The organism is Rhizobium johnstonii 3841 (assembly GCF_000009265.1).
Taxonomy (GTDB): domain Bacteria; phylum Pseudomonadota; class Alphaproteobacteria; order Rhizobiales; family Rhizobiaceae; genus Rhizobium; species Rhizobium acaciae.
Genome location: NC_008378.1, coordinates 113,800 through 344,485 on the forward strand (window position 1 = coordinate 113,800; position 230,686 = coordinate 344,485).

203 protein-coding genes and 3 pseudogenes (2 of these 206 running past the window's edge) are annotated in these 230,686 nt (G+C 61.1%); 73 read left to right on the top strand and 133 right to left on the bottom strand.

The window, feature by feature from the left end; all coding sequences use genetic code 11:
* Together RL_RS33520 and RL_RS33525 are read left to right on the top strand one after the other, a co-directional pair.
* Positions 1–2,028, top strand: partial view of a glycoside hydrolase family 95 protein gene (locus RL_RS33520; RefSeq protein WP_011648909.1) — the 3' portion only. 216 nt of this gene lie to the left of the window's left edge; only the last 2,028 of its 2,244 coding nucleotides appear in the window; the start codon falls outside the window, past its left edge; the stop codon is at positions 2,026–2,028.
* 340 nt (positions 2,029–2,368) lie between these two features.
* Complete coding sequence (locus tag RL_RS33525; RefSeq protein ID WP_011648910.1) at positions 2,369–3,298, top strand: aldo/keto reductase; 930 nt, start codon at positions 2,369–2,371, stop codon at positions 3,296–3,298.
* A gap of 313 nt (positions 3,299–3,611) precedes the next feature.
* Here the strand turns inward: RL_RS33525 and RL_RS33530 are convergent, their stop codons facing one another.
* From RL_RS33530 to RL_RS33670, 29 genes are all read right to left on the bottom strand, one after another.
* Positions 3,612–4,397, bottom strand: coding sequence for an SDR family oxidoreductase (locus RL_RS33530; protein ID WP_011648911.1), 786 nt, complete (start codon positions 4,395–4,397; stop codon positions 3,612–3,614).
* Between the two features lie 47 nt (positions 4,398–4,444).
* Entirely contained in the window at positions 4,445–5,218 is a 774-nt protein-coding gene (locus RL_RS33535; RefSeq protein ID WP_011648912.1) for an SDR family NAD(P)-dependent oxidoreductase, read from the bottom strand.
* Between the two features lie 10 nt (positions 5,219–5,228).
* Positions 5,229–6,563, bottom strand: a complete 1,335-nt coding sequence (locus RL_RS33540; protein WP_011648913.1) for a dihydroorotase — start codon at positions 6,561–6,563, stop codon at positions 5,229–5,231.
* A 17-nt stretch (positions 6,564–6,580) separates the two neighbouring features.
* A complete protein-coding gene (locus RL_RS33545; RefSeq protein WP_011648914.1) occupies positions 6,581–8,272 on the bottom strand; it encodes a thiamine pyrophosphate-requiring protein in 1,692 nt (563 codons plus the stop codon).
* Complete coding sequence (locus RL_RS33550) at positions 8,265–9,173, bottom strand: allantoinase PuuE (protein WP_028742532.1); 909 nt, start codon at positions 9,171–9,173, stop codon at positions 8,265–8,267. Before RL_RS33550 ends, RL_RS33545 begins: the two co-directional genes overlap by 8 nt.
* Positions 9,173–10,210, bottom strand: a complete 1,038-nt coding sequence (locus tag RL_RS33555; protein ID WP_041936979.1) for an NAD-dependent epimerase/dehydratase family protein — start codon at positions 10,208–10,210, stop codon at positions 9,173–9,175. The genes RL_RS33550 and RL_RS33555 overlap by 1 nt, the downstream gene beginning before the upstream one ends.
* 33 nt (positions 10,211–10,243) lie before the next feature.
* On the bottom strand, positions 10,244–10,993 hold the full coding sequence (locus RL_RS33560; protein ID WP_225510578.1) for an SDR family NAD(P)-dependent oxidoreductase: 750 nt from the start codon (positions 10,991–10,993) through the stop codon (positions 10,244–10,246).
* Between the two features lie 8 nt (positions 10,994–11,001).
* Complete coding sequence (gene hydA, locus RL_RS33565; RefSeq protein WP_011648918.1) at positions 11,002–12,435, bottom strand: dihydropyrimidinase; 1,434 nt, start codon at positions 12,433–12,435, stop codon at positions 11,002–11,004.
* On the bottom strand, positions 12,432–13,691 hold the full coding sequence (locus tag RL_RS33570; protein ID WP_225510576.1) for an MFS transporter: 1,260 nt from the start codon (positions 13,689–13,691) through the stop codon (positions 12,432–12,434). Before RL_RS33570 ends, hydA begins: the two co-directional genes overlap by 4 nt.
* Positions 13,692–13,693: 2 nt before the next feature.
* Positions 13,694–15,784 (bottom strand): dipeptide ABC transporter ATP-binding protein, encoded by a 2,091-nt coding sequence (locus tag RL_RS33575; protein ID WP_041937040.1) that lies wholly within the window; start codon positions 15,782–15,784, stop codon positions 13,694–13,696.
* Positions 15,781–16,656 carry an ABC transporter permease gene (locus RL_RS33580; RefSeq protein WP_011648921.1) on the bottom strand — a complete coding sequence of 292 codons (876 nt, stop codon included), beginning with the start codon at positions 16,654–16,656 and terminating at the stop codon, positions 15,781–15,783. Before RL_RS33580 ends, RL_RS33575 begins: the two co-directional genes overlap by 4 nt.
* Before the next feature lie 3 nt (positions 16,657–16,659).
* On the bottom strand, positions 16,660–17,673 hold the full coding sequence (locus RL_RS33585) for an ABC transporter permease (protein WP_011648922.1): 1,014 nt from the start codon (positions 17,671–17,673) through the stop codon (positions 16,660–16,662).
* Positions 17,674–17,742: 69 nt separating this feature from the next.
* Complete coding sequence (locus tag RL_RS33590; RefSeq protein ID WP_028742529.1) at positions 17,743–19,413, bottom strand: ABC transporter substrate-binding protein; 1,671 nt, start codon at positions 19,411–19,413, stop codon at positions 17,743–17,745.
* 194 nt (positions 19,414–19,607) lie between these two features.
* Positions 19,608–20,618 (bottom strand): GlxA family transcriptional regulator, encoded by a 1,011-nt coding sequence (locus RL_RS33595; RefSeq protein ID WP_041936980.1) that lies wholly within the window; start codon positions 20,616–20,618, stop codon positions 19,608–19,610.
* 429 nt (positions 20,619–21,047) lie between these two features.
* The gene (locus tag RL_RS33600; RefSeq protein WP_011648925.1) at positions 21,048–21,461 is read right to left on the bottom strand and encodes a type II toxin-antitoxin system VapC family toxin; all 414 of its coding nucleotides are present in this window, start codon (positions 21,459–21,461) and stop codon (positions 21,048–21,050) included.
* Positions 21,458–21,712, bottom strand: a complete 255-nt coding sequence (locus RL_RS33605) for a FitA-like ribbon-helix-helix domain-containing protein (RefSeq protein WP_028742527.1) — start codon at positions 21,710–21,712, stop codon at positions 21,458–21,460. The genes RL_RS33600 and RL_RS33605 overlap by 4 nt, the downstream gene beginning before the upstream one ends.
* 225 nt (positions 21,713–21,937) lie before the next feature.
* Positions 21,938–22,906, bottom strand: coding sequence for a cyclase family protein (locus tag RL_RS33610; protein ID WP_041936981.1), 969 nt, complete (start codon positions 22,904–22,906; stop codon positions 21,938–21,940).
* 45 nt (positions 22,907–22,951) lie between these two features.
* Positions 22,952–24,325 (bottom strand): amidase, encoded by a 1,374-nt coding sequence (locus RL_RS33615; protein ID WP_011648928.1) that lies wholly within the window; start codon positions 24,323–24,325, stop codon positions 22,952–22,954.
* A 19-nt stretch (positions 24,326–24,344) separates the two neighbouring features.
* Complete coding sequence (locus tag RL_RS33620; RefSeq protein WP_011648929.1) at positions 24,345–25,553, bottom strand: ABC transporter substrate-binding protein; 1,209 nt, start codon at positions 25,551–25,553, stop codon at positions 24,345–24,347.
* Positions 25,550–26,590, bottom strand: a complete 1,041-nt coding sequence (locus tag RL_RS33625) for a CobW family GTP-binding protein (RefSeq protein WP_011648930.1) — start codon at positions 26,588–26,590, stop codon at positions 25,550–25,552. The genes RL_RS33620 and RL_RS33625 overlap by 4 nt, the downstream gene beginning before the upstream one ends.
* A complete protein-coding gene (locus tag RL_RS33630) occupies positions 26,583–26,915 on the bottom strand; it encodes a hypothetical protein (protein ID WP_011648931.1) in 333 nt (110 codons plus the stop codon). Before RL_RS33630 ends, RL_RS33625 begins: the two co-directional genes overlap by 8 nt.
* A gap of 12 nt (positions 26,916–26,927) precedes the next feature.
* On the bottom strand, positions 26,928–27,809 hold the full coding sequence (locus RL_RS33635; RefSeq protein WP_011648932.1) for a polysaccharide deacetylase family protein: 882 nt from the start codon (positions 27,807–27,809) through the stop codon (positions 26,928–26,930).
* A gap of 53 nt (positions 27,810–27,862) precedes the next feature.
* The gene (locus RL_RS33640) at positions 27,863–28,972 is read right to left on the bottom strand and encodes an ABC transporter ATP-binding protein (RefSeq protein ID WP_026158321.1); all 1,110 of its coding nucleotides are present in this window, start codon (positions 28,970–28,972) and stop codon (positions 27,863–27,865) included.
* Positions 28,973–29,079: 107 nt separating this feature from the next.
* Positions 29,080–30,315, bottom strand: coding sequence for an ABC transporter substrate-binding protein (locus RL_RS33645; RefSeq protein ID WP_011648934.1), 1,236 nt, complete (start codon positions 30,313–30,315; stop codon positions 29,080–29,082).
* A gap of 103 nt (positions 30,316–30,418) precedes the next feature.
* Complete coding sequence (locus RL_RS33650) at positions 30,419–31,192, bottom strand: SDR family NAD(P)-dependent oxidoreductase (RefSeq protein ID WP_011648935.1); 774 nt, start codon at positions 31,190–31,192, stop codon at positions 30,419–30,421.
* Positions 31,193–31,205: 13 nt separating this feature from the next.
* Complete coding sequence (locus RL_RS33655) at positions 31,206–31,943, bottom strand: SDR family NAD(P)-dependent oxidoreductase (RefSeq protein WP_028742524.1); 738 nt, start codon at positions 31,941–31,943, stop codon at positions 31,206–31,208.
* Positions 31,943–32,788, bottom strand: coding sequence for an ABC transporter permease (locus tag RL_RS33660; RefSeq protein ID WP_011648937.1), 846 nt, complete (start codon positions 32,786–32,788; stop codon positions 31,943–31,945). Before RL_RS33660 ends, RL_RS33655 begins: the two co-directional genes overlap by 1 nt.
* A 1-nt stretch (position 32,789) precedes the next feature.
* Positions 32,790–33,689 carry an ABC transporter permease gene (locus RL_RS33665; protein WP_011648938.1) on the bottom strand — a complete coding sequence of 300 codons (900 nt, stop codon included), beginning with the start codon at positions 33,687–33,689 and terminating at the stop codon, positions 32,790–32,792.
* Between the two features lie 38 nt (positions 33,690–33,727).
* On the bottom strand, positions 33,728–34,816 hold the full coding sequence (locus tag RL_RS33670; protein ID WP_011648939.1) for an ABC transporter ATP-binding protein: 1,089 nt from the start codon (positions 34,814–34,816) through the stop codon (positions 33,728–33,730).
* Positions 34,817–35,048: 232 nt separating this feature from the next.
* Here RL_RS33670 and RL_RS33675 point away from each other — a divergent pair, with 232 nt between their 5' ends.
* A complete protein-coding gene (locus RL_RS33675; RefSeq protein ID WP_129557823.1) occupies positions 35,049–35,294 on the top strand; it encodes a hypothetical protein in 246 nt (81 codons plus the stop codon).
* 69 nt (positions 35,295–35,363) lie between these two features.
* The gene (locus RL_RS33680; RefSeq protein ID WP_003550283.1) at positions 35,364–36,383 is read left to right on the top strand and encodes a GntR family transcriptional regulator; all 1,020 of its coding nucleotides are present in this window, start codon (positions 35,364–35,366) and stop codon (positions 36,381–36,383) included.
* A 22-nt stretch (positions 36,384–36,405) separates the two neighbouring features.
* Here RL_RS33680 and RL_RS33685 read toward each other — a convergent pair whose 3' ends face one another.
* Genes RL_RS33685 through RL_RS33705 form a run of 5 tightly spaced genes read right to left on the bottom strand, consistent with a single transcriptional unit; the run spans position 36,406 to position 40,661 of the window.
* Entirely contained in the window at positions 36,406–37,377 is a 972-nt protein-coding gene (locus tag RL_RS33685; protein WP_011648941.1) for a biotin-dependent carboxyltransferase family protein, read from the bottom strand.
* Entirely contained in the window at positions 37,367–38,242 is an 876-nt protein-coding gene (locus tag RL_RS33690; RefSeq protein ID WP_011648942.1) for a 5-oxoprolinase subunit B family protein, read from the bottom strand. The genes RL_RS33685 and RL_RS33690 overlap by 11 nt, the downstream gene beginning before the upstream one ends.
* A complete protein-coding gene (locus RL_RS33695) occupies positions 38,242–39,627 on the bottom strand; it encodes an acetyl-CoA carboxylase biotin carboxylase subunit (RefSeq protein WP_011648943.1) in 1,386 nt (461 codons plus the stop codon). The genes RL_RS33690 and RL_RS33695 overlap by 1 nt, the downstream gene beginning before the upstream one ends.
* Positions 39,624–39,866, bottom strand: coding sequence for an acetyl-CoA carboxylase (locus RL_RS33700; protein ID WP_017957430.1), 243 nt, complete (start codon positions 39,864–39,866; stop codon positions 39,624–39,626). Before RL_RS33700 ends, RL_RS33695 begins: the two co-directional genes overlap by 4 nt.
* 18 nt (positions 39,867–39,884) lie before the next feature.
* Positions 39,885–40,661: a 5-oxoprolinase subunit PxpA gene (locus RL_RS33705; protein ID WP_011648944.1), complete on the bottom strand. Its 777-nt coding sequence runs from the start codon at positions 40,659–40,661 to the stop codon at positions 39,885–39,887.
* A gap of 251 nt (positions 40,662–40,912) precedes the next feature.
* On the opposite strand from RL_RS33705, the gene RL_RS33710 reads away from it, so the two are divergent.
* Positions 40,913–41,821 (top strand): LysR family transcriptional regulator, encoded by a 909-nt coding sequence (locus RL_RS33710; RefSeq protein ID WP_011648945.1) that lies wholly within the window; start codon positions 40,913–40,915, stop codon positions 41,819–41,821.
* Positions 41,822–42,171: 350 nt separating this feature from the next.
* Here RL_RS33710 and RL_RS33715 read toward each other — a convergent pair whose 3' ends face one another.
* From RL_RS33715 to RL_RS33750, 8 genes are all read right to left on the bottom strand, one after another.
* Positions 42,172–43,110 (bottom strand): choline/ethanolamine kinase family protein, encoded by a 939-nt coding sequence (locus RL_RS33715; protein WP_011648946.1) that lies wholly within the window; start codon positions 43,108–43,110, stop codon positions 42,172–42,174.
* Positions 43,111–43,121: 11 nt separating this feature from the next.
* The gene (locus RL_RS33720) at positions 43,122–44,090 is read right to left on the bottom strand and encodes a phosphotransferase family protein (protein WP_011648947.1); all 969 of its coding nucleotides are present in this window, start codon (positions 44,088–44,090) and stop codon (positions 43,122–43,124) included.
* A gap of 12 nt (positions 44,091–44,102) precedes the next feature.
* Positions 44,103–45,389: a Zn-dependent hydrolase gene (locus tag RL_RS33725; RefSeq protein ID WP_011648948.1), complete on the bottom strand. Its 1,287-nt coding sequence runs from the start codon at positions 45,387–45,389 to the stop codon at positions 44,103–44,105.
* Complete coding sequence (locus RL_RS33730; RefSeq protein ID WP_011648949.1) at positions 45,382–46,146, bottom strand: DeoR/GlpR family DNA-binding transcription regulator; 765 nt, start codon at positions 46,144–46,146, stop codon at positions 45,382–45,384. The genes RL_RS33725 and RL_RS33730 overlap by 8 nt, the downstream gene beginning before the upstream one ends.
* Before the next feature lie 114 nt (positions 46,147–46,260).
* A complete protein-coding gene (locus tag RL_RS33735; RefSeq protein WP_011648950.1) occupies positions 46,261–48,084 on the bottom strand; it encodes an ABC transporter ATP-binding protein in 1,824 nt (607 codons plus the stop codon).
* Positions 48,081–49,004, bottom strand: coding sequence for an ABC transporter permease (locus tag RL_RS33740; RefSeq protein WP_041936983.1), 924 nt, complete (start codon positions 49,002–49,004; stop codon positions 48,081–48,083). The genes RL_RS33735 and RL_RS33740 overlap by 4 nt, the downstream gene beginning before the upstream one ends.
* Positions 49,004–49,984, bottom strand: coding sequence for an ABC transporter permease (locus RL_RS33745; RefSeq protein ID WP_003550298.1), 981 nt, complete (start codon positions 49,982–49,984; stop codon positions 49,004–49,006). Before RL_RS33745 ends, RL_RS33740 begins: the two co-directional genes overlap by 1 nt.
* A 130-nt stretch (positions 49,985–50,114) precedes the next feature.
* Positions 50,115–51,698: an ABC transporter substrate-binding protein gene (locus tag RL_RS33750; protein ID WP_011648952.1), complete on the bottom strand. Its 1,584-nt coding sequence runs from the start codon at positions 51,696–51,698 to the stop codon at positions 50,115–50,117.
* Between the two features lie 330 nt (positions 51,699–52,028).
* Here RL_RS33750 and RL_RS40925 point away from each other — a divergent pair.
* Positions 52,029–52,199 (top strand): annotated as a pseudogene (locus RL_RS40925) (carboxymuconolactone decarboxylase family protein); the annotation flags it as partial.
* 226 nt (positions 52,200–52,425) lie between these two features.
* On the opposite strand, the gene RL_RS33755 reads toward RL_RS40925, so the two are convergent.
* Both RL_RS33755 and RL_RS33760 read right to left on the bottom strand, forming a co-directional pair.
* Positions 52,426–53,436, bottom strand: a complete 1,011-nt coding sequence (locus RL_RS33755; protein WP_011648953.1) for an Lnb N-terminal periplasmic domain-containing protein — start codon at positions 53,434–53,436, stop codon at positions 52,426–52,428.
* 255 nt (positions 53,437–53,691) lie between these two features.
* Positions 53,692–54,873 carry an MFS transporter gene (locus tag RL_RS33760; RefSeq protein WP_028742514.1) on the bottom strand — a complete coding sequence of 394 codons (1,182 nt, stop codon included), beginning with the start codon at positions 54,871–54,873 and terminating at the stop codon, positions 53,692–53,694.
* Positions 54,874–55,031: 158 nt separating this feature from the next.
* On the opposite strand from RL_RS33760, the gene RL_RS33765 reads away from it, so the two are divergent.
* Positions 55,032–55,955, top strand: coding sequence for a LysR substrate-binding domain-containing protein (locus RL_RS33765; protein WP_028742513.1), 924 nt, complete (start codon positions 55,032–55,034; stop codon positions 55,953–55,955).
* 126 nt (positions 55,956–56,081) lie between these two features.
* Here RL_RS33765 and RL_RS33770 read toward each other — a convergent pair whose 3' ends face one another.
* The 5 genes from RL_RS33770 to RL_RS33790 form a co-directional block, all read right to left on the bottom strand.
* Positions 56,082–56,882, bottom strand: a complete 801-nt coding sequence (locus RL_RS33770) for an ABC transporter permease (RefSeq protein WP_011648956.1) — start codon at positions 56,880–56,882, stop codon at positions 56,082–56,084.
* The gene (locus RL_RS33775; RefSeq protein WP_011648957.1) at positions 56,870–57,727 is read right to left on the bottom strand and encodes an ABC transporter permease; all 858 of its coding nucleotides are present in this window, start codon (positions 57,725–57,727) and stop codon (positions 56,870–56,872) included. The genes RL_RS33770 and RL_RS33775 overlap by 13 nt, the downstream gene beginning before the upstream one ends.
* Positions 57,724–58,779: an ABC transporter ATP-binding protein gene (locus tag RL_RS33780; RefSeq protein WP_011648958.1), complete on the bottom strand. Its 1,056-nt coding sequence runs from the start codon at positions 58,777–58,779 to the stop codon at positions 57,724–57,726. The genes RL_RS33775 and RL_RS33780 overlap by 4 nt, the downstream gene beginning before the upstream one ends.
* A 107-nt stretch (positions 58,780–58,886) precedes the next feature.
* Positions 58,887–59,924, bottom strand: coding sequence for an ABC transporter substrate-binding protein (locus RL_RS33785; protein WP_028742511.1), 1,038 nt, complete (start codon positions 59,922–59,924; stop codon positions 58,887–58,889).
* Between the two features lie 87 nt (positions 59,925–60,011).
* Complete coding sequence (locus tag RL_RS33790) at positions 60,012–60,986, bottom strand: isopenicillin N synthase family dioxygenase (RefSeq protein WP_011648960.1); 975 nt, start codon at positions 60,984–60,986, stop codon at positions 60,012–60,014.
* Positions 60,987–61,087: 101 nt separating this feature from the next.
* Between RL_RS33790 and RL_RS33795 the strand changes: the two genes are divergently transcribed.
* From RL_RS33795 to RL_RS33810, 4 genes are read left to right on the top strand one after another with little or no spacing between them, the layout of a single operon-like run.
* Entirely contained in the window at positions 61,088–62,200 is a 1,113-nt protein-coding gene (locus RL_RS33795) for a carbohydrate kinase (protein WP_026237200.1), read from the top strand.
* Between the two features lie 30 nt (positions 62,201–62,230).
* Positions 62,231–63,160: a pseudouridine-5'-phosphate glycosidase gene (locus RL_RS33800; RefSeq protein ID WP_011648962.1), complete on the top strand. Its 930-nt coding sequence runs from the start codon at positions 62,231–62,233 to the stop codon at positions 63,158–63,160.
* A 21-nt stretch (positions 63,161–63,181) separates the two neighbouring features.
* Positions 63,182–63,991: an enoyl-CoA hydratase/isomerase family protein gene (locus RL_RS33805; protein ID WP_011648963.1), complete on the top strand. Its 810-nt coding sequence runs from the start codon at positions 63,182–63,184 to the stop codon at positions 63,989–63,991.
* Positions 63,992–64,001: 10 nt separating this feature from the next.
* Complete coding sequence (locus RL_RS33810; RefSeq protein ID WP_011648964.1) at positions 64,002–66,107, top strand: acetate--CoA ligase family protein; 2,106 nt, start codon at positions 64,002–64,004, stop codon at positions 66,105–66,107.
* Here the strand turns inward: RL_RS33810 and RL_RS33815 are convergent.
* The 3 genes from RL_RS33815 to RL_RS33825 are packed head-to-tail and all read right to left on the bottom strand — an operon-like array spanning position 66,085 to position 71,993.
* Positions 66,085–67,083 (bottom strand): nucleoside hydrolase, encoded by a 999-nt coding sequence (locus RL_RS33815; protein ID WP_011648965.1) that lies wholly within the window; start codon positions 67,081–67,083, stop codon positions 66,085–66,087. The two genes, RL_RS33810 and RL_RS33815, sit on opposite strands and share 23 nt — an antisense overlap.
* A gap of 26 nt (positions 67,084–67,109) precedes the next feature.
* Positions 67,110–70,580: an indolepyruvate ferredoxin oxidoreductase family protein gene (locus tag RL_RS33820; RefSeq protein ID WP_011648966.1), complete on the bottom strand. Its 3,471-nt coding sequence runs from the start codon at positions 70,578–70,580 to the stop codon at positions 67,110–67,112.
* A complete protein-coding gene (locus RL_RS33825) occupies positions 70,581–71,993 on the bottom strand; it encodes an FAD-binding oxidoreductase (protein WP_011648967.1) in 1,413 nt (470 codons plus the stop codon). It lies immediately after the preceding gene.
* A gap of 201 nt (positions 71,994–72,194) precedes the next feature.
* Between RL_RS33825 and RL_RS33830 the strand changes: the two genes are divergently transcribed.
* Both RL_RS33830 and RL_RS33835 read left to right on the top strand, forming a co-directional pair.
* Positions 72,195–72,950 carry a FadR/GntR family transcriptional regulator gene (locus RL_RS33830; protein WP_011648968.1) on the top strand — a complete coding sequence of 252 codons (756 nt, stop codon included), beginning with the start codon at positions 72,195–72,197 and terminating at the stop codon, positions 72,948–72,950.
* Between the two features lie 33 nt (positions 72,951–72,983).
* Positions 72,984–73,979: an MDR family oxidoreductase gene (locus tag RL_RS33835; RefSeq protein WP_011648969.1), complete on the top strand. Its 996-nt coding sequence runs from the start codon at positions 72,984–72,986 to the stop codon at positions 73,977–73,979.
* 157 nt (positions 73,980–74,136) lie between these two features.
* On the opposite strand, the gene RL_RS33840 is transcribed toward RL_RS33835, so the two are convergent.
* Both RL_RS33840 and RL_RS33845 read right to left on the bottom strand, forming a co-directional pair.
* Positions 74,137–75,894, bottom strand: coding sequence for a cis-3-hydroxy-L-proline dehydratase (locus RL_RS33840; RefSeq protein ID WP_011648970.1), 1,758 nt, complete (start codon positions 75,892–75,894; stop codon positions 74,137–74,139).
* Between the two features lie 182 nt (positions 75,895–76,076).
* Complete coding sequence (locus RL_RS33845; protein ID WP_041936984.1) at positions 76,077–76,373, bottom strand: hypothetical protein; 297 nt, start codon at positions 76,371–76,373, stop codon at positions 76,077–76,079.
* 445 nt (positions 76,374–76,818) lie between these two features.
* Here RL_RS33845 and RL_RS33850 point away from each other — a divergent pair, with 445 nt between their 5' ends.
* Both RL_RS33850 and RL_RS41080 read left to right on the top strand, forming a co-directional pair.
* Positions 76,819–78,003 (top strand): MFS transporter, encoded by a 1,185-nt coding sequence (locus RL_RS33850; RefSeq protein ID WP_011648972.1) that lies wholly within the window; start codon positions 76,819–76,821, stop codon positions 78,001–78,003.
* A 31-nt stretch (positions 78,004–78,034) separates the two neighbouring features.
* Positions 78,035–78,157 carry a hypothetical protein gene (locus RL_RS41080; RefSeq protein ID WP_261315800.1) on the top strand — a complete coding sequence of 41 codons (123 nt, stop codon included), beginning with the start codon at positions 78,035–78,037 and terminating at the stop codon, positions 78,155–78,157.
* A 3-nt stretch (positions 78,158–78,160) separates the two neighbouring features.
* Here the strand turns inward: RL_RS41080 and RL_RS33855 are convergent, their stop codons facing one another.
* Positions 78,161–78,892 carry a nitroreductase family protein gene (locus tag RL_RS33855; protein WP_244432422.1) on the bottom strand — a complete coding sequence of 244 codons (732 nt, stop codon included), beginning with the start codon at positions 78,890–78,892 and terminating at the stop codon, positions 78,161–78,163.
* A gap of 18 nt (positions 78,893–78,910) precedes the next feature.
* Entirely contained in the window at positions 78,911–80,140 is a 1,230-nt protein-coding gene (locus RL_RS33860) for a flavin monoamine oxidase family protein (protein ID WP_011648974.1), read from the bottom strand.
* Positions 80,141–80,228: 88 nt separating this feature from the next.
* Here RL_RS33860 and RL_RS33865 point away from each other — a divergent pair, with 88 nt between their 5' ends.
* Complete coding sequence (locus RL_RS33865; RefSeq protein WP_011648975.1) at positions 80,229–81,770, top strand: cation:proton antiporter; 1,542 nt, start codon at positions 80,229–80,231, stop codon at positions 81,768–81,770.
* A gap of 90 nt (positions 81,771–81,860) precedes the next feature.
* Here RL_RS33865 and RL_RS33870 read toward each other — a convergent pair whose 3' ends face one another.
* Positions 81,861–82,919, bottom strand: coding sequence for a LacI family DNA-binding transcriptional regulator (locus tag RL_RS33870; RefSeq protein WP_011648976.1), 1,059 nt, complete (start codon positions 82,917–82,919; stop codon positions 81,861–81,863).
* A 245-nt stretch (positions 82,920–83,164) separates the two neighbouring features.
* Between RL_RS33870 and RL_RS33875 the strand changes: the two genes are divergently transcribed.
* The 6 genes from RL_RS33875 to fba all read left to right on the top strand — a co-directional run bounded on the left by RL_RS33875 (position 83,165) and on the right by fba (position 90,030).
* The gene (locus tag RL_RS33875) at positions 83,165–84,148 is read left to right on the top strand and encodes an autoinducer 2 ABC transporter substrate-binding protein (RefSeq protein WP_003550853.1); all 984 of its coding nucleotides are present in this window, start codon (positions 83,165–83,167) and stop codon (positions 84,146–84,148) included.
* A 126-nt stretch (positions 84,149–84,274) separates the two neighbouring features.
* Entirely contained in the window at positions 84,275–85,789 is a 1,515-nt protein-coding gene (locus tag RL_RS33880) for a sugar ABC transporter ATP-binding protein (protein WP_011648977.1), read from the top strand.
* Positions 85,782–86,810: an ABC transporter permease gene (locus RL_RS33885; RefSeq protein ID WP_011648978.1), complete on the top strand. Its 1,029-nt coding sequence runs from the start codon at positions 85,782–85,784 to the stop codon at positions 86,808–86,810. The genes RL_RS33880 and RL_RS33885 overlap by 8 nt, the downstream gene beginning before the upstream one ends.
* On the top strand, positions 86,810–87,796 hold the full coding sequence (locus RL_RS33890) for an ABC transporter permease (RefSeq protein WP_011648979.1): 987 nt from the start codon (positions 86,810–86,812) through the stop codon (positions 87,794–87,796). Before RL_RS33885 ends, RL_RS33890 begins: the two co-directional genes overlap by 1 nt.
* Before the next feature lie 11 nt (positions 87,797–87,807).
* Positions 87,808–88,656 (top strand): sugar phosphate isomerase/epimerase family protein, encoded by an 849-nt coding sequence (locus RL_RS33895; protein ID WP_011648980.1) that lies wholly within the window; start codon positions 87,808–87,810, stop codon positions 88,654–88,656.
* A gap of 309 nt (positions 88,657–88,965) precedes the next feature.
* A complete protein-coding gene (fba, locus tag RL_RS33900; RefSeq protein ID WP_011648981.1) occupies positions 88,966–90,030 on the top strand; it encodes a class II fructose-bisphosphate aldolase in 1,065 nt (354 codons plus the stop codon).
* A 6-nt stretch (positions 90,031–90,036) separates the two neighbouring features.
* Here fba and RL_RS33905 read toward each other — a convergent pair whose 3' ends face one another.
* The 7 genes from RL_RS33905 to RL_RS33935 all read right to left on the bottom strand — a co-directional run bounded on the left by RL_RS33905 (position 90,037) and on the right by RL_RS33935 (position 98,714).
* Complete coding sequence (locus RL_RS33905; RefSeq protein WP_011648982.1) at positions 90,037–91,788, bottom strand: glycerol-3-phosphate dehydrogenase/oxidase; 1,752 nt, start codon at positions 91,786–91,788, stop codon at positions 90,037–90,039.
* A gap of 37 nt (positions 91,789–91,825) precedes the next feature.
* A complete protein-coding gene (locus RL_RS33910) occupies positions 91,826–93,355 on the bottom strand; it encodes an FGGY-family carbohydrate kinase (protein WP_011648983.1) in 1,530 nt (509 codons plus the stop codon).
* A 36-nt stretch (positions 93,356–93,391) separates the two neighbouring features.
* Positions 93,392–94,234: a DeoR/GlpR family DNA-binding transcription regulator gene (locus RL_RS33915; protein ID WP_003550840.1), complete on the bottom strand. Its 843-nt coding sequence runs from the start codon at positions 94,232–94,234 to the stop codon at positions 93,392–93,394.
* Between the two features lie 149 nt (positions 94,235–94,383).
* On the bottom strand, positions 94,384–95,331 hold the full coding sequence (locus RL_RS33920; protein ID WP_003550839.1) for a D-ribose ABC transporter substrate-binding protein: 948 nt from the start codon (positions 95,329–95,331) through the stop codon (positions 94,384–94,386).
* Between the two features lie 111 nt (positions 95,332–95,442).
* Positions 95,443–96,495, bottom strand: coding sequence for an ABC transporter permease (locus RL_RS33925; protein ID WP_011648984.1), 1,053 nt, complete (start codon positions 96,493–96,495; stop codon positions 95,443–95,445).
* 21 nt (positions 96,496–96,516) lie between these two features.
* Positions 96,517–98,061: a sugar ABC transporter ATP-binding protein gene (locus tag RL_RS33930; protein WP_011648985.1), complete on the bottom strand. Its 1,545-nt coding sequence runs from the start codon at positions 98,059–98,061 to the stop codon at positions 96,517–96,519.
* Positions 98,058–98,714 (bottom strand): DUF2291 domain-containing protein, encoded by a 657-nt coding sequence (locus RL_RS33935; protein ID WP_003550825.1) that lies wholly within the window; start codon positions 98,712–98,714, stop codon positions 98,058–98,060. The genes RL_RS33930 and RL_RS33935 overlap by 4 nt, the downstream gene beginning before the upstream one ends.
* 758 nt (positions 98,715–99,472) lie before the next feature.
* Here RL_RS33935 and RL_RS33945 point away from each other — a divergent pair.
* The 8 genes from RL_RS33945 to ligD (RL_RS33985) all read left to right on the top strand — a co-directional run bounded on the left by RL_RS33945 (position 99,473) and on the right by ligD (RL_RS33985) (position 107,970).
* Entirely contained in the window at positions 99,473–101,047 is a 1,575-nt protein-coding gene (locus tag RL_RS33945; RefSeq protein ID WP_028742486.1) for an FGGY-family carbohydrate kinase, read from the top strand.
* A gap of 32 nt (positions 101,048–101,079) precedes the next feature.
* A complete protein-coding gene (locus tag RL_RS33950; RefSeq protein ID WP_011648987.1) occupies positions 101,080–102,591 on the top strand; it encodes a glycerol-3-phosphate dehydrogenase in 1,512 nt (503 codons plus the stop codon).
* Between the two features lie 11 nt (positions 102,592–102,602).
* The gene (locus RL_RS33955) at positions 102,603–103,535 is read left to right on the top strand and encodes a sugar phosphate isomerase/epimerase family protein (RefSeq protein ID WP_011648988.1); all 933 of its coding nucleotides are present in this window, start codon (positions 102,603–102,605) and stop codon (positions 103,533–103,535) included.
* Between the two features lie 70 nt (positions 103,536–103,605).
* The gene (locus RL_RS33960) at positions 103,606–104,541 is read left to right on the top strand and encodes a sugar-binding transcriptional regulator (protein ID WP_011648989.1); all 936 of its coding nucleotides are present in this window, start codon (positions 103,606–103,608) and stop codon (positions 104,539–104,541) included.
* Positions 104,542–104,641: 100 nt separating this feature from the next.
* Positions 104,642–105,418 (top strand): DeoR/GlpR family DNA-binding transcription regulator, encoded by a 777-nt coding sequence (locus tag RL_RS33965; RefSeq protein ID WP_003550814.1) that lies wholly within the window; start codon positions 104,642–104,644, stop codon positions 105,416–105,418.
* The gene (locus RL_RS33970; RefSeq protein ID WP_011648990.1) at positions 105,415–106,185 is read left to right on the top strand and encodes a triose-phosphate isomerase; all 771 of its coding nucleotides are present in this window, start codon (positions 105,415–105,417) and stop codon (positions 106,183–106,185) included. The genes RL_RS33965 and RL_RS33970 overlap by 4 nt, the downstream gene beginning before the upstream one ends.
* An 11-nt stretch (positions 106,186–106,196) precedes the next feature.
* Positions 106,197–106,652 carry an RpiB/LacA/LacB family sugar-phosphate isomerase gene (locus RL_RS33975; RefSeq protein WP_011648991.1) on the top strand — a complete coding sequence of 152 codons (456 nt, stop codon included), beginning with the start codon at positions 106,197–106,199 and terminating at the stop codon, positions 106,650–106,652.
* Positions 106,653–106,923: 271 nt separating this feature from the next.
* Positions 106,924–107,970 (top strand): non-homologous end-joining DNA ligase, encoded by a 1,047-nt coding sequence (ligD, locus tag RL_RS33985; protein ID WP_011648992.1) that lies wholly within the window; start codon positions 106,924–106,926, stop codon positions 107,968–107,970.
* Positions 107,971–107,996: 26 nt separating this feature from the next.
* Here ligD (RL_RS33985) and RL_RS33990 read toward each other — a convergent pair whose 3' ends face one another.
* Genes RL_RS33990 through RL_RS34015 form a run of 6 tightly spaced genes read right to left on the bottom strand, consistent with a single transcriptional unit; the run spans position 107,997 to position 113,029 of the window.
* On the bottom strand, positions 107,997–108,293 hold the full coding sequence (locus RL_RS33990) for a YciI family protein (protein ID WP_011648993.1): 297 nt from the start codon (positions 108,291–108,293) through the stop codon (positions 107,997–107,999).
* On the bottom strand, positions 108,290–109,138 hold the full coding sequence (locus RL_RS33995; protein ID WP_011648994.1) for an intradiol ring-cleavage dioxygenase: 849 nt from the start codon (positions 109,136–109,138) through the stop codon (positions 108,290–108,292). Before RL_RS33995 ends, RL_RS33990 begins: the two co-directional genes overlap by 4 nt.
* Before the next feature lie 20 nt (positions 109,139–109,158).
* Positions 109,159–110,217: a maleylacetate reductase gene (locus RL_RS34000; protein WP_011648995.1), complete on the bottom strand. Its 1,059-nt coding sequence runs from the start codon at positions 110,215–110,217 to the stop codon at positions 109,159–109,161.
* A 1-nt stretch (position 110,218) separates the two neighbouring features.
* Positions 110,219–111,199, bottom strand: coding sequence for a gamma-resorcylate decarboxylase (gene tsdA, locus RL_RS34005; protein WP_011648996.1), 981 nt, complete (start codon positions 111,197–111,199; stop codon positions 110,219–110,221).
* 47 nt (positions 111,200–111,246) lie between these two features.
* Positions 111,247–112,479, bottom strand: a complete 1,233-nt coding sequence (locus tag RL_RS34010; RefSeq protein WP_011648997.1) for a flavin-dependent monooxygenase — start codon at positions 112,477–112,479, stop codon at positions 111,247–111,249.
* 10 nt (positions 112,480–112,489) lie between these two features.
* On the bottom strand, positions 112,490–113,029 hold the full coding sequence (locus tag RL_RS34015) for a flavin reductase family protein (protein WP_003550798.1): 540 nt from the start codon (positions 113,027–113,029) through the stop codon (positions 112,490–112,492).
* Between the two features lie 200 nt (positions 113,030–113,229).
* On the opposite strand from RL_RS34015, the gene RL_RS34020 reads away from it, so the two are divergent.
* From RL_RS34020 to RL_RS34035, 4 genes are all read left to right on the top strand, one after another.
* A complete protein-coding gene (locus RL_RS34020; protein ID WP_011648998.1) occupies positions 113,230–113,682 on the top strand; it encodes a MarR family winged helix-turn-helix transcriptional regulator in 453 nt (150 codons plus the stop codon).
* 183 nt (positions 113,683–113,865) lie between these two features.
* Complete coding sequence (locus tag RL_RS34025) at positions 113,866–115,167, top strand: MFS transporter (RefSeq protein WP_173364469.1); 1,302 nt, start codon at positions 113,866–113,868, stop codon at positions 115,165–115,167.
* A 269-nt stretch (positions 115,168–115,436) separates the two neighbouring features.
* Positions 115,437–115,670 (top strand): BrnA antitoxin family protein, encoded by a 234-nt coding sequence (locus tag RL_RS34030; protein ID WP_011649000.1) that lies wholly within the window; start codon positions 115,437–115,439, stop codon positions 115,668–115,670.
* A 40-nt stretch (positions 115,671–115,710) separates the two neighbouring features.
* Positions 115,711–116,106 carry a hypothetical protein gene (locus tag RL_RS34035; protein WP_041937043.1) on the top strand — a complete coding sequence of 132 codons (396 nt, stop codon included), beginning with the start codon at positions 115,711–115,713 and terminating at the stop codon, positions 116,104–116,106.
* 103 nt (positions 116,107–116,209) lie between these two features.
* On the opposite strand, the gene RL_RS34040 is transcribed toward RL_RS34035, so the two are convergent.
* The 7 genes from RL_RS34040 to ligD (RL_RS34070) form a co-directional block, all read right to left on the bottom strand.
* Entirely contained in the window at positions 116,210–117,109 is a 900-nt protein-coding gene (locus RL_RS34040) for a carbohydrate ABC transporter permease (protein WP_003550790.1), read from the bottom strand.
* A gap of 39 nt (positions 117,110–117,148) precedes the next feature.
* On the bottom strand, positions 117,149–118,081 hold the full coding sequence (locus tag RL_RS34045; RefSeq protein WP_003550789.1) for a carbohydrate ABC transporter permease: 933 nt from the start codon (positions 118,079–118,081) through the stop codon (positions 117,149–117,151).
* 84 nt (positions 118,082–118,165) lie between these two features.
* Complete coding sequence (locus RL_RS34050; RefSeq protein ID WP_003550788.1) at positions 118,166–119,470, bottom strand: ABC transporter substrate-binding protein; 1,305 nt, start codon at positions 119,468–119,470, stop codon at positions 118,166–118,168.
* 148 nt (positions 119,471–119,618) lie between these two features.
* A complete protein-coding gene (locus RL_RS34055) occupies positions 119,619–120,686 on the bottom strand; it encodes an ABC transporter ATP-binding protein (protein WP_011649004.1) in 1,068 nt (355 codons plus the stop codon).
* Positions 120,687–120,852: 166 nt separating this feature from the next.
* Complete coding sequence (denD, locus tag RL_RS34060; protein ID WP_011649005.1) at positions 120,853–121,839, bottom strand: D-erythronate dehydrogenase; 987 nt, start codon at positions 121,837–121,839, stop codon at positions 120,853–120,855.
* A 21-nt stretch (positions 121,840–121,860) separates the two neighbouring features.
* Positions 121,861–122,589: a FadR/GntR family transcriptional regulator gene (locus tag RL_RS34065; protein WP_041936987.1), complete on the bottom strand. Its 729-nt coding sequence runs from the start codon at positions 122,587–122,589 to the stop codon at positions 121,861–121,863.
* Between the two features lie 161 nt (positions 122,590–122,750).
* Positions 122,751–125,396, bottom strand: coding sequence for a DNA ligase D (ligD, locus tag RL_RS34070; protein ID WP_011649007.1), 2,646 nt, complete (start codon positions 125,394–125,396; stop codon positions 122,751–122,753).
* 177 nt (positions 125,397–125,573) lie between these two features.
* On the opposite strand from ligD (RL_RS34070), the gene RL_RS34075 reads away from it, so the two are divergent.
* On the top strand, positions 125,574–127,340 hold the full coding sequence (locus RL_RS34075) for an SLC13 family permease (RefSeq protein WP_011649008.1): 1,767 nt from the start codon (positions 125,574–125,576) through the stop codon (positions 127,338–127,340).
* A gap of 59 nt (positions 127,341–127,399) precedes the next feature.
* Here RL_RS34075 and RL_RS34080 read toward each other — a convergent pair whose 3' ends face one another.
* The 7 genes and pseudogenes from RL_RS34080 to araD all read right to left on the bottom strand — a co-directional run bounded on the left by RL_RS34080 (position 127,400) and on the right by araD (position 136,406).
* The gene (locus RL_RS34080) at positions 127,400–128,461 is read right to left on the bottom strand and encodes an Ldh family oxidoreductase (protein WP_011649009.1); all 1,062 of its coding nucleotides are present in this window, start codon (positions 128,459–128,461) and stop codon (positions 127,400–127,402) included.
* Positions 128,462–128,531: 70 nt separating this feature from the next.
* The gene (locus RL_RS34085; RefSeq protein WP_011649010.1) at positions 128,532–130,052 is read right to left on the bottom strand and encodes an ABC transporter substrate-binding protein; all 1,521 of its coding nucleotides are present in this window, start codon (positions 130,050–130,052) and stop codon (positions 128,532–128,534) included.
* Positions 130,053–130,237: 185 nt separating this feature from the next.
* A pseudogene (locus RL_RS34090) lies at positions 130,238–131,141 on the bottom strand (5-dehydro-4-deoxyglucarate dehydratase).
* 17 nt (positions 131,142–131,158) lie between these two features.
* Positions 131,159–132,676 (bottom strand): aldehyde dehydrogenase (NADP(+)), encoded by a 1,518-nt coding sequence (locus RL_RS34095; RefSeq protein WP_011649013.1) that lies wholly within the window; start codon positions 132,674–132,676, stop codon positions 131,159–131,161.
* A gap of 60 nt (positions 132,677–132,736) precedes the next feature.
* Positions 132,737–133,447, bottom strand: a complete 711-nt coding sequence (locus RL_RS34100) for a ribonuclease activity regulator RraA (RefSeq protein ID WP_003550773.1) — start codon at positions 133,445–133,447, stop codon at positions 132,737–132,739.
* A gap of 22 nt (positions 133,448–133,469) precedes the next feature.
* The gene (locus tag RL_RS34105; RefSeq protein WP_011649014.1) at positions 133,470–134,660 is read right to left on the bottom strand and encodes an L-talarate/galactarate dehydratase; all 1,191 of its coding nucleotides are present in this window, start codon (positions 134,658–134,660) and stop codon (positions 133,470–133,472) included.
* A 9-nt stretch (positions 134,661–134,669) separates the two neighbouring features.
* The gene (gene araD, locus RL_RS34110) at positions 134,670–136,406 is read right to left on the bottom strand and encodes an L-arabinonate dehydratase (RefSeq protein WP_011649015.1); all 1,737 of its coding nucleotides are present in this window, start codon (positions 136,404–136,406) and stop codon (positions 134,670–134,672) included.
* Between the two features lie 143 nt (positions 136,407–136,549).
* On the opposite strand from araD, the gene RL_RS34115 reads away from it, so the two are divergent.
* Entirely contained in the window at positions 136,550–137,269 is a 720-nt protein-coding gene (locus RL_RS34115) for a GntR family transcriptional regulator (protein ID WP_011649016.1), read from the top strand.
* Between the two features lie 27 nt (positions 137,270–137,296).
* Here RL_RS34115 and RL_RS34120 read toward each other — a convergent pair whose 3' ends face one another.
* From RL_RS34120 to RL_RS40335, 8 genes are all read right to left on the bottom strand, one after another.
* Entirely contained in the window at positions 137,297–138,244 is a 948-nt protein-coding gene (locus tag RL_RS34120) for a 2-hydroxyacid dehydrogenase (protein ID WP_011649017.1), read from the bottom strand.
* Positions 138,241–139,875 carry an ABC transporter ATP-binding protein gene (locus RL_RS34125; protein WP_011649018.1) on the bottom strand — a complete coding sequence of 545 codons (1,635 nt, stop codon included), beginning with the start codon at positions 139,873–139,875 and terminating at the stop codon, positions 138,241–138,243. Before RL_RS34125 ends, RL_RS34120 begins: the two co-directional genes overlap by 4 nt.
* Positions 139,868–140,794: an ABC transporter permease gene (locus tag RL_RS34130; RefSeq protein WP_011649019.1), complete on the bottom strand. Its 927-nt coding sequence runs from the start codon at positions 140,792–140,794 to the stop codon at positions 139,868–139,870. Before RL_RS34130 ends, RL_RS34125 begins: the two co-directional genes overlap by 8 nt.
* A gap of 3 nt (positions 140,795–140,797) precedes the next feature.
* Positions 140,798–141,712 (bottom strand): ABC transporter permease, encoded by a 915-nt coding sequence (locus tag RL_RS34135; RefSeq protein WP_003550760.1) that lies wholly within the window; start codon positions 141,710–141,712, stop codon positions 140,798–140,800.
* 159 nt (positions 141,713–141,871) lie between these two features.
* Positions 141,872–142,747, bottom strand: coding sequence for a DMT family transporter (locus tag RL_RS34140; RefSeq protein ID WP_041936989.1), 876 nt, complete (start codon positions 142,745–142,747; stop codon positions 141,872–141,874).
* Between the two features lie 387 nt (positions 142,748–143,134).
* Positions 143,135–143,593, bottom strand: coding sequence for a hypothetical protein (locus RL_RS40330; protein WP_011649021.1), 459 nt, complete (start codon positions 143,591–143,593; stop codon positions 143,135–143,137).
* Entirely contained in the window at positions 143,590–144,054 is a 465-nt protein-coding gene (locus RL_RS34150; protein ID WP_011649022.1) for an NUDIX domain-containing protein, read from the bottom strand. Before RL_RS34150 ends, RL_RS40330 begins: the two co-directional genes overlap by 4 nt.
* A gap of 24 nt (positions 144,055–144,078) precedes the next feature.
* A complete protein-coding gene (locus tag RL_RS40335) occupies positions 144,079–144,246 on the bottom strand; it encodes a hypothetical protein (RefSeq protein WP_165422458.1) in 168 nt (55 codons plus the stop codon).
* 302 nt (positions 144,247–144,548) lie between these two features.
* Between RL_RS40335 and RL_RS34155 the strand changes: the two genes are divergently transcribed.
* Positions 144,549–145,229, top strand: coding sequence for a redoxin domain-containing protein (locus RL_RS34155; protein WP_011649023.1), 681 nt, complete (start codon positions 144,549–144,551; stop codon positions 145,227–145,229).
* Between the two features lie 109 nt (positions 145,230–145,338).
* Here the strand turns inward: RL_RS34155 and RL_RS34160 are convergent, their stop codons facing one another.
* The 9 genes from RL_RS34160 to RL_RS34200 all read right to left on the bottom strand — a co-directional run bounded on the left by RL_RS34160 (position 145,339) and on the right by RL_RS34200 (position 155,051).
* Entirely contained in the window at positions 145,339–146,409 is a 1,071-nt protein-coding gene (locus RL_RS34160) for an ABC transporter ATP-binding protein (protein ID WP_011649024.1), read from the bottom strand.
* Positions 146,410–146,476: 67 nt separating this feature from the next.
* Entirely contained in the window at positions 146,477–147,775 is a 1,299-nt protein-coding gene (locus RL_RS34165; RefSeq protein ID WP_011649025.1) for a D-tagatose-bisphosphate aldolase, class II, non-catalytic subunit, read from the bottom strand.
* The gene (locus tag RL_RS34170; protein WP_011649026.1) at positions 147,772–148,725 is read right to left on the bottom strand and encodes an SIS domain-containing protein; all 954 of its coding nucleotides are present in this window, start codon (positions 148,723–148,725) and stop codon (positions 147,772–147,774) included. The genes RL_RS34165 and RL_RS34170 overlap by 4 nt, the downstream gene beginning before the upstream one ends.
* An 11-nt stretch (positions 148,726–148,736) precedes the next feature.
* Positions 148,737–149,570, bottom strand: coding sequence for a carbohydrate ABC transporter permease (locus tag RL_RS34175; RefSeq protein ID WP_028742457.1), 834 nt, complete (start codon positions 149,568–149,570; stop codon positions 148,737–148,739).
* Between the two features lie 23 nt (positions 149,571–149,593).
* Positions 149,594–150,511: a carbohydrate ABC transporter permease gene (locus tag RL_RS34180; protein ID WP_011649028.1), complete on the bottom strand. Its 918-nt coding sequence runs from the start codon at positions 150,509–150,511 to the stop codon at positions 149,594–149,596.
* On the bottom strand, positions 150,508–151,764 hold the full coding sequence (locus RL_RS34185; RefSeq protein WP_041936990.1) for an ABC transporter substrate-binding protein: 1,257 nt from the start codon (positions 151,762–151,764) through the stop codon (positions 150,508–150,510). Before RL_RS34185 ends, RL_RS34180 begins: the two co-directional genes overlap by 4 nt.
* A 31-nt stretch (positions 151,765–151,795) precedes the next feature.
* Positions 151,796–152,755: an N-acetylglucosamine kinase gene (locus tag RL_RS34190; protein WP_011649030.1), complete on the bottom strand. Its 960-nt coding sequence runs from the start codon at positions 152,753–152,755 to the stop codon at positions 151,796–151,798.
* Entirely contained in the window at positions 152,752–153,546 is a 795-nt protein-coding gene (locus RL_RS34195) for a DeoR/GlpR family DNA-binding transcription regulator (RefSeq protein WP_011649031.1), read from the bottom strand. Before RL_RS34195 ends, RL_RS34190 begins: the two co-directional genes overlap by 4 nt.
* A gap of 188 nt (positions 153,547–153,734) precedes the next feature.
* Complete coding sequence (locus RL_RS34200; RefSeq protein ID WP_011649032.1) at positions 153,735–155,051, bottom strand: alpha-glucosidase/alpha-galactosidase; 1,317 nt, start codon at positions 155,049–155,051, stop codon at positions 153,735–153,737.
* A 99-nt stretch (positions 155,052–155,150) separates the two neighbouring features.
* Here RL_RS34200 and RL_RS34205 point away from each other — a divergent pair, with 99 nt between their 5' ends.
* A complete protein-coding gene (locus RL_RS34205) occupies positions 155,151–156,017 on the top strand; it encodes a helix-turn-helix domain-containing protein (protein ID WP_011649033.1) in 867 nt (288 codons plus the stop codon).
* A 43-nt stretch (positions 156,018–156,060) separates the two neighbouring features.
* On the opposite strand, the gene RL_RS34210 is transcribed toward RL_RS34205, so the two are convergent.
* The 3 genes from RL_RS34210 to RL_RS34220 form a co-directional block, all read right to left on the bottom strand.
* The gene (locus tag RL_RS34210; protein WP_028742451.1) at positions 156,061–156,270 is read right to left on the bottom strand and encodes a hypothetical protein; all 210 of its coding nucleotides are present in this window, start codon (positions 156,268–156,270) and stop codon (positions 156,061–156,063) included.
* Positions 156,271–156,307: 37 nt separating this feature from the next.
* The gene (locus RL_RS34215; RefSeq protein ID WP_011649034.1) at positions 156,308–157,267 is read right to left on the bottom strand and encodes an HD-GYP domain-containing protein; all 960 of its coding nucleotides are present in this window, start codon (positions 157,265–157,267) and stop codon (positions 156,308–156,310) included.
* 84 nt (positions 157,268–157,351) lie between these two features.
* The gene (locus RL_RS34220; RefSeq protein WP_011649035.1) at positions 157,352–159,166 is read right to left on the bottom strand and encodes a putative bifunctional diguanylate cyclase/phosphodiesterase; all 1,815 of its coding nucleotides are present in this window, start codon (positions 159,164–159,166) and stop codon (positions 157,352–157,354) included.
* A gap of 381 nt (positions 159,167–159,547) precedes the next feature.
* On the opposite strand from RL_RS34220, the gene RL_RS34225 reads away from it, so the two are divergent.
* The 9 genes from RL_RS34225 (at position 159,548) to RL_RS34265 (ending at position 167,191) form a co-directional block, all read left to right on the top strand.
* Positions 159,548–159,871, top strand: a complete 324-nt coding sequence (locus tag RL_RS34225; protein WP_011649036.1) for an antibiotic biosynthesis monooxygenase family protein — start codon at positions 159,548–159,550, stop codon at positions 159,869–159,871.
* Between the two features lie 149 nt (positions 159,872–160,020).
* Entirely contained in the window at positions 160,021–161,031 is a 1,011-nt protein-coding gene (locus tag RL_RS34230) for a LacI family DNA-binding transcriptional regulator (protein WP_011649037.1), read from the top strand.
* 42 nt (positions 161,032–161,073) lie between these two features.
* Positions 161,074–162,348 (top strand): ABC transporter substrate-binding protein, encoded by a 1,275-nt coding sequence (locus tag RL_RS34235; RefSeq protein ID WP_032992928.1) that lies wholly within the window; start codon positions 161,074–161,076, stop codon positions 162,346–162,348.
* 72 nt (positions 162,349–162,420) lie between these two features.
* Entirely contained in the window at positions 162,421–163,272 is an 852-nt protein-coding gene (locus RL_RS34240; protein ID WP_011649039.1) for a carbohydrate ABC transporter permease, read from the top strand.
* On the top strand, positions 163,269–164,126 hold the full coding sequence (locus RL_RS34245) for a carbohydrate ABC transporter permease (protein WP_011649040.1): 858 nt from the start codon (positions 163,269–163,271) through the stop codon (positions 164,124–164,126). Before RL_RS34240 ends, RL_RS34245 begins: the two co-directional genes overlap by 4 nt.
* A gap of 13 nt (positions 164,127–164,139) precedes the next feature.
* Positions 164,140–165,198, top strand: coding sequence for an ABC transporter ATP-binding protein (locus tag RL_RS34250; protein WP_011649041.1), 1,059 nt, complete (start codon positions 164,140–164,142; stop codon positions 165,196–165,198).
* Between the two features lie 19 nt (positions 165,199–165,217).
* Positions 165,218–166,486: an MGH1-like glycoside hydrolase domain-containing protein gene (locus RL_RS34255; RefSeq protein ID WP_011649042.1), complete on the top strand. Its 1,269-nt coding sequence runs from the start codon at positions 165,218–165,220 to the stop codon at positions 166,484–166,486.
* 124 nt (positions 166,487–166,610) lie between these two features.
* Positions 166,611–166,886, top strand: coding sequence for a ribbon-helix-helix domain-containing protein (locus RL_RS34260; RefSeq protein ID WP_011649043.1), 276 nt, complete (start codon positions 166,611–166,613; stop codon positions 166,884–166,886).
* 8 nt (positions 166,887–166,894) lie between these two features.
* Positions 166,895–167,191, top strand: a complete 297-nt coding sequence (locus RL_RS34265; RefSeq protein ID WP_011649044.1) for a type II toxin-antitoxin system RelE/ParE family toxin — start codon at positions 166,895–166,897, stop codon at positions 167,189–167,191.
* Positions 167,192–167,233: 42 nt separating this feature from the next.
* On the opposite strand, the gene RL_RS34270 is transcribed toward RL_RS34265, so the two are convergent.
* The 6 genes and pseudogenes from RL_RS34270 to RL_RS34295 form a co-directional block, all read right to left on the bottom strand.
* Positions 167,234–169,861: an AAA family ATPase gene (locus RL_RS34270; RefSeq protein WP_011649045.1), complete on the bottom strand. Its 2,628-nt coding sequence runs from the start codon at positions 169,859–169,861 to the stop codon at positions 167,234–167,236.
* Positions 169,858–170,982 carry a metallophosphoesterase family protein gene (locus tag RL_RS34275; RefSeq protein WP_011649046.1) on the bottom strand — a complete coding sequence of 375 codons (1,125 nt, stop codon included), beginning with the start codon at positions 170,980–170,982 and terminating at the stop codon, positions 169,858–169,860. Before RL_RS34275 ends, RL_RS34270 begins: the two co-directional genes overlap by 4 nt.
* 329 nt (positions 170,983–171,311) lie before the next feature.
* Positions 171,312–172,958 carry an acetolactate synthase large subunit gene (locus RL_RS34280; RefSeq protein ID WP_011649047.1) on the bottom strand — a complete coding sequence of 549 codons (1,647 nt, stop codon included), beginning with the start codon at positions 172,956–172,958 and terminating at the stop codon, positions 171,312–171,314.
* A 116-nt stretch (positions 172,959–173,074) separates the two neighbouring features.
* Positions 173,075–173,953: a DUF6030 family protein gene (locus RL_RS34285; protein ID WP_011649048.1), complete on the bottom strand. Its 879-nt coding sequence runs from the start codon at positions 173,951–173,953 to the stop codon at positions 173,075–173,077.
* Positions 173,954–174,429: 476 nt separating this feature from the next.
* On the bottom strand, positions 174,430–175,782 hold the full coding sequence (gene dctA / locus RL_RS34290) for a C4-dicarboxylate transporter DctA (protein ID WP_280115907.1): 1,353 nt from the start codon (positions 175,780–175,782) through the stop codon (positions 174,430–174,432).
* Between the two features lie 85 nt (positions 175,783–175,867).
* Positions 175,868–176,053, bottom strand: a pseudogene (locus RL_RS34295) (4-carboxy-4-hydroxy-2-oxoadipate aldolase/oxaloacetate decarboxylase); the annotation flags it as partial.
* A gap of 104 nt (positions 176,054–176,157) precedes the next feature.
* Here RL_RS34295 and RL_RS34300 point away from each other — a divergent pair.
* The 4 genes from RL_RS34300 to RL_RS34315 all read left to right on the top strand — a co-directional run bounded on the left by RL_RS34300 (position 176,158) and on the right by RL_RS34315 (position 180,708).
* Complete coding sequence (locus RL_RS34300) at positions 176,158–177,408, top strand: LysR family transcriptional regulator (RefSeq protein WP_011649050.1); 1,251 nt, start codon at positions 176,158–176,160, stop codon at positions 177,406–177,408.
* A 242-nt stretch (positions 177,409–177,650) separates the two neighbouring features.
* Positions 177,651–178,673 carry an amidohydrolase family protein gene (locus RL_RS34305; RefSeq protein ID WP_011649051.1) on the top strand — a complete coding sequence of 341 codons (1,023 nt, stop codon included), beginning with the start codon at positions 177,651–177,653 and terminating at the stop codon, positions 178,671–178,673.
* The gene (locus tag RL_RS34310; protein ID WP_011649052.1) at positions 178,673–179,560 is read left to right on the top strand and encodes an amidohydrolase family protein; all 888 of its coding nucleotides are present in this window, start codon (positions 178,673–178,675) and stop codon (positions 179,558–179,560) included. Before RL_RS34305 ends, RL_RS34310 begins: the two co-directional genes overlap by 1 nt.
* A 38-nt stretch (positions 179,561–179,598) precedes the next feature.
* Positions 179,599–180,708: a Bug family tripartite tricarboxylate transporter substrate binding protein gene (locus RL_RS34315; RefSeq protein WP_244432423.1), complete on the top strand. Its 1,110-nt coding sequence runs from the start codon at positions 179,599–179,601 to the stop codon at positions 180,706–180,708.
* 274 nt (positions 180,709–180,982) lie between these two features.
* Here the strand turns inward: RL_RS34315 and RL_RS34320 are convergent, their stop codons facing one another.
* Positions 180,983–183,097, bottom strand: a complete 2,115-nt coding sequence (locus tag RL_RS34320; RefSeq protein ID WP_011649054.1) for a carboxy terminal-processing peptidase — start codon at positions 183,095–183,097, stop codon at positions 180,983–180,985.
* Positions 183,098–183,244: 147 nt separating this feature from the next.
* A complete protein-coding gene (locus RL_RS34325; RefSeq protein ID WP_011649055.1) occupies positions 183,245–183,724 on the bottom strand; it encodes an MEKHLA domain-containing protein in 480 nt (159 codons plus the stop codon).
* A 109-nt stretch (positions 183,725–183,833) separates the two neighbouring features.
* On the opposite strand from RL_RS34325, the gene RL_RS34330 reads away from it, so the two are divergent.
* Positions 183,834–185,183 carry an aminotransferase class I/II-fold pyridoxal phosphate-dependent enzyme gene (locus RL_RS34330; protein ID WP_244432424.1) on the top strand — a complete coding sequence of 450 codons (1,350 nt, stop codon included), beginning with the start codon at positions 183,834–183,836 and terminating at the stop codon, positions 185,181–185,183.
* 57 nt (positions 185,184–185,240) lie between these two features.
* Here RL_RS34330 and RL_RS34335 read toward each other — a convergent pair whose 3' ends face one another.
* Positions 185,241–185,963 (bottom strand): response regulator transcription factor, encoded by a 723-nt coding sequence (locus RL_RS34335; RefSeq protein ID WP_003562390.1) that lies wholly within the window; start codon positions 185,961–185,963, stop codon positions 185,241–185,243.
* Positions 185,964–185,976: 13 nt separating this feature from the next.
* On the bottom strand, positions 185,977–187,215 hold the full coding sequence (locus RL_RS34340; RefSeq protein WP_011649057.1) for a GAF domain-containing sensor histidine kinase: 1,239 nt from the start codon (positions 187,213–187,215) through the stop codon (positions 185,977–185,979).
* 280 nt (positions 187,216–187,495) lie between these two features.
* On the opposite strand from RL_RS34340, the gene RL_RS34345 reads away from it, so the two are divergent.
* The 5 genes from RL_RS34345 (at position 187,496) to RL_RS34365 (ending at position 192,855) form a co-directional block, all read left to right on the top strand.
* Positions 187,496–188,512: an ABC transporter substrate-binding protein gene (locus tag RL_RS34345; RefSeq protein ID WP_011649058.1), complete on the top strand. Its 1,017-nt coding sequence runs from the start codon at positions 187,496–187,498 to the stop codon at positions 188,510–188,512.
* Between the two features lie 71 nt (positions 188,513–188,583).
* Entirely contained in the window at positions 188,584–190,035 is a 1,452-nt protein-coding gene (locus tag RL_RS34350; protein WP_041937044.1) for a sugar ABC transporter ATP-binding protein, read from the top strand.
* The gene (locus RL_RS34355; RefSeq protein WP_011649060.1) at positions 190,032–190,979 is read left to right on the top strand and encodes an ABC transporter permease; all 948 of its coding nucleotides are present in this window, start codon (positions 190,032–190,034) and stop codon (positions 190,977–190,979) included. Before RL_RS34350 ends, RL_RS34355 begins: the two co-directional genes overlap by 4 nt.
* Positions 190,976–191,926 carry an ABC transporter permease gene (locus tag RL_RS34360; RefSeq protein ID WP_011649061.1) on the top strand — a complete coding sequence of 317 codons (951 nt, stop codon included), beginning with the start codon at positions 190,976–190,978 and terminating at the stop codon, positions 191,924–191,926. The genes RL_RS34355 and RL_RS34360 overlap by 4 nt, the downstream gene beginning before the upstream one ends.
* Before the next feature lie 14 nt (positions 191,927–191,940).
* On the top strand, positions 191,941–192,855 hold the full coding sequence (locus RL_RS34365; RefSeq protein ID WP_011649062.1) for an SMP-30/gluconolactonase/LRE family protein: 915 nt from the start codon (positions 191,941–191,943) through the stop codon (positions 192,853–192,855).
* Between the two features lie 93 nt (positions 192,856–192,948).
* Here RL_RS34365 and RL_RS34370 read toward each other — a convergent pair whose 3' ends face one another.
* Complete coding sequence (locus tag RL_RS34370) at positions 192,949–194,580, bottom strand: GMC family oxidoreductase (RefSeq protein WP_011649063.1); 1,632 nt, start codon at positions 194,578–194,580, stop codon at positions 192,949–192,951.
* Between the two features lie 186 nt (positions 194,581–194,766).
* Positions 194,767–195,564, bottom strand: a complete 798-nt coding sequence (locus tag RL_RS34375; RefSeq protein ID WP_011649064.1) for an alpha/beta fold hydrolase — start codon at positions 195,562–195,564, stop codon at positions 194,767–194,769.
* 141 nt (positions 195,565–195,705) lie between these two features.
* Here RL_RS34375 and RL_RS34380 point away from each other — a divergent pair, with 141 nt between their 5' ends.
* Complete coding sequence (locus RL_RS34380) at positions 195,706–196,173, top strand: MarR family winged helix-turn-helix transcriptional regulator (RefSeq protein ID WP_011649065.1); 468 nt, start codon at positions 195,706–195,708, stop codon at positions 196,171–196,173.
* Positions 196,174–196,193: 20 nt separating this feature from the next.
* Here the strand turns inward: RL_RS34380 and RL_RS34385 are convergent, their stop codons facing one another.
* Both RL_RS34385 and RL_RS34390 read right to left on the bottom strand, forming a co-directional pair.
* Positions 196,194–196,973 (bottom strand): SDR family oxidoreductase, encoded by a 780-nt coding sequence (locus tag RL_RS34385; RefSeq protein WP_011649066.1) that lies wholly within the window; start codon positions 196,971–196,973, stop codon positions 196,194–196,196.
* Positions 196,973–197,293 (bottom strand): nuclear transport factor 2 family protein, encoded by a 321-nt coding sequence (locus RL_RS34390; protein ID WP_011649067.1) that lies wholly within the window; start codon positions 197,291–197,293, stop codon positions 196,973–196,975. Before RL_RS34390 ends, RL_RS34385 begins: the two co-directional genes overlap by 1 nt.
* A 96-nt stretch (positions 197,294–197,389) precedes the next feature.
* On the opposite strand from RL_RS34390, the gene RL_RS34395 reads away from it, so the two are divergent.
* Positions 197,390–198,292: a LysR family transcriptional regulator gene (locus RL_RS34395; protein WP_011649068.1), complete on the top strand. Its 903-nt coding sequence runs from the start codon at positions 197,390–197,392 to the stop codon at positions 198,290–198,292.
* Between the two features lie 81 nt (positions 198,293–198,373).
* Here RL_RS34395 and RL_RS34400 read toward each other — a convergent pair whose 3' ends face one another.
* Positions 198,374–199,600, bottom strand: a complete 1,227-nt coding sequence (locus RL_RS34400) for an MFS transporter (RefSeq protein WP_011649069.1) — start codon at positions 199,598–199,600, stop codon at positions 198,374–198,376.
* 119 nt (positions 199,601–199,719) lie between these two features.
* Here RL_RS34400 and RL_RS34405 point away from each other — a divergent pair, with 119 nt between their 5' ends.
* A complete protein-coding gene (locus RL_RS34405; protein WP_011649070.1) occupies positions 199,720–200,319 on the top strand; it encodes a TetR/AcrR family transcriptional regulator in 600 nt (199 codons plus the stop codon).
* Between the two features lie 180 nt (positions 200,320–200,499).
* Positions 200,500–201,837 (top strand): epoxide hydrolase family protein, encoded by a 1,338-nt coding sequence (locus RL_RS34410; protein ID WP_011649071.1) that lies wholly within the window; start codon positions 200,500–200,502, stop codon positions 201,835–201,837.
* 123 nt (positions 201,838–201,960) lie between these two features.
* On the opposite strand, the gene RL_RS34415 is transcribed toward RL_RS34410, so the two are convergent.
* Genes RL_RS34415 through paoA form a run of 5 tightly spaced genes read right to left on the bottom strand, consistent with a single transcriptional unit; the run spans position 201,961 to position 207,346 of the window.
* Positions 201,961–202,572 (bottom strand): nucleotidyltransferase family protein, encoded by a 612-nt coding sequence (locus RL_RS34415; protein WP_041936991.1) that lies wholly within the window; start codon positions 202,570–202,572, stop codon positions 201,961–201,963.
* Positions 202,565–203,494, bottom strand: a complete 930-nt coding sequence (locus tag RL_RS34420) for an XdhC family protein (RefSeq protein ID WP_011649073.1) — start codon at positions 203,492–203,494, stop codon at positions 202,565–202,567. Before RL_RS34420 ends, RL_RS34415 begins: the two co-directional genes overlap by 8 nt.
* 55 nt (positions 203,495–203,549) lie before the next feature.
* The gene (paoC, locus tag RL_RS34425; protein ID WP_011649074.1) at positions 203,550–205,748 is read right to left on the bottom strand and encodes an aldehyde oxidoreductase molybdenum-binding subunit PaoC; all 2,199 of its coding nucleotides are present in this window, start codon (positions 205,746–205,748) and stop codon (positions 203,550–203,552) included.
* 3 nt (positions 205,749–205,751) lie between these two features.
* The gene (locus RL_RS34430; RefSeq protein WP_011649075.1) at positions 205,752–206,702 is read right to left on the bottom strand and encodes an FAD binding domain-containing protein; all 951 of its coding nucleotides are present in this window, start codon (positions 206,700–206,702) and stop codon (positions 205,752–205,754) included.
* Positions 206,699–207,346, bottom strand: coding sequence for an aldehyde dehydrogenase iron-sulfur subunit PaoA (gene paoA, locus RL_RS34435; protein ID WP_011649076.1), 648 nt, complete (start codon positions 207,344–207,346; stop codon positions 206,699–206,701). Before paoA ends, RL_RS34430 begins: the two co-directional genes overlap by 4 nt.
* Positions 207,347–207,580: 234 nt before the next feature.
* Between paoA and RL_RS34440 the strand changes: the two genes are divergently transcribed.
* Positions 207,581–208,447, top strand: coding sequence for a creatininase family protein (locus RL_RS34440; RefSeq protein ID WP_173364464.1), 867 nt, complete (start codon positions 207,581–207,583; stop codon positions 208,445–208,447).
* On the opposite strand, the gene RL_RS34445 is transcribed toward RL_RS34440, so the two are convergent.
* Positions 208,410–209,399, bottom strand: coding sequence for a LysR family transcriptional regulator (locus RL_RS34445; RefSeq protein WP_011649078.1), 990 nt, complete (start codon positions 209,397–209,399; stop codon positions 208,410–208,412). The genes RL_RS34440 and RL_RS34445 overlap by 38 nt on opposite strands.
* 183 nt (positions 209,400–209,582) lie before the next feature.
* Between RL_RS34445 and RL_RS34450 the strand changes: the two genes are divergently transcribed.
* The 6 genes from RL_RS34450 (at position 209,583) to RL_RS34475 (ending at position 215,642) form a co-directional block, all read left to right on the top strand.
* Positions 209,583–210,599 (top strand): ABC transporter substrate-binding protein, encoded by a 1,017-nt coding sequence (locus tag RL_RS34450; RefSeq protein WP_011649079.1) that lies wholly within the window; start codon positions 209,583–209,585, stop codon positions 210,597–210,599.
* 74 nt (positions 210,600–210,673) lie between these two features.
* A complete protein-coding gene (locus RL_RS34455; RefSeq protein ID WP_011649080.1) occupies positions 210,674–211,498 on the top strand; it encodes an ABC transporter ATP-binding protein in 825 nt (274 codons plus the stop codon).
* Positions 211,498–212,340, top strand: coding sequence for an ABC transporter permease (locus tag RL_RS34460; RefSeq protein WP_041936993.1), 843 nt, complete (start codon positions 211,498–211,500; stop codon positions 212,338–212,340). Before RL_RS34455 ends, RL_RS34460 begins: the two co-directional genes overlap by 1 nt.
* Positions 212,340–213,653, top strand: coding sequence for a cytosine deaminase (locus RL_RS34465; protein ID WP_011649082.1), 1,314 nt, complete (start codon positions 212,340–212,342; stop codon positions 213,651–213,653). The genes RL_RS34460 and RL_RS34465 overlap by 1 nt, the downstream gene beginning before the upstream one ends.
* A 1-nt stretch (position 213,654) precedes the next feature.
* Entirely contained in the window at positions 213,655–215,064 is a 1,410-nt protein-coding gene (locus RL_RS34470; RefSeq protein WP_011649083.1) for an FAD-binding oxidoreductase, read from the top strand.
* A complete protein-coding gene (locus RL_RS34475; protein ID WP_011649084.1) occupies positions 215,061–215,642 on the top strand; it encodes an NAD(P)H-dependent oxidoreductase in 582 nt (193 codons plus the stop codon). Before RL_RS34470 ends, RL_RS34475 begins: the two co-directional genes overlap by 4 nt.
* Here RL_RS34475 and RL_RS34480 read toward each other — a convergent pair.
* Positions 215,639–216,028, bottom strand: a complete 390-nt coding sequence (locus tag RL_RS34480; RefSeq protein ID WP_028742414.1) for a RidA family protein — start codon at positions 216,026–216,028, stop codon at positions 215,639–215,641. The two genes, RL_RS34475 and RL_RS34480, sit on opposite strands and share 4 nt — an antisense overlap.
* Positions 216,029–216,222: 194 nt before the next feature.
* Complete coding sequence (locus tag RL_RS34485) at positions 216,223–218,100, bottom strand: HAMP domain-containing methyl-accepting chemotaxis protein (RefSeq protein ID WP_011649086.1); 1,878 nt, start codon at positions 218,098–218,100, stop codon at positions 216,223–216,225.
* Positions 218,101–218,309: 209 nt separating this feature from the next.
* On the opposite strand from RL_RS34485, the gene RL_RS34490 reads away from it, so the two are divergent.
* Positions 218,310–219,029 (top strand): 4'-phosphopantetheinyl transferase family protein, encoded by a 720-nt coding sequence (locus tag RL_RS34490; RefSeq protein WP_011649087.1) that lies wholly within the window; start codon positions 218,310–218,312, stop codon positions 219,027–219,029.
* On the opposite strand, the gene RL_RS34495 is transcribed toward RL_RS34490, so the two are convergent.
* From RL_RS34495 to RL_RS34505, 3 genes are read right to left on the bottom strand one after another with little or no spacing between them, the layout of a single operon-like run.
* The gene (locus RL_RS34495) at positions 219,002–220,354 is read right to left on the bottom strand and encodes a lysine N(6)-hydroxylase/L-ornithine N(5)-oxygenase family protein (RefSeq protein ID WP_011649088.1); all 1,353 of its coding nucleotides are present in this window, start codon (positions 220,352–220,354) and stop codon (positions 219,002–219,004) included. The genes RL_RS34490 and RL_RS34495 overlap by 28 nt on opposite strands.
* Positions 220,351–224,343 (bottom strand): non-ribosomal peptide synthetase, encoded by a 3,993-nt coding sequence (locus RL_RS34500; protein WP_041937045.1) that lies wholly within the window; start codon positions 224,341–224,343, stop codon positions 220,351–220,353. Before RL_RS34500 ends, RL_RS34495 begins: the two co-directional genes overlap by 4 nt.
* Positions 224,344–224,362: 19 nt before the next feature.
* Positions 224,363–224,581, bottom strand: a complete 219-nt coding sequence (locus tag RL_RS34505) for an MbtH family protein (protein ID WP_028742409.1) — start codon at positions 224,579–224,581, stop codon at positions 224,363–224,365.
* A 205-nt stretch (positions 224,582–224,786) separates the two neighbouring features.
* On the opposite strand from RL_RS34505, the gene RL_RS34510 reads away from it, so the two are divergent.
* From RL_RS34510 to RL_RS34520, 3 genes are read left to right on the top strand one after another with little or no spacing between them, the layout of a single operon-like run.
* Complete coding sequence (locus RL_RS34510) at positions 224,787–225,776, top strand: GNAT family N-acetyltransferase (RefSeq protein ID WP_011649090.1); 990 nt, start codon at positions 224,787–224,789, stop codon at positions 225,774–225,776.
* Positions 225,773–227,194, top strand: coding sequence for an MATE family efflux transporter (locus tag RL_RS34515; protein WP_011649091.1), 1,422 nt, complete (start codon positions 225,773–225,775; stop codon positions 227,192–227,194). Before RL_RS34510 ends, RL_RS34515 begins: the two co-directional genes overlap by 4 nt.
* A 10-nt stretch (positions 227,195–227,204) precedes the next feature.
* Positions 227,205–228,392, top strand: coding sequence for a PLP-dependent transferase (locus RL_RS34520; RefSeq protein WP_041936994.1), 1,188 nt, complete (start codon positions 227,205–227,207; stop codon positions 228,390–228,392).
* Here the strand turns inward: RL_RS34520 and RL_RS38775 are convergent.
* A complete protein-coding gene (locus tag RL_RS38775; RefSeq protein WP_011649093.1) occupies positions 228,283–228,942 on the bottom strand; it encodes a sigma-70 family RNA polymerase sigma factor in 660 nt (219 codons plus the stop codon). The two genes, RL_RS34520 and RL_RS38775, sit on opposite strands and share 110 nt — an antisense overlap.
* A gap of 163 nt (positions 228,943–229,105) precedes the next feature.
* Between RL_RS38775 and RL_RS34530 the strand changes: the two genes are divergently transcribed.
* Positions 229,106–229,597 (top strand): GNAT family N-acetyltransferase, encoded by a 492-nt coding sequence (locus RL_RS34530; protein ID WP_011649094.1) that lies wholly within the window; start codon positions 229,106–229,108, stop codon positions 229,595–229,597.
* An 83-nt stretch (positions 229,598–229,680) separates the two neighbouring features.
* Here RL_RS34530 and fhuF read toward each other — a convergent pair whose 3' ends face one another.
* Complete coding sequence (gene fhuF / locus RL_RS34535) at positions 229,681–230,463, bottom strand: siderophore-iron reductase FhuF (RefSeq protein ID WP_011649095.1); 783 nt, start codon at positions 230,461–230,463, stop codon at positions 229,681–229,683.
* A 9-nt stretch (positions 230,464–230,472) separates the two neighbouring features.
* Positions 230,473–230,686 carry the 3' end of a TonB-dependent siderophore receptor gene (locus RL_RS34540; protein ID WP_011649096.1) on the bottom strand. 1,967 nt of this gene lie beyond the right edge of the window, so 214 of the gene's 2,181 nt are visible here — the last part of the coding sequence; its start codon lies beyond the right edge, outside the window — the gene reads right to left on this strand; its stop codon occupies positions 230,473–230,475.

Below are 230,686 nucleotides of genomic sequence, written 5' to 3' on the forward strand. Positions count from 1 at the left end.
TGCCGCTATGCGGACGCCGAGGCGCTGGCCGAGAAACATCTGATGGCACGGCCGATCAAGCAGATGTCCTACCAGCCTATCGGCGATCTCCATCTCGAATTCGATCACCGCGAGAGCGTCTCCGGTTATCGGCGTGCGCTCGATCTCGATACCGCCATCGCTACCTCGTCTTACACTGCCGACGGTATCGCCTACCTGCGCGAAGCCTTCGTGTCGCCGGTCGATGGTGTGCTCGTCCTACGCCTCTCGGCCGACCGGAAACGCGCGATCAACTGCCGGATCTCCATCGACAGTCCGCAGCAGGGAGAAATGCGCATCGGCCAGGGATCTCAGCTGAGCTTTTCGGGGAAGGGCAAAGCGGAATCCGGCATTGCCGCCGCTCTCCGGTTCGCCTTTGGCGTCCGGCTTATCAACAGCGGTGGAACCGTGAACGCTTCGGGGGGAGCCTTGTCGGTAGAAGGCGCTGACGAGGTTCTGGTTTTTCTCGACGCCGCGACGAGCTTCAGGCGCTACGACGACGTGTTGGGGCATCCCGAGCGCGATATCGTCGATAGGCTCGAAAGCGCCGTCTCGCGCGACTTCGTATCGTTGCGCGACGACCATATCGAGGAGCATCGGCGACTGTTCAGCGCTTTCGCCATTGATCTCCGATCGACGCCTGCAGCGTCGCTTCCAACCGACCAACGTATCGCTGGGTTCGCTGGCGGCGATGATCCGGCGCTGGCGGCGCTTTATGTCCAGTTCGGCCGCTATCTAATGATTGCCTCGTCGCGTCCTGGGACGCAACCGGCCAATCTGCAGGGCATTTGGAATGCGGAAACGGATCCACCCTGGGGCAGCAAATACACAGCCAACATCAATCTCCAGATGAACTACTGGCTGCCGGCCCCGGCCAATCTACCCGAATGCCTCGAGCCGCTCGTCGAAATGGCCGAAGAGCTTGCCGAGACCGGCAAGGCGATGGCACACGTACATTATCGCGCCCGCGGCTGGGTCATGCACCACAATACCGATCTCTGGCGCGCAACCGGACCGATCGACGGCGCCAAATGGGGCCTCTGGCCAACGGGCGGGATCTGGTTGATGGCGCAACTGCTGGACGCCTGCGACTACCTTGATGACGCCGAAGCGATGCGACGTCGACTGTTTCCGATCGCCCGGGAGGCGGCGCACTTCCTCTTCGACGTGCTCGTCCCGTTCCCCGGCACGGATCATCTGGTGACGAACCCGTCGCTTTCACCCGAAAACGCCCACCCGCACGGAGCTTCGATTTGCGCCGGTCCGGCGATGGATAGCCAACTCATCCGCGATTTTTTGGGTCTCCTGCGCCCTCTCGCAGTCTCAATCGGTGGAGAGCCCGATCTTGTCGCCGACATCGATCGTGTGCTGCCGCGCCTTGCGCCCGACAGGATCGGCGCGAATGGCCAGTTGCAGGAATGGCTCGAAGACTGGGACATGCAGGCGCCGGAGATGCATCACCGCCATGTCTCGCATCTCTACGGCCTTTATCCGAGCTGGCAGATCGACATGGACAAAACGCCCGAACTCGCCGCCGCCGCCCGCCGTTCCCTGGAGATCCGCGGGGACGACGCGACGGGGTGGGGTATCGGCTGGCGCATCAATCTTTGGGCGCGGCTGCGCGATGGCAACCATGCTCACAACGTACTGAAACTGCTTCTGACGCCGGAACGAAGCTATAAAAACCTGTTCGACGCTCATCCGCCCTTTCAGATCGACGGAAATTTCGGCGGTGCGGCAGGCATCGTGGAAATGCTCGTGCAGTCGCGCCCGGGGGAAATCCATTTACTCCCTGCGTTGCCGACGGCATGGCCGGGCGGCAGTATCCGTGGCTTGCGCCTGCGCGGCGGCATGCTGCTCGACCTTGACTGGGAGGATGGCGAACCGCTGACGATTAGGCTCACGGCCTCGCGCAATGTCAGTTCGATCCTTCGCTTCGGCCAAACGCGACGCAAAGTCGATCTCGCCGCTGGCGAAAGTTTTTTCGGGGGCGGAAGCGAGTTCCGCTAAATCCGTGCGAACGACGTGCTGGGCCGAGCTCGTACGGCAAACGGGTTGTCCGATCCGTCGGAGACGGGTTTGCCGGCTACACGCCGGACGAAGCCGAGATTGCCGAACTCAAAAATATGGTGCTAGCACTCGAGCGCAAGGACCCGAAGGCTGCAGGCGACGCTGTATTTGATCGCGTGACGCAGCTTTTAAAAATGCGGCCGAAACCCATCGTTTAGCGTCAGAAACACGCTTGCTTGAAAAGTGGGAGCGGCCTCTCGCCCGGCGAGCATGCGGCCAATCAAATATGTTACCAGAAGTGAAGTCAGCCAGTTCGCAACCTGCATGAGGTTTTACTGAAATGAAAACATACACGCTTCCACAGACCGACCTCAATGTGTCGAGTATCATTCTCGGAATGATGCGGATCTCCAATATGAGCAATGGCGAAATCCAACAACTTGTCGATGGTGCACGCGATGCCGGCGTGACGTTCTTCGACCATGCGGACGTTTATGGCGGTGCGCCGCATCGCTGCGAGGCTCGTTTCGGCGAGGCGATCTCCCTCACCGCCGCAGAACGTGAGAAACTTGTCATCCAGAGCAAGGTCGGAATCCGCGAGGGATTTTTCGATTTCTCCGCCGAGCATATTCTGGCCTCGGTGGATCAGTCGCTCGCAGCGCTGAAGACCGACTATCTGGACGTGCTTCTGCTGCACCGTCCTGATACGCTTGTCGAGCCCGAAGAGGTTGCTGCGGCCTTCGACACGCTCAAATCTGCCGGCAAGGTCCGCCATTTCGGTGTTTCAAACCATACACCTGGCCAGGTCGAGCTGCTGAAAACCGCGGTCAAGCAACCGCTCATCGTCAATCAGGTACAGCTTAGCATCACGCATGCGCCGCTGATCGCATCGGGCGTTGCTGCCAACATGGCCGGGCTCGACCAGTCGATCGACCGCGACAACGGTCTCCTCGATTATTCTCGTATCAACGGGATGATGCTACAGGCCTGGTCGCCTTTCCAGAAGGGCTTCTTCGATGGCGTCTTCCTTGGCGACAACGAGAATTTCGCCGATCTGAACGGCGCAATCGACGAACTCGCCAAGGCCTACGGTGTAACGCCGACGGGTATCGCGGTTGCGTGGATCACCCGTCATCCGGCAAAAATTCAAGTCGTGCTCGGCACCACGAAGCCGGAACGTGTCGTCGAAGCCGCGGCCGGTTCTTCTATCTCGATGACCCGAGAGGAATGGTATCGCCTCTTCCGAGCTGCGGGACATACTCTGCCCTAACCCGCATGCGATGGTGGCGTTCGCGAATGTCGCCATCAAGCCGCGTCCTACTACGGTTTTACAGGACATGGAACATCGCGAAGATTTCCGCAGATTATCGTTTAGACCGAATCGAGACCTCGGGGCCGGAAAAGACACTCCCCCCTGACACTGTTCCCATGCCGCGCCTGTCCATTGGAAATTCGATGGCTCCGCCCATGACTGAAGCCATAGCAAACATCGCTGGCCAACCGATGGTTTCTTCTCGCAGTCAAGGCAGTCGAAATTTCAGTCAAAGGCCCTGCTTGCCAACAGAAATCGAAGGCAGGGGCAATCACACGCTCGAGATTAGACCACCGTCCACCCGGATCACCGACCCGGTCAGATAGGAGGCGCGGCTGCTTGCCATGAACGCGACAACGTCGGCATATTCCTGCGGTTCGCCGTAGCGCCCGACGGGGATCGATGCAGTGCTTGCCGCTGAAACCTCTTCGACGGCCTTCCCTTCGCGCTTCGCCTTCTGTTCGTCGAGGAAGGCGATACGCTGTGTGGCGACACGGCCTGGCAACACGACATTGACGGTCACGCCATCACGACCGACCTCGCCCGCCAGTGTTTTCGACCATCCGAGAAGCGACATGCGCAGGGCATTCGACAGGCCAAGATTGGGAATGGGCGCGACGACGCCAGATGATGTCGAGGTGATGATGCGTCCCCACTTCTTTTCACGCATCCGGGGAAGTACGGCATCGGAGATTGCTATGACCGACAGAACCATGCTGTCGAAGTATTTGCGCCAGCTCTCGGCATTCTGACCGGAAACGAGCGTCGGCGGCGGGCCGCCGGTGATATTGACAAGAACGTCTACCGAGCCGAGCTGCTCGTCGATGGCGGCGAGATTGGGCTCGATCACGCCGAGTTCGGCAAGGTCCCATTGAAGCGCCATCGCTAAGCCGCCAGCCGTGCGGATATCGGTAACCGTTTTTTCCGCTGCTTCCCTGTTGATATCTGCAACCGCGATCCGCGCGCCTTCGACGGCAAGGGTTTTTGCAATTGCCCCACCAAGCCCGCCGCCGGCGCCCAATACCAGGGCAGTCTTGCCTTTCAATCCGAGATCCATGGTCCGTTTTCCTTTCCGTTATTGGCGATCTTCATACGCTGTGATCATCAGCCCGCCATCCAGCCGCCATCGACCATCAGGTTAACGCCGGTCATGTAGCTCGCCATGTCGCTGGCGAGGAAAAGCGCGGCACTTGCGACATCGTGTGGCTCGCCGAGCCGCGGCCAAGGGGTGCGACGGCGCGAATAATCGAGAGCGTCGGGATCGTTGGCGACACCCGGTTTGCCGGTGACGATCTTGCCGGGGGCGATCGCATTGCAAACGATACCTGTCGCAGCATGGTCGACGGCAATTTGCCGGGTCATTTGCACGACTGCACCCTTGCTGACGCCGTATGGGAAATCACCAGGGCAAGCGACCATGCCGTGCTGCGATGAAATGTTGATGATGCGGCCACGCGTTTCACCGGTCGGCTCCTGCGCCAGAAATTGCTGCGCGGCTCGCTTGCAACAATAAAAGAACCCGGTGACATTGACGGCGATCACCCTATCCCATTGTTGGGGCGAGGTTTCAAGGAGATTGGTCGAGGTGTAGATCGCGGCATTGTTGACCATGATGTCGAGCCGACCGAACTCTTTCACCGTTTGTGAGACCAGCGCATCGACGTCAGCCCAGTTGGAGATGTCGGTCCTTACGAACATGCCCTTTCCACCTGCCGCAACGATGCAGGAAAGGGTCGTTTCACCCCCCTCGATCGGAGCCTCGGAGACGTCGGCGATCACGACGACCGCACCCTCTTCGGCGTAGCGAAGTGCGATCGCGCGGCCGAGGCCAGAGCTCGCGCCGGTGACAATGGCAATTTTCCTGTCGAGCAAAGGCATCGGCGTTCCTTTATGCAGTCCTGCGGACGACTTGGCCGCGACGGGGATTAATAAGCGTTCCGTCTTTGACGATGCGTGCGCCGCGCAGGAAGACGTCGGTCAACCGGCCGGCCGTGCGCTTGCCGTGAAATGGTGAATAGGCGGCACGGGAGGCCTGCTCGGTATTGGTGATAACAGCCGATCGGTCCATATCGACAATTAGAATGTCGGCATCGCTGCCGACGGCAATCGACCCTTTCGAACGTCCAAGTCCGAAGCGATGGGCGGGATTGTAGGCGCAGATCCGCACGAGATCCGTAAGCCCTATTACCTTCTCCGCCACAAGGTCCAGCATCACCGAGAGCAATGTCTGAAGACCCGGCATCCCGCCGGGAATATCTGCGAAAGATCCATAGACTGCCGACTTTTCGGCCGGGCTGTGCGGCGCATGATCCGTCGCCATGATTGTGATCAGGCCCTCAGAGACCGCTCGGCGCAAGGCCGCGACATCGTCGCGGCCGCGAAACGGAGGCGATCCCTTCAGCCGGGCACCTTCCGACTCGTAGTCGTCGGATGTGAAGAACAGGTTCTGCGGTGTCGTTTCGACGGTGACATCAGCCATGCTCCGAAGACGGCGCCAGGTCTCGACGCCGAGCCTCGAATTGATTTGACGCACATGCACGCGCGCGCCGGTCTCAGCCGCCGCCAGTACCGCGCGTGCGATACCGCCGGCTTCGGCGAGCGGCGGTCTGCTGGCCAGGAATGCCGGAATGCCAACACTGCGCTCCCGCAAGCCGGTTCCCTCGAGGATCGACTGGTCGCCGGGGGAAACGCCAATCACCGCGCCCGTACCCGCCAGCCGGCGCAGCATCTCCGTGACAGCATCCAGACTATCGAACCGATAGTCGACGGGTACGTCGGCCGTGAACAGTTCAAGAGAGACCGGGGACAAAGCAAGCAGGTCCTCCAGGCTGTCATAACTCTTCGAAACCACGGCCTGAAAGCCGACATCGACATGAATACCCCCCGCCGCGCTTGCCATCTTATCCGACAATTGCTGCGCAGTCGCCGTCCAGGGATCGTCCGTCGGCATGTCGAGGATGGTCGTCACGCCGCCGAGCGCCGCTGCGTGTGTGCCGCTTTCGAAATCCTCCTTCTGCGTCATTCCCGGTTCGCGCAGATGAACATGCGCATCGACCAGGCCGGGCAGCACCATTTTGCCGCTCGCATTGATGAAGCCGCGTGCCATGGCGGGCTCGCCAGGCGCAAGGAGGGCCACGACGACGCCGTCGAGAATGCCGATATCCGCAGGAAGTTGACCGCTTGCGTTGACGACCATGCCGCCGGTGATCAGCGTGTCGAACATAGTCGCCTTCGCCTCCCCTACCATAGACCCGCGAGCCGCGACTCTTCGTGCGTGACGACCTCGATAAGGGCCGCCTGCCCGGCCTTGACCTTGTCGAGGGCACGTAGCAACGCGGGGCGCAGCATTTCCGGGTCCACGACGCATTCCGCGTAACCACCGAGAGCTTCCGCGATCGGCGCGTAACTGCCTGTCACCCGATTCGCGCCGTATTTCGTGGTGGCAATCGGCATGCTTTTCGCGTAGCCGCCGAGCACGTTGTTGCGCAGCACGATGGTCAAGACAGGCAGATTGCAGCGGACTGCGGTTTCGAAGTCGATGCCGACCATTCCGAACGCGGACTCTCCCATCAGATTGACGACGGTCGCATCGGGACGAGCAAGCCTGGCCCCCATCGCAAAGCCGAGGCCGCTTCCGAGCTGGGTGGTCTTGCCCCAACCGATGTAGCTGCCGGGTGTGCTTGCCAAATAAAATGGGCAGAACTGGTCGCGCGGATTGCCGGCGTCGTGCGTCACGATTGAGGTCTTCGGATCGATCGCCTGCATGATCTCCCAGACGACACGGTAAGGTGAGATCGGCGTGCTGTCCGATGTCAGGAGCGGCATCCATTTTTCCATGAAAGCCGCGCGAACGGCGGCGATTTCCGCCGCCGGCTGCTGACGTTCACCGAGAGGCAGGTGAACGCGACGGATGAGTGCGATCATCTGTTTCAGGACCGAGGCGGCGTCTGCGACCACACCCTGGGCAATCGCATAATCCTTGCCGAGATCCGCATCGTCGAGCGTGACATGCAGGATGGTTTTATCTTCGGGAACCGGCAGGATGTAGTAGGAGCGCGTCAGGCTGCTGCCGAGCGCGAACACCAGGTCGGCCTTTGCTAGAAAATGGTCGACGGTCGCGGGTCGGGCACGCCCGGCTGTCCCGAGAGCAAGCGGATGGTCTTCCGGAAAAGCGCTCTTGCCGTTCGGCGTCGTCATGACGGGAATGTTCAAGAGTTCGGCAAGCTCGATCAGTTCCGGCGTCGCCGAGGCTGACAGCACTCCCTGCCCCGCGAGAATGACGGGATTTTTGGCGGCCAGCAGGCTTTCGGCCAGATCGACCACCTCACGATCACCGGCCTGCGGTACGCTGCGGCGCGGTCGGCGATGATCCGCTGGCAGAGCATCAAGCCTTTCGGCCAGCAGATCGACAGGCAACTCGAGCAGGACCGGCGCCGGCGGCCCATTCCTGACCCGCGATATCGCCGCATGCATGAGCTTGGGCAGATCATCGACCTGCGTTGCCGCCTCGCACCATTTGGTAATGTGCCGAAAGTTGCGGCGAGATTCGAAATTGGGGGCGATGGCTTCTGATCCGCGCGGGTAGCCGGTCGGCAGGAACAGCATCGGTACGCGGTCGTTGAAAGCCTGGGCAATGCCGGCAAATGCACTTTCGGCTCCCGGGCCATATTGCACAGTGACAACGGCAAGCTCCCTGCCGGCCGTCGCCCGGGCATAGCCCTCTGCGATATTGACGGCGACACGCTGCGTTCGCGCAATCAGCGGCGGAATGTCGAGCGCCGCTGAGGCATCGAAAAGCTCGCTTGCTGGAAAGCCAATGATCTGCTTGACGCCTTCCTCCTTCAGGACCCCTGCAACATATTCGGCGCCGCTCATCGTTTTCGCCTCGGCGGGCAAATGGCCATTCGGCAGTGCATGCGTGCCGTCAGCCATGATGATCGATCCAGTAACGGGCGATATCCTCGCGCCGCATGAAGGCCGCACCTGGCGTTTTCTTGACGTGCTCGATCACGTCACGCAGCCCCGACGCCCGATTGGGCTGGCCCATCCAGCGTGCATGCACGCCGATCGTCAGCATACGCCCGCCTGTCTCGTCGGCTTCGCCGATCATGTAGTCGATCGCCGATCGGCAATCCTCGGCAAAATCGCGCGGATTGCTGTAGCCGGGCGCGATCAGATAGCGGCTGTCGTTCAGCGTCTTCGAATAGGGCACGACGAGAAGCTTCGTACCCTCGTGATCGAGGAAATACGGAAGATCGTCGTTGCAGGGGTCCGAATAATAGAGGAAGCCGCCTTCCCTGACGATCAGGTCACGGGTGTTGACGCTTGGAAAGGATCGGCAATTCCAACCCAGCGGCCTTATGCCGGTCAATTTCTCATAAAGGGCGAGTGCTTCGTGAAGCTGCCGCTCCTCCTCATCGCGCGGCATGCCGGAATATTCGCTCCAGCGCAGCCCGTGGCCGAGCAGATCGTGGCCGCGGGCATTCATCCAATCGACGACAGCCGGGTTCTTCTCCAGCGCAACGGCGCAGGCCGAGATCGTTACCGGAATATCGTAACGGTCGAACAGGCGAGCCAGGCGCCAGACGCCGGCGCGACTGCCGTATTCGAAATGGGTCTCGGTGCCGAGGTCGCGCAGCGGCGGGCTGTTGGGAATATTGTACTCGCCCCAGTTGTCGTTTCGTCCGTCTTCAAGCCAGGAATATTCGGCCCCCTCCTCGTAGTTCAGCACGAGGTTGATCGCCAGCGTGACGCCACCTGGCCAGGAGATGACCGGTGGGTTCGGGCCATAGCCGACAAAATCGCGCGATTGGTCTTTTGCAGCAGCGCTCATCACTTTCCCTCGCTCTGATTTTCGTTCTCGACGATCCAGTCCATGTAGTCGTGGAACGACTGCCTGGCGCTGCGTGGCTGCCAGCCCGTGTCGCGCGCGATCCGGGCGATGTCGTAGGCTCCCCACATGCCGTCTTTCAGTGAAACGTCCTGGATGACGTTGGCGGTATCCGCGGGGCTCACCTCGACCTGCAGGGAAGGCGCGCGCTCCTTCGCCCAGCCGATGATGTCGCCGATGGTCGAAGTCTCGCCACTGCCGATATTGTAGTGCCGGTAACGGAGGCGCTCTGCGAGAAGCAGCGCGATGATTGCGTCGGCCACATCCGTGGAAGTGACATAGTCGCCGACAGGTTCCAGGCTATTCGGGCGCACGGTCTCCCCTGCAAGCGCCATATGGGCGACGCGGTTTGGAACATGCCGGAAATTGCGGCTGCCGGTGACCCGATCCATCGGCCCATAAACCGATGCAAGCCGGACAGAGGCTGCCGACAGGCCGAAAAGATCTGCGTAGCGGTTGACGACCATCTCTGCTGCAAATTTGGAGATGCCATAGAGTGTCAGCGGTGCAACATAGCCGTCTTCGGGAAGCGGTTCGCCCATCCAGTCCGGTCCGTGATGACGGTAGACCGAACCGGAACTGACGAAGACGAGGCGTTGAAAGCCGGGGCGTTTTCTCAGCCATTCGAGAACATGCACCGTGCCCATGAAATTGACATCGATGATCCTGGCCGGATCTTCGGCCTCTGGCTGACGCTTTGCCTCAGCCGCGCTGCCACGCGAGATGGGGGTGACGGTGGCGCCGTGCACGACATAGCGGATATCGTGGTCGTCGAGTGCAGCTTCCCACTGGGTGGGCTCGCAGATGTCGGCCGTGACCACGGTCAGCCGATCGCGGACCGGCGCAAAATAGCGCTCCGCCATCGCATCCAGGCCGGCACGATCGAGAATGACGACACGCGCCTTGGCATCGCGTTCGAGCCATTCCCGTGCAAGGACGCTCATGACGAAGCCGGTTCCACCGGTGACGAGAAGGGTCATTTCAAATCCATCCAAAGATTTTCAATACAGATATCAGCGCGTCGCGTAGCCGCCGTCGGCCAGGAGATCGGTTCCGGTGACGAAGGATGCATCCGACGACAACAAAAAGGCCGTGGCGGCGGCTATTTCCTCCGGTTGTCCGATGCGTCCGAGCAAATGCGCAGGCCCCAGCCCGGCATTGGCCGCGTCGAGATCCGGCCACCGTTGCAGCAGCCGCGGCGTGGCGACAGCGCCGGGCGAAAGGCTGTTGACGCGGATGCCATCCGCCGCATGGTCAACCGCCATAGCCTTGGCGAGATGCACGAGACCGGCCTTTGCAGCGCAGTAGGCGACAGCCTTGCCGGTTGCCACATGAGCGAATTGCGATGCGATGAAGACGACGGAACCGCCGCCACCTTCGATCATGGCCGGAAGCGTATGTTTGCTGGCGAGGAAGGCACCGGTCAGTATGACATCGATTTCCAACTGCCATTGCGGCGCGGCAAGGTCGATAACCGTACCATCCATCGAAGGTGCAGCCGCGTTATGCACAAGACCATCGAGCCGCCCGAAATGTTCCAGGCTAGTCTCCACCGCGCGCTTGACCGAGCCGCTCTCGGTAACCTCGCACCGAATGCCCAACGCCTGCGGGCCAAGCGATTTTGCAAGCGCGTCGGCACCATCGAGCGATTGGTCTGCGCAGATCACGAAGGCTTTCTCGTCGATGCATCGGCGCGCGATCGCCGCGCCGATGCCGCTTGCTGCACCGGTCAGGAAAATCACCTTGCCTTCAAGACGTGACATCGGCGTCGTCATGATGCGAGGACCTTAGAAAGTCCCTGCTGCGGCGGAAAAGGCCGCTCTCTGGCGATGAATTGGCCGCGGCCCGGTTCCGCCAGGATTTTTCCGTCCTTCCAGACGATATCGCCGCGCGAGATCGTCATGATGGGCCAGCCCTTGACGACCTGCCCCTCGTAGGGCGTGTAGTCGGTGGCGTGGTGCAGCAGGGAATTAGTGATCGTCACGCTGCGATCCGGATCCCAGATCGCAATATCGGCGTCTGCCCCGACGGCAATCTGCCCCTTGCGCGGAGCAAGCCCGAAAAGGCGTGCCGGCGCGCCGGACGTGAGGTCCGCGAATTTCTGCAGCGAGATCAAGCCACCATTCACGCCTGCCGAAAACAAAAGGGCAAGTCGCGTCTCGATGCCGGGAATGCCATTGGGAATTCGGTGGAACGGCGTCCCCGGCCCGCCCGCAATCTTGTCGGCATAGTGCCAGGGCGAATGATCCGAAGAAAAGACCTCCAGCGTTCCGTCCAGGATGCCGGCCCAGATTGCTGGCTGGTTCGACTTATCGCGTGGCGGCGGCGTGCAGACGCATTTGGAGCCGGAGAGATCATGGGTGTCGATATCTTCGGCCGAAAGGAAAAGATATTGGGGGCACGTCTCGGCGTAGATCGGAAGCCCACGCGCCTTGGCGCGGCGGATCTCCTCGACGGCACCGCCCGCAGCGACGTGGCTGACGAGGATCGGCGTCTCTATCAGTTCCGAAAGGCTGATCGCCCGGAAGGTCGCTTCACGGTCGCCGATCGCTGAATGCGCCTTTTCATGGTAGCGCAATTCGGTCTTGCGCGCGGCAATGAATTTTTCGGTCAGCCAGCGAATGCAGGCGTCGTTTTCCGCGTGAACCATGACCATCGCGCCCTGCGCGCGGGCAAGGTCGAGCACATTCAGCACCTCATAGTCATCGAGCTTCAAACCGTCATAGGTGAGGTAAATCTTGATTGAGGTGCAGCCTTCGGCAATCAGCCGAGGAATTTCGTCGCGCAACACTTCGGCTGAGGGATCGCCGACGATGAGGTGAAAACCATAGTCGATATGCGCTTTCGAACGGGCGCGCTCGTGATAGTCCTCGACGATGTCGCGTAGCGACTGGCCACGCATCTGCATGGCGAAAGGCACCACAGTTGTCGTGCCACCGCACATCGCCGACAGCGTGCCGGTATTGAAATCGTCCGCTGTCGCCTTCCCTTCCCATGGCTGCTGATCCATGTGGCAATGGCTGTCGACGCCGCCGGGCAGCACGATACGCCCCTCGGCCGCGACTTCATGCTTCCCCTCGGGCAGATCCGGCCCGAGCGCCGCAATCACGCCGTCGCGAACGCCGATATCGATTTGCTTGGTTGCATCCGGCAGCACCACACGGCCCCGACGGATCACGAGGTCATAAGGCTCAGCGAGCGTCATTCGTTTCCTCCCGTAGTGAAGCAAGGCTTGGCGGCGCCGATCGGACGGCGCAGGAGATTGAAGCAGGCAGTGGCAGCAACCAGGAACGCTCCGCTCCCGAGCAGAAGGAAGAGTGCCTGCGGTGCAAACAGCTCCATCAGCTGGGCGGCGAGCCCAGGTGTCATGATGTTGCCGATCGAATAGAGGAGCAGCAGGCTACCCGATGCCGAGACCATATGGCGGCTGTCGAGCTGTGAGTTGGCGTAAGCGATGCCGACCGGGTAAATTGTCAGCGCGATCGCGCCGTAGGCGAAAAACAGACCGTAGAGAAGCATCTGCGGGTAGCTTCCGGGCCAGGCAATTGCTGCGCACAGTCCTGTTCCCGCCAATCCCTGAAGGAGAAGTAGAACGCGCCGGTCCATACGATCAGACAACCATCCGACTGGCGCCTGAGCGAGCATGCCGCCCAGGCTGAAGGCGGTTACCAGCGTCACGGCGACCGCCGCGTCGAGATGCACCCGCTCAGCATAGATCGGCGTCATCGTATAGACATTCATATTCGTCATGCCCGCTTGAAAGACGCAGACGACAGCCACCGGCGCTAGAGCAGCGAGCCGCCAAATGCCATACCGATGCCCGGAGTGGGCGTTACCGGCGTCGACCGTCACCGCCAGCGGCAGCCGCAAGACAGGCCAAGGTCCACCAACAAAGCGGGCGTAGATCAGTCCAAGCAGGATCACGCCGAGCGCGATCTGAAAGAGATGGGGAGAGGTCGCTCCGGCCGCTTCGACAAGCAATTGCGCAAACAGCGTCGCCAGCGACGTCATCAGCATATAGAGCGAGAAATAGGCTCCGCGGTTCTTCTGGTCAGCGTAAAGATTGATCCAGCTTTCGGAAACGACGAACAGCGTCGCGATGGAAAAGCCGTTTATCAGACGCAGGCAGAACCAGACCGGAGCGACTTCCGTCAGCATGTAGCCGCAGGCGCCAAAAGCGGCGAGCAATGCCACGGCCAGGAAAGCGCGCTCATGTCCGAAGCGGACGACCATGAAACGGGCTGACAGGCAGCCGGCTAGGAAGCCTATGGGAAACGCCGTCAGCAACAACTGGACAACGTGGGGATCGATTGCGGGGTCGCTGAGGTGAAGAGAAACCGTGGTCGTCAAAAGTGAATTGCCTGTCGCGACGATGCAGATGCTCGCCATGACATGCAGGATTGCACGAAGCCCCGCGGCTTTCCGCCAGAAGTCACCAATCGTCCTATCGGGATCGCGCATCATTATGCCTTATCGGCGGAAACAAGAACGGATGGCCGAGCCGCGAGATCTGCTTGATCGATGTGGCAGAGAATCTCATGCGTCTCGGACATCTTGCGCAGCGGCGGTGGAGCGGTGTCGCAGATGCTGCCGAGCTTGCGGTGGCACCGCGTCGAAAAGCGGCAGCCGGCGGGTACGTTGACCGGGCTCGGTGTTTCGCCGGACAGGCGAATACGCTCGCGCGGCGCTTCATCCGGATGCGGGCTGCGGATCGCTGACAGAAGTGCTTCGGTATAGGGATGCGCGCCCTCGCCGAAGACTTCCTCGACGGTTCCCTGCTCCATGATCTTGCCGAGATACATGACCACAACCTTGTCTGCCACGTGGCGAACCAGCGCCAGGTCGTGGCTGATGAACAGCATGGTGGCATGCTTCTCCCGTTGAATGTCGAGAAGAAGCGTCACGACCGCGGCCTGCACCGAAACGTCGAGCGCCGAGACCGGTTCATCGGCGACAATAAGCGAAGGTTCCGCCGCAAAGGCGCGTGCGATGGCGATACGCTGCTTCTGACCGCCGGACAGCTGGTTCGGCTTTCGGTCCGCGACGGCCGGAGACAGACGCACCATTTCTAAGAGCTCGCGGACGCGCTGCTCGATCTCGGCCTTTCCCTTGCGAATGCCGAATTTCTTGATCGAACGACGAATGGAGAAGGCGGCCGAATGCGAAGGGTTGAGTGTGCTATCGGGATTTTGAAAGATCATCTGAATTTGTTGCAGCAGCGCGCGGGGACGTTCGCCGGCCCGCAGTTCGGCGATGTTTTCGCCAGCCATGCGGATTTCGCCCGACGTCGCCTTGTCGAGACCCGTCACAATGCGTGCCAGCGTAGATTTTCCGCAGCCGGACTCGCCGACCAGCGCCACGATCTCGGCTGTTGCCGCTTCAAAACTGACCGCTTCGTTTGCCTTGACGGTCTTCTGGCGGCCGACGGGATAGAGACGGTTCACATCGGACAGCGTTATCGCCGTCGATTTTGCAATCATCTGTGTCTCGACCGGAGCAACGGTCGCTTCTGCAGCCGAAATTTCCTGCCAGCGGACGCAGCGCACCAAATGCTCTTCCGTCGCCGGCTCCAGAGCAAGGTCCGGACGGTCGCAGAGGCCGGAGACAAAACTCGAACAGCGCGGCCCGAAAAGACAGCCCTGCGGCCTTTCCTGCGGCAGCGGGATCGAGCCCGGGATGGCAGCTAGCGTGCGGCTGCGCTTGTCACCGGCAATGTCCGGAATGCAATCGATAAGGCCGCGCGTATACGGATGTTTCGGCCGGCGGAATACTTCTGATGTCGTTCCCTCTTCTACCATCTGGCCGGAATACATGATGCCGAGACGATCGCAGCTCTCTGCGATTAGCCCGAGATTGTGCGAGATGAACAGCAGGCTGGTCGAGTAACGTTGGCGCAATTCGGCGATCAGATCGATGACCGCAGCCTCGACGGTCACATCAAGGCCGGTTGTCGGTTCATCGAGCAGCAACAGGGACGGTTTGGCAAGCAATGCCATGGCGATGACCACGCGCTGCTGCTGGCCACCAGACAGCTGATGCGGATACCGCTTCATCATGTCGCCGGGGTCAGGCAGGCGGACGTCGGCTAGCATCGCTTCCGCCATGGCCATGGCGTCTTTCTTGCTGGCGCCTATGTGAAGCAGGGGGACTTCGGCAAGCTGCGCACCAATCGTCTTCACCGGATTGAGCGCACTCATCGGATCCTGGTAGACCATTGCGATCTGCCGCCCGCGGACGGAACGCAACTCCTTGGGGGAGGCATCGACCAGTTGCTTGCCGTTGAAGCGGATGCTGCCGCCGGCAACAATACCGGTCGCGCCGAGATAGCCCATGATCGCCATGGCCGTGGTGCTCTTGCCGCAGCCCGATTCACCCACGAGACCGTAGCTTTCGCCGGGCATGACCTTGAACGAGAGATCGGGGATCGCAACCACCGTTTCGCTCTTGCCGCGAAACTCGATGCGCAGGTTTTCGATGTCGAGAACGGGTTCACGATCGATCGATGGCGTGATGGACATGGCCGCTCCTTGAAGGTTGGACGCGATGATGTTCATGGCTTCCATGCCTCCCGCATACCATCGGCCAGCAGGTTGAAGCCGAGAACCAGACTGACGAGCGCGAATGAGGGGATCAGCGACATGTGCGGCCACACATTCAGAACAGTCACGCTCTCCTTGACCATGCCACCCCAGTCCGGGTTCGGTGGCGGCAGACCGAGGCCGAGGAAACCGAGGATGCCAATGGTGATGATCGTGTAGCCGATCCGCAGACAGGCATCGACGATCAGCAGGCTGCGGCAGTTGGGCAGCAGTTCGACGATCATGATGTAGAGCGTGCTTTCCGCACGCAGCTTTGCCGCCGCGACATATTCCTGCTGCTTCAGACCCAGCACCAGGCCGCGCGTTATGCGGCCGATACCCGGCGCCGAGGCGATCATCGTCGCAATGACGATGTTCAGAACCGACGGTCCGATATTGGCGATCAGGATCACGTAAATAACGAGAACCGGAAAGGCCAGGATGATATCCGAGACGCGGCTGATCAGCACATCGATCCAGCCGCCATAATAGCCGGAAATCATCCCCATGGTGATGCCAACGATCATGGCAACCGCCACTGAAAGCGGCGCAACGGAAAGCACGGTGCGCGCGCCAAAGATCAACCGCGACAGCATATCACGTCCGAGAATATCGGTTCCCAGCCAATGGGCAGCTGACGGATAGGGATCGCTCATCGCCAGGACATCGGAATCTGTTGGCGATGGCAGCGGCAGGATCGGCGCGAGAAGCGCCGCAAGTACCCAGAAGAGAACCAGGCAAAGCCCGACGACGGCCGTGCGCGAATGAAAGATGCGCATCCAGTTGGGCCTTGCAGCACGCTTTGGCGGTGCGGCGACTGCTCCGATGATGTTGTCTTGAACAGCCATGATTTACCTCACCCGGATGCGTGGATCGAGCAGCATGTAGCCAAGGTCGCCAAGCAGCTGCGTAACAACGGCAATAGCGACGGTGATCAGCGTGGCGGCTTCGAGCGTTGCGATGTCGCCGAACAAACTTGCATCGAGGATCAGGCGGCCGAAGCCCGGATAAGCAAAGACGAGCTCCGTGACGACGACGCCGCTGATCAGGAAGTTTATTTGCAACAGGAGCACCGTGAAGGGCGCGATCATCGCATTGCGGAGTGCGTGCCCTAGGACCATGCGGCGCGTGCTCATGCCCTTGAGGATTGCGGTGCGGATATAAGGTCGCTCCATGACGCCGATCATCGAGACGCGGATCATTCGGGCAACATAGCCGAAGTCATAGATGACCAGCACGGCAACCGGCAGGACAAACTGGTAGGGCACCGCCCAGCCGCCATCGCTGTTGAGAGGGCTGGTACCTGGCAGGATCGGCCAGAGGATCACGAAAAGCGTCACCAGGAAAACCCCTGACGCGAACTCCGGAATAGACGTGAAGGTGATACAGATGACCGATAGCGTCCGGTCCAGTACCCCACCCTCTTTCAACCCCGACAGGATGCCGAAAATGATCGACAGCGGGACGATCAGCAGGAACGCCAGTCCGGCGAGGATCGAGGTATTGCCGAGGCGATCCCATATGACATCGTTGACGGGCAGCTTGTTCAGGGTCGAATAGCCGAAGTTGCCGAAATACTGCGCGCCACGCGGATCCTTGAAGTTCAACCCGGTGGTCGGATCCTGAAGGGGATCGGGAATTGCGCCGACTAGCACACCGAGCCAGCGACCGTAGCGCACGAGCAGCGGATCATTGGCCTTCAATTTCTCCGACAGCAGGTCGACCTGCTGCTGGGTGGCGAAAGGACCGAGCGACTTGCGGGCCACGCTGCCGGGAGTGAACTCACAGACGGCGAAGACGAGAAACGAGGCGCAAAGCATCGTCACGAACATCATCGCCAAGCGTTTCAGGAGAAATGTCGCCATAGCCGGAGGAATCCGCTGACTGGGCCTAGCACCCGACCGCGCGAACGCGGCCAGGCGCCAGCCGGGAGGTTACGCCGAGATCGCGTACTGATGCGCGAAGATGTATTGCGAAGGATGGAGCTCAAAGCCCTTGACCTTCTTGTCCATGACGGTCGAGAAAACACGCCAGAAGGGCTGAACGATCGGCCCGTCGTCCTGCATGATCGCCTCGATTTTCGCCATCACCTTGCTGCGTTCCTTTGGATCAAGGATACCCTCGGCCTCGGTCAGCAGCTTGTCGAAATCCGCGTTGGAATAGTTGGACTCGTTCCAGGCGGCATTCGAACGATAGGCAAGCGACAGTGTCATGATTGCCAGCGGCCGGTGGCCCCACGCGGTCAGGCTGAAGGGAGCAGTCGTCCAGACTTCCCAATATTGGGCGCTGGGCAGGGACTTGATGTTGATCTTGACACCGATGTCCTTGAACTGTTCGGCGAGGACCTGCGCCGTGTTCAGTTCCCAGATCGGATCGGGACGCGTGACCATGTCGAATTCGAAACCATCCGGATAGCCGGCATCGGCCAGAAGCTTCTTCGCTTTCTCGATGTCGCGGGGGTATTTCGGCAACGCCGCATATTCCGGATGCGAGGGCGCGACGTGATGATCTTCGGCAGGAATGCCGGCACCGAGAAGTGCCGTCTGAATGACCTTATCGCGGTCGATCGCATAACGCATCGCCTGGCGCACGCGTTTGTCCTTGAACTGGTCGATATCGGGATGCATGCGGGCGACGACCGTCTGGGTCGTCTCGACCTGATAAACGGCGACATGCGGGAAATTTTTCATCGCATTGATCTGAACGGCATCGGCTTCCGACAGGCCATCGACCTGCTTGGAGGCCATTGCCGCGATACCTGCACCTGGATTGTCGCCGAGGTCGACATATTCGAACGTGTCGAGATAGGGGCCAGTGCCCCAATAGTCGGTGCGCGCTTTGTACTTGGCACCTTTGCCGACGACATACTCGGTGATAACGAAGGGACCCGTGCCGTTCGCATCCGCACCGAAGGCGCCATTTTCTTCCGGATCGATGATGAACATCGGGTAGTGATAGAGATGCTCGGGCACGGCAATTTGCGGCGAGGAGCAGTTGAGGCGGACAGTGTGATCGTCGACCTTCTCGATGGCGTTGTCGGCCCAGAGCTTGCTCGACTTCTTGGGATTGCCCTTCTCGTCCTTTTCGCCGGTTTCGTATTCCTGCATGAGGTAGCCGGTGAAGAGCCCGAGCATCGACGAGCCGATGGCTGGATCGCAGACGCGCTTCAGGTTCCAGATCACATCGTCAGCCGTCAGCGGCCTGCCCTTGCGCCACTTGACGTCCTTGCGCACGTGTAGGGTCCACGTCTTCAGGTCGTCGCTGACTTCCCATTTTTCCAGCAGGTAGGGATGAGTGATGTTGTTGCGGTCCGTGAGGGTGAGATACTCGCAGACCTGGCGGATCACGTTCGACTTTTCGGCGAAATCCGCCAGATGCGGATCCTTGATTTCCATGCAACGCATGCCGATGCGCAGGTTTCCGCCCTTGGGCATATCGTCGGCCCGGGCGCCGTCGCCCGGCATTGGAACGCCGGCCAGAGAATATGCGGCTGCGGCCGAAACACCAAGAAGCGTCGCTTTACGCAGAAATTCTCGGCGGCCGATCGAGCCGCTCGACATCTGTTCGACCAGAGTCGGGATATAGGAATGCTGAGACTTGTCCACGGTAGTCATCTCCTAGTTTAGCGCTTTAACTGTTCCGAATTTTTGTTGGTCGGACCGGCCGGCAAGACACTCGCCCCAGGCTCGGTCGCAGCGGACTTTTGTCCGTCACCCATCCGTCTTCGTTCAATTTAAAACGGGATGGACCTCTGTGACATGCGGTGATCCGACATCTTCTCTGCGCGGATCGACATTGTTCATGACACCGGCACCTCTCGTCGTCTCTCTGCCTTTCGTGTCGCGGCAGGGCTCTCGCGAAACCGCGTGCGGTATGAGCGGCCGAAATGCGAAGCCGACTGATAACCGCAGATTTCGGCGATCTCACCGATCGCCAATTCCGTGTAGACTAGCAGTTCTTTCGCGCGAGTCATGCGAAGCTCTATGTAGAAATGGGTGGGACTCTTGCCGAAATTGGCGTGAAACAGCCGCTCGAGCTGCCGAAGCGAAAGCGCCACGCTACTGGCGAGATCGGAAATTTCGACCGGATCGCCGAGGCTGGCTTCCATCCGACGAACCACAAAGGCAAGCTTGGCATTCCGGATGCCGAAACGATCTTCGGGCGACATCCTCTGAACGTCGTCCTGGCGCCGTATGCGCGCGTGGTTGAACTGGTCCGAAATGAGTGCTGCCAACTCCCGACCCTCCACGGCCGAGATGAGGTAAAGCATCATGTCCAATGTGACCGTTCCGCCCGACGAGGTCAGAAAACGTCCGTCGATCGCGAAAATGTCGTCGGTGGCGAGACAGTTCGGAAACTCGCTGCGAAAGCTTGCAAGCGACTCCCAATGAACGGCACATCGTCGCCCTTCCAACAATCGAGCCTTTGCCAGGAAGAAGACGGCAGTGCTGACTGCTCCAAGCACGCACCCCTCCGAATGGATGCGCCTCAACCATGCAAAGACATTGGCATCATAGGCGTCCGCATAATTGATGCCTGCGCAGAGGATGACGATATCGCAGCGTGGCGCCCTGCCGATTGCCGCATCTGCATCGAAGCCCAGTCCACTGCTGGACTTCACATGGCCGCCATCCGCCGACAGGATGAGCCACTCAAAGGCCTTTCGCTTGGCCAGACGATTGCCCTGCCGCAACGAGTCGAGCGCCGCCGCAAAGGTCATCAGAGGGAAGTCCGGCACCAGGAAAAAGCCGATCCGGATCGGTCGATGCCCCTGTGCCAATTGCTTGAGCGTATAGGTCTGATCCGTCATGGGGCGAACTCCAAACATCCCGTTTGCCCTGCTTTTGCCGGTCCGCAGCAGCGGCGGACTCAGGCAGGCAACGAAACACAAACACCGACGACTAAGCGTCACCGCATGGTCAGCCGGATGTCGCAAAAGCCGCTTTGTTCCTCGCCAGCGATGAAGCAACGCACATACTGGACACATTATGCTGGTCGATGGGGGGTGGATGGCTGTGTGACACATCCCATCACGATTTGCTACAACGGTATTGAGCCCGACTATAATGCAGGCGCCTGCGTAGATTCAAAGCTCATGGCGAGATGAACCGGCGCCACTTCTTTTGATCAGCGGACATTCGAGCGCGAGCGCAGGTTACTGTTTTGGACGCTAATCAGCCCCGAAGCTGCGTTTTAGGCGGCGCCTTAAGAACCGACGGCACCTAAAATCACCTGATGTTTATGGGAGCCAGGGGTTAATCACTTTCAACCCAACGGCCTCAAAAGGGCCTGTGTCGCGAGTTGCGACGGCAAGGCCGTTCGCTACGGCGGTGGCTGCGATATGTCCCCTTGCTGATCCTTTCCCGGATACTCGAGCGCGCGCCATCAGTTCCGAGTAAAATTGGCTGGCGGCAAGATCGAAAGGCAGGATGCGTTCGGCAAAATGCGGAAGCACTTCTTCCTCCAGGCGATCGCGAAGGATAGTTTGCCGTTTGCCTGCGGGCATGGCAGCGATCGCAAAACGTAGTTCAGCAATTGTTATTGCGGAAACGAAGAGAGTTTCGATGGCTTGGGCGTCCAACCAAGCGACCACTGCTCCGTCAGGAATCGGTTTCCACGGCTCCGATATCACGTTGGTGTCCAACAGGATCATTCGAAAGTCATGGGTTCAGCAGGCGCCTTATTGCGATTTTGCTGCAAGGCTTCAACGTCGCTGTTGGAGAGCTCAGCGTCACGACCGATGGCCGCAAGTAAGGAGCCGAGCTTCACGCGTTCAGATGGACGCACGGCGGCCTCGATAATGTCACGGATTTCGGCCTCTGTGCTTCGGCCATGATGAGCTGCGCGCACCCGTAGGGCGCGATGTGTTTCGTCAGAAAGATTGCGAATGGTGACCGCCGGCATTGATGTCAATTTTCCTCCACCTCACCAGTGCGACATCAATCGGCGGGTTGGCCGGTTACACTTGCCAGGCGCTCAACCGACGCTGGGCAGAGTAGAGGGCCGGCACCGACGATTGATCTTCCGTTGGTGCAATGGCATCAGGGTTGGATGTTCCTCTTGAAACCGACTGCAGACCGCCCTGCCGTCCACTGTTTTCATTTTCGCTTCCCCGCATACGCCTTGCGTTCAGTTCAGCGGCATCGCCACCGGCCGCATCGGTGCACCGGTGGCTCCGCGCAACTTGATGCATGCGCCAAAAAAGGCGAATTCGTAGAGCTTGTCGCCAGCCAACTCTTCAAGATAGGCCATCTCGAGGATCGGGACGCCCGCTTCCGCCAGCAGATAGGTATGGACGGGGAAGAAGTTGAGCTCGTGCGCCGACGGCGTCTGCTCCAGCGTCAGGTTGTCGGCGCCGATCATGACCGCGCCGTGCTTGGCGATATATTCCGCGCCTTCGCGGTTGAGGCCAGGCGTATTCTTGGTGAAGGCGATGTCCGGCCATCGCAGCATCTGGCCGGTGCGCAGCAGCACCACGTCGCCGGGCAGGATCTTCAGCCCCTGCTTCTTCAGGCAGTCCTCGATGTCGGCCTTGCCGATCGGGTGGCTCGGCGGCAGCGTGTCGACGCCGTGCATCGCCGCGATATCGAGGAGAATGCCGCGCGCGAAAATCGGCGGATATTTTTCCGGGCCGCAAATATCCCAGGCGCGGCTGCCGAGGTGATCCCGCGCCGTGAAACCATTGAAGATCTCGCCATTGTAGCCAAAGTGGTTGAACGTATCGATATGCGTGCCGCAATGGGTGTACATCGAGATACTGTCGCCGGAATAGGCGACGAGTTCGTTCTGTTGGCGCGTCACGCCCATGGTGTTGGCGACGATCTCGCCCTGCGGCGTGTGGGTCATCCAGATCTGGTAGGGCTGGTCGCCGGCGCCGAACCAGCCTGGCATGCCGACGAAATGGTCGACCGAGAGGTCGAAGACCTTCGAGGCATCGGTGCGGCCGATGATCGCCGAACGCGACTTGGCGTCGATCAGGTTCAGCATGCCGATCTCGTCGTCGCTGCCATAGGGGCTCTTCGTCACCTTATGGAATTCGGCATTGTAAGCGATGATCTTGCTCTTGGTCGCTTCGTCGACATAACACGCCATGCACATTGCAACTCTCCTTGTTCATGTTCGCAGCCACCGGAGCGACTGCCTTCAAATTGTCTCGCCGCGAATGACCGGTTCGGCGACGAGCGCCACCGACAGCAGCCGCTCGTCGCCGCGCGCCAGCCCCGACAGCAGGAAGCCGACCGGCATGCCGGCGTCGCCTGCCCCGCAAGGGATCGACACCCCGCACCAGTCCAGAAAATTGCCGAGCAGCGTGTTGCGCAGTGTCTTGCCGTTGGTCGCCACGAAAAGCTGGTCATCGGTCTTCAGCGGCTCGAGCAACGGTGCCACATGCGCGACCGTCGGGAAGGCGATCAGGCGGTCGCCGACCAGCCGGTCCACCGCTTCGATCAGCCGCTTGCGGGCAGAGAGTATGTCGAGGTAGTGCGGAAGGGTGATCTCCTCACCGAAGCGGGTGCGCGAGACCACACGCGGGTCGATCAGTCCGGCATCAGGCCCGGTGATCCGCGCCTTGTGCAGCCAGTAGGCCTCCGCCGTCACCAGGGCTCCGTGGCTTGCCATCAACTGCAGAATTTCCGCGAAGGCCGGGATCTCCAGCCGCGTGAACATGACGCCGGCGGCGGACAAACGCTCAACCGCCGCTTCGAAGGCCGCAACGACACCCGGCTCGGCATCGTCGAAGACGACGTTGGTGGGGATGACGACCTCCAGCCCGGCGAGCGGACGGCGACTGGCCGTCGGCGCCATGGCTCCGCGCATCGCGGCGTCTATCCAGATGGCATCCTGCACCGAACGGCAGAGCGGCCCGAGCGAATCGAGGCTGCCGGAAAGGGGGAACACGCCTGTCATCGGGTATCGTCCGCGCGTCGCCTTGTAGCCGACGATGCCGTTCAGCGCCGCCGGGATCCGCACTGAACCACCTGTGTCGGAGCCGATCGAGACCGGCACGAGAGCTGATGCCACCGCCACGCCCGAACCGGAGGACGAGCCGCCCGGAATGCGGGCGACATCGGTGCTGCGAGGGTTTTTCGGCGTGCCGAAATGCGGATTGATGCCAAGGCCGGAAAAGGCGAACTCGCTCATATTGACCCGGCCCGTCGCCACCATACCCGCCGAAGCCAGCGCGGAGACGACGGCGGCGTCGACTGCGGCCGGTGCCTGATCACGTAGAAGCAGCCTGGACCCCGCCGCCGTGACGCTGCCGGCAACATCGAAGAGATCCTTCCAGGCAACCGGAATGCCTTCGAGCAAGCCAAGCGAACGACCGTCATTCAGCCGCTTCGACGAGGCATGCGCTTCCGCCATTGCCCGCTCCCGCGTCAACGAGATGAAGACCGCCTTGTCGTCATGGCTCTCGATCGCGTCCAAGACCTGCTCTGCCACCGTGACAGGATCGACACTGCCGCCCTGGATGAGGGTGGAGAGCTGGGCGATCGAGAGGGAGCCGTAAGAAAGGGTCATTCTGTCGTTCCAGTTCTGCTCACGCCGCCACGAACTGCATCCAGCGGCGCACCAAATAATTGTGTTCGTCCATGGTCGTGTTCCAGACGGCGATCGAGTTGGCGCGCTGCCAGTAGGAGCCGCCGCTGCGCACCGCACCCGTCTTGACGCGGAGGAGGCCGTCGGGGCCTGGCAGGTCGGTCGCGGCCGGCAGGCCCTCGTACCAATAGTCCCATTCGGCCGGCGTCATGTGCGGCCGCGAGCGTGTCGGCGTCGACATGTAATAACCCTGCCGGGCCACCACCGCGCCGGGCCAGCCGGAGATCCACCAGTTGAGATAATCGTAGGCCGCGTCGAGCAGCCGGCCGGAGAGCCGTTTCGACAGGCAGAGCCCGCCATGCCAGGCGCGGTAACCCTCGGCGGGATTGGCGAGTTCGACGGGAAAGCCGCGCAGGTTCAGCTTGCTGATCCCTAGCGACCACATCGACTGGATCTGCGTGTCGCTCTTCGTCATCAGGTTCGCCGCGTCCTCGGCCGAACGCCAGAAGCCGCGGAAAAAGCCGGCCTTCTTGCGCTCTTCCAAAATGCACAGCAACCGATCGATTTCCTCAACGCTCATGTTGCCGAGATTGTTAAAGGTCATCAGCCCGGCCGACTGCGCCGCAAGTGCGGCGTCGAAGATGCCGATCGCCGGCTCGTTGACGAGGGCTGCGCGCCCGTGCCACCGCGGGTCGAGCAATGCCGCCCAGGAGGTCATCTGGTTGGAATTGGCCGCATCGGTGCGGTAGGCGAAGCTGTCGAAATTATGCGTCGTCGGCAGCATCGAGATGCGTTGCGAGGGCGTTTCGGCAAGCGCCAGGTTCGGCTGCACGAATAGCTTGGTCACCGGCGCATCGCCCTGCCCGATCCGCGCATTCGGTCCAATGCGCCCCGTTTTCGTCAGATCGGTGATCTCGTCCCAAAGCGTGATCCGCTCGATGTCGATCGGCTGCACAGCGCGCCAGTACCAGACGATATCGAGGTTGTGGAAGCACTGGTCGTAGATGTCGTAGGTCATCGGCTCCAGCGCCGCCTTGTGCTGGGCGGTCATGAAGTCCTGATTGTCGAATTCGATATCCATGCCGAGATCGCGCTCGGCACCGAGCCGAAGTTCTTCGAGAAGCGAAATCGCCGTGCCGAGGATGCGCAGCTTGATCCGGCCCTCTGTATGCAGGGCGGGCGTCGGAAAGCTCTTCGGCATTTTTCTCATGGCTGCAACTCCTCGACCCGCTTCGGCGCGACTTTTGCCACGCCGAGCCCATTGAAGGCGTCAAACGATCGCTTGATCACTTCGGGCGCGATGCCGTCGACGATGAAGACGATGCGGGAGCACCGGTCCCCGCCGGGCCACGATTGCATATGGACGGGCGTATGGACCAGATGCTGCACGCCGTGGATCGCCACGGGAAAGTCTTCGCCCTCGATGTTGAGAATACCCTTGACCCGAAGGATACGGTCGCCGTGCCGATTGAGCAGCATGGTCAGCCAGATCCCGAAGGCTGTCCAGTCGACCGTGCCTTCGCTCACCAGCACGAAGGACCGGATACCACCGGAATGTTCGCTGGCAAGAACCGGCCCCGGGTCGTCGCAATAGAAGCCGCCCGGCGACTGCATCGCCTCGGCGCGGCCGGTTGTCATGTCCTCCATCAGACTGACGACGTCGTCCGAGCCCAGGACAATCGGCGCATCCGGATTGATCTGCCGGATCATCGCCGTTACCCGCGCAACCTGGCCGGCCTCGGCGATGTCGGCCTTGGTCAGCACCAGAAGGTCGGCCACCGCCACCTGCCGCATCGGTTCGCGATAGGCGGCAAGCTGCCTCCCCGCATTGACGGTATCGACGGTGGCAATCACGCCCGAGGACCGGAAATGATGCCGCAGAACCGGATCGGCCTTCAACGTGGAAAGAACGGGGAAAGGATCGGCAAGTCCGGTGCTCTCGATGACAATCCTGTCGAAGGGCGGGACGATGCCGCGTTCGCGCTTCGAATGCAGGTCGCGGATCGCATCGGCCAGTTCGCCCCGCACCGTGCAGCAAAGGCAACCGGATTGTAAAAGCACCATGTTTTCGTCGATGCGCTCGAGCAGGTGATGGTCGAGCCCGGCCTCGCCGAATTCGTTGATCAGCACCGCGGCGTTCGAGAGCGCCGGATCGGTCAGCAGCCGGCGCAGCAGCGTCGTCTTGCCGGATCCGAGAAAGCCGGTCAGCAACGTGACGGGCGTGAAGGCCGGAAATGCATCAGCCATGGCGGTTCGCCTCCAGTCGGTCGAGAAGCGGCTCGGCGAGCGGATCGAGCGGCCGGCCCGCAAGCCGCTCGGCCGCCGGCCAAAGATGTCCGAGATCTTCGATGATCTCGGTCTTTCCGGTCCGGGTCGACAGCAGGAAGGAGGATCCCTGCCAGTCGGAGATACCGAGCCCGAAGGCGTCGAGAATGCGGTTGGCGATCGCAACACGGCGGGCACGCTCGCGCCGGCGGTCGATCCGCTCGGCGGAGCGGGTATAGACCCCGGGCCGCGCGACCGCATCGGCCCAGTGCTCGTTACCACCTAGAATGCCGCAGAGCGAACACATCGCCTTTGCCTCTTACTTCTTGCGCGGGAAGCGTTTGGCAAAGTCGTCGGCGATCTCGTTCATCGTCACGAACTTGACGCCGGGATGTTTGATCATGTGGGCGTAGAGGCGCTCCAACATCATCAGTACCTGCGGCCGGCCGGCGACATCAGGGTGGATGGTGATCGGGAAGACGGCGTAGTCCATCTCGCGATAGACCCAGTCGAACTGGTCGCGCCACATCTGCTCGATGTCGTGCGGGTTGACGAAGCCGTGGCTGTTGGGGGCTTTCTTGATGAACATCATCGGCGGCAGGTCGTCGAGATACCACGATGCCGGGATCTCGATCAGATCGGTCTCGTGACCGCGCTTCAGAGGCACCATCCAGTCCGACGGCTTCTTCGAATAGTCGATCTTAGTCCAGCTGTCGCCGACGCGGACATAGTACGGCGTGAAGTCGTTATGCATGAGCGAATGGTCGTACTTGATGCCACGCTCGAGCAGGAGTTCGTTGGTGACGTTGGAGAATTCCCACCAGGGCGCCACATAGCCGGTCGGCCGCTTGCCGGAGAGCTTGGCGACGAGCTCGATGCACTTGTCGAGCACCTCGGTCTCCTGCTCGCGCGTCATTGCGATCGGGTTTTCATGCGTGTAGCCATGGATGCCGATCTCGTGGCCGGCAGCGGCGACGGCCTGCATCTGCTCCGGGAACGTCTCGATGGAGTGGCCGGGGATGAACCAGGTGGTCTTGATGCCGAAGCGCTCGAACAGCTTCAACAGCCGTGGGCTGCCGACTTCGCCGGAAAACAGGCCCCGCGAGATGTCGTCCGGCGAATCTTCGCCGCCATACGAGCCGAGCCAGCCGGCAACGGCGTCCACGTCGATGCCGAAGCTGCAGAAGATTTCTTTTGCCATTGCGGGGTCTCCTTGTGATGTTCTCGTTGGTCCGGCTTTGATCGACCGGCTGTTCAGTGGGCGGGAATGACGGTGGCGTTTTCGGGCTTGAAGGCGAGCGCGACCGGCGCATCGACTGGAAACGCGCCGGGCGGATACTTGTCGACATGGGCTTCGAGCGCCAGCATACGTCCGTCCGGCAGGGCGACCGAAAGATGCGAGATATGCCCGACGACGTCGAAGCGGTGGATCCTGGCGTCGATGATATTGCCGCTGGAGGCCTCAGCGATCGCGTCACGGCCGCCCTTGTCGAGCGCATGCACCTCGACTGCTTCGGCAGGGATCACGACGCTCACCGCATCTCCGTCTGCGACCGCGCCATTGGCATCGCCGGCGAGAAGGCCGAGTGGCGTGTCGACCATGACATGTCCCTTTTCGTGGCCCTTGACCGCACCCTTGAAGATCGTGTTGCGGCCGATGAACTGCGCGACGAAAGGCGTATTCGGCCGCGTATAGAGCTGATGCGGCGGGCTGATCTGTTCGATCCGACCCTGGTTCATCACAACGATCCGATCGGAAAGCGCCAGCGCCTCGGACTGGGCGTGGGTCACGAAAACGAACGTCACGCCGAGCTCGCGTTGCAGCAGTTTCAATTCGCTCTGGATCGTCTTGCGCAGGTTGGCGTCCAGGGCGCCGAGCGGTTCGTCGAGCAGCAGAATATCAGGCTCGACCACGAGGCCGCGCGCAAGTGCGATGCGCTGTCGCTGGCCGCCGGAAAGCTTGTCGCAGCGCTTGTCGGCGACGTCCTCGAGACCGAGCTTTTCGAGAATGCGATCGACCTTTGCATTGCGCTGGGCCTTTTCCATGCGCTTCACGTCGAGGCCGTAACCGATATTGTTGCGCACCGTCATGTGCGGGAAGAGCGCATAATTCTGGAAGATCATCGAGGTCGGCCGCTGCGCCGGGCCGATATCGTTGATCCGCTCGCCTCTGACCATCAGATTGCCGGAGGAGATGCTTTCGAAGCCGGCGATCATCCGCAGCGTCGTCGTCTTGCCGCAGCCGGACGGGCCGAGGAACGCGATGAACTCGCCCTTGTCGACGGTGAGGTTGAAATCGATCACGGCCGGCGTTCCGTTATCGTAGACCTTGCCGATCTGGTAGAGCTCGAGGTCATGTATCATGTCGGTCATTCCGGGTTGCTGGTTAAAGGACAGGCGACCGGAGCCGCCTGCCAGGTGGCGCCCTCACCGCATCTCACGTGGGATGCCCGGGCGCTGGGGGTAACGCATCAGGCGCTGAGGAATTCGTCCCACTTCTGGATGAGGTGGTCGTATTCGTCCGGCCACTGGTGCCAGTAGGCGACGTTTGCGGCGCGGGTCTCGAGCGAACCGCCGTCGCGCAGATCGCCCTCCTTGATGCCGCGCTCAGCCGCACCGACCCACGGCTTGCCTTCGTACCAGAAGGCATATTTCTCCGGCGCCATCTTCTCCTTGATGTTGGTGGTCGGCGAATAATAGCCCTGCTCGGACACCGTGATGCCTGGTTCGCCCGACAGCCAGTAATCTGCATAGGCGACGACGGCTTCCTTGTTCGGCGTGCCCTTCAGCATGGTGTTGCCGATCGACCAGGCGCGATAGCCTTCCTTCGGGATGGCGTATTTGCAGGGCTTTCCCTGTGCCTTGACGGCCATGACCGCCGGCTGCCAGGCGTCGCAGACGACGATTTCGCCGGATGCCAGGAAGTTGACGAGTTCGCCGAAATCGCCCCAGAGAGCGCGGAACTGGCCTTCCTTCTTCTTCGAGATCAGGAACTTCGCGGCTTCGTCGATTTGCGCGGCGGTCGGATTGCCGGGGTTCTTGACGTTGGAGAGGCCAAGCGTGTTCATCGCCATGACCGCCTGGCCGAAGGCTGTCAGCGGGTCGGTGTTGAGGCCGGACTTGCCCTTGTACTTGCTGTCGAAGATCGCCGTCCAGCTGTTGGCTTCCTCGTCGGAGAGCACCTCCGGATTATAACCGACCGAATCGAAGTTGAAGACCGAAGGTACCATCCAGAGCGCCGTCTGCGTCTCGTCCGTCCAGATCTGACCGACGATCTGCGCCTTGGGGTCGAACTTCGGATCAGGCTTGGTGAAGATCTCGCGGATGTTCGACCAGCTCTTCAGGCCCGCGGTCTCGATCGGGTCGGCATTGTCGGTCATGACGACGGAGGGAAGGCGCTCGCCGATCGTTTCCCAGACGTCATAGTCCTTCGAACCGGAGAGGATCCGTGTCTGCGCGTCCGGGAAGGTTGCCGCGGTGCCGGAGGTCGTGCCGACGCCGCTTGCCGCCTTGAAGTCGGCCAGGATGCGTTCCTGCACGGTCACCGAAAGGCCGATCGTGCGCAGCTGCTCGCCGGCGAGGCTGGCGGCCTGCGCATAGGCCGCCCGCGAAGAGAGGAAGTGCGTACCGCCGCCGATGGCAAGCGCCATCGCGCCTGCGGATCGCTTCAGCAGTGAACGTCGATTCATGTCCATCGAAATTGTCATTGTCGTTCTCCGGTTTTTTGTTCCCCGGGATGGCCTTCATGACCACCCATCGTTCTCGTCCAGCCTCGGCGTCAGGACGGGATCGGTCCTGACGCGCCCGCCGTCAGTATCGGCCCACGAGGAGCCCTCCATCCACGACCAGTGTCTGGCCGGTCATGTATCTTGCGCTGTTTGACGCCAGGAAGACGATCACGTCGGCAATGTCCTCCGGTTCGCCGAGCCGCCCCATCGGGATGAAGGCGCTTGCCGCTTCCGCGCCCTTCGGTCCGAGCGAGTTCTCTTCCGATAGAAGCTGTGCGGTGCGGATGTAGCCGGGCGCCATGCCGTTGACGCGGATGCCGTCGCGGGCGAGTTCGACAGCCAGACCGCGCACGAGGCCGACGACACCGGCCTTGGCTGCGGAATAATGCACGTGCTCGTCCCAGCCGTAGGCGACACCCATGATCGAGGAGAGCGCCACCACCGCGCCGGATTTGCGTGCCCTCATCCCCGGTACGGCGGCACGGACCACGCGGAAGATGCCCTTGAGATCGATGTCGAAGGTCAGCTCCCACCGGTCGTCGTCGAGCACATCGAGCGGTGCCTTGTGGGCGATGCCGGCATTGGCGATAATCACGTCGAGACGGCCGTAACGTTTCTCCACGTCGGCGACCAGGGCATCGACGGCCGACGTCGAGCGGACGTCGAGTTCGATGAATTCGGCCGAACCGCCCGCATCCTCGATCTCCGCCACGGCGGCGCGCCCCTCGACCTTCAGGACATCCGTGACGATCACGTGGTCGCCGAGCGCAGCGAATGCCTTGGCAGTCGCCTTGCCGATACCGATGCCGGCGCCGGTGATCAGTACGATGCGGGGTGTCGAAGAGATCGTGGTCATTCTGTTTTCCTGACTAGAGCATGACGTCGCCGGAGTTCGGGCCAAGCGTCTGGCCGACGAACAGGCTGGCGGCGGGCGATGCGAGAAACGAAACGGTGGCGGCAACCTCTTCCGGCTCGCCGAAACGGCCGAGCGGCAGCTCGGCGGCCTTGCGGACGCGCCATTCCTGCGAGAGTTCGCGCACCAGTGGCGTGTTGATCGGCCCGGGAGCGACGGCATTGACGCGCACGCCGCGGTTCGAGACCTCGCGGGCTAGCGATTTCGTCATGCCGATGATCGCCGCCTTGGCGCCGGCATAATGGACGAGTTCGATGCCGCCGATCTGGCCGAGCTGTGAGGCGACGTTGATGATGACGCCATCGCCGGCGGCGAGCATCGATGGCAAAGCCAGCTTGGTCATCAGAAAGGTGCCGCGCACATGGATCGCGAACATCCGGTCGAAGTCCGCGACCTCGAGGTTCTCGAACAGTGCCTGGTGGACGATGCCGGCACAGTTGACGAGCAACCGGGGATGGCCGAAGGCCGAAACTGCGACATCGTAGACGTTCGCCGTATCCGTCTCGGAAGAGACGTCGCCGGCAACCGCAACGGCCTTCCCGCCGGCAACCGCGATCTCGTCGGCTACCGCCTGTGCACGGTCGAGATGGAGATCATTGACGAGCACGGCATAGCCGTCCTGCGACAGCCGGGCTGCGATCGCGCGGCCGATGCCGGATCCTGCACCCGTGACGATGGCTGAAGGTATCGGCATCACGCCTCCTCCTGGATCGCGACTCGCTTGGCGCGGCGTATGGAAAGCATCATCAGGACGGCGTAGACGCCGAGCAGCGCGAAGGAGAAGATCGTCGTCAGCACCCCAAAGGCGAAGACGTTTGGATGCACCTCCACCGAGAAGGTGCCGTAAATGGCGAGCGGCAGCGTCAGGTCGCGGCCGGACGCAAACAGCGTGCGCGAGAATTCGTCATAGGACAGCGTGAAGGCAAAGAGCATGGCCGAGAGCACGCCCGGAAAGATCAGCGGGAACGTCACCTTGCGGAAGGTGCGCGCCGGCGACACGCCGAGCGACCACGACGCCTCCTCGACGCTCTGGTCGAAGCGGTTGAGGATCGCCAGCATGACGAGAAAGGCGAAGGGGTAAGTGTAGACCACGTGCAGCACGAAGGCCGTTCCCCACCAGTGCCGGTCGACGCCGAGCGCATTGGCGACGAGCGCCATGCCAAGGCCGACGAGAACGCCGGGGACCATCATGCCGAGAACGATCAGGTAGAAGACGACGCCCGAGCCAGGGAACCGGCGACGGAAGGCCTGCGCCGAGGTGACGCCGAGCACGGTGGAAACGATCATCGTCATCACCGAGAGCACCAGCGAGCGGACCAGGGCTTCGTTGATCGGCAGCGGCGCGATGCGCGACGGCGGCGTCAGGCCGAAGAGATGCTTGTACCAGTAGGTCGACCATTCGATGATCGGGAACTGCGGTCCGCCTTCCGGCCCTGTCTGGAAAGACAGAATGGCGAGCACCACCATCGGTGCGTAAAGGAAGATCAGGAAGAGCGCGGTGTAGACGCCGAGTGAAAGCTTGATGCCGCCTGCCTGCATGTCAGAGCTCCTTCCTGAGATCGACGACGCGCAGGAGTGCTGCGACCACAATGCCCATGAGCACGGTGAGCACGACGCCGACGACGGCGGCGAAGGCCCATTTCAGCGATCCGACCTGGGTGACGATGATATTGCCGAGGAGGTTCACCTTGCGGCCGGAAAGGGCCGCGGCCGTCGCGAACTCACCAAGCACCATGACGGAGACGAAGATCGCGCCGACCACCACGCCCGGCATGGTGAGCGGCAGGATGATGGTGCGGAAGATGCGCCAGAAGCCCGCACCGAGATCCTGCGCCGCTTCGATGACGCTCTGGTCGATGCGGCCCATCATGAAGGCGATCGGCCCGACCATGAAGACGCAATAGATCTGCGTCATGCCGATGATGACCGAGAGTTCGGAGAACAGCAGCACCTCGATCGGCTGGTTGATGATGCCGAGACCCTGCAGGATGAGATTGATCGCCCCCTCCTTGCCCAACATCGGCCGCCAGGCGAGCACGCGGATCAGGAAAGAGGTCCAGAAAGGGATGACGCAGAGGACGAGAAGCGCCGTCTGGATTGTCTTGTTCTTGACGAAGAGGCCGACATAGAGGGCCGCCGGATAGCCGACGACCAGCGTCGAGACAAGCACGATCAACCAGATCCTGACCGTCGTCCAAAGAGCGCTGAGATAGGTGTCCGTGGTGAAGAAGGTGATCCAGCTCTTGATGGTAAGATCAGGCGTGATCTTGAAGGTCGTCTGCGTCCAGAAGGACACGTAGATCATCATCAGGATGGGTGTTACCAGAAAAAGCAGCATCCAGATAACGCCCGGGGCCAACAGCCAGAGCGTCTTGCCGGATGCCTTCCTGACCGGTTCCACGGTGGTCTCGGTCTCGGCTGTTGTGGCACTTATCGACATCAGTCAGTCTCCCGTCCCGCGGCTGCGCGGTAAGAGTGTCAGGCGTAAACGAGGGCATCCCGGCGCTTCCAGACGAGTGCGTAGCGCGACTGGGGCGCACAGGCAGGCGGCATGCTCTGGCTCAGATGAGATTCCACTTCGAAGACGCGGCCGTCATCGAGCGAGAAGAAGGAGTTGATCGCGGCGCCCGAATATTCGTCGGCGACGAAGGTCGCCTCGAGCTTCACCTCGTCATCGGCAACAGGCGCTTCGGCCGGGCGGATCGCAACACGGTCGTAGCGGATCGCGTAGCCGGTGCGGTCGTCGCGGAACTGCATTTGGTCGCCGAGCGGGAAAGCACCATAGGGGCCGAGGAAGCTCTCCCCGGCGAGCCGGCCTTCGAAAAGATTGTAGCAGTTGAGAAAGCCCGCCACCGCCAGCGACTTCGGCCGGTTGTAGATCGTATCGGCGTCTGCCGCCTGCGCGATCCGGCCGCTGTCGAGCACCAGCACCATGTCGCCCATGGCAAGCGCCTCGCTCTCGCTGCCGGTCACGTGCAGGAAGGTGACGCCGCAGCGCTCGCGGATCAGCCTGAGCTCGCTGCGCATGCGGGCACGAAGATTGGCGTCGAGTGCGCCAAGCGGCTCGTCGAGCAGAACCAGCGACGGTTCGGTCACCAGCGTGCGGGCCAGCGCCACGCGCTGCCGCTGACCGCCGGAGATCTGCGCGACGCCGCGATCCTCGAGGCCAGATAGGCCGACAAGCGCAATCATGTCCTTGACCCTAGCCTGCACGATAGCAGGATCGGTCACCGGATTTTCGACGCGGTTTTCCAGCCCGAAGGCAATGTTCCTGGAGACTGAAAGATGCGGAAAGAGGGCAAAATTCTGGAAGACGAAGCCGATGTCGCGCCGGTGCGGCGGCACCGTCTCGATACGCTGGCCTTTGAAAACAACGGTGCCGAGATCCGGCTGCTCGAAACCGGCGATGACGCGCAGCAGCGTCGTCTTTCCCGATCCGCTCGGCCCCAGAAGCGAAACATAGCTGTCGTTCGGCAGCGACAGGTCGATGCCGTCGAGCGCGTTCAGCGTACCGTAGGCCTTGGTGACACCTGCGAGCTTGAGAACCGAAGACAAGAGCCTCTCCATCTTGCGTCAGCACGCTTGCCGCCGCATCCCTGCGACATGGCAGCCGGAACCGTTCGCGCGCAGTCAGGCACGCGGCGGAAATCGATCGGCAGTCTGACGTTTTTTGTCGTTCACCCCAGGAGTGCTTCTAGCGGCATTCCTATGCTGAATTGATGACATAAATGGTTTTTGTATTCAATAGGCTTTTTTGGAAACCGTCGAGATTTTGTGCATGGCAACGCGAAGTCATAAAATGATCGCATCGATAGATGGCAAAACTCGAAAAGGAGAGATGAAAGCTCCGGCTCACTATGCGCATTTTTTCGGCGAATACTCGGCAAAACTCGCATATTTCTGCATCAAATGCGCTTTCCATGCGCAGCTCTCCGCACCGCCAGACCCTTTCGACGGGGAAACGGCCCAGCGGGACAAAAAAGTGCAACCCGCTCCCCTTCTCGCAGAAAATGCAATTTCGGTATGCAAAAGACATTTATTTTGACATAGTCCGAAACTGCGAAATACACTAAAGAGAATTTCGATTTTGTTGCCATCCGTGGTTGGATGGAGGATGCCCCGCCCAATGATACGCAATCTCCCAGCACAGACGGCCCAGCGTCGGTACGAGATTGCCGAGCATATCCTGCGCGACAACATCGTCGGTGGGCAGCTGCCGCTGGGTCTGGTCCTGCTGGAGGGGCCGATCGCCGATATTCTCCAAACGTCGCGCGCGCCGGTGCAGCGCGCCCTGCTTCGTCTGGAGGCCGATGGCCTCGTCCACCGCTTCCAGGGACGTGGCTTTCTTGTCGGCCCTCAGGATGCAGGTCTGACGCCGAACCGCACAGATATCAAGTCCTTTGGCCTCGTCATCGCCCAGCATGCCGACGAGGCGTTGCAGAGCCGTTCGTCCTGGGCGCGCATCTACAACACGGTCGAGCGCGACGTGGCCGGCTGTGTCGTCTTTGGCCAGTACCGCATCATCGAGATCGAACTCGCCAATCATTTCAAGGTCAGCCGCACGGTGGTGCGCGACGTCCTCAGCCGGTTGCAGGAACGCGGCCTCGTCCGGAAGAACCAGAGTTCCCACTGGATCGCTGGCCCGTTGACGGCCCAGACGATCAAGGATCACTTCACGCTTCGACGCATGCTGGAGCCCGCGGCGCTCAAGGCCGGCGCTGCCGCCGTCGATCGCGAACGCCTGACCGAACTCTTCACACGCTTGGCCGGTCTTGAAGCTTCGCAGCCGGTCGACCACCTCGAAAAGCTCGAGGAACTCCAGGAGCAGATGATCGACATCTGCGTGCTGACGACGGCAAACGAGAAGACGCGGGAACTGATCCGCAACAACCTTTTGCCCGTCAACGCCGCCGAACGGCTGCTGCGTCATCTCGGCCTGCCCGATGATCCGACCGCGATTACCGAGATGCGGCTGATCGTCGAGCTTTTGATGCGCGGCGCCGTCGATGCGGCTGCCGCCATGCTGGAGACCCATCTCGATGCCTCGATGAAGCGCATGATCGCCCAGATGAAGATCGTCGCCATCATTCCCGGCCCGAGCGTGACCGCCGATTACCTGACGCACGTCGAGTGATCGACAGGCCATCCTCGTCACCTCACGACAGGCTCTGGCGGAGGCGGTCGAGCAGCGCTGCGCGATCGGCCCTCGCCTTCAGCGCCTCATCCATCGTCACCTCGACGAACCGCGCCGGTGTATGCGGCTGTAACTGGCCGATGAGGTCCATGTCCGCCGAGATTACCGTGCCGACCATGAAATAGCCGCCGCCGGAGACAGCGTCGCGATGAAGGATGATCGGCTCCGTTCCGCCCGGCACCTGAATCGAGCCGTAGGGGTAGCAGCTGTCGACGATGTTCGACGGATCGGAACCGGCGCCGAAGGGCTGCTTGCGGTCCAGGAAGTCGAGCTTGCGCCCGCCGCGGAAGCGGTAGCCCATGCGGTCGGCCTCAGGCGCCACCTTCCACTCGTCGGCGAAGAAGCTCGCCTTGGCGGCATCCGTCAGCCGGTCCCAGTAGAGCCCCGGCAGCACGCGCAGCTCTGCCGGCGTTCCGGGTCTGCGCCGCAGCTCTTCGGCGACGCTTTTTCCTTCCTCGGCAAGGCCGGCCTTTCCGACCGGCAGTGCGTCGCCGGCTGCCAGCGCCCTGCCCTTGTAGCCGCCGAGCGCGCCGATCGGATAGGTGGAGCGGCTGCCGAGCGCTTCCGGCACGTCGATGCCGCCCGCGACCGCGATCAGGATGCGCGCGCCGGATTTCAGGAAGTCGAAGCTCAACACCTGGCCGGCCTTGACCTTGAAAGCCGTCCAGCCGGGCTGCCCCACGCCGTCGACCTTGGCCGGCATGTCGGCACCGGTGACGGCCACCAGGGCATCCTCGGCGAATTCGAGCTTCGGTCCCATGAAGACCGCCTCGAGACCCGCCGCCCCTTCGTCGTTGCCGACGAGCAGATTGGCGGCACGCATGGCGTAGCGGTCCATGGCGCCGCCGATCGGGATGCCGAGGTGGAAATAGCCCGGACGGCCGAGATCCTGGACGCTGGTCGATAGTCCCGGGTGCAGCACCTTAATGGCCATGGAGAACGCCCTCCAGCGCGGCGTTGTAACCGTGGATATCCTTGCTGAATTCGCGAAGATCGAACCGGACCTCGCGGATCGGCGGGCTGAAGAGCTTCTTGTCGACCTCTTCGACTGCCGTGTCGTAACCGTCGCGATCGACCGGCTTGAACTTGACGATATCACCAGGACGGAAGAACACCATGAAATCGCGCAGGTAACTCGTTTGCTGCGTCGGGTCGAAGATCGGCATCGGCGTGACGCCGAACATCTGGTAGCCGCCGGCGCCGCGCACCGAATAGATGCAGCCGAAGCAGCCGCCATGGCCGACCGTCAGTTTGGGCGTGTCGGTGCGTGGCCTCAGATATTTCGGCACTTCGATCTGCCGCTGCCGCTCGACCATCTGGTACATGAACGGAAGCCCCGCCACGAAACCGACCATCGACACGAACCAGGGCGAACCCGCATGGGCGGCGACGAAATCCTCGACACCGCCGTAGCCGTTGATCCGGGCAGCATAATCGAGATCCGTTCCGCCGGGTTCCTGGTGCCGTTCGCGAAAGCGCATCAGCGTCTCGTATGTCCATGGATCATTATAGAAGACCGGAATCTCGATGATGCGGGTCTTCAGGACCGGCTCGGATTTTTCCGCCACGCCCTCGATCGCCTGCACCTCCCGCAGGATGTCGTCCGGCTTGATGAGATCGGGATTGAACTTTACCTGGAACGAGGCATTGGCCGGGCAGATCTCGGTGACGCCCCTGATCCGGCTTTCGCGGACCGCTGTCGCCATGGACAAGCTCTTGAAGAAGGCTTCCAGCGACATCTCGCTGCTGCATTCGACGAAGAGGTGTTCATCACCTCCGAAGGTATATCGCGCAGGCATCAGGCAACCTCCTGGGTCCGGCCGGCCAGAGCGGGAAAATCGTGCTCCAGCCATTGTTCGAGAAAGCGGGTATGGAAAGCGCCCTTGGCGACGCTTGCATCGCGGGCGAGCGCCAGATGCAGCGCCACCGTCGTCGGCACGCCTTCGATCGCGAGAGCCGTCAGCGACGCGGCAAGCTTTTCGAGGCAGGCCTTGCGTGTTTCGGCGTGCACGATCAGCTTGCCGAGCAGGGAATCATAAAAGGGCGGGATCGTGTAGCCCTCGTAGAGCATCGTGTCGAACCGGATGCCCTCGCCTTCCGGGACCGACAGCGACGCGATCGTACCTGGCGATGGCTGGAAGGCTTTGAACGGATCCTCGGCATTGATGCGACACTCGATCGCATGGCCGCTGGCCACGATGTCGCGCTGAGCGACCGAAAGAGCCGCACCGCCGGCGACCTTGAACATCTCCTGCACCAGGTCGAACCCGGTGATCATCTCGGTAACAGGATGCTCGACCTGGATGCGGGTGTTGACTTCGATGAAGTAGAAGTCGCCCGTTTCGTCGTCATAGAGATATTCGACCGTGCCGGCGCCGCGATAGCCGACCTCGCGCGCAAGCGCCACGGCGCTGACGCAGAGGCGTTCGCGCATGTCGGCAGGCAGCATGAAGGCGGGCGCCTCCTCCCACACCTTCTGGCGCCGCCGCTGCAAGGAGCATTCGCGTTCGAAGAAATGCACGAAATTCTGTCCGTCGCCGAAGATCTGCACCTCGACGTGCCGGGCGCGGGCGATGACCTTTTCCAGATAAAGTCCGCCGTCGCCGAATGCGGCCAGTGCCTCGGCCGAAGCCAGCGGAAACTGCTGTTCGAGCTCGGCGATGCTGTCGACGATCCGGATGCCGCGTCCGCCGCCGCCAGCCGCCGCCTTGATCATCACAGGAAAACCGATCTCGCCTGCGAGCAACCGCGCCTCTTCGAGCCCGGCCACACGCCCGTCGCTGCCGGGCACCGTCGGCACGCCCGCGCGTTTTGCCACCTGCCGCGCCGCCACCTTGTCGCCGAGCGTGCGGATCGCATCGCCGGAAGGACCGATGAAAATCATGCCGGCGTCGCGCACCGCATCGGCGAAATCGCCGTTTTCGGACAGAAAGCCGTAGCCCGGATGCACGGCATCGACACCGGCCGCCTTGGCGGCGGCGATCACCGCCTCGATGTCGAGATAGGATTTCTTCGGCGCCGGCGGGCCGATGTTCACCGCCTCGTCGGCGAGCCGCACCGCCAGCATGTCGGCATCTGCTGCGCTGTGCACCTGCACGGTCCGGATACCGAGCGCCTTCGCCGCCTTGATGACGCGAACGGCGATTTCCCCGCGATTGGCGACGAGCACCGAGCGGATCGTCATGCCTCGACCTCCGCGATGACCTGCCCTGCCATGACAGGCTCCTCATTGTCGACGAGGAAGGTGATCGCCTTGCCGGAAACACCAGCCGGAACTTCCTGGAATGTCTTCATCACCTCGATCACGCCGATCGTTTCGGCCTCGGTGACATCGTCGCCGTCTGCCTTGAAGGGCGGCGCATCCGGCGCCGAAGCCCGGTAGAAGGTGCCCGGCAGGGGCGAACGGATTTCAATCTTGCTCATGGTCGGTCTCCGCAAAGTCTAATGTCCAAGGATCTGCGACACGGGCACGATCCGGATTCCGGCACCGATCAGAAGCTCGCGCATGCTGAGAACGATGTCGAGCGCGCCGAGCGTATCGGAATGAAAGCAGATGGATTCAAATTCGATGTCGATATCGTTGCCCGTGACCGTGCGGACCTTGCCCTCCTGGCAGGCGCGCAGCACTTTCTGCGCCAGCACCATCGGGTCTGGGCGGCCGGCATCGCGGGTAAAGACGATCGAACCGCTGTCGTCGTAGTCGCGGTCAGCGTAGAACTCGCGCACGACAGGCTGTCCGGCATCGAGTGCCGCCTTGTGCGTCGCCGAGCCGCCCATGCAGAAGACAAAGGCGTTGGGCGAGACGATGCGCATATACTGGACAAAGAGCTGAGCGAAGTCCGGATTGACCGCCATCTCCATGTAGAGCGCGCCATGCGGCTTCACATGCTGCACCGGCACGCTGTAGCGGCGGGCGAACTCGCGCAGCGCGCCCACCTGATAGATGATGTCGTTGACCAGCTCCTTGCTGCTGCCGACAATCTTGCGACGGCCGAAGCCCTGAAGGTCATTGTAGCCAGGATGCGCGCCGATCCCGACCCCATGAGCCGCGGCTAGCGCCACGGTCTCGTCGATCAGGTTCGGGTCGCCGGCATGGAAGCCGGTGGCGATATTGGCCGAGCTGATGTGCGAGATCAGCAGCGAATCCTGCGTATCGCCGATCCGCCAGCGACCGAAGGCCTCTCCCATATCGCAGTTGATGTCGACGATATCTTTCAAACTGTCTTCCCGCCGTTGTCATCCGACGAAAACGCTACGCGACGAAACAGGATTTGAAAAATTCATTTTTTGCGGCATCATTATCGAGAAAAGAGATACCTGCGCTTAAATCACGGGCGAAGCTTAATATGTTTCTTTCCAACGGCTTGGCTCGATTCCGCCTCAAATTCGTAGAGCACTCGCATAAGTTAAAAGCAGTCGATCGGATTTATTCAAGCCGAATTCAGATAATTCGATGGGAAAAACAGATCATGAGCCTCAGTTTCCGGCAGCTCCGCTATTTCGTCGCAACCGCCGAGCAAGGACAGATCTCCTATGCAGCGGCACAGCTCTCGATCTCGCAGTCGGCAGTGACGACCGCCATCAAGGAACTGGAAAAATCGATCGGCGTTGCTCTTTTCACGCGCATGCCGCAGGGCATGGAACTGACCGCCGCCGGCCGGCAGTTTCTTTCCTACGCCTACGAGATCCTCGCCAAGGTCGATGAGGCAACGCATCTGAACTATGTCAGCAGCGACATCGAGGGCGATCTGACTGTTGCGGCGACCTACACCGTCATCGGCTACTTCCTGCCGCTCCACATAGAGCGCATGCGGCGACTCTATCCTAAGCTGCGCATCCAGCTTTACGAGGTAAACCGCGAGTCGATCGAGGAAGGCCTGCTGGTCAACCGGTACGACATTTCGGTACTTCTCACCTCGAATATCCTGAATACCGCGCTCACCACCGAGACGCTTTTGCGTTCCATCCGCAGGCTCTGGGTGGCGGCGCAGCATCCGCTACTGAAGCATGTGGGCGTCGGCCTGCAGGAAATCGCCGAGGAGCCCTACATCATGCTGACGGTGGACGAGGCGGCGTATTCGTCGCTGAAGTACTGGAGCACGACACCCTATCAACCCCGCGTGATGCTGCGCACCTCGTCGATCGAGGCAGTACGCTCCATGGTCGCTAACAACCTCGGCGTCGCGATCCTGTCGGATATGGTACACCGCCCCTGGTCGCTGGAAGGCCGGCGGATCGAGACAATCAACATCAAGGATCCGGTGCCACCGATGGATGTCGGCCTCGCTTGGCGCGCCAACACCGACTTCACTCCAGCCATGCATGCCTTTCGCCGATATTTTCAGCAGGCGTTCGGCCTGCCGGGCACCAATGCATGAATTCGTCTTCGAGCCTCGGCAGGTCAGGAATGGCTGCCGGTACGCGATGGTCCTCCGGACCACCAAAGCGTCCGAGATTTGTGGCAACGACGACTTGCAGGCTGACTGTCGGTAACCGAGACTGCTCGGTATCCCGTTTGGGTTCGTCGACCGCTTTCACTGACGGCTATAGGAGTCCGTGGTGATGTAGCTGCCAGCTGAGATCCCTCCGCACGACGTGATGCAGTGATTGACGAGCCACACTAGAAGGGGGCGGCAGAGTGGTATGCTCATGCGATTATCGCGCACCTAAGAAATGCGCTCGGAATACGAGTCAGGCTTTCCGCCGATCATCTGAAAAGTCCACCGGATCAAACGGCCTTGAGATACTCGACCCAGCGCGGATCCTGCATGGCCGCGCGAGCGCGCATGTGTTTCCAGGCGCCATATTTGTAGAAATCAAAATCGAGCGCAGAGACGACATTCTGGACCATGGCCCAAGTCGACCATTTCACATCGGCAAGCGCCCGGTGCACGGCAAGACGAGCCTTCATTCGCGGATCGAAACGGCCGAAATATTCCTCTATCACTTCCGCCTCCACGGCATCGGAGAAGAACATCTCGCCGCACCAGATGCCGATATCGTAGCAACGGTCGTTATTAGAGGCATATTCGTAGTCGATCAGCATCAGCGACTTGTCCTCGGCGACCATGAAATTGCCCGCCATGGGATCGTTGAAACAGGCAACGAGATCGATGCCGGAGGCCTCGAGAGCCGCGCGTGCCAGCCGATATTGCTTGTAAAGCCAGGCAAAATCGATCGGGAAGGCACCGTTCAGTTCGCGCACTTGCTCGATGTGTTCGTCGATCATGTCGAAGATCGTCTTGGTCAGCGGCAGTCTGCCTGAATCGTTGAAGGTGCGGTAGAGCCCGACGACGGCTTTGCGCACCGTCGGATCCTGGAAATCGCGGTTGGTGCAGGCGCGGTGGCCTTCGATGTAATCGGCAATCTCGACACCCCTGTCAGCGAGATACTCGTAGATCCTCGGGCCGATGCCGAGGTCCTGCGCCCGACGGCTGGCATCCAGCGCCGCGTTACGGTCGATGAACATCTCGGTGCCGCGGCCAGGAACCTTGACGAAGAAGCGGCCCTGTTCGCCTGCGACCCTGACCCGCCAGTTCGAATTGCTGATACCGCCGTGCACCGGACCGTAGTGGAGTTCGCGTCCCGACCACGGCTCAATCTCACGCAGCAGGGATTCGATCTCCGCTTCCGCCTCGTTTGCCGCTTCTCCCAATCGTTTTTCCATGGCTTGATCTCTTAGAGTGTGCGGAGCATGAATTCGAAACGCGGATTGTGAAGCGCCATCCGGCAGCGCAACAGGCGCCATTGCGCATATTTCAGAAATTCGATACCGCCGCGCGGCGAAACCCTGTCCATCAGCATGCCCCACATGCCCCAGAAGAGATCGTCGGCAATGGCATAAAGCCGGCAGCGGTTGAGCGATGTCTGGCGAAATTGTCCCTCGAAGATTTCGAGCGCCGGCTGCATTTCGCTGTCGAACTGGAAGGCCTCGTTGAGCAGGATGCCGATATCGTAGAACGGATCGACATTGCGGGCCTCGTCGAAATCGACCAGTTGCACTCTACCATCCGGCGCGATCATGATGTTGGAGGCAAGGCCGTCGGCATGGGCTGGTTTTTCATCGAAGCCGGTGGCGATGATCGCCGCTTCGATATCGCCGACGCATTCGCGCATCCACCATCCGTCTGCGGCGACCTCTACGACGGCTGCATCGACAAGCGCTTTCTCGACGACGCGGATACGGTCGAACACCGTCCACGTTTCGCCAAGCGGCGTGCCGCCGTGCAGGGTGCTCTTGGCGGCGATGACGCTTTCCAGAACATTGCGCTTGCGCAGGTCGTCCATTCTGGCGGTATGCCAGGCTTCCGGCAGGCGGTCGAAAACGACCGCCGACATTTCCGGGCTGTGCCACAGGGGCGCCGGCGTCAGGCCCAGGGTTGAAGCCTGACGCGCGGCGCTAACGGACCTGTCCAGATCGATGAAATCCGACTGGTCCGTATGGAGAATTTTCAGGAAATAGGTGGCGGGCGCATCTCCCCTGGCAACGAACCAGTTCTGGCTGTCCACGGCGCGGTGCGTCGGCGAGGCGACGCCCGCAATGCCCAGCGCATAACGCATATCGGCGTTTGCCCAGCCCGGAACGGCCCGGATGGCGGCTTCCGCCGCCTTCTCATCCACCGTGGATGCTTGCCCGAGTGCCTTCATGCTCCCACTCCTTCAGTCCGTGGTTTTCAGGATGTTGCCGTTGAGGCAGAATTTCCACAGCATGGCGCTGAGGATTTCCGTGCCCAGCAACCGGTCTTCCGGCGTGGTGAATTCCGTCGGATGGTGGATGACGCCGCCGACACTCGGCACGGCGATGACGACAGCCGGGGAAACGGCCGTCATGCTGACCGCGTCATGTCCGCCGATCGTGTCGAGCAACAAGGTTTCGAGGCCGAAGCCGGCAGCCGTATCCTGGGCCAGGGCGACCAGCCCTTCATCCATGTTCCCGGCGCGGCGGCGGTCGATCGAGCGGACATCGAAGCCGACATCCGCTTTTTTGGCGCAGATCTCGATCTTTTCCTTGAGCTGGGCTTCAACCCGGGCAAGCACATCGGGCTTGGCGGAGCGCAGTTCGATGAACATCACCGCCTCGCCGGGCACGACATTGGGGGAATTCGGATAGACCTCGAGACGGCCGCAGGACGTGTGCAGGTCGATCCCGGCCTGATCGGCAAAGCCCTTCAATTCGGCGATCAGGTAAGCCGCGGCGAGAAGCGCGTCATGGCGCTCGGCCATCGGCGTCGGCCCGGTGTGCGCCTGGCGGCCGATGAAGGCGAGCCGGTATTTGACGTTGCCCCAGAAACGGTTGAAGGCGGCAAAGCGCATGCCTTTCTTTTCCAGCTCAGCGGAACCCTCGATATGCAGCTCGATCAGCGCATCGGGAATAACGGGGCCGAACGTGCCCGCATAACCGATGTCATCAAGAGCCTGATTGACGGAAATGCCGTCGCCATCCTTGCGGGCGAGCGCGAAATCGAGTGTCAGTTCGCCGGCATTGACGCCGCTGCCGAGAAGGCTCGGCTGGAAGCGGGCGCCCTCCTCGTTGGTCCAGTTGACGATGCAGAAATTGACTTTCGGCGTGACCCCAGCCGCGGCAACCTGCTTGCGTATGGCGTCGATCGCCGCGCAGGCGGCAATCACGCCATAGGCGCCATCGAAACGGCCGCCGTTCGGCTGGCTGTCCAGGTGCGACCCGCTCATGACCAGAGGCGCATCCGGCCCTGCCCAGTCGAGAAAACCGTACATGTTGCCCATCGGGTCGATCTCCAGGCGCAGGCCCGAATTCTTCAGCCAGTTCGCCAGCCAATCGCGTGCCGCCTTGTCTTCCTGTGACAAGGTCAGCCGCGTCATCGCACCACCCGGCCCGCCGCCAAAGACGGAGACTTCCTCCATCATCCGGTGCAGGGCTTCGGCATCGACCTCAGGCAGGGATGCAGGTTCACTGCGGGTTTCAAGCATAAATCACCTTCACTTGCGCCTCCTCAAGCTTTTCAAGAAAATCTGCCCGCGGAGGCGCATCAGTGATGAGCAGATCAACGTCACGAAAATTATAGGTGCAGAAATTACCCTGGCGGCCGAACTTGCTGCTGTCGGCGAGCATCACGACCTGCTTGGCATGGCGGCGCAACGCCCGGCGCACCAGCGCCTCGTCCTCGCCGAGGTCCATGAAACCGAGGTTGATATCGACCGTCACCGCGCTGACGAAGGCGATATCGAAGAGATGTTCGCGGATCACGTTGAGCGTATCGGTGCCGAGAAACGCCCGGTAGCTCGGCCGTAGAACGCCGCCGACCGCGACCACGTTATTGGATTCCACCCCCGACAAGGTCTGGATGATATCCAGCGAGTTGGTGTAGATATTGATCAGCGGCCGATCGACAAGATAGCGCGACAGCGCCAGCATCGTCGTGCCGCTGTCGAGGAAGATCTTGGAATGGTCGCGCAGCTCCCTGGCGGCGAGGGTTGCGATTTTTGCCTTTTCACGGGCATTGACGCGCATACGTTGCGAGATCGGCTGGTCGGCATCCCGACGCGGCGTCACGCCGCCGCCATAGATGCAGCGCAGGTGCCCTTCCATCTCCAGCTGCTTCAGGTCGCGGCGCACGGTTTCCGGGCTGACGGAAAACTCCGCTGCCAGTTCCTTGACCGTGACCCGGCCATGCTTGGCCAGTTCTTCGAGAATGTGTTGCAGACGTGCCTGGGGATGGTCGGTCATGAGGGCTTTCCCGGTCACAAGCCCATGGGCAAGTCTGTCGAGCAGGCGTGTCCCGCCGCAGTTGCTGTTTCTTTCATCCTCTGATCCCCCCGGGTTTCGATGCAATTTGCGGTTTCAAGCTGCGGCATGGGAAAGCGTGTTTTCCACCAAAAAGCAAGCAGCCAGATCCTTGTTGCCGCGGGCGGTCAGGACCGGGCTTTGCTTGTGACAGCGGCCGAATGCGTTCGGGCAGCGGCTGGCGAAACTGCAGCCGGGCGGCAGGTCGATCGGGCTTGGCGGCTCTCCTTCCAGCAGGCACTCTTCCGGCTTGTAGCGGCGCTCCTCCAGCGTCGGCACGGCGCTGAGCAAGGCCTTGGTGTAGGGATGGCCTGGATCGAAGAACAGCCGGCTGTTGTCGGCGATCTCGACGACTTCGCCGAGATACATGACGGCAACGCGATTGCAGACGCGCCGTACCATGGCCAGGTCGTGGGAAATGTAGACATAGGTCAGGCCGTGTTGGGCCTGCAACTGCTCGAACAGCTTCAGCAATTTGAACTGCTCGGTCTGGTCGAGCGACGACAGCGTCTCGTCCATGATCAGCACCTTCGGCTCCAGCACCATGGCGCGGGCGACGTTGACGCGCTGGCGCTGGCCGGCACTCAAACCCAGCGGAAGCTCATCGTAGAGCGTACCGGGCAGGCCGACCTCACGCATCACGGAGAGTACGCGGTCACGCAACTCCGCGCCCCTGGCGATGCCGTGCGTCTTCAGCGGCTCCTCGATGATGGCGCCGATGGCGGTGCGTGGCGGCAGCGAATTGAAGGGGTCCTGCAGCACCAGCTGAAAATCGCGCCGGAACTTCAAAAGTCCCTTGCCGGAAAGCCTGGTGATATCCTGCCCGTCGCAGAGGACCTGGCCGCTATCGGGCCGTTCCAGCCGGCTGAGCAGGCGCATGAGAGTGGACTTGCCGCAGCCGGATTCGCCGACGATGCCGAAGTTCTCGCCCGGAAAGACGTCGAAGGTGACGTTGCGCACGGCGCGCACGGTGCTGTAGCTGGCAAAGGTGCCGCGCTTGCGCACCCGGTAGGAACGGGTGGCATCACGAATGCTGATGATCGGCTTGCGGGTCTCGGCCGGCAGATCGATGGCGACCGCTTCGCTCGTCCAGATCTTCGGGATCTGGCTGATCAGTTCGCGGGTATAGGGATGCTCCGGCGTGTCGACGAGCGCCTTCGTTGCCTGCCGCTCCACGACCCTGCCTTCGGCCAGAACCAGGATCTGATCGGCAGCGTCACTCACCAGCGGCAACGACGAGGATATAAAGACGATCGCCGTGTCGAAACGCGTCGTCAACTCCCGCATCAGACGTAGCACCTGGGCGGCGACCGTAACATCAAGCGGCTGGGTGACGTTGTCGGCGACAAGGAAAGCCGGATTGCTGACCAGCGCATCGACGATCAGGGCGCGCTGCATCATGCCGCCGCTGAATTGCGATGGATATTCGTGATAGCGCATCTGCGGCGAAGGGATGCGCACCGCGCCAAGCAGATCGATGACCCGCTTCCTGGCTTCCTCATGCGCAATCTCCGGTGCGACCGCGCGCAATTTCTCGACGATCTGCTGGCCGACCGGCAGGGTCGGATCGAGGGCCCCGGCCGGATTGGCGCCGACATAGGCGATCTCGCGGCGCAGCATGCGCAGCTTTTGTGCCGGCAAATCGAGGATGTTTTGGGATTTGTAGACCACCGATCCGGACGTAACCTTCAGTGGCGGATCGATCCAGTTGACGAGCGCACGCGAGAGCACGGTCTTGCCGGCGCCGCTCGCCCCGATGATGCCGAGAATTTCGCGCGGGGCCAGATCGAAGCCGATGTCGGAAATGATCGGGCGCATGCCGCCGCCCGTTTCCAGGCCGACGCTCAGATCGCGAACCTTCAGAAGCGGTGTGCCGGTCACGATTTGCCTCCATAGATACGATTGCGAGCCCGTTCGAGCGACGCGCCCATCAGGTTGATGCTGGTCAGGCACAGACACAGGAACACGCCCGGCATGGTGGCGATCCACCAGGCGTTGAGCAGGTATTTGCGGCCGTCGGCGATGATGTTGCCGAAAGTCGGCGTCGGCGGCTGAACGCCCAGCCCGATGAAGCCGAGGATGGATTCGAAGATCATCATCCGGGCGACATCGAGCACCGACACGAAGATGATCGGCGGCAGCACCAAGGGCGCCAGCAGGCGCACCATGATGCGGAAATCCGATGCGCCGTAGATTTCGGCGGCGCGCACATATTCCCGCTTGCGCTCGGTCATCACGACGCTGCGGGTGACGCGGGCATAGACTGGCCAGCTCGAAAGGCCGAGGACGAGGATGATCGCGGGGATCGTCGGGCGCGAGACTCCGAGCACGGTGATGGCCAGAATAATCATCGGGATCGACAGCTGGGCATCGGTCAGGCGCATGATCACCATGTCGACGCGGCCGCCATAGTAGCCGGCGATCGTGCCGAGCGAACAGCCGATGATCAGCATGACGAGAACGGTGGAAAGCCCGATCAGCAACGAGTAACGCAGACCGACAAGGCTGCGCACCAACATGTCGCGTCCGATCTGGTCGGTGCCGAGCGGCGCCGTCCAGCTCCATTTTTCGCCCATGAACGGCGGCGCATGCAAGCGTGTGGCGACACTCATCTTCGTGGGGTCGATACCGCTCAATTCCGGATAAAGCAGGGCCGCCAGAACCAGCACGATGAAAATGGCAGCGCCGAAACGAAATTCGTTGGAGGCAAGGGCAATCCGCCAGATACGCCGCGCCACCGAAGCGCCGCGTTGCGTTGCCGGAACCGGGACTGCCGGGATGTCTGTCTCTGTCACGCTCATCAATATTCCAACCTTGGATCGATCATGGTGGCAATCAGGTCGACTGCGATGTTGATGAAGACGAAGATCGCGCTGGTGACGATGGCGATCCCTTGGATGAGCGGGAAGTCACGCTGCAGCACGGCGTTGATGGTCAAAAGGCCGAGGCCCGGATAGTCGAAGATGAATTCGACGACGAGGACGCCACCCAGCAGGCCGCTGATCTGGATGCCGATCAGATTGAGCAGCGGAACGGACGCATTGCGTAGCGCATGGGCAACGATGATGCGGCTGCGACTAAGGCCGCGGACATTGCCGACTGCGATGAAGGGCTCCATCATCACGGTAGCCACGGATCCGGTCAGCGTCCGGATCAGCACCGGCGCCAGTTCGACGGCCAGAACGATCGCCGGGAGGATGGTATAGGCAAAGCCGGAATAGCCGATCGCAGGCAGCCAGCCGAGCTTGACCGACAAAAGCATGGCAAGGACGATGCCGAGCCAGAAGTTCGGCAACGATATGAAGATCGAGGAAATGTAGAAGGCCACGCGATCCGGCCATCGTCCAGGCGCCAGTCCGCCGGGAATGCCGACCAGGAACGAGAAGACCAGGGCGAAGAATATTGCCAGTCCGCCGAGTTGCAGCGTCATCGGCAGGGTGTCGGCGATCAGGGTCAGCACTTCGGCCCGTTCGCCGCGAGTGGAATCGCCGAAGCTGGAGCCGCCTGTAGAAGCGCCGCTCGCAGGCCGTACGAAGGATTGTCCGAGATCGCCCCTGACGACGCCGCTCATATAGCGGCCGAACTGCACGAGGATGGGATCACGCAGGCCCATGTCCTTGGCGATCTGCTCGATCAGCGCTTCTGGCGCCATGCCGCCGGCCATCAGCCGGACCGGATCGCCGGGAACCACACGCAGCAGCGTGAAGATCAGCAGCGTCACCAGAAAAACGATCAATGCGCCTTGCGCCAGCCGTCGAACCAGAAAACTGAGAATGAACATGTCATATCCTGGCAGCAATCGGAGCGAACCGTCCTGAGCGGTGACGGTCGCGGTCGTTTGTTGACATCATGAGCGAAACGAAAACCTCCGCGGCGCCGGCCTCCAGCGCCGCGGAAAACGCAAGCTAGCATCAGCTGAATGCGGCCTTCGAGGCGTCCATGGATCCGTCAGGATATATGAAGAGACCGGCCAGCGACTTGTCCATCGCGTGGATCATCACCGAAGTGAACAGTGACAGGGCCGGCACCTTTTCGGCAAGCATGGGCATGGTTTCGGTCTGCAGGATTTTCTTGCGCTCATCGAGCGACGGGGCACTGCGCTCCTTGTCGAGTGTCGCGTCGAGTTCCTTGTCGACGATGCCGGTAATGCGCTTCGAGGTCGAATGGAAATGCGTGCGCAGCACGAGGTCGGGCTCGGGCGAACCGGTGGACCAGCCGCAATCGACCATATGGCCGGGGCCGCCGCCCGGACGGTCGTAGAGGCGTTCGTTCCAGGCGGCGATTTCCAGAACGGAGAGCGACACCTGAAAACCCTGTTCCTGCAGCATGGCGGTGATGACCTCGCCGTATTCCTTGGTCTTCGGGTAGAAGCCGACGGAGGTGATGTATTCCAGCGGCGGCAGGCCCTCGCCCTTCGGGAAGCCGGCCTCGGCCAGCAGCGCCTGGCATTTTTCCGGGCTGTATTCTGGATAATTCGGCAGGTCGATATAGCCGAACTTCACCGGCGACACGTAATTGGACGAAGCATGACCGGCCGAGCCCAGAATTTCGACGATCATCGAGCGGTCGATCGCGTGGCAGGCCGCCTTGCGGATCAGCGGGTTGTCGAACGGCGCCTTCGAGCAGCGGAACCAGAGATACTTGTTCTCGACCGAAACGACGCTGCTGATGGCGATCTTGTCGTTGCCCTGGAGCGAAGTCACCTGTTCCGGTTCCAGACGCTCGACGATCGAGGCCTGGCCGTTGAGCAGGGACAACATGCGCGTCGTGCTGTCGCCGACGAAATTGAAGCTGATGCCAGGAATCTTCGGTGTACCGAGGAAATAATCAGGATAGGCTTCGAGGATCGTGGCATTGCCTTCCTGCTTGACGAACTTGAACGGGCCGGTGCCGTTCAGGCGCTGCGTCAGCGGGCCGGTCGGGCCGCCGGCGACATCGGTCGCCGACATGATCGGCAGGTATGAGGCGAGGAAGATGAACAGATGGGCCGGATATCCGCCCTTAGAGGTATCGACGATGACCGTGTAGTCGTCAGGGGTGGTGATAACAAGCGTCTCGGTCGGGCCGGGATAGAATTGGGCCGGGCGGTCCGGCCCGGAGCCGTATTCGAAGGTCGCCTTGACGTCTTCGGCCTTGAAGGGTTTGCCGTCGTGGAATTTGACGCCTTCGCGCAGCTTGATCTCGAGCTTGTTCGGATCGAGAAGCTTGATGCTGGTGGCCAGTTCATAGACCACTTCATCGGGCTTTTCGACAGTCATCGGCGTCCGCGTCAGGAAGCCCATGACGAAGCCTTCGATATTCTTCTGCGACAGCGTCGTGTGGCCGGTCGGGTCCCAGTTGCCCGTAATATTTTCCGCCGACAGGAACACCACCGTCTTGCCCGATTGGGCAAAGGCCGAGGAGAACAGAAAATCCGGGTTGATCTGCAGGAGACCGGCACCCGTGCCAGCTGCACCAAGCCCGGCGAGGAAATTGCGTCTGCTGATGTCATTCATAAGCTGCTTCCCTTTTTGTGGTTTTATGTGGCTTTCTTATTATTCCACGATATCGGGCATTTTTTCCTTTTTCAATGGGCTCTCGTAATTTAGAAAAGCCGCAATGCCATGTTCCCGTCGCAAGCCGGCTCCGACGATTTGTATTCTGTTGATTATAAGTGCAATTTCGGAAAACTCTTTCGGTGCGGCGCTAGCTGAGATCACAAGAATGGCGAATTTTTCAGCATTTATCTATTGTGCAGGCAGAATAAGCGGGTCAGATATTTTTATAAATATCACAAAATCACATTTTGACGCCTAAAAAATACACAGGGAAGGCAACGCGCAAACCTCGCCATCTCCACTGACAATAGCTGCTCCTTTTGCGCCCATTCCCACACGGCCCCCGCCAAGGTGCGTGGGAGGACGGAGGCGCAGCATGCCGAACTCCTTTCGGTCATCGGCGTTGCCGCCCAAACCAATCATCTGGTGACGACAATGCAGATCCCCGTCGATCCGGAACATCCAATCCGCGCTGTTTGCGTTAGGCTGCTGGGGTTTATATGCGACCCGCCGGACTCCCACGTAAGGCAAACCACCACCGGGGTGTCTCAGTCGTGCGATAAGAACGCCTATGGTGTTGAGCTGAATACGAAAAGCCCCGAAGCGGGGCGTATGGTAGTCAAAATCTCCGGAGGCATTGTGGCGCCTGCCTAGCCGTTTTGCTTGCTCAATGCTTCGGCATACGTCACAACGCGCCCAACGGCGACGGGACGCCGACGCGAATGGCCTGCGAGAAATTCGGCGAAACACCGTCGTCGTGCGCTCTTGCAGCGATGTGTGCGGCAGACCGCAGTTGCGACAAGGGAACGGAGATGTCCAGCGCGCCACGGTCATAGGCGTATTCCGGCAGGTATCCGTTGACGACGAGGCGCCAGTCCGTCGGCACGGCGTCGCCTGCGACGCGCATCATCTTGACGATCGTCGTCGTGCAGTTGGTCGTCAGCGAATTGTAGAAGGCGGGCGTGGCCGCGAGCTTGTTTGCGTCGGAGACATACTCGCGCAGAAGAAGTCTCGCAGCCGCCGGCGTCGCCCTCAGGCGATAGATCTGGACGTCCTCACCGCGAAAATTGGAGCGGAGACCGATCACATCTCTTTCATCTGCGGCGAGGATGACCAGAGGACTGTTTTTGAAAAGATCCGCCAGCGGTGAGAACGAACCTCCGGAAAGGCGACGCACCTCGATAGACCACGCCAGATAGCGGCCGTCGTCGAAGCCGAAGCTCATGATGACATGCGCGATGGTCGGACCTGACCAGTACGACATGAACATGTCGACGCTCTTCAGCTTGTTCAGGTCGTAACTGCGTGTCGTCCATCGTTCCGTGAAGTCGGTGGCACTGCGCCACTCGAAATCGCGGACATTTGTCAGCGTCAACAGATCACCGTCGAATTCGCCGGTGACCTGACGAGCAACGTCCGGAGCCCACGCTCCATTTGCCGGCGGCTCGATCGTGCTCCACCAGACGAGAACAAGGACGAACGCGGCCGCAAACGCGAGGACCGCACGAAAGCGCCTCCTGCCGAAGAGCGCCACGATGACCCAGGCGCCAAGAAGCCCGAACAAGATGGCGCTGGCTTGCCTGCCGACCTCGGGCAATGGCAAGCGGTACCAAAGCGCGAGCGACGACCAGGCCGATGCGAAGGCGACAAGCAACACAAGCACTGCAATGACGATCGCACGGACCGGTCGAACCATTTTGCATTTCCAAACGAGTTTGAAGCGTCCGTCCTGTCGTGGACCCTATCGGTTTCCGGACTGGAAGCCCAGAATCTATCCGAAGCGACGGGTCTCCGGATCCTCCATCTTGGTATGGCTTGCATTCCGCTGGCGTGACCGACGTTGCCAACAGGCGTGACAAGGCCAAGTTAATCCCAACCGGCACGCTGCTTTTCCTTGATTTTCTCCGGAAGAAAAGGAAGGTCATCATAATGAGGACGGGCCTGGCAGGCGTCACGCGACCCTGAGGGACGGGGATGCGCGGCGGTCGAGGGCGCCGCTCCAGATGGTCAGGAGCAGGGCGACGGCGACCAGGATTGCGCCAATCCAAGGGGTCGAAGCGAGACCCAGCGGCGATTCGACGACCAGGCCACCAAGCCATGCGCCGATGGCGATGCCGAGATTGAAGGCCGCGATGTTGAGCGCGGAGGCGACATCGACAGCGCCGGGACGGTGTTCCTTGGCCAGTTGCACGACATAGAGCTGCAGGCCCGGAACATTGGCGAAGGACAGGAAGCCGAGCGCCGCCAGCGTGATCAGGGTCAGTACCGGCGAGACGGCGGTGAAGGAAAACACCAGCAGTACGATTGCCTGAGCCAGGAAGAGGCCGACCAGCGCCTTGACCGGATTACGGTTGGCAATCTTGCCGCCGCCGATGTTGCCGGCCGCGATGGCGATGCCATAGAGCACGAGGATCAGGCTGACACTGGATTGGGAGAAGCCGGTAACGTCCTGAAGGATCGGCGCAAGAAAGGTAAAGGCGACGAAGGTGCCACCATAACCGAGCGCGGTCATGGCGAAGACGATGAGCAGGCGGCCAGAACCGAGCACGCGGACCTGATCGAGAATGCTTGCCGGCGGGGCCTTCTTCAGCGTGTTCGGTAAAAGGGCGGCGATAGCGACAAAGGCGATGACACCGAGAGCGGCAACGGCCCAGAACGTTGCACGCCAACCGTAGATCTGGCCGATATATGTGCCAATCGGAACGCCGGTGACGATGGCGACGGTCAGGCCCATGAACATCATGGCGATAGCCGAGGCGCGGCGGTTTTCCGGCACGAGGTCGGCGGCGATCGTTGCGCCGACCGAAAAGAAGACGCCGTGAGCGAAGGCGGCAATTACGCGGGCAACGAGCAGCATCTCATAGCTGGGCGACAGCGCCGCAATGGTGTTGCCTATTACGAACAGGGTCATCAGGCCAAGCAGCAGCGGCTTTCGTTCGATCTTGCCGGTCAAGGCGGTGAGTATGGGCGCGCCGAAGGTGACGCCGAGCGCGTAGACGCTGACGATCAAACCGGCGAGCGACAAGGTAATGTGCAGATCAGTCGCAACCGTCGGCAAAAGCCCGACAATCACGAACTCGGTGGTGCCGATCGCGTAGGCCGCGATCGTCAAGGCAAAAATGGCTAAGGGCATGACAAGTTCCTTTCCGCCCCACGGTTCGAGTGAGGGTGCTGAGACAGCGGAGCTGCCGGTTGAACGATTGCTGTGTTGCAATATGGGTGGAGAGAACTTGAATGATAATCGGGAGTATTGGATAAGTACCTGTGAATTACTTTCATAGGCGAAAGACAATGGATAACCGAACAGGGGAAATGGAAGTCTTTGTAATGGCAGCCGAATTGCAGAGCTTTTCCGCCGCTGGACGGCGGCTCAAAATGTCTCCGTCTGCCGTCAGCAAACTCGTGACGCGCATCGAAGATCGTCTCGGGACACGCCTGCTGGTGCGCTCGACGCGGACAATGACATTAACACCGGAGGGTGAAGTATATCTCTCTCGAGCGCGGCGTATCCTGACCGATATAACAGAGACAGAACAGATTGTGGCTGGCGGAGGCAAAATGATCCCGCGCGGACTGCTTCGCGTTAATGCGTCCGTGGGCTTTGGAGAAAGACACCTCCTTGCACTCATACCTGCTTTTCTCGAACTCTATCCTGAAGTTCAGCTCGACATTTCGCTGACGGACGGCATCATTGGTCTGATTGAGGAACGCACAGATATAGCAATTCGATCTGGAGCAATGGATGACTCGTCCCTAAAGGCGCGCAAGCTTCTCGAAAGCCGACGGGTCATTGTTGCGTCCCCCGCCTATCTAGACGCAAAGGGCATACCGAAAACTCCACAGGACCTCGCCAACCACAACTGTTTCAGCTTCAATTTCCGGCGTTCCCTGAACGAATGGCCATTCCGGAACCCTGGGACGTCGGAGGTCTATCGCCTTCCCGTAACGGGTAATACCGCGGTCAACAGCGGCATGGTCATGCGCCGACTTTGCCTTTCCGGCAGTGGATTGGGCAGGGTGGGCCAATTCCATGTTCAGCCGGATATCGACGCAGGGAAGCTGATCCCGTTGCTAGAGGAATACAATCCTCACGACATGGAACAGATTCATGCAGTGTTTGCTGGACATGAGCATCTTGCCGCTCGCATTCGCGCGTTCATCGACTTCCTGGCGGAGCACCTCAGTGACGAAGGAAAATCGGAGCCGCTGCCGTGAAACCACCATCGAGCGGTTTTCTGACGGCTCGGAAACATCAGCCGGTAGCACTGAGGTAACGATGACGATCGCATCCGAAAGAGATGATGCGTGACTGGCTACTTCAAAAACGCTTCAGATGCCCGATCAGAACCGATGAATGCGTAAGCCAAGTATCTTCTCACAAACGACCACCACGATGAGTGTCAAAATAATCGAGCAAGTCGAGACCGCTGCCGCCTCGGGCGTAAAATTGGTGCGCAGGTAATCGAACAACTGGATCGGCAGCGTCGATGTGCCGACATTCTTCAGCATGAAGGAAATGGTGAAGACGTCAAATGAGACGATGAAGGCGAACAGGCAGCCGCCGATGACACCGGGCTTGATCAGTGGCAGCATGATCCGCCGGAAACGGGTGAAACGGCCGGCCCCGAGACTTTGCGCCGCCAAGCTCCAGGACGGATCATAGCTTTCCATCGACGCCGAGACGTTGATGAATACGAAGGGCAGCGTGATCAGCACGTGGCCGAGGAGCAGACCAACGATCGTCTGCGTGCCGATACCGATCGAATAGACGAAAAACAGCAGCGAGATCGCAGTCAGGACTTCCGGCAACAGCAACGGCGCCAGCATGGCGATCCGCACCGTGTCCTTGAACTTACCAGCATACTGCACATAGAACATCGCCGCCATCGTTCCTATGATGCCGGAGATTATCGTGGTCAGCGTCGCGATCCACAAGGAAGTGCGGATTGCCCGCATGAACACTTCGTTGTTGAAGAACACCAGATACCAGCGAAATGACAACCCCTGCGGCGGGAAGGTGAGGAAGGCGCCGGCATTGAACGACGCCCCGACGACGACCAAGATCGGCGCCAGGAGAAAGGCGTAGATGACCAGGCAGTACACCGTGAGGAAGGGTTTCGACATGTCTTTTATGCCTTCCATTTCATGACGGTCAGCCGCCCGAAGATGACCACCACGATCGCGCCTGTGACCGACAACATCAGCGCCAGCGCGGAACCGAACGGCCATTGGAACGTGTCGATCAGGGCATCGACCACCGTCACCGCCATGGTTTTGACCCGAAGGCCGCCGATCAGCGAAGGCGTCACATAGGCACTTAGCGACAGCACGAACACCAGGATGCAGCCGGCCTGAATGCCGGGCAGCGACAACGGCAGTGTGATGCGCCGGAAGGCCTTGAACTTGGAGGCACCGAGCGAACGAGCGGCCGATTCCAGCGAGGGATCGATGCCCTGGATCGCGCTCATTATCGGCAGGATCATGAAGGGCAGGAATACATGCACCAGCGCAATGACGATGCCGAGGGCATTGTACATCAGCGGCAGCGGCCCATCGATCACGCCCCAGCCAGCCAGCGCCCGGTTGATCAGGCCGTTATTGCCGAGCAGGATCGTCCAGCCGTAGCTGCGAATCACGATGCCGACCAGAAGTGGTGAGAGCACCAGTCCGTAGCCGAGGGAGCGGATCGCAGATGTACCCCGCGCCAGCTGCCAGGCCACCGGATAGCCTAGAATCAGACAGGCAAACGTGGTGACGAAGCCGATCCACAGCGTGTTGACCATCTGGCTGATGTAGAAGATGTCCGAGAAGAACTTGCTGTAATTGCCGGTGGTAAAGCCCGGCGCATAGGGCGTGCCCTGCCCAGGCACGCGAAAGCTCATCACGATGATATTGAGATACGGCAGCACGAGAAAGAAGCCGAGCAGGATCGCGGCGGGCGCGATCAACAGCAGCGGCCCGAACCGTTTTTTGGCGCCTGCGTTCATGCCGCGGATCCAAGCGGCCAGAAGCGGTCTGAAGGTGCACGCAACAGCACCTCCTCGCCATCGGCGAATCGTATCCGCGGAAACGTCTGGACGTTGACGACCGCGCCGTCCGCCAACTGCAGCCGGTAATCGACGAGGCTACCGGAATAATAGCTGGACAGAACTTTGGCGGGCACGCCGGCCCCCTTGGAGGATATCGGCAGCAGTTCGACCGCTTCCGGGCGCAGCGCCAAAACAAGTTCGGTATCGTCGGCATAGTCGTCGGCAACTTCGACCTCACCGAACACGGTGGAGACCACAGTGCGGCCAGCGGCCTTGCCGACCTTGCCGTGGACGATATTCACCTGACCGACGAATTCCGCCACTTCCAGATTTGCCGGACGCTCGTAGATGTCGGAGGGCGTCCCAATCTGAGCGATACGGCCGCTGAACATCACCACCACCCGGTCGGACATGGTCATGGCTTCTGCCTGGTCATGGGTGACGTAGACGGTCGTAATTCCGACGCGGCGCTGCAGGTCGCGGATGAATATCCGCATCTCCTCGCGCAGCTTGGCATCGAGATTGGCGAGCGGTTCGTCGAGCAGCAGGATTTTAGGTTCGATGACGAGCGCACGCGCCAGCGCCACGCGCTGCTGCTGGCCGCCGGAAAGCTGGCGCGGATAACGGTCTGCATAGCCGGCAAGCTGCACCATATCCAGAACCTCGGATATGCGGGTGCGGATCTCGCCCTTCGGTATCCTGCGCATTTCCAGCCCGAAGGCGAGGTTCTTTTCCACCGTCATATGCGGGAAAAGCGCATAGTTCTGAAACACCATGCCGATATCGCGTTTCTCGACGGGCATATGCACGACATCGCGCCCGTCGAAGCGGATCGCCCCATGGGTCGCGTCCTCGAACCCGGCGATCATCTTCAATGTCGTCGTCTTGCCGCATCCGGACGGGCCGAGCAGCGAGATGAACTCACCCTCGGCAATTTTGATGGAAATGCCGTTGACTGCGAGACCCTGCCCGTAGTCCTTGGTCAGCTTTTCAATGCTAACCTCTGTCATGAATTGTCACTTTCCAATTGCCTGGAGCCAACGGTCCAAAGATCCTCCGCAAAAAAAACCGATCATGGCTCCGCCACAGGGGTGGGCCATGATCGCATCGGGGGAAATCACTTTATGGTCTTCGCCCAGCGTTCGGCGAGCTCGCCTTGCTTTTCGTTGACGAAGTTCCAGTCCCAGGTGAGGATCTTGTCCATGTCGGCGCCGGAGACCGGCACGCTGGCTTTGAGATCAGCCGGCACCATGACCTTGGAATTGGTCGGCGAGATGAAGAACTGTCTCATCATCATCGTCTGCACGTCGGGCGACAGCAGGAAGTTGGCATACTGGTAGGCCAGTTCCTTCTCCGGGCCATTGGCAAGGATGTTGATGGTTTGGTCGAACATGAACATCCCTTCTTCCGGGACGATGCAATCGACCGGCAGTCCCTGAGCCTTCAGGCGGGCAATTTCGCCGAAATCGAACGGTGCGACGACGATTTCGCCTGACGCGAGACCGGTGGAAAGGTTGAAGTCCACCTGGATGACCGAGCCAAGCTTTTCGAGCGCGGCAAAGCCGGCGTCGACATCATACTGGTCCTTGCCAAAAATCCTCGAAAACAGCAGCAACTCCATCTTGCCGGCGCTGTTGGCAAAATTGTAGAGGCCGATCTTGCCTTTGAATTCCGGGTTGGTCCAAAGATCCTTCCAACTTTTTGGCGGTGTCTTCACCAGGTCCGTGCGGTAGCCGATGCCGATCGGGGAAACGGCGCCGATCGCGCCCCAGCCGTCGGTCTTCTTGGCCAGCGGATAAAGGTCGGCATAGTTCGACAGCTTCGTCAGGTCGAGCTTCTCGAAGAAACCTTCCTTGCGCAGCCCCGAGGCGAAGACCTCGTTGGTCATCACGATCGAATAGGGCGGCTTGGCAACGCCGGCGGCCCGCAGATTCGCCCCGAACACGCGGCCGTTTCCAACGTCCAGCGTCACGGCTGCCCCGCTCTGCTTGGTGAATTCCGGCGCCACTGTCGAGCGCCAGTACTGTTCCCATACCCCGCCCAGCGTCGGCACGATCAGCGTCTTAGATTGTGCACGGGCCGGAAGTCCCATGAGACCGGCGGCAGCGAATGCTCCCATTCCGGCAAGCGTCTGCCGCCTTGTCAAATCCATCATTTTCCAGTTCCCCTTAGTTGCGATCCTTGATCGTTGTGCCGGCGGTTTTCCGCTTCTGCGCACGAGTCAGTCGACTTCAGTCACTCATCAGCCTTTCGAGAAAGCCTGTTTCGTCTTCAGGTCGATATATTCACCGTAGGTAATCGGCTCGTATTTCGCGCCGCCCTTTAAGAAAGGCGGCAGGCACTCGATCACCGTGTCCTTCGACGGGTTGAGGAAGAACGGGATCGACTGGCGGCGCGCCGTGCCCTTGAAGCCGCTCGGCGGATTGGCGACCCGATGCGGGGTCGAGACCCACTCGTCGTTGCTCCAGCGCATAAACGCATCGGCGATGTTGATGACATAGGCACCCTCGATCGATGGCGCGTCAAGCCAGTCGCCATTGCGGTTGCGCACTTGCAACCCGCCTGCCGACGCTTCCGAGCGCAAGATGGTCATGAAGCCGTAATCGGTGTGGACGCCGGCGCGCATCTGGCCCGGCAGCGGTGCTTCGTCCTGTTCGGGATAGTTGATGACGCGCAGTGCCGAGAGGTGGTTCTCGAAGGACGGCTCGAAATAATCCTGGTCAAGCCCGATCGCCTGGCAGAAGATCCGGCGCATGTGCTTGGCCAGGATTTCCATTTCCTTGAAATAGTCGCGGAAGGCCCGCTCGATCCCTTCCGGCCTGTTGGGCCACGTATCGCCCGGCAGGTTCTGACCGAAGTTCAGGCTTTCCTTGTAGTCGCCGGGCGTCTTGATGCCGAGCGTCGCGGCCAATGCTTCCTCGGCGAGGGGCGAGAAGGCGACGCCGCCCATCACGCCCGTGCCGCGCCCTTGCGTCGTCTTCCAGTCTTGCGGGTAATCGAAAAAGGCGCGGGCGAGTTGATAGAGCCGCGAGGTGACGTCCAGCGAAACACCATGGCCGGTGACAAGGAAGAAGCCGGTGTCGCGACAGGCGGCCTCGATCGCCTTCACCACATCGGCGCTGCCCACCTCATTACGGATGAAAGGCCCCACATCGATGACGGGAATGCCGGCCCCGACACCGTTGGACGACGCGGTATTGGCGTTCGATACGGACATAAGCCTACCTCCAAACTCGACTGACAAACAGATGTTGACAAAAACATCTGTTGTTGTCCATATCAAAAATAACGAAACTTCAACCCAGTGAACTAGACAAGATGGATGACCTTGCCCCCCAGGAAGCGGCCGTCCTGGCAATCATTAAGGACAACCCTTTCGCAGGGCAGCAGGAAATCGCGTCGATGCTCGGCCTGGCCCGCTCGACCGTGGCTGCCCACATCGTCCAGCTGATGCAGAAGGGCTATATTCTCGGCCGCGGTTATGTGATGCCGGCCAGGACGCGGGCCGTTTGCATCGGTGGCGCCGTGCTCGACCACAAGTACCGCGCCAAGGAAGCACTTGTGTTCGAAACCTCCAACCCGGTGGATGGCATTCGCAGTCTCGGCGGCGTTGCCCGCAACGTTGCGGAAAACCTTGCACTGCTGGGTACCTCGACGAGCTTCGTCTCGATCGTCGGCGATGACGAAGGCGGAAGGGCGATCCTGAAGCATATGCGCGACCGCGGCATCGATGTGAGCCAGGTCGTCACCACCTCGGAACGCCCGACAGCCGAATATGCTGCGATCCTCGATCCACAGGGCGAACTTGTTCTCGGCATTGCCGACATGGGCATTTTCGACCTGCTTCTGCCGAACCATATCGAGCGGATCTGGCCGCATCTGGCCGCCGCCAGCTGGGTGTTTTCCGACTGTAACCCGCCCGCCGAAATGCTGGCAGCCCTGATCGCCAAGCGCCAGGGCGGCGCCCGCTTCAAGCTAGCGATCGACGCGGTCTCGACCCCCAAGGCTGCTCGCCTGCCGAAAAATCTGACCGGCATTGACCTCCTGTTCATGAATATCGACGAGGCGAATTCGATCCTGAAGCGCCAGGGCCACGAAACGATCGAGGATGCCCGCGAAGCCGCGCTTGCGCTGCAGGCAGCCGGCGCACGGGAAGCGATCGTCACCATGGCTGCACGCGGCATCGCAGTTGCCGGGATCGAAGGCGCCAAGACGTTTCCGGCGGTCACTGCCCGGCCGATCGACATTACCGGCGCGGGCGATGCCATGATTGCTGGTACGCTTCACAGCATTCTGAACGGCGAAAACACCTATGCCGCGGCCCGCACCGGCGCGCTGCTCGCCACGCTGACGACGGAAAGCACCGCCAGCGTCCACACCGAATTGTCCGAACGCTTCCTCGAAGCGAACATGCACCGGCTTGTCGGCTAACCTCGCCGGCTGAATCAAGGAATTGTCACAATGACCCTCATGAAGCCCCGACTGAGCCGCGAAATGGCCGAAGCCATTGCAGCCGGCAGCCCGGTCGTAGCGCTTGAATCCACCATCATCACCCATGGCATGCCTTATCCGGCCAACCTCGAAACGGCCCTGGGCGTGGAAACGGTGATCCGTGAAAACGGCGCCATTCCGGCCACGATCGCTGTCGTCAAGGGCGAACTGCGCGTTGGCCTTGAGCACGATGAGCTGGAAGAGCTGGCGCAGTCAAAGGGCATCGTGAAGGCCTCTGGCCGCGACCTGGCCGTCGCCATGATACGCGGTCAGTCGGCCGGCACGACGGTTTCGGCCACCATGCTGATGGCAGACCTCGCCGGCATCGACGTCTTTGCGACCGGCGGTGTCGGCGGCGTGCATCGCGGCGCCGAGCAGACCTTCGACATCTCCGCCGACCTGACGGAATTGGGCAGAACGAAAACCGCTGTCGTCTGCGCCGGCGTAAAATCGATCCTCGACATCGCCAAGACGCTCGAATATCTCGAAACTCAGCGAGTGCCGGTGATCGCCTACGGCACCGAGGATTTCCCGGCTTTCTTCACGCGCAGGAGCGGCTTCAAGGCCGACCATCGGCTCGACACGCCGGAAGAGATCGCCAAGGCGATGTGGTTGCACCATCAACTCGGCACGGGCACCGGCCTTTTGATCGCCAACCCGATCCCGGAAGCGTCAGCGCTGGCGCCAGACTTCATCGACGGCACGATTGCCGATGCGGTGCGCGATGCCGACGAGCGTGGCATCGACCGCAAGGAACTGACACCTTTCCTGCTCGCCCGCATCAACGAATTGACGAAGGGCGAAAGCCTCAAGGCCAATATTGAACTGGTGAAGAACAATGCCCGCCTCGCCGCCAGGATAGCGGTCGCCTATGCGCCGCTGAAGAAGGCCCGCAACTGACTATCAAACAGGGGAACTGCCATGAGCTACGAGACGATCCTTTACGAGAAGGATGCCAGCGACAAGTTCGCGACGATCACCATCAATCGCCCAGACAAGATGAATGCGATGAACAAGGTGGTGATCCGCGAGATCGATGCGGCCGTGGCTGCAGCCGTTGCAGATCCCGATATCAACGCGCTGGTCATCACCGGCGCCGGCCGCGCCTTCTCCTCCGGTTACGATCTGCAGGGCGGCGATTTCGACGTCGATATCGATTTTTGGCGCGAGGACATGTCGGAGAATGCCGAAGCGCTGCTTAACATCTGGCGCGCCCCGATTCCGGTCATCGCCTCGGTCAACGGCTATGCCCTGGCTGGCGCGCTGGAACTGATGATGTGCTGCGATCTGGCGATTGCCGCCGACAATGCCAAGTTCGGCGAACCGGAAGTGCGCCACAATTCCGGTCCTCCGGCGCTGATGATGCCTTGGTTGCTTGCCACTCGCGACGTCCGCTGGCTGATGTTCACCGGCGACATGGTGGATGCGCAAGAGGCGCTGCGCATGCATCTGATCAATAAGATCGTGCCCGCCGATCAGCTCAAGGAAAAAACCGAGAACCTGGCCCGTAAGCTGGCCCGTATGCCGCTGCCTGCGCTGAGATACACCAAGGCCTCGATCAATAACCAGCAGATGGTTGCCGGCCTGATGCCGTCCTTCCAGTACAATATCGAGGCGATCGCAGCCCTACACGTGACCAAGGCGGGTCGTGACTGGATGGCCAACCTCGCAAAGATGTCGCTGAAGGAATATCTCGCTTTCCGCGACAATCCGTTCAAGGGCCTCGACTGAGGTCCTGGCCATGCCCGCAAACACGATCGATGCCATGCGGGCTTTGATGGCGCCGCGCTCCGTCGCGGTCGTCGGTGCCACCGAGCGCGCCGACGCCTCGTCAAGCTACGTGATGAAGAACCTGATGCGCTTCGGGTATCAGGGAAAGATCATCCCTGTGCATCCTAAGGCGGAGGCAGTCTTCGGTTATCGCGCTGCCCCTTCCCTGCGCGCACTCGACGCCGCCCCGGACGTTGCCGTGATCGGCATCGCCGCCGACAAGGTGATCGCAGCGCTGGAAGAGGCAGGCAGCACCGGCGTCAAGGCCGCCGTCGTTTTGGCCTCCGGTTTTGCCGAATTGGACGAAGCCGGCCGCGAACGCCAGCGACAACTGGTCGAGATCGCCGGGCGCTACGGCATGGCCATCTGTGGCCCCAATTGCCTTGGTCTTTTCAATCTCACATCAGGCGCGGCCCTTTATTCCTCCAGTCTTTCGGCCAATCTCCAGAAGGGCCGTTTTGCGATCCTCTCCCATTCTGGCGCCAGCGCCATCGCGCTCGGCAATACCGCCCGCTTCGGCCTCAGCCACATCGTCTCCTCCGGCAATAGCGCTGCAACCGACATTCCCGCCTATCTCGAATTTCTGGCAAGCGACGAAGACACCGGCACGGTCGGTATCGTCATCGAAGCCATTCGCGCGCCGGAGGAACTGGCAGCGGCCATGGAAAAAATGCACGCGGCCAACAAACCAGTCATTGCGCTGCGTGCTGGCCGCTCCAGCCGCGGCGCCCAGGCGACGGCTGCCCACACCGGCTCACTCGCTGGCAGCAACGATGCCTACCGCGCTTTCTTCCGCCGCACCGGCATCATAGAAGTGCCGGACATGGACGGCTTCATGGAAACGGCAACGCTATGCCTGACGTTGAAGACACGCCCGGTAAAACCCGGTGTCGCGATCGTCGGCGTGTCCGGCGGTGGTGTCGCGCATGTCTCCGACGTTGCCGATGAAGCCGGCCTTTCGATGCCGGACCTGCGGCCCGAGACGGTCGCGAAGATGAAGACGCTGCTGCCGTCCTTCGCCACGCCGCAGAACCCGCTCGATACGACCGGCATCGTTTTTGCCGACGGCCAAATCTACCGCGACGTGCTGACCGCCGTGTCCGAAGATCCATCGATCGGGCTGATCGTCGCCTCGCAGGATGCGCCGGTCGGACTAGACGACTTCTGCGCCTGCGAATATCTCGGCATCGCCCAGGCGGTGTCGGATTATGCCGAAGCGGGCAAGGCACCGATCGTGTTCATGAGCAACCTCTCCTCCGGCCACCATCCGGCCGTCGAAGGGAAGCTGTCGAACGTGCCTGTCCTGCGCGGCACGAAAAGCGCCTTGACCGCTATCAAAAGTCTGATCGATCAGAACCGGCTTGTATCATGGCCCGGAGCTGCAGCCTCCGACAGAAAATCCTTGCCTGCGGGTGCTTTGACCGAACGCCAAGCCAAAAACCTGCTGGCTGCGGAGGGACTGCCTGTTCCGCAACAATACCTCGTCACCAGCGCCGATAAAGCCGCCAGCGCGGCCGCAAAACTCAGCTTCCCGGTGGTGATGAAGATCGAGTCGCCGGATATCCAGCATAAGACCGAGGCCGGCGGCGTAAAACTCGGCGTCGCCTCGGAACCGGAGGTTCGGCAAGCCTTCGACGCGATCATGGCAAGCGCCCGGGCCTACGCCCCGGATGCGGATCTGCGTGGCGTATCGGTGCAGGAAATGGTGACTGGCGGCGTGGAAGCGCTGGTCGGGCTTGTTCGCCACGAGCCCTTCGGTTTCGGCCTTGTCGTCGGCATCGGTGGCGTGCTGGTGGAACTGGTCAATGATAGTGCCTTCGACCTTCTGCCTATCGATCTCGCCCGCGCCGACGCTATGATCGGCAAAACCAAGCTCGCCTCACTGCTGGAGGGCTATCGCGGCTCACCAAGGGCCGATCGCCAGGCGCTGGCAAAATTGCTGGTCAAGCTTTCGGATTTCGCCGCCCGTTATGGCGACGATATCGAGGCTGTCGACCTCAATCCGGTCGCCGTTCTGCCGGATGGCGAGGGCGTGCGCATTCTCGACGCGCTGATCATCGCGCGCGCGAAGACGTGACGAGCAGACCCGGCGCAGCTTCGGCTGCCGTATCCGCGCGACCGAGCCAGGAGAGCCGTTCCGTCAGCAGCGCATAAAAGCCGTCGGCGTCGACGTCGCGCATGAACAGCGCATTTTTCGGCCGCCCCGAGACATCCCACCAGTCGGCGACGGTCATGCCCTTGGTGAGCTCGGACTCCGTCTCGATCTCCACATTGCAGAAACGACCGGAATAAAGTTCCGGCTTCAGGAGATAGGCAATCACGTTGGGATCGTGCAGCGGCCCACCATCGCTTCCATATTTAGCGACGTCGAAGCGTTCGAAATAATGAAGCCATCCGACCACGGCATCGCTGAGCGGAGTTCCAAGCGCCTGGATTGCAGCGACACGTACCCGTGTCGTCAGCGTCTTGTGCGTGACGTCGAGCGGCATCATCACGATCGGCACGCCCGATCCGAAGACGACAGCTGCAGCCGGCGGATCGACGTAGATATTGAATTCGGCGGCGGGCGTAATGTTGCCGCCCTCGAACAGTCCGCCGCCCATCAGCACGAGCTGTTTGATCCGGCCGGCGATCTCCGGCGCCCGGGTCAGCGCCTTGCCGAGATTGGTAAGTGGCCCAAGCGTGCAGACGGTGACTGCGCCGGCCGGTTCGCTCTGCAGGGTGTCGATGATGAAATCGACGCCGTGCTGTTCCTGCATCGGCATGCTCGGTTCAGGAAGATCCGCGCCATCCATGCCGGTCGCGCCATGCACGTGCTCGGCGGTCACTAGCGGTCCGGTCATCGGCCGATCGCAGCCGGCAAACACCTTGATGTCTGGACGGCCGGCGAGTTCGCAGATCTTGCGGATATTTTTGGACGTCAGCAATAGCGGCACATTGCCGGCAGCGCCAACGATGCCGAGAACTTCGATTTCCGGGCTCGCCAGAGCCAGGAGTATGGCCAGCGCATCGTCTTGCCCCGGATCCGTATCGATGATGATTTTTTGTGCCATTTGGGGCTCACTCTCGGAAACAAAATTTAGGCGACATGGGTGAGCGGTTCGCTTGCCCGCCATTTCGCCAGGAGATCGTTCTTGCGCTTTTCGAAGCGCTGGATGGATGCGAGTTTGACATGCCCGAAACCGCGGATCATGTCCGGCAGGCCAGCAAGCTCGGTAGCAACCGACGGATTGCCGGCATCGAGCGACTGGCTTAGCTCGATGACGAGCGTGACATAATCGCCGATCAGCTGGCGCTCCAGCCGACGCTCGGCAGTGCGGCCAAATGGATCGAGCCACGTGCCGCGCAGGAACTTCAGCTTTTCCAGCACTGCGAAGGCCGGTCGAATCCAGGCGCCGAAGGCGATCTTGGCCGGATGGCCGGTACGCCGGTCGATCTTCGAAATCATCGGCGGCGCCAGATGATGCTTGATCTTGAAATCACCTTCGAACTGTTCGGACAGTTTTCTTTCGAAACTGCGGTCGCGGTGCAGTCGGGCGACCTCGTATTCGTCCTTGTAGGCCATCAGCCTGAAGGCATTTTTGGCAACCGCTTCTGTAAAACCCGTCTGGCCACCCAGCCGGGCCTCGGCGGATGCAGCAACCCCCACCAGATCCGTATACCGCTTTGCATAGGCCGCACTCTGGTAATCGGTGAGGAAGGCGACACGCTTGGCGACAATCTCATCCAGCGTTTCGGCCTTGGGTTCGGCCTTGACGAAACGGGCCTCACGGGCCACGGCCTCGATATCCACCGCAGCGCGACGGCCCCAGCCGAAGGCGGCGCGGTTCATGGCGATGCCGGTACCGTTGAGTTCGATCGCCTTGTCGATGGCGGCAAGGTTGATCGGCACCAGGCCACGCTGCCATGCATGGCCGAGCAAGAACATGTTGGCAGCGACTGCATCGCCCATCAGCGCAGTTGCCAGATCCGTCGCGGCAACCGTCTCGACGGCGTTGTCCCCAGCCGCGCGGCGCAGCGACTTCAACGTGGCCTCCTGCCGGAAATCGATCGTCGTGTCCTTCACGAAGGACGCCGTCGGCGCAAAATGGTCGTCGATCACCGCCCGCGTCTTGTTCTTCGCAAACGAGGTCAGCGAATTCTTCTGGGCGGCCACGACAATGTCGAAGCCGAGAACGAGATCGCTTTCGCCAGGACCGACCCGCGCCGCGTGGATCTGGGCCGGATTGTTCGCCAGCCGGATATGCGACACCACCGAGCCGTTCTTCTGGGCAAGTCCTGTCTGGTCAAGCGTGGTCAGGGCCAAGCCATCGAGAAGTGCCGCCTGGGCGAGGATAGCGCTGACCGTTATAACGCCAGTGCCGCCGATACCGGCAAGCAGCATGCTGTAGGGCGTCTCGAACGTCGCGGTAAAAACCGGCAGCGGCAGGTCGTCGGTCTTGACCGATTTCGACTTCGCCGCCGGCTTGCGGATGCTGCCGCCTTCGACGGTTACGAAGCTCGGGCAGAATCCCTTGATGCAGGAAAGGTCGGTGTTGCAGCTCGACTGGTTGATGCGGCGCTTGCGGCCAAACTCGGTTTCCTGCGGCTCGATCGAGATGCAGTTCGACACGGCGGAACAGTCGCCGCAGCCCTCGCAGACCAGTTCATTGATAAAGGCGCGTTTGTCGGATACCGGATAGGCACCGCGCTTGCGGCGACGGCGTTTTTCGGCGGCGCAGACCTGGTCGTAGATCAGCACCGTGATGCCCGGGATATCTCGCAGCTCCCGCTGCACCGCATCGAGTTCGTCGCGATGATGCACGGAAACCGCGCGTGGAAGGTTGCCCTGCCACACGTCCGGCCGTTCGGCGACCACGACGACACGGGTCGCGCCCTCCGCCAGCATCTGGGAAACGATGCCTGGGACGGTTACGTCACCGTCATGTTTCTGGCCGCCGGTCATCGCGACTGCATCGTTATAGAGGATCTTGTAGGTGGCGTTGACCTTGGCCGCAATGGCGGCGCGAATGGCGAGTACACCGGAATGGAAATAGGTGCCGTCGCCCATGTTGACGAAGATATGCTTCTCGTCTGTGAATGGCGAAAGGCCGATCCAGGAACCGCCCTCGCCGCCCATCTGAGTGAAGGTTGACGTGTTGCGATCCTCGTTGCCGATGATCATCATGTGGCAGCCGATGCCGGTGGAAGCGCGGCTTCCCTCCGGCAGGCGGGTGGACACGCTGTGCGGACAGCCGGAACAGAAATAGGCCTCGCGCTTCAAGGCCGTCGCCTCGATCTCCATGGCAAGCGCCATTTCATCGACGAAACGGGCCTTGGCCTGCAAGGCGGCATCGAAATCGCCAAGCCGCGACAAGATTGCCTTTGCCACGGAGAGCGTGCCGATCTCGCCGATCGCCTGCAGCAGAGGCGCACCGTTTTCGCCGGCCTTGCCGAACACGCTCGGACGCCGATCAGCGGGCAGGTTGAACAGCTGCGCCTTGATCTGGTCTTCGAGGATCGAGCGTTTTTCTTCGACCACGAGCAGTTCGTCGACCCGCGCGGCGAACTCGGCGATCCCCTGCGGCTCGAGCGGCCAGACCATGCCGACTTTGTAGAGCGCAAGCCCGAGGTCGGCGGCGCGGGCCTGATCGATGCCAAGCAGGGCCAGCGCGCCCAACAGGTCGAGCCAGGATTTTCCGGTCGAGACGATCCCGAGCTTTGCGCGTCCGGTCGCACCCCAGACCGCGCGATCGAGATGGTTGGCGCGGGCAAAAGCCTGGACAGCCAGCATCTTGCGCTCCAGCCGCAGTTCCATCGCATGCGGCCCGTCCGGCCAGCGCAGGGATAGGCCGTCCGGCGCAAACACGTCGTCGGGCATGACGATCAGTGGTCGGTCCGGATCGAGATCGACGGTTGCCGAACATTCGACGATTTCCGTCTGGCACTTGAAGCCGACCCAGGCCCCGGAGTACCGGCTCATCGCCCAGCCGATGAGGCCGTAGTCGATATATTCGCCGATCCCCGCCGGCGAGAGCATCGGCACCATGGCCGAAATAAGATTGTGCTCGCTTTGATGCGGAAGCGTCGAGGAGACCGCACCATGGTCGTCGCCGACCAATAGCAGCACGCCACCGTTCGCGTTGGTACCGATGGCATTGGCGTGGCGGATGACGTCCATGCTACGGTCGACGCCCGGGCCCTTGCCGTACCACATGGCAAACACGCCGTCGTAGCGCAGGCCTTGAAACATGCCGGTCTGCTGCGTGCCCCAGACGGCGGTCGCCGCCATGTCCTCATTGAGGCCTGGCTGGAATTTCACATGTGCCGCATCGAGAAACTTCTTGGCGCGCGCCATCTCGCGATCGAAACCGGCAAGCGGCGATCCGCGATATCCCGAAACATATCCCGCGGTATTGAGCCCGCGCGCCAGATCCCGTTGACGCTGGATCATCGGCAGGCGCACCAGCGCCTGCGTTCCGGAGACGAGGATACGACCCCTTTCGAGGGTGTAACGGTCGTCCAGGCTGATTTTCGGTTCCGGGATATCCGGTTGGGTGTGGATCGACATCTATGCCCGCTCCATCTGTGCAACCGAAACCGGCGCCGCAAAGACTCGCCCGCGATTGAGGATGGCGTTCGGATCAAAAGCGGCTTTCAGCCGGCGCATGGTGGCGATCTCGGCCTCGCTGCGGGCATAGTTCAGATAGCCCACCTTGTCGGTGCCGATGCCGTGCTCGGCGGATACGCCGCCGCCGACCTGCTCGATCCCGGAAAATACCGCCTTTGCGACGTCCTTTTCGCGGCTCGTGACCATGCAATAATGCAGATTTCCATCGCCGAGATGACCGAAGATGAACGACACCGCGCCTGGATCCACCATCGATATCGACTGGGCCGTTGCGTCGAGAAACTCCTGCATGCGGCCAAGTGGCACTGAAATATCGTAACCGGCGTTTTGACCACAGGCGGTGAGAAATCCGTTGATGCCGTCCCGGATCGCCCAGAGTGTCTGAAATTCACGAACGGAATTGGAGAGCACGACGTCGCTCGCCAGCCCGTCCTCGAGCGCAGCAGCCAGCACGGTCTCGAAACGCTCATTGTCCTGATCCGGCGCCTGCCCCTGGATCTCAACCATGGCATACATGCCGGCACGAGGCGCCACCGGCGGGCGGATGCCCATATGCGCGACGGTGCCCTCGTAGACATTCGGGAAAATCACTTCGAAAGCGGAAAGGAGCCCGGCAAGCTCGACCCGCAGTTTCGATAACAGATCCTGCGCGGCGGCCAGCGACGGAAGCGCCAAGAACGCATTGCGCTCAATCTTCGGCTTGGGATGCAGTTTCAAACAGGCGCGGGTAATGATGCCGAGCGTGCCTTCGCTACCGATGAACAGTTGATTGAGGTCGTAGCCGGAATTGTCCTTCGGCAGGCCCTTGAGCGAGGTCAGCACCGTTCCGTCTGCGAGCACGGCTTCGAGACCCATGACCTGCGCCCGGTACATGCCGTAACGCAGCACGCGAATGCCGCCGGCATTGGTGCCGATATTGCCGCCGACCGTGGCGCTGCCGCGTGCGCCGATATCGACACCGAAGAACAGGCCCGCATCGCTTGCCCCCTGCTGCACGACCTGCATCGGAGTGCCCGCGCCGGCGATCAGCGTCTGTGCCACCGTGTCGATGGATTCGATGCTGCTCATCCGCTCCAGCGACAGCGACACTTCGTCGGCGACCGGCCGAGAACCGCCTGAAAGACCTGTACGCCCGCCCTGGACGACAAGCGGCTGGCCAAGATCATTGGCGGCAGAAAGAATGGCGGAAACATCTGCGCAATTGCGGGGCCGCAGAACGGCAAGTGGCCGCTGGCCTTGCGCCGCTGCGTCGGCGCAATAGGCATCGGGGACGGCATCGCCGCTCAAGATTGCGGCTGCATCAAGTCGGTTTTCCAGGCGGGCGAGAAGACGGCTCAACCGGTCAGACGGCACGGGCGCCCTCCCCTGGAAACTCTACGGTCCGGCCGTGCACCCCAGGGTCGGCCAAATGCGATTGCGCCCATTCCTTTACCCCTTAATCCGGGGGGTGAGGTTAGTCCCATTCCTCTATTTGTCAAACCTATATTTAAAAAGCAGTAGCCTTTTGAATTCGCCCATGGCATCACTGTTGGCCAGAGATCGGGAAGGGGCGAAATGATCCTCAAATACGACGAGGTTGTCCGCACGGGCATCGCCAAACAGGTGGCCGACAATATCCGTTCGGCCATCATGGACGGCCGGTTAAAGATCGACGAGCGCCTTCCAACCGAGGAGGATCTCGCCAAGAGTTTCGGCATTTCCCGCCCGACCGTGCGCGAGGCGCTGAAGCGTCTTGCGGCACAGAATCTCATCCGCTCCAAGCGCGGCCCGGCTGGCGGCAATTTCGTCAAGCGGCCGGATCCCGAGGGTCTATCGAAGGCCATCACTGGGGCGGCGACGCTTCTAGTCGGCATCGGCGCCTTCGATATCGAAGAAATCATCACGGCGCGGCTGGAAACCGAAACCGTCTGCTGCCGACTGGCGGCCGCAAACCGCGACGAAAGCCATCTCGCCGCCATGGAGGCGGAGATCGCAGTCCAGCTCGATCCGACGATCAGCGACGAGGGTTTCTGCGCCTCGGACGTACGTTTTCACCGTGCGCTGGTGGAATCGACCGGCAACGGTCCGTTGAAGCTGATGATGTATACCGTGATCGAAGCCTTCATTCCGATCACCAACATGATCGTCTTCCGGGTCCGCGAGCGGCACCACGTCGCATCGCTGCATCAGGAGATCATCCATGCCGTGCGCGCCCGCGACGATGCGAAGGCAACGGACGCGTTGGCGCGGCTTCTCGCCTATGTGCGCGAAAGCTATGCGGCCGTCCTGAACGCCCGCGCCGGACGCGATGCCGCGCAGGTTTCGGCTTGAATCCTTAAGAAATCAAAGACCGGGAGGCACGAAATGACCGAGACCTTCACCGCAATGGTGATCGACACCGTTGACGGCAAGCCGAAAGGTGCGTTCAGGCAACTCTCGATCGCCGATCTGCCGGACAATGACGTGCTGGTCGAAATCGCCTATTCGACGCTCAACTACAAGGACGGCCTCGCGATCTCCGGTAAGGGCCGCATCGCTCGCCGCATGCCGATGGTCGGCGGCATCGATCTCTCCGGCACCGTGATCGAATCCCGATCGCTGGAATGGAAGCCGGGCGACAAGGTGGTGCTGAACGGCTGGGGCCTTTCGGAGACCGAATGGGGCGCCTATGGCCGTTACCAGCGCGTCAAGTCGGAGTGGCTGATCCCCCTGCCCGAGGCCTTCTCGTTGCAACAGGCGATGGCGATCGGCACCGCCGGTTACACCGCCGCGCTCTGCGTCGATGCCCTTGAAAAATGGGGTTCGATCAAGCCGGGCGAAGGCGAAGTCCTGGTCACCGGTGCGGCCGGCGGCGTCGGTTCGGTGGCTATCGCCCTGCTTGCCGCGCGCGGCTACAACGTCACGGCGTCCACGGGCCGTCCGGAGACCCATGATTATCTCGCCTTTCTGGGCGCCACCACCTTCATCGACCGCGCGACGCTTGCCGAAAAGGGTGGCCCGTTACAAAGGGAACGCTGGACCGGCGGTATCGACAGTGTTGGTTCGACGACGCTCGCCAATGCACTGTCCCAGACGGTTCACGGCTGCGCAATCGCCTGCTGCGGCCTCGCCGGCGGTGCCGATCTTCCGGCCACTGTGCTGCCGCATATCCTGCGTGCCGTAACCTTGATTGGCATCGATTCCGTGATCGCCACCCGCCAACAGCGGCTTTCCGCATGGGCGCGGCTTGCCCGCGATATGGACAAGGGCAAGCTCGACAGCATGACGACTGTTGAGCCTATGTCCAAGCTGCCACAACTCGCTGAAGACATTGTCGCGGGCAAAATTCGCGGCCGGGCCGTCATCGATGTGAATGGTTAAGCTGAAGAAGATCGCGAAACAACGTTAAAGTGGCAGGAACGAGAACTGTCGAAAATCATGCGGTCGTGACCTGAACCCTTCAAACTTTGGCGGTGTGATCAAGACATCACGCTCCATGGTCGCCAGAAGCGGAAAAATGATTGCTCCAGCGGCAGCACTAGGCCGGCCGCAACCAGCGGGGCGCCGCCTTGCTATGTACCCCACTACATGCAGCCGCAACGCATGCGGCCATGCCACCGAAATAGAAGCGTCGACCGGTTATCCCTGGCCCGTAATGAGCATATTTGCCCGAGTTCGTCAGTATGGTTTTCGCAAGGGTAGGAATAATCGGATCGGTGATCATGCACCAGCATGTGTCCGTCACGAACTGCACCCCGAAATGTTCGAGGGCTGGTATCAGCCCGGCTTCGTTGGCCTTGTCGTATGTTGCGCGGCCGCAGGTAACGACCACTGCCACATCCACATGCTTCTTTCGCCCGGTACACATGGACGCGAGCCTCTCGATTTCGCTGAGCGAGAAATGCGGATTGCCGAGCGAGACGAGATCGACGCGCTCCTCGTCGGCGCTGTTGAGTTCCTCCCAACTCGACGCAAGTTCCTCGAGCCGAAGATCGATCGAAGGAATGCTGATGCCTGCGGGGGCAACGGCATCCAGCGTCTTTGCCTCAGGCGTCACCCCCACGATGTGAAACATCGGCGCACTGGAAACGGTCGCAAAGGCCGCACCGAAAGCCTTAAGATCATCATTGGTTGGATCGGCCTGATCGAGGCCGGTGACAACAGGGATAAGGTTCGATGCCAGAGTGCCGATGTGATAACCGAGCAGCGGATAGAAGGAATCGTCGATGCCCTCGATATTGCCGACGCTGATGACGAGCCCGGCTTTTCGATTGATGTCGATGTGTGGACCTGCCAGCGGCGCGCGGCCGGTGAGTGCGATGCAAATGTCGAGAAAGTCCGGATATTTCATTGTCCGCGCGCCAAGAACGCTGTTGGCGTAGACGACGGCATTCGATTCTGCCCAGGCCACCTGCTCGCCGATCCTGGGAGCCGTCTCGAGCAGATAGGGCGCGCAGGTGAAGGTCGGCCGCGCGCCCATCTCGACATAAACGTCACCCAGCTTGCTGGCCGGTTCGCCCAGAACGGGATCAATACCTTGCGAGCGCCAGCGTCGATGATCGACCGAAATCGAGTTGAGTGTCGTCGGTACCACGACGCGCCCGCCGAGATCACGCAACCTTTCGGCAAACGAAAGCGAGCCGGGTCCGGTGTAGATGCAGCCGTCGACGTGGACCTGTGAGACATCCATCAGTTGAGCGGCCCCCTGCAGCTTCGCCATTCTGAGAATTATGCGGATCGCCGATTGCGCAGCCTTCCCGTGATCACCTGCCAGATAAGCTCTATCCAGCTCCGACAATTCGACGTCACCGAAAAGATGGCCAGAGTGCTGGCTGTGCGCCGGAATGGCGTCCGTTGCTAACCCGTCGGCCGAACAGAAGACCACGTTTCCGTCGATTTCGACAAAGGCCGAACGCACCACTTTGCGAAAATTCTCGGGCGTGAGCGTCACAACGGGAATGGATTGACCGAATACCTCCTCGGCGATGACGACACCGAGCGTGAGGATATCCTCCTCTCGCTCGAACAGCATCGCTTTAGGACCTTTGCCATTCAGCAAAAGCTCCAACATCACGCCACTTCCAGAGCAGGATCCCCTACCCCCGGGGATCGCGAGGATATGGTCTTTGAGAGAGCGGCCACTCAAGGGGTGATGCCGATCGATCACCTCGCCGGTCCAGGGATCGACCCCACCCCAGAAACTTAGTTCAAGATCGCTTGCAACAACATCGCCCGAAGCCTTGCCGCGCACGTACGGGGTACCAGAGAAAATCCATCCATCAAGAAGGTTGACCATCTGTGAGCCTTTGAAGGTGGGTGACTGTGCAAGCAAGCACATCCAGATAGAGGCCGGTATCCAGGAACAGAGGCCCTCCGATTGCCGGTCCCTTAGCAACCCATGGAGGATCTTCGTCGGGCCTACGCTCGATCGTCGCGACGTGCCTCTGGGGCTTTAGTGACCGGAGGGTTTCAGAGAGATCAAATCCCAAGATCGATATCCGTCGGGATGCGGCCCTTGCGGCCCACCAGACGCGGACCAAAGTCGTCTTCGAGAGCCAGCCGTGAAAGCGCCAATTCCAGCAGCTCGGTGTCGGAGGTAACACGGGCACGCTTCTTGGCTGCCTCGATCAACTCCGACGGCACACGCCCCGACAAGCGGGTATTCTTCGCCGTGCCAAGGAGACCGACGGCCTTCGCTTGCTCGAGTACGAGCTTATTGCGGGCCAACGCGACTTTCGCTTCGCTTTCCGCAGCAGTGGGTGGTTGGGTACCCATAAGATTCTCCTGTGTTGAACGGAATATAGATTTCGTTGAACGGGAAGGCAAAGTTCAATAGCGGTAGGCAGGTTGCGATCCAGGCGTTCGCGGCAAACCATCATGGGAATGACGACGGGGACATTGGGAGATTCTCTGGGGCCGTCGGCTCGGCGGCGCAGAGTTCAACCTTGTTGATGCAGAAAGCGATCTGTAATCTCAAGTGACGGAACTGTATCTGGCGGCGAAGGGAAGCTCGCGTTCAGAATCGCGGCGGCGAGCTTGCAAGCTTGATCAAACGGCCCGCGCACGTCACCGCGGCTAGGCAAATCGCGCCGGTCCCCAAGATCACCTTCTTCGACGCATTTCCTCAGAAACAAGTTTCGATCTCAGGCCCTGTGAGATAAACATCACCGGTCCATACGCGCGTGTTCTGCTTCGACGCGTCAATCCCCGGAGTTGCATCATGAAAATCGCGCCGCAGCAGCGGATCTATGTCTGCTTCTTTCTCTTCGCTGTGTCGCTGGGGGCGCTGCTGTCGAGGATGCCGGATTTGCAGGTTGCGCTGGGCGTCAATAAGTCCGAACTTGGTTTAACGCTGATAGGGGCTGCGATCGGCGCCTTGATTTCGTTGACTTTCTCTTCGCCCTTGATCGCTCGGCTCGGCGCGCGTACCACGGCATTCATTACTGTTCTCGGCACGTCTGCGCTGCTATCGCTGGTGCCGTGGATCGGTGCGGCGCCGGTCGTGTTCTGTGTGCTCTTCATCGAGGGGCTGCTCGCCGGGGCGCTGGAGATCAATCTCAATGTTGAGATCGACCGCATCGAAGCGCAGCTAGGACGCGGCGTGATGAACAGGGCGCATGGTTTCTGGAGCCTCGGCTTCTTCGTCACAGCACTTGTCTCCTCGGTCGTCCGCCAAGCGGGCATTTCGATGGAACTCCATCTCGCCGCGACCTTTGTCACGGTTCTTGTCATCGGCATCTGGGCGATTTCCGGCATGCGGAATGCGCCGGCGCGGATCGCGTTGCATGAAGGCAAGGCGCCGCTGGTAGCGCTTCCCACCTGGGGCCTAATGCCGCTTTGCGTGATCGGCATCGCGGCCTTTCTCGTCGAAGGTGCCGGGATCGACTGGTCGGCGATCTATATGCGCGACGTGTTTTCGGTCGAGCCCTTCATTGGCGGACTGGGATTGACGCTCTTTACCTTCTGCATGGCGCTGGCGCGCCTGTTCGTCGATCCGCTGGTCGATCGGTTTGGCGCGCGGGCCGTCACCACGATGTTGCTTGTTCTTTCGGCGATCGGCGTCTGCGCCGTGTCGGGGGCGCCGCATCCCTATGTCGCGCTGGCGGGTTTTGCCTTGATGGGCGCCGGCTGCAGCGCGGTCTATCCTCTCGCCGTTTCGGCGGCGGCCCAACGCACAGATCGCGCGGCCTATCTCAACGTCGCCGCCCTCGGCCAGATGAGCTTTGTCGTCTTCTTCCTGGCGCCGCCCCTGCTCGGTTTCATTGCCGAACATGCCGGCATCCGGACATCCTATCTCGTCTGTCTTCCGCTGATCATTTACGCGCTCTTTTCGGCCAAGGCGCTTGCTACGCGCCGGGCTGCCGGCGGAGGTAGCGCTGCGACTGCTCGGAGCGTCAACGGGTAACGGATTGTGCTGCCGGTTTCCGGCTGCGCGATTGGTTCAGCGCCACGGCATCGGCCGCCTGCCGGATGTCGATGGCGATAGTCCGGTGAAGAAGAAGTTCAAGAACTACCCGATCGGCCGAGGGTGTCGAGCGCTGCGATCGCTCGACGATTGAGGCTTATCGAAGCGACGGTTCGTGCGTCAGGACCATGTCGATCGGCTTTCGGGCCGATACCGGCACGCGGAATTCATCGCGCATGTGGCCGAAGCCGATCAGTGTGATGATGATTTCGTTGTCGGGGATGCCGACGCAGGTTCGCATCTTGATATCCTGCTCGCGCGCAGCACTCCAGTTCAGCATGCAGGCGCCCAGCCCCTCCGCGTGGAGGCCGAGCGCCAGTGTCATGGCGAACATGCCGCCGTCCACCCATCCCTGGTTTCGTTCGCCGACCGTATTCCAGTGCGACAGGTCGACTGTCACGACAAATACGCCGCCGAGCAGCTCGCCGAAGCCGCGATTGCCGTCATGGTGGGCGAGAACGCGGGCGATCGACGGCTTCTCGGTGAAGGCGTAGACGCGGCATGTCTGTCGGTTGCAACTCGAAGGCGATTGCTGAGCCGCACGGATGGCTCTTTCGATCTTCTCGAACGCGACTGTCCTGTTGCTGTCATACTGGCGCACGCTGTGGCGTGCCTCCATGAAGGAGACAAAATCCATCCGCGCCTGCCTGACGATCTCGGCTGTACTGACCGCCTCGCTGCCGCCGGGCCGGATATTGTGCCCGGGGCCGGCAACGGCAAGCAGATCGTCCAGCAGTGCCTGTGCCTCGCTGACATCGCCCTGCTCCGCATTGAAGGCGACATAGGCCGAGAGCACGTCGGTCAGTGGCATCGGTGTGTTGAGGGTCACGAGATGCACCCTGCTATATCAGGAGCGTGTTAGAACGGCCGCAGCCTGGTCGGCGGCCCGCAACCCGCTTTCCCATGCGCCATGCGCGGTCGAAAAGTCGGACTGGTGCGTTGCCTCGCCGGCGAAAAACAGCCGGTCACCGACCGGTCGCGCCAGGACTGCGCGTGCGCTCGCATGGCCGGGCAGTGCATGGCTGTAGGAGCCGCCTATCCAATCGGTACGACACCAGGAAGAGGCTGCCAGGGGCCGCAAGTGGCGGCGAATGTTGTTGCCGAGCAGCGATGACAGCTGGTCGAGTGCGAAGGCAAATGCGTCCAGCAAACCCGCGCGTTCGATGACGACAGCGCCGTTTCCGCCGAAGAAGCCTTCGATGATTGGCCGGCCGAGCGGCCGGATATAATAGCTGCCGGTCTCGGCATTTTGCGGGTCGCCGAGCAGATGGGTCTCCGGCTCGAGACCATGATTGCCATGGAGTTCCAAAAACAGCTTGTCTGCGAGGCCAAGCGGCAGCTGACTTGCGGCATGGAGGTGATCGTCGGCCTCCGAGGCGAAGATAATGGTTCCGCGGGCCAGAACCGTGGTCGATGCCGTGATGATCGCGGCACCTGACGTGACAGGACCGCGGTCGGTCTCCAGCTGGACGCCGTTCGCGGTCAATGTCACGCGTCGAACGGGCGTCGAAAGGCGCAAGGCCACGTTCGGAACGGTCGCGCTGATCAGACTTCCATAGCCTTCCTGCACCCGCCAATTGGCGTCGGTCGCTGCATTGTCATAGGCAAGAAAGTCGGCGACCGACAGCCGATCGAGCGGCGCGCCGTTCATATATCCGCTGAGGGACTGGCAGTAGGCGTTCCATTTGCCGCCCGGCTCCAGCGCGTCCGACGCCCTGTCGCTGGCGGGAGGATTGGTCCGCATCCGCTCCTCAAGAGCGGTCCATGCCGCTGCCGCCGCGGCGCGCTCATCCTGCGTAAAGCCGAGATCGCGCCACTGGCTTTGCCACGCCGTCGGCCCGCGCTCGATATTGAACCCGGCCCCACGGCCAATGGCGACGAGAGGATTGCGCTCGGCGGAATGCAGCCAGCCGCAACCCATATCCAGCGGCATTCCGGCCAGCTCGATTGTCCAGGCCCGTCCACCCACGCGGTTGCTGGCTTCCAGGATGATGACCGAGCGCCCGGCATCGGCCAGCCCTTTTGCTGCTGCAATGCCGGCTGCGCCAGCGCCGACAATCGCAACCTCGTAGTCCATCGTCGCCCTCATCAGCTTGATACGACACAAGCTTTACATCGGGGCGGCACCCGCTTCAATGTGCTCGAAAGCCTGCTAGTATGCTGAAATGACGTTCTTCGAAACACTTGTTGCATTGCTGGCGGTTGCCATCCTGCTGCTGCAGGTCACGCGTCGTATGCGCCTGCCCTACCCCGGCATTCTGGCTGCCGCCGGCGTCGCCGTGGCGATGTTGCCCGGCGCGCCCACGATTCCGATCGATCCGCCGACGGCGCTCGCTCTGTTCATCGCGCCCGTTCTTGTCGATTCGGCCTATGACTTCCCGGTGGGCGCGGCGCGGCGCATGCTGCTGCCGTTGTTCTTCTATGCCGTCGTCGCTGTTCTTGTTACGACAGGCGTGGTCGTGTCGATCAGCATGCTGACGGTCGGGCTTCCGATTGCGGTTGCGGTCACACTTGGCGCAATTGTTTCGCCGCCCGATGCCGCAGCCGCCACGGCAGTCCTTTCCAATTTGCCGGTCGCCCGCCGTGTGGATGCTTTGCTCAAGGGAGAAAGCCTGTTCAACGACGCAACCGCGCTGCTGCTTTTTGGCGCCGCGCTGACTGTCCAGGCGCGTGGCGGACTGGATGCCGGGACGGCGCTTCAGGTGGGGTTTGCCGCACCTGGAGGGATCCTGTTCGGCATCGCGTTCGGTTTTTTTGTCTCGCGGCTTCGTCCGATAACCGAAAACACGGTCGGCGGGACCCTGCTTCAATTCGTCTACGCTTTTTCGACCTGGCTGATCGCCGAACATCTGCACCTGTCGGCTGTCCTTGCCACCGTGGCGAGCGCAATGACGCTCGCCACTCTCTCTTCGGTCAAGGATTCGCCACGGATGCGGGTGCATTCCTTCGCCGTCTGGACGACTGTCGTCTTCCTGTTGAACGTGGTGGCTTTCCTGCTGATGGGCCTGCAGGCGCGCCGCATCCTTGAGGCGATGTCGGCCGAAGAGCTCCAGCGGGCGATGGGATTTGCCGCCATCGTGGTGGTCGGCGTCATCCTGGCGCGCATGGCAATGGCGTTCCTGCTTCACGCCGTCGTCGCGTCTCGCCACCGGCGCGGCGGTGAACTGGCACCTTTCACATCCGGGGAGACCTTGCTGGTGGGTTGGGCCGGTATGCGCGGCCTCGTTACGCTGGCGACGGCCTTCGCACTCCCCGCCGATTTTCCGGAACGAGACCTGGTCGTGCTCACGGCCTTTACGGTGGTGCTCGCAACCCTGGTCATTCAAGGAGCGACCCTGGCACCGATGATCCATTTCCTGAAACTCGGTCGGCAGGCAGAAGTCCGCGATGAACTCAAGGCGGCCCGAAGATCGCTCGCCGAAGCTGCCTTTCTGCGGCTCGAGAAGGAAGACGGCACTGAGGCCGAAGCGATCCGGACGATCTGCAAGGATCATTGGACCGCATCAACCGATGCAAACGAGACCTCGCCGCTCGATCGCCGCCGTCACCTGACGATCGCGGCCGTTCTCGCCCAGCGCCAGCGCCTCGAGGAATTGCGCGACGCAGATCAGATCGGCGCGACGCAATATCTCGAGCTGCAGGAAGACCTGGACTGGAAGCAGCTTTCCGTCGACTCGGATGAAGATCGCCGCATCACAGAAAGCTAGATCCGATAAGGCAATTGTTGATGCCAACGCGATCGGGCATCAAAGGGTCTGTTCTCCGTCAGCCCAGCGTTTCCAACGAGGCGGCGCGCGCTACTCGATATCCTTCAGCGCGTCGAGCGGGCCGGTCAGTGCCGTGCGGGGTGGCACGAGTGTCGGCCGCACCAGATGCGTGATTGGCGGACGGCGGTCCGCATCGAGGATCGCAAACCCCTTGGTGATCATCGTTTCGCTGTCCTGCCGGATCATGAAGACGGGGAAAGGCAGGAAAGAGCCGAAGGGATCGTAGTCGTAGCAACCGACGATGATATCGGCGAAGGTCTCGTGCGGATGCAGGGCGAGGAAGCGCATCAGCCCTTCGAGATTGATCGAGGAATTGACGAAGAATGCGCGCGGCAGCTTTCCGTGGCCTTCGTAGAAGGCTTCGAAGGCACGCGCCGTCATGGCGGGTGAATAGCCGGTCGGCTGGATGCAGACGTCGGGATCCGCGCCCAGTAATGCGCGCTTTACGTCGCGGAAGCCGCGAATTCGCTCATGGCTGGCATGGTCGTTGCGGCCGCCGAACAGGTACAGATCGTCAGGTGAAAGCGGTCCATCCTCCTGCGCGCGCTCGATGATCGCCTGTGTCAGCATGCGCGCACCTTCATGATTGTCGCTGATGATCGATGGCGCCAGCGTGCCGGGCAGATCGATGTTGACGTGCTTCAGCCCTGCTTTTTCGCAGACCTTGTGCACGCCATCCGGATCGGTTGCGCCGGCGATGAAAAGCTCGTCGATCGAATAGGAGATCAGCGTCGCGACGACCTTGCGCTCCTCCTCCGGATCGCGACAGGCGCTGACAACGAGGGGGCACTGGCCGCGGCTTCTGACCTGCGCCTCGAAAGACTGGGCCATCGAGGAGAAATAGCGGTTGTCGTGCACCGGCAGCAGAAGGCCGACGAGACCGGAGCGGGACGAACGCAGGCCACGGGCCTGCAGGTTTGCCGTATAGCCGTGCTCGTTTGCCAGCTTCTGAATGAGCTGCGCCGTCGCCTCCTTGATACGCCGCTTCCGCCAGCTTCCGTTCAGCACGGCGCTCACCGTGGAAGGCGACGCACCCGATAGCATCGAGAGATCGTAGATCGTCGCCTTCTTCTTGCCGATGTCGGTCATATCTCGCCTTTCCCTTGTCGCTTCCCTTAGAAACAAACCCCTCTTGACGAAAGCCCTACCTTGATCGATAGTCATTGCACCATCGATTGTGCAAAAAAGAAAGATCGATTGTGCAAAGATGGTTCGCCGGAGGAGGCGGGATGGGAGGCAAGGGTATTCCCTCGCCAAGAAGCAACCAGGAACAACCTGCCGCAAACCGGCCGGTGGTCGTCGTTCGTATGAGCGACCTTTGAGGAGGAGTGAGGATGAGGAGCCTTATCGTAGCGGCATTTGCCGCATCGCTGTCGCTTGCCGGGGCGGTGGTCGCGTTTGCGCAGGACGCGCCGAAGGTCGGCGTTGTCGTCAAGATCGGCGGCATTCCCTGGTTCAACGCGATGGAAGCCGGCATCAAGGAACAGGGCAAGAAACTGGGCGTCGATGCCTTCATGATCGGCCCGACCAGCGCCGACCCGGCGCTCCAGGTGCGCGCCATCGAAGATCTGATCGCCCAGGGCGTCAAGGTTATCGGCGTGGTTCCGAACGATGCCAAGGTGCTCGAGCCCGTGCTCACCAAGGCGCAAGCCGCCGGCATCAAGGTCATTACGCATGAATCGCCCTCGCAGAAGGGCGCCGACTGGAATTTCGAACTCGCATCGGCCACCGGCTTCGGTGAAGCGCATGGCAAGCTGCTCGCCGAGAAGATGGGCGGCAAGGGCGAATATGCCGTCTTCGTCGGTTCGCTGACCGTGCCGCTCCACAACGCCTGGGCGGATGCCGCAATCGCCTATATCAAGGCGAATTACCCGGACATGAAGCTCGTCGGCGAGCGCTACGGTGTGGCGGAAGACGTCGACAAGAGCCGCTCGACGGCGCTCGATCTCATCGCTGCGCATCCGGATCTGACCGGCTTCCTCGCCTTCGGCAGCCAGGGTCCGATCGGCGCTGGGCGCGCTATCGAGGAACGCCGCAAGACGGGCAAAATCTTCGTGCTCGGCCCGTTCTCGCCGGGCCAGGGTCAGAAGCTGATCAAGTCCGACGCGATATCGGGCGGCTTCATGTGGAATCCGAAACAGGCCGGCGAAGTCTTCGTCACGCTCGCCGATCGCCTGATCAAGGGCGAGAGCGTCAAGGAAGGTGATGACATTCCAGGTCTCGGCGTGATCAAGCCTGTTGGCAACGACATCATCGTCGATCAACTGCTGCCGATCAACAAGGATACGGTCGACGACCTGGCCGCTATGGGCCTCTGAAGAGGCCCCCTCCCCGGGTGTCGGGCTGGTCCATGTCGACCGGCCCGGCGTTCGGGAAAGAAAGCGGTATCCGGCCATGGCCGGACCATTGATCTTTCATGGCATTCGACTGGACAGGCAACCGGCATGAGCACGGCAACGGATGATGGTGTGAAGGCGCAGCCGCTTCTTTCGCTTCGCGGCATCAACATGACATTCGGCGGTGTGAAGGCGCTGAAAAACGTTTCCTTCGAAGTCTTGCCCGGCGAAGTGCACTGTCTGGCCGGCGAGAATGGATCCGGCAAGAGCACGTTGATCAAGGTGATATCAGGCGTCTATCGGCCCGCAGACGGCGCCGAGATCGTCTTCGACGGTGAGACGATATCTCACATGACGCCTGCCATGGCCCAGTCCCGCGGCATCCAGATCATCTGGCAGGATCTCGCGCTTTTTCCGGAAATGAGCGTGGCTGAGAATATCGCCTTCCAGACGCTTTCCGGTTCACGCCCGCGCTTCGTCAATTATGCCGCGATCCGCGCAATAGCCGAGGAAGCGCTCGTCCGGCTCGGCGTCACCCTCGACGTCGACAGACCCCTCAAGGACTTCGCCATCGCTCAGCGCCAGATCGTCGCCATTGCCCGCGCGCTGGTCGGAGAGGCCCGGATCGTCTTCATGGACGAGCCGACCGCCTCCCTCACCCAGTCGGAGACCGATCATCTGCTGGCGATCGTGCGCACGCTGTCGGCTTCGGGCGTTGCCGTGGTCTTCGTCAGCCATCGTCTTGCGGAAGTGCTGGACATCTCCTCTCGCATCACCGTGCTGCGCGATGGCGCGCTGGTCGGGGTCTATCCGGTGGAGGGCATGACCCAGTCTGACATCACCGAGCTGATGACCGGACGCACCTTCGACCAGAACGTTCGCGCCCGCAATGTATCGCAGAACCCGGTCCTGCTCTCCGTCGGCAAGCTTTCCCGGCCCGGCGAGTTCGAGGATATTTCCTTCGATCTGCGCCGTGGCGAGACGCTCGGGGTAACCGGCCTGCTCGGCTCCGGGCGCACCGAACTTGCGCTGACGCTGTTCGGCATGCGTCGGCCCGCCACCGGCACGATCGTGCTAGAGGGGAGAGCAATGCGCTTTGCCTCCAACCGCGAGGCGATCGCATCAGGCGTCGCCTATCTCTCCGAAGACCGCCTTTCGCTCGGTCTCAATCAGCCGCAATCCATCGCCGACAATCTGGTCATGGCCTCGCTCAACCGCATCCTGGGTGGCCGGCTCATTTCGCCGGAAAAGAAGCGCTCGCTGGTCGCGCGCTGGATCGCCGATCTCGGCATCAGGATCGGCAAGCAGGACGATGCGATCTCGACGCTTTCGGGCGGCAACCAGCAGCGCGTCGCGATCGCCAAATGGCTAGCCACCGATCCCAAGGTGTTGATCCTCGATGCGCCCACGGTCGGCGTCGATGTTGGCGCGCGCGCCGGCATCTTCGAAATCGTTGCCCGCCTCGCCGAGGCGGGGCTTGCGATCATCCTGATTTCAGATGAGGTGCCGGAGGTCTATTTCAACGCCGATCGGATCATCCATATGGAGAAGGGCCGGATCGCCGGCTGGCACGATCCGCGCGCGACCACACTGAAGGACCTGGAGGCGGCGGTCTATGCGTAAGCTGTTCCTGTCCCATACGACTGAATTCGTGCTGTTTGCGGTCATCATCGCGATGAGTATCGTCCTCGCTTTTGCGACCGACCGTTTCTTCACGCTCGGCAATGGGTTCGACCTGCTCAATATCAGCGCGGTCAACATCATCTTCGCCGTCGGCCTGCTCGTGGTGCTGATATCAGGCGGGATCGACATCTCCTTCGCCGTCGCCGCCTCGATCGTACAATATGTCACCGCACTTGCGCTCGAGCGCATCGGCGGCGGCGGATGGCTATCCGGTCTCCTGATTGCGGGCGGTATCGGCATCGTGCTCGGCGTGATCAACGCCTTCCTGATCCACCGCTTCCGCATCATCTCGATCGTCGCGACCATCGCGACCTTCAACGTCTATTTCGGCCTGCTGATGTTCTTCACCAAGGGCGTGTCGATCTACGATCTGCCCGACTGGCTGACGAGCCGCGTCATAATCTACGAGCGCGAAATGGCCGATGGGAGCTGGGCCGAGATCACCTTGCCGGTTGTCGTCATGGTCGTCTGCACGCTCGCCACCTGGCTCTTCATTACTCGCACGACGACCGGCCGGCAGCTCTATGCCTTCGGCGACAATCCGGAAGGCGCGCGCCGCTTCGGCATCAATATCGGCGCCATGCAATTCATCGCCTTCGGCTGGCTTGGGTTGATGGCAGGCATCGCCGGGCTCATGCAGGCGCATTATGCGCAGGAGGTCGTGCCGAACGCACTTTATGGCCGCGAGCTCGATGTCCTGGCTGCCGTGGTGCTCGGCGGCGCGCGGCTGGGCGGCGGCAAGGGTTCGGTGCTCGGTTGCGTGCTGGGTGTGCTGCTCGTCTCGATCACCCAGAACGGCCTCAACCTGATGGGCGTCTCGCCCTTCGCCTTCAAGATGATCGTCGGCGCGATCATCCTCGTGGCGATCACGCTGTCGAGCGCCCGCATCGGCAATCTGGTGCCGGTGTTTGCGACCCGCAAATCGACCGGCGGCAGGCCTGCAGACAGGGGAGAGAGCTGATGAACGCGCTCGCCGCCCGCTTCAACGCCATCTTCGGGGCCGACATGGCCGGTCCCCTCGCCGCGCTGGCGGCCGTGCTTGTCGTCTTCGGTTTCGCCTCGCCGCATTTTCTAACGGGCGCGACCTTCGGATCGGTCGCCTTTCAGCTTCCCGAGCTGGGCGTCCTGACGCTTGCCATGCTGATGCCGATCCTCACCGGCGGCCTCAACCTCGCGATCACCTTCACCGCCAACATCGCCGGCCTGACCCTCGCCTGGACGCTGCAGGCCAATGGCGGCATCGAAGCCGGTCCGGGCGCCTTCCTGCTCGGCTCGGCTTTGGCGCTTGCCGTCGGCGCGGCAAGCGGCCTGGTCATGGGCTTGGTCATCGCCTTTACCCGCGCCCATCCGATTCTCGTTTCTCTGTCGATGATGATCTTCCTACGCGGCCTCGGCGAGTTCCTGACACGCGGCGGCGATATCTCGGGCTTCCCCGCCTTCATCGCTCCGATCGGCCACGGCAGCATCCTCGGCATCCCCGTCCCCTTGCTGATCCTGATCGCCTGTGTAATCGCCAGCCATATCCTGCTCTCGCGCTCCAAGCTCGGCTTTTCCACCTACATGATCGGCTCCAATATCGAGTCTGCCCGCTATTCCGGCATCAACACCCGCAAGGTCCTGGTGCTGGTTTACATGCTCTCCGGCGTGATGGCTGCGGTTGCCGGCATCATCATGCTTGCGCGTTTCAATTCGGTGCGCGTCGGCCACGGCGAATCCTATCTGCTGATCACCGTGCTCGCCTGCTTCCTCGGCGGCATCAATCCCTTCGGCGGCTTCGGCCGCGTCCTGCCCGTCTTCGTGGCGCTCATCGTGCTGCAGCTTCTCTCTTCGGGGCTCAACCTGCTCGGCGCCAACCAGCATCTCACCACTGCCGTCTGGGGCATCCTGCTCATCGTCGTGATGGTGCTGCGGTGGCTGTCGGCCAAGTTCATCAAAATCGTGAAATAGGAGATACGACCATGGAAGGTTTCGGCGTTCACACCAGCATGTGGACCATGAACTGGGACCGCGCAGGCGCCGAGAAGGCCATTGCCGGAGCCGTGCACTACAAGATGGATTTCATCGAGATCGCGCTGCTCAACGCGCCTGCCGTCGATGCCAAACACACCTGCGACCTGCTTGAAAAGAACAAGCTGCGCGCCGTCTGCTCGCTCGGCCTGCCGGAGCATGCCTGGGCCTCCGTCCGCCCGGATGCAGCGATCGAGCACCTGAGGGTCGCGATCGAAAAGACCGCAGAAATGAATGCCGAGGCCCTGTCTGGCGTCATCTTTGGCGGCATCGGCGAGCGCACCGGCGTGCCACCGACGCAGGGCGAATACGACAACATCGCCAAGGTGCTCGACGTCGCGGCAAAGCATGCGAAGAAGTATGGCATCCAACTCGGCGTCGAGGCGGTGAACCGCTATGAGAACCACCTGATCAATTCGGCGCAGCAGGCCGTCGACATGGTGGAGCGTGTCGGCGCCGACAACATCTTCGTTCACCTCGACACCTACCACATGAATATCGAGGAGAAGGGTGCGGCAAACGGCATCCTGATCGCCCGCGATCACCTGAAGTACATCCATCTTTCGGAAAGCGACCGCGGCACGCCGGGCTACGGCAACATTCCATGGGATGCGATCTATGCCGCGCTCGCCGCAATCGGCTTCAAGGGCGGACTTGCGATGGAAAGCTTCATCAACATGCCGCCCGAGGTCGCCTATGGCTTGGCCGTCTGGCGCCCCGTCGCACGCGATATGGAAGAGGTCATGGACAAGGGCCTGCCGTTCCTGCGCAACAAGGCGGAACAATACGGTCTCATCTGACCCGGTTTGCCGGATATTCAGGATTCAGCGGCCGCACGGGTGTCTGGCTGAAGAGTTCTCGCCATGGCCGGCAAGGGGCATGACGCCCCATCTCTTCAGCACAGGTACTGAATTTCATTGGGCTCGTGCATGCGAAATGACTCTTGAGAAATATCACGCTGTTTGTGATATTGTTATTGATGCTTGTTACATTCCTCCTCCTATGCCATTTTGCCCATTAAAATAAGACGCTTGAACGGCTCACGTCCGGGCTCTAGTTTCGAAGAGATGGCGGCGTTTCGATCGACCATCGATATGGGGGAATCTTGGATGGCACGCATTACGCTGAGGCAACTGCTCGACCATGCTGCGGAGGAAGGCTACGGCGTTCCCGCTTTCAACATCAATAATATGGAGCAGGCGCTCGCCATTATGGAAGCCGCCGACGCGTGTCATGCTCCGGTTATCATGCAGGCGTCGCGCGGAGCCCGCGCCTACGCCCATGACATCATGCTGAAGCATATGATGGATGCCGTCGTCGAAATCTATCCGCATATTCCGGTCTGCGTGCATCTCGACCATGGCAACGATCCCTCCAACTGCATGACGGCGATCCAGGCGGGCTTCACCTCGGTGATGATGGATGGTTCGCTGAAGGCGGACGCCAAGACGCCTGCCGACTGGGCCTATAATGTCGGCGTCACCAAGATGGTGACGGACATGGCGCATTTCGGCGGCATCTCGGTGGAAGGAGAACTCGGCGTTCTCGGCTCGCTGGAGACGGGCATGGGCGAGGCCGAGGACGGTCACGGCGCCGAGGGCAAGCTTTCGCATGACCAGCTGCTGACCGATCCGGACGAAGCCGTGAAGTTCGTGCGCGAAACCAAGGTCGATGCGCTCGCCATCGCGATGGGCACATCGCATGGCGCCTACAAGTTCACCCGCAAGCCGGACGGTTCGGTGCTGGCGATGAACGTCATCGAAGAAATTCACCGTAAGCTCCCGAACACGCATCTCGTCATGCATGGCTCGTCCTCGGTCCCGATCGAGCTGCAGGAGATCATCAACAAGTATGGCGGCCAGATGAAGCCGACATGGGGAGTGCCGGTCGAGGAAATCCAGCGCGGCATCAAGAACGGCGTGCGCAAGGTCAATATCGACACCGATGGCAGAATGGCGATGACCGGTCAGATCCGCCGCGTGCTGCAGGAGGACCCAAGCGAGTTCGACCCGCGCAAATATCTGAAGCCGGCAATGACGGCGCTGACCAAGCTCTGCAAGGAGCGCTTCGAACAGTTCGGCACTGCCGGCATGGCCGGCCGCATCACGCCCCTTCCCGTTTCGGAAATGGCGAAGCGTTATAAATCCGGTTCCCTCGATCCGGCTTTCTCCTGAAACGCTCTAGCCCAACGCCGGGCGGGGTGCCTTTTCCGGCTCGGCGGCGGCAGGCTTGCCTGTCAGTGCTTGGCCGTGGAAGCGGCTCAGCTGGCTGACAACGTCCTGGATTTCGCTGGCCGTCCGTTCGCCATCCCAGCCGAGCGCCGCCTCGGCAACGCCGGCGATTTCCCGTAAGCCTTCCAGCGTCAATCGACCCTCGATCGCAAGCGTCGTGCGGCGCATCACGATGTCCGACAGGTGGATAACGAGTTCGTTCCGGGCGACCCAGTCGATCTCCCGGAGACTGTAACGCGGCGCACCCGTCAGGCGCTGTTCGTCGGAATAGCCTGAAGGGGAAGAAAGCAGGGCCACAGCCGTCGTGCCGTAGCGGCCGAGCAGTTCGCCGGCACGCTCGGCAGCGACGCCGCCGCGCGCCGCGGTATCGCTGATCCAGGCGTTACGCTGCTCAGCATCAGCCGGAAAGGCCTTGCCGCCGCCGATCGCCAGATAGCGTGTCGACTGGCTGCGGCTGCGCTGCAGCCGGGAGAGAACGGTGTCGGCAACCTCTTCCGCAAAGCCGCGGAACGTCGTCCACTTGCCTCCGACCAGCGAAACGACCGGAAAAGGTCTGCCGTCCTCGGGTTCCTTCACCGGCGCGGAGTGGTCGCGGCTGATCAGCCCCGGTGCGGTCGCATCCGATGCCGGTAGCGGGCGGATGCCGCTATAGCTGTAAACGATCTGATCGCGATCGAAGCGGAGCGTCGGCAGCAGCGAGCGGATGCTTTCGAGGAAATATTCAGTTTCCGGCTCCTCGCAGGAGACGTTGTCCGGATCACCTGCCGGAATGTCGGTCGACCCGACCAGCGCCAACCCGAGATAGTCGTAGACCAGGCAGATGCGGCCGTCGTCGGCCTCGAAATAGATCATGTGGCCGTTGAGGCTTCGCACCAATTCGGGATGGTCAAGCAGGATATGGGAACCCTTCGTGCCGCCGATCAGCCGCGATGGAGCGCCGAGCAAAGTGTTGACCTGATCGATCCAGGGACCTGCCGCGTTGACGACCAGCTTGGGAGCGACGCTGAACTCGCGACCATCGGGCTGCCGGAAGGTCAAACGCCCTTCTGAAACGGCAGCCAGTGTCGCGAAATTTGCCGCGAGGCTCCCCGCATTCGTATCGAGACCATCATTGACGAGCTCATAGACGAGCCGCTCCGGCCTACTGATCTTGGCATCGTAATAGATGCCGCCGGCGACGATGGCGGGGGTAATATGCGGCATCTCCCTGCGCGCCTGTTTCTTCAGGATCAGCCGGTGGCGCGGCATGACCTGGTCGCGCGAACCGAAGAAATCGTAGAGCCGAAGCCCGATCTTGATGAGAACCGCACCACGGCTGCGTGGCGCCGTCTTCGACCCGAAGAGCGTCCGGATCGCTGCCCAGATGCCGCGCGTCCAGGAAAAGACCGGAATGAAGGTCGGCAGCGGTTCGACGCAATGCGGCGCGTTCTTGAGCAGGAGGTTGCGCTCAAGCGTCGACTGCGCAACCAGTCCGAATTCGCCCGTTTCCAGATATTTCAGGCCGCCGTGTATGAGCCGCGATGGTGCGGCGCTCGTGCCGGAGCCAAAGTCGGCCTTGTCGACGATCAGGCAATTGACACCCTGTAGCGAGAGGTCGCGAAACAGGCCGGCGCCGTTGATGCCCGCCCCGATGATCAAAACGTCGATATCGTTCTCGCCGAGGTTCGAGAAGCGCTGCTGCAAATCGGGGGTCATGCTCATCGTCCTAAATCGCCCGCCGCAGCAGGCATTTGTCTTTTCAGTTTGCCGATTGCTCCGGCGCAAGCGCGGCAATCCTAGGCCAAAGGGAGATCATCGCGTCGGCAATGTCGCGGAACACCTGGTAACGCTTTTCATAATCCGCGCTGCGCGCCGCATCGGGCCGGCAAGTCTTTGCGATGGAGGCCGTGTCGCGCGGATCGCTCTGCGGATCGGCAAAGATACCGGCGCCCGAGCCGGCACAAAGCGCAGCACCCCAGGCGGCTGCCTCATCCGTCTCGGTTACCGTGACCGGCATGCCAAGCACATCGGCAAACATCTGCACGACGGCAGGATTGCGCGAGACGCCACCGGCGAGCCGCGCCTGATCGAAGGCAAAGCCGTCGCGAAGCGCATCGACATGGATGCGATGATTGAAGGCGATGCCCTCAAGCACGGCGCGCAGCATGTCGCCGCGGTCGTGCCATCCACCGAGCCCGAAGAAGCCGGCGCTGGCGGCTGCGCCATAAGGCGAGCCGAACAGATAGGGATGGAAGAGCGCCGTCGAGGGGCGTTCGAAGGCGGCGTCGATCTCGGGCGCCAGCAGGGCGTGGATCGAGTTGCCTCGCACCTCGCCATTCGTTCGCTCGGCAGCGCAGAGCGTGGCCAGAAACCAGTCGTAATTGGCTGTCGACGCAGGGGAGATCGACATGCTGTTCCAGATGCCGGGCGCAATCCCGTTGCGGCAGAACCAGCGTCGGTCGACACGCGGTTCCGACGAAAGCGTCTCGTTGATCGAATAGGTCCCGGCAATGACCGCGACAACGCCCTTGGCATAACCCCCTGCCCCGAGCGCCGAGGCCGTGACGTCGTGCAGACCGGCAACGACAGGCGTTCCTTCGGCAAGGCCCGTCAGCTGCGCGGCTTCACGAGTCACGCGTCCAACGATCTGGTCGGAGCGCGAGGCTGGCGGCAGGGCGTGGACGAGATCCTGTAAGCCAAACAGCTGCAGGGCATCCTCACTGTAGTTCTGCGTTTTGACATTGGTGAAGGAGGTACTCGCTTCGGTGCGGTCCGTACCGATGATCCCGGTCAGGCAGAACCGCAGCCAGTCCTTGCAGCTGCAGAAATGGCCGATGCGCTTGTAGCGCTCAGGCTCCATTTCGCGGATCCAGGCAAGCAATGCCGATGGCGCGGAGACGTGCGGGATCTGTCCCGTCAGCTCGATCGCCAGGTCGGCGACATCGCTCTGCGTCCACCGGTCGACGATCGCCCCTGCCCGGCTGTCCAGCGAGAGAATGGCCCGGCCGAGCGGCTGTTGGGCGTGATCGAGCAGGTAGATACCGTCTCCGTGCGCGGTAGCGGCAATGCCCTCTATGTCGCTTGCTGGCCGCCCGCTGAGCGAAATCGCCTCGCGGATGGCATCGGCCGTCGCGCTCCATAATTCATCCATGTCGCGCTCGATATGGCGGGCCTTCGGAATGAACTGCGTGACACGGCGACGCGCGGCTGCAAGCGGCGTGCCGTCGATATCGAAGATGACCGCCTTGGTGACTGTCAAACCACTATCGATCCCGAGCAGTGTCGGCATTTAAATTTACCTCATGAGGGGCAACGGCCGGCGCCGTCAGGAGCGCCCTCCGGCGCCCCTGGCGATGACCACGTTGATATCTCTGGACCGCATACGGTCTATGTGCACCGGCTGGGTCTTGTCGTCGACGATAACGACGTCGAACTCATCCAGTGCTGCGAAACTGTGGAGTGCGCGCCGTTCGAACTTGGTATGATCGGCAAGCAGGATGCGTTTTACGGAACAGTCGAACATGGCGCGCTTGGTATCGACTGTTTCAGGAGACTGGTGCAGCACCGTGCCATCGCTGATCGCCGACATCGAGATGAACGCGACATCTGCCCTGAGAGCGTTGATCTCGTTGATGGTCATGCGACCCATGAAGGCGTTGCACCAATTGTAATACTGGCCGCCGAGGGCGAGCAGCGTCACGTCGTGCAGGCCCGTCAGCGCATTCATCAGCGTCAGGGAATTGGTAATTGCGGTGACCGGCGCCTTCGAAGGCAGATGTGCCGCCATCTGAAGAACCGTGGTCGAGTCATCGAAAAAGATCGCCTGTCCCGGTTCGACGAACTGCATTGCCGCCTCGGCAATCAGCTTCTTTTCGGCGGACTGACGGTTCGAGCGATAGACGTCGCTGGATTCGATGAGATTGGTCGCCGCCGCAGTGACGATACCGCGCGTCTTCCTGAAGAGGCCGCGGCTGACGAGTTCATCGACGTCGCGGTGAGCCGTCATCAGGCTGATCCCAAAGCGGTCGGTCAGGTCTTCAATCCGCATCGAGCCTTCACCCATCACGGCCTCTGCAATCATGCGGCGGCGCGCGATCTGGCGCGTCTGCCGGCTGTCGCTGGTGAGCTGGTCCAACAGATCGTCGTCCCGGCTGGTCTTCTGTGTCACGGGTCACCCCTGTCGCTGAATTATGGATCCCAGCTTCGTACAGTGATTGCCGCGCCAAGGCAAAAAGGCGAAGCGCAACCGGCGGTTGGGCCGTCGGCCATCGCTTCCAGCATGAAATGAGGGCGCTCTTGCGAGCGCCCTTTTACCGTTTACTGCGCCAGAACGAACGGACCGGTGTACTTGTCGATGTTGTCCTTGGTGATCAACAGGCAATCGAAGAGCTGCTTTTCGCTCTTGGCACCCGTGTTACCTGTCTTGATCAGATTGTCGGCCTGTTTGACGGCTTCTTCGGAGAAGACGGCAACCGGTTGGAGGACGGTGTATTGGAGTTCGCCCGCCTTGATGGCCGCAACCGCATCCGGCGAACCGTCGAAGCCGCCGACCTTCACATTGGCGAGCTTGCCGGCTTCCTTGAGTGCGGCGATCGCACCGAGCGCCATTTCGTCATTGCCCGAGATGACGCCGACGATATCCGGGTTGGCCTGCAGCATGGACTGCATCTTGTTGTGGCCCTGAGTGCGGTCCCAGTTGGCAACTTCCTTGGCGACCTTCTTCAGATCCGGATACTGCGAAAGGACAGTCTCGTAGCCATTCGACCGCGTTGCCGCGTTGTTGTCGGAGGGAGCGCCGAAGAGTTCGGCATAGTTGCCCTTGTCGCCGATCGCTTCGACCCATTGCTGTGCGCCGAGAGCGGCGCCCTGTGCGTTGTTGGAAACAAGCTGTGCCTTGGCCAGGCCTTCCTGGTTGATTTCGGCGTTGACGAGGATGACCGGGATGCCGGCAGCAACGGCCTTCTTGACCGCACCGACAGAACCGTCGGCGTTTGCCGGGTCGAGGATGATCGCCACCGACTTGTTGGTGATCGCCGTATCGATCAGGTTGCTTTCGGTATTGGTGTCACCCTTGTGGGCGTTGACCGAGGCCGTGTAGCCCAGCTTTTCGGCAGTTGCCTTGGCGACATTGCCTTCCGTCAGCCAATAAGGATTCGACGGATCGTTGACGATGATCGTCATCATGCCCGCTGCCCAAGCCGAGCTTGCAAGAAGCGGTGCTACGGCCGCGGCGGCCAGAAGTATGCGCATGCCTTTCTTAAACATAGTCTCTCTCCCATTCGTGAGCTCAGTTATTGCCGGTGATCCGGCGTTGCTTTCCCCAATCGGCTTTCTGGACTCCAGCCTGCCGTCGTGGATAAGTTTCGGTCTCAGCCGTCAGGACGATTTGACCCGGCGGCCGTATTGAATGCTGTTCATGAGGACGGCGAGAACGATCACAGCGCCGGTGAATACTGTCTGCCAGTAGGCCGAGACGCCGATGATCACGAGGCCGTCCGAAAGGAAGCCGATGACGAAGGCGCCGAGCATGGTGCCGCGAACCGTACCGCGGCCGCCGGTCAGCGCCGCTCCGCCGATGACCACGGCTGCGATTGCCGTCAGCTCGTAGGTTGTGCCTGCCGTCGGACCGGCCGAGGTCAGCTGCGAGGAGAGGACTAGGCCGGCGATTGCGGCACAGACGCCCGAAAGCACATAGACGATGATCTTCACGCGCTTGACCGGGACGCCGGAGAGGTCGGCGGCCCGCTCGTTACCACCAGAGGCGTAGAGCCAGCGGCCGAAGGCGGTGCGGCTCAGCACGATGCCGCAAATGATGGCGAGAACCGCAAGCACGATGACCCCGATCGGAATGCCTGCGAGCCGGTTGAAGCCGAGCCAGTCGAAGCCGGTATTGCCGAGTTCCGGACGGCCGCCGAGATTGTTGTAGGTCAGGCCGTTGGTCATCAAGAGCGCGATACCGCGGGCGACGTAGAGCACGCCGAGCGAGGCGACGAAGGCCGGCACCTTGAGATAGGCGATCAGCACGCCGTTGACTGCACCGACCAGCGCACCGAGCGCACATGTGATGACGACGACGGCCCAGACCGGCGGATAGAGGATGACGCCGAAATAGGTGAGCGTGACGCCCTGCATCAGGAAACCGGCAATGCAGCCTGCAAGCCCAAGCGTCGAGCCGACCGAAAGGTCGATGCCGCCATTCAGGATGACGAGCAGCATGCCGATCGCCAGAATGCCGAAGATCGCGACGTGCGACGCCATGATCAGGAAGTTGTTCAGAGTGAAGTAATAGGGCGACAGGAATGAGAAGACCGCGATGATGACGATCAGCGCGAAGAAGGCCCGGCCCTCCAGGATGAGACGCACGATATTGGTATTGCGCTTCGGCCCGCTGGAAACTGATTTCTTTTCGGTGACGTTCGTGACTGACATAATCAGTGCTCCATACTCAGGCTAGTGCGCGACCACGGCTTCGCCGGAGGCGGCCATGATCTTTTCCTTGGTGACATCCGAGCCGAACTCGGCCGATATCCTGCCGCGATGCATGACGATGATGCGGTGCGCGATGCTCAGGCATTCATTGACTTCGGACGTCGAATAGATGACCGCCAATCCCTGCTTGGCGCGCTCCGCGAGCAACTTGAATACTTCCGCCTTGGCGCCGATGTCGATGCCGCGGCTTGGCTCATCGAGCAGGATGACTTTCGGCTGGGTTGCCAGCATCTTGCCGATGACGACCTTCTGCTGGTTGCCGCCGGAGAGCGAGCCGATCGAAGCCGCGCCGCCATCGGTTTTCACATGCACCCGCCGGATCGCGTCATTGACGAGATCGCGCTCCCGATGGCCGGAGGTGAAAAACCCTTTGGTGAAGGCGCGGATACTCGCAAGCGACAGATTGGAGCCGACCGTCATCGTCTGGACGAGACCGTCGCGCTGGCGATCTTCGGGCACGAGCACGAGACCGCTGGCAATGCGCCCGGCGATGCTGAGCCCACTGACGTCCTGTCCTTCGAGCAGAACCTGTCCGCCGCTTGCGCGCAGACGTCCGGCAACGCACTCGAGCAGTTCCGTGCGCCCGGCGCCCATCAGCCCGTAGATGCAGACGATCTCGCCGGCACGCACCTTGAGAGACAGACGATCGACTGCATTATAGGCGGCGCCGGAGGGACCGGGGACACTGAGATTTTCGATGGAAAGCGACACGTTTCCGAACGGGTGACCTTCCGGCGGGCTGCCGAGGTCGAAATTCTCGCCGACCATGTTGCGGACGATCCACTCGAGATCGATATCCTTGCGTTCGGCATAGGCCGTCATGTTTCCGTCGCGCAGAACGACGGCATGATTGGTGATCTGCAACGCCTCTTCCAGATGATGCGAGATGTAGACGATCGACACGCCTCGGCTCGTCAGATCGTGGATGACCTTGAAGAGCACTTCCACCTCGGTCGCGCTCAGCGCCGAGGTCGGCTCGTCCATGATCAGGATGCGCGAATTGACCGAGAGGGCCCGGGCAATTTCGACGATCTGCTGCTGGCCGAGGCGAAGATCCTCGACGCGCGTCAGCGGATCGATGTCTTCCTCGAGTTCCTCCATCAGCGCGCGGGTCTGACGCGCCTCTTCAGCGAAGTCGACGACACCGCCCTTGATGATCTCCCGGCCCATGAAAATATTGTCGCGCACACTGAGATTGGGGGCCAGGCTGAGCTCCTGGTGAATGATGGAGATCCCGCACTCGCGCGCATGTGTGGACGAACTAAAGCTGATCGGCGAGCCGTCGAGAATGATCTCGCCGGAGCTTGGCTGCACCACACCCGAAAGGATCTTCATCAAGGTCGACTTGCCCGCGCCGTTTTCCCCGAACAGCGTTGTGACCTGGCCGCGATGGATGTCGAAGTTCACTCCCTTCAGGGCATGAACGTTGCCGTAGGATTTTGCGATATTGCGGGCAGCGAGGACGACCTCGCCTTTCGCCCCGTTGCTGCGTTGCGGCCGGTTCATTTGAGCTCGACCTTCACCGGCGTGACGAGCCAGTTCTTCGGGTTGATGAGCTTGAAAACGCCGACCACGGTCGCCTGCTTTCCGTCCAGCGCATCAGCATCCAGGCCCGCGAAAACCGCCTTCTTCATCTCGTTATTGATGGCCGAGCCGGCATCCTGATACTGGATCTGGTTGGTAAACTGGCCGAATTCGATGGTGCCGGTTGCATCGCGGAGGTCCGTGCCGTTGACCGCAGGGCCGGTCTGGACACGGACCACCGTCTCGGGAGGCAACCCATCGATCTTCATTTCGTTGGTGTTCGACTTGCGGGCGCCGAAAACGCCGGTCAGCGTGACGGGAATGACCGGTCCGGTGCTCGTCGCAGTGCCGTATTTCTCGGCCGCCGCCTTCTTGTCGGCGGCAATGGCGGCCGCGAGATCGGCGGCTGCAATCGCCCGTTCCTCGACATTTGCCTTGATCTTCGGGAACTGCTCGGCGCCGAAGGTTTCCGGAGAGAATGCCTGCTGCCGGACATCGTTTTCGGAACCAATCCTGACGACCGTCGTATCGAACGCGATCGCTGCTACGACGATGACCGCCAACGCCGCGCTGACAAGGAGCCCGCGATTGCCGCTGCTCGGCTTTGATGCTGGATAATCGGGCGATGTACTCATGTCCGGACAGCCTTGGCTTGGAATGGCGAGATGGAGAGGGTTAGCGCGACGATGATCGCAGGCGGGCTGAAGCATTGCGTCGCACCGGAACAGAAGCCGGCGGGCCACCCGCAAGAGCGCAACTCTGGACGAAAATTCGCATTGGAAGCCTCCTCAACAAGACCGGCGGTCGTCTCCTCCAACCGCCTGGGCCTGCAAATTCTCCATCAGGAAGCGCGCTTCCGTGATAGAAGTATGTTACTTATGCCGTAAATGATGTTATAAATTTTGCGAGCTGTCAACGGCACTTTCAAGATATGTCGATTAAAATGCAGGGTCTCACATCTTGTTTATCACGCTGCGCTGCAGCGAAAAAGGGCAGCAAATGCTAACAGCTTCACGCATGTCATTCGATCGCATTATGGCGGTATATATATGTTTTAAAATCGATATTTTGCACGTTAAGCATTGCGGACGCTACCGTTTTCGATGCCGCACGGAAATCGCTGGGCGGCACAGATGTAACTTCCGTACCCGTCTATTTTAGATGAAAAAAATTACATCGCTAGAAAAATCTTACTAGCATTATGGTATCTTTATGTTATCTTTTTAAGCGAACTTAGGGAGGTTTCGGCTGCTCGCGCGATCTGGGATTAAAAACCGAAGTTGGCAGCCGGATGCATCATCCCAGAGAGTTTAGGGATCGGGAGGACTTCAGATGGATTTGATGCGCGTATTGCCCGCCGCGACGCTTGCTAGGATGGCGAGATAGGCCTGCAATGACATCGACCCAGAAGATCATCATTGGCATAGATGCCGGCACCTCGGTCATCAAGGCTGTCGCCTTCGATCTGTCCGGGCGCCAGATTGCTACGGCCTCCGTTCGAAACCGATATGCCACAGGAGACGATGGTTCGGCAACGCAGTCGCTGGATCAGACCTGGCTCGATTGCGCCAGCGCGTTGCGTGGTCTCGGCGAAAAAGTCCCTGATCTTGCGTCACGCACCGCAGCCATCGCCGTCACCGGACAGGGCGACGGCACCTGGCTCGTCGGCCGAGCCAATAGGCCGGTTGCCGATGCCTGGCTGTGGCTCGACGCGCGCGCCGCGCCGACGGTGACGTCGCTCGCGGGCGGAACGCAGAATCGTGCCCGCTTCGAGACGACGGGCACCGGCCTCAACACTTGCCAGCAGGGTGCGCAACTCGCCCATATGGACCGCTTCACGCCGGACCTTCTCGATCGGGCGGAGACGGCGCTGCACTGCAAGGACTGGCTCTATCTCAACCTCACAGGCGTGCGGGCAACCGATCCATCGGAGGCGAGTTTCACCTTTGGCAATTTCAGAACACGCCAGTATGATGCCGTGGTGATCGACGCGCTCGGCCTTGAGCACAGACGCGGGCTCCTGCCCGAAATCATCGACGGCAGCGAGATCAGCCACCCGCTGACATCGGAGGCGGCTAAGGCCTGCGGTCTTCTTGCCGGAACGCCGGTCTGCCTCGGCTATGTCGACATGGTGATGACGGCGCTTGGTGCAGGCGTGCGCAGCGGCGCTCGCAACGCCGCCTGCTCGACGATCGGCTCGACCGGGGTGCACTTGCGCGCCAAGGCCGTTGCCGACGTTCAGCTCAATCGCGAGGGCACCGGCTATGTGATCGCCCTGCCCATTCCCGGCATCGTCACCCAGGTCCAGACCAATATGGGCGCCACGATCAACATCGACTGGATCCTTAATGTCGCCGCCTATCTGATGGCCGAGGCAGGCAAGCCTGCTTCGCACGCAGACCTCATTGCACGCATCGACGGCTGGTTTGCAGAAAGCCGACCGGGGTCGGTGCTTTACCATCCCTACATTTCCGAAGCGGGCGAACGTGGGCCTTTCGTCAACGCCAATGCGCGCGCGGGCTTCACCGGGCTTTCGATGCGTCACGGTTTCCCCGACCTGCTGCGCAGCGTGATCGAAGGGTTGGGGCTTGCGACCCGCGACTGCTACGCGGCGATGGGCGCGATGCCAGAGGAGCTGCGGGTCACCGGCGGCGCAACACGCTCCGTCGCCCTTCGCCGTTCACTTTCGGCCGCCGTCAACGCACCGATCCGCCAGTCGCGCCGCGAGGAGACGGGGGCGGCCGGCGTGGCGATGATGGCTGCGGTGGCTGTCGGCATCTATTCGAGCATGGACGATTGCATTGCCGACTGGGTGACGCCGCTGCTCGGAGATCCGGAAACACCGGATGCCAGCGAGGCCCACCGGTTCGACCGGCTTTTTTCTGCTTATACCGATGTACGCCAGGCAATGACGCCCGCCTGGGACAAGCTTGCCGTAGCCGCAACGACGTCGCCGCTGGGCGCGTAATTCTGATGCAGCAGGCATCGAAGGAGCATGACATGACCGAACCCGAACTCCTGGATCTCTTCGTCATCGGCGGAGGCATCAACGGCGCGGGGATAGCACGCGATGCTGCCGGCCGCGGCCTGAAGGTCGTGCTGTGCGAAAAGGACGATCTGGCACAGGGAACCTCGTCGCGTTCGGGCAAGCTGGTGCATGGCGGTCTGCGTTACCTCGAATATTACGAATTCCGCCTGGTGCGTGAGGCGCTGATCGAGCGTGAAGTGCTGCTCAATGCCGCGCCGCATATCATCTGGCCGATGCGCTTCGTCCTGCCGCACAGCCCTGAGGATCGCCCCGCATGGCTCGTGCGTCTCGGCCTCTTCCTCTACGATCACCTCGGCGGTCGCAAGAAGCTCCCCGGGACACGAACGCTCAATCTGCTCCGCGACCCGGAAGGCACGCCGATCCTCGATCAATACACACGCGGCTTTGAATATTCCGATTGCTGGGTCGACGACGCCCGCCTCGTGACCTTGAATGCGGTGAGCGCAGCGGAAAACGGCGCTCTGGTGCTGACCCGCTCGCCGGCCGTGTCGGCCCGTCGCGAGAATGGCGGTTGGACCGTGGTCACCAAAAGCAACGCCACGGGGGAGACGCGAACTTTCCGTGCCAAATGTCTGGTGAACTGCGCCGGCCCCTGGGTGATGGACATCATCAATCGCGTCGCCGGTTCGAACTCCGGCCGCAACGTCCGCCTCGTCAAGGGCAGCCACATCATCGTGCCGAAGTTCTGGGCGGGCGCCAATGCCTATCTGGTGCAGAACCACGACAAGCGCGTCATTTTCATCAATCCCTATGAGGGCGACAAGGCGTTGATCGGGACGACCGATATCGCTTACGAAGGCCGGGCCGAGGATGTTGCCGCCGACGAGACGGAAATCGAGTATCTGCTGAAGGCGGTCAATCGCTACTTCAAGGAAAAGCTGCGTCGCCACGACGTACTGCACAGCTTCTCCGGCGTGCGCCCGCTGTTTGACGACGGCAAGGGCAACCCGTCCGCCGTTACCCGCGACTATGTCTTCGATCTCGACGAGACAGGCGGCGCTCCGCTGCTCAACGTCTTCGGCGGCAAGATCACCACATTCCGCGAGCTCGCTGAACGCGGCATGCAGCGCCTGAAGCACATCTTCCCGAACATGGGAGGCGACTGGACGGAGAAGGCGCCGCTGCCCGGCGGCGAAATTCCGAATGCCGATTACGAGAGCTTTGCCAACAGCCTGCGCGATATCTATCCCTGGATGCCGCGCAAGCTCGTGCATCACTACGGCCGTCTCTATGGCGCCCGCGCCAGGAATGTGGTTGCCGGTGCGACTGGCATAGAAGGGCTTGGGCGGCATTTCGGCGGACAGCTCTACGAAGCTGAGGCCCGCTATCTCGTCGCCACGGAATGGGCCGAAACGGCCGACGACATCCTCTATCGCCGCACCAAGCACTACCTCCATCTGAACGAAGCGGAGCGCGCGGCCTTTGGCGAGTGGTTTGCTTCAACCCGCCTTGCCGCCGCCTGAAGGATGCCGCCATGCCGCTGACCCTTTCGCTCAATACCAATCCGCTGGTGAACCGCTTCGCCGACCCAGACGATCTGATCGATACGGTTGCGCGCGACCTGCGGATCCGCGACCTTCAGCTGACCCACGAATTCATCAATCCGAGCTGGCAGGCGCCCGTGATCAGCCGCCTGACGCGCACGATGAGCGCCGCGCTGAAGCGCACCGGCGTGCGTGTCACCTCGGGCATGACCGGTCCCTATGGGCGCCTCAACCATTTCGGACATCCGGATGCCGATGTGCGCCGCTACTACGTCGACTGGTTCAAGACCTTTGCCGACATCACCGCTGATCTCGGCGGCCATTCGGTCGGCACGCAATTTGCGATCTTCACCTACAAGGACTTCGACGATCCGGTCAGACGCGAGGAACTGATCAAGATCGCCATCGATTGTTGGGCCGATGTCGCCGAGCATGCGCGGGCCGCAGGCCTCTCCTACATGTTCTGGGAACCGATGAGCATCGGCCGCGAGTTCGGCGAGACGATCGGCGCCTGCCTGTCGCTGCAACAGCGGCTGACATCAGCCGGAATGGCCATCCCGATGTGGATGATGGCGGATATCGATCATGGCGACATCACCTCCGCCGATCCCGATGACTACGACCCCTATGCCTGGGCGCGTGCCGTCCCGCCGATATCGCCGATCATCCACATCAAGCAGAGCCTGATGGACAAGGGCGGGCACCGGCCCTTTACCGCCGAATTCAACGCCAAGGGCCGCATCCAGCCGGCACCTCTGCTCCAGGCGCTGGCCGAAGGTGGGGCGAAGGACAATGAAATCTGCCTGGAACTCTCCTTCAAGGAACGCGAGCCGAACGATCGCCAGGTCATCCCGCAGATCGCCGAAAGCGTCGCCTTCTGGGCGCCGCATATCGACACCGGTGTCGCTGACTTGAACATCTGAGGCGGAGATCTTTAAAAGGCAGCACTGCGATACGGCGGAATCGCCGCATGACCTTCGAAAAGGAGCCGTGATGACGGACGCCGATGATACGCTTGCCGTGCGCGCTGCCTGGCTTCACTATGCCGGTGGCCTGACGCAGTCCGACGTTGCTCGCCGCCTCGGCGTGCCGTCGGTAAAGGCCCATCGCCTGATCGCGAGAGCGGTCGCCGATGGCGTCGTCAAAGTTACCATCGACGGGGATATCGTCGAATGCGTCGAGCTGGAGATGCGGCTTTCGGAACGGTTCGGGCTTCAATATTGCGAGGTCGCACCCGATCTCGGCGAGGAAGGCTTGCCGCTGCGCGCACTCGGCCATGCCGGCGCCGGCTATCTCAAGCGCGAGATCGAGCGCGGCGACAATAGGGTCATCGGCCTTGGTCATGGCCGCACGCTTTCTGCCGCCGTCCAATATATGCCAAGGGTGAGCGCGAAGAACCTGCGCTTCGTCTCGTTGCTTGGCGGCCTGACACGAAACTACGGCGCCAATCCCTATGACGTGATGCATCGCATCGCCGAAAAGACCGGCGCCCATGCCTATGTCATGCCGGTTCCCTTTTTCGCCAATACCGGCGAGGACCGCGAAGTGCTGAAGGCGCAGCGTGCCGTCAAGGAGGTCTTCGACCTTGCCAACAATGCCGATCTGAAGCTCGTCGGCCTGGGAACTGTCGATGCCGAGGCGCAGCTTGTTTTATCCGGTATGGTCGAACCCGGTGAAATCGACGACATTGCCAATGCCGGCGGCGTCGGCGAAATCCTCGGACATTTTTTCGACGCCGACGGCCATATCCTCGACACCGCGCTGACGGCGCGCACGCTTTCTGCGTCTTTTCCCAAGACCAAGAAAGAGCGGCTTGTGGCGCTGGCGGGCGGACAGTCGAAAGTGGCTGCCATCCGGGCAATTCTGAATAGCCGCCGCCTTTTCGGGCTGATCACCGACGAACGAACCGCGCAGGCGCTGCTGAAGTAGCTATGGAAACACAACAATATTTGATCGCAAAATAACATAATAAATGTTGATTATCACGCATATTCCGTTATCTTAACATTAAACGAGGGTGGAGACCGGGATGAGGCGGGAAGAGCGGCAGCAGTTGATCGTCAACCTGCTCGTCGAAAACAAGACCGTCGATCTCGACGACCTTGCCGATCGCTTCACCGTGTCAAAGATGACGATCCATCGCGATCTCGACGATCTCGAGCAGGCAGGCGTCCTGCGCAAGGTTCGCGGCGGCGCGACCATTGACGCCGGAACGCAGTTCGAAAGCGACTTTCGCATTCGCGAACGCCAGGGCAACGAAGCCAAGCTGGCCATGGCTGAGACCGCGCTGGAACTGGTCGAGCCGGGGATGACGGTGATGGTAAACGATGGCTCGATGGCGGCCGTGCTCGGAGAAATGCTGCTGCAGAAGCGGCCGCTGACCTTGATCACCAACAATGCGGCGATCATGGAGCGGCTGAAAGGCGAAACCGGCATCACGCTGATCGCGCTCGGCGGCATCTATTCGGCCAAATTCAACGCCTATCTCGGCGTCGTCACCGAGGAGGCCCTGTCGCGGCTGAGGGCCGACATCGCCTTCATTTCGACGCCCGCCGTCAGCGGCGGGCTCGCCTATCACATGGACGATAACGTCGTGCGCGCCAAACGGGCGATGATCGCGTCGTCGACCAGGACCTGCCTTCTGGTCAACCATCAGCGCATCGGCCACACTGCCCTGCATGTCATGGCGGATCTGGCTGATTTCGACACCGTTATCACCGACAGCGCACCGGATGCTGCTGTTCTGGAGGAATTCGAGCAGGCGGGCATTACGCTCACCATTGCATCAACGCAGGATCCGACATGACCGAAAAGCCGCGCTTCTGGATTGGCACCAGCTGGAAGATGAACAAGACGCTTACTGAAGCCGAGCAATTCGCGCGCGGTCTCGAAGCCGCCGATGGCGCGCGTGACCCGCGCATCCATCGCTTCGTGATTCCACCCTTCACGGCCGTGCGCGAGGTCAAGGCGATGCTTGCCAAGACCTCGGTGAAGGTCGGCGCGCAGAACATGCATTGGGCCGACCAGGGCGCCTGGACCGGCGAAGTCTCGCCGGTGATGCTGAAGGACTGCAATCTCGATCTCGTCGAGCTCGGCCATTCCGAACGGCGCGAACATTTTGGAGAGACCGACGAGACAGTGGGTCTGAAGACCGAAGCAGCCGTTCGCCACGGCCTCATTCCGCTGATCTGCATTGGCGAGACGCTTTCCGACCGCGAAAGCGGAAAGGCCGCCGACATCCTCGCGACCCAGGTGCGCGGCGCGCTATCGAAACTTTCGGGCGCCCAGAAAAGCGCCGAAATCCTGCTCGCCTACGAGCCCGTCTGGGCGATTGGCGAGAAGGGCATCCCGGCGACTGCGGATTATGCCGATGCCCGCCAGTCTGAAATCATCGCCGTTGCCGAAGCTGTGCTGGGCCGGAAGATCCCCTGCCTCTATGGCGGGTCGGTCAACCCGCAGAACTGCGAAGAACTGATCTCAAGCCCGCATATCGACGGGCTCTTCATCGGCCGTTCGGCCTGGAATGTCGAAGGCTACCTCGACATCCTGGCCAGATGCGCCGCCAAACTTTAAGGAGAAAGACAATGAAGCTTGCCATTGCAGGAGACAGCGCCGGCGAAGGCCTCGCCAAGGTTCTGGCCGACCATCTGAAAGAGCGCTTCGACGTTTACGAAGTCTCGCGCACCAGCGCCGGTGCCGATCCTTTCTACGCCAACCTCTCGGACCGCGTTGCATCAGGCGTCATCGACGGCACCTACGACAAGGCGATCCTCGTTTGCGGCACCGGCATCGGCGTCTGCATCTCGGCCAACAAGGTTCCCGGCATCCGCGCCGCCCTGACGCACGACACCTATTCGGCCGAGCGCGCCGCGCTTTCCAACAATGCGCAGATCATCACCATGGGAGCCCGCGTCATCGGAACGGAGCTGGCAAAGTCGATCGCTGATGCGTTTCTTGCCCAGACCTTCGACGAGAACGGCCGCTCTGCCGGTAACGTCAAGGCCATGGATGATCTCGACGCGAAGTACAGCGCCCGTTGAGGAATGCTGATGGTGATGCCGGGCACGAGTGTGTTCTCCGCGTTAAGTCCTTGAATTGAGATTCGTTTCGACTCGGAACAATCCGCCGGGTGATTCAGTTGAGTCGCGTGGTTGCCATCGACGCGAAGAAGAAGCAGATGAAGCCGAGCAGGGCAAAGTCCAAGACCAGGGAAAAGCAGGGGCCGGCACCGGGCAATGTTGTCAGAATCATGAGTGCTGGGCGTAAGCCGGTCGAAGTGGAAAACGGCTCGGGGAGGCGTCGGACTTAATCATGAAGCGCCCGCGCCGCCCACTGCCCTTGCTCGACGAATCTCACTCAACGCTGCAGTCTCGTCCGATCCGCAAGCGCGATCCTGACCAGCCCAGTCTGCCCTTCGATCCTATGCCGTCGCGCGTCGAGCCCTGCCTTGCACTGCTGAAGCCGACTGTGCCCGTCGGGCCGGATTGGCTCTACGAGGTGAAGCTGGATGGCTATCGATTGGCAATCCACGTTGAGCCGAAGGGCGTGCGGGTCATCACCCGCGGCGGCCATGACTGGACCCACCGCTTCCCCACCATCGCCGCGGCAGCCAAAGAGCTTGGCGTAGCAACCGCCATTCTCGATGGCGAGGCCGTTGTACTCGATGATCACGGCCGCTCGGATTTTGGCGCCCTGCAGCGTTCGCTCGGCGGGCGGGGCGGCAAGCGAGTATCGACCGAGTCGATCCTCGTCGCCTTCGACCTTCTCTATCTCGATGGACACGATCTGACCGGCACCGAGCTTGAGGTACGCCGGCATCTGCTTGAAGACCTGATACCGGAAGGCGATGATCGAGCGATCCGACTCTCCGAGGAGATAGAGCTGCCGGCAGAAGAACTCCTCGAGCACGCCTGCCATCATCATCTGGAAGGCATCATCGCCAAGCATCGCGACCGGCCCTACGGCAGTGGCCGCACGGGCGACTGGCTGAAGATCAAATGCGTGCAGAGCGAGAGCTTCATGGTCGTCGGTTATGAGCAGTCCGCATCCGCCCGCGGCGGCATCGGCAGGCTGCTGCTGGCCGGCAGACGAGGCCTCGACTGGATCTACGTTGGCTCCGTCGGAACCGGTTTCGGTGCCAGCGATGCTGAATACCTGAAAAAGACGCTAGACCGGTTGAAGACGAGCCGGCCGGTCGTTCCGCTGAAGGGCAATCGCCTCGTCCTCGTGCAGCCGACGCTGATTGCCGAGATCGAGTTTCGCGGCTGGACGGATGACGGCAATCTCCGCCATGCCTCGTACAAGGGGCTGCGCGAGGTTCAGGACAACGCCGCTGTCTTCGAAATGACCTACATCTGATCGCTTTCAGCAGGTCAAAACGCCGATCAGAGACTCTCCAGAAGAAGCCCAAGACTGGGCCGCCATTCGAATATATCGACGCTCGCGTAAACGCCGGAGCGGACGAAGGGATCTCCTGCGCTGAACGCCTCGAACTCGGCGAGCGTTTCGACTTGCGCCATCACGATTGCGGTGGAACCTTTGCCCTCCGCCGGCGGTGCGGAAGGTCCGGACAGCAGGATGCGGATCGCCGCGCCATGCAGATAGGCCTTGTGCTCCTCGATCAATCGGGAGCGTTCGGCAGCCTTGCCGGGGTCGGATACCGCGTAGCGGGCGACGATCATTGTCTATTCTCAACCGGCGTCAGCACGAAATCGAAATCGGAGCGCCAGACCGTGGGATGATCGACACGCTCGAAAGGCGCGACCAGGCTGTTTTTGACACCAAACACCGTATCGGATTCAAGATAGGGATCGTCGCCGACAAACGTGTGGGTTACGAGCTTCTGATAACCTGAAGCCGTGATCAGGTAATGGGTATGGGCCGGACGGTAGGGATGGCGGCCGAGGGACGTCAACATCTGGCCGACCGGGCCGTCATCCGGGATCGGATAGGAAACCGGCTTTATGCCGACGAAGCTATAGGCGCCATCTGCGCCGGTGACGAAAATGCCCCGGTTGTTCCACTTCGGCTGGATATCCGGCTGCTGGACGTCGTAGAAGCCATCGGAATTATCCGACCATATATCGATCCGAGCTCCCTCGATCGGATTGCCGTCAAGATCCAGCACCCGGCCGATGAAGAGACAGCTCTCGCCCTTGCCGTCGAGCGAGATGTTTTCACCCATCTGCCGTACGGGCGCCCCTTCGACATGGAACGGTCCAAGCACCGTATTTTCCGTGGCGCCTGGCGGGCGCCTGTTGTTGATCGCATCCACCAGCATCGACAAACCCAGCGTATCGCTGAGCAGGATGAACTCCTGCCGCTCATCATGACAGAGATGGCCGCTGCGGGTCAGGAAGCCTATGGCCAGCTCCCATTCCTCCTGGGTCAGGCTGACATCCTTGGCAAAGGCATGCAGGTGCCTGACAAGCGACGCCATGACTTCGGCCAGGCGCGGATTAATGTCCTGCCCCATCCGCGAGTTGACGGCTTCCACGGATCTCTCTTCGCTGAAATATTCAGGCACGTGGCCATCCTCCTAAGGTATTAACGCGGCCGCGCGCCCTCCCAGGCGCTCTGCAACAAAGCCCGGATCGCTTCCCGTTCGATCGGGCGCGGGTTCCAGTAGGGGTTCTGGGCGGCGAGTTCCGCTGCATGATCCAGATCGGCTTCCTTCATACCCAGATCGCGCAGCGCCAGGGGGGCGCCGATCGAAGCGGCAAAATCATAAAGACCGCTGCCCAGCGAGCCGCCAAAAAGATCGGCAGCGGGCTTTAGCGCGTCCGCTGCGGCTTCAGCGTTGTAGGCGGCAGAATGGGGAAGAATGACCGCATGAGTTTCCGCATGCGGCAGGTCGAAGCTACCGCCCAGCGTATGGCAAAGCTTGTGATGCAGGGCCATTCCAACCGCTCCGAGCACCGTGCCGCACAGCCAGGAACCGTAAAGCGCTTCGCTTCGCGGCTCGATATCCCCAGGTGCATTGACGATTTGAGGCAAAGCCTGCTTCAGCGCGCGCAAGCCCTCGACCGCCATCATTGACGAAATGGGGTTGCGATCCTGCGCGTAGAGACCTTCGACCGCATGCGCCATCGCATTGAGCCCGCTGCTGACGCTGATGGCGACCGGCAATCCTAATGTCAATTCAGGATCGTAGATCACCACTTCGGGCAGGATGCCGGCCCCACGGACCGTCGTTTTCTGCCCGTTCTCTGTCTGGCCGAGGATCGGTGTAACCTCCGACCCTGCATAGGTCGTCGCCACCACGATTTGCAGCGCGTCGTTGCGATAGGCAATTGCCTTGCCGAGACCGATCGTCGATCCGCCGCCAATCGCAATGACGCAATCGGCACCGGCTGCGTTATAGGCCGCCATCGCGCGCTCGGTCACATCGACCGGCGTATGCATCGTCGCATCGTGGAATAGTCCCGCCGCAAGCGGGCCGAGGGAAGCTGCGATCCGTTCAGCCTCTGCTTTCTGGTGCGGGGTCGAAAGGATCAGGGCGCGTTTGCCGCCCTGCTCTGTCATCGCATCGGCGAGACGGCTCAACGAGCCGCTCCCGAAGATCACCTGGGCCGCGCTGACCGTGTATCTGAAAGGTGCGACCATGCTATCGATCGAGTTTGAAGAGTGAAACTGCGTTGGTGCGACCGATCTTCAGACGGTCGGCTTCGGAGATGGTGGCGCTGTCGAACCAGTTTGCAGCATGGTCGATGTTCTCGAATGGCCAGTCTGCCGAGAACAGAATTCGGTCTGCGCCGATTTCCAGCATAGCATCGATAAGCGATTGCGTGCGGAAATTCCCTGACGTCGTGATGTAGAAATTCTCGTTGAAATAATCGGCAATCGGGCGTTTGGCCGGATAGCTCTTTTCCACCTTGACCCACGCATTCCGGTTGTCGATGCGCCACATCATGTATGGCAGTCCCTCGCCCATGTGGCCAACGATGATCCGCAAAGCCGGATGTTCGTCAAACAGGCCGGATCCCATCAAGCGCAGCGCATGAACGGCGGTCTCCTGCGCGAACGCCCATGTCGGACCCATCAGCCAGGAATGGCCAGCATAGATGCGGCTGTCCTGCGGCAGCGGGTTGCGCGGATGCAGATAGAAGGGAACGTTGAGTTTTTCGACTTCGGCCCAGAACGAACGGTATTGCGGCAGGTCGTAGTAGAGCGGCGTCGTTCCGTCGCCTTCCTGCGAGAAGCCGTTGACCAGTGCGCCGACGAAACCCATCGTCGTCACGCAGCGCTGCAATTCCTGTGTTGCGGCATCCGGATCCTGCAGGGGCAATGCTGCAAATCCCAGGAAACGGTTGGGGTTCTTGACGCATTGCTCCGCCAGAAAGTCGTTGGCGCGTCGGGAAATCTCCAGGGCCTTTGCCCTATCCGGGATCGCCTGCACGGCCGGAGCGTTCAGCGACAGGATCATCTTCTCGATGCCGTGGGCATCCATCAGCCGCAAACGTTTTTCCTGGATATCCAGAAGACGTGCGGACAGTTCCTTCCAATAGTCGCCCGGCACGAATCCAGCCGAATCCTGCAGTGTCTCGGGAATGGCGAAATGTTCTTCAAGCGCGATCTTGCCTTGCACGATATGCTCTCTTTCCTGTCTTGAATCGAAATGCTGAGGATGGCGGATCAGAATTGTCCCTTGGGCGGAAGACCGAGCAGTTGCTGGCCGGCCATGGTGCCGACGGCATCCCAGTTCATGGAAATGTGGCGCCCGACGGCATTTGCATCGCGCCATGCCCGCTGGACGGGGTTGGACATCTGGAGGCCGAGACCGCCTGTCGATGCATTGAGCGCTTCGACGGCGCGAAGCGCTAGGCTGACCGCAAAGGACTGGCTGCGGCGGGCCAGAATCCGATCTTCCTCGGTGATCTCGCCGGTGCCATCCTCGCGGGCCTGGGCCAGTTGCTGCGCCCGGGCAATATCGCGCAGAATGATTTCGCGGGCGGCATCCACCGATGCCGAGGCTTCCGCCACGCGAAGCTGGATCGTCGGAAACTCCGCGATCTTGTTGTTGCCACCGGCAACTGCACCCCGTGTCACACGTGTCCCGATCTGGTCGATATAACTATCCAGTGCGCCCTTCGCCGCACCGACGGCTGCGCTGCCGAGGCAGAACGGAACCCCCATGAGGAGCGGAATGTTGAAAAGCCCGATACCCTTGTAGCCACGTCCGCCCGGTGTCCTGCCGGAGGTCGCATCCGGAAAGCTCAGAATGCGGTATTCGGGAACGAAGACATCCTTGAGGATCAGGCTTTTTGAGCCGGTGCCCGCGAGGCCGACCACGTCCCAGGTCTCGGCGATGGTATAGTCGCTGGCGGGAACCAGAAGGAACGCCGGCACAGGACGCTCACCCTCGCCGTTTGGCGGAATGATCGCCGCACAGAGCGCCCATTGGGCATTTTCGCATCCGCTCGCAAAGGCCCAATCGCCGGATAGCCGGAAACCACCCTCGGTGCGTTCAGCCATGCGAACCGGCGCATAGGAACCGCAGAGCAGCGCATCCGGATCGCTGCCCCACACCTCCTGCTGAACCCTTTCATCGAACATGGCAAGGAGCCATTGATGTGCGGAAAGGAGGCCGGCAACCCAGCCGGTGGAGGCGCAGGCCGACGACAGTTCGATATTTGCATCGACAAGCTCGGCAAAGGATCCTTCGTCGCCGCCAAAGCGGGCCGGTTTGACGATATCGAAATAGCCGGCGGAGCGCAGCAGATCGATAGAGCGGGCCGGCACGCGGCCGGATTTTTCGGTATCGCGCGCGCCGGCACGGATTTCGTCCAGCAGCGGGGCGATGCGATCTGCAAGACATGCGGTCTTGACCCGCGCCGAGGCGGGAAACAGGGCGGCTGTATTGTTCATGGAACTACCTTCAGTTCTGGGATGCAGGAAGCGCGTGCTGTGGCGCGCAATATTTCGAATTCTCGTACATCAGCGCGATGGTGTCGTCGGAATGGCGTGTATCCACCACCTGCCCGATGAAGATGGTGTGCGTTCCATAGGGAACTGCGCCCATGCGGCGGCAGACAACCGAGGCATGAGCGGTGTCCAGCACCATCATGCCGCGCTCATGGCGAACCCAATCGGCAGCGTCGAACCGACGCTCAGGCGCAATCTTGCCGCTGAAACCTTCCGATACGGCTGCCTGCCTGTCGGTCAGAATGCTGACTGCGAATTCCGGCACCTCAAGCAGCATGTCATGCAGGTAGGTGCGATTGTTCAGGCAGATGATGAGAGATGGCGGATCCATCGAAAGTGATGTGACGGCGGTGGCCGTCATTCCATGATCCGCGCCGTTGCGACAAGCAGAAATGACTGTCACCGTCGCCGGGAAACGGCGCATGGTCGATCGAAACGCATCGCTGATGGGTGCGGGGGCCGGCGCTATGCCGAGGGCAGCAGTGGCAGACATGATTTCCTCCCGTGTCTCCTTGGCATCTAGATTATTGCATTTGCAACTATTGTCAATGCAAGTTTATAAATTGGCGGGAAAATGCTTGCCTTACTCAGCCTTTCTCGACGGCTGAAAGCCAATCGTGTTGTCATTCCGGTAATTTAGGTGCATGTCGGAGAGAGCCCTCAGCAAGCGAAATCCCGCCAGCAGACAGAGACATGTACAAACTTACCGATTCCGTTCCGTATCTTCTCAATCGCGCCGGCGTGCGGATAGCCGAGGTATTCGCGCAGAGAATCGCTGAAGACAATCTCAGCGTGGCGATGTACCGGGTTCTGGCCATGCTCAAGGAGCGCCGGGAAAGCACCCTTGGAGATCTCGCCGACGTTGTCTCTGTCGAGATTTCGACGCTTTCGCGCCTCGTCGGCACACTGGCCAAGCGCAAGCTGGTTTCGAGAACACGTCCGGAAGATAATGGCCGTATCGTCATCGTAAGGCTGACCCCGCAGGGAGAGGCGCTGACGGAAAGGCTCATGCCGCTTGCCGTCGAGCTTGAGCGCACCGCGGTTCAGGACATGTCGGACGAGGAGGTCGCAGCATTGAAGAAGGCACTGCGCCGCATGCACAGCAACCTGCCGGGAATGTCCGGAAAGGGGAAAGTTGCGAACTGAAAAGTTTGCAGTTGCAAATATTTTATTCGCAAGTATTTAATAGCGTGTCATCGTTGTCTTGACATAGCCCGTTTGCGGGTGAGTCTGGCGCTGGGAGGAACCACGCCGGCAACGATCCAGGAGGATTTGTACACGGATCGACGCGGACCTGCCGCTTGGCAGGAGCGTACTTCCTGTACGCAAATGTATGGGGAGGGAAAATTGGCCATACAAGATCTCGCTATTATCAACGAACGCGTTCGCAGCCCGAATATCATCATCGCCCTTTGCGGTCTGCTGATCCTATTCGACGGCTATGACCTGATCGTTTACGGCGCAGTCGCGCCGGCGTTGCTCGGTGAAGCCAGTTGGGGCCTGACTCCGGGCATGGTCGGACGGGCTGCCTCCATCACCCTGTTCGGTATGCTGCTGGGCGCTCTCGTTGCCGGAACACTTGCTGACAGGATAGGTCGTCGCAAGGTCATCATCGGCAGTCTGCTGAGCTTTTCCGTGATGATGATCGGTAGCGGTCTTGCGCCGAACTTTCTCGCTTTCGAGGGAACACGCTTTCTCGCCGGCCTGGGCCTTGGAGCTCTTTTTCCCACGGTAACCGCTCTAATCATCGAGTTTTCTCCGCCGAAACGGAAGGCAATGGCCTATTCGATTGCTCTTCTGGGTTACCTGGCCGGCGGCATCATTTCGGGTATCCTCGGAATGCTGCTGATACAGAAATACGGATGGCGTCCACTGATGATTATCGGCGGTGCACCGATCCTGCTTCTGCCTTTCTTCATCCGTCTCATACCCGAGTCCCCCGAATGGCTGGCAACGAAGAACCGCCAGACCGAAGCCAACCAGATCGCAAACCAGTACGGGCTGCCCAATCCCGTAGCCAGGCCTGCTGCATCACGCCAGGTCGGCATCCGCTCGCTGTTTTCTGAAGGTCGCCTGCTGCCGACATTGAACGCATGGGGCATTCACTTCTGTTCGCTTCTGCTCACATTCGGCATGGTCAACTGGCTTCCGACCATCATGAACAAGATGGGCTATGACCTCGGTTCCGCCCTCCTCTTCTCCGTAACGCTCAATCTCGGAGCGGCCGTCGGCCTCCTGATCGGCGCAAGGATTGCCGACCGCGGAAACGTCAAAATAGTCGTGGCAGGCATGTTTCTTCTCGGAGCCTGCTCGATCTGGTTGCTGACGCAAGTGGATCAGGGCCTCCAGGTTTATGGTCTCGTCGCACTTGCCGGTACGGGAACGATCGGCACGCAGATCCTCGCCAACGTTCTCGTTGGAAACCTCTATCCGGTCGAAATCCGTGGAACCGGCCTTGGCTTCTCGCTCGGCATCGGCCGTATCGGCGGCATGATAGGACCGGCCATCGGCGGTGCGGTTCTGGGTGCGGGCCTGGCTCCGCAGTGGAACTTCTACATCTTCGCATCGGTCGGAGTCTTGGGATGCGTCCTCGCGCTCATGACGTTGCTGTATCGCAAAAAGGCTGATTGACGGCCAGATTGTCGGCAGGTCTGACATCCAGAACCTGCCGGCAATGCAAACTTTGCGAAGCCAATGCCTGATCATCGCCGACGGCTTTTACGCGGTCACCGAGGCGAAAGACAGGAACCGCAAGGACAGGTGGTTTCTGCCGCCGGCACGCTGGCGATCGAGCAGGTCGGCTAAATCGCCTTGGAAAACAAGCTAAATAGTCGACGAAGCAGCCGAGATCCCGTATGCCGCTCATATGTCGATCCGACAGGCAATAGAAAGTCATAACGATGGCAAACTCGCCCCGCAGACCTGTCAATCCAATAGACGCTGCCGAAGCATTGTTCAAACCCGCGAAGAAGAAGCCGGAGCAAGCTGTTGAGCGGCCGGCGCTGCCGAATACAAAGGAGCTTGTTTCGCTCAAGATCGACAGTGATGTGCTTGCCTATTTCCAGGAAGATGGCCCCGGCTGGCAGGATCGGATCAACGATATATTGCGCGCCGCGATGAAGAGCAGGGTCTGACCCTGTTGCAGCATCTTATACGCTACGGGTGGTCGCTGTGATGCGGAATGCACTGCACCGGCTTCTCCGCAGCGGCGTTGTCCATGTTCTCTTCGCCTTTTTGGCAATGGGCAGCTGGGCGATTTTCGCCAATCGCGCGCACGCCATGCCATTGCCGCTCTATGCCGGCCTTGTGCAGGGTGCGATATCCGCCTGCCTGACGCTTTTCCTGAAATCTGTGATCGACTGGCTTTCGAAGCGCTTTGTCGGATCCGCACGATTTTGGGCGCCGCCTCTCATTGCTTGTCTCGGCTCAGCCAGCATTCTCGTGGCAATCCATGCGGCGACCGGCACGCCGGAAATACTCAAGACCATCGCATTTCCGCTGCTCGTATCGACGAGCTACGCGGCGGTTTACAATTATTCGATCTCGGCAAGACGAGGTTTCGATACATGATGGGAAGGCACCTGATCCCATTTTGCGGACACTCCTCCTCCTGCGCACGGTAACAAGCAGTCGCAACTGCTGTAGAAAGCAGGGGCGTGTCCGCGCTAGACCGTCACTCCTTCACCGCCCCGGTCATCGACGAGACGTAGTAGTCCACGAAGAACGAGTAGAGGATGACCACCGGGAGCGAGCCGAACAATGCGCCCGCCATCAGTGCCCCCCATTCGAAGACGTCGCCGCGCACCAGTTCGGTCAGCACGCCGACCGGGATGGTTTTGTTTTCCGAGGACTGGATGAACGTCAGCGCATAGATGAATTCGTTCCAGGACAGCGTGAAGGCGAAGATGCCAGCCGAAATCAGCCCCGGCACGGCGAGCGGCAGGATAATCTTGGTGAGAATCTGCCATCTGTTGGCGCCGTCCACCAGCGCGCTTTCCTCCAGCTCGAAGGGGATCGAGCGGAAATAACCCATCAGCAGCCAGGTGCAGAAGGGAATGAGGAAGGTCGGGTAGGTGAAGATCAGCGCCAGCCGCGAGTCGTAGATCCCGAGCTTGAAGACGATGAAGGCAAGCGGGATGAAGAGGATCGACGGCGGCACCAGATAGGCGAGGAAGATGACGAGGCCGACCGAACGTGACCCTGTGAAGCGGACCCGCTCGATGGCATAGGCGCCGAAGACCGAGGCCACCAACGAGAGGAAGGTGGAGCAGACCGCGACCAGCATCGTGTTCCACAGCCAGCCCGGATAGGAGGTCTCAAGGAACAGGTATTTGATGTGATCGAGCGTCGCTCCCACCACCCAGAAGGGGCTGTAGTTGCTGTAGTCGGTCAGCTGATCGTTCGGCTTCACCGCGGTGATCGCCATCCAGTAGAACGGGAAGAGCAGCACGACGACGAAGACAGCCATCGGCAGGTAGAGCATTACGATCCGCCGCGGCAGGCGGTTCAGATAGCTCATGCCTTCGGCATTGTCGGTCACGACCTGATCGGCGGCGTTTGAATTTATCGACATCATCACTCTCCCTAACCCAATTTGGCTCTAACCCCGGCCTTAATCCTGGCCGCCCTGTTGCCATTTGCGCCGTTGCAGCCCGAAGAAGCTGAACATGATGGCGCCGAGCAGGAAGGGCACCATGGCGACAGCGATTGCCGCACCCTCGCCGAGCTGACCGCCTGGAATGCCGCGCTGGAACGATAGCGTCGCCATCAGATGTGTCGCATTGACGGGTCCGCCCTTGGTCAGCACGTAGATGAGCTGGAAATCCGTGAAGGTGAAGAGCACCGAGAAGGTCATCACCACGGCGATGATCGGCGTCAGCATCGGCAGCGTCACGTAGCGGAAACGCTGCCAGCTCGTGGCGCCGTCGAGCGAGGCGGCTTCCTGCAGCGACGCCGGAATCGTCTGCAGCCCCGCAAGCAGCGAGATCGCCACGAAGGGAATGCCGCGCCAGACATTGGCGACGATGACGGATATGCGCGCATTGATCGGGTCGCCGAGGAAGTTGATCGGTCCGCTGATCAGCCCGAGCTGCATCAGCGACCAGGAGATGATCGAAAATTGGGAATCGTAGATCCACCAGAAGGCCAGCGCCGAAAGCACCGTCGGCACGACCCAGGGAAGCAGCACGATGGCCCGGAAGAAGGACTTGAACGGCAGGTGCTGGTTGAGCAGCATCGCCAGCCAGAGGCCAAGCGCGAATTTCAGCACCGAGGCGACGGAGGTATAGAGAATGGTGTTGAAGACCGACAGCCAGAAGACGCTGTCGTCCATCAGGAACTGGTAGTTCTCCAGCCCGATGAAGATGCCGTCGCGGCCGATCCTCGTATCGGTGAAGCCGAGCCAGACGCCGAGCCCCAGTGGATAGGTGAGAAAGCAGACGAGGAACACCGCCGCCGGCAGCATGAACAGGAAGCCGAGCACATTGTTGTTCTGCAGCAGCGAAGAGATCGGCCCACGCCTGTCCTCCGAATTCACCATCGACATTGCCATCTCCCAGATTGCACTTGAACTCCCAGAGGACTTTGCGGCATGCCGAGGGCCGGCACACCGCTTGTTTTGAAGCGCGGCTCAGACGCGATAGTAGCGGTTTGCCCGCCGTTCAGCTTCCTTCATCGCATCTTCGGGCGACATCTGGCCGGTGACGGCGGCCGCATACATGTCGACCAGAACGTAGTCGGCCATGGTCGCTGCCGAGGCATAACCGAGTGGGCCGGCATAGCCGTTCGGGCGCAATTTTTCCGAGGCGCGCGCATAAGGCGCGTGGATCGGATCGGATGTCCAGATCGGGTTCTGGGCGAAAGCCTTGAGCGGCTGGCAGCAATAGGCGCTGGAGCCCTGGATCCAGGCATTCATCTGGTCGGCTTCCATCATGAACTTGATGTAGGCCTTCGCCGCTTCCGGATACTTCGTATGCTTGAAGAGAAGCAGGGAGCTCGTCTGGAAAAGCTCGACGCTCTGGCCAACCGGGCCGACGGGGAAATTCGTCGTGCGGATGTCCTTGGCGATCTCGGCGAGCTTCGGGTCGTTCTTGGCCGTGTAATAGACCGAGACGCCGTTGGCGATCAGCGAAACCTGGCCGGCGAGGAAGGCGCGGTTGTTGTTGACGTCCTGCCAGCTTTCCGTGCCTGGAATGAAGGTCGCATAGAGCTCCTTGGCATAGTTGATCGACGCCAGCGTTTCCGGGCTGTTGATCGTCACCTTGCCGCCTTCGTCGACCATCTTGCCGCCGTGGCTCCACAGCAGCCAATGGGCGTAGTTGTTGCCGTCGCCGACGGCCTTGCCGTGCGGGAAGCCTGCCGGCGTGCCCTTGGCTTTCATCGCCTTGCAAAGCTCCAGGAAGCCTGCCGTGTCTTTCGGGAACTCGCTGAAGCCGGCAGCCTTCACGTGAGTGTCGCGATAGACCACCGCATTGCCGATTGCCGCCAGCGGCATGGCGATGAACGTGTCGCCGCGCGCGGCATAACCCTTCACGCCGTCATACCAGCCGCCATATTTGTTGCCGAGATAGTTGGCGAGCTCGGTCAGGTCGACCAGCTTGTCGGGATACTGGTGAGCGTCGTCGAACCAGCACATGATGAGGTCGGGGCCGGAACCGACATTGGCCGCGACGGCAGCCTTTGGGCGGATATCTTCCCAGCTTTCCTTGTCGATGCGCACCTCTACGCCGGTCGCTTCGGTGAATTTCTTGGTGTTGGCAATCCAGGCCTCCTCGTCGCCCTTGACGAAGGGTGTCCAGCGCAGTAGCCGCAGGCTGGCGCCGCTTTCCGGTGTATAGGTCGGTTCGGCCTGGGCGAAGGTCGGCCGGATGCCGAGGCCGGCGGCGCCGGCAACGGCAGCCGAGGCGGCAAGAAAGTCACGTCTCTTAAACCTCATGATATTCCTCCTCTTCAAAAAAGCGGGTGCGAACTCCCCGCCATTCACCTCCCGCTTGGTGAACGACGGTCCTTGCATCCCTGAAACGGGGTGCTGCCGGCCTGCGGGCGACGGGGGCTCCTCCGCCCCGCGCAGCCACAGGACGGCGTCAGTCGGTCAATCTCCGGCCGCTCTCGGCATCGAAGAGATGAACATGCGCGGCGTCGATCGCAACGCGCAGGGTCTCGCCCGGCCGCGCGCTGACGCGTTCGCGGAAGACGCAGCTGAGATCGCTGCCGCCGAGCCTGAGGATAAGATGCGTCTCGTAGCCGGTTGGCTCGATCACCACGATTTCACCGGGCAGGCCATTGGCATCGAGCAGGATGTATTCCGGGCGAAGCCCGTAGACGAGGTCGCGCCCCAGGGCGGCGGCAGGCGGATTGGAAACCGGGAGCGCCGTGCCGTCCGGCGCCTTGAAACTTGTCGGGTTTTCGGGGTCGAGCCTGCCCTTGATCATGTTCATCGCCGGCGAGCCGATGAACCCGCCAACGAAGAGATTGGCCGGCTTGTCGTAAAGCTCGAGGGGCGTGCCGATCTGCTCGACGACGCCGTCATGCATGACGACGATCTTGTCGGCCATGGTCATGGCCTCGATCTGGTCGTGGGTGACGTAGACCGTCGTCGTTTTCAGCCGCTGGTGCAGTTCCTTGATTTCGGCGCGCATGGCGACGCGCAGCTTCGCATCGAGGTTGGATAGCGGTTCGTCGAACAGGAAGACTTCCGGATCGCGGACGATCGCCCGCCCCATGGCGACACGCTGGCGCTGGCCGCCGGAAAGCTGGCGCGGATAACGGTCGAGCAATTTGTCGAGACCGAGGATGCCGGCGGCATATTTCACCCGCTTCTCGGCTTCCGCCTTCGGTGCCTTGTTCAGCATCAGCGAGAAACCCATGTTCTCCTGTACCGTCATATGCGGATAGAGCGCATAGTTCTGGAACACCATGGCGATGTCGCGATCCTTGGGCGGCAGCGTGTTGACCACGCGCCCGCCGATCTTGATCTCGCCGCCGGAAATATTCTCAAGTCCCGCCAGCATCCGCAGAAGAGTGGATTTTCCACAACCCGACGGGCCGACCAGGATCACGAACTCCCCGTCGGCAATGTCGATATCCACGCCTTTGATGACCGGAAATGCTCCGAATGATTTCCGCACATCCGCGAATTGAACGCCTGCCATACCCACTCCTCCCAGAAATCGAGCGCTACATGCTATGTATTCGTATTTTCGTATATCTTGCCGGCGGCCTTAACTTCTCAAGGCCTTCTGCCGCTGCAATCCCGCATATGCGGGCGTGCCCTGGCGGTACTCTCCTCCTATGGGGCGGTTTTAGCCCGGTTCAATCTCATCCGGACGCACCCGGAGCGTCTTCGGCGAGATAGACCTCGATCAGCTCGTCCACCGTGGTTTCGGCGACGAAACCCAGTTGCGTCGCGCGTTCGGGCGTAAAGGACTTCGGCCATCCGGCGACGATCCCTTCAATGACCTCATCGCGGCGACGATCGATCAACTCCGCCGCCTCGGGACCGGCAGCACGGCGCAAGGCGGCAATCTGGTCGGCAACGGTGGCGGCGACGCCGGGCATGGTGAGCGTGCGCCGAACACCCAGCGCGGCCGTGTCGAGCGTAGCCGCATGGATCAGGAACTTGATGGCGGAACGCGGGCTTGCCAGCCAGTGCTTGACCGTTTCTTCGACCGGAAGAACGGCCCGCTGGCCTGCGAGCGGTTCACGCAGGATTCCGGAAAAGAAGCCCGATGCGGCGGCATTCGGCGCACCCGGCCGAATCACGATGGTCGGCAACCGAATTCCGACGCCGTCGATAAAGCCGCGCCGCGAATAGTCGGCAAGCAGAAGCTCGGAGATCGCCTTCTGGACTCCGTAGCTGGTGAGAGGTGCGAGCACATAATCATCGGGAATGGGATCGGGAAACGGCGAGCCATAGACCGCGATCGACGAGGAGAATACGAACCGGGGAACATAGGCTTGGCGGCTTCCTTCCCGGCGGATCGCTTCCAACAGCAATCGGGTGCCGTCGAGATTGACCTTGTAGCCGAGGTCGAAATTGCGCTCGGCTTCACCGGAAACGATCGCGGCGAGATGGAAGATCACGTCGGCCCGGCGAGCCGCCAGGGCCTCCGCTGCGCCGCTTTCGGAAATATCGGCAGCCAGCGCTTCCGCCGGCACGAAGACGTCGGCGGGCACCGGCGGAGGCGTTACATCCACAAGCGTCATGCGCGTGATTGTATCGCCGCCGAGTGACCCGCTGCGCCCCAGTGTGGCGGCGAGCTTCCGGCCGATCATTCCTCCCGCCCCGATAATGAGAATGTGCATCGTGTTTCGCCTCCCTGCGAACTACGAGAAGAGTAACTTGGTCGTCGTATAAATACGGGTTTCGTGGATTGCGAAGGCCGCGCATGCGGCATCCGGGTCCCGCGTCTCCAAACCAGCCAGGATCAACCGGTGATCGGCGATGCTCGTGGCGATACTCCCGGGCTGCGATACGACGCGCCTCCGGTGGCTCAGAAGATAGGAATAGAGGTCGGCGGCCATATCAGCCAGCACCGCGTTGCCGCTGGAACGGTAGATAGCGGTGTGAAATTCCCGGTCGCAGATCAAAAAACGGACGGGATCGTCGCAGGCGGCTTCCTGTGCTGCGATCGACTTGCGGAGATAGTCAAAAGTTGCAGGCTCCATCTTGAGCGCGGCGGCCCTGACGACCTGTGCTTCGATAAGAAGCCGAGCCTCATGAACATTGTCGAGACTGTAGGCCGCGATGTCGCGATACCGCGCAGCCTGGACGGCCAATTCGCCGACGTCCTCCGATGCCACCACCGTGCGCGTTCCGTGCACAACCGAGAGAATCCCATGCGTGGAAAGGATAAGGATCGCCCCACGGACGGTCTCGCGGCTGACCGAGAGTGCGGAAGCCAGCTCCCGTTCGCTGGGCAGCGGGTCGCCGGCTTTGAGGATGCCGGTGGCGATGAAGGTCGCAATCTTCTGGACGACGAAGTCTTTCATCGACTTCTTCGGCGCTCCCCCAAGCGTTGCAACGTCGTCTTCGAGCATCGCCCGAACATCCATCGCCATCCCCTCCCCCTGAGGTCTGCTGGTCCGGTAAGTGGGCCAGTAGACCTCAGGGGCAAGAGATTGTCAACGCTTGGATGTCCTCGATCGATTCCACAGTTATTTGGAGCAATTTCGTGAAGAGCAATATCGGCATGCAGAGAAATTCACTCGGATGCTCAAGCCGCCTTGAAGCCCTTGCCGAGCCGCTTGATCGCCTGTTCCAGCGGACGCTTGCCGTCATTGTAATCTTCCCAGGCGGAAGATTTTGACAGCAAGGCCGGAACGGTGCGGATGGTGAAGCGCTTGGGGTCCAGATCTGATTTGACCTGGGTCCAGGTCAGCGGCATCGAGACGGTGGCACCCGGCCGGGCGCGGGGTGACAAAGGCGCCACTGCCGTCGCCATCCGGTCGTTACGCAGATAGTCGAGGAAGATCCGGCCGTTCCTCAGGCTCTTCGTCATCTTGATCAGGTAGAGATCGGGATTGTCGCGCGCCATCTGCTGGCAGACGTCGTGTGCGAAGCTCTTCGCTTCGGCCCACGAAAGCGGCTTGCGCTTGTTGATTGCGAGTGGAGTGACGACGTGCAGACCCTTGCCGCCGGTCGTCTTGCAAAAGCCGATCAGGCCGAGCGCGTCGAGACGATCGCGCATTTCGCGGGCTGCCGAAACGACCGCGCAGAATGGTACGTCCGGACCTGGATCAAGGTCGAAGACGAGCCGGCCCGGCACCTCAGGCTGATGCGGTCCGCAATTCCAGGGATGCAGTTCGACGGCGCCGATCTGCGCGACGGCAGCCAAGCCTTCGACCCGGTCGATCTGCAGATAGGGCTTTTTATCGCCGAAGACCTTGACCAGTTCGAGAAGGTTCGAGGTGCCGAGCATCGCATGGCGCTGGAAAAACTGCTCGCCGCCGATCCCGTCGGGCGCGCGGATGATCGAACACGGCCGTCCCTTGATGTGCTCGATCAGCCAGGAGCCGACGGCTTCGTAGTAGCGGGCCAGTTCCTCCTTGGTAACGGGTTTTCCGTCATTGGCATTCGGCCATAGCGGCTTGTCCGGGTTGGATATCAGTACCCCCATGACCTCGGCCTTGGCGCTTTTTCGGCGGATGGGTCTGGCCTTCGCCTCCACCACCGGCTGCGGCACGTCAGTTTGCGCGGGCTTTGCCGGCCGATCGGCCTTGACCTCTTTGGCCGGCTTGTCGTCCCGCAGTCCCTTGAAGGCCGCCTGCCGGACAATGCCGTCGGCCGTCCAGCCCGCGAATTCGATTTCCGCCACCAGCTCGGGTTTCAGCCAGGTGACCTCGGCCTCTTTTTTCGGCGCGCCGATGCCGGTGAACGGCGATTTCGCCGTCTCGAGCGCTTTCAACTTCGGCAGCAGCGTTTCCACTTTCTTCGCGCCATATCCCGTGCCGACGCGGCCGACATAGACGAAGTGGTCGCCGTGATAGACGCCGACCAGCAGGGATCGGAATTTCCCGTTGGTCTTGGCATAGGCGCCGATCACCACCTCGTGGCCGGAGCGGCATTTCGACTTCGCCCAGCTTTCGGTGCGGCCGGATTGATAGGGTGCATCCGCCTCTTTCGAGACGATGCCTTCCAGTGAGAGTTTGCAGGCAGACCGGAGAACTGCATCACCGCCGGTGTCGAAATGCTCGACGAAACGGATGCGCGGATCACTACCGGCGTCGGACAGAAGGCTTTGAAGCCGCGCCTTGCGCTCGATGAGCGGTAGAGATCGCACGTCCTCGCCTCCCTCATAGAGAAGATCGAAGGCGAAATAGACGAGCTCGCCGGTCTTGCCTTCCGAAAGGGCCGCCTGCAGGGCCGCGAAATCAGGAACGCCATGATCGTCGAGGGCGCAGATCTCGCCGTCGATGATCGAATCGGGCAATGTCGACGCTGCCTCGGCGATCTCAAGATATTTGGCCGTCCAGTCGAGCCCTTTCCTGGTCTTCAGCGTCGCCTCGCCATCCAGCACTCGCATCTGGATCCGGTAACCGTCGAACTTGATCTCGTGAAGCCAGCCGGTGCCGGCCGGAGGCCGTTCCAGGGTCTGACAGAGTTGCGGCGCAATGAAATCCGGCAGATCGACGTTTGTGGCCGGTTTCGATTTCCGACCGCCTCCGGCGCCCTCTTTTCGCTCTTCGGCAGCCAGTCCGTCATTGCTGTCCCAGACGGCATCAGCCTGAACGTCGCCACCCTCGACCATGAAGGGCTTGGGCTTTCGTCCCTTGCCGGCGGCAATCATCTCCATGGTTCGGCCGGAGGCGACGGAGGTGTCGTTCTCCTCGAGGATCGCTTCGCCATTGTTTTCGACGGAGAACTCATCATGGTGTTTGATGAGCAGCCAATTTGTCCGGTTGCCGCCGTTGCGATCATTGCGCATGCGCACCAGCACGAAGCTGCCGTGCAGGCGTTTGCCTTCCAAGGTGAACTTGAAGTCACCCTTGGCGAGGGCCTGCTCGGGGCTCTTCTTTCCTTCCGGTTCCCAATAGCCCCGGTCCCAGAGCATGACCGTCCCACCGCCATACTGACCTTTCGGAATGGTGCCTTCGAAGTCGCCATAGTCGAGCGGATGATCCTCGACCTCAACTGCCAGCCGCTTGTCGTGCGGGTCGAGAGACGGGCCTTTGGTGACCGCCCAGGATTTGAAGACGCCATCCAGCTCGAGCCGCAGGTCGTAGTGCAGCCGGGTGGCATCATGTTTCTGGATGACGAAGCGGCGGCGATTGCTGCGCGCCAGGCGTTTTTCACCGCTCGGCTCCTCCGTTTTTTTAAAGTCGCGCTTCGACCGATAGGTCGATAGTTTGTCACTGGCCATGGTCGTTCCCGAAAGCAACCCCGACAGCGAAATGCCGCCTGGCGGCTGGAAGTTCCATCAGGGTGCTCCCCCAGCCGTCAGCGGATATAACGGCTGGGATAGACGAGAAAAAATTTCTCCGCCTCGCCGCATCGTTCTCTTGCTTGAAACGTTAGTTGCTACCACCGGGATGCAAACATGCGCGCTGATCAATGGCTATCTCTTCTCATCATCGCGCTGATGATGGGCGCGTTCCTGTGGGGCCGTTATCGATACGATATAGTCGCCGTAAGCTCCCTTCTCGCTGCAATCATTGTCGGCATCGTCCCCGCCAAGAATGCTTTTTCCGGCTTTTCCGATGACATTGTTATCATCGTTGGCAGCGCGCTCATCGTCAGTGCGGCGATATCCAGATCGGGGATCATGGATGTCGCCTTGCGCAGATTTTCTCCCGAACGACGCGGGCCACGGATGCAGCTGATCATTCTGGTTGCCATTGTCGCAGCCCTGTCGGCTTTCATCAAAAACATTGGTGCGCTGGCGATCATGATCCCGGTCGCTGTGCAAATGGCCCGGAAATCACGCGTATCACCGTCGATGTTCCTGATGCCGATGTCTTTCGCCTCTCTGCTCGGAGGGCTTATGACGCAGATCGGCACGTCGCCAAACATCATCGTTTCCCGGGTGCGCGAGGAGATCACCGGGCAGCCGTTCATGATGTTTGACTATACGCCTGTCGGCCTGGCGCTCTCGGTCGCCGGCGTTGTCTTTCTGGCGCTGTTCTACAAGCTGCTGCCTGAAAGATCACGGGTCGAAACGTCGATGGATGAGGCGGTGGCGATCAAAAACTACACGACCGAGGCCAAGGTCACCACGCCATCAGGGGCGATCGGGCGGTCCGTCAGCTGGCTGCAGAAGCCGGCGGGCGGCGATGCGATGGTGACTGCGATTATCGGTGGCAACGGCCAAAGGCGAACGCCCCTTCCCGATACGGTGCTCAAGGATGGCGACCTCCTTATTATCGAGGGGGAGCAGAGCGCCCTCGACAAGATCGTCAGTGAAGCCAAGCTTCAACTGTCCGACCGTAAACACGAGCCTGAGACACGCCAAGACATCAGTTCTGTTGAAGCTATCGTTGGCGAACATTCCCGATTGATCGGCGTCAGCGCAAAAGACGTTTCTCTCTTCCACAATACCGGGCTCAACCTTCTTGCCGTCAGCCGCCGCGACAGGCGCTTCACCGAGCGCCTGGGCGAGATCAAGATCCGCAATGGCGACGTCGTGGTCTTGCAGGGCGACTTGCAGAAACTACCGGATCTTCTACGCGAATGGGGATGTTTGCCGCTGGTCGAACGAGATATGAAGCTCGGCAACGCCCGCAATGGCATGATCCCCGTCATTATCCTGATGGCAACGATGGGGGCGACAGCCTTCGGGGGCATTCCCGTCGCGACAGCGTTTTTTGCCGCAGCTTTTCTGATGGTGGTCACCGGATCCGTTCCATTGCGGGAAGTTTATCAGCATCTCGATGCCCCCATTCTGATCATGCTGGCCGCTCTCATTCCGATCAGCGACTCGCTCAGGACCACGGGAACCACCGACATCATCGCGGACCTCCTCTCGCGAACCGCCGAAATGCTCCCGCCCTTCGGTGCTTTGGCTCTCATCCTGGTTGCGGCCATGGCCGTAACCCCGTTTTTGAACAATGCAGCGACGGTTCTGGTCATGGCACCGATCGCCGCGACCTTTGCCGAGAAGCTGGGCTTCAGGCCCGATGCCTTTCTGATGGCGGTGGCAATTGGAGCCGGCTGCGACTTCCTCACGCCCATCGGACACCAGTGCAACACGCTGGTGATGGGACCGGGCGGATATCGTTTTGGTGACTACGCCCGACTGGGTCTGCCGCTCTCGCTCATTGTGGCGATCGTTAGTGTGCCGATCCTGTTGTTGGTTTGGCCGATTTGATTTCAACTGCTCGGGCATTGCGGCGGCCGATAAGAAGTTTTGAAGCAGAGATGCGTTCCTCACGCAGCGACGTCTGGAATAGGCAAGCCCAGGATCTCGGCGTGTTTACAAAGCTTCTGCCAAGTTGCATCGCCGACCGGCACGCCCTCTTCCAACGCCGAGCGGCGCCTTCGCGCTGCGCTGTCGCCCGGCATGCGGACAGGACCATTGTTCCAGGGCGCAGGAGGATTGCTGCGGCATGCAGAGGCGAGAAAATCAGACTGCGCCGTAAAGGCATCCAGCCCGGCGAAAAAGGCGGGATCGATGACCTGAAGGAAAGCGCTTTGCGAAAACACACCGGACGGCGCGTTGGCCCGTCCCTTGCCGGAAAGCCCCTGCCCCAGCAATTCGACGATCAGCCCGAGCCCAAAACCCTTGTGCCCCTTCAACTGGCCGCCAAGAGGCATCATCGTCCCGCCCCGTTCGGTCACCTCGCGCGGATCATCGGTCGGCTCACCTGCGGCGGTGAAAGCCCAGGCCTCAGGAAATTTCTTGCCGGCCTTCGCCAGGTTTTGCGTCATGGTCGTGGTGGTGATCGAGGCCGAGACGTCGATCAGGATCGGATCCGCAGATGTCGGGAATCCGGCCGCCATCGGATTGGGCGTCAGCAGCGGCTTCGTGCCGCCATAGGGCGCAACGCGGCTCGCCGCGGGATGCGACACCGACAGCTGCACGATCAGGCCCCGGTCGGTTACCTGCCGCATGAAGGCTGAAAGAGCGCAGGTATGGTGGCAGTTGCGGATCGCGGCGGTGACGACGCCATGATCGCCGACGCGTTCGCAGGCCTGCTCGATCGCCTTGGTCAGCAGCCATGCGCCGGGCAAGGATTTGCCGTCCCAAACAAAGGCTGCACCGCGGTCATTGACGACCTCATAGCTGCCGGACTTCGCCAGCGAGCCGTCTTCCAATGCCTCGACATACCAGTTCAAAAGGCTGACGCCATGCGTTTCGTGGCCGATCATGTCGCCTTCCACCAGTACGACGGCGGTCGTTTCGGCCTTGTCGACCTCCATGCCGGCGCGGGTCAATATCTGCTTTGCGAATTGGGTCAGGGCAATGCGGTCAATCAGCGGCATAGGCATTTCTCCCTCACGTCATGGAAAGCACGGGCCGCTATTTGCGGCGGCCCGTGCTCAAGTGCGGCATACCGGTTTACTTGAAGCGGATCTGCGACAGCTGCAGTTCGGAATTCGTCGCGATCGTCGGCTTGAAGTCGAGACGCGGCGAGACGCGGGTGAAACCGACCATGTGAAACATCGGGATGTCGGCGATGATTTCGGTGTTCACCTTGGCGAACAGCTCCTTCCAGAGTTTTGTGCGCTCGTCGCCGGTGGCAGACGTCGCCTTGGCGATCAGGGCGTCGACGGCGGGATCGCGAACCATGGAGTGGGAGCCGTCGGTGGCGTATTTCACGAATGCGGTGAAGACAGGGTCGCCGGTTGCATTGTCGTGCTGCGACTGAGTCAGCGTCGGGCCGGAATCGGCGACAAAGGGTGCAACGAAGTAGCCGTTCCACACGGAAACGTCATACATGTCGAGCTTTACGTTCAGGCCGACTTCCTGAAGCATCGCCATCATCGCTTCCATCGCTTCGGTGGCGTTGGGATATTGCCCGTTGCGACCGATGATGCGGATCTCACGATCGATCGGGACGCCGTCCGCTTTTGCTGCTGCGACCAGCTCCTTTGCTTTTTCGGGATCATAGGGCCAGGCGGGGATATCGGCATTGTAGCCGATCGTGGTCGGCACGACGAGCTGTGTCGCGATCTTTGCCTGTTCCGGGAACAACGTTCCGAGCATCGCCTGACGATCGATGGCGAGGTTCATCGCTTCGCGGATGCGCCGGTCGTTAAGGGGGGCTGCGCGCGTATCGATACGCAGCGATGTCGTCTCCGAATTCGGGTAGGCGAAATCGGTTTCCTTGTTGGTGGCATCCTGTACGGATACGGCCGGAACGATATCGGCTTCGCCAGCATCGACCATGGCGGCAGCAACGGCGCTGTCGGAGCGGAACAGATAGGTCGCCTGTTCGACCTGCGGTTTCTCCCCCCAATATTCCGGATTGCGTTTCAGCACGATTGACTGGCCGATTTCCCATTTGTCGAACGTATAAGGGCCGGTGCCAATCGGCTTGCGGGTGAATTCGTCGGCTGGTGTCGCCTCGGCAGATTCCACAGACATCACCGTCATCAGAAGCGGAAGAATCGGCTGCGCCGGTTTTGTCGTAATGCGGATCGTGTTGGCATCCGGCGTTTCGAAGCTGAACTCCATGCCGCCGAAATATTTGCCGCCGGTCTCACAGCTGAGCTTCTTATTCTTGTTGCGCTCGATGGTGAATTGGACATCCTTGGCAGTGAACGGCTTGCCATCGTGCCATTTGACATTCGGGCGCAGCTTAAACTCCCAGGTGTCGTCGTCGATCTTCGACCATTCCGTCGCCAGGCGGGGCTTGAGGCCGCCATTGACGTAGTCGAATTCCACCAGCATCTCGTTGACGTTTTCAGAAATGACCCGGCCGACGTCCTGGCGCGCTGCCATGCAGGGTTCGACGACATCGACGGTTTCGGCAAGCACAACAGTGACGTTGCTCTTGGCATCCTGTGCCTGAGCCGTGCCGCCGCTCAGCGCGAGCACCATTGTTGAAAAGCAGGCTGCTAACAAATGCAGTTTCATTTCGTTCTCCTCCCATGCGCCTTTGGCGCTCCTCACAGTAGATCTGCGTCCCGTTTCCGGTGCTCCGGCATCTATCTCCTCAATAGCTTGATAAAGCACAAGTGCACTAATATACTAGTTTGCGACAACCATCAACTCTGACGCTCCAAGTGCAGAGCCTTCAACCTTGTCTGGGGCGCGAAATTTTACTTGGCCGCAGCAATCAGTTCGCGCATCATCTCGACTTCCTCGTCGGTAAGATCCGTCAGCGGCGCCCGCACCGGACCGGCATCAAAGCCGCGCAAACGCACGCCTGCCTTGACCGCGGATACCGCATAACCGGCCTTGCGATCGCGGATGCGGGCAAAGGGATAATAGAAATCGCGCAGCATCTGCTCACAGGCCGCGTCGTCACCGGCGAGGAATCTTGTGGAATTTCAATGCCGTTTCAGGCACGAAATTGAAGACCGCCGAGGAATAGGTCGGCATGCCGGCTCCGCGATAGGCTTGAGCAAACAGTTCGTGTGTCGGCATGCCGCCGATATAGGAAAGGCGGTCTCCGAGCGCGATCGTGACACGGCGCACCGTATCGATGTCACCGGTTCCATCCTTGAAGCCGATCAGATTTGGGCATTCGTCGGCAAGCTGAGCAAGCTGCTCGGCCGAAACCCGCGCCTGACCACGATTATAAACGATGACGCCCATATTGGTGGCCTTGCAAACGGCCCGTACACGCGCGGCAATGCCATCTGCCGGCGCCTCGGTCAGGTAATGCGGCAGCAGAAGAATGCCGTCGCCGCCGGCCGCCTCGATCTCGCGCGCCATGTCGCAGGCAATCCGCGTGCCATAGCCGCATCCGGCAATAACAGGCGCATCGCCGGACACGGCGCGGGCGGCCTTTACCACCTCAACCACCTCACCCGGTGTCAGCGAGAACAGCTCACCGGTGCCGCCGGCAACGATCAGGCCGGCAACCGGGTAGGATGACAGCCATTCCAGATGCGCTGAAAACGGCTTGGGGGCAAACCGGTCCTCGGCATCGAAAGGGGTGACGGGAAAGGACAGCAGGCCGTTGCGAATGATCTCGCGAAGTTCCGTCGGGGCGATCAATTTGGTACTCCTCGATGTCAGTTGCGCAGGTCTTGGGGCAACAGGCCGGCAGGGAAATTCTGGTAGGCAACGGGGCGCAGAAATCTGCGGATCGACATGGTCCCGACGCTGGTTGCGCCGAAGTTGGTCGAGGCCGGGTAGGGGCCGCCATGCACCATGGAATCGACAACCTCGACGCCGGTTGGGAAGCCATTGACCAGCAATCTGCCAGCCTTCCTTTCGAGGATCGGCAGCAGGTCGCGGGCAAGGCCAAGATCGGCGTCGTCCATATGGATCGTCGCGGTCAGCTGTCCCTGGAAGCTTTCGGCAAGGGCGAGCATCTTTTCAGGCGAGTCGACGCGCACGACGAGGCCGAGAGGGCCGAACACCTCTTCGCTGAGGGAGTGATCGGCAAGCCAGGCCGAGCCGTTGGTCTCGAACAGGTTCGGCGCTGCGTCGCGGTCAGCACTCTTTGCAGCAAGAACCGGCGCGACGGCATTGCTCGCCCGCAGGCGGTCGGCACCGTCGTGATAGGCCGTGGCGATACCTTTGGTCAGCATCGTCTGCGGCGCCACCTTTTCAAGAGCCGCCTTGGCGGCACTGGTGAACTTGTCCGCCTCCGGCCCGTCGACGACGACGGCGATACCGGGCTTGGTGCAGAACTGGCCGGCACCAAGCGTCAGTGACCCGGCCCAGCCGGAACCGATTGCCTCCGCCCGGGCAGCGGTAGCGGCCGGCAGCAGGAACATCGGATTAACGCTGCCGAGTTCCCCGAAAAAGGGGATCGGCTCAGGGCGCTGGGCGCAAAGGTCAAAGAGCGCCCGACCGCCGGCAAGCGAGCCGGTAAAGCCAACGGCTTTGATGGCCGGATGGGTCACCAGCGCCGTTCCGACATCACGGCGACCGCCCTGGATCAGGCTGAAGACGCCGGCCGGCATTCCAGTGCGCTCGATAGCGGCTGCAATCGCCTCGGCGATGATCTCACCTGTGCCGGGATGGGCTGAATGTCCCTTCACCACGACCGGGCAACCGGCGGCAAGCGCGGCTGCCGTATCGCCGCCGGCGGTCGAGAATGCCAGCGGAAAATTCGAGGCGCCGAAGACGGCGACCGGGCCGATCGGCCGTTGCACCAGACGGATCTCGGGCCGCGGCGCCGGTTGCCGGTCCGGTTGCGCCGCATCGACGCTGGCGTCGAGATGCGCGCCCTTGCGGATATGGTCGGCAAACAGCCTGAGTTGGCCGGTGGTACGAGCACGTTCGCCGTTGAGCCGGCCCTCCGGAAGCCCGGTTTCCTGCGTTCCGATGAGGGTGACGGCCTCGCCGCGCTTGTCGATCTCCTCGGCGATTGCCTCGAGGAAAATGGCGCGCTCCTCGCGTGTCGTTGCCGAAAATGCTGCAAAAGCAGCTTCGGCAGCGCGGCAGGCGCGGTCGACCAGTTCCGTTGTGCCGACAGCAAAGTCGTGTGCCTGCCCATGCGCCGGCTCGGACTGAAATGTCGTCGTTCCGGCAATCCATTCGCCGGCGATGAAATGCTTGCCTGAAGGGGTCCAGCTCATTGTTATTCTCCTCGGCGGAGCCTGGCTCCGTCCTGATTCCGTTGTTCAAGATACGCCGGCTTAGCGGCCGCTCACCTTCCGCCATTCGGCAAAGAGCGTCAGATTGCTTTCGTCGGTGGCCGGGTAGAGGCCAATGATCGTGTGACCTTGCTTGACGCGCTCGGTGACGAAATCCTCGTAAGCGGTCATCTCTACCGCTTCATCGGCGATCTCGTCGGCGATCTCGGCCGGGATGACGATCACGCTGTCATCGTCGCCGACCATGATGTCGCCCGGGAAAACCGCCACATCGCCACAGCCTATCGGCACATTGATGTCGATTGCCTCATGCAGCGTCAGGTTCGTCGGGCTGGAGGGACGGTTGTGATAGGCGGGGATATCAAGGCCGCCGATCGTCATGGCGTCCCGGAAGCCGCCATCGGTGACGACGCCGGCACCGCCGCGCATCATCAGGCGGGTAATCAGGATGTCGCCGGCAGAGGCTGCGCGCGGATCCTTGCGGCTGTCCATCACCAGAACAGAGCCTTCCGGGCAAGTCTCGATGGCAAGCCGTTGCGGATGTTTCGGGTTGCGAAAGACGTTCATCGCGTTGCGGTCCTCGCGCGCCGGCATGTAGCGCAGCGTGAAGGCCGGTCCGACCATATTGCGGCCCTTCGGCTGCACCGGCCGAACATCCTGGACAGTCTGGTTTCTCAGGCCGCGCTTGAACAGCGCCGAACAGAGCGTCGCGACGGAGACACCCATCAGCTTTTCACGGGTTGCGGGGTTCATATTTCCTTCTCCTCGTTCTCATTCAGACGCCGAAACTGCGCGTTTCCACGGTCCAGTCGCGGGCTTTGCCCGTCAGGCTGCAACCAAGCCCCGGACGGGCCGGCACGATCATCCGGCCGTCCTTGATCTCGAGTTCTTCGTTGAACAGCGGCGCCAGCCAATCGAAATGCTCTACCCACGGCTCATGCGCATAGGCGGCCGCCAGGTGCAGATGGATTTCCATGGCGAAATGCGGAGCCAGGCGCATACGTTTCGCCTCGGCGTGCGTGCAGATGCGCAGAAAGGGCGTGATGCCGCCGACGCGCGGCGCATCCGGCTGAATGAAGTCGACCGCATCGGCCCGGATCAGCGCCATGTGTTCGTCGGCGCTTGCCAGCATTTCGCCGGTGGCGATCGGTGTGGCAAGTTCGCGCGCCAGTGCCGCATGGCCCTCGGCGTCATAGGCATCGAGCGGCTCTTCGATCCATTCGAGGTTGAGCGGTTCGACCAGCCGGCCGAAGCGCAAGGCCGTCGTGCGGTCCCATTGCTGGTTTGCATCGACCATCAGTGGGACACGGCCATCGATATGGCTGGTCACCGCATCAAGCCGGCGAAGGTCGATCATCGGGTCCGGCTGTCCGACCTTGATCTTGATGCCGCCGATACCGGAGGCGATCGAGTGGTCGATGGCATCGCGGATTTCCTCGACGCTCGAGGACAGGAAGCCGCCGGAGGTGTTGTAGCAGGCGACACTGTCGCGATGGGCGCCAAGCAGTTTTGCGAGCGGCAGGCCGGCGCGTTTCGCCTTGAGGTCCCAGAGGCAGATGTCGATGGCGGCGATTGCCTGCGTTGCGATGCCGGAGCGGCCGACCGAGGCCCCTGCCCAGCAGAGCTTGTCCCAGATGCGCGCGGTATCGTTGGGGTCTTCGCCGATCAGGTTGTCGGCAAGCTCGCAGGCGTGTGCATAAAGGGCAGGTCCGCCTGCCCGCTTCGAGTAACTGAAACCGAGACCGCTATGGCCGGCCTCGGAGACGATCTCGCAAAATAGAAAGGCCACCTGCGTCAGCGGCTTCTGCCTGCCCGTCAAAACCTTGGCATCGCTGATCGGCCGCGCCAAAGGCAGGTAAACGAGCGACAGGGTGACGGATCGGATGGCGTCCAACTTGGACGGACCGGCAGCGAAGCCAGCCTTGGGAGGCTGTGCGGGAATCGTACGTCGATCGGGATCAAACATCGTGGTGCCTCAGTTGATGGCCGGTTCCGGCGTCTTGCCACCGAATTCCGTCGTCAGGAAATCAAAATCGCAGCCTTTGTCGGCCTGTTCGATATGGCCGGAGAACATAAAACCGTAACCGCGCTCGTAATGCCGCGTCGGCGCCACCCAGGCGGCCCGCCGCGCTGTGATCTCTTCTTCGGCAACCAGCATATTGAGGCTGCGTGCCGGAATATCAAGCTCGACCATGTCCCCCGTTCTCAGCAGCGCCAAAGGCCCGCCAACATAAGATTCCGGTGCGACATGCAGCACGCAGGCACCGAAACTGGTTCCGGACATGCGGGCGTCCGAGATACGCACCATGTCGCGCAGGCCGAGCTTCAACAGCGCCTTCGGCATCGGGATCATGCCCCATTCCGGCATGCCCGGTCCGCCTTGGGGGCCGGCATTGCGGAGCACGAGAACCGTGTCCGGCGTCAGCGGATAGTCGGGATCATCGATGATCTTCTTCATCTCCGCATAGCTGTCGGCGACCAGCGCCGGGCCGCGATGGCGATGGAATTTCGGATCGCAGGCCGCCGGTTTGATGACCGCGCCGTCGGGACACAGGTTCCCCTTGAGCACGGCCAGCGAACCTTCATGATAAACCGGGTTCGACAATGGCCGGATAACGTCGTCATTGTAGATCTTCACCTGGTCCAGACCATCCACCAAGGGTTTTCCAGTCACGGTGATCGCGGTGGGATCCAGCTTGTCGCCGAGTTGCTTCATCAGGGCGCGCAAGCCACCCGCATAAAAGAAATCCTCCATCAGGTAGGTCGAACCGGAAGGGCGGATGTTGGCGAGAACCGGCGTCGTGCGACCGATGCGATCGAGATCATCGAGCTCCAGCGGGACGCCGGCGCGCCGCGCCATGGCGATCAGGTGAATGATGGCATTGGTGGAGCAGCCGGTCGCCATGGCGACCGTGACTGCGTTGTCGACGGCCGCGGACGTGATGATCTGCTCCGGCGTCAGATCCTCCCACACCATATCGACGATGCGGCGGCCGCAGGCCGCCGACATGCGCTGGTGGTTGGCGTCGGCTGCAGGGATCGAGGATGCGCCCGGCAGTGTCAATCCCATAGCCTCGGCGATCGCCGTCATCGTCGACGCCGTGCCCATGGTCATGCAATGGCCGTAACTGCGGGCGATCCCGCCTTCGATGCCCTGCCACTCCTCCTGGGTGATCGTTCCGGCGCGGCGCTCGTCCCAATATTTGAAGCCGTCGGTACCGGAGCCCAGCGTCTTGCCGGCATAGTTGCCGCGAAGCATCGGGCCGGCCGGCAGATAAATGAAGGGAATGCCCATGCTGACTGCGCCCATGACAAGGCCGGGTGTCGTCTTGTCGCAGCCACCCATCAGAACGGCACCATCGACAGGATGGCTCCGCAACAGTTCCTCGGTCTCCATCGCCAGCATATTGCGATAGAGCATCGTGGTCGGCTTGACGAAGTTTTCGGAAAGGGAAAGAGCGGGCAGTTCCATGGGGAACCCACCCGACTGAAGAATTCCCCGCTTCACCCATTCGGCGCGTTCACGGAAATGCATGTGGCACGGCTGCGCATCGGACCAGGTGTTGATCACAGCAATGATCGGCTTTCCCTGCCAATCCTCCGGCGCGTAACCCATCTGCATGGTCCGCGACCGGTGGCCGAACGAGCGCTGATCATCCGGCAGCATCCATCGGGCGGACCGCAATTGCTCGTAGGTTTTCCTCGCGGTCACGGCTTTCTCCCACCTTTTCGCTTGCTTATTTCAGCGTTTGCACCAACTGATATTTTAGTTTGACATATATATCAATGGAAAGTTTGCGTTCTTGTGCATTAGGTCGTGCAAAGCTATGAATGGAGTCGAAAAGGACGCCTCACATGAATTCCCAGTTCGCCTCTACATTCGGCCTGACCGCGCCCGGCTTTCCGGTTGTTGCCGGCAGTACGGTCCAGCGGGTCTATGATGATCTGCGAAAGCGCATCATCACCATTCAGCTGCCGCCGGACACCACGCTGTCGCGCACCGAGCTCACCGAGACTTATGAAGTCAGCCAGACTCCCATCCGAGATGCATTGCAGCTTCTCAAACAGGAAGGTCTGGTTCGCATTTATCCGCAGTCCCGCACTGTGGTGACCAGGATCGACGTCCTGCAGATTTACGAGGCACATTTCCTTCGCGTTGCCCTGGAAACGGAGGTTTGCCGCCGCCTCGCAACCGATCCGGATCCGGATCCGAGCGTCATTACCCGCGCCCGGTCGATCATCAAGATGCAGGCGGCTGTCGCCGACGACGCCGATCAGATCGCGATCTTCCAGGAGCTCGACGAGCTCTTTCACCAGACATTGTTCGCAGGCGCTAAGCGCAGCAGCCTCCACCAATTGATACGCGAGCGGTCCGGCCATCTCGAGCGTATTCGTCGCCTGCATCTGCCCGAGAAGGGCAAGATCGTCAGCATTCTCGATGGGCATCACGCCATCATCGATGCGATTGCCGAGCGCAACGAACAGGGTGCCGTCGATGCAATCCGTGAGCATCTCAGCCGCACCGTCGCAAAAGTGGAAGACCTGCGGAAGGAGTTCCCGGACTACTTCGTCTGATCTGCCGCGCCGCGGGCTTTGCCGGAGTCAATTGACCGGCGTCAGCAGCGGCCTGCCTGCGAAGAAGGCGGCAAGGTTGTCGACCGTCAACTGCGCCATCCTGTCGCGCGTTTCCTCGGTGCCGCTGGCATGATGGGGATAGAGCACAACGTTGTCGAGCGCCGCGAAGCGCGGATCGGGATTGGGTTCGTTGAGGTAGACATCGATGCCGGCCGAGGCGATCCGCCTTTCCTGCAAGGCCTTGATCAAGGCAGGTTCGTCGACCACGGTGCCGCGGGCAATGTTGATGAAGCTGCCCGTCGGTCCGAGCGCATTCAGCACGTCCGCCGAAATCAACCCCTCGGTCGAGGGCCCACCGGGGGTCGCGACGATCAGGATATCGGCCCAGTCCGCCAGTTTTACCGGCGCGTCGAAATAGGCAAAATCGTTGCCGGCTTTCTTCGTCCTCCCATAATAGCCGATCGTCAGTCCGACAGCTTCGCATCGCTTGGCAATCGCCATCCCTATGCGGCCGAGGCCGACGATCCCGGCCTTCTTGCCCGACGTCGATGTCGTCAGCGGCATCATGCCCTTCTGCCCCCAATCGCCGGAGCGCACATAGCGATCGCCTTCCGGCAGGCGCCGGCGTGCCGCCAGCATCAGAAGCAGTGCCATGTCGGCAACGTCGTCGCACAGCACTTCGGATGTGTTGGTGAGCTTGATGCCGCGCCGGGTCATCGCCTCGAGATCCATCTGGTCGTAACCAGCCGAGGAACAGGCGGCGAGCTTTAATGCCGGCAATTTCGAAAGCAGGGCTTCGTCGATCGTCACATGGCCGTTGCAGACCAGCGCGGAAGAGATCGGGCCGGCTTGTTGCAAGAGAGCATCCCGCTCTTCGCCTTTGACGAGATCGAGCCGGTGCAGCGTGTAGGTCTCCTCCAGCATCGCCATCTGATGGGGCCGGAGCGGATAGGCGACGATGACATCGGGCTTCATGCGGAAACGAGTCCTTCCTGTCGTTGGCGGGCGGCGCGTCGGGTGGCCTGGATCTCCGGATCGGGATCGAGGCTCGCGGCAAGAAGCGCCTGCGTGTAGGGGTGGGAGGGCGCGTTGAAGATCTGCTCCACCGGCCCCTCTTCGACAATCTCGCCGGCCTTCATGACGATGACGCGATCGGCGAAATCGCGAACCACCGGCAGGTCGTGCGCAATGAAGAGATAGGACAGGCCGAATTCGCGACGCAGGCCCTCAAGCAGGGCAATCACCTGTGCCTGGATCGACACGTCGAGCGCCGAAACCGCCTCGTCGCAGATGATCAGTTTCGGTTCCATCGCCAGCGCCCGGGCAATGGCGATGCGCTGGCGCTGGCCGCCGGAAAACTGATGTGGATACCGGTCGGCCATATCCGGTTTCAGCCCAACCTTGACCAGCAACTCGGCCACTCTCTCCTTCCATCTCGCTTTCGGCAGGATATCCGGGTGAATGACCCAGGCCTCGGAAATCAACCGGAACACGCTCATCCGCGGGTTGAGTGACTGGGTCGGGTCCTGAAAGACCATCTGCAAATCGCGACGCAGCCCGAATATTTCTCGAGGGGTCATCGCAAGCAGATCGTTGCCGCGGTAGAGAACCTGGCCCTCCTGCGGATCATCGAGGCGAACGATTGCCCGGGCAAGGGTCGACTTGCCGGAACCGCTCTCGCCGACAACGGCAACAGTTTCGCCGGGCATGATGACGAAATCCACGCCCTTCAGCGCCTGGAATGCGCCAAAACTCTTTTTCAAGCCGATGGCGCGCAGCAGCGGTTCGCCCTGCCGGTCGCGCTCCTGCGCCATCGCACCCTTCCCGGGTGCGGCGGCTATCAGCTTCTTCGTATAGGCGTTCTGCGGGTTGCGATAGACTTCGGCCGCATTGCCGGTTTCGACGACGCAGCCCGAGTTCATTACCACGACGCGGTCGGCGATCTCGGCAACGACGCCCAAATCATGGGTGATCAGCAACAGGCCCATGCCGGTTTCCTGCTGCAGCTCCTGCAGAAGTTCGAGCACCTGCGCCTGCACCGTCACATCAAGCGCGGTGGTGGGTTCATCCGCGATCAGGATATCGGGCTTGCAGGCGATCGCCATGGCGATCATCAGGCGTTGCCGCTGTCCGCCGGAGAATTGGAACGGATACTTTCGCATCGCCGCCTGCGGATCGCTTATGCCGACGCGCCCGATCAATTCGAGCGCCCTCGCACCGGCGCGCTCCGCCGACTGGCCATGCGTCGTCATCATCTCGGTGATTTGCCAGCCGACCGGATAGACCGGATTGAGGTGGGCGAGCGGGTCCTGAAAGATCATGGCGATCTTGGCGCCGTTGATCGAGCGTCGCTCCTCGGGCGTCATTTTCAGCATGTCGCGGCCGTTGAGGAGAATGGTGCCGCTGGTGATCTTGCCGGGCGGCATATCGATCAGGTTCATGATCGCCGAGGCCGACACGGACTTGCCCGAACCGCTTTCTCCGAGGATCGCCAGCGTCTCGCCGCGATCGAGATGCCAGCTGACATCCTGCACCGCCTTGACGGTCCCGCTGGCGGTGTGGAACTCGACCGAGAGGTCGCGCACTTCCAAAAGATGTTCAGCCATTTTTCCTGCCCCTCATTTCAAGGCGCCAGCGTTGCGTCGGATCGAGCGCGATGCGCAGCCAATTCGACAGAAGGTTCAGCGACAGCGTCGTCAGAATGATTGCAAGGCCCGGCCAGAAGGAAAGCCACCAGGCATTGGTGAGATAGGGTCGTCCTTGTGCAACCATGAGACCCCAGGTGATCTCCGGCGCCTGAATGCCGATCCCAAGGAACGACAGCGAGGATTCCGCCAGCATGACGAAGGCGAAATCGAGCGTCGCGATGGTCACCAGCGTGGGGAAGATCACCGGCAGGATGTGATGGAAGACAATGCGCCAATACGATGCTCCCATGACCTTCGCCGCCTGCACGAACATCCGCTCGCGCACTTCCAGCACTTCGGCGCGCGTGGTGCGCAGATAGATGGGAATGCGGGTGATCGCCAACACGAGGACGATATTGGTGACCGAGGGCTCGAGCATGTAGAGCACGATCACCGCCAGAAGCAGCGACGGAAAGGACATGATGACGTCGCCGAGGCGCATGATCCATTGAGCAGCAGAAGAGCGGCTGTAACCCGCCACCAGACCGAGCGCCGTACCGACGACGGATGATGCGAGCACGGCTGCCGCGGCAACCAGGATGGTATTTTGCGCTGCCACGATGACGCGGGCAAGAAGCGGCCTGCCCAGCGCATCCGCGCCGAGAACATAAAGCGTTCCGCGGGTGATATCGAACGGCGGCGCGTTCCGGCCCCGCAGGTTCTGCTTGGTGGCGATGGCCTCCAGCAGGAACGGCCCAAACAGCGCACAGAGCAGAATGATCAAGAGGAACAGAGCCGCGAAGAAAGCGAGCTTGTCCGCCCACAACATCGTCAGCCAACGCCCGATCGGGCCGCTTGGTTTTTTCTCGGCGAGGATTTGTGTGTCGGCCATCGTCATCGCTCAATACCGGATGCGCGGATCGAGCAGCGCATAGGCGATGTCGATCAACAGGTTCATGATGAAGATCGCCAGTGCCGAGACCATGATGACGGCCAGCACGACGGCGAAATCGCGAAGCAGAATGGAATCGATCATCAGCTTGCCGATACCAGGAAAGCCAAACACCGTCTCGACGACGACGGCACCGTTCAGGATGGCGGCCGCCTGGTCGCCGATGACTGTGATCACCGGCAGCATGGCGTTGCGCAGTCCGTGAATGAAGATGATCGAGTTCGAGCGGACACCCTTGGCGCGGGCCGTCTTCACGTAGGCGGAAGACAGAACACTGATCATCGAGCCGCGGACCACCTGCAGGATCAGGCCGAAAGGCCGGATGAACAGCACGCTGACCGGCAGGACCCAGTGCCAGAAAGTTCCCGTTCCCGATGTCGGCAGGACATGCAGTTTGACGGCGAAAATGACGATCGCCACGATGGCCAGCCAGAAATCCGGCGCCGCAGCGCCGATCAGTGAGAAGAAAGTGGCGAGACGGTCGAAGACGCCGCCGACGCGAAACGCCGCGAGCGAACCGATGACGATCGCGGCGACCGTGACCAGCGCCATGGTGATGACAGCCAGCCAGAAGGTCCACACGAAAGCCTCCAGCACGACATCCATGGCCGGACGGGCCTGTCGCAGTGACTGACCGAAATTGCCTTGGGCAAGATCCGAGACATAACGGCCGAACTGGATGATCAACGGATCGTTGAAACCGTTCATCTCGCGGAATTGCTGGCGCATTTCCGTGGTCGCATCGATCGGCAGATAAAGGTCGGTCGGATCGCCCGTCAGTCGGGACAGGAAGAACACGATGACGATAAGCACCACGAGCGATACGCCACTGGCGATCGCGCGTTTGCCGATGAAACTCTTCATGCCACTCCTCCCGAGTGAACCCCATGGGGGTCGTGATGTCCGGTTTCGTCTTCGTCTGTGCTGCTTGTCATACCCCTCCGACAACAGGCACGGCTCGACGACAAGTCGCTATAACTGAAATATTAGTGCATCTAAAATTTTTGTGAACCCCAAAAATCATCAGGGCTTGTCAAGCGGCGGCTTGCGTCGCCATGTCATGCCGCGGGTTCCGATAATGGCCGCGCCGATGATCACCGCCGCGCCGATCCACGTCTGTGCGGCCGGAACTTCCGAGAAAAATGAGAAGGCCATAAGGGCCACGACCGGCAGTCGGAGAAAGTCGAGCGGTGCCAGAACGCTTGCGGCCGCCATACCGAAGGCGCGCGTGATCAGCGTCATGTTAAGTGCGCCGAGTGCCCCTTGCAGGGCAAGCAGTCCGAGTTGGCTCCAGGTCGGCATCGACCAGACCGGCAGCATGACGATCAGGCCCAGCGGTACCGTCGCTATCAGATTCCATGCAACCAGCCGGTCGGCACTATCCCTCAATGCCATCCGCCGCAGCATCAATTGGCTGGCCGCCGTCAAGACCGCTCCTGCCAGCGCAAAAAGCAGCCATTGGTCGAAACCGGACGCTCCAGGGCGAATGATGATCATGACGCCGATAAAACCTGCGACAATGCCGGCGACGCTGGAGATGCCGACATGTTCCTTGAGCACCAGCCACGCACCGAGAACGAGAAACATGGGCATGGTGAAATTGATCGCCGTGGCATCGGCGAGTGGCGCGTGCGCAAAGGCGACGAACAAAGCAACGAGTGAGGCAAGCTTCAGACCCGCACGCACGACATGCAGAACACGATAGGGAGAGGATTTCAGGTCGACCCGCGACACGATCCACGGCGTGACGACAAGAAGCCCGAAAAACGACCGGAAAAAGCCGATCATCAATGGATGCACGTCGCCGGCCAGCAAACGCACAATGACTGCGTCGAGACTATTTAAAAAAGCGGCGGCCACCATCAAGCAGATGGCAAGGCCTGTGCGACCAGGCTGCATCACGCTTCTCCTGACCGAACAAAGATGAACCCTGCTATATCGGCCATTCGATACGGCAGCGCGTTGAACCGGCAATCCATTGGAAATAAAGCCTTCCTGGCGTGTCTGCTAATCTCCCACTCCCACGGCTTGCCGCGGCGGAGACCACTCATTCTCACCAGGGACCGGCGGCATCCGCTATACCCCAGCGCGGATTAACGGCTTTATCTCAATCGGCCGGCCGCCGTCCACACCGACAGCGCGCATTGCTGACGGGCGCGCCCTCACCCCACGGTTAGAGCATGATGCCGAAAAGTGTGAGCGGTTTTCGAACGACATCATGCTCCAACTAATTAATTCAGAACAGGATTCAGATTTTAGGCCGAGCCGGCCTAAAATCATCCTGTTCTAGTGGATCACTCCGTTTGTCTTCGCCCGGTTCGAGAACTGGTGGACGAGCATGATGCCCTGCTCGAGGAGCAACTCGGCCGCCTGCAGATCGCGTGGCGTCAGGTCCCCGGATAGTCCGCGAATCGTATTGGCGACGCAGATGGAGTTGGCGACGAAGCGGGCGTCGCCTTCACCTTCCGCCTCTTCGGCCGTTGCTTCCAAGGCGTCGGCGACGGTGTCGAGCAGGCTCGAGCGTTCGACGAGCGTCATGTCGTTCAGGGTTTTGGAAATGCCGTTCATGATTGTCTCCTCGCGCGTGCTCAAGGCGGATCGCAGCTCCGTTTTCTCGATTTCAGTGACGTGGCGGTGACTGTCAGATAGGATGGTTGTTGTCAGAAGCAACTCATGGCTGCCGCGCACCTCACGCATGAGTGAAGCAAGATCGGACGGCTCGATCAATAATTTCGGGCCGATCATTCCAGATGCGTCAGCAGGTCGGCAAGCATCGGTCGCTGCCCTTTCAACAGCTTTATGGCTGCGTCGGGCGGGGAAAACCACCCCGCGCGATCGACCTCCGGAAAGCTCTTTACCTGGCCCGACCGTGGTGGCCATTCCATTTCAAACTCGGAACTCTGTATCGTATTCACGTCCAGTACCGGATCGGCTTCGATCGACCACGCAACAACCATCTTCCCGCCAGGTTGCCGGTATTCGCCCAACGGTGTGAACCTGCCATCGACTGCTACACCCAGCTCTTCGGTAGTCTCCCTTATTGCTGCCGCGAGCTCATCTTCTCCAGGCTCGACCAGCCCCTTCGGGATCGACCACGCAGCCTCGTCTTTCCTAGCCCAGAAAGGACCGCCCGGATGGACGAGAAGGACTTCGATGTCGCTGGAAACGCGCCGGTATATCAGAAGTCCGGCGCTGCGGATTGCCATCGCCTTGTACCCTTCTTGTGTCGATCACGAGGCCAGGCATTCCTCACAGATGCCGCAGCCGTCATCGTCCATCCACCGACGCCGGCGCTTGCAGCAAAGGCAAGCAGCACGGTCTGGCTGTTCTTTCGTGTCTTCCGGTGGAATGATCTCGATCGTCTTGTCGATTAGAGTGTCGGCCACAAGCTCCGCCATCTCATTGCTCCATCAGTGTATTCTAATAAGATAGGAGCGGCGATCGATACCGGCAAGCTCTCGACGCCGGTCGGAGCGGCAAATGGCATGCCGAACCACATTCGGCGATCTCAACATCGAGCGCTGGGCCTTTTTGCGACAGGTGATATAGTTCAATTTCGGTCGTCCACTAAAGCATGTTGCGCAAAATTGTGCAGCGGTTTTGCGAGAACGACATGCGTAAAAAACAAAGACCTAAAGCGCGAAGAGCGAATCTGAAAGATCGCGACGCGCTTTAGCGCGATACGACAAAGGAATATTCCATGGGAGACCAGAAACGCCCGCTGCAACCAGGAGAAACCGCCCCCGCCTTCGCACTCGCCACGGCCAACTTCGACGGAACGGTCTCTTTCGCAGACTTGAGCGGTCGCCCGTTCGTGATCGGGTTCTTTCGCGGGTTGCACTGCCCGTTCTGCCGGCGTCAGTTAGAGCAGCTTGCCGGCGTACAGCCGACCTTGCGCGCCGCCGGGGTGGAGACCGTGGCCGTTATCAACACGCCGGTGGAACGTGCCCGCCTGTACTTCCGCCACCGGCCGACGCCGATAACACTTCTGTGTGACCCGGACTGCCGCACGCATCGAGCCTACGGTGTGCCCCATGGCGAGTTCCTGCCCGAAGGCAGCTGCGAGCAGCCCGAATGGCCCTATGGTGCAACGATGGCGCAGTTCCAGGCGGCACGCATCAACCCCACAGGCGAGCTGCCGGAACCGCTGCACCCGATGGAAGCCAATGCGGTACTCAACGCCAAGGACGGCTTCGAGCTTGACGAGGCCGATCATGCGATCTTCGCGAACCACGCTACCCAGCTCGTCGGGCACTTCCTGGTCAATGCGGACGGCACCATCGGCTGGACCCAAATCGAGGCGCTCGACGGACCGAACAGCCTCTCCATCTTCCCGACCGCGGCGGAGATCATCGCCGCCGCTGGCAGCCTTGGACGCTGACCTGCAGCGAACCTTCCGCCAGCGTTGCTGCACGATGTCGAATGAGGGCGACTCTCCGACCTGTCATCAGCTTGAACTCCATGTCACGTTTCGCTCGAAAATCATCAGGTTAGACGGACCTGAACCGCTTTTCGGTTTTTGCGTCGAACAGATGCAGTTTGCTGAGATCCGGGGTAATGACGATCTGGTCGCCGGCGCGGAGATCAAGGCGCTCTCTTACCGTCGCAACGAGCTGATCCGCACCAAACTTCGTGGTGACCTGGATCTCAGCACCGGTGGGCTCGACGAGGACGACCTCAGCGGCAACAGGACCGTGTCCGATTACGAGATGCTCAGGGCGAATGCCGTAGATAAGCTGTGCGCCGCGTTCCAATGGCGCTGCTTCGGGCAGCGGCAGCCTACCTCCGCCGTCCGCGATCAACTCCAGCGGCCCCGAAGTGCTGACTTGGCCTCGAATAAGGTTCATCGCCGGCGAACCGATGAAGCCCGCCACGAAAAGGTTTGCCGGCCGGTCGTAGAGATCGAGCGGCGAGCCTATCTGCTCGACGAAGCCGTCCCGCATCACAACAATCCGATCGGCCATCGTCATGGCCTCGATCTGATCGTGGGTGACGTAAATGGTCGTCGTCTTCAGTCGCTGGTGCAGTTGCTTGATTTCCGAACGCATCTGGACACGCAGCTTTGCGTCCAGGTTCGACAATGGTTCGTCAAACAGGAAGACCTGCGGATTTCTGACGATGGCACGGCCCATCGCCACACGTTGACGTTGGCCGCCCGACAGGTTTTTCGGATATCTGTCGAGCAGATGCCCGAGCCCCAGAATTTCAGCGGCCTCTCGAACACGTTGCCTGGTCTGTTCCTTGGGTGCTTTCGCCAGCTTGAGCGAAAACCCCATATTCGCCTCGACTGTCAGATGGGGGTAGAGCGCGTAGGACTGGAAAACCATCGCAATATCGCGTTCTTTTGGCGCGACATTGTTCACGACCTTGCTGCCGATCGATATCCGGCCAGCTGAAATCTCTTCGAGGCCGGCGATCATCCGCAACAATGTCGATTTCCCGCACCCGGACGGACCGACCAGGATCACGAATTCGCCGTCTTGGATATCAATATCCACCCCATGCAGAACTTCGAAGTGACCGTAGCTCTTGCGGGCATTCGCCACACTTACTGACGCCATAACGTTCTCCGGCTGAATGTTGGTATCTTCGGGACGCAGCCGCTCGTCTGACACGGCTGTCGATTGCTCATCGGATTGCCGTGGCGGCTGAATATGGCGCCAATACCGCGTCGACCGCAGCAAGGCAGAGTTCGCGGGCCTTCGGAGCGACCCGCTTTGACACCACGTCGGAATAGAGTCGGCCGAGATATTGGCTGATCAGAGTTTCGGGAATTTCATCGGGGAGCCGGCTGAACAATTCGCCGACCGCGGCGGATGCGCGAGGATCCGGCCAGTAATAGCGAATTCGATCACTATAGCTGAAATGCCTTTGCAGTCGCTCCTCATCGGGACTGCCGCCATAGTGGCCCGTCCAGCTTGCCGGCTGCTCGACCATGATTTTTTCCATGGTCGTCACCAGTCCGGCTCGTGGCGTCCTCCCGGCAAGCACGTCAGCGATCACATCGAGACCGTACAGCGCTTCGCGCAGCGCGAAAGTCAGCCCTGGTCCGACCTTGAGGATTGCAAAGCCGCCGTCAACGAGAGCAGACAAGGCTTCGGCCGGTTGGTAGTCGGTGGAATGTGCTTCGAAAACCAAGCCCGGCATGTCGTCCAGCGAACGAATGAGGCTCTTGGCCCGTTCAGGCTTGTAGAGCGCCACGTCCGTGTTGCCAAATTCCACGCCCGGCTGAACCACGATCCCAATGACCCGCTCCATTGCCGACGCCAAACCTGCTTCGGCAAACGACGCCCGGTGAACCGCCAGCGTTTTCATCGCCGCATCGGCCCGGGTAATTTCGATTTCTTCGAGTGCGTGCGTTGCACCACCTGGAGGCGGCACCTCGGTTCCGATGATATAGACCGGCGGACGGCGACCTGAACGAAGAGCGGCCTCCTCAGCGGCCTTTGCCAATCGAGCGGCCCGCGCCGCGGTCAATTCGTCATCGATGGCCGTTGGTTCACCGGCACAGCCCATCGACGTGTCCAGGTGAATCTTTTCAAACCCTGCCTCGACATAGGCCGTCACCATAGCCGCGGCGCGCAGCATTGCCTCCTCGGCCGCCAATTTTCTCCATGGGTTGGGACCGAGGTGATCGCCTCCCAGGATGATGCGTTCGGCTGGAAAATCAGTCGCTGCGGCGATGTCCTCGATGAACCGGCGAAAGTCCACCGGCGTCATCGCGGTATAGCCGCCCTCCTGATTGACCTGATTGCAGGTGGCTTCGATGAGGACCGCCCGGTGCTCCATGCCGGCACGCCGAACGGCTGCCTCGATAACCAGCGGATGCGCCGAGCAGACCGAAGTGACGCCATGGGGAAAAGGCAGGTTTCGGGCACCGAAAAGCTTTCGCAGCGCGGTCTGCCGGTTCTCTTCGATCGACGTCATGCGAGCGTCACAACCTTCGTCAGGTGACGGGGAGAGACAGTGTCGATTTGCCGAGCCTGCGCGGCGCGTTCGCCGAGGACCTGCAGCGCCGGAAGGACAACGAGACCCGCAAGCGACAGATCGACATCGACGGCGAGTTCCAGATCGCCTGGACCACCCACACCGATGACGACCGCGCCTTTTTCTCTCAGTTCTCCCACCAGTTTCGTCTCCGCCTCCCTCTGGTCGGAGCTATACAGCATGACCGCAACCGTCTTTGCGTCAACGAGGCTAATCGGCCCATGCCGGTATTCCAGCGGGTGGAAGGCCTGGGTCATGATCTGGCTCATTTCCATGAGCTTGAGCGCTCCCTCCAGGGCGACGCCGAAGAGCGGCCCGCCACCGAGAAAGACGAAGTGCGACCGGTCGGCGATCATTCCAGGAAGCGCCGCATCGAGAGCGCTCGCGAGCTGGCGGGCGGAATTCACGGCAGAGGCAGGAACTTTCTGCCCGATCATCTGCAAACCGAGAAGGACCATGAGGCTCGCCGAGACCGTCATAACGATACCTTCGTCCGGATGGGTTTCGGCAGCGATCATCCGATCGCAATTTTTCGCGAGGGCGCTTTCCGGTTCGACGGTTATCGCCGTCACGAAGGCGCCGGCGGCTCGGCTTGCCTTTGCCGCGGCAACTGTCTCCGTCGTCTCGCCGCTCCGGGAAAGCGCGACGACGTGCGTGTTGCGCCACTCCGGCCAGAAGGCCGATGGCCGGTTTTGCCATTCGGCACCGGGAACCGCGATTGCCTTGCGTCCGGCCATATTCGAATAGGATGCCAGCGCAAGCGCCAGATTGAAGGACGTGCCGCAGCCGACGAAGACGAGCAGCTCCGCGCTATCGATAGCTGAATTCGAGCCGATCGCCTTCTCCCAGTAGGGAAATTGCTCGAAAATGACTTTTTCGGTCGTGTTCATGAAGTCTCCGATTATTTGACTGAACCAGCCAACAGGCCGCTGACGAGGTAACGGTTGAGGAAAATGACGACGAGGGCGGGGATGACGATGGCGATCGAGCCGCTCGCGGTGATGAGCCCGTAGTCGATGAAGTTCTTCGTTACGAATTCCGGGATCAGAACCGTTAGCGGCTTCGTTGCCTGCGGCGAAAAAATGAGCGGTACGAGATACTGTCCCCATGCACCAAGGAAGGTGAGGATCGCCGCTGCCGTCAGACCCGGTCCGGCCAGCGGCAGGACGATATTGAAGAAGATGTAGAGCCGGCCCGCTCCGTCGAGTTGCGCAGCCTCTTCCAGTGCGATCGGAAGAGCTTCGAACACGCTCCGCAACAGCCAGAGCGACAGAGGCAGGAAGGCCGAGACATAGATCAGCGAGACGCCCACATAGGTATCGACGAGATGCAGCTTGATCATGATCTGATAGAGCGGGATCAAGACAGCGTAAGCGGGAATAGCCAGCGTCGCGACGACAGCGACAAAAAGCACTTTCCGGCCGGGAAACTGCAGCCTGGTGAACGCGTAAGCCCCAAGAGAGGATATTGCGACGCAAAGCAGCGTGGCAGCGATCGAGGTCACCACGCTATTGAACAACGCGGCCCGGAACTGTTTGAATACCTCCACACCTCCGATCCGCGCAATATTGATGCCAAGCAGCCGCGAGTAGTGATCGAGCGTAAAGTGCTGCGGGAAGAAGTTGATCGGTCGGGTCGAAAAGTCTTCGCTGGGCGTAACCGAACTCGCGATGGTCCAGTAGATCGGCCCCAAAGACCAGATCAACAGGACGACGACACCGGCCCAAATCATCATTCGATAGGCAATAGTGGATTTCATCAGTCGAACCGTGTGTTGCGATAGACACGAAGGACGTAGACCAACGAAATCAGCAGAGACACGAGAGTGATCACCACCGATAGCGCCATGCCATACGAGAAGCGGAGATTCTGGAAGGTTTCGAGGTAGATCTGGACGAGCACCGGTCGGGTCTCGAGGCTGGCACCCGCCAGAACCCAGGCCTCGTCGAAGAGATTGAAAGCATTCACGGTTGCGTTCGTCATGGCGACAGCGATCGCACTGCGAACCAGCGGAAGGGTTACCAATGTGAACATCTGAACGCGCGTGGCTCCATCGATCCGCGCAGCCTCATAGAGATGCGCAGGAATACTCTGCATCGCCGCAAGGACGATGACGATCGTCAAAGGCATCATGCGCCAGACGTGGACGATTGTTACGGCGACGATGGCGCTGGTGCGATCGTTGAACCAGACGTGATTTTCGAAGGGCAGCCCAAGCGCCGAAAGAATGCCGTTCAACAGACCCGCGCCCGGTTGATAAATCCAAAGCCAAATGACCGAATTCACAACGCCGGGCAGCGCCCAGGGCAAGATCACTGCTGCGAGCACCCACTGCCGCCCGACCTTGATCTGATTGATGAGAGCGGCGGCAAGAACGCCGAACACGGTTTCGGCGACGACGGCCAGAACAACGTATGTGAGCGTGTTGCTCCAGGTCGTCGCGAGCTGGCCATCCGACAGCATTCGGCTGTAATTCTCCAGGCCGACGAATGGCGTGCCGGCCTGCATGGGGTTGACCCTGTGCAGGCTGTCCCAGACGGTTCTTCCCATCGGGTAGAAGACCAAAGCTGCCATCGTGATAACGATGGGCGACACCAACAGCAAGCCGAGCGTGGCGTCGGCGTTGAAGCCGACCCCACGCTTGCTCGTGGCCCCTTCGGACGCCAAAGCGGTCATTGCGCCATCGCCTGCTTGGCGGCGGCAGCGATAGCCTCCATCGCCTGGTCGACGCTCATCTGTCCCTTGGCAGCGCTATTGATCGCGGTGTTTACGCCGCTGGAAAATTGCGGATACCAAGGCGGCGTGCCTTGCGGGAACAGCGGCTCAACGGTTTTGGACTGCGCTACGAGAGCGTCGCCGCTGTTCAGTTTTCCGGACTCGTTGAGTTCGGAAAGCGCCGACGTGCGGGTCGGCAGGAAGCCGTTTACGGCATTCTTTTTCTGGAAGTCCTTGCTGGTGAACCATTTGACGAAAGCGATCGCCGCCTCCTTGTTGGGAGAGACATTTGGAATAGCCAGCGCTTCCGGAAGGCCGAAACTGCGCGTTTCACCGCTCGCCGTCGGCACGAGGATCGCTTCTACCTGGCCGGCGACTTTCGACTGCTTGGGGTCGTTCATCTGGCCGAGACGACCGGGCTCACCGGAGATCATGATGCTGGTGATGCCCTGCGCGAACATGCTCTCATTGATCTGGCTGTCTTTCAGGCCGGTAGACGCAGGATCGACCAGCCCTTCTTTGAGGAGCATCAACTCGAAAGCAAGCGCCTTGTAACCAGCCGAATCCGGCGAGGTGAAGAGCGGATTGAAGTCCTTGTCGAAGAGTTCGCCACCGAAGGCCTTGGTCAGCAGGTACCAGCTCGTTGACGCGCCTTCCGTTGCTGAAACCGGCAGGCCGATCGGATACTCGACGATGCCTTTTTCCTTGATCTTCTTGGCGGCAGCGACCAGGGCGTCCAATGTTTTCGGCATCTCGGTGATGCCTGCATCCGTGAAATGCTTCTTGTTGACGAGCATCACCCGGAAGTCGTTGGTGTAGGGAATTCCCAATAGTTTGCCGTCAACCGTGAAGATCTTGGCAACGCCGATATCTTTCACCGTATCGGCGTCGATCACGTCGTTGAGCGGCATATACCAACCGGCCGCGCTGAACTGACCGGTCCAGGACCAATCGAATTCGGTCACATCCGCTGGCGCTGTACCGGCAACCAAGGCTGTCACCAGCTTCGGGCGGATGTCGTCCCACGACAGGGTCTGTAGGTCAACGTGAATGCCGGTTTCGGCCTCGAAGTCAGAGGCGATGTTCGGTCCCTGCGGCGATGGCATGAGCACCGTGATCGACTGACCGGCAAGCGGCTTGGCGTCCTGGCCCAGAGCGGGTACGGCGATTGCCAAGGCCGCCGATGCAAGTAGAGGCAAGATCAATTTATGCATGTTCCCATCCTTCATTATTCTTGAGCTCAATTCACTGGGATGCGCAGTCACCGCCTTCGGCCGTGGCCACGATTTGCCCGAACCAGCCGTCGTCTAACGGCCAGTCGAGAAGTTGGGCGGCAGCCAGGAGCGCGCCGCCAATCGGGGGAAGTTTCGGCAAAGCCGGAGGCCTGCCAATTCGCCGTTCAAGCGCCTCCAAAAGAAGCCGGCTCGAAAAAGTACCGCCGGCATAGGTCCAGTCGGCACCCGGATCACAATGGCCGACAATTGTCGCATGATGCTTCGCGAGTTCATCGGCGGCCTGCTCGATCAACCCGACCGCCCCTTTATCGCCGCCAAGTGCGACCTGATCGACCAGGGTCGAAATTGCTGCAATGTCCGCCCGTGGGTTCGCCAGGGAGCTGGCCCAATCGCCGAGCCCATTCATCGGATTGCTCAAGTCGATGCGAAGGTGGTCAAACAGGGCCTTTGCAAGAGCCGTTGCCGGAGCACGCCCGTCCAAGCTTTGGCTGACGAGATTGAGCGCCCTCTGCCCGATCCAATGGCTGCTGCCCTCGTCACCGATGAGATCTCCCCAGCCGCCGGTCCGCGCCGACTGGCCTTTGGAATTACGCACCCATGCCATTGAACCCGTGCCGGAAAGAATGAGGATACCCGGCTCGCCCGCAAAAGCACCGAGGTGCGCCCCGTCCACATCGTTGAGGACGCGGCGGTGGACGTTTGGGAACAGGCGCTCGATCGCATCGCGCTGTAGAGCCGACAGGCGCTCAACCTCGCCGTAGGCGGGCAGCGCTGCGGCGACGGCCGCCAGATTTCCTTCATCGCGAAAGGGAAGGAGATGCTCCTCCAGCTCATGGAGCCAATTCGGATTGTCCATGGGATTGACACCATGGCCGCGGGACCGCCGCAATATCCGGCCACGCTTGTCCGCAAGCGCAACCAGCACCTTGCTTCCGCCACCGTCGATGCCGAGGATCAGCGCGTCGCTCACTCTTTCGCCCTCAGATCCGCGATTGTTGCGTCGACGCCGAAGTTGACAAGCTCGTCACGCCAATGCCGCGAAAGCCCGGAATCGGTAATGACTTTCGCGGTGTCCAGCGGCGCGACCTTGTAGGTCGCTGTGGTTCCGAATTTCGAGGAATCGGCCAGGACGAAACGATTGGCCGACCGAGCCAGCATGCGCCGGTTGAGGCTCGCTTCCGCACTGTCCACGCTATAAATCGCACCGTCGGAGCTAATGGCGCTGGCGCCAAGAAAGAGCTGGTCGAACCATAATGTTTCCAGCATTGCCTCCGCCTGAGGTCCGACAAGCGACGCATTCTCGCTGCGCAGCTGACCGCCGAGAAGCACCACTTCCAAATTCGGAATATTCAGGAATTCCTGCGCTACCGTCAGGCCGTTGGTGAATATCCTGAGCGGCATGGGGTTGATGCGAACGAGGCGCGCAAGCTGCAGGACGGTGGTTCCCGCGTCGAGAAAGATTGCCGTACGTGGATGAAGCAGGTCGTAGGCCGCGGTGGCAATCGCCCGTTTGGCCGATAGATGGCGCTTTTCGCGCTCCTGAAATGCCACTTCCACCGATGATCCTTCGGCAATGCGCGCTCCACCATGCACGCGATCAATAGCGCCCTCCTGCTCAAGGATCTGCAGGTCTCTACGAACCGTGGCAAGCGATGCTCCGATCGCATCGGCAAGCGCCTGAATGGTCGAAAAGCCGTTCGCGTAGAGGTGGCTGCGAATGGCATCCAGTCGATCGACCTTCACTCCAACTGCCTGGCTCAACGAAAACCTCCCTCACGGCCGATCCCAATTTCGATCATGATTTCATTTCAAATGATCAGTGTCAATCAATTTTCTGACGTTTTTTGATTTATTGGATGACGCTGGAATGAAAAAAACGCGCCGTGAATTCACGACGCGTCTAAACAAATGAACTGCCCTGCGCTTGTGGCTGGCTTATCCGCGGGGTCTCACTGATATCTCGGCAACAAATCGCCGTGTGCGACGATCAGGTCGTCGACAAGGTTCCAGATTTGGTCCGGCGACAATTCCGCGGACGTATGCGGATCGAGCAGAGCGGCCTGGTAGATGCGCTCGCGGTTTCTTGTAAGAGCCGCCTCGACCGTCAACTGCTGAACGGAAACGCTCAAGTTCATGACGGCGGAAAGCTGAGAGGGGATCCGACCGACCCGGACCGGCTGAATTCCGTTTCTGTCGACATGGCAAGGCACTTCCACGATGCATTCATCGGGCAGATTCTCGATCAGGCCGTTGTTTGGGACATTGCCGTATATCAGCGCCGGGTTGCCGGTTATTGCGGCATGAATGATGCCGGCCGCATATTCATTGCTGCGGCACACCTCGATCGGCTTGTCGCCTTCCAGTTCCTTGCGAAGGGCATGCCACTCTTTGATCTGCACCTCGCAGCGCCGGATGTATTCGTCCAACGGAATATTGAGCTGATCGATCAGATCCCCTCGTCCCTCCTTGATGTACCAGGAGGTATACTCGGAGAAATGCTCGCTGGATTCGGTGACGAAGTGGCCGAGCCGTTTGAGAACATCGAACCGCACCCGATCGTCCGGCGGAACGCGGCCATCGGCGGCGAGAGCGTTCAGTCTCGGATAAAGGTCTTCCCGCCGTCCGTCGCTATGAATTTTCTCATATTTCAGGAAGAAGGCGACGTGGTTGATCCCAGCCGAAACATAGTTCACGTCGGCAATGTCCTCGCCGAGGCATTGCGCGAGATGCCCGGCTGTGTGCTGCACACTGTGACACAAGCCGACGGTGCGGATTTCCGGGGCCAGATCCTTGATCGCCCAGCAGTTGATGGCCATCGGGTTGACGTACTGCATCAGAAGAGCCTGTGGGCAGACCTCCTGCATGTCTCGGCAGATCGCCTCAAGGACTGGTATCGTCCGCAAACCGCGGAAAATGCCGCCGATGCCAAGGGTGTCGGCGATCGTCTGACGCAAGCCATATTTTTTTGGAATGTCGAAGTCCGTGACCGTCGCCGGCTTGTAGCCGCCGACCTGCATCATGAGGATCACGAAATCGGAACCGCGCAGCGCTTCCCGCCGGTCGAGCGTGGCGTCTATCCTGACGTTTGAAAGCTTAAGCGACTCGCAGATCCGGCGAGCAACGATCTCTGAAGTCTTCAGTCGCTCTGGATCGATATCGAAGAGGCTGATGAGATAGTCGCCGCCTCTTTGCGAAGACAGGACATCTCCCAGAATGTTCTGAGCAAAAACGGTGCTCCCAGCGCCTACCAGGCAAATTTTCGGCATTGCAATCTCCCCATGGGTTGTGATTGCTTGTTGCTCCTTCTAGATCAGAATTTCCTCCTGGCATCGGCCTATTAATTCCGGGATTCGAGTCTTCTGCAAATGAAACATACCCAAAGCCGTGGCGAATGGATTGGATCCCGAGGGGCGTTTTTGGTCGAGCGTCACATCGCTGATGCGATGGCCGCACCGCATTGGCACGACCACGTTGAATTAAACCTGCTCATGGAAGGCCGGATGACCTACCTTTTTAATGGACGGCAGGAGCAGGTGGAGGCCGGCCGTCTGGTTTTATTCTGGGCTGCAATTCCGCATCAGACGATTGCTGTTGCCGAAAACGCGCCGCTCGTATGCCTCTATGTTCCCCTTGTCGATTTTCTGAGTCTGCCGGTGGACAGAAAGGCCAGGCAGTCGATCATGCAGGGGAGGTTTCTGGCGCAGGGAAATCAGGAAACGATGGATGCGTTGACACTCCCACGATGGGAAAAGGAATGGCAATTCGGCAGTGCGGCAAGACGGAAATTGGTCGTGGAGGAGGCACGACTGCGAATACGGCGTCTGATCCTGGACAATGCTGAAATCGACAATTCGCCAACCCATGTCTCTCCGACATCGTTGGCTGGCCATGCAGTGCGCCACGTCGAGCTGTTGATCGACCTCATCAATTCCCGCTACGCAGATCCGATTAGCGTAGCCGATCTCGCAAAGCTTGCGGGCATGCATCCAAGCACCGCCAACAGCGCTTTCCGAAAGATTTTGGGAATATCAGTCAACGAATACCTGACCCGACATCGGATTGCCCGGGCGATGCAGCTGCTGACGGACACGGACGATCCGGTCCTCCAGATCGGTTTTGACTGCGGGTTTGGTTCCAGCAGTCGCTTCTACGAGATTTTCAAGGAGCGAACGGGTACGACTCCCCGTCATTTCCGGGAAGCGGTGAACTCCAAGACCACTCCAGCGCAATGATGAGATTCCAACAGACAAGGTCGTGAAGGCTCTGGGTGCTCACCTATTTCGGCGCATTACTTGAGCAGCTGCGTGCCGCTTGCGCTTCGGCCTCACGCGGATCAAGCGTCGCCGTTTGGTCCCGGCGATAGATCTCGGCGGAAATCACCTCCAGGCATCGATCAAAATCGGAGGGACGGATGAGGATCGCGCCACCAACGATGATCGCGGAAAGCAAGATCGCCCCTGCCAGCAGAATATCACTTCTGACCATGTTCCCCCGGTGCGACCGTCGTACGGCAACGACCACTTTAGTGGAGCGTGCCGCTGATCACCATTTTCGACACGAATGCGGAAAGAAGCTGGCTATCGAAATGTCCCGGCGAATTCATCATCATGTTGATCGCCTCTGCTTGCGAGAAAGCGCGCTTATACGGCCTGATCGTGGTCAGCGCTTCGTAAACGTCGCAAATCGCCGCAAGCCGGGCGACGTAAGGGATCTTCTTTCCGGCGAGCCGGCCAGGATAGCCCGAGCCATCGAATTTTTCGTGGTGGTAGCGACAAATGTCGAGCACCGGCTTCGGGACATGGGCGACATGAGAAACCAGCTCATATCCCCGCTGAGGATGCCCGCGGACAAGATCCATTTCCTCGGCCGTCAGCTTACCGGGTTTCGTCAAGATTTCGTCCGGGAGCGCCATTTTTCCAAGATCGTGAACCAGTCCACCCAGTCCCAATACCCGCACATCCTCTTCTCCATGACCGAGGCTGCGCCCTAGGGTGATCATCAACGCGCTAACCGCAAGCGAATGGAGGAACGTCAGCTCATCCTTTTCTTTCAGCTTTGCGACTGCGATCAGCGCGCCGGCGTTGTCGAAGGCTGCCGACATGATCCGCTCCACAGCTGCGCTTGCCGCATCACTGGCGAAAGAGGCCTTGATCCTGGCGTGGGCAAGCATTTGACGGATCTGCGGTCTTGTATCCTCGACGCATTCCCTCGCCTGCTTGATATCCTTTGCCGAAAACACGGCACGAAGTTGGGCGTCGAACGCAGCCCGGTCGATGTCCTGTGCCCCGCCCGGGTCGACATCCGCGCCCTTTCCGACGTCGATAACGACAGTCATCAGGCGGCTTGCCATTAAACTCTCGACCTGACCGGCGGCCGAGATCAGGAACGGCTTGAACCGGCGTGTCCTGTCTTCTCCCTCAATCTCGACGTCCTCGACATACATTCCTACCCGCAATTGGCTGACATGTATCCGTTTTCGCATCTCTGATCCGTTCAAAATAATCTTGGTACTCAAGCGTGGTCTCAGTTATCCGGGGCGGGCCCGAGCGCGAAAACCTCGCTCAGGCTATAGGGCTCCGGCACGGGTCTTGTCTTGGTCGAGCCGTTGTCCATGCTGCTCTAAAATGGCCGCGGCAACCGTTCGATCGACTGCTTTCGAAAACAGATAGCCCTGTCCGAGCTTGCAGCCGAGCTGGCTCAATTGAACAGCTTGGAGTTCTGTTTCGATCCCTTCTGCGACGACCCGGATTCCCAGCTTGTCAGCTATTCCGATCAGGCCCTCAACGATGAAGGTCCCAGCGTCGCCCGGCACCATGCGGTCGATGAAGGACTTGTCGATTTTGATAATGTCGACCGGCACCGTCAGCAGGTGGGTCAAAGACGCGTAGCCCGTACCGAAGTCGTCGAGGGCAACCCGCAAACCCTTGGACCGAAGAGCCTTTATCTCGTCCGCTACGACATAGTCCCGTTGTCCGAGATAAACCGATTCCGTCACTTCGAGGATGATGTGCTTGAGAGGAACCTCCGCTTCCCCGAAAATTCGGCACAGCCTGTCTTGCAGATTACCGCCGCGAAAGTCTGCGGCGGACAGGTTGATGCCGACATGCTGGAGAGGAAGGCCCCGGGCGAGCCAGCTGCGGATGTCTCTCGCAACCCTCAGCAACATCCGTTGAGTCAGCTCAGCAGCAATATGCGCGTCTTTCGTCGCCTCATGGAAATGCGCGGCGGCTATGATTTCGCCGGAAGGCGTGGTCATTCGACACAGGGCTTCGAAACCGACGATTTCCCGCGTATCCAGGCGCAAGATCGGCTGGTAATGCGCGTCGATCCGATCGTCTTCCAGGGCGACGCCCACGTCCCGAACTGCCCTGAAGCGTCTGGTCAGGGCTGTGCCCAGGCCGGGATAGTGTTGCACGTACCGGCCGCGATTGTGTTCTTTCGCATGATAGAGCGCCAGATCGGCGTTCTGGCGGGTCTGGTCAGGGTTTGTTTCGGTCTCCGCCAACGCACCGCCAATCGTCGCGGCGGGAAAGACGACATGACCGTCGCACGTTGAAGGAGAGGACAGTGCTTTGAGGATGTCGGTTGCCCTCGCATTCAGATCAAGGTCTTTGTCGTCCGACACAATGACAGCAAACTCATCTCCACCTAGCCTAAACGTGTTTTGGGAGCCTGCTGTCGTGGCGACCCGGTCCGCAACCACTTGAATCAATGCGTCGCCGGCTGCGTGCCCGAACGTGTCGTTCACGAGTTTCAAGTTGTCGATGTCCACCAGCAAGATGCCCCAGGCGCGCCCGGACCGAGGCAGATCTTCGGCGAGAAGCTGGTTAAAACGAGCGCGATTCGACAGCCCCGTCAAAGCGTCGCTGTATGTCAGCCGCTGACGTTCCATCACCCGTTCTTCGCGATCGATGGCGATTGTGCAGAGATGGACACAAGCCTCGACGAGGTCCCGTTCGAGGGCCTTTGGACCGCGGTGGTCTCGATAGTAGAAGGCGAAGCTACCAATCACCCGCTCGCCACGCTTGATCGGGCTGGACCAGCAAGCCTTCAACCCCAGCGGAAGGACCAAGGACTTGAAATCCTGCCAACGAGGATCGGTCTCGATGTCGGTGACAACGACCGCTTCTCCGAAATAAGCAGCAGCGCCGCAGGAGCCTGCAAGAGGACCGGCTTCAAGATTGTCGACCGCCGCTGAATAGTCAGGCGGAAGGGAGGGGCCAGCGAGTGTGTGAAGACGGCTCCCGTCGAACGTCAGCACCGAAGCGATGATTCCAGGAACGGCGGCCTCAACCTTGAGGCAAAGTTGCTCTATCGTTGCTGCCAGCGGTTCCCCTTTGGCAATCATTTCCAGAATGGCATTCTGCAACTCAAGGATCATGACGTCACTTCCCGGAAGGAGACCCTCCGTACCAAACCGACTTTCAAATCAGGTTACGCCGTTGATTAGATTTTGATCGAATAGACGCACCTCGCGAGCCATCAGCGACCGAGCCCCGAAGCGGAGTTGGAAAGTCTAGACCCGAGGCAGGGTAGATCGGCTCACGCAGGCCTTGAATAATCGATCGTGGGACTCATCTCCTTTTGCTCGTGGAACCGACGTTCCGGGCTGAACGGGTGTGATGCCCGGATTGGCGCATGCCCGGCGCATAATCGCCTGTGATTGGCAGGGCTTGGTGCCCTGTTCCACGATGCCATGCCGTTTGAGGCAGACGTCCTCGACCGTCGGCTTGCTTCATTCAAATGTCACGGGGAGCAGAACATGACGAAAGTTCCAACTATCGCCCGTATCTGGCGCGGTCGCACGAAGCCGGAATTTGCTGATGAATATGAAGCCTACAATCGCGCTGAGGGAATTCCGCCACTGCTAAAGACGGCACTCGGCGTTCAATTGCTGCGCGAAGACCGAAAGGATGAAACATGGTTCACGACGATCTCCTACTGGGCCGACATGGAATCGATGACGGCGTTTACGAAAGGTGATCCGGAGCAGGTTCATCATCTGGCGCGAGATGCAGAACTGCTGTGCGAACTTCCGGAGCGTATCCAGATACATAAGATAGTGGTCCCTCCAAATCTGCGTTGAGCGTTCTTAGCTGTCTTCCTACAGCTCCCGCGTTTTTTTGCCAGCCAGAGATAATCGCAGAATTCCTGTGCCCTTCATCAAGCCAAAACGTTTTGGCTTGACTCCCAAAACGTTTTGGAGAATCTTTTTCTCACTTCGGGAGGAAGATCTTGGCCAATCTCAAACAGCTCGCGCAATCGCTGGGACTATCGATCACCACGGTGTCGCGTGCGCTCGACGGTTATGCCGATGTGTCGGCGGCTACACGCGAAAGAGTTCGTGATGCTGCCGACAAGGTCGGCTACCGGCCGAATGCGTCCGCCCGCCGCCTGCGCAGGCAGCGCGCCGAGCTGGTCGCCGTCACGCTGCCGAGCGATCCCGGCCATATCGGCCCTCCGCATTTCCTCGATATGCTGTCCGGCTGTGCCGAACATCTTGCCGCTGCCGGCCTCAATCTGGTGATTGCACCGGTGCCGCGCGGCGAGAGCGAACTCGACATCTGCCGCCGCTTCGTCGATGGCCGCCGCGTCGACGCCATGCTTCTCGTCCGCACCAAACGGAAGGACGAGCGCGTCGAATTTCTGCAATCGCGCGGCATTCCCTTCGTCACCAACGGCCGCACGGAAAGCCTGCTGCCCCATCCCTATATCGACGGCGACGGTTTTGCCGGCTTCCGGGCCGCGACGCTGCGCTTCCATGCTGCCGGCCACCGCCGTATCGGCCACATCGCCGGCCCGCAGGAATATTATTTCGCACATGACCGCTGCCGTGGCTGGCGGGCGGCGATGGAGGAATGCGGCCTTGCCACCGACCTCTGCGCCGAAGGCGCGCCGTTGGAACAGGGCGGTTATCTCGCCGCACTCGAACTTCTGCGCCAACCCTCGCGTCCGACCGCACTCGTTTGCGCCACCGACGAAATGGCGATCGGAGCGCTCCGGGCGCTGCGCGAGGTCGATGGCGGCAACCAGATCAGCATTGTCGGCCATGACGACCTAGCGATGGGCGCCTTCACAAGCCCGCCGCTGTCCACCATGCGCATGACCGGCGAAAACCTCGGCGCGAGCTTCGCCTCGCTGCTGCTGCGCGCAATTGCAGGCGAACCCGCCGAAGAACTCCAGGAGCTTCACGCGATCGAATTCGTCGATCGCGACAGCCATCGCCATCCCGCCAAGGCGGCATAGACAGCCGTGCATCTCAAACAAAGAACAATGAAGGAGGAGAAGATGAAACATATCATGTCATTTGGAATTCTGGCTTCCACCGTGCTGGCCTTCGCCTCGCCGGTGCTGGCCCAGACAGTTTTCGTATCCACCCAGCTTCGTCCGATCGAGGAGGCGACCGTCGTTCGCGAGGAACTCCTGAAGGACGTCGGCTCGGTTGACTACGTGGTTGAGGAACCACCGCAGTTTGCGGTGCGTATGGAAGCCGAGCGCCAGGCCGGCAAGCACACCGTCAGCCTCGTCGGCGCGCTGCATGGCGAGCTTTCGCCACTCGCCGACAAGGACACGCTTGAGCCGCTCGACGATCTCGCCAAGAAGCTGGCGGCAGGCGGCATGCCGCAGTCGCTGCTCGACCTCGGCAAGCTCGGTAAGTCGACCCAGCAGTACATCCCGTGGATGCAGGCGACCTATGTGATGGCCGCCAAGAAGGAAGCCCTGCAATACCTGCCTGCCGGCGCCGACGTGAACGCGCTGAACTACGATCAGCTGATCGAGTGGGGCAAGAATATGCAGGACGCCACAGGCCAACCGCAGATCGGCTTCCCGGCCGGCCCGAAGGGCCTGATGGCGCGTTATTTCCAGGGCTATTTCTATCCCTCCTTCACGGGAGGTGTCGTGCGCACCTTCCAGAGTGCCGATGCCGCCGCCGGCTGGGAGAAGCTAAAGGCGCTGTGGGCCTATGTGACACCGAACTCCACCAATTACGACTTCATGCAGGAGCCGCTGGCTGCAGGCGAAGTCATGGTCGCCTGGGATCATATCGCCCGTCTGAAGAATGCCATTTCGGCAGCGCCTGACGATTATGTCGTCTTCCCGGCGCCTGCGGGTCCGAAGGGCCGCGGTTATATGCCGGTCGTTGCCGGTCTCGCCATTCCGAAGGGTGCACCCGACAAGGCCGGCGCCGAAAAGGTCATCGAGCACCTTTCCATGCCGGAGACGCAGCTCCTGACTGCCTCCAAGGTCGGCTTCTTCCCGACGCTGAACATCAAGCTGCCGCCGGATCTCGATGCCGGCGTCGCCCTGCTCGCCGGTGCCGTCACCGCCACCCAGGCTTCCAAGGACGCGGTCATCTCGCTGCTCCCGGTCGGCCTCGGCGACAAGGGCGGTGAGTTCAACAAGGTCTACATGGACAGTTTCCAGCGCATCGTGCTGCAGAACGAGCCCATTGCAGACGTGCTGAAGGCCCAGGGCGCGACGATGGCCAAGCTGATGACCGACACGAAGGCTGCCTGCTGGGCGCCGGATGCCAAGAGCGACGGCCCCTGCCCGGTCGAATAAATCTGCCCATGAAGCGACCGGGCGAAATGCCCGGACGCTCTTTCAACCCTCTGCTCGTCGAGGCGGGAGCCGATGACCAATAGCCGACCCTGGATCCCCTATCTGCTGATCCTGCCTTCCGTCGCCTTTCTGGGGCTGTTGTTCGTCGTGCCGCTGGTGCAGACGATCTGGCTGGCGGTTTCGGACAATGGCGCGCCATCGCTCGCCAATGCCGAGCGCATGGTAACCGACATCAATTTCACCCGCTCGGTGAAGAACACCTTCCTGCTGACGATCGCGGTCGTGCCGGTGCAGATCGCCCTTGCGCTTGCCATGGGTACGATGGTCGCCAAGATCGGTCGCGGACGCGAGACGATCCTGTGGATCTGGACCATTCCGCTCGGCATTTCCGATCTCGCCGCCGGTCTCGTTTGGCTGTCGATCCTGCAGAATACCGGTTATCTGAATTCGCTGCTCTTCGGCCTCGGCATCATCGGCAGGCAGGCAAGCTGGCTCTCCTACCAGACGCCGGTCGCGCTCTTCTTGGCGATTGCGGTTGCCGAAATCTGGCGCGGCACGGCCATCGTCATGGTCATCATCGTCGCCGGTCTCAACCAGGTACCGAAGGAGTTCAAGGAGGCTGCTGAAATCTTCGGCGCAGGCCCGTGGACGCGCTTCTGGCGCATCACCCTGCCGCTGATCCGTCCCGCCCTGCAATCGGCGCTGATCCTGCGCACCGTGCTCGCCTTCGAGGTCTTCGCGGTGGTCTATGCGCTGGGTGGACGCAACTTCCCGGTTCTCGTCGGCGAGGCCTATAACTGGCAGAACCAGAACCAGAACTATAGCGTCGCTGCTGCCTACGCCGTGCTGATCATGATCATCTCGCTTGCCGCCACGCTCATCTATCTCAAAGCCTTGAAGGTCGATCCGGAGCGCCTGCCATGACCACGGATAGCATCAGCACGACCGCGGACACCTCCAACACCGCCGGCTTCGTCTCCTCGCGCCGCTGGCTGCTGTGGAGCGGCATTGCCGCGTTCTGCGCCTGGGTGCTGGTGCCGATCTATCTCGTCGCACTCGGTGCCCTCGGCGGACGCCAAGGCGTCTATATCTGGCCAAAGACCGGCCTTCCCACGGGCATATCGCTCGAGCCCTTCATTCTCTTCCTGAAGACCGAAGGCGTCGTCCAGTCCTTCCTGAATTCGCTGGGCGCGGCAGGCATCACGGTGGCGCTTTCGATCCTGCTCGGCGCACCGGCCGGTTATGCGCTCGCCCGCTACGATTTCCGCGGCAAGGACAGCTACCGCCTCCTGGTGTTGCTGACCCGCGCCTTCCCGCTGGCAATCCTGGCGCTGCCGCTGACGGTCTCCTTCATCCGGCTCGGCCTCTACGATACGATCCTCGGCGTCGGCCTCATCCATACGGTTTTGGCGCTGCCGTTTGCCGCGCTCGTCACCCAGGGCATTTTCCTCGGCGTGCCCAAGGAGTTGGAGGAAGCCGCCTGGGTATTCGGCTGCACCCGCATCCAGGCCTTCTTCAAGGTGGTGGCACCCTTGGCGCTTCCCGGCATCGTCGCAACCGCGGTCTTTGCCTTCGTCATCTCATGGAACGAGGTCTTTGCTGCCTCGGTGCTGACGGTGCGCAACCGCACGCTGACCGCCTACCTGCTGACCGTGCTTTCGGAAAGCCCGATGCACTACCGCTTTGCCGGGGGCCTGATGCTCATCCTTCCCTCGGTTGTCTTCATCTTCGCGGTCAGACGCTACCTCTTCGCGATCTGGGGCATTTCCTCCAAATAACGGGACCAGAGATATGGCCAATATTGTCATCGACCGCATCCGCAAGAGCTTCGGAGCCTTCCAGGCTCTGAAAGAGGTCTCGCTGACGATCAACGACGGCGAATTCGTCTCGCTGCTCGGTCCATCCGGCTGCGGCAAGACCACGCTGCTGCGTATCATCGCCGGCCTCGAGACGGCTACATCGGGAGATATCCGCATCGGCGACAAGTCGGTGATCGGCCTTGCACCCCGGGATCGCGGCCTTGCGATGGTCTTCCAGAACTACGCCGTCTTTCCGCATATGACGGTTTACGAGAACGTCGCCTTCGGGCTGCGGATGCAGAAGGTCGACGACGCCAGAGTGAAGGCGCAGGTCGAGAAAGCCGCTGGCCTCCTGCATATCGAGCAATATCTCGACCGCTACCCGAACAAGCTTTCCGGTGGTCAGCGCCAGCGCGTCGCGGTCGCTCGTGCCCTTGCCGTCGAACCGAAGGTTCTCCTGATGGACGAGCCGCTTTCGAACCTCGACGCGCTGCTCCGCTTGGAAATGCGCACCGAACTCAAGACCGTGCTGCAATCGGCAGGCACCACGACGATCTATGTCACCCACGACCAGACGGAAGCCATGGGCCTTTCCGACCGCATCGCCGTCATGCATGGCGGCGTGGTCGAGCAGGTCGGCCATCCGGTCGAGATCTACAATCACCCGGCGACACGTTTCGTCGGCGGTTTCATCGGCAATCCGCCGATGAACTTCATCCAGGTGCCGGTTTCGAACGGCCAGGTGGCGGCCGGTACAGAACGGCTTGTGGCGCCGCAGGAATCCGGCGATCAAATCATCCTCGGCCTGCGCGGCGAGGCTGTCGAACTCGCGCCGCTGCCGCAGGGTATCGAAATGCGGGTTCGCGTTGCCGAGCCGATGGGCTCGCATCTGCTATTGACCGGATCGATCCACGACCAGCCGGTCCGTGTCATCCTGCCGGCTTCGGAGACCGTAAAGAGCGGCGAGAGGATCGGCCTGAAGCTCGACCAGAAGCGCATAACTTGGCTTTCGCCCGAAAGCGGCAAGTCCTTTCCGGCCGTTTTGGCCTAAGAATACCGGAGCATCCAGAATGAACACGCATATCGACCAGGCGAAGCGCATCCTCGCCGTGAACGATCGCGGCGGCTATACCGTGCCGACCGACCGGCTCTACCCCTTCCAATGGAACTGGGATTCCGCCTTCGTCGCCATGGGCTTTGCGCTCTACGATATCGATCGCGCCTATCGCGAGCTGGAGCGGCTGGTCGAGGGCCAATGGGTGGACGGGATGATCCCGCATATCGTCTTCCACGCGCCGAGCGAAACCTATTTCCCGGGACCGAACGTCTGGCGCACTGAGCAGACGATCCCGACCTCCGGCATAACCCAGCCGCCGGTCTTCGCGATCGCGCTGCGCAAGCTGCACGAAGCTGCCGGCAAAGGCGCCGAGGAGCGCATCCTGCCGCTCTACGAGGCGGCGCTGAAATGGCATCGCTGGTGGTATTCCGCCCGTGATCCCGATGGCACCGGGCTCGTTGCGCTCCTGCATCCGTGGGAAAGCGGCAGCGACAATTCTCCCGCCTGGGACATCGCGCTCGCCCGCGTGCCAACCGACACCGACACGCCCGTCGTGCGCAAGGATACCGGCCATGTCGATGCCGACATGCGTCCGCGCGACGAGGATTACCGCCGCTTCATCCATCTCGTCGATACCTATGCCGCCTGCGGCTGGGAGCCGGCTAGGCAATGGGAAAAGGCATCCTTCAAGGTCGCCGAGGTCCAGACGAGCGCGATCCTGCTCAAGGCGGGCGAAGATCTGGAACACCTCGCCCTCCTGTTCGGGCGGACCGAGGACGCGATCGAGATCGCCGCCTTCAACAACCGCACCCGCAAGGCGATAATGGCCCAGTGGCGGCCCGAGCTTGCCCGCTTCGTCTCGCGCGACCTGATCTCCGGCGAAGATGTCGAAGCTGCCACGCAAGCGGGCTTCATCCCCCTCCTCTCGCTGGACCTCGACAAGCAGGTTGCCGACGCCCTGGTCTTCGAAATGAAGGCCTGGTCCAAGGATCTCAAGGTCGCCTTCCCCACAACCAAACCCGGCATCGCCAGCTGGGAGCCGAAGCGCTACTGGCGCGGCCCCGCCTGGGCGATCATCAACTGGCTGCTGATCGACGGATTGAATCGCAATGGCCACGCTGATGTCGCCGAAGAACTGAGGCGATCCACCATCGCAGCGATCGAAACGGAAGGTTTCGCCGAATATTTCGACCCGGTCACCGGCGAAGGCTGCGGCGGCCTCGGCTTTTCCTGGACGGCTGCCGCCTATCTGTGGCTTGAGCGAGGCGCGCTCCCTGCCTGAGTGTAGAGCCACGCCCAATTAAGCCGTTTTCTGCGATTGGCTTAACCGCTCCAGGTCGCCTATATGTAAAGCGTGTGATTTAATCATACGCTGTGTTATTGGGAGATAACCGAGGACATACACTATGCGTACAACCCAAGCCCTCACCATCACCCTCCCGCTGGAAATGGCGCAGATGGTGAAGGCCAAAGTCAGCTCCGGCGAATATGCGACCGAGAGCGAAGTCATCCGCGACGGCCTGCGCACCTTGGCCGCCCGCGACGCCGCCGTTGAGAAATGGCTGCGCGACGAGGTCGTGCCCACTTATGACGAGATGAAAGCCCACCCCGAGCTCGCCCTCTCCGTCGAGGAAGTCCGCCGGCGGCTCGATGCCCGTATGGCCGCTCACGCCAAGAAATAGCGCAGGGCATGAACTACAACGTCATTTTTGCGCCAAAGGCGAGCGACGACCTCGAAAACCTGCTGGTGTACCTGATAGACGAGGCCGGGCCCGAGACGGCTCGCAACCACGTCGGTAAGATTGTGGATTACTGCCTCAGCTTTGAGACGCTTCCCGAGCGAGGCGCCGTTCGTGACGACCTGCGGCCGGGACTGCGCGTCGTTGGGTATCGCGGCAAGGCAAGCATCGCGTTTGTGGTGGAAGAGAACATCGTATCTATCCCGCGTGTTTTTCCATCGCGGCCAAGACGTCCGCTTCGACGATAATTAGCAAACGACTTCATCCAGACGACAGATCGACTGCTCGCCCTATTCCGGCTGCCATGGCTGCATGGTGAGCACGTTGCCGCCCAGCTTGGCGAAGGCGCGTTGGCGGCAGGAGAAGACGAGGATCTGCTGGTCGCGCGATTGGCGGTGCAGCGCATCGAACATCCGCTCGATCCGGTCGTCGTCGGAATAAACAAGTGCATCGTCGAGGATGACAGGTGCCGGCCGGCCGTCGCGGGCAAGCAGCCTTGCGAATGCGAGGCGGGTCAGCACCGAGAGCTGCTCCCGCATGCCGCCGCTCAGCCGGTCGACATCCTCGTCCTGGCCGTTGCGGCGCACGATCTGCGGCAGCAAGGTGTCGCCGTCGAAGGTAATCGAGATGTCGTCGAACAGCAGGCCGACCAGCGGGGCGAGTTCGCTCATGACAGGCTTGAGATAGAGGTCGCGCGCGGCTGCTCGCGTCGCCGTCAGCGCCTTGCGCAGGCGATCCAGGACGGCGACCTCCGCCTCGAAACGCTTTACCTGTTCCCGCGCAGCGTCAAGCAAACCGCGAGTTTCCAACCAGTTTTCTTCCACCGCACTGTCTGAGCGGGTACGAATTTGACCGCCGAGGTCGGCAAGCTCCTCGCGTAACCTGGCAATTTCACGTGCTGCGGCGTCGGCGACCGAACGTGCCCTGGCAAGGGCGGCTTCCGCGCCGGCGAGGTCCCGCCCGGCCCTGCGCAAAGGCCCGGCCCGAAGCTCAACCGCGTCGCATTGTTCTTTGGCGCTGGAAAGCCTTGCCGCAAGGTCCCGTTGCAATTCCGGTCGGCCGGCTTCGGGACCGATGATCGCGACGATGGCCTCGAGGTCCTGGCCGAGTTTGGCGTGCTCCGTCTGCGCCCGCAATATTGCCTCGCCGGCCTCCATGCGCATCACCGACGCTTCCCGCGCCCGGTTTCGCGCCAGGTCGATACGCCGCGTTGCATCCGCGAGACGGGCGCGCACTTCTTCCGGGTCGGCGTCGAGTTCGATTGGACCCCGACTGAGTGCCGCAAAGCGTGCGGCATCGAGGTGAAGCTGGTCGATGCCATTCGGAGCCACGTCGGCGAACCGCTGCCGTGCCCGCACCAGTTCCTCCTGCTTGTTTCGGGCGGCAATATCGCGCTGTCGCGCCGCCCGCAAACTGTCGACTCCGAGCCTGGCAAGCAATGTTTGGCGCGTGGTTTCCGCGATTTCGAGCGCGCCGTCCTGATCTGCCTGCCGGCTGGAATGGATGGTCAGCGTACCGACGCCTGCTATGTCGAGCCTCGCCACCCCGGCAAAGCTCTTGTCCTCGCCCCCCGGCAAAGGCTGGCGATCCATGCTCACCGATCCGGAGGCGTCCCTCAGGTAGTCGATCCTGAGCCTGGGAAGACCAACCTCGGCTGCTGCACGCAGGCCAACGATCTTGAGGTCCAACGCTTCGAGCCGCTCGATCGCATCGGCTGGAATGGCGAGCAATGCATGTGCGGCCTCCCCGTCCTCGATCTGCCGCCGCGCCGCTTCCGCCTGTTCGAGATGCAGACGAACCTCCGCCAGTCGCTCTGCGGCATGGCGCGAACGCAGTGCTGCCTCCAGCCGCGCCAGCCATTCGCGGTTTACCCGCTCATCCTCTTCGGCCGCCTGCACCTCCGCCGTTGCGGCCTCGCTTTCGGCCAGCGATGCCGCGCGTCGCTCGGCTGCATTTGAAAGCTCTTTTTCCGTCACGGCGAAACGCCGCGCGAGTTCGTCACTGCGGTTCAATGCCGCGTGGAAGCGGTCGAATGCCTGCTGCGCCTCATCGCGACGGCTGACGGCGAGGGCAGCTTCGGCGTCGAGCGCCTTGAGTTCCCGGTCGTGCAGTTTAGCGGCCTCGAGCACCGACTCGGCATTGGCAATCGCCGTTTTCCGGCCGGCTTCTTCGTCCGAATTTTCCAGTTCGCTGAGTCTCGCCTGCGCTGAGCGGCGGCGGTCGAGCGCGCCGTGCAGCATCTCCACCTCCTTGGCCAGCCGCGCCTCCTCCGCCTGCAGCCGGTCACGATCGTCGAGCGCGGCGGCAAAGCGGCCTCCGGTCTTTGGCCGGAGCGTCGCGGTGACCAGGCGATTGAGTTCTTCCTCGCAGGCTTCTAGCACCGCCGACATGCGCCGCCCGCCCGTCAGTGCCTCCACCTCGCCCTGCACCGAAGACAGCAGGCTTTCGCGCACCCGCTTGTCGTTCTCTTCCTCGCTCTTGCTGCGATTTTCGATGCCGGTCACGCCCTGGCGCACCCAGAGCAGGCCCGCGGGGCCGGCAGTTCCGCCGGAAATGAGATCGCCGATGAAAGCCTCGGCCTCGTCGGCCTGGGCGACGAGCCGGCCGCTGCCGAGATCGGTGACGCTGGCGCGCCGTCCGCCATAGAACTGCTTGGTCAGGCGGTAGCGGCCGGCTTCTGTCGTGATATCGGCCTCGACGATCGGATTGCCACCGCTATAGGGGCGCAGCATCTGCACGCTCTTTGGCGTGCCGCCGTGCGGCTGGAAGAACAGCGCATGCAGCGCCTCGAAACAGGTTGATTTGCCGTGTTCGTTGGCAGCGCTCAGCACATTGACGCCGTCGGCGATTCCTTCGACGGATATGCCGCGGCCGGCGAAGCGTTTGACATTGTGGAGGCGAAGAGCGTTGAGTTTCATCGATCAATCGCCTCGCAATAGGAAAACAGGCGGATCAACGCCTCACGCGCCACACGCCTGTCATCGCCCGAGCGGGATTGGTCGAGGCTTTCGGCAAGCAGCAAATCCGCAGTATCGCGCAGTGCACCGGCTCGGTCGATGATCTCGAGATCATCGCTCTCGCAATCGGTCCCCAGCAGTTCGGTATCGATCTCCAGATGCGCAAATTCCGGCGCGACCTGCTGCAGCAGGCTGGTCATTGCTGTGCGCCCGTTCAATCGGGCACGGCCGGACAGCGCGACGCGCAACAGGGTTTGTCGCCGCGCGAACGGTTCCGGCAATGCAGCCTTCAGCGCTTCAACACCGTCTTCCGATGCCAGCAGTGGAAGGTGCAATGTCTGCCAGGAAAAGCTGGCGGTCGCGACAGTCGTCGTCGTCGGCATCGCTCCCTGCCCGGCAATGGAAACGACCATCGCCTGCCCCGGCCGGTCATGCTTGAAACGGTCAGGCTCGGGCGCGCCGCTGTAGTGCGTTCTGGGGTCGACCGCGACCGATCCGTGCCAATCGCCGAGCGCCATGTAATCGAGGCCGGCCAGCGCCGCGCGGTTCGGCGCAATCACGTTGGTGGCCGTAGCATCCTCCGAGAATTCCTGGATCGGGCCATGGGCGAGGCCAATGCGGATGGAGCCGTCCGGTGTGGCTGCACCCGTCATCCATTCGGTCAGGTCGCGGCCCGGCCGCCTGGTCGTGCAAGGCGCCGGCAGCAGGATGACATCAGGTCCAAGCGGAAGGGGCGCCGCTTCCGTCGCCAGGATGACATTGTCGGGCACCACGCCGCGCGCAGCACTCCAGAGCTGGTCCGCCAGCAGTGAATCGTGATTGCCCGGAAGCAGAACCCAGCGAAGCGAAGCATTCCGGGCCATCTCGCCAAGTGCTTGCCGAAGCACGGCCGGCGTCGGCGTCTCGGTATCGAATGTGTCGCCCGCGAGCAGGATGACATCAGCCCCATGCTCTCGTGCCGCACTGGCGAGTCTCCCGATCACGCCATGCCGCGCCTCGCGCAGGCGCCCTCTCAAATCCTCCGGAAGATTGCCAAACCGCTTGCCAATATGAAGGTCCGAACTGTGCAGAAAGGAAAACATTAACCAGCCATGTTTGCGATGCGCCGCGAGCTTTCGAGCATGGCCTACAGCGCCCGCGTCTTTTCAGACGCGCGGCAGTAGGCCTCGTCCGCAGTCTCGTGATTCCGCTGTTCCGGGACAGACCATGCCTCTCGACAACAGGCGAGGCAAGCCTATCCTGGCCGAACAAGCTGTTATCCAATGCTTGTCTAATTTTGAGTGATGCTCGACATCATATTCCCCAGTCGCCGTTCAAGAAGATAGGTATCTGTTCCATCGTGCCGCGTCGTGTGCCGGCAATCGTGCGGCTCGCGGTCGAACGCCTGTGGACCTTCATGGCAGGCGGCATCTCAGGCCTCCAATATCGCGGGGAGCCGTTCACGAAGCTCCTTTACCAGCACGCGTTCATTTTCCGAGTAGTCGACCGGGACGTTCACCAGATGGACGCCACCTCCGGAGAATGCCTCTTCGAGAACCTGTTTGAACTGGCTGATATCCTCGACCCTGGTTCCCCTGGCGCCGTAGGATTCTGCATATTTCACGAAGTCGGGATTGCCGAAGGTCATCCCGAAATCCGGGAATTCGTCCACGGCCTGCTTCCAACGGATCATCCCGTAAGCATTGTCCTCGATGACAAGAACGACGAGGTTGAGTTTCAGCCGGACGGCGGTTTCGAGTTCCTGGGAATTCATCATGAAGCCGCCGTCACCGCAGATCGCCATGACACGCCGCTCAGGGTAGAGCATCGAGGCAACCATGGCCGACGGCAGTCCCGCTCCCATCGTTGCAAGAGCATTGTCGAGCAGCAGCGTGTTCGCCATCCGCGTCCGGTAGTTGCGGGCGAACCAGATCTTGTACATGCCGTTGTCGAGGGCCAGGATGCCATCATGCGGCATCACCTCTCTTATATCGTGAACCAGCCGCTGTGGCGTGAAGCGATCCTCCGTCGCCCGCGCGGCGATGCGCTCGAGAATGCGCTCGCGGAGATGGAGAAGCGCATGCGCGTTTGGCAGCTTGCCCTCGAGGCGATCCGCCAGCGCCTTCAGCGAAGGGCCGATGTCGCCGATGACTTCGGATTGCGGGAAGTAGACCTGCTCGACGGTCGCCGGCTGATATCCGACATGAACGACCTTGGGGCCGCCCTTGCCCATGATGAACGGTGGCTTCTCGATGGTGTCGTGCCCGATCGTGATGATAAGGTCTGCCTGTTCGATGGCCTCGTGGACATAATCCCGCTCCGACAGCGCGGCGGTGCCCATATAAAGTTCGGTTCCGCCGGGAACCGTTCCCTTCCCCATCTGAGTGGTAAAGAACGGAATGCGCGTACGGATCACAAACTGCGCAATATCTGATGTCGAGCGGGGACGCGAGGCGGCGGCCCCGAACATCAGAAGCGGACGTTTGGCTGCGGCGATGAGGTCGGCGGCACGGTCAAGGGCCGCGTCGCTTGCCGTTGGCAGTTCGAGCTGGTGCGGTGCAATCAGCGCCACCTCCTGGCATTCCTCGGCTGCAATATCTTCCGGAAGCTCCAGATGCACCGGCCCCGGCTTTTCCTCCTGGGCGATGCGGAACGCTTCCCTGACCGTCGTCGGGATCATCTGCGGCGACACGATCTGCCTTGCGAGCTTGGTCAGCGGCTTCATCGACGCGACGACGTCGACCACCTGGAAACGTGCCTGGCGGGACGAGAGGATCCCCTTCTGACCGGTGATCATCACCATCGGCATCGCGCCGAGCAAGGCATAGGCGGCACCCGTCGAGAGGTTCAGAGCGCCGGGGCCAAGCGTCGTCAGGCAGACGCCGGGCTTTCCAGTCAGGCGGCCATAGGTCGCGGCCATGAACGCTGCTGCCTGCTCGTGTCGGGTGAGGACGAGCTCAATCGACGACTTGCGGATGGATTCGACGACGTCGAGATTCTCTTCGCCTGGGATGCCGAAGATGCGATCGACACCTTCGTTCTCAATCGCTGCCACTAGAAGATCGGAGCCTTTAGTCATTGGATGTGTGCCCGTGCTGTTTGGTTCGAGGCTTCCAGAAAGGAAGGCCCCTTGAAGATATGTTCTTTTCCGGGCCTGTCCATGCGTTCGGCGGCATCGGCGGTTATCGTCGATGTTCAGCCACAGTTCCGGCTCGATCCCGGATCGTGACGAGTGCTTGCACCGTCATTGAGCGCTGGCTCATATGGACGTTTCCGAGCGCTCACTGTGGATGAAGTTCGCGGGAGCACTGCGGGCATTTGGAGCCAGCGCTCAGTCGAAAAATACGTCTTGGTCTTCACCTGCGAACTTGAAGTCGCCTTAAGACCAAGAACAAAATTGAAGATATTTGCGCTGCTTGCTTCGCGCGTAAAGCTGAGATACGAGCCGAATCGTTCGTATTCGACATTTCGAAGGTTTTGGATCGAGGCAAGAGTATCCTCGAAATCACGCCAGCACGCCTGCTTCACGATGATCTCGAAAATGCGCAGGACAGCCGGAGCGAGACGTCCCTGGGCGTCGGTCGTCGGCCCAATGATCTTTGCGCGGATATCAAGAATACCGCCCATTTCATCTCCACGAACCTTAACGAAGGTCGAGCTGAGGGGACGCACCTCGTCCCGTTCGTAGATGCGCTGAAAGTAACATTCATAGCTGCGATTGCGCATCGATGCGGCTTTCCATTCGCTCATATCGATGCCGGCCTCTCGAAGAGCACCGCACATATTCAGCCCCGAGACGCGCCAGATCCGCAGAAACTGACTTGCCAACTCCAGCTTCGGGACCTCGATCAGCTGCAGCGATATCGATATCGACGGGAGGGGAGAAGGAGCCGCCGGATCTTGGCGGGCGGCGATGCGAGGTGATCGGGCAGCCTTGTTGAGAGTTCGATATTCAAGGGGCTCGACCGGCTCTTCGAGGTGGTGGACTTCACGGAAAAAAACGACGAGGGCTGCAAGAAGCAAAATCGATATCAAAAGCCCCGGCCAAAGCAGAGACCGGCGGTTGCTCGGCAATGGAAAGTTCCGATGCCAAAATGTACTGTCGCGAGGAGGATCGACGGGTGATAAGACTTTATCCACGGCGCGACCTTACAAGAAAATAGGAGCGGCTGCGAGTTCGAACTCAATCAAACCTCGATCCTATTCGCAACCAACCAGCGTCGGTCGGCGATTGGATCAATCAGCCCCTGCCGGCGACTCCTTCTGAGGCGAGCAACGGATGCGAAAAACGGTACAGTCTGTCCGACTCACCTTCGACACTGGAAGTGTGAAGTTGTGTGTGTCGAGCGTCAAGCAGGCGGCGTGATCGATCAGGCTGCGCGTCGCAGGGTTGATGGCATATTCAGAGGCACGCTTGCCTCGGGACAAGCGGCGTCGAGATTTTGTCGTACATGGTGGCGTCCCGTAATTTTGTCACAGGACCTGAACCTATGCGACAATTCGGCTTCCAATAGGATAGATCGCAGACCGGAGCTGAGTCTTGCACCATGTCACAACGCAGCGGCGGCGGTTTGGTGCCTGGCGCGCAAGCGGTCGTTGCCGATAGTGGCGGCCAGTAGCTGCTCGTCAAGCTTGCCTTCCCATTTCGCGACGACGACGGTGGCAAGCGCATTGCCGATCAGATTCACAAAAGTCAGCCCCTCCGCAAGGATACGGTGAATTCCGAGGATCAGCGCGATGCTGGCGACCGGAATGGTTCCGGTGGTATTCAGGGTTGCCGCCAGTACAACGAAGGCCGCTCCGGCGATGCCCGCCGCTCCCTTCGAGGTGAGCAGCAACACCGCGATCAGGCCGAGTTCGTGCCAGAAGGTCAGATGTGTGTTCGTCGCCTGTGCCAGGAACACAGCGACGGTGGTCAGATAGAGGCATGTGCCGTCGAGGTTGAACGAATAGCCGGCCGGGATGACGAAGCCGACCACGCTTTCCTCACAGCCGGCCTTGCGCATCTTCTGGATGAGGCGCGGCAGCACCGTTTCGGTCGAGGTGGTCGCAGCGACGATGACGATTTCATCCCAGAGATAGCCTAGCAGCCGCCACAGGCTGACACCGCACCAATGGGCAACGCTGCCGAGGACGATTGTTGTGAACAAGGCGCAGACGACGAAGAACTCGATGATTAACTCGCCCAGCGACCAGAGCGAGGCGGTGCCGAACTGACCGACGGTAAAGGCAATTGCGCCAAAGGCCCCGAGCGGCGCGAAGTACATGATGTAGCCAATGATCTTGAAAAACCCTTGGGAGGCGCTTTCGATCACCTGGAACACGGGGCGTCCGCGTTCTCCGATGGCGGCGATGGCGATACCGAACAGGACAGAGATAAACAGGACCTGCAGAACGTGTCCTTCCGTCAGCGCGCTGGCGAAGGTGTCTGGGATGATGTCAAGGAAATAGCTTGAAATGGACTGGTCGTGCGCCGTCGCAAGATAGGTCTTGATCGATGCGGTATCGATTGCGGTAGCGTCGATGTTCATGCCCTCGCCCGGACGCCACAGATCGACTGCGATCAGTCCGAAGATCAGCGCCAAGATCGTGATCGCCTCGAAATAGATAATGGATTTCAGCGCGACACGCCCGACGCTCTTCATGTCGTTCATGCCGGCGATACCATGCACAACGGTGACGAAGATGATCGGCCCGATCATCATGCGGATCATTTTTATGAAGGCGTCGCCGAAAGGTTTCATCGCCACCGCAGTGGCGGGAGCGAAATGACCCAGCAGGATGCCGAGCAGCGTCCCTGCCAGCACCTGAAACCACAACTGGCCAAAGAGGCCAAATCGGCCCGCCGGTTTTTGCGTCTCACCCACAGGTGTCATCGTTTTACTCGCCTCCAAATACGTCATGTTTTATTTCCTCCCAAGCTGCCTGCCCGGCCATGATGTCCCATCTTTCAATTGTTCAATGGCAACTGCACCGTCCAATTGGCGCGCCCGGCGGCCCCGAAACGGTGACTGCGGAAGCAGCGATGCGGGCACTCACAAAGATCGGCCGCAACCGGCCGGCCAGCGGTCCCGTGCGTTCCTGCGCATCGTGGACAATGGCCACTCCGGCATCTGCCAGGCCGTGGATGATGGCGGTATCGGCGCGTTCGATCTGGGTAATCACATCGGGCATGCTCGATCCTCCCTCCTGTCCTGGCTGGGATTTAAGGAGGGAATATTGAGCCGCAAAGCAAACTTGATTTGCGCACCGGTCATAAGCTGTGCTGAAGTGTGACGATGATTGCACACCGCGAACTCAACCTTCGCCACCTCGAGGCCGTCGCTGCCGCCGCGCGGCTGGGCAGCATCAGCAGCGCGTCTCACACCATGAATTTGTCGCAGCCTGCTCTGACCCAGGCCGTTGCCAAGGTCGAGGCGCAGCTTGGCCATGTGCTGTTCGATCGCCAGCCGAGCGGCGTTACCAGCACCGAGGCGGGGCGCTTGATCACGGCCCGCATCGAACGCGCACTCGCCTATGTGGCGCGCGGCGGCCAAAGCGTGCGGCGGGGCGCTCGCTTGCCGCCGCTGCCCCATATCGAGCGGCGCATCACTTTTGGACAATTGCGTGCGCTAATCGCGGTGGATCAAGCAGGCAGCTTTGCGCTGGCATCGAAGCGCATTGGCCTGTCTGAACCGGCATTGCATCGGGCGAGCCGCGATCTGGAGCAGTTGCTGGGTGTGCCGCTTCTCGTCCGGCAGGGGCGTACCGTTCAACCGACGGCCGCCGCCGCCGTGTTGCTGCGGTTCGCCCGTCTGGCGCAATCGGAGCTAGAGGCTGGGTTCGACGAATTGGAGGCACTGCGGTCGGAGGGCGCCGGACGTGTCACTGTCGGCACCATGCCGCTGGCGCGCGCAATCCTGTTGCCGCAGGCATTGGCTCGTTTCGCTCGCGCCTATCCAATGGCGTCGGTGAACGTGGTGGAGGGGCCATATGTGGAGCTGTTGGCCAGGCTCCGCGAAGGCGAGATGGATCTGCTGATCGGGGCAATGCGCGACCCCCCGCCGGTCAAGGACATCGCTCAGGAACCGCTGTTCATCGATGATCCGGTGATCGTCGGTCGTGCCGGACACCCCCTGCTGTCCAAGCCGGGATTTGCCTTCTCGCGGCTATTGGATTTCCCATGGGTTATCGCCGCGACGGGCGCGCCGGTGCGCCATCGGTGGGAGGAGATGTTCACAGAGCACGGGCTTGAGCCGCCACGGCTACGCATCGAATGCGGTTCGGTTCTGGTGGTCCGCGGGCTGATGCTGGAGGACGATTGGTTGACGCTGATGTCGCGCGACCAGTTCCTGTTCGAGCGGCGTGCTGGCCTGCTTGGCGAAATCGCCGGCGCTGGGCTGTCCTTGCGTCGTCAGATCGGCCTCACGGTGCGCGATGACTGGCGTCCGACACAGCTGCAAACGGCATTCACGGATACCTTTCGCACGGTTTGCGCGCAGTGGACTTCAGGAAAAGCAATGGAGCGTGAACCCTTCCGATATGCCTGATCGTCGTCCGGTTCGTTAGAACGGGGCATGAGCAAACACCAAACGATCGCATTCACCGGTTTTGGAAAGCCTTCGCAGGCTTTCTGTCGGGGCTGGCGCCCGCGCCGGCTGCGACCTCGAGCGAATGCTGGTCCAGGAGCTAAGCCGCGCCACCGCCGGCTGGTTCCCCATGCCTTCCCCTCCGACCGCGGGATTCGCTGCCGAGGCGAACGCATCTTTGCCGCTACAGGAACCTCAAAGATATGATCATCGACTGCCACGGCCACTACACCACGGCCCCTGCGCTCCATGGCGAATGGCGAGCACGACAGGAGGCCGCCATCAAATCGGGCGGCGATATCGATCCCGCCTATCCAGACATTTCCGACGATGAGATCCGCGAGACCATCGAGGCCAATCAGCTGCGGCTGCTGCGCGAGCGCGGCGCCGACATGACTATTTTCTCGCCTCGGGCTTCGGCGATGGCGCCGCATATCGGCGGAGAATTGGTGGCAAAGGTCTGGGCGCGCCGTTCCAACGATCTGATCAAGCGCGTGGTCGATCTCTATCCCGAGACTTTCGTGGGCGTGTGCCAGCTGCCGCAATCTCCTGGTGTCTCGATCGCCAACGCGATCGACGAGCTTGAGCGCTGCGTCAACGAACTCGGCTTCGTCGGCTGCAATCTCAATCCCGATCCCTCCGGCGGCAAGTTCGATTCGCCGCCGCTCACCGATCGCGCCTGGTACCCCTTCTTCGAAAAGATGGTGGAACTCGACGTTCCCGCGATGATCCACGTTTCCGGCAGTTGCAATTGTGCGATGCATGCGACCGGCGCCTATTACATTGCCGCAGACACCATTGCCTTCATGCAGTTCGTCGAGGGCGACCTGTTTGCGGATTTCCCCTCGCTGCGGTTCATCATTCCGCATGGCGGCGGAGCCGTTCCCTATCACTGGGGCCGTTATCGCGGCCTCTCCGACATGCTGAAGCGGCCGCCTCTGGCCGAGCACGTGATGAAGAACGTCTATTTCGATACCTGCGTCTATCATCAGCCGGGCATCGACCTGTTGTTCGAGGTGATCGATGTGGAAAACATCCTGTTCGGATCGGAAATGGTTGGCGCAGTGCGCGGGATCGACCCGCAGACGGGTCACTATTTCGACGACACCAAGCGCTATATCGAGGCTCTGACGATATCCGATGAGGACAAGCGGAAGGTGTTCGAACTCAACGCGCGCCGCGTCTATCCGCGTCTCGATGCACAGCTCAAGGCAAGGGGGCTGTGATGGCAAATTTCCAGATGGATCCCGATTGGCTCCGCTATCATCCCGACCCGACCAAACCGCGTTACATTCCGCCGTCTGGTGCAGTGGATGCGCATTGCCATGTCTTCGGGCCTGGGGATGTGTTTCCCTATGCGCCCGAGAGGAAATACACACCCTGCGATGCCGGCAAAGAGCAACTGTTCTCCCTGCGTGACTTTCTCGGATTCGAGCGCAACGTCATCGTCCAGGCGACATGCCACGGCGCCGACAATCGTGCCCTGGTCGATGCGCTGCATGCGGCCGGCGATCGTGCTCGCGGGATAGCGACGGTGCGCGACACGGTGACGAACGGGGAGCTCGCCGAATTGCATGACGCAGGGGTGCGCGGCGTGCGCTTCAACTTCGTTCGCCGCCTGGTGGACCCGAAACCGGATGCCTATTATCGTGCGATCATCGACCGTATCGCACCGCTTGGCTGGCAGGTGGTGATCTACTTCGAGGCGGCCGATCTCGAGGAGCGCTGGGACTTCTTCACCTCGCTGCCGACGACCGTCGTGGTCGACCATATGGGCCGGCCGGATGTCTCCCAGCCTGTCGACGGCCCGCAGTTCGGCCGCTTTATCCGGTTCATGACCGAGCATGAAAATGTCGTCAGCAAGGTGAGCTGCCCGGAGCGACTGTCGCGATCAGGTCCACCGAACTACGACGACGTCGTTCCGTTTGCGCGGACGCTGGTCGAGCGTTTCCCGGAGCGTGTCCTGTGGGGCACCGATTGGCCTCATCCCAATATGAAGGACCACATGCCCGACGACGGCGCGCTGGTGGATATCATCCCGCGCATCGCACCGTCCGAGGAGCTTCAGCGCAAGCTGCTGGTTGACAATCCTATGCGGCTCTATTGGCGGTAATCCGCCTTCGGGATGGCTGGACGACGCATTTCACGCAGGTGGAGGGCGCCGATCTGGATGCGCAGGGCATTCATGCATCGGTTGTGCGGACATCGTGCATCGGCATTTATCAAGAGGAGGAGATCATGAACATGAGCCTAGGACAACAAGTGAGCACGCCATCCCGGCGGATCGTAACATTGATGAAATCGATAATCCCGGCGCTCGTTCTAATACTCGCGATGGCGGTGGAAGCCCCGGCGCAGGAGAACGACTATCCGAGCCGCGAGATCAGTCTTGTCATTCCGTTCGGCCCTGGTGGAATTGCCGACATCACTGCACGCATCGTTGCGGATTCTCTCGGCAAAAAGCTTGGGAAACAGATCGTCATCCTGAATCAGCCCGGCGCGGGAGGATCGGTCGCCGCACGGGTGGCGCTGAATGGGGAGCCCGACGGATATACGCTCGCACTGCTTTCGAACGGAACTGCAGTCAGCGTTCCGTTATTCAAGAACCTGCAGTTCGATCCCGTCGCCGATTTCGTTCCGGTATCCAGCCTCGCCTATTTCGATTTCGTATTCGTGACCAAGGCGGATGGTAAATTCAAATCCCTCAAGGATATTCTCGAAGCAGCCCGCGCAAACCCGGGCGCGCTCAATGTCGGGACGATTAATGTCGGGAGCAGCCAGAACCTTGCGGCCGAACTCTTCAAATCGACGGCCGGGGTGGACCTCACGATCGTTCCCTACAAGGGCACGCCGGATCTACAAGTTGCCCTTCTCGGTGGGGAGCTTGACCTGATCATCGATAGCCAGACGGCGCTAAAGGCAGCACTTCAGCAGAACCAGGCTGTTGCGATTGCATCATCTGGCTCGGCCCGTTCTATCCTCCTGCCGGACGTTCCGACGGCCCAGGAAGAAGGCGTAAAAGGGTTCGATGTCACGTCCTGGAACGCCATCTTCGCTCCCGCCGGCACACCTCAGGCCGTCGTGAACAAACTGAACACGGCGCTCGTCGAGGTTCTTGGCGACCCCGACGTCAAGAAGCGGTTTGCGGATCTCGGCGTCGAGGCCCGTTCCAGCACGCCGCAGGAAATCGGTGATCGTCTGAAGGCTGATATCGACAAGTGGTCAAAGGTCATAAAGGATGCGGGCATCGCGCGGCAATAGACGGAACGCGTCCGCCAGCCTTCCCGTGCCTCAGCCGGCCGGGTCGCTTCTCCAGCCGATCCGGCATGCCCACCCATCCACTTCGCGATCATCCTGTCGCTGCAGGAGCCTGCCCTGACCGCGCGAACGGCAGCACCTGGTCTTCTGACCGCCTGTCATCACGCCGATGCGGAAATCGCCAACGAAATCCCTCGCCTTGAAAGGACCTGAACCCAGGCCGATCACGCCAAGGTGATCGCAAAGCTGCGCACACCGTTGCGCCGGTCATCGACGATTATTTTCCGTTCGTGTTTCCTGATTGTTTGGTGGCTGCCTTCAGCACGCCTTGCTGCAGATCCGCCTCGTCAGCAAGAATGGCGGCTGCCTCGTCGAGCAGGACGTCTTTTGCGTTCTTGCGGGCATTCTCGATGGCAATATCAGCGCTCAGGCTGCGCTCGCCTGCCTCCAGGCCGTCATCTCCAAGATCCTCGCCATCCCCTGCTTTCGCTCGATCCTTGAACCGTTTCTCGCGCGCCGTCGCTTCTTTGCGACGTTCGGTTTCATTGAGGGAAACAATTCCTTTTTCCCGCTGCGCCTTGAGGTCGGCAATGTCTTTTATCAGGCGTTGGAAGTCCGGATCGCTCTCAATCCGCGCATCATGGCGGCTTTGCAATGTCGGCAGCAACGTCGTGACAGTGTCGGCGGCCGTGTATTTCGCAGGTTTAATCTGAGCCCACGGCAGGGCATTGTCATAACTGGTCTCGCCGAAGCTCGTCGGATCGGAAAGTCCTGGCAAGCCGATATCGGGCGTTACGCCGTGCAACTGCGTCGTCCCGCCGTTGACCCGGAAAAACTGGGCAATCGTCACCTTCAGCTCCCCCAACTCGGGTTTGCTGTTGCGGACGATCCGGTCAAGATCGACGACGGTCTGAACGGTGCCCTTCCCGAAACTGGGTTCGCCGACGATCACGCCTCGACCGTAATCCTGGATTGCCGCGGCAAAAATCTCCGACGCCGAAGCCGATCCGCGATTGATCAGGACACCCACCGGGCCTGTCCAGACAGGGGCCGCAAGATCCGAGCTCCTCACTTCGACTTTGCCATCGCTGCCGCGTTGCTGAACGACCGGGCCATTGCCGATGAACAGGCCGGTCAAATCGATCGCCTCGTCCAATGAACCGCCGCCGTTGTTGCGCAGGTCGATGAGAACGCTGTCGACCTTTTCTTCGCTCAGCTCGCCGAGAAGCTTGGCGACATCACGGCTTGCGCTTTTGTAGTCCTTGTCTCCTTTGCGCTTGGCTTCAAAATCCTCATAGAATACCGGCAGCGTAATGATCCCGATTTTACGCGTGGCGTCGCCCGCTTTTACGGACAGTACAGTCTTCCGGGCGGCCTGCTTGTCGAGACTGATTTTATCGCGCACCAGGCTGATGACGCGATGCGTGCCCTCGGCTCCGGCATCTGCCGGCAGGATGTCCAGCCGCACGACGGAACCTTTTTTCCCGCGTATCATCTGCACGACTTCATCAAGGCGCGTGCCCACCACGTCCTTGATTGCGCCGTCCTTGCCTTGACCAACGCCGGTAATTCGATCTCCGACCGAGAGCTTGCCGGACAGCTGTGCCGGTCCGCCAGGAACGAGCTCACGGATCGTCGTGTAGTCGTCGCGCTCCTGCAGGACCGCACCGATACCAAACAGCGAAAGCTTCATCGAAACATTGAAGTCGGCTGAAGCGGCCGCACCGAAATAATCCGTGTGCGGATCGATCGAGGTTGCGTAGGCGTCCATGAACGATTGGAAAACGTCGTCGCTTTTGAACTTGTAAGCGCGCTCCAGCGTGTTTTCATAACGTTTGTCGAGTGTTTCTCGAATGGCCGCGTCGTTTTGGCCGCCCAGTTTCAACCGCAACCAGTCGCTCTTGACGCGCTTGCGCCAAAGCTCATTGCTCTCGGCCTCCGACTGCGGCCACGGCGCTTTATCGCGCAGCACCGAATAATTTTCCTGCGCGCTGAAATCGAAGCCTTGCTTAAGCAGGCTGCGCGCATAGTTCATGCGGTCGACAACGCGCTGCTGATACGCTTTGAAGATCGCAAACGGGATCTTCAAGTTTCTCTCCTCGATGGCATCATCGATCTCGCTGCGGTCGGACATGAATCCGTCGATGTCGGCTTGCAGGAAGAGCATGCGATCCGGATCAAGTGACTTGATGAACCCATCCATGATCCTGGCTGACAAGGCGTCGTCGAGTGGGACGGGCCTGTAGCTATACCGCGAAAGAAATTGCGCGCTCAACTCAGCGGCTTGCGCCTGTCGCTTTAGCGGAGCCAAAAGAGGCGGTGATGCGACTTCAGCATATGCGGACTGTGCAATTGCAAGAAATGCACCAAGGAAAAAGTAGGCTATGCGCATTCAGCGTTGATCCAATTCTTGATGCCGAGTGTCGATGTGCGATCTATGTGACGCAATCATGGTTTTTTGGCAACCAAATGGCAAACGACATGGTTTGCAAAGCTGCGGACATATCCGGCGCCTGGTTGGGGTCTCCGCAGCCGGCGCTCAATCCGCCTGCACGTCTTGCCAGGAATCGAACGTCGCAGCCTGACCGCGACGGCATCCGCTGCGGTCGACAAGATCCCAAACGATGGCGTTTTCGATATAGAAACGCCGCCCTGACTTGGCGATGCGAAGTCCGCGGTAGTCGGCGATAAAGCCGTTGGCCGCCACGGCATTCAACAACCTCTCGCGTTCGGCGCGATCGGGCGCCTCCGCCGAAAGACGCGATGGCAAAGTGATGAACTCGTCCCATGAATATTCAAAGCAGGCCTGGGCAGCGCGGTTTGCGTAGATGAAGCGCGGATCGGCGTCGGTATTATGGGCAAGGACAACTGCCGGCGACTGGTCGTAAAGCCATTCAGCACCCTGGCCTTCCGGCGTCAGGCTGCGTCCCACGCTTTGTTCGAAGCTTTCCGCCATCAATGCGTAAGATTCGGGATCGTAGGACAAGTCGAGGCCGGCGTCGTTATAGTTGGCAATCATGCTGCGCATCCTGGATTGCGGCGAGAGGTGTTGACGTGATGGTCTCGCTACAAAATCCTTTGCGCTACAGAAAGTGCAAGCTCCAAATGCGACGCGGTCAAGCTGGGCGATCGGGACTTCAGGCGTCATCCTGGGGCGACACGGTCGAAGCCTCCTGGTTTGCCGAAAAAATAGCCGACCGCAGCATCCGGGGGATCGCTCTCGAAACGAGCGCGCTGATCCGTGCCGGTGTCCTGCCCATTGGGACGCGCCTGCCGGCGATCCGCGATATCGCTTACGAATTGCATGTCAGTCCGGCAACGATCTCCGAAGTGGCGAGACGTTCCGGCTTGGCGACAAAGCGGTCGCCGCTGACCCAGGTGCCGTTGCGCCCCCGGCCGCTGATGATCTTTTGCCGCCGCAATTCACTCCAGGCAGCTCGGGAAATTATGCGGCAGGTGTGCTCGACCTCACCTTAGCCGGACCGGATGCCGCACTTCTTCCCCGCCTCGCCGAAGCCATGGCCTATGGCGCGTCCGTCGATGACCTCAACAGCTATGAGCGCAGCCGGATCGTACCAGAGTTGAAAGACGCCGTTTCAGAGCGATGGCCTTATGAGGCGGAAGCCTTTCTGGCCACCAATGGCGGTTACAACGCCGTCTATACGATATTGCATGCGCTGGTCTCCTCGGGCTCGTCGGTCGCGATCGAACATCCGACCGCGATGCGGCTGCTCGATATTCTGGAAGATCTCGGCGTGAAAATCATCCCTGTCGCCTGCGACGGCGAAGGCCCCCTGCCGGATTCGCTGCGCGAAGCATTGCAGCAACGTCCGGCAGCTTTCCTGTTCCAGCCGCGGCTGCATTCCGTGACCGGCGTTACGGTCAGTTCATCCCGCCTCGATCAGCTCGGCGATGTGCTGGAAGACAGCGATACGCTTATCATCGAGGATGACGGCGTCGGCGACGTGTCGGCGGCACCTCCGCAGTCGCTGGGCGGCCGATTTGCGGAGCGGACGATCCATATCCTCTCACTCTCGAAAAGCCTCGGCCCGGATCTGCGTCTCGCGGTTCTGTCGAGTTCCGCGCCGATCGTCGACCAGATCCAGTCTTACCGTTCCTTCAGCGCCGGCTGGACGAGCCGTATCCTGCAAGGTGCCGCGGCCTGGCTATTGCGCGATCCGGCAAGCTGGCAGCTTATCGGCGAGGCGCGCGAGATCTATCAGCAGAGACGCGACGCTCTTGCCGATGCGCTCAGCGAACGGGGAATACCGATACCGCCGGGTCAGGGCCTGTGCCTCTGGGTGCCCGTCGTCTCCGAACCATTCGCGATGGTGACGCTCGCCGCACGCAATATCGCCGTCAATCCAGGCAGCAAATTCTCCGTCCTGCCGAGCAGTCATATCCGTGTCGCGACCAGCACGCTCAGCCATCGCTGCGAGGAAGCCGCCGATGCGATTGCGCTGGCTCATACGCCGTGAAAAGCAGGGCCGCAGCCCGTGTCTCTGATCCCCAGTTTGTCCGAGCAAGTCCGGAAACTACTTTCCCTCAAGCCATTCCTGCAGCTCTGCCTCAGCCCGCTCCAGAGCGCTGTAGTTCAGGAGTTTGCGCAGGAAAGCGACGGTGACGGCGCGGGCGCGCAGATTGAAGCGGCCGTCCTCGTGGTCGTCGCCGGCGCTCTGGTAGACGTCGAGCTTGTCGTAGAGCTGCTGCAGGCGGTTCTGCACGCTGCGCAGCGAAAGGCCCCGACGTTTGGCGATGGCCCGGTCGGTGAGGCCGAGCGCGATATCGACGAGGATCTCGTATTCGGAATCGGTGAAGCCGTTCGTCTGGCCGAGGCTTTTCTGCTGCAGGCCCCGCACCTCGCGGTCGATGACGCACTGGCTCTCGATGAAGATCGAGCGCAGCGCAAGCTTCAGCCGCTCGTCGGAGGCGGATTTCAGCACATAGCCATAGGCGGCGCCATCCGGCACGATGCGGGAGACGCCGCGCACATAGGCCTCGTCCGAATAATTCGACCAGAACAGGATACGGGTCTCCGGCCGCTCCTTCCAGATGGTGCGCGCGGCCTCGATGCCGTTGCGGTTCGCCATCTGCAGGTCCATGACGATATGCGCCGACTTGTGGTCGCGGGCGAGCTTCTCGCCGACGGTTCCGTTCTCCGCCTCGATCACCGTGTCGCATTCCGGCAGAGCCGCGTTGACCGCCTCGTGCAGATAGGACCGGTGCAGCGGGTCGTCCTCGACGATCAGAACCTTCATCATGCCCTTCTCCTCAGTTTGGCCCGCTCGGCGGGTCGTTCGGTACGAGCGGTAGCACGACGCGCACCACAGTGCCGCGATTGTTGTGGCCGGGGCCGGTCGTGAACCGCGCTGAAATCAGCCGCGCACGGGTCTTCATATTGTCGATGCCGCCGCCGATCCGGCCCCGGGCCTTGGCGAGCCCGGTTCCGTCGTCGGAGATTTCGATCGATAGCCGGTCGTCATCGGCCTCGAGCCGCACCGTGACGGCCAGCGGCGCGGCATGGCGTACCGCATTGTTGATCGCCTCCTGGGCGATCCGGAACAGCGCGACGCTGACGGTCGGTTCCAGTCGCTCCAGTGCGCAGTGCGTCTCGTCGACAAGGCCCCACTCGATCCCCGACCCCGTGTCGCGGGTCGATCGGTCCAGATGATGTTCGATCGCCTGAGCGAGGCCGAAGAGCTGGAGCACGGAGGGTTTTGCCTGCTCGATGATCTGCCGCAGATCCTGCATGCAATGCTGCAGGGAACGGGAGATCGGCTCCAGCGCCTCGGGCGCCAACTCGCCGTTGCGCGACAGCCGATCGATCCGGCGGGCGAGCCGCGTCAGGTCGGCGAGCGTCTGGTCGTGCAGGTCCATGCCGATGCGCTGGCGTTCCTGCTCCAGCGCTTCGGTAAGCTTCAGCGCACCTTGCCGCAAGCCCTCCTCGCGGGCGCGGGCCTCTGCCTCGACAATGGCCGAGCGTTGCGCCTGCTCGGCTGCCTGCAGCGCGAAGAAATAGGGCGTCAGCAGGTCGGCGATGATGCGGGCGCGTTCGATATCCTCCATCGTATAAACGCTCGCCCTGTGCGACGAACAGGAAAGCGCCGCGATGATCGTGCCCTGCACCTTCATCGGCACATGCAAGCGGCTCCTCAGCGACTGTTCGACGATCGGCCGCTTGAAGGCGCCCTCGAAGTGGAAACGCGGGTCGGTCATGGCGTCGTCCGCCAGCAGAAAATCCACCTCGCCCCAGAGCAGCGAACGGATGGGGCTGTTGACAACAGGCGCGCCGGCAAGGCCGCCCCAGGCGGTCTCGATGCCGGTCTCATAGGCCGTGTGGTAGTTGCCGCCCTCAAGCAGCACGCAGACATCGAGGTGGTCGTGCGGGATGATATGGGCGACCTCGGCCGCAACGGAACGGATAGCCGAGCGGAAGTCGAGCTGGCCCGCGAGCAGCCGGGAAATGCCGAGATAGTGGTCGAACATGGCTGCGGGTACGAGATGCAGCATCGTCAGTTCCTCCCCGAGGCGGCAGCAGGCTCCTCAACCCGCCGCGACCCTTCGCAGTAAGCGCCCGCGGAAGCGCCGCCGTCTTGCGTAAACCCGCAGCTTGTTGCGCAAATCCCGCAAACGGATTGCCGCCTTGCCCCTGTACAGGCCGGTCGATCTCCCGCATCCTGCCCTTACTGAGAGGAGGAAGCTCAGTGCAAGAACAATTTTCACTCGGACCCAATTGGGCCGGCAGGAGTGAAGCGATCCGCCGACCAGCGCGATCATCAGGGAGGAAGACATGACAATCCGTAAGATGCTTCTGGCATCGGCCGCTATTGCTTGCGCCGCGATGCCCGTTTCCGCCTTTGCCGAGACATCGGCCAAGAAGATCGCCCTTTCCAACAACTATGCCGGCAACTCGTGGCGGCAGGCCATGCTGACGAGCTGGGGCAAGGTGACGGGCGAAGCCGTGAAGGCCGGCACCGTTGCCGCAGCCGACCCTTTCACCACCGCCGAGAACCAGGCGACGGAGCAGGCCGCGCAGATCCAGAACATGATCCTGCAGGGTTATGACGCCATCGTGCTGAACGCCGCCTCGCCGACGGCGCTGAACGGTGCGGTCAAGGAAGCCTGCGATGCCGGCATCATCGTCGTGTCCTTCGACGGCATCGTCACTGAACCCTGCGCCTGGCGTATCGCGGTCAACTTCAAGGAAATGGGCCGCAGCGAGGTCGAGTACCTGTCGAAGAAACTTCCGGACGGCGGCAACCTGCTCGAGATCCGCGGCCTTGCCGGTGTCTTTGTCGACGACGAAATCTCGGCGGGCATCCACGAGGGTGTCAAGCAGTTCCCGCAGTTCAAGATTGCCGGCTCCGTTCACGGCGACTGGGCGCAGGACGTGGCGCAGAAGGCTGTTGCCGGCATCCTGCCGAGTCTGCCCGACATCGCCGGCGTGGTGACACAGGGCGGTGACGGCTATGGCGCCGCACAGGCGATTGCCGCAACCGACCGGAAGATGCCGATCATTATCATGGGCAACCGCGAGGACGAACTGAAGTGGTGGAAGGAGCAGAAGGACGCGAAGAGCTACGAGACCATGTCCGTATCCATCGCGCCAGGCGTCTCCACACTCGCTTTCTGGGTGGCCCAGCAGATCCTCGACGGCAAGGAAGTCAAGAAGGACCTCGTCGTGCCCTTCCTGCGCATCGACCAGGACAATCTCGAAACCAACCTCGCCAATACCCAGGCCGGCGGCGTCGCCAACGTGGAATACACGCAGGCAGACGCAATCAAGGTCATCGAGTCGGCAAAGTAATTCTCCTGGCGACTGCCGCGCGGTCGCAGAAGGTCGCGCGGCATTTTTTGCAAGCAGGCATGGCGGGCAGCATGGATGACGTTTTGAAGGCGGTGATCGCCGTCGATGGCGCCAAGGTGAGTTTCGGCGCCGTCAGGGCACTCGATGGCGTGACCCTTCGCGTCATGCCGGGCGAATGCGTCGGGCTTGTCGGGCACAATGGAGCCGGCAAGTCCACCATCGTCAGCGTGATCAATGGCGGCCTCACACCGCATGAAGGAAGTGTGGCGAGCGACGGCGAACGGCTGGAGCGTTATGGCATCAACGCTGCGCGTGCCCGCGGCGTGCGCTGCGTCTTCCAGGAGCTTTCGCTCTGCCCCAACATTTCGATCGTCGAGAACACGCGCATCATGCATCGCCATCTCGGTGGCTTCGGCTGGCGCAGGCGCGCCGCAAAAATCATCGAGACGAGCCTCGACGCCGTCTTTCCCGGCCACGGCATCGACAGCAGCAGGGCCGTGGGAGATCTTTCGATCGCCGAGCGGCAGATGGTCGAGATCGCAATGGCCTTTTCCGACTCCGGCATTGCGCCGAGGCTGGTTATCCTCGACGAACCGACCTCGTCGCTCGATGCAAGCCTTGCCCGCCAGATGCTCGATCATGTCCGCCGCTTCATTGCAGCGGGCGGGTCCGTCATCTTCATCTCGCATATCCTGCACGAGATCCTCGAAACCGCCGACCGCATCGTCGTCATGAAGGACGGCCGCGTCGTCGCCGAGCGCCCGGCGCAGGGCTTCGACCATCACGGCCTCGTCGAAGCCATGGGTACCGTCGCGAAGGAGGAGACCGGGCAGCGCTCAGTGCGCGAACTGTCCACCGCTCCGCTCATTCTGTCCCATCAGGCGAAGGGGCTTCCTTTTGCGGCCCGCAAGGGCGAGATCATCGGACTGGCGGGTCTGGCGGGCCATGGGCAGACCGAACTCCTGCTCGCGCTGCATGCCGCCCAGTCCAGCAACTGGCTGCCCGAGCGCGATCCGCTCGTCACCTTCGTTGCCGGCGACCGCCGCCTGAACGGCGTCTTCGAACTCTGGAGTATCCTGCGCAACTTCTCCATCGCCTCGCTCGGTGACCTCTCCCGGCGCGGCCTCATCCTCGCGGGCGAAGAGGAGACGAAAGGCGCCGACTGGAAGCGGCGGATCGAGATCCGCACGCCCGATATGGACAACCGCATCCTGTCGCTTTCGGGCGGCAACCAGCAGAAGGTGCTCTTTGCCCGCGCGCTTGCGACGCGCGCGCCTGTTGTCCTGATGGATGATCCGATGCGCGGTGTCGACGTCGGCACCAAGCAGGAGGTCTACGCGATCATCCGCGAGGAGGCGGCGCGCGGCCGCACATTCATCTGGTACTCGACGGAGATGGACGAGGTCCGCCTCTGCGATCGCGTCTACGTCTTCCGCGAAGGCCGCATCACCACCGAACTCGCCGGTGATGCCGTCAACGAGACGAGTATCATCGCCGCCTCCTTCGAGGGGGCCGCTGCATGACGTTCCGGCTGTCGTCCGACGCCCTGCGTCTTGCCATTCCTGCCTTGTCGCTGACGCTGCTGCTCGCCGCCGTCTTCTGGCTGCAGCCGCGCGCCATGAGCTATGTCGGGCTCAACCTGCTGTTCAACCTGGCTGTGCCGATCGCGCTTGCGACGATCGCCCAGATGATCGTGATGGCGGTGAACGATCTCGATTTGTCGATGGGCGCCTTCGTCAGCTTCGTCGCCTGCGTCACCGCGACCTTTCTGCGGGATGCTCCGGTGATCGGCGTGCTGATCCTTGCCGGCGCGATCGCAACTTATGCGGGCCTCGGCGTCGTCATCTATCTGCGCAACCTGCCGTCCATTGTCGTGACCCTCGGCATGAGCTTCGTCTGGGGCGGCCTTGCCGTTCTGCTGCTGCCGGCACCGGGCGGGCAGGCGCCGGACTGGGTGCGCTGGCTGATGACCGTCAAGCCGCCGCTGGCGCCGATGGCGATCGTCGCCAGCATCGTCATCGCCTTGGTCGCCCATCTTCTCGTCATGCGGTCGTCGCTCGGCGTGCTGATGCGCGGCATCGGCGGCAACCAACGCTCGGTCGAGCGCGCCGGCTGGTCGATTGTCGGGGCGCGCGCTTCCGCCTATGGTCTTGCCGGCCTCTTTGCCGTGCTCGCCGGCATCGCCCTCGTCGGCCTGACGACCTCGGCCGATGCCAATATCGCGTTGCGCTACACGCTGCTGTCGATCGCCGGCGTGATCCTCGGCGGCGGCGAGTTCATCGGCGGCCGCGTCTCCCCGATCGGCGCCGTCATCGGTGCGCTGACGCTGACGCTTGCCGGCTCGTTCCTGTCCTTCCTGCGGATCTCGCCGGATTGGCAGATCGGGGCTCAGGGTGCGATCCTGATCATCGTGCTGGCACTTCGGCTGATGCTGAACCGCCTGGAGAAGCGGGAGAAACGCCGATGACCCCGCTCTTTCGCCTATTCCGCAAACCCTGGATCTGGTCGTGGCTTGCCGCCTTTGTCGTCTGGTTCCTGACGATCATGGTGACGCTCGGCGCCAGCGCGCTTGGCCTGTCGCAGGCAGCCCTCACCTTCGCGGCCTTCTCGGTCATCGTCGGCATCGGCCAGATGTTCGTCATCACGCTCGGCCCCGGCAACATCGATCTGTCGGTTCCCGCCACCATGACGCTTGCCGGCACGGTGGCGCTGAAGCTGATGAATGTCGAAAACGGCATGATCCTGCCCGGCCTTCTCGTTGCCATCGTCATCGGCCTTGTCGTCGGCCTCGGCAATTATGCACTCATCAAGGCGCTGCGCATTCCGCCGATCATCGCCACGCTGTCCATGAGCTTCATCGTGCAGTCCGCCGCGATCTGGACGAACCGGGGCTTGCGCATCAAGCCTCCGAGCGTGCTGGCGGAATTCACCACGTCGAGCACGCTCGGCGTGCCGAACGTTGCGATCGTGGCACTCCTCATCTCGCTCCTTGCCTGGTTCCTGCTCGAGAAGACGATCTACGGACGCTGGATCTCGGCGATCGGCCAGAGCATGCCGGCTGCGCGCATGGCCGGCATACCGGTCGACGGCACGCGTTTCGTCACCTATCTCTTCTGCGCCGTGCTCGCATCGGTCGCAGGCTATCTGCTCGCCTGTTTCTCGGGCGGGGCGGCGCTCAACATGGGCTCGGAATATCTGCTGATGTCGATCGCTGTCGTCGTGATCGGCGGCACGGCGGTGGCCGGCGGCGATTCCAACGTGCCGGGCATCTGGGGCGCGTCGCTCTTCATGTTCCTGGTCGTCTCCATGCTCAACACTTACGGGCTCGGCGCGGGCATCCGCCTGATCATGACCGGCCTCATCATCATCAGCGTCATCATGCTCGCCGGCGGTCGCCGAGCTGGCATGCGATAAACGGAAAGACCGCCATGGCCGAGGCCAGCATCTACGAAATCCACGACCCGCGCTTCCGGCAGATGATCGTGACGAGCGCCGGTCTCGACGAACTCTATTCCGGCTGCCGCTGGGCGGAGGGTCCCGTCTGGTTCAACGATGCGAACCAGCTGCTGTGGAGCGACATTCCCAACCAGCGCATGCTGCGATGGACGCCCGAGAGCGGCGTCTCCGTCTATCGGCAACCGTCCAACTTCACCAACGGCCATACGCGCGACCGGCAGGGACGGCTGATCTCCTGCGAGCATGGGACGCGCAGCGTCACCCGCACCGAGGTCGACGGCTCGATCACCGTGCTCGCCGACCGTTTCGAGGGCGCCAGGCTCAATTCGCCGAACGACGTGGTGGTGAAGTCCGACGGCTCGATCTGGTTCACCGATCCGACCTACGGCATCATGTCGGACTATGAAGGTTTTCGCGCCGAGCCGGAGCAGGCAACCCGCAACGTCTATCGGCTCGATCCGACGACCGGCGCGCTTGCGGCTGTCGTCACGGATTTCATCCAGCCGAACGGCCTTGCCTTCTCGCCCGACGAGACAATCCTCTATGTGGCGGATTCGGCCGCAAGCCACGACGAAAGCCTGCCGCGTCACATCCGCGCCTTCGATGTGATCGACGGCAACAGGCTCACGAACAGCCGCGTCTTCTGCCTGATCGACAACGGCATCCCGGACGGCATCCGCACCGACGTCGACGGGAACCTCTGGTCAAGTGCCGCCGACGGCGTGCATTGCTTCGACCCGACGGGCAAGCTGATCGGCAAGATCCGCGTACCGCAGACCGTCGCCAACCTCACCTTCGGCGGCCCCCAACGCAATCGGCTGTTCATTGCGGCGACGCGGTCGGTTTATTCGGTCTATGTCGCGGTGAGTGGGGCTCAGGTGCCGTGAGGTTGGTCGCCTTGAACCAATATACAAACCGTTTCTACAAAAAGCTCGGCGGCCCACGTATGCTGGCCGCCGAGCTCCACATAAATCTCTTCATCATATAGGCTGATTGAACCCTCCGCTCGAGTCCGTAAGACCATGCATTTCCCGGATCAGATCGGCCGCCCGCTCTCCGATGACAACACAGGGCGCCATCGTGTTGCCGGTGGTGATGCGAGGCATGATCGAGGAGTCTGCGATGCGAAGGCCATCAATACCGTACACTTTGAGCTCGTTATCGACCACCGACATGCTGTCGCGTCCCATCTTGGCTGTGCAGGATTGATGCCAGTAGGTGACCGCCGAACGCCGGATAAAGTCGATCATCCCTGATCTGTTGCGCGCGCCCGGAGCAGTCTCGGCCGTTACCAACGGCTTGAAAGCGTCGCTATTTCCCAATTCCCGGCATAGCTCCACCGCGGCCAGGGCAGCAGCCATGTCTTCTGGTTCGCTCAACGAATTGGGTTCGATGAGGATAGGGTCACTTGCGTTGGGGCCGGAGAGCCGAAGCCAACCACGGCTTTTCGGCTGGGCGAGGCCGTTAAACATCGTCCAGCCATGTTCCGGCGTTTCGAGACCCGTCTCGAAGGGCGACGGCACGGCGAACTCCAGCTGGCACTGAAGAATGTCCGGCTGGGCGAGACGCGCGTCGCTTTTCCAGTAGAGTTTTGCTTCGCAGCCACTGCCACCGACGGCTTCTGGTTTTCGATATGCCCAGGTGCTGCCGAATGCGAGGTGATCCTGATGATTGCGCCCAACGCCAGGTAAATGTTGAACCACGGGAATGCCGTGGGCTTGCAGATCATCTTCCGGCCCTATGCCCGACTGCATCAACACTTTCGGTGTGTTGATCGCGCCGAGCGACAGTACCGTTTCGCAACGCGCAATGAATTGACGTCGTTGATCACCGACGAGAGCCTCGATCCCCGTCACGCGCTTGCCATCGAAGATGAGCCGCGTGACCAGTGCGTCGGTCAGCACCGTCAGGTTCGGCCGCGACATGAGCGGACGGACATACGATCCGAACACGGATTCCCGCTTGCCATCGCGGATCCGCAGTTCAGCGATCGATGCCCCTCCTGGCCCCTCCATCATTTCACCGTTCGAGCTATCGTAGACGGGAATGCCGATAGTGGATGCCGCACGCAACAGGGCCTCTGCGATCGGTTGGGGCGCCTGCGGCTGCGCTACGTAGACCGGTCCTCCCACGCCGCGACGCGTTGGGTCCGGAGCGCCGTGCCAGTCTTCGATCCGGCGATAGTAGCCGAGGATCGACTGGTAGCCCCACGCGTCATCGCCGGCTTCAGCGGCAAAGTGGTCCCAGTCCCCCTTGTGTCCTCTGGCCCACACCATGACATTGATGCTCGAACCGCCACCGAGCCCCTTGCCCATGCTGAGAGGAAGACGTCGTCCGTCCAGGCCGGGGGTCGGTTGTCCAACAAAGCCCCAGTCGCGGCTCGAGCCGAGATTGAGCGGCCACTGCGCAGGGTTCGTAACGGTTTCGGCCGCATCGTCCCCACCCGCCTCGAGCAGCAGAACGCTCGCGTTCCCATCCTCTGCCAGTCGCGCAGCGACAACGGAGCCGCTGGACCCGGCGCCGCAGACGATGAAGTCGAAAACATCACCGACCTCGTGCTGAGGAATAGGCGGATTTTCGGGTGCATTTTGGTCATGACTATTCAGCTTCACGTGACTACCTCCGTGAATGGATTGAAAGAAATTGCGAAAGTGCTGGGGATTTCACGGCGAAGCCGCGCAATAGTTCTAATTCAGCGATCGTGCGGCATTTACTTGCTCTGCCGCTACCGCGCCTGGTTCGAGGCCCTGCTCGTCGTCATCGGGACAGTGCGGGCTGTCCCGATGAGGCTGCGTCCGTCATTGCTTCTTCGCCGAGACAGCCTTGGCGGCCTCATCAATGGTATCCGCCACGACTTTCGGCTGCGTCATGAACAGGGCGTGGCTCGCCGAAACCTTGGTGATCTTCGCCTTGATGCGCTCTGCCATGTGGATCAGCATCGCCTGATCGAATGCCTTGTCTTCGGTAGCGATGACGGCCCAGCTCGGCTTGGTGCGCCATGCAGCATTTTCCAACTTCGTGCCGAACGCCGACATGTTGATCGGGACCTGCGCATCCCTCATGAATGCAACATCCGCATCGCTGACGTCATGAGCAAAGCCAGCCTTGAACTTTTCCGGGCTGACATATCCAAAGCCATCTTTCGTGGTCTCAATGACGAATTCCGATGCAGGAGCAAATCCTTGGTATTGCTGTGCCGTTGTCTCGCCGGCATCGGGGGACAGAGCAGAAACATAGACGAGGCCAGCAACCTTTGCGTCGATGCCCGCTTCCGTGATGACCGTGCCGCCCCAGGAATGTCCAACGAGAATGACCGGACCATCCTGCCGTTCCAGCGCACGTTTGGTGGCGGCAACGTCGTCTTCGAGGGAGGTCAGCGGGTTCTGGACGATCGTAACGCGATAGCCGCGCTTGGTGAGATTGTCGTAAACACCCTTCCAGCCAGAACCGTCCGCAAAGGCGCCGTGGACAAGCACAACGTTTCTGACCGACTGGTCTTGAGAGATGGTGTCCGCTGCGTTCGCCGGCAATGCGGCAGCGGACAGTGAGGCTGCAGCAGCAATTGCGGCTACGGTGGTCGTGGTCTTGCGTGTCATGGCTATCTCCTCGTTAACTGCGATAACTATTATCGCGATATATGTAAGCTCGCAGACTTTGGATTGCGCGTCAAGATAATTCTTATCGCGATATTTAATTTCTCTCTAGCATGGGCTATATGGAGTCTACAGGAGCTCACAATGACCGCACGCCATAACGACCCGCCCCCTCTGCACGACCAATTGTGCTACGCAATTTACACTGCTGGTATTGCCATCCAGCGTGCTTACAAGCCCCTTCTCGATGAGTTGGGCCTGACGTACCCGCAGTACCTCGTGCTCAACGTGCTGTGGGGCGAGGATGGGCAGACGGTGGGCGCCATTGCCAATGCCCTTGCCCTGGAATCCAGCACGCTGACGCCGCTTCTAAAGCGCCTTGAGGTATCCGGCCTGCTGCGTAGGACCAGAAACCTGAGCAACGAGCGCCAGGTGTTGATTGCGTTGACCGACGAAGGCAGGGCATTACAGCACAAGGCTGGTTGTCTCAGCGACACCTTGCTTGCAGCTTCGACCCAGACGCCACAGGAATTGGGCGCTCTGAACCGCGACGTCCGCCATCTCCGCAACGCGATCTATTCCCAGATCGGCGGCTGGGACGCACCCGCCTGATTTGCCGTGTATGTCGGCGCCTAAGCTGTTGGCACTGTCCCCCCATCGATTGTATATTCGGTACCGGTGATCGACGCAGCCCGGTCCGAGGCGAGGAAGGCAATCAGGTTTGCGACCTCTTCCGGCTTTGCCGGACGCCCCAGCGGAATGCCGCCCAGCCCGTCCATGATGATCTTTTTGCCCCCCTCGAGGTCTGTTCCGGCCTGCTTCGCCAGGCGCTCTGCAAGGTGGACCGAAGCTTCCGTTTCGATCCAGCCTGGCGACACCCGAACGACACGAACACCTTTGGGCGAAACTTCCTTCGACATCGCCTTGCTGTAAGTGGAAAGCGCTGCCTTCGCCGCAGCATAGGCCGTCGTCGATTCCGGAAGCGGCAGGACTCTCTGGATGGATGTCACATGCACCACCACACCGTTTCCTTGAGCGACCATGTCCGGAACCAGTTGCCGATCCAGGCGAACGGCTGGAAAAAGGTTGAGCGACAGCTCCTTATGCCAGTCGTCTTCCGACAGTGCAGAAAATCCACCTCCGGCCGCTGAAGAGCCACCCAGCATATGGACGATGACGTCGACGCCGCCAAGGCGCCGCCGTGTGGCCTCTGCGACGATTGCACATCCCCCTTCGGTGGTCAGGTCCGCCTCGACGAACAGGTCTTCCGACAGGCTGTCCGGACAGGCCCGAGCGGCTGTCAGCACCTGCGCGCCGAGCTCCCGAAACAGTCTGACGGTCGCGGCACCAGTACCTTTGGTTCCAGCCGTAATGAGGGCCCGTTTGCCTCTCAGGTTGAGAAAGTCGGCCATTATAATATCTCCAGCCTGACAATCCTGTCGTCCTTGATGGTGAAGGCGTGGGTGAGCATCACCGGGCTACCGGGAAACTGGCCGCTCACCCTCGCCCGGACGAGTGCCTTGTCGCCGTCAACCGCGGATTCCACGGGTTCGGCACGGTATTGGGTCGCCTTCTTCGCAGCCACCCACCAGTCGCGGATTGCGACGGCGCCCTGATGGCGAGCGTTCTCATCTTCGACCACGGCATCGACCGCGAGGGTCTTCACCAGCGCATCGGCATCATTGCGACTGTCGGCGTCAAAATACATGTTTACGATATGGGGCAAATCCATCCTGTTTCTCCTCATGATCTGCCCCGATAGTTAGCGCTCGACCATTGCATAGATAAGTGGGATAAACCGGAATTCGGTATTGAACGGATCGGGACAATGGAACACGCCAGCTTGAAGGAACTCGAAGCGGCCATTGCGATTGCCCGGCGCGGGACATTCCGCGCAGCAGCCATCGATCTCGGCATGTCGACCACCGCGCTCAGCCACACCATAGGCAGGCTTGAGGCCGGGCTCGGCGTGCGACTGTTCAACCGCACCACACGCAGCGTGTCGCTGACTGATGCCGGCAGGCTGTTTGTGCAGCAGGTAGGGCCTACGCTTCAGGATCTCCATGCTGCTCTGGATCTGGTACGCTCCCACCGCGAGACTCCTTCCGGAACAATACGGATCAACGCAGCGCCGTTTGCGGCGCGCGCCATCATCTCACCGCTCGTGCTGGAGTTCCTGCGCCGCTATCCCGACATGAATGTCGATATCGTTACCGAGGGGAAAATGGTCGATATCGTCAAGGAGGGGTTCGATCTGGGCGTCAGGGTTGAAGGCCTCGTTCCCACCGACATGATTGCCGTTTCGCTCGGGCGGCCTCAGCGACACGCTGTCGTCGGGTCTCCTGAGTATTTCAAGAAGCACGGTAGGCCCATGGTGCCTCCGGATCTTCTCAATCACCGATGCATCCGCGTGCGGCTGCCTGACGGCTCCTTGTTTCGATGGCGGTTCGAAAAAGACGGCGAGCCGGTGCAGATAGACGTGCGGGGGCCAATCGCACTCGATGAGGCCAGCCTTACGCGGACTGCCGTGCTTGAAAACGCCGGCGTGGGCTACCTCTTTGAACAAGACATTCTCTCGGACATAGAGGCGGGGCGCGTTGCTCGTGTTCTAGAAGATTGGACGCCGCCCTATCCAGGCCTGTGCCTCTACTATCCTGGACGCCGAAATCTATCGGCTGGCGTCAGAGCATTTCTCGACTTAGCTCGTGAGTTCTCCCGAAAAGCGGCTTAACCCACTGCCTTCCGCCTTGAACGCTTTCGAACCGTTGGCCGGTGAACCCTCCTGCTTCGTTCCTGTCTACCGCCCGCCCTGCTACTGCGCCGGCTCCAGCATGGCGCAATCTTCCCCGCCGGTGCACTCTCCCGAGAGGGTGCGCTGACCGAGCGCAATGATAAGGACGGTCGCGGCCCCGGCCGCCGCTGACACCCAGAATCCGCTCTGGGGACCGTAGCTGTCGACGACCCAGCCCGTGACGAAGGCGCCGAGCGCCATGCCGATGCCGATGCCGGTCATCACCCAGGTGACGCCTTCCGTCAGCACCGATTCCGGCACGCGACGCTCGATCAGTCCGAAGGCCGTTATAAATGTCGGCGAGATCGCGATGCCGCTGACGAAGACGGCGACAGCAAGCAGGGTTACCGAGCTGCCGGCGACGAGCAGCGGCAGCGAGGTCAGTGCGAGGATCGCAACAGCGATCAGCAGCTGACGATGCAGGGGGATACGCAGATTAAGCGCGCCGAGGGTCAGACCCACTAGGAAGGAACCGAGGGCATAGACACCGATCACCAGGCTTGCCGCATTCGGCTGACCAAGCTCCTTGGTGATGGCGACAACACTCACTTCAGCGGTTGCGAAGATCGCGCCGACGAAGATCAGCGCGAGCGTGATGATCTGCACCGGACGCTGGCGGATGGCGGAGCCAACCGCAGCCGCGCCGGCGACATGACGCACCTTCGGCTCGGTGCCGCGCTGCACGATGAAGGCGGCCGTCCCGAGCGCCAGAAAAGCTGTGCTCACCATCATGCCGGCTTCCGGGAATAGGGCGACGGCCAGCCCGACCGACAGCGAGGCGCCGGCGATATAGACCAGTTCGTCCGCGGCACTTTCGAACGCGAAGGCGGTGTTGAGCTCGGGCCGGTTGCGAAAGAGCTCCGTCCAGCGCGCCCGCATCAGCGCCGGAATGCTTGGCATGGCTGCCGCGAGGAAGGCTGAGGCAAAGAGTGTCCACACCGGCCAGTTCTGGTTGGTCGCGGCGATCAGCGCGATAAACGCCAGCACGGATACGATGGTTGTGGGAACGACGACTGCCGTCTGGCCCAGCCGGTCGACCGCTCGCGAAATCTGCGGCGAGATCACCGCATTGGTGAGCGCATAGGTCGCCGACACGGCGCCCGCCAGCCAATATTCGCCATGTGCCTGGGAGAGCATGGCAACGATGCCGATCGGCGCCATGGCGATGGGAAGGCGTGCGAAAAAGCCGGCTGCGGAGAAGCCCTTGGCCCCAGGTGCCGCGAATATTTGTTTATACGGATTTGACATGGGACGACCCTTCCAGCTATCGGATAGAACACTCATATACGGAGCGTATGTGTTTAGATAATGCATACGTCACGTATGTCAATGAAAAAAGATACGCGGCGTATGCCAATGGAGAAGCCATGCGCAAACCGCGCCAGGAGATGATCGCAGAGACCCGCGGCAAGCTTATCGCAGCCGGGCGGCGCGCCTTTGGCACGATCGGCTACGCGGAAGCGTCGATGGACGATTTCACCGGCGAAGCGGGACTGACGCGAGGGGCCCTCTATCACCACTTCGGTGACAAGAGAGGCCTGCTCCAGGCCGTCATCATCGAAATCGACGCGGAAATGACGGAACGGCTGAACGAGGTCTCGGCCGCCGCTCCGACGCGCTGGCAGGGCTTTGTCGACGAGTGCTCCGCTTATATCGAAATGGCGCTTGAGCCCGAAATCCAGCGTATCATGTTTCGCGATGGCCCGGCTGTACTCGGCGACATCTCGCAATGGCAGAACACCCCCGGCTGTATCGCCGCCCTCTCCCGCAGCCTCGACCGTCTCAAGGCCGATGGCGAGATTATCGACATCGACACCGAAACCGCCGCTCGCCTTATCAATGGCGCCAGCAGCCATATGGCGCTTTGGATCGCCAATGCCGAGAATCCGGAGGCGGTTTCGAAGCGGGCGGTTGCGGGGTTCAAGGCTATGCTGGGCAGCCTCCGCAGGCAGCAACGAGGTGTTTGATTTTCTATTCAGGCGCCGTGGGGGTCGGTCCTCGACGATCGCGTTCCCGCCCCTCTCTAGCCGCCACTCCACACTCTGATACGTTTTTGGCATTTCCTGAAACATGCCAGATACGCAGACCCGTCAGACATCACTCCGTCACGAAATGTCGCCTCGGGCGACAAGAACATGGAGTGCCTCATGAAGAAGTTTGACAATATTCTCGCCTGGCGCCGGCTTGCCCGCGGAGCAATGGTGATGGCGGTTGGACCGATGTTGCTGTTCCCAGCCGGTTACCTTGTGCCAGCGAGTGCCGCCGACGTCACATCGGACGGGCCGGCGACGCCGATCGAGGCCGACGAAACGATCCGCCCGTTCCAGATCCACGTTCCGCAGTCACAGCTTGACGATCTGCGCAAGCGCATTGCCGAAGCGCGTTGGCCAGATAAGGAAACCGTGAGCGACACCTCGCAAGGCATCCAGCTTTCGCGCGTCCAGGATCTGGTCCGTTACTGGGGCACTGATTACGATTGGCGCAAAGCCGAGGCGGAGCTCAATGCACTTCCGGAATTCATCACGACGATCGACGGGGTCGATATCCAGTTCATCCATGTGCGATCGCGTCATCCCAACGCCCTTCCGGTCATTCTGACCCATGGTTGGCCGGGTTCGACCTTCGAGTTCATCAAGGCGATCGGCCCTCTTACCGATCCGACTGCTTATGGCGGTAAAGCGGAGGACGCATTTGACGTGGTCATTCCTTCCATCCCCGGCTACGGCTTTTCGGGTAAGCCGACGGAGCTTGGCTGGGGCCCCGACCGCGTTGCGCGGGCATGGGACATCCTGATGAAGCGGCTCGGCTATGCGCACTACGTTTCCCAGGGTGGCGACCATGGTTCCGTTATCTCCGACGCGCTGGCGCGCCAGGCACCGAAGGGCCTGCTTGGTATCCATCTCAACATGCCGGCGACCGTTCCGGGCAATCTCACCAAGGCGATCAACAGTGGAGACCCGGCTCCTGCGGGACTGTCGGCGCTCGAGCGGGATGCCTATGAATCGTTGAGCACCTTCTTCGGCCGGAATGCGGCCTACGGGGCCGTGATGGTGACGCGTCCGCAGACGATCGGCTACTCGCTTTCCGACTCACCGTCGGGACTGGCTGCCTGGATCTACGAAAAATTTGCTCAATGGAGCGACAGCGAGGGCATTCCCGAGCGCGTTTTTTCCAAGGACGAAATGCTGAATGACATCACATTGTACTGGCTGACCAACACGGGGGCATCCTCGTCGCGGTTCTATTGGGAGAACAACAACAACAACTTCAGCTCAGACGCGCAGAAGACCAAAGAGATCAAGATCCCGGTGGCAATCAGCGTATTCCCAAAGGAGATCTACCAGGCGCCGGAGAGTTGGAGCAAGGAGGCCTACCCCACGCTGCATTACTACCACCGTGTCGATATGGGCGGTCACTTCGCCGCCTGGGAACAGCCCCAGCTTTTCGCTGAGGAACTGCGAGAGGCATTCAGGTCGGTGCGTTGATACATCGGCTGCAGAATGACGGCTTGGCATATCCGCGGCTGAGAGTGGCGAATTCAAAGCCGCGGAGAATCCAGCTCGAACCGTTTCATCAAATCTTCCTCATCCCACTGTATTTTCCGCGGGTTAGTTCATTGCGCCACCAGCGGCCAATACCTCTTCCTGCGTGTCGAGGTCGAGCAGGGCCGCGTCGCCAACATCGACATCGCGCACGGGCAGGGCTGATGTGGCGATGATATCACGGGCGCCGACATCGCCTTCAAGTCTAAGGACTGCCTGATTGAGAGAACGTGGCAGGATAATGGGATTGCCGGGTTTGCCGTGTGAGACGGCGCGCACGACGGCCTCGCCGCCGGCGTTGCGAAAGGCGGAAATCAGAGCATCGAGATGCGCCGTGGAAATGCCGGGCATATCGGCCAGCATGACGAGAATGCCTTCGGCGCTGTCAGCGTCCCTCGATGAGAATCCTGCTTTGAGCGAGCTCGCCATGCCGCTGGCGTAATCGGGATTATCGATGAAAGTCAGAGCGAGCCCATCGAGCGCGGCCTCGATCTCGCTCCTGCGATGGCCCGTGACGACAATAACGGAGGCTGCATCCGCAGCGAGTGCGGTCAATGCCGACCGCCGCACGAGCGGCACGCCGTCGAATTCGGCCAGCAGCTTGTGCCTCCCACCCTCACCCATCCGGCTTGCCTTGCCGGCAGCGAGAATGACGATCGCGACTGACGCCTCACGCATAAGCCACCAGTCTTGCCGCGGCGACATCCGCCAGAACAGACAGGGCGAGCGAGGTTGCATCTCGCGTCGGGCCGAACATCCCGATGGGCGCCTTGATGCGACCGATATCATCCTTTCCGAAAGCCATGGCTGTCAACCGCTCGACACGCCGATGATGCGTCCGGGTGCTGCCGAGCGCGCCGATATAAAAGGCGGGTGAGTGAAGCGCGGTCTCGAGAATGGCGGCTTCGGCGTCGAGGTCATGATGCAGGAGCACGACGGCCGTGAAGGGGTCGATGATGTCGGCTGCGACCTTGGCCCCCTCGTCCTGCCCCCTGACGATCACGTCGTAGGCGGAAGCCTCGGCCAGTCGTGCGACGGCCTGCGCTTCGATGGTCCGCCCGGAAAGGACAATGCGGGTACGGGGACGGTAGACGGTCAGAAAATCTCGCTCGTGCCAGCACGCCCGTGGCAGTGGGTCTACCGCTTCGAGCGTCTGCCGCTCCGGCGAATATGCAAGGCCGGCTGCCTGCCTGCGTTCGAGACGATCAAGAACATGCTGCAAAGCTCCGACATCTTTGAGGACATGGATTGCAACAGCGATCCCGCCGCCGCAGGGAAGGACAATGTCGAAGAAGGGAGAGCCGTCGCCGAACTTGACCGTGCGGTCCCGTCCTTCCGCCATTGCCAGAAGTGCTTCGGAAGCGACGGCGGCTTCGACGCATCCGCCGGAGACATAGCCGCAGAACCGCCCGTCTGCTGCAACGGCCATATGAGCGCCGAGCGCCCGCGCCGCTCCGCCCCGGATTTCGACGAGGGTGGCAAGTGCCGCCGCGCCGAGACCATGGGCGTCTATCGCGAAGCGAAGCAGTTCCGCCGGATCGTCGGTGGACGCGGCCCTGACGGGAATTGGCGCCGTGATGGGCGCAAGTGTCTGATCCATCGGAAATCCTACAGGAAGTGACGGGGGTCCGCTTTCGAGACCACCGCCGAAATAATCAGGCCACATCCGGCAAGCCACCGATGAGCTTGTCAAGTGTCAGCGGATAGTGCCGGACCCTGACGCCGGTCGCGTTATAGACGGCGTTGGCGATTGCTGCCGCGACGCCGCAAAGGCCAAGCTCGCCGACGCCCTTTGCCTTCATCGGCGAGGACATCGGATCGGTCTCGTCCATGAAGATCACCTCCTGGTGCGGAATGTCGGCATGCACCGCCACTTCATAGCTGGCGAGATCGTGGTTGACGAAGAAGCCGCGACGGGTGTCGACCGCCAATTCCTCGGACAGCGCGCCGCCCGCCCCCATCGTCATCGCGCCGATGACCTGGCTTCGGGCGGTGATCGGATTAAGGATTCTTCCCGCCGCACAGACTGCGAGCATCCTGCGGATCCGGCTTTCCCCAGTGGCAATGTCGACGCCAACCTCGACGAAGTGCGCGCCGAATGTCGATTGCTGATGCGTTTCGGTGAGCTCGCCCCACTTGATGGTGTCTTCGCCGACAAGGCCATCCGGACCGGCGGCTTCGGCAAGAGGCACCGAACGATTGCCCGAGCGGACCTCGCCATTCTCGAAGACGATGTCTTCGGAGTTGAAGCCGAGCTTCTTGGCGATGGCCTCACGCAGCTTGACACAGGCTGCGTAGACGCCAGACGTGGAAGAGTTCGCACCGAACTGTCCGCCGGAACCCGCAGAAACCGGAAAACGCGAGTCGCCGAGTTGGACGGCGACCTTGTCGATCGTGACCCCCATCATCTCGGCCGCCGTCTGGGCGATGATCGTGTAGCTGCCGGTTCCGATGTCGGTCATGTCGGTTTCCACAGTCACGACGCCTTCCCGGTCGAGCTTTACCCGGGCTCCGGAGGGAAGGACGAGGTTGTTGCGGAAGGCAACGGCGACGCCCATGCCGACCAGCCAGCTGCCATCCCGTCTGGAACCCGGCTTTCCTCTTTCACGCCAGCCAAACCGCTCCGCACCTAGTGTGAGGCAGCCGACGAGATTGCGCTGGGAAAAAGGCCGCTGCGGCTTTTCCGGATCGACCTGCGTGTCGTTGACGATCCGAAATTGTACAGGATCGATCCCAACTTTTTCGGCAATCTCGTCGATGGCGATTTCGAGCGCCATCAGTCCGGGGGCTTCGCCCGGAGCGCGCATGGCATTGCCCTCCGGGAGATGAAGCGTCGCAAGACGCATTGCGGTCATCCGGTTTGCACCCGCATAGAGGAGCCGCGTCTGGTTGACGGCGGTCTCCAGTCCGCCGCCCGGAAGGTCGCCGGACCAGCTTTCGTGCGCAATGGCAGTGATCTTGCCGTCACGCTCGGTTCCAATGCGGATCCGCTGGATCGTCGCCGGCCGATGGGTGGTGTTGTTTATCAGGAGGGGGCGAGGCAAGGCGACCTTGACGGGCCGCTTGACCGCACGCGCACCGACAACGGCCAGCACGGCATCCGCCCGCAGGAACAGCTTGCCGCCGAAGCCGCCGCCGATGAACGGCGACATGAGGTGGATATTCTCCTTGTCGATGTCGAGCGTCGTTGCAAGGTCGGAGCGCCACCAGTCGATCATCTGGCTGGAGGTCCAGACGGTCACCTCGTCGCCGTTCCAGGCTGCGATCGATGCGTGCGGCTCCATCATCGCATGCGACTGGTCGGGCGTCGTGTAAGACGCGTCGACAGTGACGGGAGCTGACCTGAAGGCAGCCTCGAAGTCGCCGACCGCTGTATCGGGCTGCTGAGATTCATCCGGCTTGACGGCTGAATCCTTTGCCTGACCGAGATCGAACACACCCTTTTCTTCGGCATAGTCGACCTTGACCAGGGAGGCTGCGGCGCGTGCCTGCTCGAAGGTCTCGGCGACGACGACCGCGATTGCCTGGTGATAGTGCTGAACCTCGTCGCCACCGAAAAGCTTGGCGGTGTTGAACCTGCCCTTCTTCCGCTCGCCGATATCGAGCGTCGTCACGACGGCAAGCACGCCCGGAGCCTTTTTGGCGGCGGAAACGTCCATGGACGTGATGCGGCCCTTGGCGATGGCCGCGCCAACGGGATAACCGTAGGCGTAGGACATATTCGGATCGTGCCACTCATAGGCGTACATCGCGCGGCCGGTCGTCTTGAGCTGACCATCGATGCGGTGGATCGGCTGGCCGACGACCTTCAGATTGTCGATCGGGTTGGTTGTCGCTGGCGTATCGAACTGCATGGCTCAACCCCTTGCTTCGGCAATGACCGCGCCGAGCGTGCGCTCGACCAGGTCGACCTTGAAACGGTTCTGTTCGGTCGGGTGCGCGCCGGCAAGAAGCACGCCTGCCACCGCCCGCGCGCCTTTCGGCAGCTCGGCTTCGGCGGCCTCGATGCGCCACGGTTTGTGGGCGACGCCGCCGACGGCGAGACGTCCTGTCCCATCCGGCTGGATCACGGCTCCGACCGAGACCAGCGCAAAGGCATAGGAGGCGCGGTCTCGCACCTTGCGATAGATGTGCTTGCCGCCGATCGGGGGTGGCAGCAGGACCGCCGTGATCAACTCGCCGCGCTCAAGAACGGTTTCGATATCAGGCGTGTCGCCGGGCAACCGATGAAAGTCGGCGATCGCAATCGCGCGGCGACTTCCGTCGGCCTTGACCGTTTCCACAACAGCATCGAGCGCCCGCATGGCGATGGCCATGTCACTCGGGTGAGTGGCGATGCAAGCTTCGCTGGTGCCGACGACGGCATGCTGGCGGCTGAAGCCGCCGATGGCGGAACAGCCGCTGCCCGGCTGCCGCTTGTTGCACGGCTGGTTCGGGTCATAGAAATAAGGACAGCGCGTGCGCTGCAGGAGGTTGCCGGCCGTCGTCGCCTTGTTGCGCAGTTGCCCGGAGGCGCCCGCGACAAGCGCCCTGGAGATCAGGCTGTAGTCGCGGCGAACGGTCTCATGAGCTGCAAGATCGGTGTTGCGGACCAAGGCGCCGATGCGCAGCCCGCCCTGCGGCGTGGGTTCGATCTTGTCGAGGCCGACACCGTTGACATCGATCAGATGCGTTGGCGTTTCGATCTCGAGCTTCATCAGGTCGAGGAGGTTGGTGCCGCCGGCGATGAACTTGGTTTCAGGATTGGAGGCTGCCGCCTTGGCCGCGGCCTCGACGGACGAGGCACGTTCATAAGTGAAGGCTCTCATGCTTTAATCCCCGCGACTTCCGAAATGGCATCGATAATGTTGGAATAGGCGCCGCATCGACAGATATTGCCGCTCATGCGTTCGCGGATCTCGGCCGCAGTGACGGCCGCCTGAGCCGTAAGATCGCCGGTGACGTGGCTCGGTATATTCGCCTTGATCTCCTCGAGCACCGCCACGGAGGAACAGATCTGTCCCGGCGTGCAGTAGCCGCACTGGAAGCCGTCATGCTTGACGAAGGCCGCCTGCATCGGATGAAGGTTTTCAGGCTGGCCGAGGCCCTCGATCGTGGTGATTTGATCGCCTTCGTGCATGACCGCCAGCGTCAGGCAGGAATTGATGCGGTGGCCGTCGACCATGACGGTGCATGCACCGCATTGGCCGTGGTCGCATCCCTTTTTCGTGCCTGTGAGATGTAGGTGCTCGCGCAACGCGTCGAGCAGCGACGTTCTGTTGTCGACCTCGAGATCGCGCTTCTCACCGTTAACCGCGAAGGAAACCTTGGATGTATAGGCCATGTCATTTCCTGGGGACTGTGCCGCCGCGGGCGCGACGGCTGCGGTGACCGCAATCGTTGCGGCCGACGAGATAAGTAGATCTCGACGGGAAAGTTCCAGTTGTGTCTGGCTTGGCATGAACTGTTCCACCTTGCTCGTTGGACATAGGCGCGCGTCAACGCCGTCTGCTGAGGTAGTGCAACTCCGCCTCCTGATTAGACCCCTTCCGTTGCATACGGTTATCGATCTGGCTCATGAATTCCCCGAGCCGCGGTCATAAGATGCCGCGAGCCACAACATCAATGAAGTTGGCTTGGACGCGGAAGCGCCAGCGGAGCAACGCCCGCCGATGCGCGCGAAAAAAAGCAGCGCCATGCGCAAAAAATGATGCTTTTCGGGCTCATCATTATTCCCTACTCCCTATCGAAGCAGGTGACGAAAGGGGAAGACCGCATGCCCACGCCGTTTTACTGGAACGAGCTCAATACATATGATTTTGCCGGCCTCTCCCCCGAGACCACGATTGCTATTCTGCCCATCGCCTCGACGGAACAGCACGGCCCGCATCTGCCGATTGCAACGGATGTCGCCATCGCGACCGGCATGCTGGCGGAGCTGAAGAGGCAGCGGCCGGAGGATCTGGACATGCTGGTCCTTCCGACACAGGAGATCGGCAAGGCCAACGAACACATCTACGGCCCCGGCACGCTGTCGCTCGGTGCCGAGCTGCTCATCCCCGTCTGGACGGCGATCGGCGCAAAGGTTGCCGAAGCCGGGCTGCGGAAGATGGTGATCGTCAATTCCCACGGCGGCAATGTCGACATCATGAGCATCGTCGCGCGCGAACTGCGCGTGCACTATCAAATGGCGGTGGTCTCCACGCAATGGGGCCGTTTCGGCCACCCGGAAGGCATGGTCAGCGATCACGAGAGCAAATACGGCATCCACGGCGGCGATGTCGAGACGTCGTTGATGCTGCATTTCCGCCCCGAACTGGTGCGGATGGACAAGGCCCAGAACTTTGCCTCGAAGGCCGAAAGGATGCGGGAGCAATCCAGATTTCTTCAGCCTCTGCCGCCGCATTCGCTCGCCTGGATTGCGCATGACCTCAATCCCTTCGGCGTGGTCGGCGATGCCTCGATTGCCACTGCCGAAAAGGGCGAGGCGATCTGCCGCCATCAAGTCAAGGGGTTCGTCGAGCTGCTCCGGGACCTCAAGGCCTATCCGCTTTCGAATCTCTATGTGAAATAGGTTCAGCCGCCGGTTTCACATCCGGTGGGATATGACCCTTGGCCTGCAATTCCTGCACCAGGCCGAGCAGTTCAGCGAGCAGATATTCGACGAAAAGGCTGGTGGCCGCGTCGAGCGGCGCACGGGCGCGGGCAAACAGTTTCATCTGCTGGTAACGCGCATGCGGCTCGGCGATCGGCCGGAAGACGAGTTCACCGCGCCGGCATTCGGTGATGACGTCAAGCGGATTGAGCAGCGTCAGCCCCGTGCCGCATTTGACGAGCTGTTTCAGCATCTCCGATGCATTGGTTTCCAGCACCGGCTCGACCGAGATGGGCAGGCGCGCAAAAGCAAGGTTGATCACCTCGCGCAGGCTGGTGCCCGGCTGCGCCAGAACCAGTTTTTCCTGGGTGACATCGGCGAGGTTGATCGGCCCGGGACCGATCAGGTGATGCCCCGGCGGCAGCACGACACCGATCGGGATATCGAAATTTCCGAGCGTGCGGATGCCGGGCATGGCGGGGATGTTGAAGCCAAGACCGATATCCACCTCGCCTGATACAACGGGGCTGGCCGTCGTGCCGCCGGTGTCGTTGCGCAGCTGGACGAAAACGCGCGGATGTTCTGAAAGAAAGCGCGCGATGATTTCGGGCAGCGGTCCGGCGGCAAGCCCAACGGTGGTCACCATGCGCACCTTGCCTGCCTGCTGCATCTTGAGGCTGCGGATGCGCCCTTCCAGACGCTCGTAATTCTTCAGCACGTCCCGGATATGCTCGATGCAGAGTTCGCCGGCAGCCGTCAGCCGCAAGCCACGCGGCAGCCGCTCGAAAAGCGGCGCCCCGATCTCCTCCTCCAGCGCCAAAATCTGCCTGTTGACCGCCGATGACGCAACATTGAGGCGCGCGGCCGCCTTGCGGATCGAACCACAACGGGCAATCTCGTTGATGTAGAGAAGGCGTCTGGAGTGCAGCATGGTCTCTCCGATGCATAAATTTTGCGCAGAGCGCACAAATTATTTTCAGCTTTCCGACAGATGCCGAAAAGGCATCAATGCGCACGAATTTTGATGCTTTTCAAAGCGCATGGCAATGGCTCAAATTCCCTCAAAAGGAGGCCGAGCAAGGCCTCCCTCGGTCAAAAAGGGGAACTGCCGACCATGTTGAAAGCACAGACGAAGACGCAATTCCTGAGCTGCCTCGGCCTCGCTTCGATGCTTGCCGCCGCCTCGCCGGCGCTTGCCCTCGACAAGGTGAGCTATGGGACGAACTGGCTTGCCCAAGCGGAACATGGCGGCTTCTACCAAGCCGTCGCCGACGGTACCTATGCAAAATACGGCCTCGACGTCACCATCGTCCAGGGCGGCCCGAATGCTGCAAACAGCGCGCTCTTGATCTCCGGCAAGCTCGATTTCTACATGGGCGGCCCGCAGGGCGAAATATCCGCCGTCGAGCAGGGCATTCCGCTGGTCGATGTCGCCGCGATCTTCCAAAAGGATCCGCAGGTGCTGATCGCCCATCCGGACAACGGCGTCGACAAGTTCGAGGATCTCGCCAAGCTGAAAACGCTGTTCCTCAGCAAGGACGGCTACCTCACCTATTTCGAATGGATGAAGGCCAACTTCAAAGGCTTCAAGGACGAACAGTACAAGCCCTATAACTTCAGTCCCGCGCCCTTCCTCGCAGACAAGGACTCTGCCCAGCAGGGGTACCTGACCTCCGAACCTTACGAGATCCAGAAGCAGGCAGGCTTTGAGCCGAAGGTCTTCCTGCTCGCCGACAACGGCTACTCGCCCTATTCGACGATGATCACGACAACACAGGCGATGATCGACAGCAAGTCCGATGTCGTGCAGCGCTTCGTCGATGCCTCGATCGAGGGCTGGTACAACTACCTCCATGGCGACAACACCAAGGCGAACGAGCTGATCAAGAAGGATAATCCTGAAATGACGGATGGCCAGCTCGCCTATTCGATCGCCAAGATGAAGGAATACGGCATCATCGAATCCGGCGACAGCCTCGACAAGGGCATCGGCTGCATCACCGATGCGCACTACAAGACGTTCTTCAACGAGATGGTGGCGATCAAGGTCTTCAAGCCGGAGACGGATTACACCAAAGCGTTTACGACGAAGTTCGTCTGCAAGAGCACCGGCGTGGCACTGAAGAAATAGGCTTACCGCCGGCTCTCCTGGTCCGCCAATGAGGACGTGGCGGGCCGTATCCTCCCCGCATGAACGAGACAGCAATGCTCCCAGCAGACGCCCAGGCGGTATCCCCGAAAGAGACGCGCAAGCGGCCGCTTGTTATCATGCAATCGGTGTCGAAGATCTTCTCCAGCGGCACTGTCGCCCTTTCGCACATGTCGCTCACGGTCGAAAGCGGCGAGTTCGTCAGCCTGCTCGGCCCTTCCGGCTGCGGCAAGTCGACGGCGCTGCGCATCATCGCCGGTCTCGGCGATGTCACCTCGGGAACGATCGATTGGCCGAGTTCGCGCATCAATTCCAGAGGTCTGCCGGAGGGCGATATCGGCTTTGTCTTCCAGGAGCCGACGTTGATGCCCTGGAAGAACGTGTTCGACAATGTCCATCTGCCGCTGTGGTTGAGGCGCGTTTCGAAGGCAGCCGCGCATGATCAGATCATGGAAGTGCTAGCAACCGTCGGCCTTCAGGATTTTGCCAAGGCCTATCCGCGCGAACTTTCCGGCGGCATGAAGATGCGCGTCTCGATCGCCCGTGCGCTGGTGACGAAGCCGAAGCTGCTGCTGATGGACGAGCCTTTCGCCGCGCTCGATGAGATCACCCGTCAGAAGCTCAACGACGATGTGCTGCGGCTGTGGAAGGCGACCGGCATTACGGTGATTTTCGTGACGCATTCGGTCTTCGAGTCCGCCTATCTCTCGAACCGCATCGTCGTGATGAAGGCAAGGCCCGGGCGCGTGCATGCCGACGTCCCGCTGATCACCAGCCTCGAACGCGACGCGCACTACCGCACCTCGGAAGAATACCGCAAGGCCTGCGAAACGGTATCGCATTCGCTGATCGGGGCGATCAATTCGGCAGGGGATCATTGATGAGTGACGAAACAGACACATCGCCGCTGCTCGTTAAGGGTACCGCAAGCGCAACGCGCCGCGATCTTGCGCTGCGCATCGCCATCCCCTTCCTCGTCATCGCCCTGTTGATCCTTGTCTGGTACGCCTATGTGAAACTGTCCGGCGTGCCACCCTATATCCTGCCAGGACCGGCCGCTGTGGCAAACGCCTTCGTGACGGATTGGGGTACGCTGGCCCCTGCCCTCTGGGTCACCACCAAGATCACCTTCATGTCGCTGATGCTGGCGCTTGTCGGCGGCGTCGGCTTTGCGATCTTTCTCGTGCAGTCGCGCTGGGTCGAGCTTGCCTTCTATCCGCTTGCCGTCATCCTGCAGGTAACGCCGATCGTCGCCATCTCGCCGCTGATCCTGATCTATGCGCCGTCGACACAGGTCGCGCTGCTGATCTGCGCCTTCCTCGTCGCCTTTTTCCCGATCCTTTCGAACATGGTGCAGGGACTGAAGAGCGTCGACCACAATCTGATCAACCTCTTTGAACTCTACGGCGCCTCGCGATGGCAGACGTTGATCCATCTGAAGATCCCGGCCGCCCAGCCCTATTTCATGACCGGCCTTCGCATCGGCGGCGGGCTCGCACTGATCGCCGCTGTCGTCGCCGAATTTGCCGCGGGCTCGGCCGGTGCCGGATCCGGTCTCGCCTTCCGCCTGCTCGAAGCGCAGTACCGGATGAACATCCCGCGGCTCTTCGCAGCCCTCTTGATGCTCTCCATGCTTGGCGTAGCGATCTTCGGCCTCACCACACTCATCGCCTGGCTGAGCCTCCACCGCTGGCATGAGAGCAGCATCAAACGGGAAAACTGATGACCTATTCCTTCATATCCCCGCCGAATGCTGCCCGGTTCGTGCTGAGCAATGCGACAGTGCCCGCCGTCACCGTCGAGCATATCGACGTGCCGGTCACAGAAGGGCTGGCCACAGTCGATATCGTCATCAGCGACGGCATGATTGCCGCCATCCGGCCGGCCGGCGCCGCACCCGCCGATTATGCCAGGACCGATCTCAGGGACGGAATGGTCTGGCCGTGCTTTGCCGATATCCATACCCATCTCGACAAGGGCCATATCTGGCCGCGCCAGGCCAATCCCGACGGTAGCTTCATGGGTGCGCTCGATGCCGTCAGGGCCGACCGTGAAGCCAACTGGTCGGCGGCAGACGTCAAACGGCGCATGGAATTCTCGCTCCGCTCCGCCCATGCCCATGGCACCAGCCTGATCCGCACGCACCTCGATTCGCTTGCGCCCCAGCATCGCATCTCCTTCGAGGTCTTTGCCGAAATCCGGGATGCCTGGAAAGACAGGATCGCACTGCAAGCGGTCGCCCTCTTCCCGCTGGATGCCATGGCAGACAGCGCCTTCTTTGCCGATCTCGTCACAACAATCCGACAGACCGGCGGCCTGCTTGGCGGCGTCACCCGGATGGGGCCGGAGCTTGTCTGGCAGCTCGACATGCTCTTCAGGACTGCCGCAGAGCATGGCCTGGATATCGATCTGCATGTCGACGAGACGGATGATCGCGGTGCGGAAACACTGAAGGCAATTGCCGAGGCCGTGCTGCGCAACGGGTTCGAGGGCAAGGTGACCGCCGGCCATTGCTGCTCGCTCGCCCGCCAGGACGAAGACACCGCCGCGCGCACCGTCGAGTTGGTCGCCAAGGCAGGTATCGCGGTCATCGCGCTGCCGATGTGCAACATGTATCTGCAGGACCGCTATCCCGGCCGCACCCCGCGCTGGCGCGGTGTCACCCTGTTCAAGGAGCTGGTCGCCGCCGGTGTCGCGACCGCGGTCGCATCCGACAATACCCGTGATCCCTTCTATGCCTATGGCGATCTCGATCCGGTGGAGGTCTTCCGCGAGGCCGTGCGGATTCTGCATCTCGATCACCCGCTCGATACCGCCGCCCGTGTCGTCACCACCTCGCCCGCCGCCATCGTCGGGCGACCGGACAAGGGCCGTATCGCCGCCGGCGATCCCGCCGATCTCGTGCTCTTCAGCGCACGGCGCTGGAGTGAATTCCTGTCCCGTCCGCAGTCTGACCGCGTCGTGCTTCGCCGCGGCAAGGTGATCGACCGCAGTCTGCCGGATTACCGTGAACTCGATAGTGTCGTTGGAGCCTGACATGGCCGATTATCAGAAGATCAAAAAGGACCTCGAAGGCATCGCTGTCGAGGACAATCCGGCGCTGGTTCGCCAGAAGAGCCGGGATTTCTATTGGTACTCGCCGATCCTGAAGGCGCAGCTCGACAATGTTTCCGCCGATCTCGTCGTCACGCCGAAGACCGAGGAAGAGGTCATCCGGACGCTGAAGGTCGCCTATGCCCATGGCGTGCCGGTCACGCCGCGCGGCGCCGGCACCGGCAATTACGGCCAGGCCATGCCGCTTTCCGGCGGCATCGTGCTGAACCTTGCAGCTATGGACAAGATCAAAGAGATCCATCCCGGCCGCGTCGTCTGCGAACCGGGCATCGTACTTGCCCAACTCGACAAGCAGACCAAGGCCCATTCCGGCCAGGAGCTGCGCTTCCACCCCTCCACCGCCCAAACGGCGACGGTCGGCGGCTTCATTGCCGGCGGCTCGGGCGGCGTCGGCTCGATCACCTGGGGCGGCTTGCGCGACCTCGGCAATATCCTGCGCCTGCGCGTCGTCACGATGGAGGCCGAACCGCGCGTGCTCGACCTCACCGGCTGGGATCTCCAGAAGGTGAGCCACGCCTACGGCACCAACGGTATCATCACCGAGATCGAGATGCCGCTTGCGCCTGCCTATGACTGGGTCGATGTGCTCGTCGGCTATGACGACTTCATGGAAGCGGTGCGCTTTTCCGACGCGCTGGCGAAATGCAACGGCATCCTCGTCAAGGAGATCGCGCCGATCGCCGCTCCCATCCCTTACGACTATTTCACCCGCCACAAGCCCTACATCCGTCAGGGCCAGTCGATTGTCGTGCTGATGATCGCGCCGCACTCCATGGATGCCTTTCTTGCCTTCACGGCGGCGCAGAAGGGCGAGATCATGTTCCGCTCCGACAAGGTGGAAAGCATGCGCGGCATCCCGCACGCCTATGAGCTTGCCTGGAACCACACGACACTGCGTGCGCTGAAGGTCGACCCGAGCTTCACCTATCTGCAGGTGCAATATCCTGGACCCGATCATGTCGCCAAGGTCCGCAAGATGGTGGAGATCTTCGGTGACGAAGTGCCGGGTCATCTCGAATTCATCAAATTCGACGGCCAGATCCAGTGCTCGGGCCTGCCGCTGGTGCGCTATACCACCGAGGAGCGGCTGGAGGAGATCATCAAGATCCACCAGGATAATGGATGCCCGATCTTCAACCCGCACCGCTATACGCTCGAAGAAGGCGGCATGAAGCGGACCGATGCGGTGCAACTCGCCTTCAAGCAGGAAACCGATCCGAAGGGCCTGCTCAATCCCGGCAAGATGATCGCCTGGGAAAATCCCGATTTCGATTTCAACGCCGGCAAGAACTATCTCTTCCCCGGCCTGGCGGCCCTGATGGAGGCCTCATGAGGGTTCTCGTCCTCCACTCTCACCCGGTCGAGGAAAGTTATGGCAAGGCGCTTTACCGGCAAACCGTCGAGAGCCTGCAGAAGGCCGGGCATATGGTGGATGGCTGCGACCTCTATGAAGAGCGGTTCGATCCGGTGCTCTCGCGCCACGACCGGCTCGCCTATCACGACTATCCGGAAAATCTGAAGCTGGTGGAATCGCATGTCGAAAGGTTGAAGGCGGCCGAGGGGCTGGTGATCTGCACCCCGATCTGGAACTTCGGCTTTCCGGCGATCCTCAAGGGATATTTCGACCGAGTCTGGCTGCCGGGCGTTTCCTTCGAGCTGGTCAACGGCAAGGTGGAATCGCGGCTGCGCCACATCCGCAAGCTCGCAGCCGTCCTGACCTACGGCGCAACGCCCTTCCGGGCCTTCGCTGCCGGCAACCCTCCAAAGAAAATCGTCAAGCGCGTGCTGAGGGCGCAGATCAATCCAGTGAGGCCGGTGACGTTCCTGGCCCATTACGACATGAACAATTGCACGCCGGAAACGCGGGCAAAATTCCTCGCCCGCGTCGGAGGGGCGATGGAGCGCTTTTAGAAGATTTTCGCGGCCGTCACCTCGACTTCGACGAGGAACTCAGGGCGGGTAAAGCCGCCGATGACGAGCAAGGTGGAAACCGGCTTTGGATCGAGCGTATAGCGATCCCGCACGGCCATATAGGCCGGGAAATCCTCGCGGCGGGTGACGAAGCCCGAAATGCGGATGACATCGGCAAAACTCATCTCCGCCTCTTCGAGGATCGCCTTGATCGCCTCGAAGCAGAGCTCTGCCTGCGCGGTGATGTCGCTCGGAACAACATCGTCGAGACCGATACCAAGCTGGCCCGACGTGACCAGGAGCGATGCGCCGGGCGGCACGAGCAGGCCGTGATTGTAATTTCCAAAAGGCCGGCGCACCGAGGCCGGATTGAAGGTCTTCTTCATCGATCGCACTTAGTTTCCCATAGGTCCGCAGATCCCGCGACCGTACACGATGCGGCAGGATATGAGAATATCGCTGCCGCTCATGATGCCTTGCGACGAGTGATGCGGGACAACTGCTTTGGAGGGATCGAGCCGATGATCGCCCAGGCGCCAGGTCAATGTCTTTCGGTATCTTACCTGACGTCAGCCGCGCGTCATCTTTGCGTCACGCGCCGCGAAGCGACCAAGTGGATTGGCCTATTGCCTTCAAAGGCCCGCCCGCTGCGCTGCCCGTCCGCGGCACTTTTGTCGCCGTCCAATTGAAACTGGTTGACCAGATCCCGCAGGCGGCCCGCCTCGGAGGACAATGAGGCAACGGCAGCCGTCGACTGCTCGACCATTGCCGCGTTTTGCTGGGTCGCCTGGTCCATTTGATTGACGGCCGTGTTGATCTCGGCAAGTCCAGTCGACTGCTCGCGCGCCGATGTGGCAATCGCATCCATGAGTTGGTTGATATGGACAACGTACTCACCGATCGACTTGAGCGAGGTTCCGGTTTCAAGAACCAGTTTCACGCCATTTTCCACATCTGCTGATGACTTTTGAATAAAGCCTTTGATTTCCTTGGCCGCTTGAGCGGCACGCTGGGCGAGCTCACGGACTTCCTGGGCGACAACGGCAAAACCCTTGCCCGCCTCACCCGCACGGGCAGCCTCAACGCCGGCATTCAGCGCCAGGAGGTTCGTCTGAAAGGCGATTTCATCAATTGCACCGATGATGTTCGAAATCTGCTGTGAACTGTCCTCGATGCGTCGCATGGCCCCTTCCGCCTGCGAGACGACCGCTGCCGACCGCTGAGCACTGATATCGGCTTCTTTGGCGACATTGCGCGCCTCGTCGGTGCGTTTGGTCGCCATCGTCACATTCGACGTGATCTCTTCCAGGGCTGCGGCCGTCTCCTCGAGAGAGGCGGCTTGTTGTTCGGTACGCTTGGAAAGATCCTGCGCGGCAGATGCAATCTCACCGGTACCATTATCGATGCTGTACACCGTCTGCAGCACGGCGCCGATCGTCGCGCCCAATTGCCGGAGCGAAGCGTTAAAGTCTTCGCGCAAGGCTTCGTATTCGGCCGCAAATTGCTCCGAAAGCTGGAAGGATATGTCACCTGATGCAAGCCGCCGGAGGCCTTCGCCCAATGTCGTGGTCGCGAAGCGCAATTGTTCCGCCTCGCGTTCGGCGCGCTGCTGGGCTGCGGCGCGCGCTGCCTCGCTCTCGCTGCGGGATTCGGCGGCTTCCTTCTCGAGCCTGACGACGTTGAGGGCATTCTGACGAAAGATTTCAACCGCGCCGGCCATTTCGCCGACTTCGTCGGCGCGACCGGCATAGGGAATATCGCTGTCAAGATCGCCATCCGACAAGCGCCTCATGGCTGAGGCGATGCTTCGGATTGGGTTGGCGATGCCCGATATCGCAAATAAGATTCCGGCTACGGCAAGAAGCACTGCCAGCACTGCGATCGTGGCCGTCAGCATGAAAGCGGATTGCGCGGAAGCACCGCTCGCGGCCACAAAACCTTCGGCCTGGCCGAGAATGAAAGCGACCAGGTCCGCCACCGCCTTGTTGACCAGTTCCGCTTGTGGTTCCATATTTTCCTTGAAGAGGCGGATTGCTTCAGGCGTCTTCCCGTCATTTTCAAGCGCGATCATTTGCTCTGCCAGCGCGCGATATTTGGCGAGTTCCGGCTTCATCTGGTTGATCAGTTCGCGTCCACGCTCGGTGCGGACACCCCTTTCGTATTCGGTGACGACTTTCTCGACCGCGGCGCCGGCGGCATCGATTTTTTGTTGTCCAACCATCCGCTCCTCCGCCGTATCCTCCAGGAGGTACTGGGCATAGACCAGTTTCAGGTCGAGGAAGTCATCCTTGATCTCGCGAGCCGTCACAAGCCGCTGCATCCAGAAGGTCCCGATCTGCTCGGTATTGGCACGAAGCGTCGAAATCGTGCTCAGCGAGACATAGGACAGGCTAACCATGAACAGAGTGATGATCGACAGCTTTAAGATCAGGGCTTGCTTGATACTCGGGCGTTTCATGCGGGTCTCCTCGAAGATAGCTGGGACGAGCGGCGTGCCGGCTGATGTAAGATCTCGCACCGGATTCCATAATTTAGTATTAACTAAACAATGGTCCCGCCTCATTTGCGAAGATCTTCTGAGTTGACCAATACTTCCGCGATCAATTAAACGCGTTACGACCCTGAGTTCTTGAAAATTCAGGGAGATAGCAGCCACGGCGAGCGAAAATGCACCAACCTGAAGATCATCCTGCCGGCATTGAAATCGCGCTTTGGCCGTATTCCAAGATCGAAGGAGACTGGAACCGCTGGATGCAGTCGCTTTCACCGGATGAACGGGAGCGCGGTGCGACGTACCGTTTTGACCGGGATCGGGCCTCGTTCGTTGCCGGCCGGTATCTCCTGCGGCGGCTATTGAGCGTGCATACCGGGATATCGCCGAGCAAGCTCCTGTTGTCCCCGGACAACCGTGGCAAGCTGAGGCTTGAGGGGCGTGAGAGGCCGCATTTCAGCCTCGCAAATACCGACGGGCTTGTGGCGGTCGCTGTCGCTTCAGGATGTGACCACCTGGGAATAGACTGCGAACGCGCCGATACCGAGATCGAAGCGGCGGCAGTGGATAGCTATTGCAGTGCAGACGAACGGCGCTGCCTTGCGGAATTGCCTGCGCGCGAACGCACGCGCGCGGCCATTGCACTCTGGACGCTCAAGGAGAGCCATCTGAAGGCACTCGGCGTCGGGCTGCGCGAGAATCCCCGCAACGTCGCCTTTTCCTGGAAGGATGGTATCCCAGTCATGGTCGATGGTGGCGATCGCGATCGGCGATGGCATCATCGTCTGGTCGAAAGCGGCAGCCAGCACGTCGTCGCGCTGGCTGCTTGCTCGCAATCCGGGTTCCCCGGCATTTCGACACGCCTATTTCAGGACGATAGCATGCCGTCCGAATAGCCGGCGCGGAGCTGATGAGGCATTGCGGACGCGGTCTCCGTCGCCCAGGCGAGTTGCCCATTGTCGGGTTCTGCATTGAAATGCTGCCGGCCGAGAAGCGTATTGACGATGGTTGCGCTGCGCCAGGCCATGAGGCTGAGCTGAGAATCGGCGATACCATGCGAGTATCGCCCCGCATTCTGCGCAAACAGCCGGTTGGCCCTCGGACCCGTCCACTGCATCGTGTAGTCGTCATTGAGAAGCGGATAGCCGTTTCTGTCGAGCGTTATCCTGTCGCCCAGTGAGCCGAGAGCATCCGGTAACCGGAACCGGTAGCCGGTTGCCAGAACCACCGCATCCGCATGAAGCACCTCGATCCCACCGTCGAATTGGTTCCTGACGATGAGCCGGTAGGCATTGCCGTTCCGCTCCATCTGAATCACATCGCGATTTGGCGCCAGAGATGCGTTGAGTGTGCTCGGTTCGAGATAGCGCAATGCATAGAGGCGGCGATAGATCGCGTGTATCGTCGAAATCGACAAGCCGTCGCTGGTCAGGATCGAGTTCTTCAAAGCGGCTTGCTTCTGCTCGCTGCCGAGCTTCAGATAGGCCTGCACGTATTCTGGTGAGAAGACTTGGTTCGAAAACGGCGTGTCGTTGATCGGCTCGAAATTGTGACGCCGGCTAATCCATGTCAGCTCCTTCATGGAACCGGGATCGGCAAGCAGGGCTTCGACAACCTCACCGCCGCTTTGACCGCCGCCGACCACGACGATGCGGGCAACGCCGAGATCGCTGAGACGCGATTTGGCCTCGCTGTTGTGAAAGCAATCAGCACCCAGAAACGGTTTTGCCCAGTCGGGCACGAAGGGTGGAGATCCCGTGCCGATCACCAGGTTTCGCGCCTCCTCCTGCCCGCTGTCGAACCGCAGGAAGAAGCGGTCGTCGCGATGCTCGACGTCACGGATCTCCGTGCCAAAGCGCAGGCCGTCCAACCCGTTGGCCACCCAGGCGAGATAACGTGCAAACTCCTGCCGGGGAACGGCCTCATAATTGGCGTTCAGGAAGGCGTAGAGCCTCTTATGGGCAACCAGATAGGAGACGAATGACCAGCGGCTGGTCGGCAGGACCGGGGTGACGAGGTCTTTCAGAAAGGACGATTGCAACTCGACGCCGGGCATCATCATGCCGGGATGCCAGTCGAACGAGTCTCGTCGCTCGAAGAAACGGCTTCTGATCTCGGGCACCGACTCGAACAGGCAGGCGAGGCTCAGATTGGAGGGGCCGATGCCGATGCCGGCAATATCCAGCGGCTCGGCATCCCTGCGGGCAAAAGCGACGGTCATGCGATATCCTTCTCTGTTTCCTTGAGACGCAGGGCAAGCCTTGAGTGGAAGGCGGGAGACCCGATCATGTGCAGATGGTTGGTGCCGGTGATGATTTCGGCCGCACGCGCCCGCGGCGACAGGCGGCGCCAGTCGATCAGGTTGAGGCCGCGGTTGAGGCTGTCGTCAGCAGCCCAGGGATAGATCGGCACATCGTGAGGAACGAGCCGGTGCTTGCGGAAGATCAGGGCATTGTCGATCAGCACCCAAAACGTATGCTCGCGACTGCTGATATCGGGCCCGTCGTTTGGAAGCGGATCCTTTTCGTCGCCGACAAAGCGCAGGAACTGATCGTAGGTATCCGCGTCCATCGTCGACAGCAGCCGGTCCCATTCGGGACGCATCGCCGTTCTTCCAAGCCATGCCTGCACGTCTCGGTGAAGCTCATCGCGCTCGCCGGGCCGGAACCTCGGCTTTGCGCCGATCGCGAATTCCGATCCGAGATCGCAAACGTCGACCATCGCCATCATCCTGACGTCGACCTCATCACCGAGGGCGCGGGCAGCCTCATAGGCCAGAAGCCCGCCCCAGGACCAGCCGAGGAAATAGCAGGGCGCTCCCTGGCTGTGCGTCCTGATATAGTCGACATAGCTCTCGATGATCTCTTCGACCGGAGCGCCGACTGCCTTTTTCTCGGAAAGCGAGTGGCAGATAAAGCCGGTTGCCGGCTGATCGGCTCCGAGATAGTCGACGAGCTTGACGTATTCACGGGTACTGACGAGAAGGCCTGGGAAGCAATAGAGCCGCGGCTTGACGCCGGAAGCACGCAGCACGATCACCTCCGACAGATCCCGTTGGTCTCCCTGCTCGATTACGCCGGCAAATGAGCGCACGGTCGGATTGTTGAAGATATCGGCGACGGTGAGCGGGGTTTTCGGCCGGCGCTGCCGCAACTGCGAAAGGATGCGGATCGCGCCAAGCGAATTGCCGCCGATCGCGAAGAAATTGTCCTCGACGCTGATTGCTTCCAGCTTGAGAATCTGCCGCCAGACATCCAGCACCTCTTCTTCGAGCACGGTTGACGGCTGGACGATTGTGCGTTTGACCGGTTGTGGCGCCGGCAGCGCAAATCGATCGAGCTTGCTGTTCGGATTGGTCGGCATTTTTTCCAGTTCGACCACGGCAGCCGGCACCATATAGGACGGCAGGCTGCGCTCGAGGCCGGCGCGGATCGTCTCGACGTTCAACGTCTCGTCTTTCTTCGGAACGACGTAGGCAACGAGCGCCTTGTCGCCGCCGGCATCGTCATCGCGCAGGACGACCAGGGCCTCGCCGACGCCTGGCTGCTGGAGCAGGGCCGCTTCGATCTCGCCGAGCTCGATCCGGTAGCCACGGAGCTTCACCTGATGGTCGACACGACCGACGAATTCGACGGTTCCGTCATCACGCCAACGCGTCAGATCACCGGAGCGATAAAGCCGGCCGCCTTCCGTGAAGAACGGATCGGGGATGAAGCGGTCCGCAGTCGTATCCGGCTTGCCGAGATAGCCGCGTGCGATGCCCTCGCCGCCGATATAGAGCTCGCCAGTCACGCCGATCGGGCACGGATTGAGGTCAGGGTCGAGCACATAGATGCGCCTTAACCCGACAGCGCGACCGAGCGGAGCATAGACACCCTGAAATTTCGTGCCGGCCCTCACCTTCCAGACCATCGGCGTCATGATGGTTTCGGTCGGCCCGTAGCCGTTGATCAGCCATTCCGATTTCAGCGCCCGCGACAGAAGATCGAAGGTCGGTTGCGCCAGCCCCTCGCCACCGAAAGAGTAAAGCCGCATCGGCGGCGCGCCGTCTGAAATATCGGCCCATTCCGCCAGTTGCTGCAGATAGGTGGTCGGAATGCTCGCATTGTTGGCGCCATGCTTGCGCATGGCCGTCAATGTCTCTTCCGGTGTCCACAGCGGCTGGTCGGGAAGAATGATGCTGCCGCCTTCCATCAGCGGGTTCATCCACCGCTCGTGCCCGCCATCCGAACTGAAAGGCAGGAACGGCAGCTCGCGGGATGCCGAGCTCATGCCATAGACACGCGAGGTGTTCTGCAGATGGTGCGTCAGCGGACCGTGCTCGACGGCCACACCCTTCGGTAGTCCGGTCGATCCGGAGGTGTACATGACATAGGCGAGCTGATCCTTGTGAGTGGGAATATCAAGCGGCGTATCCGGCTCGCCGTCGAGGTCGATCTTGTCGAGTTCGAGGATAATGGTGTCGAGCTCTTCCGGCAGCCGATGGCGAAGCCAGCTATGGGTCAGGACGATTTTGACGCCGCCGTCGCGCAGAATGTGATGGTTGCGGACCGGCGGATGGTCGGGCTCGACCGGGATATAGGCGCCGCCCGCCTTCAGCGTCGCGAGGATCCCGACGATGGCCTCCGGCGATCGCTTGATGAAGATGGCGACCGTCACCTCGGCACGAACGCCCAGTTGCCGCAACCGATGTGCGAGACGGTTGGTACTGGCCTCCAGCCAGCCATGGCTCCATTCCTCGTCACCGTAGACAATCGCCGTCTTCTTCGGCGTCTGGCGCGAATGGGCCGATATCAGCTCGTGGACCGGTCTGTCGTCGTTGACGACCTCGTCTTCGTAGGGCGCCGACAACTGGTCGAGCTCGTCGCACCCCACGAGTTCGATGTCCTTGATCCGCACCTTCGGCCGCGCAACGATCTGCTCGAGCACGAGGGTGAAATGCCGGGAGACACGGGCAATCAGCGCGCCGTCATAGAGATCCTGCGCATAATCGATCAGCCCAGCTGCGGCCCCATCCAGACGTGCCTCGACCACCAGGGAAAGCTCGCTATCGGCGCGCGCGCCCAGTGGTTCCAGATTTGTTGCGTGTCTTGGGACCGGATACGGCTCGCGGAATTCGAACAGCGCCTTGACCACGGCTTCCTGGGCGGCCGCTTCGTCGACGACCAGTTCCTGCGTGATGCGCTCCAGCGGAACGAGCCGGGCAAGCCCCTCCTCCGTTGCCGATGAGATCGCTGCGATGACATCGTCGAGAGAGCTTCTTGATGTCAGCGACAGGACGAGGGGAAGGACCTGTTCGGCACGGCCGCGGTTCGCAAGATGTTCCTTCTGCGGCCGCGCGACCAGGAGCCCGGTCAGCAAAGCATAGTTGCCGCTGTAACGTGCCAGCATCGCGCAAAAGGCCGCATGAAGCACGCGCTCGACCTGATAACCCTTATGCTGCGCATGTCGACCGAGCTTGCCCCAGAGATCGGGCTCGATCGAAAATCGATGTTGAGCGCGCGCCACACCTGCCAGCCCGCCACTGTTGAAGCGGGTGGGAAAGGTCGAGGCGGCGTAGTCGAGACCGATCGTGTTCCGCCAATAGGAGAGGGATTCCTGCGCCTGCTCGGTCTGCAGCCATTCAGCCTCCCGCGTTCCGGCCAAGATTTCGGTCAGCTGTGTGTCGCCGGCGGCTGCGCCGTCGAGAATTCGCGTCAGGGAGCCGGAGAGAATAGACTTCTCGCGATCGTCCGAGATCACGGGATGAAGCACGATCGTCAGAAGCGACTGCCCATCGGCAAGCAAGATAATCTGAACACGCGCCGGTGGACCAGCAAGGAGATCGAAGCGCCCGTCGCGGAAGGCTTTCTGGGCGGCCAACGCATCGGCCTCAGCAAGAGCCGCGCCTTCGCCGACAATCTCGATCGGTACTGCGTTCAATGCGCCGCAGTATTGCTCGACGCGGCCGCCCGCCAGCCGGCGGAACCGGGTGGCAAGCGACGGATGCTGCGCCACGAGCGTCCGGCAGGCGCCGGCAATGGTCTTGACGTCGACCGCCGGGCTTAATCGCAGCGAAATGACCTGGTCGGGAAATACCGTCTCATTGCCGATCTGCTCCAGCGACCAGATACGCTTCTGCGCGATCGTCAGCGGGAAGCTCTCGAAGATCGCATCCGTTGCGACATCGGTCGGGTAGGCATCTGCGAAATTTGTGATCTGTTTGTTCATCCGTGCCATCCAGCCGTTTTCAGAGACGCGCATCGCCGGCGATTGCCGAGCGCAAGGAGAGGGGGCGCGGATCCGCCCAGACGTCAGCGATATGCGCCAGGCATTGCTGGCGCGAACCGGCAAAACCCGCCGGCTCCCAGCCCAGGGGAATCCGCTTGTCCTGCGGCCAGACCGAGTAGCGACGCTCGGTGTCGATGACGGCGATCCAGAGATCGTCGTGAAGTTCAAGATTATCCATTCGCAGCTCCTGCGGTGATGATGGTCATGCGCAAGTGACGGATCCGGCAGGCTGCAGTTTAGAAAATTGATGAGAATTTTTTTCTTCACTTATCTCTAAACCCAGCGGGAGATGGATCGTCATTCTACTAAATCGGCGTAAGAGCACGCTTCATGCTCACAGCGCCAAAAGCCCGACCGGCCCCCGACCGGCCAAGGAGAACATCATGGATTTCGACGCCGTCAAACCAAGGCGCGCTCTGCAGTCGCGCAGCTACGTCAGCCTCGCCCCCAATCTCATCCACCTCAAGACCGCTTACGGCCACCACGAAGCCGCATTCGAGGTCGAGGCCGGCATCGCGTCGGTGACCTTCTACCATCGTGATCCGGTGCAATCGCCGGAGCTTCTTATGGCGGCCGCCGAAGCCGTGACGGCAGAGGATCGCTCGATCACGTCAGTCGTCTTCGAAGGGCATCAGGCAAGCCTCCCGCCGCATATTGCGGATGCAGTCGGAAGGCTCGATTCGGCGATCCTGTGGCAGTGGCCATCGCTGTGGCTGCCGCAGCTGTCCTATCCGCTGCCGCCCGTGCAGGAGATGACCGCGGGCCGGTATCATCCGCGTCGACCCGCAAAGCCGAAGGGCACGATCTACAGGCGTTTCATCCCCTGGCTGGAACGGGAAATCACCTTCACGGTGGCCGACCCGGAGACCGATCTTGCAGGATTTCATCGCTGGATGAACGACGAACAGGTCAACACGATCTGGGAGGATGCGGGTTCGATCGACAAGCACCGGGAGATCCTGGAAGAGAGGATCGCAGATCCGCATGTCCTGCCGCTAATCGGCAGTTTCGCGGACATCCCCTTCGGCTATTTCGAAGTCTATTGGGCGAAAGAGAACCGGCTCGGCCCCTTCTACGACGCCGACGACTATGATCGTGGATGGCATGTGGCGATCGGCGAGCCCGGCTATCGCGGCAAGAAATGGATCAGCGCATGGCTTCCCTCGCTGATGCATTTCATCTTCCTCGACGATCCGCGCACGAAGCGCATCGTCGGCGAGCCGCGCGCCAGTCACGAACAGCAGATCCGCAACCTCGACCGTTCGGGTTTTGCCAAGGTCAAGCATTTCGATTTTCCGCATAAGCGGGCGCTCCTGGTGATGCTCGGCCGCGAGCGTTTTTTCGGCGATCGTCTCTGGGTGCCTGCGTCATGAACGATATGAGCGACACAAGCGGCAGCTTCCGGAAACGGCAGCGCCTCGCACCGGAGGACCTTGCCAGTCCTGAGCTCCTCAGGCTGCTGCTTCGGCTCGGACTGCCGGCCATGTTCGGCCTGTCGATCAACGCCGCCCATCACACGATCAACATGATTTTCGTCGGGATGATCGGTGACGACCAAATCGCGGCGATCATGATCGTCCTGCCGGTCCTCATGCTCGTCGCCGCCTTCGGCGAAGGGATCGGCGTCGGTGTCGCAACAGAGGTCGGACGCACGCTCGGCGCCGGCAACCGATCCCGGGCCGGCGCCATTGCCTCGATCAGCCTTGCTGCCGGCGTCGTCTTCGGCGCGGCAAGCGCCATCGCAATCCTCGCATTTCCGGATTTGCTGCTGTTTGGCGCCACGCCTGCCCTTCAGCCGCTCGCGCAACATTACCTGATGATCATTGCGGTCTCGGTGCCGCTGACGATGGCGCAGATCATTCTCGATTTCCTGGCAATAGCAGAGGGCAATGCCCGTTTCAGCATGTGGACGCTGGTCGCCTGCTTTGCGCTGAACATGATCCTCGACCCGATCATGATCTTCGGCTTCGGCCTCGGCCTGCAGGGCGTTGCAATCGCAACCATCCTGTCCCAGCTCGTCGCGCTTTGCATCTATGCTGCTTACCACGCCAGGCGACTTGGGACCGTCCGGCTGACCTTTGGCTGGCGGTGGAGAGATATCGGCTATCTCAGGCCTGTGCTTGCTGTGGGCGCACCGACGACACTGACCAGTCTCGCAACCGCAGGCGCGATTGCGGCCGTGGTATCGCTCGCCGGCACCTATCACGGAGAAGCCGGCATTGCCGGCGTCGGGATCGCCTTGCGGCTGCTGGCGGTCGGAACCCTCCCCGTCATCGGCATTTCACTCGGAGCCCAGTCGATCCTGAGCTTTGCCTGGGGTCGAGGCGATACGACCCGGATGCTGTCGGCAGCCCGCATCCTCACAGTGGTCACCAGTGCGGTGAGTGGCGCATACGGGTTGGGGGCGCTCGTTTTCTCCGAAGAGCTTGCCTCGTTCTTCACCGACGATGCCACGGTGATCGGGATCGCCGGGCAAGCGATCATTGCGACCCATCTTCCCCTTTTGCTGTTCGGCCTGCGGCAAACGGTGCTGATCCTCTTCCAGGCCCAGGGCAGACCGAAAGCGGCGGTTGCCATCGGCCTGGCGCAGAATGGCTATCTTCTTTTTCCGCTGCTTGCTCTTCTGCCGCCGTTCTTCGGTTTTTCAGGCTTGCTGGCAGCAATGTTCCTGGCCTCTGCCTTGACCGGCCTGCTGTCAGCCGGCTGCCTGGCGAGGACGCTCAGCGCGCTCCGTCAGCGCGCTGCCGACCATCTGACCTCCATCCGTCCATATCCCAACTTTTGTCCATGAGAGGATGACCATGAACCAGTCGATCAACCCGCACGACCTTGGCGCCCATGCGGCCGCTGACGATCTCTTTACGCCTGTCGATCCGGCGGCATTCAACGCCGTGTCTCCGCCGATCTTCCAGACATCGCTCTTCACTTACGACAGTTACGAGGCGATGGAGGATGTCTTTGCCGGACGCACGCGCAACTATATCTATTCGCGCGGCGACAATCCGACGGTTCGCGAATTCGAACTGCTGGTCGCCCGCCTCGAGGGCGCAGAGGACGGACGTGCCTTCTCCAGCGGAACGGCCGCCATTACATCGACAATTCTCAGTCTTGTTGAGGCGGGAGACCGGGTCGTTGCGGTCCGCCATCTCTACAACGATGTCTACCGCCTTCTGGTGAAGCTGCTTGCCAGGCTCGGTGTCGCGGTGGATTTCGTCGATCCCGCCGACCACGACGAGGTCCGCAAGGCCCTGTCGGGTGCCAAGCTGCTCTACCTCGAAAACCCCACATCCTTCGTCTTCGAGCTTCAGGACATTGCGGCGCTGTCGGCCATGGCAAAGGAGGCTGGCGTCACGAGTATCATCGACAATTCCTGGGCAACGCCGCTCTTTCAGAAACCGATCCAGCATGGCGTCGATATCGTCATTCACGCCGCCTCGAAATATCTCGGCGGTCACAGCGATACGGTCGCCGGCGTCGTCGTCGGCTCGAAAGAAGCCATCGCCAGGATCAACGCGACATCCTACCCCTATGTCGGCGCCAAACTGTCACCGTTCGAAGCCTGGCTGCTGCTGCGCGGCATGCGCACGCTGCGTGTCCGTCTCAAGGAGCATGAGCGCAGCGGGCTTTTGCTGGCCGGGCGGCTGAAGGAGCATTCTGCGATCGGATGCGTTCGTCACCCGGCATTTCAGGAGCATCCCGGGCGGGCGACGCTGACGGGCTATGCCGGGCTGTTTGCCTTCGACCTCAATCCCGATATCGATGTCGCACGCTTTGTGAATAGCCTTCGCGACATCCGTCTCGGTGTCAGCTGGGGGGGACCCGAAACGCTGGTGGTCCCCGCCAAGGTCGCGCTGCAGATCCCCGACCGGATGACCTCCTTCATCCGGTTCGGCGTGAGCGAGCAGACGGTTCGTTTCGCCGTTGGCCTGGAAGAGCCGGAACTGCTGTGGAGCGATTTGCAGCAGGCGCTGCACGCAGCGAAACGGTAGGCTCCTGCGGGTGCGCATGGTCGGGGCGGGAAGCAGGTTCGGCGATCGCCAGATGGCAATGTTCCTCTGCCGCCTTGATCATGAAGTTGACGAGGGTCCTTGAGACGCCGAGTTCGGCTGCAATATCCTTCTGCGGCACGCCGTTGAGGCGATGGCGAATGAAGGCATCGTTGGTTCGCTTCGGCAGCGCCTCGAGCGAGGCAAGCACATTGCGCAGGGTCTCGGCAGCGACGAGCTGGTCGAGCACGGTGGGGATGGGAGCCGTGATCTCCTGAATCTGGTCTATCGACCTATGGTTGTTCATCTTCTGGCGTCGCCGGCGGCTCTCATCGAGTGCGAGATTGTAGACCATCCGGAAGGCGTAGCCGATCGGGCAACGAATGTCGTCGGTCTTGACCCCATAGGCTTTAATGACTCCATCTTGAAAGATATCCTCGGAATATGACTTTGATTTGACAACGCTTTCAATCGTTTTAAGGAGCTTGTCCTTGTTTTCGATCATGGCGTTGACCACGGCATTTCCGTTCACATCACGATGCAATGCTTGCATTGTCCTGTACCCTTTTTACAAATGGAAAATCAGGCTCTGTCGTTGCTGGCCGGTTCGGTCTCGGGCTCCTTTTTTGAGCTGAAGTACACGATTTGATTGCAGTGTCTATTTTAAGGTGATAACAGGAGTCAAGTTTAAATCGACCGATCGGAGGCGAGAAAAAATGGGAAAAACAATTGAGATCCTGACCGGCAAGGCAGAGCTCTGCCGATCGATCATGGGGGCTTTGCCGGACTGGTTTTCAGAACCTGCGGTTATCGAAGCGAGCGCCCAGGCGATCGAAGACCTGCCGGTGTTCGGCTATGTCGAAGCGGATGTCGTGACCGCGTTGATGGCCCTGAAGCGGCACCCGCCCGGCGCCGTCGAGATCGCGCTGATCGCGACACGACCGGAACATCACGGTCGCGGCGCCGGACGCCATCTCATCGATGCGGCCGAACGTTTCGGCCATGAATCGGGTGCGCGGCTGCTGACGGTCAAGACGCTCGCCCCGCGAGGCCTCGACGAACCGCAGTTCGAGGCGACGCGGCGTTTCTATGACCGGAACGGCTTTGTGCGGGCGGAGGTCTTTGCAAAGCTCTGGCACGAGGACCATCCATGCCTGTTCATGGTCAAGCCACTCGCCGGCGTCGAGGCAGGTGAGGCTACGCTTTGAGACGACGAGACTTTCTGCTTGGCGCGCATTGGCAATAACTGGTGCGCAGGGCACCCGTCTCTGCACGCGGCGGACGATAGGAGCTAGTGGCGCCCCTCCGGCAGCGGGCAGGCTTCGCCGCAGCCACCGACGCCCGGCAGGTTATAGCGCAGGCAGCAGATTTTCCGGCGCACGAATTCGAGCCCGCATTGCTGGCGCGCAATGCGGATCATGCCGAACATCGGGTTGCGCCCGCCACCCGGCCATTGAGCTTCTTCCAGCAGCGCCAGGCCGCCTTCGACGTGGACGGGCCCATGGCGATGAGCGATCTCCTTCAGAATCCAGGAGAGATAGGCCGCGACATTGTTCCAGAGAAGCTTCGGTGCGACGCCGGCGTTGGCGGCGATCGCCGCGATGACGGGCTCGGCGTGACCGAGCATCAGCCGGTGAAGCTCGCCGGCCGGGTCACTCGTCACCTCGGGCCTGCCTGACATCACGAATGCTTCCGGCTTGCCTGTCTGTTCGTTGCAGACGAGCAAAAGCCGGTCGACCTCCAACGGCAGCGCGATGCGGTTCATGAACATATGGACGCTCGGAGCAATCGTCAGCATGCTGAAATAATAGAGGGTCCACATGGAGACGATCGCACGACGGTCGCTGCCCGGAAATTTTTGCGCATATCGGCCAATGATCTCGTCGAAGATCGCTCGGTCGCAAAGATCCCTGCAGGAAACAACGATGCCCGTCTGCGGGAGAGCGCTGAGCAGCTTGCCGCGGCAATAGGAGAACGGGCCGTCGCCCACCAGACCGTCGAGGTCGACGGCCTGGTGGGCGACAGGATGGTCAGCGATCAAGGTCGGGCGCTGAAACGCCCCGGTTGTCTCCATTGCCGTGCCTTACCACCGGTATTTCAGGGTGCCGGTCATGTTGCGGCCCTGGCCGAGATAGCAGAAGCCTTCGTTGCAGACAGTGTCGCGTTCGTCGGCAATGTTGCGGATATTGAAGGCGGCCGTCAGGCCCTCATATTTCTTGTCGACCGCGCCGAAATCATAAGCGGCGGATGCATCGATGTAGAAGCTCGAGGGATTCTTCGAGGTATTGGCTGTATCT

Coding starts and splice junctions, on each gene's coding strand:
- RL_RS33525 (WP_011648910.1), top strand. CDS start 2,369: ATGAAAACATACACGCTTCCACAGACCGACCTCAATGTGTCGAGTATC.
- RL_RS33530 (WP_011648911.1), bottom strand. CDS start 4,397: ATGGATCTCGGATTGAAAGGCAAGACTGCCCTGGTATTGGGCGCCGGC.
- RL_RS33535 (WP_011648912.1), bottom strand. CDS start 5,218: ATGCCTTTGCTCGACAGGAAAATTGCCATTGTCACCGGCGCGAGCTCT.
- RL_RS33540 (WP_011648913.1), bottom strand. CDS start 6,563: ATGTTCGACACGCTGATCACCGGCGGCATGGTCGTCAACGCAAGCGGT.
- RL_RS33545 (WP_011648914.1), bottom strand. CDS start 8,272: ATGGCTGACGGCACGCATGCACTGCCGAATGGCCATTTGCCCGCCGAG.
- RL_RS33550 (WP_028742532.1), bottom strand. CDS start 9,173: ATGAGCGCTGCTGCAAAAGACCAATCGCGCGATTTTGTCGGCTATGGC.
- RL_RS33555 (WP_041936979.1), bottom strand. CDS start 10,210: ATGACCCTTCTCGTCACCGGTGGAACCGGCTTCGTCATGAGCGTCCTT.
- RL_RS33560 (WP_225510578.1), bottom strand. CDS start 10,993: ATGTCACGTCTTGAAGGCAAGGTGATTTTCCTGACCGGTGCAGCAAGC.
- hydA (WP_011648918.1), bottom strand. CDS start 12,435: ATGACGCTCGCTGAGCCTTATGACCTCGTGATCCGTCGGGGCCGTGTG.
- RL_RS33570 (WP_225510576.1), bottom strand. CDS start 13,691: ATGCGCGATCCCGATAGGACGATTGGTGACTTCTGGCGGAAAGCCGCG.
- RL_RS33575 (WP_041937040.1), bottom strand. CDS start 15,784: ATGAACATCATCGCGTCCAACCTTCAAGGAGCGGCCATGTCCATCACG.
- RL_RS33580 (WP_011648921.1), bottom strand. CDS start 16,656: ATGGCTGTTCAAGACAACATCATCGGAGCAGTCGCCGCACCGCCAAAG.
- RL_RS33585 (WP_011648922.1), bottom strand. CDS start 17,673: ATGGCGACATTTCTCCTGAAACGCTTGGCGATGATGTTCGTGACGATG.
- RL_RS33595 (WP_041936980.1), bottom strand. CDS start 20,618: ATGACGGATCAGACCTATACGCTCAAGCAATTGGCACAGGGGCATCGA.
- RL_RS33600 (WP_011648925.1), bottom strand. CDS start 21,461: ATGATCCTGTTGGACACCAACGTGATATCGGAGCCGTGGAAACCGATT.
- RL_RS33605 (WP_028742527.1), bottom strand. CDS start 21,712: ATGCCGGCGGTCACCATTCGCAATCTTTCTGACGAAACACATCGCGCC.
- RL_RS33610 (WP_041936981.1), bottom strand. CDS start 22,906: ATGTGCATGGCGTGTTATGTCGACGAAGCGACCAAGAGCAAGATCATC.
- RL_RS33615 (WP_011648928.1), bottom strand. CDS start 24,325: ATGACCCTTTCTTACGGCTCCCTCTCGATCGCCCAGCTCTCCACCCTC.
- RL_RS33620 (WP_011648929.1), bottom strand. CDS start 25,553: ATGAGAAAAATGCCGAAGAGCTTTCCGACGCCCGCCCTGCATACAGAG.
- RL_RS33625 (WP_011648930.1), bottom strand. CDS start 26,590: ATGGCTGATGCATTTCCGGCCTTCACGCCCGTCACGTTGCTGACCGGC.
- RL_RS33630 (WP_011648931.1), bottom strand. CDS start 26,915: ATGTGTTCGCTCTGCGGCATTCTAGGTGGTAACGAGCACTGGGCCGAT.
- RL_RS33635 (WP_011648932.1), bottom strand. CDS start 27,809: ATGGCAAAAGAAATCTTCTGCAGCTTCGGCATCGACGTGGACGCCGTT.
- RL_RS33640 (WP_026158321.1), bottom strand. CDS start 28,972: ATGATACATGACCTCGAGCTCTACCAGATCGGCAAGGTCTACGATAAC.
- RL_RS33645 (WP_011648934.1), bottom strand. CDS start 30,315: ATGACAATTTCGATGGACATGAATCGACGTTCACTGCTGAAGCGATCC.
- RL_RS33650 (WP_011648935.1), bottom strand. CDS start 31,192: ATGACCACGATCTCTTCGACACCCCGCATCGTACTGATCACCGGCGCC.
- RL_RS33655 (WP_028742524.1), bottom strand. CDS start 31,943: ATGCCGATACCTTCAGCCATCGTCACGGGTGCAGGATCCGGCATCGGC.
- RL_RS33660 (WP_011648937.1), bottom strand. CDS start 32,788: ATGCAGGCAGGCGGCATCAAGCTTTCACTCGGCGTCTACACCGCGCTC.
- RL_RS33665 (WP_011648938.1), bottom strand. CDS start 33,689: ATGTCGATAAGTGCCACAACAGCCGAGACCGAGACCACCGTGGAACCG.
- RL_RS33670 (WP_011648939.1), bottom strand. CDS start 34,816: ATGGAGAGGCTCTTGTCTTCGGTTCTCAAGCTCGCAGGTGTCACCAAG.
- RL_RS33675 (WP_129557823.1), top strand. CDS start 35,049: ATGATCGCATCGATAGATGGCAAAACTCGAAAAGGAGAGATGAAAGCT.
- RL_RS33680 (WP_003550283.1), top strand. CDS start 35,364: ATGCCCCGCCCAATGATACGCAATCTCCCAGCACAGACGGCCCAGCGT.
- RL_RS33685 (WP_011648941.1), bottom strand. CDS start 37,377: ATGGCCATTAAGGTGCTGCACCCGGGACTATCGACCAGCGTCCAGGAT.
- RL_RS33690 (WP_011648942.1), bottom strand. CDS start 38,242: ATGCCTGCGCGATATACCTTCGGAGGTGATGAACACCTCTTCGTCGAA.
- RL_RS33695 (WP_011648943.1), bottom strand. CDS start 39,627: ATGACGATCCGCTCGGTGCTCGTCGCCAATCGCGGGGAAATCGCCGTT.
- RL_RS33700 (WP_017957430.1), bottom strand. CDS start 39,866: ATGAGCAAGATTGAAATCCGTTCGCCCCTGCCGGGCACCTTCTACCGG.
- RL_RS33710 (WP_011648945.1), top strand. CDS start 40,913: ATGAGCCTCAGTTTCCGGCAGCTCCGCTATTTCGTCGCAACCGCCGAG.
- RL_RS33715 (WP_011648946.1), bottom strand. CDS start 43,110: ATGGAAAAACGATTGGGAGAAGCGGCAAACGAGGCGGAAGCGGAGATC.
- RL_RS33720 (WP_011648947.1), bottom strand. CDS start 44,090: ATGAAGGCACTCGGGCAAGCATCCACGGTGGATGAGAAGGCGGCGGAA.
- RL_RS33725 (WP_011648948.1), bottom strand. CDS start 45,389: ATGCTTGAAACCCGCAGTGAACCTGCATCCCTGCCTGAGGTCGATGCC.
- RL_RS33730 (WP_011648949.1), bottom strand. CDS start 46,146: ATGACCGACCATCCCCAGGCACGTCTGCAACACATTCTCGAAGAACTG.
- RL_RS33740 (WP_041936983.1), bottom strand. CDS start 49,004: ATGAGCGTGACAGAGACAGACATCCCGGCAGTCCCGGTTCCGGCAACG.
- RL_RS33745 (WP_003550298.1), bottom strand. CDS start 49,984: ATGTTCATTCTCAGTTTTCTGGTTCGACGGCTGGCGCAAGGCGCATTG.
- RL_RS33750 (WP_011648952.1), bottom strand. CDS start 51,698: ATGAATGACATCAGCAGACGCAATTTCCTCGCCGGGCTTGGTGCAGCT.
- RL_RS33755 (WP_011648953.1), bottom strand. CDS start 53,436: ATGGTTCGACCGGTCCGTGCGATCGTCATTGCAGTGCTTGTGTTGCTT.
- RL_RS33760 (WP_028742514.1), bottom strand. CDS start 54,873: ATGCCCTTAGCCATTTTTGCCTTGACGATCGCGGCCTACGCGATCGGC.
- RL_RS33765 (WP_028742513.1), top strand. CDS start 55,032: ATGGATAACCGAACAGGGGAAATGGAAGTCTTTGTAATGGCAGCCGAA.
- RL_RS33770 (WP_011648956.1), bottom strand. CDS start 56,882: ATGGAAGGCATAAAAGACATGTCGAAACCCTTCCTCACGGTGTACTGC.
- RL_RS33775 (WP_011648957.1), bottom strand. CDS start 57,727: ATGAACGCAGGCGCCAAAAAACGGTTCGGGCCGCTGCTGTTGATCGCG.
- RL_RS33780 (WP_011648958.1), bottom strand. CDS start 58,779: ATGACAGAGGTTAGCATTGAAAAGCTGACCAAGGACTACGGGCAGGGT.
- RL_RS33785 (WP_028742511.1), bottom strand. CDS start 59,924: ATGATGGATTTGACAAGGCGGCAGACGCTTGCCGGAATGGGAGCATTC.
- RL_RS33790 (WP_011648960.1), bottom strand. CDS start 60,986: ATGTCCGTATCGAACGCCAATACCGCGTCGTCCAACGGTGTCGGGGCC.
- RL_RS33795 (WP_026237200.1), top strand. CDS start 61,088: ATGGATGACCTTGCCCCCCAGGAAGCGGCCGTCCTGGCAATCATTAAG.
- RL_RS33800 (WP_011648962.1), top strand. CDS start 62,231: ATGACCCTCATGAAGCCCCGACTGAGCCGCGAAATGGCCGAAGCCATT.
- RL_RS33805 (WP_011648963.1), top strand. CDS start 63,182: ATGAGCTACGAGACGATCCTTTACGAGAAGGATGCCAGCGACAAGTTC.
- RL_RS33810 (WP_011648964.1), top strand. CDS start 64,002: ATGCCCGCAAACACGATCGATGCCATGCGGGCTTTGATGGCGCCGCGC.
- RL_RS33815 (WP_011648965.1), bottom strand. CDS start 67,083: ATGGCACAAAAAATCATCATCGATACGGATCCGGGGCAAGACGATGCG.
- RL_RS33820 (WP_011648966.1), bottom strand. CDS start 70,580: ATGTCGATCCACACCCAACCGGATATCCCGGAACCGAAAATCAGCCTG.
- RL_RS33830 (WP_011648968.1), top strand. CDS start 72,195: ATGATCCTCAAATACGACGAGGTTGTCCGCACGGGCATCGCCAAACAG.
- RL_RS33835 (WP_011648969.1), top strand. CDS start 72,984: ATGACCGAGACCTTCACCGCAATGGTGATCGACACCGTTGACGGCAAG.
- RL_RS33840 (WP_011648970.1), bottom strand. CDS start 75,894: ATGGTCAACCTTCTTGATGGATGGATTTTCTCTGGTACCCCGTACGTG.
- RL_RS33845 (WP_041936984.1), bottom strand. CDS start 76,373: ATGGGTACCCAACCACCCACTGCTGCGGAAAGCGAAGCGAAAGTCGCG.
- RL_RS33850 (WP_011648972.1), top strand. CDS start 76,819: ATGAAAATCGCGCCGCAGCAGCGGATCTATGTCTGCTTCTTTCTCTTC.
- RL_RS33860 (WP_011648974.1), bottom strand. CDS start 80,140: ATGGACTACGAGGTTGCGATTGTCGGCGCTGGCGCAGCCGGCATTGCA.
- RL_RS33865 (WP_011648975.1), top strand. CDS start 80,229: ATGACGTTCTTCGAAACACTTGTTGCATTGCTGGCGGTTGCCATCCTG.
- RL_RS33870 (WP_011648976.1), bottom strand. CDS start 82,919: ATGACCGACATCGGCAAGAAGAAGGCGACGATCTACGATCTCTCGATG.
- RL_RS33875 (WP_003550853.1), top strand. CDS start 83,165: ATGAGGAGCCTTATCGTAGCGGCATTTGCCGCATCGCTGTCGCTTGCC.
- RL_RS33880 (WP_011648977.1), top strand. CDS start 84,275: ATGAGCACGGCAACGGATGATGGTGTGAAGGCGCAGCCGCTTCTTTCG.
- RL_RS33885 (WP_011648978.1), top strand. CDS start 85,782: ATGCGTAAGCTGTTCCTGTCCCATACGACTGAATTCGTGCTGTTTGCG.
- RL_RS33890 (WP_011648979.1), top strand. CDS start 86,810: ATGAACGCGCTCGCCGCCCGCTTCAACGCCATCTTCGGGGCCGACATG.
- RL_RS33895 (WP_011648980.1), top strand. CDS start 87,808: ATGGAAGGTTTCGGCGTTCACACCAGCATGTGGACCATGAACTGGGAC.
- fba (WP_011648981.1), top strand. CDS start 88,966: ATGGCACGCATTACGCTGAGGCAACTGCTCGACCATGCTGCGGAGGAA.
- RL_RS33905 (WP_011648982.1), bottom strand. CDS start 91,788: ATGAGCATGACCCCCGATTTGCAGCAGCGCTTCTCGAACCTCGGCGAG.
- RL_RS33910 (WP_011648983.1), bottom strand. CDS start 93,355: ATGCCGACACTGCTCGGGATCGATAGTGGTTTGACAGTCACCAAGGCG.
- RL_RS33920 (WP_003550839.1), bottom strand. CDS start 95,331: ATGTTTAAGAAAGGCATGCGCATACTTCTGGCCGCCGCGGCCGTAGCA.
- RL_RS33925 (WP_011648984.1), bottom strand. CDS start 96,495: ATGTCAGTCACGAACGTCACCGAAAAGAAATCAGTTTCCAGCGGGCCG.
- RL_RS33930 (WP_011648985.1), bottom strand. CDS start 98,061: ATGAACCGGCCGCAACGCAGCAACGGGGCGAAAGGCGAGGTCGTCCTC.
- RL_RS33935 (WP_003550825.1), bottom strand. CDS start 98,714: ATGAGTACATCGCCCGATTATCCAGCATCAAAGCCGAGCAGCGGCAAT.
- RL_RS33945 (WP_028742486.1), top strand. CDS start 99,473: ATGACATCGACCCAGAAGATCATCATTGGCATAGATGCCGGCACCTCG.
- RL_RS33950 (WP_011648987.1), top strand. CDS start 101,080: ATGACCGAACCCGAACTCCTGGATCTCTTCGTCATCGGCGGAGGCATC.
- RL_RS33955 (WP_011648988.1), top strand. CDS start 102,603: ATGCCGCTGACCCTTTCGCTCAATACCAATCCGCTGGTGAACCGCTTC.
- RL_RS33960 (WP_011648989.1), top strand. CDS start 103,606: ATGACGGACGCCGATGATACGCTTGCCGTGCGCGCTGCCTGGCTTCAC.
- RL_RS33965 (WP_003550814.1), top strand. CDS start 104,642: ATGAGGCGGGAAGAGCGGCAGCAGTTGATCGTCAACCTGCTCGTCGAA.
- RL_RS33970 (WP_011648990.1), top strand. CDS start 105,415: ATGACCGAAAAGCCGCGCTTCTGGATTGGCACCAGCTGGAAGATGAAC.
- RL_RS33975 (WP_011648991.1), top strand. CDS start 106,197: ATGAAGCTTGCCATTGCAGGAGACAGCGCCGGCGAAGGCCTCGCCAAG.
- ligD (WP_011648992.1), top strand. CDS start 106,924: ATGAAGCGCCCGCGCCGCCCACTGCCCTTGCTCGACGAATCTCACTCA.
- RL_RS33990 (WP_011648993.1), bottom strand. CDS start 108,293: ATGATCGTCGCCCGCTACGCGGTATCCGACCCCGGCAAGGCTGCCGAA.
- RL_RS34000 (WP_011648995.1), bottom strand. CDS start 110,217: ATGGTCGCACCTTTCAGATACACGGTCAGCGCGGCCCAGGTGATCTTC.
- RL_RS34010 (WP_011648997.1), bottom strand. CDS start 112,479: ATGAACAATACAGCCGCCCTGTTTCCCGCCTCGGCGCGGGTCAAGACC.
- RL_RS34015 (WP_003550798.1), bottom strand. CDS start 113,029: ATGTCTGCCACTGCTGCCCTCGGCATAGCGCCGGCCCCCGCACCCATC.
- RL_RS34020 (WP_011648998.1), top strand. CDS start 113,230: ATGTACAAACTTACCGATTCCGTTCCGTATCTTCTCAATCGCGCCGGC.
- RL_RS34025 (WP_173364469.1), top strand. CDS start 113,866: ATGTATGGGGAGGGAAAATTGGCCATACAAGATCTCGCTATTATCAAC.
- RL_RS34030 (WP_011649000.1), top strand. CDS start 115,437: ATGGCAAACTCGCCCCGCAGACCTGTCAATCCAATAGACGCTGCCGAA.
- RL_RS34035 (WP_041937043.1), top strand. CDS start 115,711: ATGCGGAATGCACTGCACCGGCTTCTCCGCAGCGGCGTTGTCCATGTT.
- RL_RS34040 (WP_003550790.1), bottom strand. CDS start 117,109: ATGTCGATAAATTCAAACGCCGCCGATCAGGTCGTGACCGACAATGCC.
- RL_RS34045 (WP_003550789.1), bottom strand. CDS start 118,081: ATGTCGATGGTGAATTCGGAGGACAGGCGTGGGCCGATCTCTTCGCTG.
- RL_RS34050 (WP_003550788.1), bottom strand. CDS start 119,470: ATGAGGTTTAAGAGACGTGACTTTCTTGCCGCCTCGGCTGCCGTTGCC.
- RL_RS34055 (WP_011649004.1), bottom strand. CDS start 120,686: ATGGCAGGCGTTCAATTCGCGGATGTGCGGAAATCATTCGGAGCATTT.
- denD (WP_011649005.1), bottom strand. CDS start 121,839: ATGCACATTCTCATTATCGGGGCGGGAGGAATGATCGGCCGGAAGCTC.
- RL_RS34065 (WP_041936987.1), bottom strand. CDS start 122,589: ATGGATGTTCGGGCGATGCTCGAAGACGACGTTGCAACGCTTGGGGGA.
- ligD (WP_011649007.1), bottom strand. CDS start 125,396: ATGGCCAGTGACAAACTATCGACCTATCGGTCGAAGCGCGACTTTAAA.
- RL_RS34075 (WP_011649008.1), top strand. CDS start 125,574: ATGCGCGCTGATCAATGGCTATCTCTTCTCATCATCGCGCTGATGATG.
- RL_RS34080 (WP_011649009.1), bottom strand. CDS start 128,461: ATGCCTATGCCGCTGATTGACCGCATTGCCCTGACCCAATTCGCAAAG.
- RL_RS34085 (WP_011649010.1), bottom strand. CDS start 130,052: ATGAAACTGCATTTGTTAGCAGCCTGCTTTTCAACAATGGTGCTCGCG.
- RL_RS34095 (WP_011649013.1), bottom strand. CDS start 132,676: ATGAGCTGGACCCCTTCAGGCAAGCATTTCATCGCCGGCGAATGGATT.
- RL_RS34100 (WP_003550773.1), bottom strand. CDS start 133,447: ATGAACCCCGCAACCCGTGAAAAGCTGATGGGTGTCTCCGTCGCGACG.
- RL_RS34105 (WP_011649014.1), bottom strand. CDS start 134,660: ATGTTTGATCCCGATCGACGTACGATTCCCGCACAGCCTCCCAAGGCT.
- RL_RS34115 (WP_011649016.1), top strand. CDS start 136,550: ATGAATTCCCAGTTCGCCTCTACATTCGGCCTGACCGCGCCCGGCTTT.
- RL_RS34120 (WP_011649017.1), bottom strand. CDS start 138,244: ATGAAGCCCGATGTCATCGTCGCCTATCCGCTCCGGCCCCATCAGATG.
- RL_RS34125 (WP_011649018.1), bottom strand. CDS start 139,875: ATGGCTGAACATCTTTTGGAAGTGCGCGACCTCTCGGTCGAGTTCCAC.
- RL_RS34130 (WP_011649019.1), bottom strand. CDS start 140,794: ATGACGATGGCCGACACACAAATCCTCGCCGAGAAAAAACCAAGCGGC.
- RL_RS34135 (WP_003550760.1), bottom strand. CDS start 141,712: ATGAAGAGTTTCATCGGCAAACGCGCGATCGCCAGTGGCGTATCGCTC.
- RL_RS34140 (WP_041936989.1), bottom strand. CDS start 142,747: ATGCAGCCTGGTCGCACAGGCCTTGCCATCTGCTTGATGGTGGCCGCC.
- RL_RS40330 (WP_011649021.1), bottom strand. CDS start 143,593: ATGATCGGCCCGAAATTATTGATCGAGCCGTCCGATCTTGCTTCACTC.
- RL_RS34150 (WP_011649022.1), bottom strand. CDS start 144,054: ATGGCAATCCGCAGCGCCGGACTTCTGATATACCGGCGCGTTTCCAGC.
- RL_RS40335 (WP_165422458.1), bottom strand. CDS start 144,246: ATGGCGGAGCTTGTGGCCGACACTCTAATCGACAAGACGATCGAGATC.
- RL_RS34155 (WP_011649023.1), top strand. CDS start 144,549: ATGGGAGACCAGAAACGCCCGCTGCAACCAGGAGAAACCGCCCCCGCC.
- RL_RS34160 (WP_011649024.1), bottom strand. CDS start 146,409: ATGGCGTCAGTAAGTGTGGCGAATGCCCGCAAGAGCTACGGTCACTTC.
- RL_RS34165 (WP_011649025.1), bottom strand. CDS start 147,775: ATGACGTCGATCGAAGAGAACCGGCAGACCGCGCTGCGAAAGCTTTTC.
- RL_RS34170 (WP_011649026.1), bottom strand. CDS start 148,725: ATGAACACGACCGAAAAAGTCATTTTCGAGCAATTTCCCTACTGGGAG.
- RL_RS34175 (WP_028742457.1), bottom strand. CDS start 149,570: ATGATGATTTGGGCCGGTGTCGTCGTCCTGTTGATCTGGTCTTTGGGG.
- RL_RS34180 (WP_011649028.1), bottom strand. CDS start 150,511: ATGACCGCTTTGGCGTCCGAAGGGGCCACGAGCAAGCGTGGGGTCGGC.
- RL_RS34185 (WP_041936990.1), bottom strand. CDS start 151,764: ATGCATAAATTGATCTTGCCTCTACTTGCATCGGCGGCCTTGGCAATC.
- RL_RS34200 (WP_011649032.1), bottom strand. CDS start 155,051: ATGCCGAAAATTTGCCTGGTAGGCGCTGGGAGCACCGTTTTTGCTCAG.
- RL_RS34205 (WP_011649033.1), top strand. CDS start 155,151: ATGAAACATACCCAAAGCCGTGGCGAATGGATTGGATCCCGAGGGGCG.
- RL_RS34210 (WP_028742451.1), bottom strand. CDS start 156,270: ATGGTCAGAAGTGATATTCTGCTGGCAGGGGCGATCTTGCTTTCCGCG.
- RL_RS34215 (WP_011649034.1), bottom strand. CDS start 157,267: ATGCGAAAACGGATACATGTCAGCCAATTGCGGGTAGGAATGTATGTC.
- RL_RS34220 (WP_011649035.1), bottom strand. CDS start 159,166: ATGATCCTTGAGTTGCAGAATGCCATTCTGGAAATGATTGCCAAAGGG.
- RL_RS34225 (WP_011649036.1), top strand. CDS start 159,548: ATGACGAAAGTTCCAACTATCGCCCGTATCTGGCGCGGTCGCACGAAG.
- RL_RS34235 (WP_032992928.1), top strand. CDS start 161,074: ATGAAACATATCATGTCATTTGGAATTCTGGCTTCCACCGTGCTGGCC.
- RL_RS34240 (WP_011649039.1), top strand. CDS start 162,421: ATGACCAATAGCCGACCCTGGATCCCCTATCTGCTGATCCTGCCTTCC.
- RL_RS34245 (WP_011649040.1), top strand. CDS start 163,269: ATGACCACGGATAGCATCAGCACGACCGCGGACACCTCCAACACCGCC.
- RL_RS34250 (WP_011649041.1), top strand. CDS start 164,140: ATGGCCAATATTGTCATCGACCGCATCCGCAAGAGCTTCGGAGCCTTC.
- RL_RS34255 (WP_011649042.1), top strand. CDS start 165,218: ATGAACACGCATATCGACCAGGCGAAGCGCATCCTCGCCGTGAACGAT.
- RL_RS34260 (WP_011649043.1), top strand. CDS start 166,611: ATGCGTACAACCCAAGCCCTCACCATCACCCTCCCGCTGGAAATGGCG.
- RL_RS34265 (WP_011649044.1), top strand. CDS start 166,895: ATGAACTACAACGTCATTTTTGCGCCAAAGGCGAGCGACGACCTCGAA.
- RL_RS34270 (WP_011649045.1), bottom strand. CDS start 169,861: ATGAAACTCAACGCTCTTCGCCTCCACAATGTCAAACGCTTCGCCGGC.
- RL_RS34275 (WP_011649046.1), bottom strand. CDS start 170,982: ATGTTTTCCTTTCTGCACAGTTCGGACCTTCATATTGGCAAGCGGTTT.
- RL_RS34280 (WP_011649047.1), bottom strand. CDS start 172,958: ATGACTAAAGGCTCCGATCTTCTAGTGGCAGCGATTGAGAACGAAGGT.
- dctA (WP_280115907.1), bottom strand. CDS start 175,782: ATGACGTATTTGGAGGCGAGTAAAACGATGACACCTGTGGGTGAGACG.
- RL_RS34300 (WP_011649050.1), top strand. CDS start 176,158: ATGATTGCACACCGCGAACTCAACCTTCGCCACCTCGAGGCCGTCGCT.
- RL_RS34305 (WP_011649051.1), top strand. CDS start 177,651: ATGATCATCGACTGCCACGGCCACTACACCACGGCCCCTGCGCTCCAT.
- RL_RS34310 (WP_011649052.1), top strand. CDS start 178,673: ATGGCAAATTTCCAGATGGATCCCGATTGGCTCCGCTATCATCCCGAC.
- RL_RS34320 (WP_011649054.1), bottom strand. CDS start 183,097: ATGCGCATAGCCTACTTTTTCCTTGGTGCATTTCTTGCAATTGCACAG.
- RL_RS34325 (WP_011649055.1), bottom strand. CDS start 183,724: ATGATTGCCAACTATAACGACGCCGGCCTCGACTTGTCCTACGATCCC.
- RL_RS34335 (WP_003562390.1), bottom strand. CDS start 185,963: ATGAAGGTTCTGATCGTCGAGGACGACCCGCTGCACCGGTCCTATCTG.
- RL_RS34340 (WP_011649057.1), bottom strand. CDS start 187,215: ATGCTGCATCTCGTACCCGCAGCCATGTTCGACCACTATCTCGGCATT.
- RL_RS34345 (WP_011649058.1), top strand. CDS start 187,496: ATGACAATCCGTAAGATGCTTCTGGCATCGGCCGCTATTGCTTGCGCC.
- RL_RS34350 (WP_041937044.1), top strand. CDS start 188,584: ATGGATGACGTTTTGAAGGCGGTGATCGCCGTCGATGGCGCCAAGGTG.
- RL_RS34355 (WP_011649060.1), top strand. CDS start 190,032: ATGACGTTCCGGCTGTCGTCCGACGCCCTGCGTCTTGCCATTCCTGCC.
- RL_RS34360 (WP_011649061.1), top strand. CDS start 190,976: ATGACCCCGCTCTTTCGCCTATTCCGCAAACCCTGGATCTGGTCGTGG.
- RL_RS34365 (WP_011649062.1), top strand. CDS start 191,941: ATGGCCGAGGCCAGCATCTACGAAATCCACGACCCGCGCTTCCGGCAG.
- RL_RS34375 (WP_011649064.1), bottom strand. CDS start 195,564: ATGACACGCAAGACCACGACCACCGTAGCCGCAATTGCTGCTGCAGCC.
- RL_RS34380 (WP_011649065.1), top strand. CDS start 195,706: ATGACCGCACGCCATAACGACCCGCCCCCTCTGCACGACCAATTGTGC.
- RL_RS34385 (WP_011649066.1), bottom strand. CDS start 196,973: ATGGCCGACTTTCTCAACCTGAGAGGCAAACGGGCCCTCATTACGGCT.
- RL_RS34390 (WP_011649067.1), bottom strand. CDS start 197,293: ATGGATTTGCCCCATATCGTAAACATGTATTTTGACGCCGACAGTCGC.
- RL_RS34395 (WP_011649068.1), top strand. CDS start 197,390: ATGGAACACGCCAGCTTGAAGGAACTCGAAGCGGCCATTGCGATTGCC.
- RL_RS34400 (WP_011649069.1), bottom strand. CDS start 199,600: ATGTCAAATCCGTATAAACAAATATTCGCGGCACCTGGGGCCAAGGGC.
- RL_RS34405 (WP_011649070.1), top strand. CDS start 199,720: ATGCGCAAACCGCGCCAGGAGATGATCGCAGAGACCCGCGGCAAGCTT.
- RL_RS34410 (WP_011649071.1), top strand. CDS start 200,500: ATGAAGAAGTTTGACAATATTCTCGCCTGGCGCCGGCTTGCCCGCGGA.
- RL_RS34415 (WP_041936991.1), bottom strand. CDS start 202,572: ATGCGTGAGGCGTCAGTCGCGATCGTCATTCTCGCTGCCGGCAAGGCA.
- RL_RS34420 (WP_011649073.1), bottom strand. CDS start 203,494: ATGGATCAGACACTTGCGCCCATCACGGCGCCAATTCCCGTCAGGGCC.
- paoC (WP_011649074.1), bottom strand. CDS start 205,748: ATGCAGTTCGATACGCCAGCGACAACCAACCCGATCGACAATCTGAAG.
- RL_RS34430 (WP_011649075.1), bottom strand. CDS start 206,702: ATGAGAGCCTTCACTTATGAACGTGCCTCGTCCGTCGAGGCCGCGGCC.
- RL_RS34440 (WP_173364464.1), top strand. CDS start 207,581: ATGATGCTTTTCGGGCTCATCATTATTCCCTACTCCCTATCGAAGCAG.
- RL_RS34445 (WP_011649078.1), bottom strand. CDS start 209,399: ATGCTGCACTCCAGACGCCTTCTCTACATCAACGAGATTGCCCGTTGT.
- RL_RS34450 (WP_011649079.1), top strand. CDS start 209,583: ATGTTGAAAGCACAGACGAAGACGCAATTCCTGAGCTGCCTCGGCCTC.
- RL_RS34455 (WP_011649080.1), top strand. CDS start 210,674: ATGCTCCCAGCAGACGCCCAGGCGGTATCCCCGAAAGAGACGCGCAAG.
- RL_RS34460 (WP_041936993.1), top strand. CDS start 211,498: ATGAGTGACGAAACAGACACATCGCCGCTGCTCGTTAAGGGTACCGCA.
- RL_RS34465 (WP_011649082.1), top strand. CDS start 212,340: ATGACCTATTCCTTCATATCCCCGCCGAATGCTGCCCGGTTCGTGCTG.
- RL_RS34470 (WP_011649083.1), top strand. CDS start 213,655: ATGGCCGATTATCAGAAGATCAAAAAGGACCTCGAAGGCATCGCTGTC.
- RL_RS34475 (WP_011649084.1), top strand. CDS start 215,061: ATGAGGGTTCTCGTCCTCCACTCTCACCCGGTCGAGGAAAGTTATGGC.
- RL_RS34480 (WP_028742414.1), bottom strand. CDS start 216,028: ATGAAGAAGACCTTCAATCCGGCCTCGGTGCGCCGGCCTTTTGGAAAT.
- RL_RS34485 (WP_011649086.1), bottom strand. CDS start 218,100: ATGAAACGCCCGAGTATCAAGCAAGCCCTGATCTTAAAGCTGTCGATC.
- RL_RS34490 (WP_011649087.1), top strand. CDS start 218,310: ATGCACCAACCTGAAGATCATCCTGCCGGCATTGAAATCGCGCTTTGG.
- RL_RS34495 (WP_011649088.1), bottom strand. CDS start 220,354: ATGACCGTCGCTTTTGCCCGCAGGGATGCCGAGCCGCTGGATATTGCC.
- RL_RS34500 (WP_041937045.1), bottom strand. CDS start 224,343: ATGAACAAACAGATCACAAATTTCGCAGATGCCTACCCGACCGATGTC.
- RL_RS34505 (WP_028742409.1), bottom strand. CDS start 224,581: ATGGATAATCTTGAACTTCACGACGATCTCTGGATCGCCGTCATCGAC.
- RL_RS34510 (WP_011649090.1), top strand. CDS start 224,787: ATGGATTTCGACGCCGTCAAACCAAGGCGCGCTCTGCAGTCGCGCAGC.
- RL_RS34515 (WP_011649091.1), top strand. CDS start 225,773: ATGAACGATATGAGCGACACAAGCGGCAGCTTCCGGAAACGGCAGCGC.
- RL_RS34520 (WP_041936994.1), top strand. CDS start 227,205: ATGAACCAGTCGATCAACCCGCACGACCTTGGCGCCCATGCGGCCGCT.
- RL_RS38775 (WP_011649093.1), bottom strand. CDS start 228,942: ATGCAAGCATTGCATCGTGATGTGAACGGAAATGCCGTGGTCAACGCC.
- RL_RS34530 (WP_011649094.1), top strand. CDS start 229,106: ATGGGAAAAACAATTGAGATCCTGACCGGCAAGGCAGAGCTCTGCCGA.
- fhuF (WP_011649095.1), bottom strand. CDS start 230,463: ATGGAGACAACCGGGGCGTTTCAGCGCCCGACCTTGATCGCTGACCAT.